Here is a 230,686-nt window from a genome sequence, read left to right on the forward strand (position 1 = left end):
GTCAATTTGTGTGCTGGGTAGTTCAACTGGTGTTTTCATTAAACAATATTTTTTGACCTTACTCTATCTTCTGTTTGTCGTGTTACTCTGGCGAAGTAAGTTTACCCGAATCTTTTCTATTCTTCTTTTAGTGTTATGGGTACTTAATATCAGTGCTTCCGTCATTATGTGGTACTTGTTTGGCAGCACGATCAATGTTCCTCTGGCGATGACAACGTTATCAACTAACGTTAATGAAGGGTTTGATTTTGTTGCTGGTTATTGGCAAGTTGCACTTATTGGCGTGTTATTCTTTATTTTTATGTTGTGGTTAATAGCAAATTTAGCGCGTAGCTTATCACCTAAAATATTAAAAATAGCCTCATGCATTTTCATATTAATTGTCGGTTATAAATTTTGTGAATCAGCCTTTAAGGGACGATTAAGCGATCCTTCTTTTTTGATGGTAGAAAAGGTGGCGTCTTATACTTCTCTTAATAATATTGCTCCCTTTAGTCGGGCAAATAATGAACTTGAGCTTTTATCGCAGGTAAATAAGTATCAACCCAATTATCAGTTAACAGTGATAGATAAAGGTATTGATACTTATGTCATTGTTATTGGTGAGTCAGCTAGACGTAATAATATGAGCTTGTATGGTTATGCCCGACCGACAACACCTAATCTGGAAGCAGAAAAAGATAATCTTTATATTTTTGAAAATGCAGTAGCAGCAGCCCCCATTACAACCATGTCTGTGGCTAAAACACTGACCGCTCAGGCAGCGGAGAGTAAAGAGTTGGCTGTTATTAATGATAATATTATCAATTTAGCTAATCAGGCGGGTTTTACGACTTATTGGTTTAGTAAACAAGGTTCAATTGGTCGCTTTGAAACGATAGTGACTTCTATCGCGCAAAATGCACAACATAAACAGTGGACTTCTCAAGGCTATGATGGTGTGCTGTTAGATTATCTTGATGGAGCATTAGCAGATGCTGACAGAAAGAAATTAATTGTACTTCATACCAATGGCAGTCATCTTTCAGCTTGTAACCAATATCCAGAGAGTGATAGTTACTTTCAAACGGGTGGAGAAGAGAGTTATGAGGACTGTTATGATAATTCCATCCATTATACTGATCAGTTATTAGAAGATATCTTTTCCAGATTAAAGGATCAGAATGCAGCAGTCCTTTATTTTTCTGATCACGGGCAGCATCGTCGGGTGAAAGGAAGTGGTGAGGTGGACTATATTCATGGTGCTATTAATCCTTATAAAGAAGCGGTAGATGTTCCTCAAATTATTTGGTTTAGCCCGAATTTAGCCCCTCAATATCGAGTGACTGGTTCATTACTATCACTTTATTCACTTTCAGATAATTATGAACTCATTCAGGATTGGCTTGGCATTGAGCAGGCTAATTCACCAAATATTCATTCACCATTTAATTCTGATTATCAGCCGAGACGGGATGTATTGATTATGGATACCCATGAGAAGGTATATTCTTATAATCAGTTAAAATCTGAGTCCGAATAAGAGAATCCTGTGTTGTTATTAGCAGGTGTTTTGCGGGGAGCACGTCCCGCTAGCGTGTTCTTTTGTTCGGAGTCTGTGATTAGCTTTGGATTTTGGGGTGGCGCTGCTCGCTCCAAACCTATAACTACAATTAGATAAATAAGTCTGTTTGAAGCTGAGTTGATAGTTATTTTGCTACCCAGCTATGCTATATTAGTCAGAATCAGTTATAGAAATTAAAACTTATAGATGGATTTAGGAGTTGTTATGCCAAGTATTATCACCGGTCAGTTTCCTGAACGTCGTTTACGTCGTTTACGTGCACATGATTTTAGTCGTCGTCTGGTGGCGGAAAATCAATTAACCGTTAATGATCTAATTTACCCGGTGTTTGTTACCGAAGGGAAGAACGTCACACAAGCTGTTGCTTCTATGCCGCATGTTAATCGAATGAGTATTGATGTACTGTTAAAAGAAGCGGAATATGTGGCAAAACTTGGCGTTCCTGTTTTGTCTTTATTTCCGGTTATTGAGAGTGATAAAAAGACATTGCTTGCTGAAGAGGCTTACCACGAGGATGGTCTGGTTCAGCGTGCTATTAGGGCCATTAAAAAAGAGATTCCTGAACTGGGTATTTTGAGTGATGTTGCCTTAGATCCTTACACCAGCCACGGGCAAGATGGTGTCATTGATGCAACTGGTTACGTACAAAATGATATTACGGTTGAAATCCTGATTAAACAGGCTTTATCCCACGCAGAGGCTGGTGCCGATATTATTGCGCCAAGTGATATGATGGATGGCCGTATCGGTGCTATTCGTGATCAACTGGAAGAAAGTGGTTTTGTGAATAAGCAAATTATGGCTTATTCAGCTAAATATGCCTCTTGTTATTATGGACCTTTCCGTGATGCAGTCGGTTCTGCAACTAATTTAAAAGGCGGTAATAAAAAGAATTACCAGATGGATCCTGCTAATAGCGACGAAGCATTACAAGAGATCTATCAGGATCTACAAGAAGGCGCAGATATGGTAATGGTTAAGCCGGGTATGCCTTATCTGGATATTATTCGTCGTGTGAAGGATACTTTTGCCGTTCCTACTTTTGCTTATCAGGTTTCCGGTGAATATGCGATGCATATGGCCGCCATTCAAAATGGCTGGTTACAAGAACGCCCGGCAATTATGGAATCGCTACTTTGTTTTAAACGTGCTGGTGCAGATGGTATTTTAACGTATTTTGCGAAGCAGGTTGCAGAATGGTTGAATGAGAAGTAATGACTGCTTTGTGTAGTTATTAGCATTGTGTCTGGCGGGGAGCACGCCCCGCTGGCGTGGTGTTTTAGTTGGTGTTGTTAATCAGAACGATGAGCTTGACGGCCTACCATACCGCAGAGGCACCCGCTCGTCAGGCTCGCTAAGACCTCTACGATATGCTCTCCGCCAATTAACACATCGCGCACGTTCAGAAAAGAGTTCCTTTCTTAATATTAAGAAACAATCATTTTAGAAAATACCTAAATACCTAAATACCTAAATACCTAAATACCTAAATACCTAAATACCTAAATACCTAAATACCTAAATACCTAAATACCTAAATACCTAACTATATAAAAGTATTTATATATTCTATTCTGATATTACTATTCTAGATGTGAAATGAATGAGATTTTACTTGTTAAATCTCAGATGCAGTGATTGATGGAGAGCGTACCTCATAGGTCTTAGCGAGTCCCCGAGCGGGTGCCTATGGGGTGCGGTAGGCCATCAAGTCCCACGGAACCAGCAACATCATCAAAAAGGTACACGCTAGCGGGGCGTGCTCCCCGCCAGACACAATCCTAATCACGGGCACTAACCCGAAAAGTATTGTGCGCGGGCGGCGTAGTTCTCCCTTAACCCAATACTAACGGCAGATTCAGAACAAAAAACACGAAAGCGGGGTGTGTTCCCCGCTAAATAACTGTGCTAATTACAGACCATATTAAAAATGACTTATGCAACTTCCGCCGTGCGACGTAAATGATCTTTTAAATCACTATAGAGCTGTTCGATACGCTGTTCCGCCCATGCCTGATCTTCAATCGAGTACACTTTTACAGCTGAATGTTTATATTCTGGCGTTCTGGAAATAGGATCAAGGTGATCAAGTGTTAACTCATTACAAGCACCAATCCACCACTGATAAGTCATGTAGACCGCACCTTTATTAGCACGTGGTGTGACATTTGCACGAGTAATGACTTTACCACGACGTGATTCAACCCAGACCAGTGCCTGATCTTTAATGCCTAAGCGTTCTGCATCAAATGGATTAATTTGTACATAGCCAGGCTCATCAGCCAGAGTTTGTAGCGGACGGCAGTTCCCCGTCATGGAACGACAAGAATAGTGCCCGACTTCACGCACGGTACAAAGTACCATCGGATATTCTTCATTGATCTGCTCTTTTGGTGGAATCCAGTCAGCACTAGCAAGTAAACCTTTACCATTTGGTCGGTCAAATTTATTACCTTTATACAGGTAAGGCGTGCCTGGGTGGTCTTCTGTCGGGCAAGGCCACTGTACATAACCAAGTCCGGCCATTTTTTCATACGTTGCACCAGCATAAAGATCGCAAAGTACACGCATTTCATCCCAAATCTCTTTGGTATTTTTATATTTCATTGGATAGCCAAGCGCAGTTGACATCAGACTGATAATCTCCCAGTCAACTTTAACGTCACCGGTGGGTTCAATGGCTTTTTCAAAATGCTGGAAGCCACGGTCAGCACTGGAGTAAATTCCTTCATGCTCACCCCATGATGTTGCAGGTAGAATAACATCGGCAACCGAAGCCGTTTTCGTCATGAAGATATCCTGAACAACTAATAGATCTAATTTAGACAGAGCTTCTCGCATCAGTGATAAATCTGGATCGGTTTGCAGTGGATCTTCACCCATCACATAATAAGCTTTAATTTTGCCTTCTAAAATACGGTGCGGAACCTCGGTAATTGTTGCTCCCGGATTGTCAGGTAAGCTTGTAACTCCCCAGGCTTTAGCAAATTTTTCACGTACTTTAGGATCGGCCACTTTTTGGTAGCCAGGATAATCTTTTGGTGTTGCGCCCATGTCACACGCGCCTTGCACGTTATTTTGACCACGAACCGGGCCAACCCCCACACCTGGACGACCAAGATTACCAGTGACCAGAGCCATGCTTGACAGGCCTTTAATCACATCAACACTTTGACCCCACTGCGTTACACCCATGCCCCACAAAATAGTGGCAGAAGGTGCTGAAGCGTACATCTGCATTGCATCACGAATATCTTTGGCTTTTAGTCCGGTAATCTCTTCAACATATTCAGGCGTATATTTATCAATGACTGCTTTCATGTCATCAAAGCCTTCGGTATAACGTTCAACATACTCTTTGTTATACAGATCTTCATTGATTAAGACATTTAAGAAAGCATTAGCTAGAGCCATGTTACTACCGTTTTTCAGTGGTAACCATAAATCGGCGATACGGGCTGTTTCAATATAGCGTGGGTCACAAACAATGATTTTTGCACCGTTTTCTTTTGCTTTTAAGATGCGACGAGCAACGATAGGATGAGAATCTGCAGCATTGTAACCAAAGACTAAAATACATTTAGTATTTTCGATATCATTAATTGAGTTACTCATAGCACCATTACCCAGTGTCATCTGGAGAGAGGCTACTGAAGGGCCATGACAAACACGTGCACAGCAGTCGATATTATTAGTACCCACTACGCCACGAGCAAATTTTTGCATCACGTAGTTAGTTTCATTACCCGGACCGCGTGAAGAGCCGGTTAACATAATCGCGTCAGGACCTTCTTCCGCTTTAATTTTAGCTAAGCGAGAGCTCACATATTCAATCGCTTCATCCCAGGTAGCTGCTTCAAACTCTCCACCCTTTTGGCGACGAATAAGTGGCTGAGTTAAGCGTGGTGTCAGGATTTTAGTATCATTTAAAAAATCCCAGCCATAATAACCTTTTAAGCAAAGTTCACCTTGATTAGTGACGCCATTGGCACCTTCAGCACGGATAATTTTATTGTTCTCAACCACTAAGTTGAGCTTACAACCTGATGCACAATAAGGACAAACTGTTAATACTTTTTTCATGTTCGATACTCCGAATTTGCCAAAGAGTATTATTTATAACTCTCTGACGATAAATAAACTTTAAATCGTATAAGCACTGATTTCTTCAAGTGCGGTACGTTTTTGTTTATCCTTAATTAACTTTTCAATAGACTTTGGCTCTACCAGTCTCAGAGCATGGGTTGGACAAACTGATACACATGCAGGACCGGTCGGATTATCCGGGCAAAGGTCACACTTAATTGCCTGACTTTGGTATTGAGTAGTACCTGCTATTTCTAATTCTTGTGTTACAACAGTCATTGCACCAAACGGACAAGCGATAACACAAGTTTTACAGCCAATACAACGTTCCTGAATAACCTGAATACTGCCATTTTTACGTACAATAGCATTAGTCGGGCAACCATTGGCACATGGTGCATTTTCACATTGTTTGCACATGACAGGGACAGTAACTGTCATCCCTTTGATCACTTGTAAACGAGGCTGAAAGTACTCAGGTGACATATTGATGTCATTAGTATGTGACATCACGCACGCGATCTCACAAGTACGACAACCTATACATTTGTTTGCATCAGCGGCAATAAAGCGATTTGTCATGATGCTTTCTCCATTTCTTTTTGTTGCGATACATCTAAATATTCGATAATACTTCTTGCAGCCATTCGACCATCAGCAATCGCGGTGACAACAAGGTCAGCACCACGGACAATATCTCCACCAGCAAAGACTTTTGGATTGCTGGTCTGGCAAGCTAGTTTAGTATGATTAACCGGTGGTGCAACGATGGTGCCCCAACGATTTAAATCAACACCTTCTGCCTGCAGCCATGAGATATCATGTGGATTAAATCCAAAAGCGATAATAACGGCATCAGCCGGCAGAACAAATTCAGAACCTTCAATTGGTTTAGGACGACGACGCCCATCCGCATCAGGTTCACCAAGTTCAGTTTTTAGCATACGAATACCAGTTACTGAACCTTGTTCATCAACTTCGATTTTCACTGGTTGCATCATGAACATAAACTCGACGCCTTCTTCACGGGCATTTTTTACTTCTTTCTTAGAACCTGGCATATTGGCTTCATCACGACGATAAGCACAGGTCACTTCAATCGCACCCTGACGGATAGAAGTACGCAGACAGTCCATCGCAGTATCACCACCACCAAGAACAACCACACGTTTGCCTTTCATGCTGACGAAAGGTTCATAAGACAATTCAGGCAGCCCCATCACATTTTTTGTGTTTGCTGTCAAGAACGGCAGGGCTTCATAAACACCGTTTGCATCTTCATTTTCTAATTTAGCTTTCATGGAGTCATAAGTACCGACTCCAACAAACACGGCATCATAATCATTCAGTAGATTTTTAACCGGAACATCTTTGCCAATTTCAGTATTTAAATGGAACTCAATCCCCATCTCAGTGAAGATTTCACGGCGGCGAATCATCACGTCTTTATCTAATTTAAATGACGGAATACCAAAGGTTAACATCCCACCAATTTCCGGGTGACGGTCAAAGACCACTGGTTGAATACCGTTTCTGATTAAGATATCGGCACAAGCCAGGCCGGCAGGACCGGCACCAATGACAGCGACTTTTTTACCGGTTGGTTTAACATGGGATAAATCAGGACGCCAGCCCATAGAAAGTGCAGTTTCTGTGATATAGCGTTCAATATTACCGATGGTCACTGCATCAGTTTCATTTTTAAGTGTACATGAGCCTTCACACAAGCGATCCTGCGGGCAAACACGTCCGGTAATTTCAGGCAGACTGTTGGTGCTATGGGATAATTCCACAGCTTCCAGAATTTTTCCTTCTTTAGCCAGTTTAATCCAGTGTGGAATGCGGTTATGCAGCGGGCAGCGCCACTCACATACAGAGTTAGGACCACAACTCAGACAGCGGGCACCCTGAATTTTGGTTTGCTCTTCACTAAAACCATTATAGATTTCAACATAGGTGGTTTTACGTACTTCAATATCTTTTTTACTGGCATCCTGACGTGGCATCTGTTGTAAACGCACAAATGGTGAAACAACAGGTGGTTTTGCTGTCAGGGCAACAAGTGCTTTATCACGAGTGAGTCCAAAAGCTGTTTGTAACTGTTTTTGCTGTTTCTGTTGTTGGAGTGCCTGAGTGTTAACCAGTGACATAGAACCGGTTGGGCAAGCTGCAACACAAGCCGGGCTTTCACGACGGCCTTCACACAAATCACATTTATGTGCAGTCGTTTGGTTTAAAATGGTTTCAAACGAGGCATCATAAATGACACTTTCCACAGACTCGTCAACCATCTCAATGGCACCAAAAGGACAAGCCAGCACACAGTCTTTACAACCGATACAAAGTGATTTGTCTAAATGAACTTTATCTTCTTTTTGGATTAAGGCATTTGTTGGACAAACTTTAACGCACGGGGCATTCTCACATTGGCGACAAGCCGTTGCAGTATAGGTCTTGTTAACTTTATGAACTTTAATCCGCGGTAAAAAATGTTCACGAAGTTCAGGATGGCGACCTTGATTATAGGTGATCACACAGGCTATTTCGCAGGCGTGGCAACCAATACAGGTTTTGGGATTGGCCATTACAAACTGAGTCATAGTTTCTCCAGATGCATATTGAGCTAAAACTCAGGGATAAAGAAAGCTGACAATGCTTATTACAATAAATATCGTTTTTCTAAGTGAATCAATCAATAACAGACAAATTTACTTTAGTCACTCTTTGTATCCACTGATGATAATAATTCTTATTTTTATTAAATTAAATTAAATATATAGTTAGGGTCACATTATATTGTTTTTTGCACAATATGGAAGTTAAGGCGCAATCTTAATAAGGATTATAAGTATAATTGTGATCTGAGCCCTTGTTATTGGGCATTCTTATAGTTTATAACCCGGTTTATTGTGGAAAAGTTGTATATTTTTTGAATTAATAGTGGTTGGGGCGGCGCAGTTCGCCCTAAACCCAATACTAATGACAGACCCAAAACAAAGACTCACGCCAGCGGGGTGTGCTACCCGCTCAAACACCTTGCTGATATCTCCACAAATCTACACAAATAAAAAAAAGCGCGTAATTACGCGCTTTTTTAAACATTGTAATTTATAAAATAAACTTACTTAAATCTTCATCAGCAACAAGCTTATCTAAATGATCACTCACATATTGAGCATCAATCATAATTGTCTTGCCATTTAAATCACTCGCTTCAAAAGAGATATCTTCCATCAGGCGTTCCAGCACAGTATGTAAACGACGTGCACCGATGTTTTCATTTTGCTCATTAACCTGCCAGGCTGATTCAGCAATTTTACGAATACCATCCTGAGTGAACTCGATGTTTACACCTTCTGTCGCCATCAGTGCTTTATATTGTACCGTTAATGATGCATTTGGTTCCGTTAAAATACGTTCAAAATCAGCACTGGTTAACGCCTGAAGCTCAACACGAATTGGCAGACGGCCTTGCAGTTCAGGGATAAGATCTGACGGGCTGGCTGTCTGGAAAGCACCAGATGCGATAAATAAAATGTGATCTGTTTTAACTGCACCATGTTTAGTTGAAACAGTACAACCTTCAACCAGTGGCAGCAGGTCACGTTGTACACCTTCACGGGAAACATCAGGGCCCGATGTCTGGCCACGTTTACACACTTTATCGATCTCATCAATAAAGACGATACCATTTTGTTCAACTGCTTCAATCGCCTGATGTTTTAGCTCTTCCGGATTAACCAGTTTAGCAGCTTCTTCATCAATCAATTGCTTGAAAGCATCTTTGATCTTCATCTTACGAGGCTTAGCTTTTTGGCCGCCTAAGTTCTGGAACATGGATTGCAGCTGATTAGTCATCTCTTCCATTCCCGGAGGAGCCATAATTTCAACACCAATATTTACGCCAGCAACTTCAATTTCGATCTCTTTATCATCCATTGAACCTTCGCGTAATTTTTTACGGAAAGCCTGACGAGCAGTGGATTCTGAGTGATCTATTTGTCCCCAGCCATCTTTTGATGGAGGCACTAAAACATCTAAGATACGCTCTTCAGCCAGTTCTTCTGCACGGTAGCGATTTTTTTCAATTGCTTCCTGACGAATCATTTTGACCGCAGAGTCGGTTAAATCACGAATAATTGAATCAACTTCTTTACCGACATAACCGACTTCAGTAAATTTGGTTGCTTCAACTTTAATAAATGGTGCGTGAGCCAGTTTTGCTAAACGACGGGCAATCTCTGTTTTACCCACACCAGTTGGACCAATCATCAAAATATTTTTCGGGGTAACTTCATGACGCAGCGCTTCATCAAGCTGCATTCTGCGCCAGCGATTACGTAAAGCGATAGCAACTGAACGCTTCGCTTTGTCCTGCCCAATAATATGTTGATTTAGTTCGCTTACAATTTCACGGGGTGTCATTTCGGACATAATTACCACTCTTAATAAGTTAATTCGTCAATGGTTTGATTACCATTAGTAAACACACAGATGTCGCCGGCAATAGAAAGAGATTTTTGGACAATATCTCTGGCTGACATATCGGTATTTTCAAGTAAAGCACGTGCTGCTGCCTGAGCATAAGGACCACCAGAACCAATCGCAATTAAGTCATCTTCTGGTTGAATTACGTCACCATTACCTGTAATGATAAGGGATGCTGTCTCGTCAGCAACAGCAAGCAAAGCCTCTAAACGGCGCAACATTCTATCTGTACGCCAGTCTTTTGCCAGCTCAACGGCCGCTTTAGTTAAGTGTCCCTGATGCATTTCAAGTTTACGTTCAAATAATTCAAATAATGTGAAGGCATCAGCTGTACCACCAGCAAATCCCGCCAAAACTTTTCCGTTATGTAAACGACGTACTTTTTTGGCGTTACTTTTCATAATAACTCTTTCGCCCAAAGTGACCTGACCGTCACCTCCGATAACCACATGGCCATTTCGGCGCACACTGACAATTGTTGTCACAGGAAATACCTCATTTATGATTAAAAACTGATAGAAGTTATATATGGGTGAGGAAAAATAATTTCAATGTTTTTACATGGATTAAATTTCCTTAATAAAATCAACAAGATATTTAATTTATAACTATTTGATTTTATTGAAGAAATAATTTTATAAGCATGTTTTAAGAGTATCTGAAAGATATATTGCTTCATGTGTGAAATTGTTGTCTGGTCTGCATTTTCCAAGTAGAATCATGTCTTTGACAAAATCAACAGCAAAGGGTTTGGAATGCAAATACTGAATACGGATATTGCTATTGTTGGCGGTGGTGGTGCCGGACTACGTGCAGCCATTGCAGCAGCAGAAGCTGATCCTACCCTAAGCGTCACGCTGTTATCTAAAGTGTATCCGATGCGTAGTCATACCGTCGCTGCCGAAGGCGGTGCTGCTGGTGTTATCCTTGACGAAGACAGCACCGATTTTCATTTTTATGACACCGTATCTGGTGGTGACTGGCTGTGCGATCAAGACGTGGTGGATTATTTTGTTAAACACGCACCTTTAGAACTTGCACAAATGGAACGCTGGGGATGCCCATGGGCCAGAAAGCCAGACGGTTTTGTTAATGTTCGCCGTTTTGGTGGCATGAAGATTCAAAGAACCTGGTTTGCGGCTGATAAAACCGGTTTCCATATGCTGCATACCTTATTTCAGACTTCCATGAAATACAATAATATCAACCGATTAGATGAGTATTTTGTCCTTGATCTATTAGTTAAAGATCAGCAAGTTATAGGACTTATTGCGATAGATATGTTGGAAGGTAAACTAGTACATATTCAGGCTAAGTCTGTGATTTTAGCGACAGGTGGGGCCGGGCGCGTTTATCAGTACAATACTAACGGCACTATTGTAACCGGTGATGGGATGGCGATGGCCTATAAACATGGTGTACCGCTGCGGGATATGGAGTTTGTGCAGTTTCATCCAACCGGTTTGCCCGGGTCTGGAATTCTAATGACTGAAGGTTGCCGGGGTGAGGGTGGTATTCTGATAAATAAAGACGGTTATCGCTACCTGCAGGATTATGATTTAGGACCAGAAACCCCGCTGGGTGAGCCAAAGAATCGTTATATGGAACTGGGACCAAGGGATAAACTTTCACAGGCTTTTTGGCATGAAAGTCAAAAAGGGCGCACAGCCCAGACCTCAAAAGGTGATGTGGTTTATCTGGATTTGCGCCATTTAGGTGAAGAAAAAATTAAACAGCGTTTGCCATTTATTCGTGAACTGGCAAAAGCGTATGTTGGTGTTGATCCGGTGTATGAACCGGTGCCTGTCAGGCCGACGGCTCATTATACGATGGGTGGTATTGCGACCAATCTTAAAGGAGAAACTAACTTAAAAGGTTTATTTGCTGTTGGTGAGTGCTCGTCAGTAGGCTTGCATGGTGCTAATCGTTTAGGTTCTAACTCTTTATCTGAGCTACTGGTTTTTGGTCGAATAGTAGGGGATGCCGCCGCCGGTTATGCTAAATGCTGTGAACTGGTTGATAGTAAACAAGAAGCAAACAAAGTTGAAAATCATTTAGCTGAACTAATGAATCGCCCACAAAGTTCAGAAAGCTGGGTGAAAATTCGTGAAGAGATGGGAATAACGATGGACAGGGATTGCGGTGTTTATCGTAATCAGGTTGCGATGCAAAATGCTTTGAATAAATTAAGTGAGCTAAAACAGCGTTTGCAACGTGTCTCATTAAGTGATAAATCCCATGTCTACAATACTGAACTTTTTGCAGTTTTAGAGTTAGAACAAAGTCTGCTGGTTGCTGAGGCGATGGTTGCTGCGGCCATTTTACGTATAGAGTCCAGAGGTGCACACCAGCGTCAGGACGAAGACTGTCAGGCCAGAGATGATCAAAACTATCTTAAACACAGTTTAGCGTTTTATCGAGAAAATGCATCGCCACAGATTCAGTATCAGGATGTTGTGATCACTAAGCTCCCACCCGCAACGCGTGCTTATGGTGATAAAGAACAACAGGAGCAGGCATAATGAAAACGATCAAAGTATCGATTCTTCGTTATCATCCTGAATATGATGAGAAGCCGCACTTTCAGTCTTTTGATAATATTGCTTATGATGACACGACTTCGGTACTTGATGTTCTGAATTACATCAAAGAAAATTTATCAATGGATCTGGTTTATCGTAGCTCTTGTCGTATGGCGATTTGTGGTTCCTGCGGGTTGATGGTGAATGGTGTGCCAAAACTGGCTTGTAAGACCTTTATTCGTAACTATCAGGATGAAATTAAGTTTGCACCGTTATCTCATTTTCCTATTGAGCGAGACCTCGTGGTTGATATGGCGCACTTTATGCGAAGCCTTGAAGCGATTAAACCTTATATTATAAACGACGATTCATCAGTCAAAGAGGGAATGAATAATCAAATTCCGGCCTTACTGGTGAAATATCAACAGTTTTCTCAGTGTATTAATTGTGGCTTATGCTATTCAGCCTGTCCGCAATTTGGGCTCAATCCTGAATTTCTTGGCCCGGCAGCGATCGCGCTGGCTATGCGCTATAATTTAGATAGTCGTGATAATGGCAAAGCGCAGCGTATGCCTGAGCTGAATAAAGAAGACGGTGTATGGCGATGTACTTTTGTGGGGTATTGTTCAACAGTGTGTCCAAAACATGTTGATCCCGCGGCAGCTATTCAACTTGGTAAAGTAGAAAGCGCAAAGGATATGCTGATTGCAAAATTTAAAATGAACTCTGAATAGTGAAAGAATATGAATATTGAACCGCAGGATGAAAAGTCTTCCTATCGTAAGCCTTATCAGCCGGAGATGCCGGCAACATGGTGGCAAAAAATGGCTGTTTATCGTAAATATATTTTACGTGAGTCAACTTCTGTTTTGATGATCTGGTTTAGTTTATTAATCCTTTATGGTTTAACCACGATCAATACGGATGAGTTTTATAATTTCATCTTTTTTGTGCGTCATCCGGTGGTGATCGCTATTAATGCTATTACTTTGCTGGCGGCTTTATATCACTCAATTACCTGGTTTAATCTGGCGCCAAAAGCGATGAATGTGGTGGTTAAAGATCGTAAATTACCTGCGCTTATTCCTATCATGGCTTTGTGGATATTGACGATTGTTGCCTCTGTGGTGTTATTTATGATTGTGGTTCGTTAGGAGTGAATATGGAAGAGCAAGCAAAACGTTCAAATGAACCACTATTTTGGGGACTGTTTAGTGCAGGTGGTATGTGGGCAGCTATTTTTGCTCCGGTGATGATTGTGATTGTTGGATTTGTGATCCCATTTGCAGATGCCGGTGTATTGACACATTTACTGCGTTTAGTTCAGTATCCGTTAAGTAAATTATTCTTATTCGCCATGGTTGTATTGCCGATTTGGTGTGCTTTGCATCGAATTTTACATACCTTACATGATATGAAAATTTATCCAAAGCGTGGGAAATTACTGTTTTATGGTCTGGCAGTTGCGTGGACAATACAGGCTGGTTATGTGCTGTTTTTTGCATAACTGTTTAATGAAATTGGAATTGATTAATAATCGGGACGATAAGTTATGAAGAAAATTGTTATTTTAATTGTGAGCCTGTTTTTATTCACGGGCACTGTTATGGCACAAAATCAGCCGGTGGAAGGTGAAGATTATGTTACGCGTATTAGTGCACCTTTAGAAATGGGACAAAAGGTTGAAGTTGTTGAGTTCTTCTCTTATGGTTGTCCATATTGCGCGATGGTTGAGCCGCAGCTGGAAAAATGGTTAGAGCAAAAATCTGACGATGTTATTTTTACACGTATTGCTATACCGCGTCGTGACCGCTGGATTGAGTATGCCCGGACTTTTTATACTTTGTCTTTCTATGATCAGCAAACAGAGCAATATATACTGCCACTATTATATAAAGCGATTCATGAAGAGAAACAAAAACTTGATGATGCAACAGCGATGCTGAACTGGTTAGAAGGCCAGGGGATAGATCGCGCAGAAATTGAAAAAATCTACTTTTCTGATCGCGTAACTCAGGCGATCGAACAAGGATTAAAAACAACCAGCGAATATCAGGTGCAAACTATTCCGGCTATTTATATTAATGGTCAGATGTCAGGCCGTCAGCAAATTCTGCTAAATAGTCAGGACGGTTATAATAAAGTGGCTGATACATTAAAAGCATTAGTGGACAACGCGGTTATTTTAAATCAATCAGCAGGAAGTAAATAAGTAGTTATTGTCTGGTTTATTTGACGAAATAAAACAGAGTGTTTGTCTGAAGAGCAACACTTAAAAGTAACGCATAATTAAAGAAATAAAAAAGACCGCAATAAGCGGTCTTTTTGTTTATTCAGTGCACGTAATAAATTAGTGACAGCCACAACCGCCACGACCACCGCCACCGCAGCAACCGTCATCTTCGTCATGACTATGACCGTGGCCACCACAGCATTCATGCTCGTCATCGTGACCATGTCCACCACAGCATCCTTCATGATCGTGATGATGACCGCCATGTCCATGAATATGGCCATGAGCGATTTCTTCTGCTGTTGCTTCACGAAGTGCGATAACTTCTACGTTGAATTTAAGATCCTGACCTGCCAGCATATGGTTACCATCAACAGTGACCATATCACCATCAATTGCAGTAATTTCAACTGGTACCGGACCCTGGTCGGTATCAGCTAAAAAGCGCATACCTACAGATAATTCATCAACACCAACGAAAACGTTTTTCGGTACGTTTTGTACAAGTGCATCATTGAAATCACCATAAGCTTCAGCAGATGGAATTTCTACATCAAATTTGTCACCAGCAACGTGGCCTTCTAATGCTTTTTCTAAACCAGAGATTAGAGAGTTATGGCCATGTAAATATTCTAGTGGTGCAACCGCTGTTGCTTCGTCAACTAAAACTCCGTCCTTTGTACGAACTTGATAAGCAAGGCTTACCACTGCATCTTTTGCTATTTTCATTGTATCTCCATAGTAACCGAGAAAAGATTGACAGATTCTATCCGAAATTGATCAAGATGTATGCCCTTTTTGAGAATTATTTTCAAGTGCAGCCAAATAGATGTTTGGCAATCCTTGTTTGCTCTTCTATAATCGTGAACTATTGGTTCAATTTTATCTTAATCCAAATGAATAAAACACTTTTTGCTTGTTGTCAGCTAATGCGTCTTGATAAACCTATCGGTGCGTTACTGCTTTTGTGGCCAACACTGTGGGCTCTTTGGTTAGCCGGTACACCATCAGTGCATCTGGTTGTAGTGTTTGTGCTGGGTGTGTTTATTATGCGAGCTGCCGGGTGCGTCGTGAACGACTTTGCTGATCGTGATTTTGACGGTCATGTTGAGCGCACTAAATCTCGTCCTTTACCCAATAAGTTAGTGACGACTAAGCAGTGTAAGTTACTCTTTTTAGGGTTAATTGTACTGGCTTTTTTACTGGTACTCACACTTAATCGTTTTACTATTTTACTTTCCTTATTTGCTGTCGTTGTTGCAGTCGTTTATCCGTTTATGAAGCGTTATACTCATTTACCACAGTTGGTACTTGGTGTTGCGTTCAGCTGGGGAATACCGATGGCATATGCGGCAAGTATTAACTCATTACCATTAACTTGTTGGTTGCTGTTTTTAGCAAATATCAGCTGGACGATCGCTTATGATACGCAATATGCGATGGTTGATCGGGAAGATGACTTGAAAATTGGCGTGAAATCAACGGCAATCTTATTTGGTCAGAACGATAAGTTAATCATAGGGCTATTACAGCTGTTAACATTAGTCTTATTTTGTGTGATTGGCTGGCTGCATCAGTTTGTCTGGTATTACTATCTGGCAGTGCTTATTGCTGGTGGTTTTTTTGTGTATCAACAGAAACTTATTGCCCGGCGCGAACCTAAAGCATGTTTTAAGGCGTTTTTGAATAATAATTATGTTGGTGCTGTGCTCTTTATTGGGATTCTTTTTGTTTCCTGAGTTGGTAGGGTAGTAGTTGGGTTTTGGCGGGGAGCACGCCCCGTTCGCGTGTTTCTTTGTGTCGTTGTCTGTTGTTAGCATTGATTCCAGGGCGGACTGCGCCGCCCGTGCGCAATGTTTTGTCAATGTTGCCTATTCCGTGGGTTTGACGGCCTACCATACCGCAGAGGCACCCGCTCGAGGATTCGCTAAGACCTCTACAATATGGTCTCCGTCAATATCGCCACACTAAAAAACAAAATGCGCGACTCTGTCGCGCAACTTTATCTTTTAATCATTTTTAATTTTGGCAATAGTCTGCATGACATCAGCTGGAATAAGTGGTTTTAAAATATCATACATAGATTGAATTTTCTCGTGAATTCCTTCGTCTTTATCATTCAGGTAACCTTGTTCTCTGAGTGTTGAGACCAGTGTTGCAAATACACCTTTATCAAAGAATTCTGGTGCATTGATACCGTGTAAAAGAGACAGGCGCTCAGCAATCAGGCGACTTTCTTTTTCTAGCTCGACGCGACTAATGGTTGGATCTTTGCGTAGCAATGAAATCGCAATGGTATAACGCTGCAGTGTTTCATTCGCGTTAGAAGAAAGTAACTGCATACTCACCATTTTATTATTCAGAACAGATAATGAACCTTCGGTTTCACTAATCAATGATAACTTAATAAAGGTCTCAATCAGGTTATTGATGTAAATGACTAGTTCTTCGTCATTATGATAAATAAAAAGTTCAGCTTTAATCAGTGGGAATAACTGTTGTACCTGTTCAATAATTTGCGTACGAGTAATCGTTTGATGACTAATGATTAATCGCATAATTAATGACGGGATAATCATTAAATGTTGAATGTTATTGCGATAATAAGTCATCAGAACGGCTTGTTCTGGTGACAGGCTGATAATCTCGCCTGCTTCATCAGTAGTGATAATAAATTTATCCATACCTCTGGCGTGTTCAAACATATATTCAGGGCTACGCTCCGGAATAGTCACCAGATTTGAGTAAGGCACTGAACGGAGAATTTCCAGATAATGACCAAGTTGCTCAATTAGCAAAGGTTTAGTTAATGCTTTATGTTGCGAAGCCAGCAGAATTGATGCACAAAGATTCATGGCATTTACTGCCGCAGAACGGTTAATCTTTTGCATTAGTTCAAGGGCTAACTGATTGGTCGTTGGTGTTAACCAGCTTGGGCGCTGTGGTTCAGTTGGGTCGATTGAATCGCGCCACTCAGGTACATGAGTATTTAAAAACTGATTAATAGGAACAGGCTCACCAAAGTTCACATAACCGTAACCTAATTTTTTAAGCTTAAAGAATGCTTTAATTGTTTGCCATAAGCTCTCTTTTTGTTTAGCCGCACCACGCAGTTCATTGGCATAAGTTGCGACTTCTAAAACGTGTTCGTACCCGATATAAACCGGAACAATAGTAATTGGTCTTGGATCACCACGCAGCATAGTTTGAATCGTCATCATCAGCATACCGGTTTTAGGATCGAGTAAACGACCGGTACGGGAACGACCACCTTCAATAAAATATTCCACTGAGTAACCACGAATAAATAGCTCAGCTAAATATTCTCTGAACACTGCCGTGTAAAGTTTATTACCTCTAAATGAGCGACGAATAAAGAACGCACCTAAACGGCGGAAAATAGGACCTGCTGGCCAGAAGTTTAAATTAATACCAGCTGCAATATGAGGCGGAACTAAACCCTGACGATAAAGGACATAAGAGAGTAATAAGTAGTCCATGTGACTGCGGTGACAAGGTGCATAGACAATTTCATGACCGTTTTGTGCCAGCTCACGTACCGGGTCAGCATTTCGGACTTTTAAGCCCTGATACAGACGGCTCCACGCCCATGTCAGGACGAAGTTAGTCATCCGGAGCGTCATATAAGTAAAGTTTGCTGCAATTTCATTGAGCATCGATAGAGCGCTTTTTTGTGCCTTCTCAACCGAGATATTTTTGCTCTTTGCTTCTTCATTAATAGCTTCGGTCAATGACGCAGAACGAATAAGTTTAGCAAACATCGCCTGACGATTGGGTAGAGTTGGCCCCACTGCTGCGCTGCGCTGTTTAGTAAAATGAATGCGCGCTACCCGAGCCAGTTTATGGGCTAAGGCCTGAATATCTTCTTCTGTATGGGTAATCTTTTGGAAAGAGACGGTTTTAGAAAAACGGGTAAAGCAGTCACGTCCAGACGTAATCATTTTAAAGAATTTACGTGTACCACTTAATACCTGTAAGGTCGGCTTCTTTTTGCCTTCTTTATCCGGCTCGCGTCCAAACATAACTGAAACTGGTAATAATTGGATATTTAAGGATGCATCTGCCTGATGGAGTTTTAAATAGGTTTCAAGTGTTTCAATGGCACGTTGTTTTTGTTTTGGGGAAGCAAAAATTCCGGGTCCTTTGTCGATAAAAATGAATCCAGGTAAACGCTGATCGCCAACCTGAATGCCGGCTAAAGGATCAGGTAAGTCAAATTTTTGACAGAGCGAACGAACAACCATCAAATCAATTTTTGAATTATAGGGTAATACGTACAGGATTGGATTTTCCGGATCGATCTCAAGTTCAGTAACTGGTTCTGTCGGGATCGGTTTACTTCTGACAAACAATTTTACTGGTATATTGATCAAAGAGAAATAGGTCTTTGCCCAGAAAGACATTGCCCATTGTGACATATTCTAAAGCCCCAAAAACAAAATTTATAAGGAAGTATCATATCAAAAGACGAGAAAAAAATCAGCTAAGTGGGTAGATTATCTTTTTGTGTTTTGTGATTTACACCAAATTAATGAGCTTGAGTCTGTTCTTTAAGGGTAAATATTGGTTATAATTTATTCATCTTCTCAAAAAATCCTGATTATGCACTTGAGAATATCACTATAAGGGCGTATACTGCGCTACCTTTATTATTTGGGTGTTAGATGTGAGAAGTAAGTCTGTATGGTCTGTGAAGATCTTCTCATTACGAGCCTGACAGATAAACTTTGTAAGCCTGACGAGGTTATGTTGTAAACACACGTTGCACACCCAGGGCTTAAGCTTATATTTTGGAGAATTATTGACATGTCACGAGTATGCCAGGTTACAGGCAAAGGACCTTTAGTTGGAAACAACCGTTCTCATGCGATGAACGCAACTAAACGTCGTTTCCTACCAAATCTTCAATCTCACCGTTTCTGGGTTGAGAGCGAAAAACGTTTTGTAAAATTACGTGTATCTGCTAAAGGTATGCGCACGATCGATAAAAAGGGTATTGATGCAGTTTTAGCTGAACTTCGTGCCCGTGGCGAAAAATACTAAGGAATTGAATCATGGCTAAAGGTGTACGTGAGAAAATTAAATTAGTTTCTTCTGCTGGTACAGGTCATTTTTATACTACTAGCAAAAACAAAAGAACAATGCCTGAAAAAATGGAAATCAAAAAATACGATCCAGTTGTTCGTCAGCACGTTGTTTATAAAGAAGCTAAAATTAAATAATTGATATTTCAATTGTTAAATTAAAAAAGGCGCCTTTGAGGCGCCTTTTTTTTAATTTCAGTTTTACCATCAAATTTATATTTTCTTTCAGCTTGTAGTTATAGGTTTACAGTCTCTGTTATTAATTATAACTATAAGAAATAAATGAAGATAATAAGTATTTTCACCTTTAATAAATATCATTTCATGATAAAATAACTGATTATTAATAAATAAATAGAATAAAGGTTTTTTAATGAGTTTTCTGCGAGCTGGCAATGTTGTGGTTTTTTTATTGTTTAGCCTCCCTTTTTCATCTTTTGCTGCTATACAAGCTCGCACAGCGATGACTATTCAAGGTCATGCACCAACCTTGCAAGATATTCCAGAGAATAATCTTAGTTTTAGTGTTGATGGCGGCACGACTTTTTATAGTGATGCCCTCAATAATGTGCCGATGGTATTATCAAAAGATTTAAGATTTGATGAGTTTGTGACACAATCATTAAATGATGAAAGTTATTATGATTCCGATGGTGATGTGAAGCTTTCTACGGGATCTGTTGAATCTCTACCTGCTATTCCAACAATAACCTGGATTGATAATGCAGGTCGGACTGTTTCTCCTGCTGATTACAGCAAAGGTATTGGTTGTGCAGGATATGAAGCACCGTTTAAATTGATGATTGTTGCAGATAATGTGACAGTTAAATCAGAATATGGCGATTCGCGTGTTAATAATCTTGGCACATTGTCTAAACAGTACGAAATTAATCCATCAACGGGGATTTGTTCAGTCAAGCCAAATCAATTGATAGTTCAACCAAGTCAGCAATGGATGGGATTTGATGGTAGTGCTTGGGTGTGGAATTCTGGTGTTGCCACTGTAGATGGTGGTGGCTATTCTGCTGATTTTGACCCTGTGGCCGGATTTAAAACAGTGCCAACAGTATCTTCTTCTACGTTCCCAACGACAGGATTTCCTAAAGCACGTTTTCAGTTAGCCATGTCAGGTGGTTCATCTTTTTATACTTTTAGTGTATTAAATGCCTCTCCAGCTGGTTCTGTCACTGTGGATAGTGCAGGCACAGTTGTACTTGAAAGTAAGCCAGCAGGAAATGTGACAATTCGCGCTGTAAGTGGCTCAAATATTCATGATTATACCTTTAAGATTAATCTTTGGGCTGTTCCGACTGGAACGTCTGCAACTTATCCAAATGCAGTGACCTTATGTGGTGCAGAAAGTAATTTATTAACTCGTGCAGAACTGACTAATTCCCCAGCTAAAACAGCACCAATGAATTGGCCATATGCCCCCAATTATATGACACGTAGCATTGGTGAAGGTCTGGCGAGTGAATGGGGATTATTGTCTTCTGTATATTATCCTGGTTCATTATGGGGTGCCCCTACATTGTGGACATCAGATTTACATAAAACAAATTACTGGTTTTTTGTGTTCGTTGCAGACGGAAGGGTCAGTTACGCAACATCCGGATATAATGGTGGGGTAGTTTGCCGTGGATAGTTTCTTTATTCTTTAAAGATAAATATGCTATATTGAGTAGCATACGATGAATTTTTCACCTAAGTAAGGTTTGTGAATGCCCACATTACTCTATTTGCATGGTTTTGATAGTTCTCCCGGTGCTAAGAAAGCGGAATTATTGAAAACATGGATAGCAGAAAATCGTCCTGATATTGAACTTCTGATTCCTCAACTCCCTTTTTATCCTGAACAAGTTGCCCACTTTCTGGAAGAGTTAATGTTTGATCGTATCGGGGAAGAGATAGGTATTATCGGGGCTTCACTGGGTGGTTTCTATGCTACGTGGTTATCACAATGTTTTATGCTACCTGCCGTTGTTATCAATCCTTTAGTTCACCCGGCAGAATACCTGATTGAATATCTGGATAAGCCTTATCAGTCTCGTCAGGGCGAAGTAGTCATACTGACCCATCAGCATCTGGATGATTTTCAGGTATTACAGCTACCACGTATTGAAGCGCCAGATCTCATCTGGCTTTTGGCACAAACGGGTGATGAAGTTTTACCATATCAGCAGGCTGTTGAATACTACGCACTTTGTCGGCAAACGATCGAGTCAGGTGGCAACCATAGCTTTGCCGGATTTGAAAATTATATTCCTGAAGTTATTAACTTCTTAGGTTTATAGTAATCATATTTATTCCCCGAAAAAAGAAAACCCACTAGCAAGCTAATGGGTTTTTTTAGTCATTTTTAACGTTTAAAGCTAAGTTGAGCTCACTTATCATCAATTTTACTACATGGAGACCTTTTAGATAATCACCTACAACCACGTAATTACAATATCCGGTAAGCTTATGACCCTTTAATATGATAAAAAAGAATCCTGCGTGTTGGTATGTGCAAATGCTAAATTAATTATACTTAATCTCTATTTTTATTGTGAAATTGTTACATTTATCGTGATAGTTATCACGAAAAGCTCACTAATAATCAAATAAATCGTTATGGCTAAGGTAAAATAACGATTTGATTTACTCTTATCAAAATGACTATTTATAGTGATTGATCGGAACGTCTATCGTCAAATCATGATTTCCAGTATAATAGCCCCCATTTGATAATTTTAACGTGCACCGATATGGTGTCTGGTTCATTAAAGATAAGCAATTTATGGCACAATCAAGTTATAACGCAACAGATATTGAAGTTCTAAAAGGGCTTGATCCGGTTCGTCACAGACCTGGTATGTATACTGATACTACGCGTCCAAACCATTTAGGGCAGGAAGTCATCGATAACAGCGTTGACGAAGCCTTAGCCGGATATGCTAAACATATTCAGGTTATTTTGCATGCCGATCAGTCGCTGGAAGTCATTGACGATGGTCGTGGTATGCCAGTTGATATTCACCCGGAAGAGGGTGTACCGGCTATCGAACTATTACTGTGCAGATTGCATGCCGGTGGTAAGTTTTCAAATAAAAACTATCAGTTCTCTGGTGGTTTGCACGGTGTTGGTATTTCTGTAGTAAATGCACTGTCAAAGCGTGTTGAAGTCACTGTTAATCGTGATGGTCAGGTGTATGAAATCGCTTTTGAGAAAGGTGAAAAAGTTGAAGACTTACACGTGACAGGTACCTGCGGACGTCGTAATACCGGAACGAAAGTGCATTTCTGGCCGGAAGAAAAATTCTTTGATTCACCAAAATTTTCCAGCACTCGTTTAGCGCATTTATTAAAAGCCAAAGCGGTGTTATGCCCAGGGCTTGAGATCGTCTTTGTTGATAAAGTTAATGATACTAAGCAGAGATGGTGTTATGAAGATGGTTTAACTGATTATTTAATGGAATCAGTCACTGGTTTTACTCTGCTACCAGAAGTACCGTTTGTTGGTAATTACGCTGGTGATGTTGAAGCAGTTGAATGGGCTTTGCTCTGGTTACCGGAAGGTGGTGAATTGTTGACAGAAAGCTATGTCAATCTTATCCCAACTGTTCAGGGCGGTACGCATGTTAATGGTCTGCGCCAGGGACTTTTGGATGCGATGCGTGAATTCTGTGAGTTCCATAACTTATTACCACGAGGCTTAAAACTGACGGCTGATGATATTTGGGAGCGCTGTGCTTACGTGCTTTCTGTTAAAATGCAGGATCCACAGTTTGCAGGTCAGACTAAAGAGCGTTTATCTTCTCGTCAGTCTGCAGCTTTTGTCTCCGCTATCGTTAAAGATGCATTTAGTTTATGGCTTAATCAGAATGTTCAAATTGCTGAACTCTTGGCTGAAATGGCGATTTCCAGCGCGCAAAAACGTCTGCGTGCGTCTAAAAAAGTCATTCGTAAAAAATTAACCAGCGGACCGGCACTGCCGGGTAAACTGGCTGATTGCTCTTCTCAGGATTTACAACGTACTGAACTCTTTTTAGTGGAAGGGGATTCTGCAGGTGGTTCTGCCAAGCAGGCTCGTGATCGTGAGTTTCAGGCGATTATGCCACTTAAAGGTAAAATCTTAAATACGTGGGAAATCTCCTCTGACGAGGTACTGGGTTCACAAGAGATCCATGATATCTCTGTAGCGATTGGTATTGATCCCGATAGTGATGATTTGTCTCAACTACGTTATGGCAAAATCTGTATTTTAGCTGATGCGGACTCCGATGGTTTACATATTGCCACTCTACTGTGCGCGCTGTTTGTGAAACACTTCCGTACGATGGTGGAACAGGGCCACGTTTATGTCGCTATGCCACCACTTTACCGTATTGACCTTGGGAAAGAAGTTTACTATGCGCTTGATGAAGAAGAGAAAGAAGGTGTTCTTGAACAACTAAAACGCAAAAAAGGTAAACCAAATGTGCAGCGCTTTAAAGGTTTGGGTGAGATGAATCCACTGCAACTGCGTGAAACAACCATGGATCCTAATACACGCCGCTTAGTGCAGCTGACTTTGGAAGACACAGAACAGACCATGATTTTGATGGATATGTTGCTGGCGAAGAAGCGTTCTGAAGATCGCCGTGAATGGTTACAGGAAAAAGGCGATTTGGTTGAATTAGAAGTGTGATTTATAACTCCTTGATTTATAAGCAGAAATTTTTAAATAAAATAATATAAATCAAGATGTTAACAAATAAACAGATTAGTATTAAAAAGAATATTCATTGGCCAGTTCCGACTGGTTAAAAATAGAAAATTTTGAGGAAGAAGAATGAGTGAGATAACTCATGATGGTGTAGAACGTTTACCGCTACACACTTTTACCGAAGGGGCATACTTAAACTATTCCATGTACGTGATCATGGACCGTGCTTTACCTTTTTTAGGCGATGGGCTCAAACCGGTACAGCGTCGTATTGTGTATGCGATGTCAGAACTGGGTTTAAATGCGCAGGCCAAATTTAAAAAATCCGCCCGTACCGTGGGGGACGTGCTGGGTAAATATCATCCCCATGGTGATAGTGCTTGTTATGAAGCAATGGTGCTGATGGCACAGCCTTTCTCCTATCGTTATCCACTGGTTGACGGACAAGGTAACTGGGGTGCGCCGGATGATCCTAAATCGTTTGCTGCGATGCGTTATACCGAGTCTCGCCTGTCAAAATATGCTGAATTATTGCTTGGTGAGCTTGGTCAGGGAACAGTAGATTACGTACCAAACTTTGATGGTACTCTGCAAGAACCTAAAATGTTGCCAGCACGCCTGCCAAATATTCTGCTTAATGGTACCACTGGTATTGCGGTTGGTATGGCAACAGATATCCCACCACACAATATTCGTGAAGTAGCACAAGCAGCTATTATGTTACTGGATAATCCCAAAGCGACTCTGCAAGACGTGATGGCTCATGTACAAGGCCCTGATTATCCGACTGCTGCTGAGATTATTACTCCACCAGCTGATATCGCTAAAATTTATGAATCTGGTCGTGGTTCAATCCGTATGCGCGCAGTATGGCGTAAAGAAGAGAGCGATATTGTTATTACCGATTTACCGCACCAAACTTCTGGCGCGAAGGTTCTGGAACAAATCGCTGCACAAATGCGGGCTAAAAAGTTGCCACTGATTGAAGACCTGCGTGATGAGTCTGATCATGAGAATCCAACCCGTTTAGTGCTTGTCCCTCGTTCAAATCGTGTTGATGCAGAGCAAGTGATGAATCATCTGTTTGCTACCACAGATTTAGAGAAAAGCTATCGTGTTAATATGAACATGATCGGTCTGGATAATAAGCCGGCGGTAAAAGGTCTGGTGACTATTTTGACTGAGTGGCTGGAATATCGTCGTTTAACCGTCACTCGCCGTTTGAATTATCGTTTAGATAAGATCTTAAAACGTTTACATATTTTAGATGGTTTACTGGTTGCATTTTTAAACATTGATGAAGTCATTCATATCATTCGTCACGAAGATGAACCAAAAGAAGTGCTAATGGCACGCTTTAACCTGACAGAAATTCAGGCCGAGGCAATTCTTGAATTAAAACTCCGCCATTTAGCTAAACTTGAAGAGATTAAAATTAAAGGTGAGCAGGCTGATTTAGCTAAAGAGCGCGATCAATTGCAAGCTCTGTTAGCCTCACCTAAAAAGCTAAGTACTTTGATTAAGAAAGAGCTGATTGCTGATGCTGATAAATTTGGTGACGAAAGACGTTCACCCATTGTTGAACGCTCAGAAGCTAAAGCGATCAGTGAACAGGATTTAACGCCATCAGAACCGGTGACTATTGTGTTATCGGAAATGGGCTGGGTACGTAGTGCTAAAGGGCATGATATTGATCCAACCTCATTAAGTTATAAATCTGGTGACAGTTTTAAAACTTCTGCTAAAGGTAAGAGTAATCAACCGGTAGTGTTTATTGACTCGACCGGTCGTAGTTACGCTGTTGAGCCAAACTCTTTGCCATCAGCACGTGGTCAGGGCGAGCCGCTGACAGGTAAATTAACTCTGCCACCAGGTGCTGTTGTTGATCACGCGGTGATGTCGGCCAGTGACGATCAAAAACTCTTGATGGCATCGGATGCTGGTTATGGTTTTATTTGCCAGTTTAGTGATTTAGTGGCACGTAACCGTAATGGTAAAGCGATTATTACTTTACCTAAAAACGCCAAAGTATTACCACCGCTGGAAATTCACTCCGATGATAGCTTGTTATTATCAATCACTTCTGCCGGACGAATGCTATTGTTCCCGGTGAAAGATTTACCGGATCTGGCAAAAGGTAAGGGTAATAAGATTATCTCTATACCAAGTGCCCAGGCAGAGAAGCGGGAAGATTATTTATCGCATATTATGTTGATTTCTCCTCAGGCATCCATCACATTACATGTAGGCAAACGTAAATTAACGTTACATGCTATTGATTTACAAAAATTTATGGCAGAACGTGGGCGTCGTGGAACATTGCTTCCACGCGGTTTACAGCGTATTGATCAGATTGAGGTCGAGGGTTAATGAACTTGTTTATTAAGGAAAAAGCATAATGTCAGGATTATGGGGACTGATTACCGGCGCAGTGTTTATGCTGGTGTTCAAAATGGGGTTTTGGGGCTTTTTGCTCGGTTTATTTGTCGGACCGATGCTAGGTCGTTTCTTTTATGGCTTTATGGCTCAAAAGAATGCTAACCCAACGCTATTTTTAAGTGTCACCTTTGAAGTACTCGGCCATTTAAGTAAAGCAAAAGGCGTGGTCACACAAGATGACATCAAAATTGCTAATCAGATGATGGATCAATTGCAGCTACAAGGTGCAGCCAGAAAGCTTGCTCAGGATTCATTTAACCGTGGTAAGGATACCGGCTATCCGCTGCGTGATCGTCTAAAAGAACTTTATGCGGCGTATCGCCATCAAAGCAATGTGCTGCGCGTATTTTGTGAACAGCTGATTCAGGCTGCACTCAATGACGGGAAACTGGATGATCGCGAGAAAGACATCTTATACATTGTTGCAGAAGAGTTCCATATTCCATATGCTCAGATGAGTATGTATATTCAGATGATGATGGGGAGCTATCAGTTCCATCAGCGCGGTGGTTATTCGTATCAACAACAGTATCAGCAGCAATACCAACAAAGCAGTGGTCAAAGACAAAGCTATCAGCAACCGCGTGGACCTTCGCTGGCTGATGCATATCGTGTGCTTGGTATTGATGAATCAGCAGATATTACCACGATTAAACGTGCTTATCGTAAATTGATGAATGAACACCATCCAGATAAATTAGTGTCTAAAGGATTGCCAAAAGAAATGCTGGAAGCGGCGAAGCAACGCGCTCAAGAGATTCAGGCGGCTTACGATTTAATAAAATCCCATAAAGGATTTAAATAATTAACGAGTTGAGTTAAGGCTGATTATGCATGTTCGTTCAATTATCCGTATCGTCGGATTACTGATTACACTGCTCTCATTCTTTATGCTGTTGCCCGGTATTGTCGCGTTAATTTATCGTGATGGTGGCGGTGCGATCTTCATTCAGTCTTTTGTTGCTGCGTTGATTTTGGGCTGTGTACTCTGGATTCCTAATCATAATTATCGCAGTGAGCTTAATACTCGTGAAGGATTTTTGATCGTCGTCCTGTTCTGGGTGGTGCTTGGTACTATTGGTGCCTTTCCGTTCTTGTTTGATAGCCATATTAATTTAGATATCACCAATGCTTTTTTTGAGTCATTTTCTGGTTTAACTACAACCGGTGCTACGACTATCTCCGGGTTAGATAAATTACCTAAAGCCTTGTTATTTTATCGTCAGCTGCTGCAGTGGCTTGGTGGTATGGGTATCATCGTACTTGCGGTTGCAATACTACCATTACTTGGTGTCGGGGGGATGCAGCTATATAGAGCTGAAATTCCGGGCCCGCAAAAAGACAGTAAAATGCGTCCGCGTATTGCCCAGACAGCAAAAACATTGTGGTTTATTTACATGCTAATTACTGTCGTGTGTGCATGTAGTTTGTGGTTTGCCGGGATGGATTGGTTTGATGCGATTTCTCACAGCTTCTCAACTATTGCTATGGGTGGTTTCTCTACGCATGATGCAGGTCTGGCTCATTTTAATAATCCGATTATCAATTACATCATCACTTTCTTTCTGATCTTAGCTGGCTGTAACTTTGGTTTACACTTCGTCGCATTTAAAACGTTTAATCCGGCAACTTACTGGCGAGATCAGGAGTTCCGTACCTTTATTTTTATTCTGCTGGCACTGGTAATTATCAGTACTATTGTTATCTACTGGACCAAAGCCGGGCACGTAGAAATCTCATTTGATCAGTTGGTGTTACAGGTTGTCGCGACAGCAACGACTACCGGCTATTCTGTTGATGATATTAATAAATGGCCTGCGTTTTTACCCATCCTGCTCGTGTGTGCTTCGTTTATCGGAAGTTGCGCCGGTTCAACGGGTGGTGGACTTAAAGTAGTTCGTGTATTATTACTTTATCTGCAAGGTGTCAGAGAGCTGAAACGTTTAGTTCACCCTAATGCGATTTATAGTCTGAAACTTGGCAATAAGGTATTACCTGAGCGTATTATCGAATCTGTCTGGGGATTCTTAGTCGCTTATATGTTTGTCTTTTTAGTTAGCTTTTTTATTATTATCGCCAGTGGTATTGATGCATCAGACGCTTTTTATATCGTCGCTACATCGCTCAATAACTTAGGTCTTGGGCTTGGCAGTATTGGTGATAGTTTTGCAGGTGTGAATGATATCACTAAGTGGGTGATGATCATTGATATGTTATTTGGACGGCTGGAAATTTTCACATTGCTTGTTTTATTTACACCAACATTTTGGCGAAGTTAAAATATTCAATGAAATCAATATGTTATATATTGAGTGAGAGATTATGAAAGTATTACTATTATATACCACACGAGAAGGGCAAACGCGTAAGATTATGCAGCGTATTGCTGAGCAACTGACGACTGATATTGAGTATGATTTAGTACATTTAAAATCTGAGACGATGATCAACTTATCTCATTATCAGGGAGTGCTTGTTGGTAGCTCTATTCGTTATGGCTATTATCCTCAAGCACTAAAGAAGTTTATCACTGAAAATTATTATGAGCTGAACCATATGTTTACTGCCTTTTTTGGTGTCAATATGGTAGCGCGTAAACCCAATAAGAACACACCTGAAACTAATCTCTATACACGTAAGTTTTTAGAGAAATCGCCATGGAAACCGACTATGGCAGCGGTGTTTGCTGGTGCTCTTTATTATCCACGTTATGGTACTTTAGATCGCAATATGATCCGCCTGATTATGTGGATGGGTAAAGGGGAAACTGATGTGAAAAAACCAATTGTTGAATATACTAATTGGGAAAAGGTTACTGAGTTTGCGCAAAATTTTAGCCAGAAACTGGTGCTTGAAATGAATAAAAAAACAGAATCCTGATGGATTCTGTTTTTATTTATTGAGTATGAATTATCAGTTACTTCTCAATAAATGCCACCGCCCGAATCGGTGAGACCGAACCTTGTTTAATCTTGAGTGGAAACGCCAGGAAAATAAAGGGCTGAGTAAGTTGTTTTAGGTTGGTTAAGTTCTCAATAATAGCAATGTTCGCTCCCAGTAACGTGTAATGAGCCGGATGATCACCGTGTTCGGTTGCATCAATAGCAATAGCGTCAGTTCCAACCGCTTTGATATCTTTATCACGTAAATACTCTGCACCGTCTTTACCCAAACATGCCAGTTTTCAATAAACTGTTTATGATTTAGTTTTAATGCCCGGTACTTTTCTTGTCCGGTATAGAAAAAGCTATATCATTTGGTTGAATCGCTGTATTGTTGACTTCCCATTCCTGAATTAATGCTTGTGTTGCCAGACCATTTTCGGGTAAATGGGAAATATCAATAACCAGACCCCTGCCAACAAGTTGACTTAGTGGCATATCTATCATGCTTCCTTTGTGAGCAGATATTAGTCTGGAGATCATAGAAAGAATTAAATAGATAAGTATATTTATATTCAACAGGTAAGAAGAAAGCCGGTAGTGACACCGGCTGATTTAGGAAAGTACTACATTAAACAGTGTGATTATTCTGCGACAGAATTACAGGAATACCAATGTAATTTGCTAAATATCACCTGACAGGTTTCCCCCTCATTTGGCCCAGGGTCACGACGACCTTTTTGTACCCGAATTTCTTGATCACCAAGCATAATATTGTAATCAATGACCTCGCCAAGATAGGAACGACGTTTAACCACGCCCGGGATGCCGCCTTGTGCCACAAAGCGGATTTCAGATGGACGACTGGCAAGAATTGCCCGACCTTCTTGTATCAGCTCTGGTGGTGGTGGTGGTTGAATATCAAACACGTCACTACAACCGGGTAGTATGACTCCCTGTTGAGATAAATTGACCGTAATCTGGTTAGATAACCCGATGAAATTAAATACAAAGCGGTTAGATGGATTGTTATAGATCTCAAGAGGTGTGTCGATCTGCTGAATAACACCTTTCTTCATTACCATGATACGATCAGAGAGCGCCATCGCTTCTGACTGGTCATGAGTAACATAGATGATTGAGAATCCAAACTGGCGCTGTAGTGCTTTGATTTCAAAACGCATTTCTTCACGCAGATGGGGATCGAGACTGGATAGTGGCTCATCTAACAACATAACATCAGGGTTAATAGCCAGAGCACGAGCTAAAGCCACACGCTGCTTACCCCCACCAGACAAATCATCCGGACTTTTTTGTGCCACGCTGAGTAGATTAGTATGCTTTAACGCATCGGTAGTACGTTTTTCAATTTCATGTTTTGGTAGTTTTTTGATCTTAAGTGGAAAAGCGACATTATCATAAACTGTCATATGTGGCCAAACCGCAAAGGCCTGAAACACCATACCAAAATTGCGCTTTTCTGGTGGTAAATAGAAGTTAGTTATTTTGGAGGAAAGCAGGTTTTCACCTACTTTAATTTCTCCACCATCTAAATCTTCAAATCCGGCAATCATTCGTAAGGTTGTGGTTTTACCACAACCTGATGGACCGAGCATAGAAAAGCATTCACCTTTTTCAATAGACAGGCTTAAGTCTTCTATCGCGATAACATCACCGAATTTTTTCATGACATGATTAAGTTGTATGTAACTCATCTTATTCTCCTTACTATTCCTGAATTCGGCGGTTATTTACTTTTTTTAACTCTTTTACCGGCATAGCGTTTAATGACCGTTTGTCCAAAGACAATGATGATTAAAGCGATACCTGCCAGTGCTGCGGAGTAAACCGTTTCACCATCTTCATTTAGTGTATAGATTGCCACACCAATGGTTCTGGTTGACGGACCATATAACATGACTGAAACGGTTAATTCGCGCAGTGCTGGTAAGAAAATTAAGAAGAATGCCGCGACCATACCCGGACGAACGAGTGGAATCACGATATCTTTAAGTGATTGCCACATGGAGGCGCCACTGGCACGAGCTGCTTCAACTAAGGAATCATGTACTTGCTCTAGTGCTGCTGAGTTAGCTTTAAGTGAGAACGCCATATAACGTGCGATATAGGCAACCAGAATAATCCAGACCGTGTTATACAGATTGATACCGAATTTTCCGCTCCACGCTAAAATCACACCCAGTGCAATAACTGAGCCCGGTACAGAGAATGGCAGCATACCTAAAAACTCAAGAATACCTTTACCTCTGACACGCATTTTAACAATGACGTAAGAGATCATTACACCTGCAAACATGGTGATAACGGCAGCAGCAAGGCCAAGTAATACACTGTTTTTAATGGCGTCTTTGGTTAATTGCCAGTCAAACAGAATAAACTTATAGTTTTCCAGTGTCAGGTTTTCCCATGTCATTGGCAGGCCATAAGTTTTCAGTCCACCAACCATAAAGATAGTCACTGTTGGTAGTACGATGGTAAAAGCAATGTAGAGTAAACAGACGATGAGCAGTGGTTTTCTGAGTCCGCGTAGTTTTACTTCTACTGGTCGGAAACTTTTACCCGCAATAATCTGGAAACGGCCTTTGCTAAGCATCTTATTTTGTAGCCAGATAATAAATGCCGCCGTTGCAACCAGAACTGTTGCCAGTACTGTACCGGTACGAATTGCATCAAAGCTACCAGCACTTTGGTGGATTCTTTCATAAATCAAAGTTGGGATATTAAAGATACCATTCTCAACCCCAAGTACCGCAACAGTACCGAAGTGTGCCATTGAGTAAAGCATGATAAGTAATGCACCAGAAACGATACTTGGCATCACCAGTGGAATGGTTATCTTACGAGTAATGGTAAACAGACTGGCGCCAGAAATACGGGCAGATTCTTCCAGTGTAGGGTCCATACGTTCAAGTGCACCACATACCTGAATAAATACAAATGGAAAGAGATACATTGTCTCTACAGCCATAATACCGCCATAGCTATAGATATTGAAAATAGCATCTTCAAAACCAAAGGTATCCATAAAGAAGCGATTAATGTAACCGGCACGAGGAGATAAAAGCATCTTCCAAGCCAGTGCACCGATAAAAGACGGTAGCATAAACGGGACCAGGAACATGATTTTCATTAGCCCTTTATAAGGCAAGTCGGTACGAGTGACCAGCCAGGCAAAGAAGGTGCCTACACAGGTACTCATGATAGTTACACCACCCGCAATAAAGAGTGAATTGAGTAGTGCTTCATAGGTTTCAGGCTGTTGTAAAATTTTAACTACATCGGTAACGTTAAATTGTCCGTCAACCCAGAATGAGTTAATAAAGATTAATAACACAGGAACGGCAACAACGATAACGAGGATACCAATAGAAATTGCTAAGATTAGATTTGCCACATTAAATGGGCTTTTTTTAATGATAGTCGCCATGTTTAGCTCCTTACCGTTTCTGCATTATCAGGGAACCATAGCAGTTCATGGAAATTGACAATACAGGGTTCATCATCTTTAAACATGAGATCGTTTTGTAAGGCTGTATTGGTCGACACTTCAGTACGTAATGTAACGCCATCAACTTCCACCATATAATCCATGACCGCACCAAGAAAGCTTGCCCGAACGACTTTTCCTTGCAGACCCTGACCGGTTTTTGAGAGGATAATATCAGAGGGACGGCAGCCCACTTTTCCTGATTCAGCAGGTAGGTTGTCCCAGATGAGCTGTTGCTGCCCATGCCCGACTAAATGGTGATCTTGTTCATACCTGATCGGGAGAAAGTTAGCCAGTCCCATAAACTTAAAGACCATTTCATTGGCTGATTTTTCGTAAATTTCCCACGGTGTACCTATTTGCCTGATGTTCCCCTCTTTATCCATAATGGCCAGACGATCAGAGATAGCCAGTGCAATTTCCTGATCATGGGTGACATATAAAATAGTGATGCCAAGCTTTTTTTGTAATTCTTTAATTTCAAAGCGCATCTCTTCACGCAGATTAGCATCAAGGTTATTCAGTGGTTCGTCCAGGAGCATTAAAGAGGGCTTAGCAATGAGAGCACGAGCAAGTGCCACGCGCTGTTGTTGCCCACCTGAAAGCTGCGAAGGAAGACGCTGTTCTAAACCTGTGAGGTTAACCAGATCTACGATTTCCATGACTTGTTCGTTCATGGTGTCTTTATCAATTTTTTTGAGTTTGAGTGGGTAGGCGATGTTATCAAACACCGTCATATGTGGCCAAACTGCGTAGTCCTGAAATACAACGCCAAGATCGCGTTGGTCAGGTTGAATATCAATATGTTTATCGGGATCGGTGACCACGTGATCATCGATTAGGATGCGCCCTGAATCAGGTACATCAAAGCCAGCAAGTAAACGCAGTAATACAGTTTTACCACAACCTGAAGGACCAAGCAGGGTGAAGCACTCACCATCCTCTACAACAAGAGAGAGGTTTTTGAGAACTTCATTATTACCAAATTTCTTACTGATATTTTCGAATGTAATTGTTGCCATATCATTCTTCCATTTATCAATGCAAAAAAGCTGCAGAATTTGTGTTCTGCAGCAAGACAATAAAATTAGTTACGACCTTGAATAATTTGTGTGAAACGTTTGATGGTTTCTTCTTTCTCTGCAATTAAGCTTTGATAATCAATTGGAATCGCACGTTCAATCGCTTCTTCTGCAGTTGGCATATTGAATTTAGGATCTAAAGTAATCCCTTTTCTGACCGGTAATGTACCTTCTCCAGCAATGATCTTTTGACCATCCTCTGAAAGTAAGAAGTCGATAAATTTCTGTGCGGCACTTAGGTTATTGGTTCCTTTAATGATGGCTGCAGGGCTTGGAATCACTAGCATTTGTTTAGGGAAGATCAGTTTAAGTGATGCACCTTTATTGATTTTATCGTTAGTGATGTAGTCAACGGCCAGTGAAGCCAATAAATCGCCTGATGCTGTATCGTCAATTACCTGACCAGCACCTTTACCTACTTTAGCCCGGTTAGCTCGTAGTTTTTCAAAAAACTCCCAGCCGAATTCTGATTTTAGTAGAGCAACACTCATATAAGAGGTACCGGATAAGGCCGGATTCGCAATACCAAATGCACCTTTAAATTGTGGCTTTAAAATATCTTCCCACTCTTTAGGTGGATCATTTTTCACGTAACGGGTGTTATAAGCGATACCTAATGTACCAAGACGAATAGCGGTAAAAGAACCATCATAATCCGGAATTGGGTTAACAATATTTTCAACTTCTGGAGAAATATAAGGGTGTAACATGCCATTTTTTTGCATACTAAAGAAGTCAGGGACTTCACTTGTCCAGATTACATCAGCCATGATGTTACCTGATTCTTTTTCTGTAGCTATTTTTGCCATTAATTTTCCGGCGCCGGCTGATTGGTAATCCATATCAACTTCCGGGTATTGTTCCATAAACTTATTTTTTAATGCTCCAATGAGAGATTCTTTCATTGAGGTGTAAACGATTAACTTTTCTTTTGCCAGAACGGTACCTGACAGTGTAAGAGTAAACGTGGCAGCTATCAGTGTTGAACAAATCTTTTTCAGCATAATCAACTCCTAATCGACACAAATGTTTTAAATTTAAAATGAGAAAGCTCTTTTAATTACTTAGAACAGAGAGCAGGTTTTAGAGATAACACAGATGTACTATATAGGTTGGTACGATTAAAAAAAGAACAGAAAATAGCCAAAATTGAGTCATGTTTAACAGATAATTAAAGGAATTAATGAGTCAAAAATGACTCATTAATTTGGATAAAATAGAAACTGTTATTTTGCTCACATAAATACGATGCAAAAATGACTCAAAACCAGTGAGTAGAACGTTTTTAACAAAATTTGATTTCTTTGAAACTCGTCACAAAATCAGCCAGTTTTATTCATTGATATTTAGTTAATATGAATGACATTCGCAGGTTTAGTCATTAAGGATAAGATGGTGAACAGACAGATGTTGATAAGAATAAGATGTTTTAGACTATTTGGTCTGTTTTTATTATTGATGCCATTTACCATTATGTCTAAGGAATTAGTTATTGGCACGACCTTTTCGACTGATGCTACTGTACATTTAATTAAGGTATGGGAACAACAGAGTAACCACTTTCCAATCAGAACACTTAATCGTACCAGCATGTCACTTAACCAGTTGTTATCGACTTCTAAAGCGGGTAATGTTGATTTAATACTCAGTTCTTCACCTATGCTGTTTGATTCATTGCAAAGTAAAGGGGAGTTGGCTGACTTACCCGCAACAATAAAGCAGCATTCGCAATTTGTACCTGAGGTTTTACAAAATACTACGGCGGCTTTCTCTATTTCTGGTTATGGAATTTTGTCTAATTCTGCACAGTTTGAAAGCCTGAATATAAGTATACCCGGAGACTGGTATGATTTGGTTAATCCCGCTTTGCAGGATTTAGTGATTATCAGTAGTCCGTCACGTTCAGAAACGAATCACATTATGCTTGAAGCGCTATTACAACAGCAGGGGTGGGATAAGGGTTGGGAGCTGATTAGCCAAATTTCTGCCAATGTTGGAACGATCTCCTCACGTAGTTTTGGTGTGGCAGATAAGATTCAGGCGAATTTAGGGGCAGCCGGTATTACGATAGATAATTATGCTAATTTGTTAACCCAAAATGAAAGTTTGGGCGGGAATCGACTGGTTTTCCACTATTTTCCAAACTTTCCGGTTTCACCTACCTTCATCTCAGTTACGGCTAAAAGTACGCATAAAGCAGAAGCATTAACATTTATTCAGTTTCTGCTTTCAGAAGAGGGGCAAAGAGCGCTGAGTGATAGTGAAACGGGTAAATATCCAATTCAGCCTTTGAGTACAGATAATCCATTAGCAGAAAAGCAGCAATTTCTCTTTTCTCAACCACAGATTAATTATGACTTGTTATTAAAAAGACAGGAGCTGGTGAAGCTACTTTTTGAACATGCGATTACTTATCGTTTAAATCAGCTAAAAACAAACTGGCGCTTAATTTATGCAAAAGAACAAGCAGTCGGAAGGCAGTTACCTGAAGTCAGAGCGATTATTGCTTCGTTTCCGATAACAGAACAACAATCTGTTGATGATGATTATCTGAATAATTTTAATCTGAGTTCAGAGCTGCTTAAGTGGCAGGAATATTTTAGTCAGCAACAAGCAGAACTTGTAAAAACGCTGGAAGATCTGCAATGAAAAAATGGTTTAAATATCTTGATATCAGTAAAGGTCTGCAAATTTGTTTTCTGGTTAGCGCCCTGTTAAGTGTATTTGTTGGAATTGTTGGTCTTTATACTCTTGGGCAGCAACGTAAAGATATTAATTTTGCTCTGGATGAGGGATTTCCTAAAGTTCAGGCTGCTTTTCAGGCAGAAGAGCAATTAAATTTATTAAATAACGCTTTTTTGAATTTATATAGTATTAAAAGTGTTGATGAACGTGTGGAATGGCGTACGCGTATCGATATCCGTTTAAATGCGTTAAAAGATACTATGCGGGAGTTAGAAGATTCGCTAGATACACGTTATGTTGAGTTTTTTAATCATTTTTCAGAACTACTCGACCAAATAACCAATAATATCAATGATCGCTTAGCAAGTACTGAACAGTTTAATCAGATACATGCCCGCGTTAACTGGTTGCATGAAGATTTCCATAATGAGTTTACTGCACTATTACAAGAAATTAGTTGGCAGCAATCGGCTTTAGTTAGCACATATCAACAGAGTAGTAATGATAAAAGCCATTTTGAGGCATTAAAAAAGTCACAGCAAGAATTACAACTTATTTATGGTTTTATTACTTATGAGGATCAGATTGTTAGTGAATTGAAACAGCAAATTACTGGGGTTAAGGGGAGAACGGATCCATTACAAAAAAACTATTTGATTTATTTAAAGTTATTGGTTGAGAATAAAATCAAACAATTAGAGATCCACTCGTCAACTTATACCATTCAACAGATCATTGATGAGCTGTTTATTATTGGATTAGATGAAAGCCAGTTACCGGCACATATCACCAGACGTCAACATATTGATATGTCACTAAATATGTTAACTGAACAGGCAGAGGATCTGTTAACCGAGCTTCGTTATGAGGTGCGGGACCAGGTTGGCAATAGTCAAAAACAGCTACAAATGTTACAAAATATTGTTGAAAAGAGTTCGCATATCAGTGGACTAGTAATCTTTAGTGCCATGTTAATTGCGTTTTTATTTCTGATTGTGGTGAATTTTTTCTATATTCGTTTTCGGTTATTAAAACGTTTTCAATTACTTAATCATGCCGTTGATCGACTTCATAACGGGGAAAGTAACGTGAAAATACCGATCTATGGCATTGATGAACTTGGTCGAATTGCACGTTTACTGCGTTCATTTCTCTTTGAGATGAATAAGAAAAATGCAGAGCTGGAAAAGCGCAACCAAACACTTATTAGTGAAATTCAGGATCGAATTCAAGTACAAAATGAGTTGGTCACTACTCAAAACGAACTTATCCAGACGGCGAAACTGGCGATTGTTGGCCAAACACTGACTTCTATTAGCCATGAAATTAATCAACCTTTAAATGCATTAAGTGCTTATGTTTTTAGTGCTAAAAAGGCACTGGCAAATCATGATGAAGTAGCCGTAAATCGTTACTTTGATAAAATCAGTCAGGTTATTGACAGAACGGCACTAATTATTAAGCGTCTAAGGCAATTTTCCCGTAAAGGTGTTGGTAAATTACAACCTGTTGACCTGATGGAAAGTATACAAAGTGCCTGGTCTTTACTGGAGTCTAAGCATAAACAGGTTCAGGGGCAGCTCATATTACCTCCAATACTACCTGTTGTTTTTGGTGAAGATGTTTTATTACAACAGGTGTTTGTAAATCTGTTTTTGAATTCGATAGAAGCAACATCAAAATCGCCCACCATTATTACTATTGAGATTATGTATGAGTCAGAAGAGGAGATTGTTTTGGCTATTTCTGATAATGGTAAAGGCTGGCCACTTAATGAACCGTTACTGCAACCATTTTCTACCAGTAAATCGATAAATTTAGGACTCGGTTTATCGATCAGTAACTCAATTATAAAGCAGTGTGATGGTGAGTTTTATATCGCTTCCACTCTGGATAATCATGCGTTAATTATCTTACAACTCAGGAAAGCCAATTATGTTCAGTCATAAGAATCAGATCTTACTTATCGATGATGATATTGATATTTTAGAGGCCTATCAGGATCTGCTTGAGCAAGAGGGGTATCAGGTTATTACCTGTGCTGATCCGGTAAATATTGTTGAACAAATACCGGAAAACTGGAATGGCATTATTTTATGTGATGTTTTGTTACCTAACATCTCGGGACTGGTGTTACTGGAACAGTTTTTAACACAGGATCCACAATTGCCGGTGATTATGATTACCGGACATGGTGATGTACCAATGGCTGTTGATGCCGTTAAAAAAGGAGCAACTGACTTTTTAGAAAAACCTTTAACACCAGAAAAGCTACTGGATAAAGTCAAGGAAGCATTGTTTATTCGTCAAAGAGTGGTTGAAAATCGCCTAAGGCAATTGAAAATATTAAATGAAGAATTTATTGGTCACTCACCCTGGATGAAAAAACTTAAGCAGCAGCTGCAACGACTGGCTGATGTGGATATTCCGGTTTTTCTTTGGGGTGAGATGGGAACTGGTAAGCATTTAGCAGCTAAAAATCTACATCAATTAAACTGCCATCATAGCCATTTATTTTATATTAAAGATTGCCAGTCACCTGACAAAATTGAGGTGATTAAACTGATAGAACAGGAATTTACAGGAACATTAATCCTGAGTCATATTCACTGTCTATCACACAATGAACAAATTCAGTTGGTGAACTCACAGCAAGCAGAGAAACGTTCATTTCGGTTAATTATTCTCAGTGAGAAGCCCTTGTCGGATTTAATTCAGCAGAAACTGATTATACCGGAGCTCTATTATCTTTTTTCACACACACAAATTCATATGTTGGCTTTGAGAGATCATCCGACAGATATTGGTGATATCTTTAAATATTATGTTCAGAAATCTTGTAAGAGATTAAATAAGCCAGAGATGCCAATCAAAAACCAATTTATTAGTAGTCTGATAAAAAGAGAGTGGATTGGTAATATTCGGGAGTTAGCTAGTGCAGCAGAATTGTATGTTATTGGACTCTATTCTACGACTACGTTATTACCAACAAATTCAGTTAATCACAAAAAGGATATTTCTCTTGATGAGCAAGTGTCTTTGTACGAAAAGCAAGTCATTGAAGATGCTTTAAACTATTATCAGGGACGTATTAATGAAGCAGCGCAGTATTTAGGAATTCCTCGGAAGAAATTATATTTACGTATGCGCAAATATGAACTGGATAAGAAAATTTATAAAGAAATAGTATAAATCCTTATTTATCATTGCATTAAGTCTCTTTGTTGGGAGGCTGGTAATTTAACGTTGTTTAAATAAAAACCAAACTATCAATAAATATATAAATTCCTCTTGCTTATGAAAATTAAATTCTTATAATGCCCGTCCACTGTCACCACATAAGGTGAGTGACAAGAAGGTGAAAAAGAAGGTGAAAATCCCCTTGACTAACCCCACAGAGTTGCGTAATATACGCAGCCCTTGGACAGCGAAAGTTGAGAAGACTTTGAATCAGCTGTCAGCTCTTTAAAAACTTGAACAGACAATCTGTGTGGGCACTTACAGGACGAAAAAATATAGTCTACGGACTTAAAAATTAAGTCTTGATGAGTGACACAAAGATTCATTTGAAATGAAATTTATGTCAACATTCATTGAGCATCAAACTTTAAATTGAAGAGTTTGATCATGGCTCAGATTGAACGCTGGCGGCAGGCTTAACACATGCAAGTCGAACGGTAACAGAAGAGCTTGCTCTTGCTGACGAGTGGCGGACGGGTGAGTAATGTATGGGGATCTGCCGGATGGAAGGGGACAACAGTTGGAAACGACTGCTAATACCGTATAATGTCGCAAGACCAAAGCATGGGACCTTCGGGCCATGTGCCATCTGATGAACCCATATGGGATTAGCTAGTAGGTGAGGTAATGGCTCACCTAGGCGACGATCTCTAGCTGGTCTGAGAGGATGACCAGCCACACTGGAACTGAGACACGGTCCAGACTCCTACGGGAGGCAGCAGTGGGGAATATTGCACAATGGGGGAAACCCTGATGCAGCCATGCCGCGTGTATGAAGAAGGCCTTCGGGTTGTAAAGTACTTTCGGTGAGGAGGAAGGGTGTATATCTAATAGGTGTACACATTGACGTTACTCACAGAAGAAGCACCGGCTAACTCCGTGCCAGCAGCCGCGGTAATACGGAGGGTGCGAGCGTTAATCGGAATGACTGGGCGTAAAGGGCATGTAGGTGGGTCATTAAGTTAGGTGTGAAAGCCCCGGGCTCAACCTGGGAATTGCACTTAAAACTGGTGGTCTAGAGTACTGAAGAGGAAGGTAGAATTCCATGTGTAGCGGTGAAATGCGTAGAGATGTGGAGGAATACCGGTGGCGAAGGCGGCCTTCTGGTCAGATACTGACGCTGAGATGCGAAAGCGTGGGGAGCAAACAGGATTAGATACCCTGGTAGTCCACGCTGTAAACGATGTCAATTTGGAGTTTGTTGCCTAGAGTGATGGGCTCCGAAGCTAACGCGATAAATTGACCGCCTGGGGAGTACGGCCGCAAGGTTAAAACTCAAATGAATTGACGGGGGCCCGCACAAGCGGTGGAGCATGTGGTTTAATTCGATGCAACGCGAAGAACCTTACCTGGTCTTGACATCCATAGAACTTAGCAGAGATGCTTTGGTGCCTTCGGGAGCTATGAGACAGGTGCTGCATGGCTGTCGTCAGCTCGTGTTGTGAAATGTTGGGTTAAGTCCCGCAACGAGCGCAACCCCTATCCTTTGTTGCCAGCACGTAATGGTGGGAACTCAAAGGAGACTGCCGTTGATAAAGCGGAGGAAGGTGGGGATGACGTCAAGTCATCATGGCCCTTACGACCAGGGCTACACACGTGCTACAATGGCGCATACAAAGAGAAGCGAACTTGCGAGAGTAAGCGGACCTCATAAAGTGCGTCTAAGTCCGGATTGGAGTCTGCAACTCGACTCCATGAAGTCGGAATCGCTAGTAATCGTAGATCAGAATGCTACGGTGAATACGTTCCCGGGCCTTGTACACACCGCCCGTCACACCATGGGAGTGGGTTGCAAAAGAAGTAGGTAGCTTAACCGCAAGGAGGGCGCTTACCACTTTGTGATTCATGACTGGGGTGAAGTCGTAACAAGGTAACCGTAGGGGAACCTGCGGTTGGATCACCTCCTTACTACGAGATTCTGTAAGTGTTCACACAGATTGTTTGTTTAAAAAATACGTTGTCGAGGTCCCCTTCGTCTAGAGGCCTAGGACATCGCCCTTTCACGGCGGTAACAGGGGTTCGAATCCCCTAGGGGACGCCATTATCTTGTGAATTATCAGAAATGATAAAGATAATGACATTGAGTAGTGATTCTGATGAATTTCAGGTATCTCAATGAGACTGACAACGGAACTTATCTCAAAGCACATTATGCATTACTAAGATGTCTAAGTGTGTTGTGAGATAATTGCTCTTTAACAATATGGAACAAGCTGAAAAAATAACGAGTTCTCGAGCTGGTTGTGCGGTGTGTATTGGTATTTTTATTGATACGTGCGGTATGACAGAGTAAGAGAGAAGACTTATAGCTGTTAGAGACATCTAAGAGTTGTAAGGTTAAGAAATTAAGCGTACACGGTGGATGCCTAGGCAATCAGAGGCGAAGAAGGACGTGTTAATCTGCGAAAAGCGACGGTGAGCCGATAAAAGGCGCTATAGCCGTTGATGTCCGAATGGGGAAACCCAGTGTATTTTATACACTATCCTTAACTGAATACATAGGTTAAGGAGGCAAACCGGGAGAACTGAAACATCTAAGTACCCCGAGGAAAAGAAATCAACCGAGATTCCCCCAGTAGCGGCGAGCGAACGGGGAGGAGCCCAAAGCGGGTAGTATGTTATGTTAGTGGAAGCGTCTGGAAAGTCGCACGACAGAGGGTGATAGTCCCGTACACAAAAATGTAGCATATGGAAGCTTGAAGAGTAGGGCGGGACACGTGATATCCTGTCTGAAGATGGGGGGACCATCCTCCAAGGCTAAATACTCCTGATTGACCGATAGTGAACCAGTACCGTGAGGGAAAGGCGAAAAGAACCCCGGCGAGGGGAGTGAAAGAGAACCTGAAACCGTGTACGTACAAGCAGTGGGAGCTGCTACCGTTGGGTAGTGGTGACTGCGTACCTTTTGTATAATGGGTCAGCGACTTATATTCTGTAGCAAGGTTAACCGAATAGGGGAGCCGAAGGGAAACCGAGTCTTAACTGGGCGTTAAGTTGCAGGGTATAGACCCGAAACCCGGTGATCTAGCCATGGGCAGGTTGAAGGTTGGTTAACACTAACTGGAGGACCGAACCGACTAATGTTGAAAAATTAGCGGATGACTTGTGGCTGGGGGTGAAAGGCCAATCAAACCGGGAGATAGCTGGTTCTCCCCGAAAGCTATTTAGGTAGCGCCTCATGTATAACCATTGGGGGTAGAGCACTGTTTCGACTAGGGGTCCATCCCGGATTACCAACTCGATGCAAACTCCGAATACCGATGAGTTTTAGCATGGGAGACACACGGCGGGTGCTAACGTTCGTCGTGAAGAGGGAAACAACCCAGACCGCCAGCTAAGGTCCCAAAGTCATAGTTAAGTGGGAAACGAAGTGGGAAGGCTTAGACAGCTAGGATGTTGGCTTAGAAGCAGCCATCATTTAAAGAAAGCGTAATAGCTCACTAGTCGAGTCGGCCTGCGCGGAAGATGTAACGGGGCTAAACTATGCACCGAAGCTGCGGCAGTATACGTAAGTATATTGGGTAGGGGAGCGTTCTGTAAGCCTGCGAAGGTGAATCGAGAGGTTTGCTGGAGGTATCAGAAGTGCGAATGCTGACATAAGTAACGATAATGCGGGTGAAAAGCCCGCACGCCGGAAGACCAAGGGTTCCTGTCCAACGTTAATCGGGGCAGGGTGAGTCGACCCCTAAGGCGAGGCCGAAAGGCGTAGTCGATGGGAAACGGGTTAATATTCCCGTACTGGTGTATATTGCGATGGGGGGACGGAGAAGGCTAGGTTTACCAACTATCGGATGTTGGGTTAAGCGTGTAGGTGTGTGGTTAGGCAAATCCGGCCACTGTAACACTGAGGCGTGATGACGAGGCACTACGGTGCTGAAGTAACTGATGCCCTGCTTCCAGGAAAAGCCTCTAAGCTTCAGGTATACACTAATCGTACCCCAAACCGACACAGGTGGTCAGGTAGAGAATACTCAGGCGCTTGAGAGAACTCGGGTGAAGGAACTAGGCAAAATGGTGCCGTAACTTCGGGAGAAGGCACGCTGATGGTAATTGAAGTCCCTTGCGGATGGAGGTGAAGTCAGTCGAAGATACCAGCTGGCTGCAACTGTTTAATAAAAACACAGCACTGTGCAAACACGAAAGTGGACGTATACGGTGTGACGCCTGCCCGGTGCTGGAAGGTTAATTGATGGGGTTAGCGTAAGCGAAGCTCTTGATCGAAGCCCCAGTAAACGGCGGCCGTAACTATAACGGTCCTAAGGTAGCGAAATTCCTTGTCGGGTAAGTTCCGACCTGCACGAATGGCGTAATGATGGCCAGGCTGTCTCCACCCGAGACTCAGTGAAATTGAAATCGCCGTGAAGATGCGGTGTACCCGTGGCAAGACGGAAAGACCCCGTGAACCTTTACTATAGCTTGACAGTGAACATTGAGCCTTAATGTGTAGGATAGGTGGGAGACTTAGAAGTGTGAACGCCAGTTTGCATGGAGTCGACCTTGAAATACCACCCTTTAATGTTTGATGTTCTAACCTAGCATGCTGAATCGCGTGTAGGGACACTGTCTGGTGGGTAGTTTGACTGGGGCGGTCTCCTCCCAAAGAGTAACGGAGGAGCACGAAGGTTAGCTAATCCTGGTCGGACATCAGGAGGTTAGTGCAATGGCATAAGCTAGCTTGACTGCGAGAGCGACGGTTCGAGCAGGTACGAAAGTAGGTCATAGTGATCCGGTGGTTCTGAATGGAAGGGCCATCGCTCAACGGATAAAAGGTACTCCGGGGATAACAGGCTGATACCGCCCAAGAGTTCATATCGACGGCGGTGTTTGGCACCTCGATGTCGGCTCATCACATCCTGGGGCTGAAGTAGGTCCCAAGGGTACGGCTGTTCGCCGTTTAAAGTGGTACGCGAGCTGGGTTTAGAACGTCGTGAGACAGTTCGGTCCCTATCTGCCATGGGCGCAGGAGAATTGAGGGGGTTTGCTTCTAGTACGAGAGGACCGAAGTGAACGCACCACTGGTGTTCGGGTTGTGATGCCAATTGCATTGCCCGGTAGCTACGTGCGGAATAGATAAGCGCTGAAAGCATCTAAGCGCGAAACTAGCCCCGAGATGAGTTCTCCCAGTGGAGACACTGTAAGGTTCGTTCGAGACCAGGACGTAGATAGGTTGGGTGTGTAAGCACAGCGATGTGTTGAGCTAACCAATACTAATGAACCGAGAGTCTTAACCTTACAACTCTGAGGTGTTTTTGACGATAAGTGAAGACGCTGAGGGTTGACTTGTTATGTTGATATGGGGTAGCGCAGGCTATCGAGAGTATCATGACTCAGCTTGTTTTATGTTGAAGAGACAGACGGAATATGTCTGGCTGCGATAACGCAATGGTCCCACCTGATCCCATGCCGAACTCAGAAGTGAAACGTTGTGGTGCCGATGGTAGTGTGGGGAGTCCCCATGTGAGAGTAGGGAACAGCCAGGCTTTTAACTATGAATAGCCCAGTTTAGCGACTGGGCTTTTTTTATGCCTGTGATTTGGGGTGGGATGCAGGTATGATATTGGTTTCATCTGGTGACACTTTACACGGTGGATATATACCACTTCTCCTATCTTATTCTATTTTATCTATTTTCCTTTCTATTAATACAAGCCAATGTGTTTGTTTATCATTTTCTATAAAAATCTTATATAAAACATATATTGAAAATAGTTTTAAACGATCAATAAAATTACCATTAATAGATTTAATCTAATTAATGAGGGGTAATTGATCGGTTATATGAATTTTATTTTATCTCAAAAAGTAGGTATCCTTAGAGCGAATTTTACATAACTATAGACAGTATTTAAGTAAATTCTATAAGAAATAGATTAACTATTTAGCTAGCTGTTTATCTCTAATGAAAATTTATTATCAGTAGATAATAAATCTGAATATGAAATAGATTTAGCTGATGTTTTGAAATTAAAAAATAATAAGAAAGATTGGGGAAGGGATATCAAGTGCATACTATTCACTATTTATATAAAAATATAATTCAGCATTATTTATTGCAAACGTTACTAGTTCTACTAAATGTAGCCATTATTATCAGCCCGGCAAATGCTTTATTATCAGCAGAATCAGCAAAAACAATTCAGGGGCAGTCCCCTCGCTTTAATGCAACTTATGAATCAACTATTCAAAATGGGAAAAATTTTGATCTACTGGGTATCAATTATAGTGGGGTAGATTATTTTAATCAGATTAATTTTACTTCTAAGCTGGCAAGTTCTGGTTTGACGTACATGAATAATAAGCCAAACGATATTACTTTTACGCCAACTCGTAAAGGTGCTACTACCGCACAGGCGACTGATAGTAATGGTGATATTTTTGGGCCTGATTCTGTCGCTGAACGAACAACCGGTTCTATAACTGCTGATTGGTATTATACAACTACTGCAGGCTCTGAAAGCTTATTAAATGCGACACAAAAAGCACAGACTTTTTGTGAATTAGCGATTGCCGGGGTTGTTCCTTATATTAAAGTCGGTGGACCTATAATATTAAAAACGAGTTATGGTGACCCTATTAGCCAAAACTATCCGGACTCTACGATTGCTATTACTAAAAACCCACAGAATAAATTTAATATAGAGTTAAATGATCCTGTTTGCTATGCCTCACCATCTTTAACCTATGCAACAGGTGTATATGATCCTGGTACTCCACTAAAATTTAACCCAGCCGCTGGATTTATTCCACAAGCAACTATTGCTAATAATTTTCCTACTATGGGAGGAGATGGATTATTCTTCAATCTTGTTGTAGCAGGTGTTAATGTACAAGCGCCCGGTATAACCTGGAGTGCAACATCCACACCATCCGCATCTAATGTTACAGCTACTGTGGCAGCCGAAAAATCAATATTGAGTAGTGCAAGTAATCTTAATTATAGAGCAAATACTATGGTAATGGTGACATTAAGAGGCCCTGTCGCAAGTAGCTTTGAGATTGGTGCCACCGCACCAAAATTCACAGGAGCAACGACTATTAAGGTCACCGGTACTGATACTTCGGTAACACCTAATCGCGTGGTTGCTTCTTATCAATTTCAGATAAAGAATTGGTATGTTACGCGCAGTACTGTGAATGGACTACTGACAACACAAACAGCTTGGTGTAGTGGTTTGGGCAGCTATCGTATTCCTACTGCATCTGAACTCACTACAGCCACAGGGCTGGGTTGGACTGGGATAACCACGACGAATAATTATCAGCGCATTGTTGGGGCCAGCTTATTTGGTGAATGGGGACCAGTGTATGCTTATTCCAAAACTTATGGGGGAATAGCTGAGTTTTATGGTACTTCCTATTGGACATCAAGCAAAGTTGGTTCTAGCCTTTTTTATGTTAATAATTTAGGTACTATTAGTGCTGGTAGTACTTCATTCAATGCACCTGTAGCTTGTCGTAGTATTTAGATATCAAAATGATTAAATATAAAAGCGCCAGAACGGCGCTTTTATCTATTTAAAAACCTAATTGACTAAGCTTGTCGCTTAACTGAAATCATCGCTAAAGATTGCAGTGCTGTTTTGTAAACAGAATCAGGCAAAATATCAATAGCTTTGCTGGCTTTTTCTGCCTCTTGTTGGGCTTTCTGATAAGTATATTCCAAAGAACCACACTCTTGCATGATATGTAATACGCGATCCAGCAGATGGCGCCCATTACCATTTTCAATCGCATCTTTGATAAGTTTGGCGTCTTCTGGTGTGGTATTATTCATCGCATGTAATAGTGGAAGTGTCGGTTTACCTTCATTAAGGTCGTCTCCCAGATTCTTACCTAAAGCTGCTGCGTCTTTTGCACTATAATCGAGGAGATCATCAATTAACTGGAAAGCTGTACCAATATAGCGTCCATAATCTTGAAGAGCATTTTGTTGTGTTTGGTTAGCGCCAGCAATAATTGCTGCAGTATGAGAAGAGGCCTCAAATAAACGAGCTGTCTTACTATAAATTACCTGCATATATTGATCTTCGGTAGTATTAGAATCATTACAGTTCATGAGCTGTAGTACTTCGCCTTCAGCAATGACATTGGTCGCACTCGACATTACTTTTAGCACATCTAAAGAACCAATACTTGTCATCATTTGGAATGAGCGAGTATAAATATAATCGCCAACTAATACACTGGCAGCATTGCCAAATAAGACATTAGCAGTTGATTTACCACGGCGCAGTGATGATTCATCAACCACATCATCATGCAGGAGTGTTGCCGTATGAATAAATTCGATAAAGGCAGCGGCAGTAATATGTTTATCTCCCGTGTAGTCAAGTGCTTTAGCACCAAGCAGTGCAATGATAGGGCGAACACGTTTACCACCACCGCTAATAATATAGCTTCCCAGCTGATTGATAAGAACGACATCAGAATTTAATTGTTGCTGAATAACAGCATTTACTTGGGATAAATCGTCAGCGATCAATTCAATAATCTGCTCAAGAGAGAGTTTGCTCATGGAATCTTCCAGTATCATGATATCAGTGTTTATTTCTATTACTTTGTATTATCTTATAAAGCGCTAGTATCAACAAGGAATGCGTGTTAAATTTTATATAATTATAGTTTTAATGAGAGTGATTTTCATTTACAATATGCGATTCCGACAGAGTGCCACCTATTACTATGAAAATAATTGAGAAGAAGACAACACGAAAATTTGGTACGCTCAAAGCCGTTCCTTTTTCTATTTGTGGGCACGCGGCTTTAGCTGCAGCACTGCTATTCTCTTATCTATTTTCTAGTAATGACTCTATTATATCCGGTGAAGACTCGATCAAAGCTATTATCATTGATATATCTCAGATGACAGCAGCGCCTGAACTTTCTCTGGTTGAAGACTCTATGGAAGCACCTGGTGAAGCTATATCTGAGCCAGAAGTGATCGAAATTGTAGAAGAAAAAGTTGAAGAAGTTCCTTCCCTTGAAGAACCAAAAATTATTGAAACACCTAAAGAAGTCGTTGTAGAAACCAAAGCTGAGGTCGTTGTGCCACAGGTTAAACCACCTCAATTGAAACCACCGGTTCAGCGTGCTTCTCAGGCTCAGGTGCGTCAGGAGATTGATGTGCCTAACCGGGCAGAGCAAGCTGTGTCAGCCAGTTCTTCTAACAATACAGTGTACGCTGCAAAACCAATGCCTATTAGTCGCAGGCAGCCAGAATATCCAAGACGTGCTTTAGATCTACGAATAGAAGGGCGTGTGGTGGTTATGTATGATGTAGATGAAAAAGGTAATGTGACCAATATTCGTATCATTGATGCTAAACCCGGCAATATTTTTAATCGTTCTGTTATCCGGGCGATGAACTCATGGCGGTACGAGGCCAAAATAGCGACAGACCTTACTATTACGATTATCTTTAATCAGGATAAATCGATCCGTTTAGATGGCTAGTTTATTGAGATATAAAATAAAGATCATATAAGATGGTCTTTATCAGATTAATGAGCCATTAATTTTTCAATCTCACTTGGATCTTTTGGTACATCTGCAGTAAATATGTCATTACCTGTCTGAGTAATTAAAATATTATCTTCGATACGAATACCAATACCTCTGTATTGCGGTGGCACATCAGCATCTTTATTGATATATAGTCCCGGTTCCACAGTCAGTACCATACCCGGTTCCAGCATTCTGTCTCTGGTTGCTGTTTTGTAATCACCTACATCGTGCACATCAAGGCCAAGCCAGTGTCCAAGACCGTGCATATAAAAAGGCAGATAAGCCTTTTCTGCCACTAAAGTATCAAGATTACCTGTGACAATTCCAAGTTTTGTTAAGCCTTCTAACATAATGCGGATAACCTGATCATTCACTTGTTTAATTGATGTGCCGGCTTTAAGGTTATCCAGAGCATAATAGAGAGATTTTAAAACAATATCATAGATCTGGCGTTGCGCTGGGGTAAACTTACCATTAACCGGAAAAGTACGTGTGATATCACCCGCATAATGCTGGTATTCACACCCCGCATCGATCAGAACCAGCTCATTATTTTTTAGCTGTTCACTATTATTTTCATAATGCAAAATACAGCCGTTATTACCGCCGCCAACAATCGTATTGTAAGACGGGAAGCGTGCACCATGTTTAGCAAACTCGTGCAGTATTTCTGCTTCCAGATGATATTCAAACTGTCCGACCCGACAACTTTTCATCGCTCGGATATGCCCCTGAGCACTGATTTTTCCGGCTTCCCGCATAATCTCGATCTCTTTAGGACTTTTAAATAAGCGCATTTCATGTAATGTTGGGCGCCAGTCAATAATGGTTGTTGGTGCAACATAACCCTGACGTAACCCTTTACGTAGAATTTCAAGAACACAGTCAAGAATCTGATCAGCGAAATCAAATTGCTGATCTGCATGATAAATAGCATCAAGATGATTTAAATGTTGAGGCAAAACAGTAGTGATTTGATCAAAAGGATAAGCCTGATCGACACAAAGAGTATCAACTGCTGCTTGTTGTCCTAAGCGATAACCAGTCCATGTTTCAGCCAAAGGATCTTTAACCCGATTAAATAAGATAGACTTTACACCTGATTCTGATTTGATTAACAGTAATGCTGCTTCCGGCTCGTTAAATCCGGTTAAATACCAGAAGTCACTGTTTTGTCGATAAGGATAACACGTGTCATTACTACGTGTTTGCTCCGGTGCAGCAAAAAAAATAGCAGCACTATTTAGCTGCATCTTATTAATAAATTGTTGACGGCGGGCTAAAATCTCTTTTTGCATAATTTATAACCTATTGATTTATATACAAAAATTAATGGACGGTATTTGAACTATGTTCATCAGTAAATTCATCGTGACATAACATAACCGCGACACGAACATATTCAGATACTTCTTCAAATGCGTAAGCAAGGTCTTCCGGATCATCTTCTTCTGCGTCATAGCCAAGAGCAGTGATTTGTCTGAGATCGTTGATCGCTTCTTTAACATCACCTTTTACTTTAGTTAGCTGTGGTTGTACTAAACCAAGACCTAATAAATAGTGATTAACCCAGCCCACTAAATCATCAATTTGCGTGAACAGATCACGTTCAGATAATAATATTTGAAAATCAAACTCTGAACCTTCCAGATGTTCTTTGGTTGATTCATAACATTTTTGTGTGAGCTCTGCGAGTCTGCCAACCAAAGGTTGCCCATCATTAACCATGTCATTAAGCAAAGTCTTCCAGCTATCATCTTTATTGCCTCCGGCCAGCATACCGGTGATAAAACCGTGTAGCTCAGAAGCATTCATGCCAATGCCATAAGATTTTAATTGCTCATTAAGTTGTTCGTAATCTGTATTTTCGGACATAATTTCACTTTCTATTAAGAGTATTGAGTAGGCTTAATGCTCATAGTATATACGAATTCATAAAAAAATGTATTGAGTGAACTTACAGACAGATGTTTGTAGTAACGATTATACAAATAGCTTGTAGAGTGAACTGGAGAATAACTGTTGAGGGGTCAGAAATATCACGTAATGCAAAAAGATACTTACATTACGTGATAAATAAGTGTTATTTGTAGCTGGTAATTAAGAAACTGGTACCAAAAAGATTACTGACCTGAGTAGTAAAATCATTGGCCTTATTGTTTTCTTCTGTACTTTGCTTTGCATGTAAATACATAGTGTCAGTCACATATTGTGACATCATTTTATGATATTGTTCCTGCAGAGCTTTTTGCTGCTCCGGATCAATTGTCTGCATATATTCTGTATACAGAGCTCTTAGTGGCAACGTAGCTTCCTGAAATTCTGCGCTTAAAAAATCAGGTAAGGTAGTTGGTTGATTAAACGCTAAAATTTGTGCCCGAGTCATGACTACTGCTTTCTGTCCGCGAGCATTATCTGGTTTACCATAGTAGTTGAGATAGTAAAGTACAAAATCTTCTAAAGAGAAAATTTTGCTCTTAATCGTACCTGATTTATTGTTGTAAACAGTGACTTCATCAGGTAGCTCTTCATCCAGATCGTAGCTCCATTGTTCAGGAATAAATAAACCATCAAGACGCTTAAAATTAGCGGTATACGATTTGCCGTTGACGATAATGGTATCTGATGATGGGCGATAACTCTCACGACTTGCTGTATCAACGGTGTAGACTTCATTTAATAAAATATAAGTGGTTAGTGTGGGATTGATGATTCCACCATTACGATCCGGGTAAACGGTAAAATTGACCGTTCCTGCTGATTTAGATATGAGTTGGTGGGCTCCAGGAGCGAGTTTTATTGTCACTCTGCTGTATTCATCAAGTTCATATTTCTTATCATCAATCTGGACAGTGATGGCATCTTCTGTTGGATTATCAAGTGTATAAGACGTATCATCTGAACAACTGGTGAAAAAGAGGGTTGTGATGGTTAAAAAGATTGGTAGTAGATACTTTTTCATATTGTTTTATTTCTTTTATTATTAAATAAGTTATTATTATTTTTAATCTAAATCAGCCAGAATACTTAAGGCTTCAGAAAGTTTTTTGACACCAAAAACTTGCATATTAGGCAGTACTTTTTTAGGCATATTGGCATACGGAACGATGGCGCGTTTAAAGCCATGTTTTGCTGCTTCTGATATTCTTTCCTGACCACTTGGGACCGGACGAATCTCACCACCTAAACCAATCTCACCAAACATAACAAGGTCCTGAGGAATTGGTCGGTTTCTAAAACTAGAAACCAGAGACAGTACCAGTGCTAAGTCAACACTGGTTTCGGTGACTTTAATACCACCTACGACATTTACAAACACGTCCTGATCCGCCATTTGCAGACCGCCATGACGATGTAAAACTGCCAGCAGTAAGGCTAAGCGATTTTGCTCAAGTCCGACAGCGACACGACGTGGGTTACCTAACAGTGAGTGATCAACTAAAGCCTGAATTTCTACCAGCAGCGGTCTGGTTCCTTCCCAAAGAACCATCACCGAACTACCCGGAGTCAGCTCATCACCACGGCTTAAGAAAATAGCCGATGGATTGCTAACTTCTTTCAGTCCTTGCTCAGTCATAGCAAAAACACCAAGCTCATTGACTGCACCAAAGCGGTTTTTATGACTACGTAGTGTTCTGAACCGGGAATCGGCATCACCATCAAGTAGTACCGAGCAGTCAATACAGTGTTCCAGGACTTTTGGTCCAGCTAGGGTGCCGTCTTTAGTCACATGGCCAACCATAATAATGGCAATCCCTTTAGTTTTGGCAAAACGCGTCAGGTAAGCTGCAGTTTCTCTGACTTGTGCTACGCTTCCGGGTGAGGACTGAATATCAGCCATATGCATCACCTGAATGGAGTCGATCACCATCAGTTTTGGGAGCTCTTGTTCAGCGATATGACAGATCTGCTCAATACTGGTTTCTGACAGCATGTTTAAATTATCTGCCGGTAGTCCTAAACGGTGAGCACGCATTGCCACTTGTTGTAAGGACTCTTCACCAGTGACATACAACGTTTTCATTTGAGAAGAGATTTTACTCAGCACCTGAAGTAGCAGAGTACTCTTACCTGCGCCGGGATTACCACCGATTAAGATTGCGCTACCTGGTACAACGCCACCACCCAGTACCCGATCAAATTCAGAAAATCCGGTCGAGAAACGTGGCAGGGCTTCTAAACTAATTTCTGATAACTTTTGAACTTTTGCCTGTCCGGTACTACTTCCTGAATAGCCTGAGAACCTGTCATTACGGTTACTCGAAGCTGCAGCGAGGCGAATTTCTGTTATAGTATTCCACGCGTGACATTCACTACATTGTCCTTGCCAGCGCGGGTAGTCTGCACCACATTCATTACAGACAAATGCTGTTTTTGGAGCTTTAGCCAAGTTGTACCTCTTATCCTTCACTATCCAGACTGGCTGATAAAATACAATACAGACCAGTAAGGTCAGCAAACTTGATGGCTATTTTTGCTTTATCTACCACTTTTGGTTTGGCGTGATAAGCAACACCAAGTCCGGCTGCTTTAATCATTTTTAAATCATTGGCACCGTCACCAATAGCAACGGTTTGAGAAATAGGTATTTCCAGTTCGCTAGCCACTTTTTGTAACGTTTTAGCTTTGAATTTAGCATCTACAATTTGACCTTTGACTCGACCGGTTAATTTATTGTTGAGAATACCTAATTGATTGGCATAAACGGCGGTGAGTTTTAATTTTTCCTTTAAATGGTCAGCAAAATAGGTAAAACCGCCAGAGATTAATACCACATGCCAGCCTCTTTTTTGTAGTTCCTGCACTAAAAAAGTCAGTCCCGGCGTTAACGGTAAACGGCTTTTTACTTGTTCTAAGATTTCAGCCTCTGCACCTTTAAGGGTAGCAACACGTTTACGTAAACTGGTGACGAAATCGAGTTCACCACGCATTGCTTGTTCGGTAATTTGAATCACTTGTTCACCGGTTCCGGCTAGTTTAGCCAGTTCATCGATACACTCAATCGTTATTGCCGTTGAATCCATATCCATTACCAGCAAACCCGGTGAACGTAAAGACGGAGAGTGAGAAATTGGAGCAATATCCAGATCCAGTTTATCAGCAATGTCTTTCGCTTTTTTAGGCATAGAGCCAGCAATACGCACAACTTGTAATGTTTTTACTTTCCACGATGACACTACTACTATTGGCATAGCGAGTAGATTTTGGAATTTGGATAACAGACTTTTATTTAACTTTTTACCATATAAAATCCAACCTGTTTTACCTGCATGATAGTCGAGCGGCATTACTTCACATCCCATTAAGGATAGTGGTAAGCCTTGCCATTCTTGAATGTTATCAGGTAAGTCATTGTAGGTCAGAGTATAAGCCATATATTATCCAGCAATAATTCAACTTAAAGATGAGTGATTTTAGCATATATTTTCAGAGACAACTTCTCTTATCTCATGGTTTTAATTTTGCGACAGGCTGGAATGATTTGTTGAAGAGATGAAAACATGAAGCGCACAATGCTATGCGCTTCATAAGATAGTTAATTAGTTATTTTTACAGCGGAAGAAATAACCGATAGTCAGAATAACAAACCAGATTGGTGTGGCAATCAGTGCCTGACGGGTATCCGCTTCAAAGGTTAAAAGCACGATCATGAAAGCAAAGAAGGCAAGACACGCAATACACATGAATTGACCGCCAGGCATTTTGAAGGCTGATTTAGCGTGTAGTTCAGCTTTTTTCTTACGATAAGCCAAATAAGAGATCAAAATCATAGACCAGACAAACATGAATAAAATGGCTGAGATAGTTGTTACAATGGTAAAGGCAGTAATAATATCAGGAATACAATAAATCAGAACCACACCACCAAGTAGACAGATACAAGAGAATAATAAGCCGTTTGCCGGCACCGAGCGACGTGATAATTTACCAAATGGTTCAGGTGCATCGCTCTCTTTTGCCAGACCAAATAACATACGGCTGGTTGAGTAAATTCCACTATTAGCAGAAGAGGCCGCTGAGGTCAGCACTACAAAGTTGATGATGCTGGCAGCAGCAGGCAGACCCGCTAAAGTAAATAGCTCTACAAATGGACTTTTACTTGGAATAATATAAGTCCACGGTGTGACGCTCATGATCGTAATTAGTGCAAACACGTAGAAGAAAATAATACGTATTGGAATTGAGTTGATTGCTCTTGGCAGATTCACTTCCGGGTTTTTGGTTTCAGCTGCTGTAGTACCAACCAGCTCAATACCGACAAAAGCAAAGATAGCAATCTGGAAACCGGCAAAGAAGCCCATCAATCCTTTAGGAAACATTCCACCATATTCCCAAAGATTAGTGAGTGATGCGGTAGTACCTGTTTCAGGTGAAGTAAAGGCAATCGCCACCATAACGATACCAGTTATGATCAGAGCCACGATCGCAATGATTTTGATCATGGAGAACCAGAATTCAGTCTCACCAAACATACGTACAGTCAGTAAATTAAGAAGTAGTAAAACTAAAATACAAATTAGCATTGGAATCCATGCTGCCAGTGTCGGGAGCCAGTATTGTGTATAACCTGCAATAGCAACTACATCGGCAATACCGGTGATCACCCAGCAAAACCAGTATGTCCAGCCGGTAAAAAAGCCAGCCCATGGACCAAGTAAATCTGCAGCAAAATCACTAAACGATTTGTAATTTAAGTTAGACAGAAGTAGTTCACCCATCGCTCGCATAACAAAAAACAACACAAAACCGATGATCATATACACAAAAATAATGGATGGTCCGGCCAGACTGATGGTTTTACCAGAACCCATGAATAAGCCTGTTCCAATCGCCCCGCTAATGGCAATTAGCTGAATGTGACGACTTGATAATGTACGTTTTAACTTTGTATTATCTGGAACTGAATTACTTATTTGGGAGCTCATTGCCTCATTACCTTGTATTTTTAATAAATTATGACTTTCGGGTGAAAAGCGAACTAAAAACTATAAATACAATATGTGGTGAGCGCAATAACTTTATTGTGTAAATTCATTAATAATTTTTATTCTATTTAATTCATTTCATAACACAGCTTATATTGGGCTTACTTAAGGACTAATAAATTGTTATGATGAGGCGTCGTAATTTATCAGGAATCTCTTTGTTACAAATGAACATTCAATCACAGCTTAAGAGGAAGCGCAATATCGCTTATTGTGGGATTTTGTCTCTGTTACTCATTTTGGTAGGATGCGAAAGCAGACCAGTAAAACAAGGGCAGCAATATATTAACGGTGAGTTTTCTGAGTCGGTTAATCTCACTCAGATTACGTTATCTGAGCCAGTTAATATTCCTGATTATGAAAAACAAGTTCAGCTTATTGAAAGTGTTTCTCCTTCTTTATATGGTCGTTATAAATCAACTTATGAAGCGTTAAATGAATGGATTGCAGCAGGCGCTCAGACACAATATTTAAATCGTTTTGGCTTGAGTAGTTATCAACTAGCCGGTACCGATAATTATGGCAATGTGCATTTAACCGGTTATTACACTCCGGTGCTTAAAGCGCGTCATAAGCCTGATTCTCATTTCCAGTTCCCGTTGTATGGTATGCCACAAAAGTGGTCGGGGACACTTCCTTCTCGTGCTGCTATTTATGAGGGAGCATTAGATGGTCATAATCTTGAACTTGCCTACACAGATTCTTTAATCGATAACTTTATTATGGAAGTGCAGGGGAGCGGTTATATTGATTTTGAAAATGGTGAGCCATTAACCTTCTTTAGTTATAAAGGGAAAAACGGTCACTCTTATCAAAGTATCGGGCGTCTTTTAATTGAGCAAGGTGAAATTGAAAGAGATAAAATCTCTATGCAGGCGATTAAAGCTTGGGCAGATCAGCAGGAAGATACTAAAGTCCGTGAGCTGTTAGTTCAAAATGCCTCAGTCGTCTTTTTCCATCCACAATTGGCAGCACCGGTTGTTGGTTCTACAGGGATCCCGCTTGTGGCTAAAGCTTCAGTTGCATCTGATCGATCACTAATCCCATCTGGTTCTGTGCTTCTGGTTGAAGTGCCACAGTTAGATGAAAACGGACAATTTAATGGTGAACGCCAATTGCGCTTAATGGTAGCTTTAGATATCGGCAGTGCGATTAAAGGCCAACATTTAGATATTTATCAAGGCATTGGTGAAGAAGCAGGGGAGCTGGCTGGTTTTTATAACCACTACGGGCGGGTGTGGGTAATCAAACCGGCAGAAGGTAGTCATCTGAGTCCGGCTGTTCCAATGAGTCGATAGAGGAGTTAACGTGACAAGTTTTTCAGAAGCCTATTATCGACGTTTTAGTGGTATTGCTCGTCTTTATGGTGAACAAGCCTTAGCTAATTTTCAAAAAGCACATATTTGCGTAATTGGAATTGGTGGTGTGGGTTCATGGGCTGTTGAGTCCTTAGCCCGTAGCGGGATTGGGATGATTACTTTAATCGATATGGATGATATCTGTCTGACTAATACTAATCGGCAAATCCATGCGCTACAAAAACATGTGGGTGATTTAAAGACGGAGATCATGGCGCAGCGAGTACTTCAGATTAATCCTGAATGTCAGGTTGATTGCATTGATGATTTTATTAATCCGGAAAACGTTACAGATTTGCTCGGCAATAAAGAACATAAGAAGTTTGATTATGTGATTGATGCCATTGATAGTGTGAGAGATAAGGCAGCAGTTCTGGCACATTGTCGTCGTCATAAAATCAAAGTGATTACAATTGGTGGGGCTGGCGGTAAAAAAGATCCAACCCAGATTAAAATTACCGATTTAGGTAAAACAATTCAGGATCCACTGGCTGCCAAACTACGCGAACAGTTAAAAACAAAATTTGGTGTAAAACGAGACAGCAAAGGAAAGTTTGGTATTGAGTGTGTCTATTCAACAGAACAGTTAACTTATCCGGCACAAGATGGCGGTGTCTGTTTTAGCAAGAGTGAAGCCGACGGCGCGAAGAAGATGGACTGCGAATCGGGCTTTGGTTCGATCACCAATGTGACTGCTACATTTGGTTTTGTTGCGGTTGCGCGTATTCTGGAAAAGTTAGCAAAAGCAGTTTAAGAAGAAAAGTGTAACTAATTGATTTAATTACACTTTTTATTTCTATGGGTTATTTCGCAGTACTACGATGTAAAATATTCAGAATCTGACGAAGTTCTTTCACATCTAACTGACCTGGAGCTGACGCATTTTTAGCCGCACCAAAAGTCATTGATGATCCAAATAATTCACCTGAGACTCGACTGATTGCACCTTTACCAGCCATTGACATGGTGATAAGTGGACGGTCAGCATATTTTTCAGCCATTTCTGATGTGGCAGTTAATAGTGTTAACACATCAGCGGTTGATTTTGGCATCACGGCAATTTTTGGAATATCTGCGCCAAGTTCCTGCATTTTACGCAGACGGCCAACGATATCATCTTTCTCTGGGGTTTTATCAAAATCATGATTTGATGCCACAACCAGTACTTTGTGAGCGTGTGCTGTAGTAATCACATCTTTCACATAAACATCACCAGTAAATGCTTCTACGTCAATCATATCAACTAAACCAGTGGCTGCCAGACTCTTGTTGAGTTCAACATAGTATTCAGTTGAAACTGCTTTCACTCCACCTTCTTTAGCTGTACGGAAAGTAAAAAGAATAGGTGTTGTTGGAAGTGTATCACGCAGCTTTTTAGCCATTACTTTTACTTTATCGATATTTTCAACATCAACAAAGTGATCGACACGCCACTCTAAAACGTCAAAATCGATAGTTTTTAAAAAGACAGCTTCTTCAAGTAAATCAGTTTCTGTTTTACCGACAATTGGTACGATGATTTTTGGTGCACCAGAACCAATAGTGACATTTTTGATAGTAATTGTTTTCATTCAGTCTGTATCCTTGAAAATTAATTAGTTAAAACCCATTTTTTCTTTCACGTATTCAATTGGTGTGTCCTGGCCTGTCCAGATTTTGATCTGTGCAGCACCCTGCCAAATCATCATACCAATACCGTTTAAAGTACGGCAACCTTGCGCTTCTGCCAGCTCAAGTAATTTGGTTTTACGTGGAGAGTAGATACAATCAGTGACGATAAGGTCTTTACGTAGCATTGAAACATCAGTAATTACACTTTGACCTTCCAGTGGTTTCATACCAACGCCAGTAGCATTGTTAAGTAATGTACTTTCCGCAATTTCTTTGCGTAATCTTTCAGTATCAGCTAGATCAAATACATTCACTTTACACTTAGTTTGTTCATTTAATTTTTTAGCAATTGTTTCTGCTTTTGGAAAAAATGAGTCTTTTGGATTAAAAATAGAAATCTCTTTTACTCCATCTAGTGCAGCCTGTACCGCTATAGCTGTAGCGGCACCGCCAGCACCAAGTAAAGTCATTTTTTTACCAATAATATCAATACCGGCCTCTTGTAAAGAGCGCATGTAGCCCATACCATCAGTATTGTAGCCAGTGAGTACACCATCATCATTAGAGATAGTATTAACTGCTCCAATTAATTCTGCAGCTGGAGTCACTTTATCTAAATATTGCAGAACAAGTTGTTTATTTGGCATAGAAACTGCTGAACCGCGCATACCAAGTGCACGCATTCCTTTGATAGCATCAGGCAGCTTTTCTGCGGTGACTTCAAAGGCCAAATATACATAAGGCACATTTAGCTTAGAATACACAATATTGTGCATTTTAGGTGATAAACTATGGCGAATAGGGTATGCCATTAAACCGATTAATAATGCGTGACCGTCGATGTTTTCTCTCATTTTTTTAATACCTTATAGGGTTATCAGATGATGGCGACGATCATAATAGATTTGCTATTTAAACGCCAACAGCATTTCACAAATAACTGAGTGAATATCACAGATTTGGCATAATTTTTGGAAAGTGATTGAAACGAGTTGAAAACTCCTTTACGATAACCGCATTCGCTTTCAATAACTCAAAAAATTATAAGAAAACATGTCCAAACATGTCTAAATAGCGATCCTCTTTTAAACTTTAAATTTTTAAAATTCAGGAGAAGTTTGTATGGCAGTAACCAATCTTAATGAGTTAAATGAACTAATGGCCAGAGTGAAGAAAGCTCAGGAAATTTATTCAACGTTCACTCAAGAACAAGTAGATAAAATTTTCTTAGCAGCATCTACTGCGGCCGCAGCAGCACGTATTCCTTTGGCTCAGCAAGCAGTTGCAGAATCAGGTATGGGCGTTGTTGAAGATAAAGTCATTAAAAATCTTTATGCATCAGAATATATTTACAACAAATATAAGCACGAAAAAACATGTGGTGTTTTAGAGGAAGATGAACAATTTGGTACAACTATTGTTGCTGAACCTGTCGGTGTTATTTGTGGTATTGTTCCAACAACAAACCCAACATCAACAGCTATCTTTAAATCATTAATCAGCTTAAAAACACGTAATGCGATCGTATTTTCTCCTCATCCAAGAGCGAAAAAATCAACTAACGCAGCGGCTAAAATTGTTTTAGATGCAGCGATTAAAGCGGGTGCTCCAAAAGATATCATTGGCTGGATTGACGAGCCAAGTCTTGAATTATCTAATGCATTAATGCACCATCCAGATGTAAATATCATTCTTGCAACTGGTGGTCCTGGCATGGTTAAAGCTGCATATAGTTCAGGTAAACCTGCACTAGGTGTTGGTGCTGGTAATACTCCGGTTGTTATCGATGAAACAGCAGATCTTAAACGTGCTGTTGCTTCTGTTCTTATGTCAAAAACATTCGATAACGGTATGATCTGTGCGTCAGAACAAGCGATTGTTGTGGTTGATAAAGTGTATAACGAAGTTCGTGATTTATTAACTAAATACGGCGCGTATATGCTTGATGCGAAAGAAACAAAAGCTGTTCAAGGTATCATTCTAAACGATAAAGGTGCGTTAAACGCAGCTATCGTTGGTCAACCAGCATATAAAATTGCTGAATTAGCAGGCTTCAAAGTTCCGGCAGCAACGAAAGTTCTTGTTGGTGAAGCAGCTAAAGTAGATATTTCTGAGCCATTTGCACATGAGAAACTATCTCCAACTCTAGGTATGTTTAGAGCAAAAGACTTTAAAGATGCAGTAGAGAAAGCAGAGAAATTAGTCGCTATGGGCGGTATCGGTCATACTTCTGTTCTTTATACTGATCAAGACAACAACAAAGATCGTGTTGCTTACTTTGGTAGCAAAATGAAAACTTGTCGTATCTTAATCAATACACCTTCATCACATGGTGGTATCGGTGATCTTTATAACTTTAATTTAGCACCATCTCTAACGCTTGGTTGTGGTTCATGGGGTAATAACTCTGTGTCTGAAAACGTGGGTCCTAAACACCTGCTTAACAAAAAAACAATCGCGAAGAGAGCTGAAAATATGTTATGGCATAAACTACCTAAATCAATCTATTTCCGTCGTGGATCACTACCAATTGCTTTAGCTGAAGTTATTACTGATGGCGCTAAAAAAGCAATGATCGTGACCGATAAATTCTTATTTAGTAATGGTTATACAAAACCAATTATCGAGCAATTAGAAAAAGCGGGTGTGATTTGTCAGGTGTTCTTCGAAGTTGAAGCAGATCCAACATTAAGCATTGTTAATAAAGGCGCAGCGTTAATGGATGAGTTCAAACCTGATACTATTATCGCGCTAGGCGGTGGTTCAGCGATGGACGCAGCTAAATTAATGTGGGTAATGTATGAGCACCCGGAAGTTCAATTTGCTGAATTAGCATTACGCTTTATGGATATTCGTAAACGTGTTTGCGGTTTCCCTAAACTTGGTGTTAAAGCGAAACTTGTTTGTGTAACAACAACATCTGGTACTGGTTCTGAAGTTACACCATTTACTATCGTAACTGATGATAAAACTCATCAAAAATTTGCATTAGCAGATTATGAGTTAACGCCAAATATGGCTGTTGTTGATGCTAACCTTGTTATGAATATGCCTAAATCACTTTGTGCATTTGGTGGTATTGATGCAGTTACGCATGCTACAGAAGCTTATGTTTCAATCATGGCAAACGAATTCTCTGATGGTCAAGCGTTACATGCGTTAAAACTATTACAAGAATTCTTACCAGCAAGTTATAACGAAGGTGCTAAAAACCCTGTAGCACGTGAAAGAGTTCACAATGCAGCAACTGTTGCTGGTGTGGCGTTCTCTCAAGCGTTCTTAGGTATTTGTCACTCATTAGCACATAAACTAGGTGCAGCGTTCCATGTTCCTCATGGCTTAGCTAACGCATTATTATTAACTAACGTTATTCGCTTCAACGCAACTGATAAACCAGTTAAGCAAGCGACATTCAGCCAATACGGTTATCCGCAAGCTGTTCAACGTTACGGTGATATTGCAGACCATCTAAACTTAACAACTAAATCTGATACTCCAGCCCAAAAAGTTGAGAAACTAATTAAGTGGATTGATGAATTGAAAGCTACGCTGAATATTCCGATGTCTATTAAAGAAGCGGGTGTTGATGAGAAAGCATTCTTAGCAGCAGTTGATAATTTAGCGGTAAATGCATTTGATGACCAATGTACTGGTGCAAACCCACGTTACCCATTAATTTCTGAGTTAAAACAAATTTACTTAGATTCTTACTATGGTCGTGCGTACAAAGATCAGGACGATGCTAAGCCAGCTCCGGCAGCAAAAGCAGCAGCTAAACCTGCGGCAAAATCAGCAGCTAAAGCAACGGCTAAGCCTGCAGCAAAACCAGCTGCGAAGAAAGTCGCTAAGAAAAAATAATTCGTTATTTTAAATAATCAAACCCCGTTTATTCGGGGTTTTCTTTTTATATCAAGATGATGAGTCTCTGAGTAATATGATAAAAGATGATTTAGTTTTGGCACAATGGCAAGACAAATCAGTAGCTTCTGAATTTGCTCATGTCTTACCTGATGGATGTCAGGATCTTATTGTGTGTGTTAAACCGGGAGAACGACCAGAATGGTTTATTTCTGACTTATCTGATTCAGCCTATATTGTAAAGTCAGAGAGCGGACAATGGTTTATGGGGGCACGTTTGCATCCTGGGGCGCTGATTAGTTCTGAGGCGTTATTGAAAACAATGGAAAGTAAATCAAGTTTTGATCATCAGGATATGCTTGAAAATATTAGTTATTTTGTTACTTATAATCAGAATGTGACAGAGGCTTTAACTTCTTTATCCCAAAAATCATCGCTTAAACAGATAGTGACACATTTGGGAGTGTCAGAGAGAACGCTACAGCGCTTAATGATGAAATACACTAAACGCTCACCACAATACTGGCAAGCGTTAGCACGTATTCGTCAATCTGCCAGATTAGTCGTTAATAGTGATATGACTCTGATTGATATCGCCAGTGAATCAGGTTTTTCTGATCAGGCACATTTTAACCGAGAGTTTAAACGTTGGTTTAGTACGTCTCCGGGACAATTTCGTCAACATACCATACTAAACCAATTCATTAATGATTCAGGTTATAACTAATTAGCTACTTCTGTACAGATTTCAATAAGAAATCCATTTGGGTCAGAAATATAGGCAACAGTTTGTCCCCATTCCATTTTTTCAGGAGCCTGAATGAGTTCAGCTCCAGCAGTTAAAGCAGCTTGTAATGTTTCTTCAACATTTTCTGTGATAAAAGCAATTTCAAAACAAGGAGAGTCTGGATGCGGCTTACCTGGATTCTTACCTAACTGTTCCATCAGATCGATGGATGAGAAGGAGAGGGTGGTATTACCGGTGTTTAATTCGCCATAATCGCCACTTTCATGTAAAAATTTAATCTCAAAACCAAATACCTTTTGATAAAAATTGAGTGTTTTTAAGACATTATTAACATAAAGTATGGTATATCCTAGTTTCATCTTATTTCTCCTGTGATTTTTTACGGAACATTCTGAAATTATTATAGTTTTAATCTTAATTTTGGTCTTGAATAAATCCGACAATTCGCTGTACAATAGATCCTCTAGCCGTTTTCTGTTTTTTTTTTAAGCAAACAAATAAAAAAGATGTTTTTTTTGTTGCCAAGGGTTATGAATATAGTCTAGAATGCGCAGCACTTAGGCCGGCTTAGCTCAGTAGGTAGAGCAACTGACTTGTAATCAGTAGGTCGCCAGTTCGATTCCGGCAGCCGGCACCACTTAAGTGAAAAACAGAAAATTTGAATTATCGGGGTGGGGTTCCCGAGCGGCCAAAGGGAGCAGACTGTAAATCTGCCGTGTCACACTTCGAAGGTTCGAATCCTTCCCCCACCACCATTAATATAAAATATGTTGTATATTAAATATAGTGGAAAGGATATAAATCAAATTTAGCTCTCCTTACCTCAAATCATATTTTATATAACACCAGTTCAATTAACTGTTATCGGATTATTATAGAAGCATTCAGTAGCCGAGTTTGAACTGCGGGCATCGTATAATGGCTATTACCTCAGCCTTCCAAGCTGATGATGCGGGTTCGATTCCCGCTGCCCGCTCCAATGCTGATATAGCTCAGTTGGTAGAGCGCACCCTTGGTAAGGGTGAGGTCGGCAGTTCGAATCTGCCTATCAGCACCAGTCCTTTTCTTCCTCGTCTCCACTATAATGCTTGTAAAAAACAGCTTTATTCTGATATTATTCAGAGCTGAATTTTTTGAATTAGCATCTATATACATTTAGTTATATAATGCTTGGTTGATGTGGTGCTTTACCACCGATTTGTATTACTTAGAGGGACTATCGATGTCTAAAGAAAAATTTGAACGTAAAAAACCCCACGTTAACGTCGGTACAATCGGCCACGTTGACCATGGTAAAACAACTTTAACAGCAGCAATTACGACAGTACTTGCTAAAAAATACGGCGGTAGCGCACGTGCATTTGACCAAATCGATAATGCACCGGAAGAAAAAGCACGCGGTATTACTATCAATACTTCACACGTAGAATACGATACACCGACTCGCCACTACGCGCACGTAGACTGCCCGGGGCATGCCGACTATGTAAAAAACATGATCACTGGTGCGGCACAAATGGACGGCGCTATCCTGGTTGTTGCAGCGACAGATGGTCCTATGCCACAAACGCGTGAGCACATCCTGTTAGGTCGTCAGGTAGGTGTTCCTTACATCATCGTATTCCTGAACAAATGTGACATGGTAGATGATGAAGAGTTACTAGAATTAGTTGAAATGGAAGTGCGTGAGCTTCTGTCTCAATACGATTTCCCGGGTGATGATACACCGGTGGTACGTGGTTCAGCGCTACAGGCGTTAAACGGCGTGGCAGAGTGGGAAGACAAGATTGTTGAATTAGCAGGCCACTTAGACTCTTATATTCCAGAGCCAGAGCGTGCGATTGATAAACCATTCCTGCTTCCAATTGAAGACGTGTTCTCAATTTCAGGTCGTGGTACAGTGGTAACAGGCCGTGTTGAACGTGGTATCATCAAAGTGGGTGAAGAAGTTGAAATCGTGGGTATCAAACCAACGGTGAAAACAACCTGTACAGGTGTTGAGATGTTCCGTAAACTGCTAGACGAAGGTCGTGCGGGTGAGAACGTGGGTGTGTTACTGCGTGGTACAAAACGTGAAGAAATCGAACGTGGTCAGGTACTGGCTAAACCGGGTTCAATCAAGCCACATACTGATTTTGAATCAGAAGTGTATATCCTGAGCAAAGAAGAAGGTGGTCGTCATACGCCATTCTTTAAAGGTTACCGTCCACAGTTCTACTTCCGTACAACAGACGTAACGGGTACTATCGAATTACCGGAAGGTGTAGAGATGGTAATGCCGGGTGATAACATCAAGATGGTGGTATCACTGATTCACCCAATCGCGATGGACGAAGGTTTACGTTTCGCAATTCGTGAAGGTGGTCGTACAGTAGGTGCGGGCGTTGTTGCGAAGATCATCAAATAATTGATTCGTTAATATTTGAAGTTTAAAAAGGTCACTTTATGTGACCTTTTTTTATTGCTACACGTTTTTTAACTACTTTCTTTATGCATTTGTGACCTGTAGAAAAGCGTGGCTAAAAGAAGAAGGACAATAAAAAAGCGGATAATATTTCTGCTATCCGCTTTAAAAACCTCAATATAATCAAACAGTTAGATTTATTTATAACCTTTTGATTTTATTGGATTTAATCTTCGATTGATAAGGCAATTTCTGACAGAATAATACCGGTATTATCAGCATAAACATAATCATCAGAGAAGAAAGATACGCCGCCAAAATTAACACGCACATCCGCTTCACCAATACCATTGTCATCAGCACCAACAGGAATAGCGGCTAGTGCCTGAATACCAATTTCACTTTCAGCTAAATAGTCAACCTGACGCACAGCACCATAGACGATAATACCTTCCCAGTTGTTTTGCACAGCAATGTCAACCAGCTCTGCATCAAGTAAAGCTCTACGTACAGAGCCACCACCATCAACAACCAGCACGCGACCAGTACCATCTTCTTGCAAAAGAGTATAAAGGAAACCGTTATCCTCAAAACATTTTGCTGTCACTACTCGACCCGAAAAAGAAGTTATTCCACCGAAATTACTAAAGATTGGCTCAACAACATTCACATCTGCCGGATAATAATCACACAGAATCGAAGTATCGTATTCCATTGTTTACTCCTCTAAATAATAAATTGATGTTTCCAGTATAACGCTAACTTACGCTAAATAGCAAAACTAAGCATTGAGATCATTAGGATAATCGTGACCTAGCTCAAAATAATCCCTATGCAGTAGAGCAAATCAGTGAGTAATGCGATTCTTATCATCTGATAAAGCAGTGGCGGAACCTGTTTTGGTGTTTGATAAGTTAGTACCCGATATAAGTGTTGAAGGTATAAAGGAGTGACTAGTAAAAATAACCAGCTCCAGACGGATGCCAGGTAGCACCACGAAAAGTAGCTCAACAAAATCAATGATAAAATCAGCAGTATCACATGATAATGTCGCCCTGCTCGTTCACCAATCATCACAACCAGTGTCCGTTTATGATTCAGGCGATCACTGTCAATATCACGTAAATTATTAATGTTTAATACCGCAACAGAAAGCAGCCCACATCCTATTGCCGGAAAGACCAGAAACAGCTTCAGCGACTCAGTTTGCAGGTAATAACTCCCCATAATACTGACCAGACCAAAAAACACCAGTACAGATAAATCACCCAGCCCCTGATAGCCATAAGGCTTACTGCCAACGGTATAAGTAATAGCAGCAATGATAGCCAACAGTCCGAGTAAAATAAATCCGAAAAAAGACAACCATGAGTGATAAGAGAGCCAGAGCAGTATCAGACCAGAGATAATCACCAGTACTGTATTTATTTTTAAGGCTAGTTTCAGCTGTTGAAGCGTGATTAATCCAAGCTGAATCCCTCGCTCAGGACCAATACGACCATGCTTATCAGCACCACTGAGTGCATCACCATAATCATTAGCTAAATTAGATAAGATCTGTAATAAGGTAGCAGTTAATAATGAGAAAAACATTATTCCAAAATGGAATTGTTGCTGCCAATATGCCAGCGCAGAACCGACTAAAATTGCCGAGATGGCAAGAGGTAAAGTTTTTAAACGAAAGCTTGTCAGCCAGATGGACAGTTGGTCTAATTTTCTCATTTAGTATAAATCTTTAATATCGACCGACCAATAATAACAGCTCAACTGCCATCTCCATAGCAACAAGATATTTTATTTATGACTCTGATACTTCTGTATGAAGTTTTTTAGATTTCAGTTTTTTGAAAATATAAAAATACTGTCTGATTTGACCACTTCTCAGCATTGAAATAAAAATCCCAATCCCGGCATAAACACAACCAAGTACTAGTAACATTACAATATTAATACCAACACTTGAGATACTGAGTCCCATCTGATTCACACCAGCAATCATATTGGTTGCCCAGGTAGACGGTAATAATTTAGATACAAATTGCACCCAACCCGGCATAGCATCAAGTGGCCAGATAGTGCCAGACAAATAAAAGACCGGAGTAGTCAGAAACGATAACGTCAAATAGATCATCTCAACCCGTCGTAAACATTCTGTGAGTAGCTTACTAACACCAATAACGGCAATTAAAAATGGAAAAGTTAATAATAAAATTTCCGGAATCGACGCAACTTGCCGGTAACCAAGTACCCATGGCCACAAAATAAATAACACGATCGATAAAAACAGCCAGATAGGCACTAACGCCGACAGACTGCCTAAATACACGACTTTTGGTGGTTTACCTTGCGGTAAAGTATTTAAAGTAATATTTACCCGTGTTGAAGCCATCAGTAAGGAGTGCTGTAGTAACATCACCAGCAGCCCCGGGAATGTAATAGCTGCAAAACTGGTCCCCGGATTAAATAGTGCTACTGTTTCACTCTTAATCGGAGAGAGAATCACATCAATTTGTGAAGCTGCAAAGCCATTGGCTCTTAGTGTCTGATGATTATACTCAGTCAGCATTTCCCGATAGGCCAGCATAATATCCTGCTGAATCTGACCATTAGCTAATCTGTTTGACGCATCACCATAAGCAGGAATGGTGACTGTTTCACTATGTAGCAGACGTTTTTCAAAGTCTCTTGGAATCATGATAACAGCAAACAATTTACGTCCATTAATATCATCCATCGCTTCAGGGATACTGTCATAAATAATAGTTTCAATTTTTGAACTGGTATTAAGTTGACGAATCAACTGACGACTGGAACTGGAATGGTCCTGATCCACAACACCAACCGGTAGATCAGTAATCGTTGAATTAAGATAAACCAGACTCATCAAACATAACGAAACAACCAGCAATAGCCAGAGCGGCCGGTTTAACAAACGAAACAGCAGGGTTCTGAAGGACTTCCAATAAATTGCCATCATTGGTTCACTTCCTCTTGCTGTAAACGTTTAACTAAGCGACGGCGTACAATTAAGGTGATAAAAATCGGATAGCAGGTCAGAATTAAACAGGTTTTTATCACAGTTAATACATTTACGTGTCTTAAGAAGATATCAAATAAGGTGTTAAGTGCATAAGTTAGCGGCTCAATCCCTGCAATAACTCGGGCTATCCAGGGCATGGACATTTCTGGTACAGCTACCCCGGAATACGTTAAGGCAAGGCCAACTAAAATACCAATCAGGCTATAGGCTGTTAATGTCGACTGAGTATAGGTAAATAACAAGATACCGATACTTTGAGCAGCCATCACATAGAAGAACGTCACAGGTAACATATAAACAGGAAAACTACTCACTCTTGCACCAGAAATTAATACCAGTAAAGCGATCTCAAATAATAACAGCGCACAATACCAAAATGTATAAGGAGCAAGCTTACCTAAAATAAATGGATAAGAAGGTCTTGTCCGGCGTGGTAATTTACCTAAAATGTGAATGGTCATTGTCACAACAAAGAGCTGTAACAAATGCACCACAGCAGAAAATTGCTGAAAATATATTGAATTACCACTAGCATTAAATAATCCGTCATAAATGAAGTTCACTTTAGCTAAAGGTGGTACAGCTAAACCAATTTTAGTGGCAAGAATAGTCCGATATTGAGTATTTAACTCAGTAATCAATCCGGAATAATCCATAATAGAATACAGACCTGCACCATAATACAGGGCATTATAATACAACACAGGTGAAGGTTGTTTACCACCTAAGACGTCAGCTTCAAAGCCAGCAGGAATATACAAAATCGCGTAAATCTCAGCCTTCTCTAAACTTTCAGTCGCTTTGTTTAACTGGTTCTCATAATTAATCAGTTTTGCATGTGCTCCAGCATTAAGTTCTCTAATCACTTGTTGAGATAAATGACTACGATCCTGATCAACATAACCAACAGGCAGATCAAACATCACACCGGTTGAAAAAATACTACCAATTAAGGTAAAAATAATTAATGGCAATATCCACAGCAACCAGTGATGTGTAAAACGTCTAAAAATAAACTTTAGTTCATCTGAGAACGCTGCAACAAAACGTGCAGTAAAGTCTTTTACTGTTCCCACTTCCATAACACACTCATACCAGCACGAAGGCCATCAACAGGCTCTACAGGATAGAGTCTTACTTCAAAAGTTTTTAAATCAAAATCCCCGGTCGCACGCGTAGCCCGACGAGTCGCAAAGTCACCCATAGCAGAAATAAACCTGACTTCAGCTTCAATCTCTTTATTACCCAGTGCAGGAACAGTTAGAGTGATATGATCCCCTTTACGAATATTAGCTAGAATATCTTCCCGTAGATTAAAGACAAAATAAGACTGAGATAAGCGAATCACTGTCAGTAATGGACTAGTTGCATTAAACAGTTCACCCACCTCTGCCGGGATAGAACCCACTTCACCATCAACAGGAGCTTTGACTAACAAATCATCTTGCTGAATTGTTAACTGACGTAGTTGTTCTTCTGATTGTTGTAACTTAGCTTCATAAATTTGACGTTGCTCGATACGATCACCATGCAATGCTTCATCCAGATTTGCTTGTGCCAGCAAAACCTGTTGCTGTGCAGAATCTCTGACTTTCACCAGGTTATCTAAAATCGATTGAGAGATATAGCCCTTATCAGAGATAGCTTTATTACGCTCATACTCTTTTTGAGCATTGTCATAGCTCACTTTTGCCTGAGCAAGTAGCGCTTCATAATAGCGAATACTCTCTTCGCGCGTACCGTGCTGTGATAATTCAAGTTGTGCTTTAGCCTGATTGCGTGCTGCCTCTGCCGCTTTTACCTCGGCAATAAGTTCAGGACTATCAAGCGTAATCAATACATCACCTTGTTGAACATCATCACCACGATTGACATGAATGATCTGCACACGCCCTTTGGCTTTAGAGGAAATACTCACAGCAGGAGCATCAACCTCTCCTTGTAAGATAATATAACTATTGTGAGAGCGAATAAGGATAGTTAACGCAACAGTGATAATTATCAACAAGATAATAAAAAATAACTTTTTATTCATAATAAAATTACTAAAGAATTGAATGATGAGAAATCGGTTTTGATCAACCAGACGAAAGAATTTATCTTCAGTCATATAGCATATATAAATTACACCAAGAATACTAGATCTCTTGTGATATAAAGTGCTCTAAGGATTAATTGATTTCATTCATAGATAGAAACAATGAAATAGATTAGATAAAGTCCTACTAATTTAGTATGATATATCTAATTTGAAATACATGAGATATTTAACTATGAAAAAAATCGTGATCGTTGGCGGCGGAGCCGGTGGCTTGGAACTTGCCACACAATTAGGCAATAAATTAGGTAAAAAAAATCGAGCAGAAGTGATTCTTGTTGATAAAAATCCATCTCATTTATGGAAACCTTTATTACATGAAATCGCAACAGGCGTACTTGATGATCAAATGGATGAGGTCAATTACCTTGCGCATGGTAAACGTAATCATTTCAAATTCAAGCAAGGTGCACTACTGGATATTGATCGTGAAAACAAAAAGATCAAAGTTGCTGGCGTAAAAAACCCTGCCGGTGAAGAGATCTTTCCTGCTACAGAATTAAGCTATGATGTACTTGTAATGGCAATCGGTAGTACATCAAATGACTTCGGGACACCTGGTGTTAAAGATCACTGTATTTTACTTGATGATCAGGTACAAGCGAAACGCTTACGCCAAATTATGCTTGATACTTTCTTTAAGTTTTCAGCGAGTCCGGAAACAACTAAGAGCGATAAGATCAATATCGCTATCGTTGGCGGTGGTGCAACGGGTATCGAACTTACTTCAGAACTATTCACAATGGCTGAAAAATTAAAATCTTATGGTTTTGACAAAATCAGTCCTAAAACACTTAATGTGACATTGATTGAAGCTGCGGATCGTATTATTCCGGTACTTTCTGAAAAACTCTCTCAAAGCATTAAAGAGCAACTTGAAGAGTTCGGCGCTAAAGTCTTAACCAAGACAATGATTACTAAAGCTGACCATGATGGTTTCTATCCAAAAGAAGGCGATGTAATCAAAGCTGATATCATGATTTGGGCTGCGGGTGTTAAAGCGCCTGACTTCTTAAAAGATATTGCCGGTCTTGAAACCAGTCGTTCTAATCAATTAGTTGTTAAATCAACACTACAAACAACGCGTGATGACGATATTTTTGTTATTGGTGACTGTGCATCAAGTCCTAAACCTGCTGGTGGTTTTACTCCTCCTACTGCTCAGGCTGCACACCAAATGGCAAGTATCTGTGCAAAAAATGTGATGGCACATTTAAATGAATTACCATTATCTAATTTTAAATATAAAGATAAAGGTACAATCATCTCGTTAGCTCATACAGCACAAGGTAGCGTGACAACTGTTGGTTCATCTTCAATGATTGTACGTGGTACTCCGGCACATATGATCTATCGTATGCTATATCGTATGCATCAGGCAGCCCTGTACGGTAATATTAAAACGGGTCGTTTAATGATGGCTGGTCGAGTATATCGTTCAGTTCGTCCAACACTTAGATTAAACTAAGTATAATCCGGACATAAAAAAACCGAGCCAGAAGCTCGGTTTTTTATTATTTAAATTCTTACTGAAATTAACTCTTTTCAACCTGGCTAAAATCAAGTTCAACAGGTGTAGAGCGACCAAAGATTGAAACAGACACTTTTAAGCGGCTTTTCTCATAGTCAACTTCTTCAACTACACCGTTAAAGTCTGCAAATGGACCTTCAGTAACACGAACCATTTCGCCCGGCTCAAATAGTGTTTTAGGACGCGGCTTATCACCAACTTGTTGCAGACGATTCATAATCGCATCAACTTCACGTTGACTGATTGGTGCAGGACGATCGGATGTACCACCAATGAAGCCCATTGTTCTTGGTACACTTTTCACCAGATGCCAAGTCGCATCATTCATTTCCATCTCTACCAGCACATAGCCAGGGAAGAATTTTCTTTCACTTTTACGACGCTGGCCACCTTTCATCTCAACGACTTCTTCAGTAGGTACTAAAACGTCACCAAAAGCATCTTCCATATTATGAAGTTTAATATATTCACGTAGAGATTGTGCTACACGTGCTTCATAACCTGAATACGCCTGAATCACATACCAACGTTTTTTTTGTGTTTCACTCATATTAGTGCCCTAGCATTGTTACAAAAGAGATTAAACGAATAATTAAACTGTCTAATCCCCATAAGAATAGTGATGCAATAACAGTGATAACTGCAATCAGTAGCGTTGTTTGCATGGCTTCTTTACGAGTTGGCCATACAACCTTACGTAACTCAGTGCGAGATTCTCTGGCGAACGATAACGTCGCTTTTCCTCTGGCAGTTGTCAGTACCAAGACTAAAGCCAATATTGCAATAACAATCATCGCAATGATTCTGACAAGCGGACTTGCTAAATAAATTGGATTTGGCTCAGAGAAGTAAAAATTACCCCAAATCATCCCAACTAATAAAACAAGGGCAACGACCCATTTCAGCTTATCAAGTACTGGACTCGCTTCTTGATTTTCACTATTTACGCGCATAAAAAACCTATATTAGTATTCAATCGGATAAAACCTATTCTACAAAATGCGTCTATTCTACCTGATATTCAGGGCAAACAAAACAATAAAGGTACTTTGTACAATAAACTTCACTAACTGAGATAAGAAAGGGCATCTTTTGATACCCTTCCCTTATATATCAACTATAAATCAATCAATTATTTGATGATCTTAGCAACAACGCCCGCACCTACTGTACGACCACCTTCACGAATTGCGAAACGTAAACCTTCGTCCATCGCGATTGGGTGAATCAGTGATACTACCATCTTGATGTTATCACCCGGCATTACCATCTCTACACCTTCCGGTAATTCGATAGTACCTGTTACGTCTGTTGTACGGAAGTAGAACTGTGGACGGTAACCTTTAAAGAATGGCGTATGACGACCACCTTCTTCTTTGCTCAGGATATACACTTCTGATTCAAAATCAGTATGTGGCTTGATTGAACCCGGTTTAGCCAGTACCTGACCACGTTCGATTTCTTCACGTTTTGTACCACGCAGTAACACACCCACGTTCTCACCCGCACGACCTTCGTCAAGCAGTTTACGGAACATCTCAACACCTGTACAGGTTGTTTTCACCGTTGGTTTGATACCCACGATTTCAACTTCTTCACCCACTTTGATGATACCACGTTCAACACGGCCTGTTACCACTGTACCACGACCTGAAATTGAGAACACGTCTTCAATTGGAAGCAGGAATGGTTTATCAATCGCACGCTCTGGCTCTGGAATATAAGAGTCTAAGTGGCCTGCTAATTCAACAATCTTGTCTTCCCACTCTGCCACGCCGTTTAACGCCTGTAGCGCTGAACCACGTACCACCGGTGTATCATCACCCGGGAAATCGTATTGAGACAGAAGCTCACGCACTTCCATTTCAACTAATTCCAGTAACTCTTCATCATCTACCATGTCACATTTGTTCAGGAATACGATGATGTAAGGAACACCCACCTGACGACCTAACAGGATGTGCTCACGCGTTTGTGGCATAGGACCATCTGTCGCTGCTACTACAAGAATCGCGCCGTCCATTTGTGCCGCACCAGTGATCATGTTTTTAACATAGTCAGCATGCCCCGGGCAGTCTACGTGTGCGTAGTGGCGAGTTGGTGTATCGTATTCTACGTGTGAAGTATTGATGGTAATACCACGTGCTTTTTCTTCCGGTGCATTATCGATTTGGTCAAATGCACGTGCGCTACCGCCGTATTTTTTAGCAAGTACTGTCGTAATTGCTGCTGTTAAAGTTGTTTTACCATGGTCAACGTGGCCGATTGTACCGACGTTAACGTGGGGTTTTTTACGTTCAAATTTTTCTTTAGACATTTTCTAATGTTCCTTGATTAAATTTCTCTTCTCCGCATCGGAGAAGAGATTAAATTAAATTATTTCGCTTTACGCGCTTCAATAATTGCAGTTGCAACGTTGCTTGGTGCTTCGTTATATTTCAAGAATTCCATTGAATATGAAGCACGTCCTTGCGTTTGTGAACGTAAGTCAGTTGCATAACCAAACATTTCAGATAATGGAACTTGAGCACGCACAGTTTTACCTGTTGATGTGTCTTCCATACCTTCGATCATTCCGCGACGACGGTTTAAGTCACCAATTACGTCACCCATGTAGTCTTCAGGCGTTTCAACTTCAACTTTCATGATTGGTTCAAGTAAAACAGGTTTTGCTTTCATGAAGCCTTCTTTAAACGCCATAGAACCGGCAATTTTAAACGCCATTTCTGAGGAGTCGACATCATGGTAAGAACCATCATAAAGCGCAACGCGTACGTCAACAACAGGGTAGCCTGCAAGAACACCGTTTTTAAGTTGTTCCTGAACACCTTTATCAACTGCTGGGATGAATTCTTTAGGAACCACACCACCAACGATTTCGTTAAGGAATTCGTAACCTTTACCACCAGCTTCAAGCGGCTCAATACGTAACCATACATGACCAAATTGACCACGACCACCAGACTGACGAACAAATTTACCTTCTTGCTCAACTTTGTTTCTGATAGTTTCACGGTAAGCAACTTGTGGTTTACCGATGTTCGCTTCAACTTTGAACTCACGACGCATACGGTCAACAAGTACGTCTAAGTGTAACTCACCCATACCTGCGATGATCGTTTGACCTGACTCTTCGTCTGTAGATACACGGAACGATGGATCTTCTTGTGCTAAACGACCTAAAGCAATACCCATTTTTTCCTGGTCAGCTTTAGTTTTAGGTTCTACAGCAACAGAGATAACCGGCTCAGGGAATTCCATTCTTTCAAGAATGATTGGTGCATTTTCAGCACACAGTGTATCACCTGTAGTTACATCTTTAAGACCGATCGCAGCAGCGATATCGCCAGCACGAACTTCTTTAATTTCTTCACGTTTATTAGCATGCATCTGTACGATACGGCCTAAACGCTCTCTCTTCTCTTTTACTGAGTTGAAAACGCTGTCACCAGAGTTAACAAAACCAGAGTAAACACGGAAGAATGTTAAGTTACCAACAAACGGGTCAGTTGCAATTTTAAATGCTAACGCTGAGAACGGCTCATCGTCGCTTGCATGACGCTCTGCTGGTTCACCATTTGGTAATTCACCGTTAATGGCAGGAATATCCGTTGGCGCTGGTAAATATTCAATTACTGCATCAAGCATGAATTGAACACCTTTATTTTTAAAGGCACTACCACAAGTTACCAGAATGATTTCATTATTTAGTACACGTTTACGTAATGCTAACGTTACTTCATCTTCTGTTAACTCTTCACCATTTAGGTATTTTTCCATTAACTCTTCAGACGCTTCAGCAGCAGCTTCAAATGCATATTGTTGCCATTCTTTAGCTTGCTCAAGCATATCTGCAGGAACATCTTCATAAGTAAATGTTGTACCCTGATCTTCTTCATTCCAGTTGATGGCTTTCATTTTTAATAAGTCAACAACACCGGTGAATTTCTCTTCAGCACCGATTGGAAGAACTAATGGAACAGGAGTAGCAGCTAAACGAGTTTTGATTTGATCAACAACACGTAAGAAGTTTGCACCCATACGGTCCATTTTGTTAATGAACGCAATACGAGGAACTTTATATTTGTTAGCCTGACGCCATACTGTTTCTGATTGTGGTTGAACACCACCAACCGCACAGTAAACCATTACCGCACCGTCAAGAACACGCATAGAACGTTCTACTTCGATTGTGAAGTCAACGTGTCCCGGGGTATCGATAACATTAATACGATGTGGTTCAAATTGTTTACCCATACCAGACCAGAATGCAGTCGTTGCAGCAGAGGTAATTGTGATACCACGTTCTTGTTCTTGTTCCATCCAGTCCATTGTTGCAGCACCGTCATGGACTTCACCAATTTTGTGACTTACGCCGGTATAAAACAGAATACGTTCTGTTGTTGTTGTTTTACCTGCGTCGATGTGAGCACTGATACCGATATTACGGTAACGCTCAATGGGGGTTGTACGAGCCATTTTAATCCTCTAAGTACTAGGTCGTTTAATCTCAAATATATCTTATCGTTTACTAATATATGGGCTATGCGTTGTAACACAACCCATAACCCATTGGTAAAATTACCAACGATAATGAGCGAACGCCCTATTAGCTTCGGCCATACGATGAACATCTTCACGTTTTTTCACTGCTGAACCTTTGTTTTCAGCTGCATCTGAAAGTTCATTTGCAAGGCGTAATGCCATTGATTTATCGCCGCGTTTACGAGCAGCATCAACAATCCAACGCATGCCAAGAGCATTACGACGAACTGGACGTACTTCTACTGGAACTTGGTATGTAGAACCACCAACACGACGAGACTTAACTTCTACAGTAGGTCTTACGTTATCTAAAGCAATTTCAAAAGCTTCTAAGTGACTTTTGCCTGAACGCTCTGCAAGCGTATCAAGTGCTGAGTAGACGATAGATTCCGCAACAGATTTCTTACCATCTACCATTAAAATATTTACAAATTTAGCCAGTAACTCTGATCCGAACTTAGGATCTGGAAGAATTTTTCTTTGACCGGCGACATGACGACGTGGCATGTAATACTCCGTTTAATTTTATATTTTCAGGTTACCCAAAACTCAATGAGTTGTTTGGAATAAAAAAAGTTTGGCCTTACTTAACGGAGAACCATTAAGATTTAGGTCTCTTCACACCGTATTTAGAACGAGCTTGTTTACGGTCTTTTACACCCGCACAGTCAAGCGCGCCACGAACAGTATGGTAACGAACACCTGGTAAGTCTTTAACACGACCACCACGAATAAGAATAACTGAGTGCTCCTGAAGGTTGTGGCCTTCACCACCAATGTATGAAGATACTTCAAAACCATTAGTTAAACGCACACGGCATACTTTACGTAATGCTGAGTTTGGTTTTTTAGGTGTAGTCGTGTAAACACGAGTACATACACCTCGTTTTTGCGGGCAAGCTTCTAGAGCTGGAACGTTGCTTTTTGCAGGTTTCATAGCTCGAGGTTTGCGTACCAGCTGATTAATTGTTGCCATTAATAAGCTCCTGATTTAATTGCAAAAATTTTCATTTTTGCTGCTTTTAGATACGTAATAGACCCCACCAAAACCACGTAGATATAGTTTTGGGGTCGCAAGATTCTAGTTCCGAAGGGGGGATTTGTCAAGTGTTGAAGGTGATTTTCATGCGTTAATAATTGCAAAAAAATAATAAAAACAGTAAATCAATTAGCCTTTGTAAAGAATTGTGCTGAATCTGACTTTAGACTGTTGCATGCTAAATTATAAACGATAGAATGGACAAAAGTGTAGTTATTTAAGTTACACAGTGTTTAAATCATAATTAAATTGCAAGGTGATATCATGGATATTCTTTTTCACCACCCATTCTTTAATCCGGATGACTGGCTCATTCCTTTAAAACAACAACTCCCTGAAGCAACATTTCATGTCTATCAAAAAGGAGAAAATCCACCAGCTGATTATGCTTTTGTCTGGAAACCAACCTATGAAATGCTGGCATCTCGTAAAGACTTAAAAGCCGTGTTTGCACTTGGAGCAGGGGTTGATGCCATCTTAGATCAGCTCAGAGAGACGCCAGATTTAATTCCGAACGAAGTGCCTTTGTATCGTTTACAAGATGCCGGAATGATAGAGCAGATGGAAGAGTATAGCATTGCAGCGGTTATGCGTTATTTCCGTCGTCTGGATGAATATCAACAACTTCAGCAACAAGGACGTTGGCAATATTTAGAACCTTATACTTATCAGGAGTTTGTGATCGGGGTGATGGGGCTAGGTGTATTGGGTTCTAAAGTAGCAGAAAGATTAGCGTCTTTAGGGTTTACAGTAAAAGGCTGGAGCCGTTCTCCAAAAAATATTGCGAATGTAAAGTGCTATAGTGAATCACAATTATCTGATTTCTTGAAAGGAACGAAGTTAATTATTAATTTGTTACCAAGTACACCACAAACTCAGGGAGTTTTAAACAAAACTCTTTTTTCTCAATTAGCGCAGGGAGCTTACCTGATTAATATTGCCCGTGGCAAACATTTAATTGATGACGATTTAATTTCAGCGCTCAATAGTAAGCAGGTAAAAGCAGCAACACTGGATGTCTTTGTTAAGGAACCTTTACCGGAGGAACACCCTTTCTGGCAGCACCCGACAGTAACAATAACACCACATATTTCAGCGATCACCAGACCAGCAGAAGCAATACCACAACTGGTTCAGCGCCTCAGACGTTTAGAAAGAGGGGAACAAGTTTATGAAGGTTTAGTTGATTTAGGTAAAGGGTATTAATGTGGTACTGTGTTGATCTTTATATTTATGTTTGTTTTACTGTTAATGAGTAGATTTAATTAATATAACTAGGAAAGGTTACTAATGGATTATAATGACAATATTATTGCTATGTTATGCCGTCGCATTAAATATGCTCGTATCGCTAAAAACCTGTCTCAATTTGATTTGGCTGAACGAGCAAGAGTTGGTATTGCGACAATTAAACGCATTGAGTTAGGTGAGTCGATTACTTTAACAACACTTATTTCAGTGCTTAAAGGGCTGGATGAACTGGATCAACTAAATCATATTCTGGCACATAGTGAGCCGACTCTGAATAAAAACACTCAACAGGCAGCTCGCAGACGTGTACGTAGTGTTGAATCGACCGCAAAAGAGGATGTGTTATTATTAAATCATTATGATGCAGCAGCAGCTGCACCACACGTGATGCGTTGGAAGTAGTAAGTAATTAGCCAGTAATTATATGTAGCTAATTACTTACCAGAATTACTATTTATATCAAGTTACTATTCACACGGGATAACGCGAATCGCAAGTCCGCCTTGCGATGTTTCACGATACTTGGCGTTCATATCTTTACCTGTTTCATACATTGTTGCAATCACATCATCAAGAGAGACACGTGCAGCTGTAGTTCGTCGTAATGCTATTCTGGCTGAGTTTATTGCTTTAACAGCTGCGATAGCATTACGTTCAATACAAGGTACTTGTACTTGTCCACCGACCGGGTCACATGTTAAGCCCAGATTGTGTTCCATGCCAACTTCAGCTGCCATACATACTTGTTCCGGATTACCCCCAAGTAATTCGGCCAGACCCGCAGCAGCCATTGAGCAAGCAACACCAACTTCACCCTGACAGCCGACTTCTGCACCAGAAATTGATGCATTCATTTGATACAATAAGCCGACTGCACCAGATGTTAAGAAAAAGCGTGTATAAACATCTGGTGTTAAAGGTTTAACAAAATGATCGTAGTAAGCAAGGACGGCAGGAATCACACCACATGCGCCATTGGTCGGAGCTGTCACGACACGACCGCCAGCTGCGTTTTCTTCACTGACCGCCATTGCAAACATATTTACCCAATCCAGACTAATCATCGGGTCGTTAGAGATTTTATCGCGCGAGACCAGTTGACGATTAATCGAAGAAGCACGTCTTGGTACTTTAAGTAAACCTGGTAGTAAACCTTCAGTACTGATACCGCGTAGAATTCCCTCCTGCATGACTTCACCAACACGAGTAAAATAAGCCACAATCTCATCATAAGAGTGTGTCGCCAGCTCATTTTTCATCATAATGCTGGAAATGGACAGGGAGTGCTGATGACAATGTTCAAGCAATTTTTTTGCTGATGCAAAAGGAAAGGGCACGCTGACATTGCTGCTTTCTTTTTTGCCAAAATCTTTGTCTTCAACTATTTTGCCACCACCCACAGAATAGTAAGTTTTTTGGGAAACTAAATGATCACCACTATAAGCTGAAAGGGTCATACCATTTTCATGCTTTGGTAAAAATTTAGAATGAAATCTCATACTATCCGCTAAAGGAAAGTCGACGATATAACGATCGTTATAAATAGATAACTTACCCTGCGTAGCAACATCTAGCATAAAGCCTGGGATTATATCGATATCAATGGTATCGGGCTGGTTACCCGCCAGCCCCATAATAATTGCGATATCTGTCTGATGTCCTTTACCAGTTAATGATAAGGAACCATAAACATCTGCGGTTAAACGAGTCACAATATCAATCTGCTCAGATGCAATAACTTCATCAATAAATTGTTTTGCCGCTTTCATTGGTCCAACAGTATGTGAACTGGATGGACCAATGCCAATTTTAAATATGTTAAATACCGAGTCCATTTTTTATCACCTCTAGAAATGGTTTTATTATTTAGTTAATGGTTGTCTAAAATTTAGCTAACTAAATTATAAATAACGGCAGAGATTGCAATTAACCCCATGATAACTACAAAAATATTACTGATTTTTCCTCGATATTGCTTAAGGGCAGGTACTTTGTGAATAGCGTACATCGGCATGATGAAAAGTATCATTGCAATAACAGGACCACCCAAAGCTTCAATCATGCCAAGAATACTTGGATTTAATGTGGCAATAATCCAGGCAGTAATAAACATGAATGCCATGGTAATACGATCAAGTTTTTTACTATCAATATGTTTATTGCGTTTTGTATATGCTTCGGCAACTAAGCTATTAAAACCTTCTTTTGCACCTAAATAGTGGCCTAAGAATGATTTTGAAATAGCAACAAAAGCAATAAATGGTGCTAGATAAGCAATAACTGGTGAATTTAACGCATTAGCCAGATAAGAAAGAATAGAAATATTTTGTGCTTTTGCTTCAGCAAGCTGAGCTGGTGAAAGAGTTAATGCACAACTAAATACGAAGAACATTACGGTAATTACCATCATGATATTACTGGCGGCAATAATCTGTGAACATTTCTTATCTACCAGTTTATCTCCGTACTCTTTACGTTTTGCTACAGCAAGCGATGAGATAATTGGTGAATGGTTAAATGAGAAAACCATGACTGGAATTGCCAGCCATAAAGTGTGCCATAAACTAAAATCAGATACAGAGAAAGAGATATTCTCAAATAAAGCACCGTTCCATTGTGGGATTAAATATAACGCTAATAACATGAGTACACCGACAAATGGAAAAACTAGTACTGACATGACTCTCACAATCAATCCTTCACCAAAATGAACAATGGTCATGAGCAGAGCAATTAGAATAAATGATAAGAACATTCTTGGTGGTGCTGTCATCCCCATCTGGTGGACAATAAAGCTTTCAACTGTATTGGTAATACCTACGCTATATACCAGTAATATCGGGTAAATAGCAAAGAAGTATAATAAAGTAATTAAGCGGCCAATGCTGATACCAAAAAATTCAGTAGCAACAACGGTTATATCACCATTAGGATCTTTGCCTGCCAGAACAAAGCGGGCTAATGCACGGTGCGCATAAAACGTCATTGGAAAGGCTAAAATCGCCATAACAATGAGAGGGATTAAACCACCAGCACCGGCGTTAATAGGTAAAAATAGTACGCCAGCACCAATTGCAGTACCATATAAACTTAACATCCAAAGCGTATCAGAATAACACCATTTTTTTAAATCTGTCGTCGATGTATCATTTTTGAGAGCTGTTTTTATACTAGTTGTTGTATTCATGCTCACAATCTCCTTTTTAAATTTGAACCATTGGTTAATATAATTAGTCAATCAATATAAGCGCTGATAATAGGAAAAATTTATCAGTTATAAGATTTGCGCCATGATACCTCAACCAATATCATTTAGCGGTGATCATAATCACAACAAGATGAATAAAATTTATATTATTCAATGTGTTGTGGAATCATTTTTGATACTTAAAGCGGGAAAGTTGTCTAATGTATCAAAATTGATTCTTATGTTATTTGGGGATGTAAACAGAAGGTGTTATCAGATTTGTAGAAGTACGATACTTTTATAAAAATCGTAGTTGAACTCTTTTTTGTGGCTGTTACACTAATGAGTACAAAATTATCAGTCAATTTAATGATTTACTGATGCTTAAATAAGATAAAAATAACACCCGATGTGTTTATAAAGAGTCAGATCAGAGATCTTCTATTTGATAAGTATCACTGTAGTGACAATAAATTCACATATTTCAGTAAGTTCTAAACTGGTAAAACAATTCTGTAATTATTCATGCCTAAAATAACTTAAGCAGGTTTAATGGATAAACGGAGTGTCAGCTGATTTAGATAGAGGATAATAAATGCAATATTTTGTCGATCTCCATATGCATACCATTGCCAGTACTCATGCGTATAGTACGATTCAGGAATATGTTCAGGTAGCTAAAAATAAAGGTTTAAAACTGATCGCTATTACTGACCACGGAACTGCGCTTGGTGATAGTCCCCATCGTTGGCATTTTATCAACCTTAGAATTATTCCCAGAATTATTGACGGTGTTGCCGTTTTAAGAGGGATCGAATCTAATATTTTGAGTCTGAATGGTGAGATTGACTGCGATGATAATATGTATGACGGACTTGATATTGTTATTGCCGGCTTCCATGAGCCTGCTTTAGCGCCAATGGATATTGATAAAAATACTGAGGCGATGATTGCAACTATTAAAAATCCTAAAGTAAATATTATCAGCCACCCGGGTAATCCTAAATATCCTATTCATATTATGGAAGTGGCGCGCGCAGCTAAAGAGCATAATGTGGCGCTGGAGATCAATAATTCATCTTTTATCTCTCGTAAAGGGAGTGATGATAATTGCCGTCAGGTTGCTCAGGCAGTTAAGGATTGTGGTGGAGTGATTGCACTGGGCTCTGATTCTCACGTGGCTTATACTGTTGGGAATTTTGATCATGCACTTGAGCTTATTAAAACAGTAGATTTCCCAACCGATCGAGTCATTAATCGCAGCCCTAAAGCTACACTAGAATTTTTAGCGATAAAAACAGGTAAAATGATTCCGGAGCTGGAAAATATATAATTATCAGCTGTTATTATTTATCTGATTAAGAGCAAATAAGGTTAGCGTTTATAAAAGTATCAAGTTTAGATAATAAAAAAGCGGTTAATTGTATTAACCGCTTTTTTGTACTTTTAAAGTGAATTGAACTAAATTAGTGGCCTAAAATGATAAATTTCAGAATAAATAGCGTTGCTACACCAACTACACATAAGTTCACTTCTTTGAAACGACCGGTACAGATTTTAAGTACTGCGTAAGAGATAAAACCAAGTGCTACACCTTCAGTAATAGCAAAACCAAATGGCATCATCAAAGCGGTAATAAATGCAGGAGTTGCTTCAGTTAAGTCATTCCACTTAATTTTGGTCAGGCTTGATACCATCAGGATACCAACATAAATCAGGGCTCCGGAAGTTGCGTAATGTGGCACAACCTGAGCAATTGGAGACAGGAAGATAACTACTAAGAAAAGTAAACCAACCACAATTGCGGTTAAACCTGTACGGCCACCCACGGAAACACCAGCAGAGCTCTCAATATAAGCAAGCACTGACGATGTGCCAAATAAGCCACCGAGTGTTGAGCTAAAACTATCAACTAATAATGCCTGACGCATTTTAGGGAAACGCCCCTGACTATCAGCTAAACCTGCTTTATCCGTCACGGCTAAAATCGTTCCTGATGAGTCAAACAGACTTACGATCATAAATGAGAAGATAATTCCGGCTAGTCCAATATTCAGTGAGCCGGCTAAATCAACTTTACCGACAACCGATGAAATATCTGGCGGTGTTGAAATTAAACCTGTATAAACCACATTTGGGTCAAAAATAAGCGCTAAAATAGTCACGACTAAGATAGCTACCAAAACAGCTGCATGGAAATTACGTGATGCTAAAATCACAATAATAAAGAAACCAAGAGCGCCTAATACTACATTAATCGACAGTAGATTTCCCATAGTTAGCATAGTGGCCGGTGAACTGACAACAAGCCCCATATTTTGGAAACCCATAAAGGCAATAAATAACCCGATACCACTACTAATACCAGCACGTAAACATTGTGGAATATTTGCAATTAACCAGTGGCGTACTTTAAATAGTGCCAGGATAAAGAAGCCAAGTGAACTGAACCCCAGAAAATAGCCCCCATACCGACTTCCCATGAGTAACCCATAGAGATAACAACACCATAAGCAAAGAAGGCATTGAGTCCCATAGCAGGAGCAAGGGCGATAGGAAGATTAGCAGCAAGACCCATTAAGATACAGGCGAAAGCTGAAACCAGACAGGTCATCACAAACACCGCCTGCGGATCCATACCAGCAGCAGATAAGATACTTGGGTTAACGAAGATAATGTAAACCATGGTTAAAAAGGTAGTACAACCAGCAATAACTTCGGTACCTACTGATGAACCTTTTTCTTTTACTTTAAACAGTTTTTCAAATAACGACGATTTTTGTGCGTTCATAAAGACAGCCTGAATGGATTAACAAGTTAAGGAATAAATTCAAGACTGACTAATATAACGAAAGATGAGCTAAATTTAAATGTTTACTGGGGATATATTTTCGTTAGTGCGGACTAATTCAAAGAAAGATTGATTGGAAACCAAGGGAATTCAGTTGCTGATTCTATATTGTTAATAAAAAGGCGTATTTAAAATACGCCTTACTAACATACTTTTTGCCTTTCTTTAGCAAAGCTTCTCTAAACCACGGAAGTAAAGTTCTGTGGCAATCGACTGATGTAAACGCCAGTGAACAATATCCAAAGAAGGATTTATTTTCTGAAACTCTTCAAACGTCATGAAGTATTTAATCGTACTGTTACCAATACGGTCATTAATATCTTCAATAATACGGGCAACTTTTTCTTTACGCTCTTTGCGTAGATTCTGCATTTTAAGAATAACTTCTGCCGGAATAGTTGAAGTACCTTTCTCCCACTCATGCCACTGTTCTGTGGAAGTATCACCAATATAACGAGCAGCTTCTGCTACTTTTAACATAAAGAGACGACGTAATGCTTGTAATTCAATGTTAGTCATATTAACTCCTTTATGAGCTAAATTTATTAAGTTGATCTGTTTGTTATTATTTACAGTTATTATTTTAGGTCAAGTACTTCTTAAATCGGACTACCATTTCCTTCTGGTAAGTTAGATTCCTCTGGTATATCAATCACTTCTTTTTCTGGCTTGACCGGTACAATGACTGGTTCAGCAGGATCTAAATGAAGTAGTCTTAAAATATGGGCAGAGATCTCTTTCTCACCGGTAATGACCTGTGTTGCTCCACGTTCAGAGATATACTCAATCTCATCGTCATAGAATGCACGAACATAGATTTCCAGATCCGGACGAGCTTCTCTGGCCAAGAAGCAGATCTCACCGGCTTCATAACCATTTGGTGTAGAAATAATTAACCAACGAGCCCGATCTAAATGAGCCAGTTCAAGAGTTTCCAGCTTACCTGCATTACCAAAGACAGCAATCATATCTTCATTACGTAGTTTTTCAACTAAGGCTAATGAAGTATCAACTACCACAAATGGAATATTGCGTTCTTGTAACTGCATTGCAATCGTACTACCTAAACGACCATGACCAACAATAATCGCGTGGTCAGTGAGCTCTTCCGGAACCTGCTGATTCACAATAGCCACCGGGTCGATGATTTTATCAACGATATTTTCAGTTTTGTTCAGGTAGCGTTCGACTAAGTTGAAAATAAATGGATTAAGCACGATTGAGATAATCGAACCTGCCAGAATTAAACTGTGAGCTTCTGACGGGAAGACATTTAAAGCGATACCCAATGCAGCCAGAATGTAGGCAAACTCACCAATTTGAGCAAGGCTGGCTGAAATAGTAAAAGCGGTACGTTTAGAGTGCCCAAACAGACGAACTAAAACATAGGCTGCAATAGATTTACCAAATATGATAATAATGACAGTAACGACTGTTGCAATTGGATTAGAAATTAGAATTTCTGGATCAAATAACATACCTACAGATACGAAGAACAGAACCGCAAACGCATCTTTTAATGGCAAAATATTATTAGCTGCACGCTGGCTCAGCTCTGATTCTGTTAATGCCATTCCTGCGAAGAATGCACCGAGAGCAAAAGAGGCACCAAATAATTGTACTGCAGCTAAAGCAATACCAAGAGCAATGCCCAAAACAGTAAGTGTGAATAGCTCGTCTGAACCGGTACTGGCACTTTTCGCCAAAACCCATGGAATGACGCGACGTCCGACGATAATCATGAAAATGATGAATAAGATAACTAAACCAACTGTTTTAGAGACTTCAATCAGAATATCTACGACGTTGGCATTATCGCTATTCATGGTTGTTACAACAGCAGGTAGAAGGACTAACGTAAGAACCATCGCCAGATCTTCAACAATTAACCAACCTATTGCAATTCTACCACGGGTACTTTCAATTAAATCTCTCTCTTCAAGGGCTCGAAGTAGCACAACAGTACTTGCAGTTGACAGACTTAAACCAAATACGAGTCCGGTGACCATTGACCAACCCAGTGCAGCAGCAAGTCCCATACCCATTAATGTTGCGACGGTGATCTGAGCGACAGCACCGGGGATGGCGATATTTTTTACCGAGAGAAGATCTTTCAGTGAGAAGTGCAGACCAACGGCAAACATTAGTAAGATAACACCGATTTCAGCTAACTGACTAATAACCGCTGAGTCAGCAACATAACCAGGTGTAGCTGGACCACAAATAATCCCTGCAATCAAATAACCCACTAACGGTGAGATCTTCAAGCGATTAGCCAATAAACCGAGTAACGCGGCTAATACAATACCACCGATGATTGCGGAAATTAGAGGACCAGTATCATGCATAATAGAATGTCTTCCTGATTAGATAATTAAATTGGAATTAGCAGTTTAGCCTATTTTATGTCATCTTGCTTGCGCAATTTTAATTTTCTTAATTAATTTTTAGGCTAATTCAGGGCATTAAATTGCAGATGTAATTTTCACTTTTACAATTCGATGGCTATCAATCTCCATGATCTCAAATATATAGGGTGAAATCTTAATTTCTTCACCAACCGTTGGAATACTTTGAGTTTTTTCCATCAAAAGTCCTGCCAGAGTGTGATATTCACGTTTATCATCAAGCGGAATATTGATATAACGAACTAATTCTTCCAGTGGTATATATCCGTTAGCCAGCCAGCTATTATCCCCCTGATATTGAATATCATGACGGGCATCGACTTCTTCATCTTCAGTCGGAAGTTCGCCGGCGATAGTTTCCATAACATCTGTAACGGAAACAATACCTTGTGTTGAGCCAAATTCATCCACCACAAAAGCAAAGTGAGTTTTTGCACTACGAAATTGTTCCAAAGCAACCAGTAATGAAACCGTCTCAGGGAAGATTAACGGCTGCTTTATTAGTGATCGAATATTATGGACTTCTTTATCTAATAACAACTGTTTTAGCAAATCATTGACATAGATGATACCAATAGGTTCATCACCGGCACTATTATCTGTTATGATCAGACGGGTGTGCTGGTTGTCATTCAGTGCTTGTAAAATATCTTCCCGGCTATCATCAAGGTTGATTTGATCGATATCGTGACGAGACGTCATAATACTACTGACTGAACGCTGAGCGAGTCCAAGTACACGTTCAATCATGCTTAATTCTTGTTGGTTGAAAACAGCATCTTTTTTACCGGAGTCAGCGATCATATCTGCTGTTTTACTGTCGAGCTCTTCGTCTTCAACATCACCTCTTAGCATATGTAAAATAGCATCAGCAGTACGCTGGCGCAGAGGTTTACTTGATGTTAAGAATCGACGACGATTAAAACTGGCAACCTGATTAAACATCTCAATTAAAATTGAGAAACCAATAGCAGCATATAAATACCCTTTTGGAATATAGAAATTAAAGCCTTCTGCAACAAGACTAAAACCGATCATTAATAAAAAGCTTAAACATAAAATAACAATCGTTGGATGTTCATTCACGAACTGAGTTAATGGCTTGCTGGCCAAAATCATTAGTGTCATGGCAATACACACAGCAGCGATCATCACCGGAATATGTTCAACCATGCCGACTGCTGTAATTACCGCATCAAGTGAAAATACCGCATCAAGGACTACGATTTGGGCAACAACTGTCCAGAAATGAGCTGTTTTCTTTTGCTTATTGTTATCATGGGATTTACCCTCTAAGCGCTCATTCAATTCCATTGTGGCTTTAAATAACAAGAACAGACCACCTGCAAGCATGATTAATTGTCGTCCACTGAAGGACATATCAAACACAGAAAATAGCGGTGTTTTTAGCGTGACCAGCCATCCGGTGACAAGCAGCAATAAGATACGCATGATAAGAGCAAGACTCAGCCCCACGACGCGCGCTTTATCACTTTTTTCTTTAGGGAGTTTTTCCGCCAGAATGGCTATAAAGACAAGATTATCAATCCCGAGTACGATCTCTAGTACAACAAGTGTTGCTAAGCCCGCCCAGATTGTTGGATCCATGATCCATTCCATAAGTCAGGTGGTTACCTTTATTTAGATAGCACATGCTACAAGGATCAATTTTCTACATAATTAATCTAATGATCAATGAGAAATTTTAATTTTGTTTAAAAAACAGACGAAAAATTTTGATTTAAGTCACTTTCACTAAAAAGTGACCTTATTTAATTATTACTCACTGAGATAATTGAAAAAGATCAATTAATCAAGATCCAGTTCACTCATAGCAGCAATATTAAAGCCACCATCAACATGTACAATTTCACCTGTTATACCGGCCGCCAGATTTGATGTTAAAAAGGCAGCAACATTACCAACATCTTCAATAGTGACTGTACGACGAATTGGTGTTACTGCTTCACAGTGAGCTAACATCTTTTTAAAGTCTTTAATGCCTGAAGCGGCAAGGGTACGAATTGGACCAGCAGAAACAGCATTCACCCGGATGCCCTGTGGGCCCAGTGCATTTGCCATATACCGAACATTAGCTTCTAAAGAGGCTTTTGCCAGTCCCATCACATTATAATTGGGAATCGCTCGCTCTGCGCCTAAATAGGTGAGGGTAATCAGACCGGCTCCCGGATTTAACATTGAGCGACACGCCTTTGCCAGTGCGACAAAACTATATGCACTAATATCATGAGCGATAGCAAAACCTTCACGGGTTACCGCATCCACATAGTCACCATCTAGCTGATCTGCTGGTGCATAGGCTATCGCATGAATAAAACCATCGAACTTATCCCACTTTTTAGCCAATGCATTGAAAAGATTAGTAATGCTCTCATCTTTGGCAACATCACAAGGAAAGGTTAATTCTGAATTGAATTCAGCAGCAAACTCTTCAACCCGGGACTTTAATTTATCATTTTGGTAAGTAAACGCTAACTCAGCACCTTCTCTGTGCATCGCCTGAGCGATACCATAAGCAATGGAACGATTGCTTGCAACACCAGTAATTAAGATGCGTTTACCTGTTAAAAAACCCATAAATGATTTCTCCTGACTAAGATTTGGCAAAGAAGTAATAGTGGCTGAAAATGACAGAAAAAGTATAACATGAAATAAATTGTGAAAATGCAACAATTTTACAGTAAAACTGTTGAATTATATAGGAATTGTGATCGCGTTATCACATCAAATTAAAATGCGCGGGTATCTTTACGCCACGTGTCGGCTGTTAAAGCTTCACCAAAATAACTTTGGACTAATTTTTTAGTGACATCACTGAGTGGTGAGGCGAGTACTTCAGCGGTATTGCCATTTTCAACCACTTCACCATCCTGCATAACCAGAATTTGATCACTGATATGCTTCATCATGCCGATGTCTTGTGTGACATATACGTAAGAGATATTTTGTTCTTCCTGTAAAGAGAGCATCAGATTAATAATTTGTGAACGCATAGAAATATCCAGTGCCGCTAAGGCTTCATCAGCAATAATCACCTTAGGTTTTAAAATCAATGCTCTTGCCAGTGCCACGCGTTGCTTTTGACCGGCGGCCATCACAGATGGATAGTATTGTGCATGATCAGGCAATAATCCTACCTGCTTTAATACTTCATAAATCAGTTTCTCACGTTCATTGGCATCTAAGTCAGTATTTTGCTTTAACGGCATTTCCAGCAATTGTCCAATACGTAACCGCGGATCAAATGAGCTATCTGGATTCTGGAAAATCATTCGCACTAGCTGACAACGAGTCTGATAATCACCATATTCCAGTTTATTATCCTCTACCCAAATTTCACCAGACGTTGGCTCAATCATACCTACCAGCATTTTAGCCAGCGTTGACTTGCCTGAACCATTTTGCCCGATGATTGCCAGTGTTTTTCCTTCATTGAGAGAAAAAGACACCGGTTTTACCGCCTGAATTTCGGTATGTCTAAACATACTTCTGGAGAGCGAAAATGTTTTTGAGAGATTACGGACTTTTAGTACTGGGCTCATCGTTAATCCTCAATATTTAATGGATAATGGCAGGCAACACTACGGTCTTTGATGTCAGTCATCATCGGTGTTTCGATACATTTACGTTGTGCATAAGGGCAACGGGGCCCTAAACGACAACCAATTGGCAAGCTTTCCAGTGAAGGAATTACTCCCTGTAAAGTATTCAGAGGGCTTTTATGTGGAATGGCTTTACCAAAATCAGGGATTGCATGAATAAGAGCCTGAGTATATGGGTGGTAAGGTGCTTCAACCAACTTTTCACTACCAGCAATCTCTACCATTTGCCCACAATAGAGCACATTAATTCGGTCAGTCCAACGTGTTACCATCTGTAAATCATGGCTGATAAGTAAAATTGTGGTACCACTGTTTTGGTTCATACTTGCCAGTAGACGGAAGATCTGTGCCTCGGTGGTGGCTTCCATAGCATTAGTCGGTTCATCGGCAATCAAAAGTTTTGGCTGATTGGCGAGCGCGATGGCAATCATCACTTTCTGACATTCGCCTTCGGTCAACTCATAAGGGTAACAACGCATAATTTCAGTATGTTCTTTGATTCCCACTCGATGTAGTAACTCTATGGCGCGATCTTTTTTCCAGAACAGACGCTGCCACCAGCGACCTTTAAAGGTTTTTCTTGGGATTGCCTGAATTAGCTGTTCACCAATAGTCATGGACGGATCTAAACAGGACTGTGGCTCCTGAAAGATCATAGCAATGTTTTGGCTGATAATTTTACGGCGTTGTTTCAGGGATAATTTTAACAGATCAACGTTGTCAAATTTAAAGCGGTCTGCTGTAATTTTCCAGTTACTATTGGTGATGCCTAAAATGGCTTTAGCAATCAGACTTTTACCAGATCCTGATTCACCAACCAGACTACAAATTTCACCTTCGGAGAGTTTTATATTGACGCGATCAACCGCACGCAATAAGCCTGTTGGTGTAATAAACTCGATGGTTAAATTGCGAATATCTAATAAAGCCATAACTACTCTCTACGGGAAAGCGATAAATTTAAGCCATAATCGAGAAAGTTCACCAAAACAATCACGATAAGAATAGCCAGACCCGGTGCAATAAATGCCCAAGGGTTAATATCAATAATACTGACCATCTCTTTCATCATACTACCCAGCTCATTATAGCGAGAAGTTGTACCAAATTGTAAATATGAAAGTGTGGTAATACCAAGTAATGTATTAGAGAATAAGACAGTAATTTCAGATAGATAAGCTGCTCTGATATTAGGTAACACTGAATGATTTAAGATAACCCAGGGTGATAAACCATCCAGTTTAGCGACAGTTATATAGGTTTTATTCATCTCGTTAGACACCATCTGAGTCACGTTATAAATAAAACGTGGTAAACAGGTTAAGCCGATAACGATCATTAGGTTAAACAATGAATTACCCCAAAACAGTGCGATAACAATAGCGATCAGTAGCGGCGGAATAGATGAAATTATACGTAATACGGTTTTTATTAAAGTACGTAGTGATTTAAAAGAGAGTAACAGGTAACTGAATAGTCCACCTAAAATCGTCACGACTAAGGTAACTTGTAGTGCTACTGACAGTGTGGTACGCATCGCCAGCAAGAGCTGAATAAAGATATCATATCCACCTTTATCTGTTCCTAAAATGTATTTTACATCACCGGCCTCATTCCAGGCAGGTAACATCAGACGGAATTTTTCACCCAGCGGACCGATTTCATGGACAAAGCGTAATGATAACAGGCAGAGGAAACCAACGCTCACCAGTCCATAAAATCCGATAATCAAAAACAGATTATTATGAATATGTCTCTTAAAGCCGGAATAAGACCGGTAAATAGCTGCTAAAAATTTATTTATCATACAACTCCTTATGTCTGAGAGGATGTATGACCAGTATAAATATCTCACTTAATAAATTAAACGCACCAATGAGTAAACCACAGACTAAAATAGCAACAGCAATAATTACGCCATTTTTAGTTTCAAACCCATGCATTACCCATTTACCTAAACCATAACGGTCAAAGACGATCTCAACTACCATGGTTGAAAACAGCAAAATCGTAAAGCCATGAGTTAATTGTGGAATAACCGGCGGTAAAGCATTAGGTAACAAATGGCGCCATAAAATTTTAAGCTGTGATTGCTCACGGATAATCGCCGTCTTGATATAGTTTTGTTTAGCGATCTTTTCAATATTTTGACTGAGCAGCTGAATAGCCAAAATACATGGCTGGATAGAAAGTATCACAACAGGTAGTACCAGATAAGTAAACTCTTTCCAGAGCTCCTGAGCTGTATCGATCCCCGGTGTTAATAAAATATCAATTAACGGAAATCCGGTAATTGGGTTGGTTTGTTCAATAAACGAACCCTCATTAGGCAGATGCGGGAAGAAAATAAACAGACTTAAAACTGCAATCCAGACCAAAGGACTTGCACCAATAATTAAACAGAACGACTGTAATGCTTTATTCTGCCATTTATTGGTATTGAGTCCACCGATAATCCCCAGCGGTACTCCAATGATTAATGAGAATAAAATGGTAAAAATACATAATTCAATGGTGATTGGCAGAATCTGTTTCAAAGTCTGAAGCAGAGATAAGCTGCTATGTGGCGACAAACGAATCGTGCCAGATAATAGTTCATTGAAAAATGTGAAATAAGCGTGGAAAAAGGTTAAATTATAAAAGGCAGTACCTGGCAGACAATAAACAATGGCAAAACTGATTTGAGCAAGGATCAGTAATATCAACAAGAATGTACATATTTTCCGTAAGATATAAACAATCATTCTTATTCTCTGCCATTAATTATCAAAAAGTTCGGCCATCCAATTGCACTGATGGCATTATAACCCCAATTGGGAATTATAATGCCATTTTTTATGATCTATTAATTACTCTGTTACTTGTGTTGGTTTGGTTGCTTGTGCAGAAGCCTGATTGTTCGCACTATTACCACCCGCATGACCTTTACCGTTAAAACGGTAATGTTCATCATGGAACACAGCATAAGTGATAGAGAAGTCCGATGGAGCATAAGCCGGAGCTGGTGCTTTGGTCATACCTGATGATGAATGTTTAGTACGACTTTGGTAAGAAACATCTGTAGGTGCTAAAGCTTTTGTTGTCACTTTATCCCCAGTACACACTTGAGTTTCTTTAAGGACAGCCACAACGGTGTTAGTTGCTGGTGCCGTTGACGCAGGCGCTTCATTAACAGGTTGATTAGCAACAGACGGCTCCGTGGTAGTAACCGAAGTTGAAACGACTGGCTCAACAAATGGTAAATCTATTGTTTCAGTCATTGTTTTTTCAACAGTAACTACTGGTTCATGAGTAACAGGCGCTACAACTACAGGAGTATTAGCGACTGACGCACTGTCAGAGGTATCATTATTATTTTCAGCATCATCTGACTTGTTGACTACTGGCGTAAGTAGTGAATAATCAATGCAGACTTTACCTGAAGCAAACTCAGGTGATACCACTGCCATACTTAGTGGCATTGGTGATTCTGATGGATAATTCTCTTTCTGACGTTTACGACGCTGGCCATTCATTCTTAAATGACGTGGTGTACGTCTGACCCGACGAGAAGAATCCTCGTTTGAGTTAATATTTTCTGAACTTTCACTTGTACTTTCCAGTGGTAATGCATCTTCTTCTGCTACAGGCTTTGGAATCACAACCGGTAGTGGGGCAACGTTAACTGGTTTTGTATCTGCTTTATTCTCACCATCAGTAACACGAACACTCTTAGTCAGATTACGCTGTGCTCTGCGTGGTTTTGGCTCACGTTTTTCTGGTGCAGCTGATTTGGTTTCTTCAACAACTGCTGCCAGAGCTTCATTTTTTACCGTTTCAACATTGGCTGCGTTGTTGTTTGCATTACCTTTGTTGTTATTACGTGAACGACGATTGTTTTTCGGCTCTTTAGTTTCAGGAGAGCTATTTTCAGTCTCTGTCTTATTGCTATTACGAGGCTTTCTATTTTGTTGTGGACGAGGTCTCTTCTCGTGACGAACGTGTTCAGTTTTCTTGGTTTCTTTTTTATCAGTACCAGGAACTTCTGAAGGTTTAAACAAGTTGCGTAGGCCTGAGAATAGTGAAGCGATAATACCTTTGTTTTCTTCAGGTTTTTTACTCTTTGGTTGTGCTTTGGGCTTACTAGCTGCTGAATTTGCCACAGCCGCTGCTGCCGCTGCCTGAATATCAACAGTTACACCAGAAAGTACGGCTTCTTCTTCAACCACTTCCGGTGTTGTGTCTTCTTCTTCCTCTTCGAGTTCACGAATGAGTTTTGGCAGAGCGTAACTTAGTACGTCCATTTCTTCGCCACGACGCTTACGGATCACACGATATTGTGGTGTTTCCATCTCTTCATCAGCAGCAATAACAATTTTAATTTCCGGATGTTCTGCTTCAATTTTACTAATCGCGCGGCGTTTCTCATTCAATAAATAACTGGCGATTGGTACTGGAACGATAACATCAATTTGTGAAGTGTTGTCTTTTAACGCTTCTTCATTGATTAAGCGCAGGATAGACAGGGACAAGGAATTATTATCACGTACTGTACCTGTACCACTACAGCGTGGACAAATATGGTGTGTTGCTTCACGTAGTGACGGGCTTAAACGCTGACGAGACATCTCAAGTAAGCCAAAACGAGAAATACGTGTCGTTTGAATACGTGCACGATCGTTTTTCATTGCTTCTTTTAGGCAGTTTTCAACTTCACGCTGGTTACGAATCGGGGTCATATCGATAAAGTCGATAACAATCAAACCCCCAAGGTCACGCAGACGTAACTGACGTGCGATCTCTTCTGCTGCTTCAAGGTTGGTTGTGAAGGCTGTTTCTTCGATATCACTACCACGGATTGATTTAGCAGAGTTAATATCGATAGCAGTTAGTGCTTCTGTGGTATCGATAACAATAGAACCACCTGATGGCAGGCGAACTTCACGCTGGAAAGCTGACTCAATTTGTGACTCGATTTGGTAATGGCTAAATAACGGTACATCATTGGTGTACAGTTTAATACGGTTAAGATATTCAGTACGACCAAGGCCTGCTAAGCGTTTCTTAGCAACTTCTAGCACCTGAACATTATCAACCAGAATTTCACCGACATCTGCACGCAGGTAATCTCGAAATGCTCTGGTAATAATATCACTTTCTTTGTGGATCAGACTTGGCGCAGGATGGTTTTTCGCTTCAGTTTGAATGGCTTCCCAATACACCATTAGTGCATTTAAGTCTTGTTGCAACTCTTCCTGACTTTTGCCAACACCTGCAGTACGAGCGATAACACCCATACCTTTTGGTTTTTCCAGTGAGTCAATAATGCGTTTTAGGTCAGCTCTGTCTTCACCTTCAATACGGCGTGACACACCACCAGCACGTGGGTCATTTGGCATAAGTACTAAATAACTACCGGCTAAGCTGATATAAGTTGTTAACGCAGCACCTTTTTTACCACGGATCTCTTTCTCAATCTGGACTAAAACTTCCTGACCTTCCTGAAGATGTTTAATACTTTTACGTCCGGAGATATTAGAAGGGAAGTAGTTATCAGCGATCTCTTTGAGGGAGAGGAATCCGTCTCGTTCACCGCCATAGGAAACAAATGCGGCTTCTAAACTTGGATTGATTTTGGTGATGGTGCCTTTGTAAATATTCGCTTTTTTCTGTTCATGACCAGGGCTCTCGATATCTAAATCATAAAGCTTCTGACCGTCAACGAGTGCAACGCGCAGCTCTTCTTGCTGGGTCGCATTAATTAACATTCTTTTCATTGATTTTCACTCATTTTCTTTAATTTTGAAAAGTAAGTAATATCAACATAATTGGGTAGAACTATAGCCTATTTTAATAATGATTAAATTAATAGACGTTAATAAAAGTCTGTTTTAACATCACATACTCATTATTTAGTTAGTCTTTTATTATAATTGTATTATGTGAGTATGCTAATTTTATAGAGACTGACAAATTGTCAATCTACTTCATATTTTGTATTTAATATTTCAACAAATTAAATACGACTAAATTAAATATTGTACAATTTATTGATACTAAAATAAGTTATTCATGCCAATTAAGTTATTTTACTTACTGCTATATTCTTGTTTTTACAATGTCTGATGCCATTGCTGCACCGTAAAAACAAATAAATTTAGGGCTTATTTTCTGTGTATTTGCATAAAACAGTTTAATAAATAAATTTTATGCAAATGCACTTGCCTATTATTCACTTTTCGGCTCCATATATCAAGAGCCATAACCTGATATTTAAAAACTTTTATTAACAATCTTTTATATATGATAGAATGATTCTGTGAAATAAAACTCTGAAGCCTTTAAACCTAAGTAAACGGTTGTTTAAACAATCACTTTATATGGATTAATGGCCGTGACATTAACAGGTGCCACCGGGTGTAACGCAGAAATGCTTATGCCTCCCGACTGGAAAGGTGTTTTTACTGACATGCAACTCATTGATAATTATCAACGAAGATTTCGTTATCTTCGCCTATCTGTAACTGAACGCTGTAATTTTCAGTGTCAGTATTGCTTGCCTGATGGCTATCAGGCCGGTAATCAATCGTTTCTCTCTTTTAATGAACTGGAAAATGTGGTTAAAGGTTTTGTCGGACTGGGGATCAATAAACTTCGTTTAACAGGTGGTGAACCAACGTTACGCCGTGATTTTACTGATTTGGTTGCAATGGTAAGTGAACACTCACAAATTAAAACAGTGGCTGTCACAACTAATGGCTATCGGGTACTTTCTGATGTACATCACTGGCAAGCTGCAGGACTTAATGCGATTAATATTAGTGTGGATAGTTTATCAGCTAATAGCTTTGCATTAATCACCGGGCAGGATAAATTAAAAGAAACCTTAGCTGGGGTAGAAAGGGCGCTTGAAGTCGGGATTCCTTCCGTTAAAATTAATACGGTTTTGTTAAAAGGTTTAAGTGACAAATTAAGCGATTACCTGAACTGGATTAAAGATCGTAAAGTTTCACTCAGATTTATTGAATTGATGGAAACCGGTGAAAGTGCTACGTTCTTTCAGCGCTATCACACCTCTGGTGCCGTTATTGAAAAACAACTTATCGAACAGGGTTGGCTACTGGAGTTGAAAGGTGAACTGGATGGGCCAGCTAAAGTCTATTCACATCCTGATTATCAGGGGAAAATCGGTCTGATTATGCCGTATTCAAAGAACTTTTGTCAGAGCTGTAATCGCCTGCGGGTTTCTTCATCCGGTAAGTTTCATTTTTGTCTATTTGGTAATGAGGGAATTGATATTCGTGATTTACTACAAAATAGTAGTCAAAGCGATGATCTTAAAAATAGAATCTTACATGCGCTGGAGCGTAAACCAGAAAGCCATTTCTTGCAACAACACCAAACCGGGGTATTAAAAAACCTGTCACAAATTGGTGGTTAGATATTGATCCTGTTTTGGTACACGAGTCAGATCCCAGTGCTTTATTGCCCAGTCAAGCAATTGTTCTTTTGTTCCGTCCTGCCAGTTTTCTGGTAGAGACTGGTTGAGAAATTCTAATACTCTACCCAGAGTTTGTACTACCGGTTGACCAGAGACCGGCAACGCGTGATTTTGTTTAGAGAGCTTACTACCATCACTGTTTAATGCTAAGGGTAGATGAATAAAGTCTGGGACTTTCCACTGAAAATGCCGGAAAAAAGCAATTTGTCTGACGGTAGGTTCAAGTAAGTCTGCCCCGCGCACAATTTCAGTCACTCCCTGATAATGATCATCCAGAACTACCGCTAAATTATAGGCAAACAGGCCATCGCGGCGTAAAATCACAAAATCTTCTTCTGCTAATTTTTTATTAACTTGTTGCAGACCTCTTAATTTATCACTGAATTGATAAACTGGATTATTTTGCAAGTAACGTATGGCTAACGGTTGGGAGCTGGTATCTGGTGTTAAATGCAGGTTACGACAATGTTGATCGTAGAATCCGCCTAAAGACTGAATACGTTGTCGGGTACAATCACAATAGTAGGCATGGTGGCTAGTTAGTAATTGATGGATGATTTCACGATAACGTTCATGGCAATCAGATTGGTATAAAACCTGATCGTCCCAGTACAAACCAAAACTTTCTAAAACAGAGAGAATACGCTTACTTGCGCCAGCAATTTCACGCGGGGGATCGATATCTTCGATTCGAACCAGCCATGTGCCATGTTGAGATTTAGCCTGAAGGTAACTGCCGATTGCGGTAACCAGTGACCCGAAATGCAGGTCACCAGAAGGAGATGGTGCAAAACGTCCAATGTAATGCATCGTTAAGACTTACTGACTGTATTAGTACCCCATTTGTTTTTCACGGAGTTCAGCTACAGTTTTACAATCAATACAAAGATCGGCTGTTGGTCTGGCTTCTAAACGGCGAATACCAATCTCAACACCACAAGAATCACAGAATCCAAAATCGTTGTCTTCAATTTTCTTTAATGTTTTTTCAATTTTTTTAATTAGTTTACGTTCACGGTCGCGAGTACGTAGCTCTAAGCTAAATTCTTCTTCTTGTGTAGCGCGATCAGCGGGATCTGGGAAGTTGGCGGCTTCATCTTGCATATGTGTTACCGTCTTATCCATTTCACCACGTAACTGCTCTAACCAGGCTTCCAGAATTAGTTTAAAATGCTGAAGCTGCTTAGGATTCATGTACTCTTCACCTTTCTTTTCTTGGTATGGCGCAAGTCCGGCCATCGCTAAAATACTTAAAGATGATGAGGCTGCTTTTTGTTCCTTCTTCACTGCAATCTCCTATATACAATTAATTTCAGTGTCTATTTTCTGAAAAATCAGGTCACCTAATAATCAGAAACGCTAAACTATAGCAATTATTTTTCAGTTCACAAGTTGTTTTTTTCGATTATTTGAAATGGCTTTGTTTATATTCAGTTTTTTATCAAAAAATACTGATTATTTAAACAGCGTATTGTTTACCATTTAGTCATTCCGTTCATCGAAATGCGCTTCAATAACGATTGTAATATGACACCGTCAGGCAGAATAAGTTCTGGTGCTAAATCAAATAATGGATAGAGCATAAACTCTCTGTTTTGCATATCGTAGTGAGGAATAGTCAGACGAGGGGTTTGAATAGTTTGATTACCATAAAGGAGAATATCTAAGTCCAGAGTGCGCGGTCCCCAGCGGTGGGCTTTTCGCTCTCGACCTTGTTGTTGTTCAATCTTTTGTGTCTCGTCAAGGAGCTGTTCTGGCGACAACTCCGTTTGTATTTGCACAACAGCATTCAGATAGTCAGGCTGATCTTGCGGGCCAAGGGGCTTACTGCGATAAAAAGGAGAAACTGCGATAAAGGCCGTCTTAGGAATAAGGGATATTGCCTTAAGCGCATTATTAACTTGTTCTAGTGGATTTGCCAGATTACTGCCAAGTGCAATATAGACGGTGACCACAATTGTTCTCCTAATAAAACAGGCAAATAACCCTTAACAAACAAAATAACAGCCCATATACTAACATAGTTAGTTATCTATTGAGTACTACTTGGGAGAATAACATGAGTGTGGTATTAGTTACCGGTGCCTCTGCTGGTTTTGGTAAAGCGATCTGTCAAAAACTTATCGCTGATGGATTTTCTGTTATTGGCACAGCAAGACGACTTGATAAGTTACAAGAACTGCAAAAAGAGTTGGGGGATAAGTTCCTGCCCCTGCAATTAGACGTTACCGATTTGACCGCCATTGAGGCTTTACCTGGTAAAATCCCTCCGTCATTCCAACCGATTGATATTTTGATCAATAATGCCGGACTTGCACTTGGCCTCGAACCTGCTAATGAGGTGCCTTTTCAGTATTGGGATACGATGGTACACACTAATATTTTAGGACTGATTAAATTAACCCATACTCTGTTACCTGAGATGGTTAAACGTAATCATGGCTATATTATTAATCTGGGTTCAATCGCTGGTACTTATCCATATAAAGGTGGCAATGTGTATGGGGCAACCAAAGCCTTTGTACGTCAGTTCAGCTTAAATTTACGTACTGATTTACTGGGTAAAAAGATTCGTGTGACAAATATTGAGCCCGGTCTGTGTGGCGGAACAGAGTTTTCTAATGTACGTTTTGGTGATGATAAAAAAGCAGCAGAAGTCTATACTGGCGTTGATTTTGTCACTGCGGGTGATATTGCTAATACTATTTCCTGGTTAATCAGTATGCCTGAACATTTTAATGTTAATAGTATTGAGATTATGCCAACAGCACAGGCTCCAGCGGGAATGAGTGTTGCTAAAAATATGTAGTTTTCATTGAGAATATGCAAATAAATCAATAATTTAAATATTTTCAACCCCTTGATTTATTTGCATTTTTTTTAATGCTTATATCTTACTTTGTTGTAGCAAATTACTCATTTTCCTAAAATTACACTTGCACTTATTTTTTAGCGTTGCTATTCTTTTCCACTCTATTTTTTATTGAGGTTATAACAGATGACATTTACGCAAGCAGTGACCAATTTTGCTAAAAGCTTGCCGGGTACAGATTCTTATGTAAACCTGCGTAACGCCATGCAAACCCTTATTAAGGATGATTCAGCTAATGCGGCTGTTTATTTTCTTATCTTTGGTTTTGCCCGTACTTACGTCATGTTATATGAAGATCAGGAAGTGTCGCCTCAATTTGCTGAAGATAACCAAAAGCTCATGCTCAGTTATCTGAATACTTTAAATGCTGCGTTGCAAAAGAGTAATGCAGCCGAACTTTATCAGGCGATGAATGATGTCGTCGTGAAGTACGAAGAAAGCAAAAAAGTATTTTAATATTTTATCAGCCCGGCTTATGTCGGGCTGATTTGTTTTTAGGTTCCATTATTTTTTAAGCTGTAAATAAAACCGTACGATGTAAATAATTTAAGATATTTTATTGACAAGCGGATTGTTTTACTTTAAAACCTTACAGAATGTAGTTATATAGAATTAACGAAGAAGCTAAATTAATGATACTAAATATTGTTCTTGGCACCATTATTATTACCACCTCTGGGACCACCGGTAGCAGAGCGGGTTGATATTGCTGTTAAAAGATCAATATAAAACCCGCTAAAATTGGCGGGTTTTTTTATGTCTGAAGATTATTTATTTACTGTGACCATCAACAAACAAGAGAAAGGGTGCAATATGAGAGTCTTAAAATTTGGAGGTACATCCGTTGCTAATGCCGAACGTTTTCTTCGGGTAGCAGATATTATCGAAAACAAATTAAAACAAGAACAGATTGCTACCGTACTCTCTGCACCGGCAAAAATTACTAATCATCTGGTCGCGATGGTTGAAAAAACGGTCGCAGGGCAAGACATCCAAAGTAATATGTATGATGCAGAAAAAATCTTTGCTGACATATTAGAAGGCCTGAACAAGCAATTGCCGGGTTTTGCTTATGCAGAAATGAAAGAGTTTGTTGATAAAGAGATTGCTAACTTAAAACAGCTATTACATGGTGTGGCTCTGCTTGGACAATGTCCAGATAGTGTTAATGCGATGATTATCTGCCGTGGTGAAAAGCTCTCTATCGCCATTATGTCGGCAGTACTCAAAGCGCGCGGACATAAAGTGGCTGTTATCAATCCGGTGTCAATGCTTCTTGCCCATGGTGGTTATTTAGAATCAACTGTTGATATTAATGAATCAACTCGTCGTATTGCTCAGCTAAATATCGCTGATGATGAAGTGATTTTAATGGCGGGTTTCACTGCTGGTAATGATAAAGGTGAATTGGTTGTTTTAGGTCGTAATGGTTCTGATTATTCTGCAGCGGTATTGGCTGCCTGTCTGCGTGCCAGCTACTGTGAAATCTGGACTGACGTTGATGGTGCTTATACTTGTGACCCGCGTATTGTGGCTGATGCCAAGCTGCTTAAATCAATGTCATATCAGGAGGCGATGGAGCTTTCTTACTTCGGTGCTAAAGTGTTACACCCGCGTACTATCTCTCCTATCGCTCAGTTCCAGATTCCTTGCTTAATTAAAAATACCAATAATCCTGATGCTCCGGGTACGATTATCGGGGTTGAAGATTTAGATATTAATTATCCGGTGAAAGGTATCACTAATTTAAACAACATGGCGATGATTAACGTATCTGGCCCGGGTTTAAAAGGTATGGTTGGTATGTCGGCACGTGTTTTCTCTGCCATGTCTTATGCTGGCATTTCGGTGGTATTAATCACTCAGTCTTCATCAGAATATAGTATCAGTTTCTGTGTGCCACAATCTGAGCTTTATCAGGCAGAAGAAGCATTGCATGAAGAGTTCTATTTAGAACTCAAAGATGGATTACTTGAACCTCTTGAAATCATTGAACGTTTAGCGATTATCTCAGTAGTAGGTGACGGAATGCGTACAATGAAAGGTCTGTCAGCAAGATTTTTTACCGCACTGGCACAGGCTAGTATTAATATTGTAGCTATTGCTCAGGGTTCATCAGAACGTTCGATCTCTGTTGTGGTCGATAATGATATCGCTGTTATGGGTGTCAAAGTAGCACACCAAATGCTATTTGGCACTGACCAGATCTTAGACGTGTTTGTGGTTGGTGTTGGTGGCGTTGGTGGTGCGCTGATTGATCAAATTGAGCGTCAACAAGAGTGGCTGAAGAATAAACAGATTGATTTACGTGTCTGCGGTCTGGCTAACTCACGCCATGTGCTCTTAGATACCAATGGGATTAACTTAACTAACTGGCGTGAGAAAGTGAAGCAGAGCGAAACCGCTTTTGAACTCGAGCATCTGATTGCGTTTGCTAAAAATAATCGCCTGCTTAATCCGATTTTAGTCGATTGTACTTCAAGTAGTGCAGTGGCTGATAAATATGCTGAGTTTTTAGAAAATGGTTTCCATGTAGTGACACCAAATAAGAAAGCTAACACCAGCTCTATGAGTTATTATCAGCGCCTGCGTCAGGCGGCGGCAAAAAGTAAACGTAAGTTCCAGTATGATACTAACGTGGGTGCCGGTTTACCGGTGATTGAAAACCTACAAAACCTATTAAATGCCGGTGATGAGCTGATTCGTTTCTCTGGTATCCTTTCTGGTTCTCTGTCCTTTATTTTCGGTAAGTTAGATGAAGGAATGTCGTTATCAGAAGCGACTTTACAAGCTAAAGAAAAGGGTTTCACTGAACCAGATCCGCGCGATGATTTATCTGGTATGGATATCGCCCGTAAATTACTGATTTTAGCCCGTGAATCAGGTCTACAATTGGAACTGGAGCAAATCAATGTCGAATCTGTACTTCCTGCTTCTTATTCAGAAGGTGATGTACATACATTCTTAAAACGTCTGCCTGATTTAGATGCTGAGTTTAAAGACAGGGTAGAGAAAGCTGCTAAGGAAGGTAAAGTATTACGTTATGTCGGTAGTATTGATCACGGTCAGTGCTCAGTTAAAATTGAAGCTGTGGACAGCGATGATCCACTGTTTAAGATTAAAAATGGTGAAAATGCGCTGGCATTTTATACCCGTTACTATCAACCTATACCTTTAGTACTAAGAGGTTATGGTGCAGGTAATGATGTAACAGCTGCCGGTGTCTTTGCCGATATACTCCGTACGACATCAGCAAAATTAGGTGGATAAATGACAACTAAACAAATAACTGTGTATGCGCCGGCTTCAATGGCTAATGTCAGTGTTGGTTTTGATATTTTAGGTGCAGCGGTCAGTCCAATCGACGGTCAGCATTTAGGAGATTGTATTACGGTTAAAGCCGCAGATACTTTCTCTTTAAAAAGTGAAGGACATTTTGTCAAAAAGCTACCAAGAAACCCTAAATACAATATTGTGTACCAATGTTGGGAACGCTTTTGTCAGGCGATGGGTAAAAAATTACCCGTTGAAATGACGCTGGCAAAAAATATGCCAATTGGTTCTGGTCTGGGCTCCAGTGCCTGTTCTGTAGTCGGTGCTTTTGTCGCATTAAATGAGTTTTTTGATCGCCCATTTGATGAAATTCAAATGTTAACCATGATGGGTGAGCTGGAAGGCAGAATCTCCGGCAGTGTACATTATGATAATGTGGCGCCGTGTTATTTAGGTGGTATGCAACTTATCCTTAATGCAGGCGGCGTGATCAGCCAGTCATTACCGGTTTTTGATGACTGGTACTGGGTGATGGCTTATCCGGGTATCAAAGTCTCAACGGCTGAAGCGCGGGCAATTTTACCTGCACAATATAAGAAGCAGGATTGCGTTGATCATGGCCGTCATGCTGGTGGTTTTGTGCATGCTTGCTATACTAATCAGCCAAAACTTGCAGCGGCTTTAATGCAGGATGTCATTGCCGAGCCTTACCGTAAAGATTTATTACCTAACTTCGATAATGTCAGAGCTGGTGTAGCTGAGCTTGGCGCTCTGGCAAGTGGTATTTCTGGTTCCGGCCCGACAATGTTTGTGGTAGCAGAAAATAAACAGCAGGCAGAAGCCATATCACAGTGGTTACAGGTTCACTATTTACAAAACAGTGACGGATTTATTCATATCTGTAAGATTGATAAACAAGGCGCAAGAGTGATTCACCGCCAGTAGCAGAATAACGGAAAAAGACTATGAAACTATATAATTTAAAAGATCATTCAGAACAAGTAAGTTTTGCTCAGGCAGTGCGTCAGGGGCTTGGACGTGGACAGGGTTTATTCTTCCCGCAGGATTTACCTAAGTTTTCAGCGACTGAAATTGAACAGTTATTACAACTGAATTTTGTCGATCGTAGCGCTAAGATTTTATCAGCATTTATTGGTGATGAAATTTCTGCAGAAGATGTTAAACGCTGTGTTGGTAACGCATTCCAGTTTCCGGCTCCGGTTAAATCAGTGGAAAGTGATATCGGCACATTAGAGCTTTTCCATGGCCCAACACTGGCCTTTAAAGATTTTGGTGGCCGTTTTATGGCACAAGCTTTAGTACAGGTGGCTAAAGACAATAAAATTACAATTTTAACGGCAACATCAGGTGATACTGGTGCGGCGGTGGCGCACGCCTTCTATCATCTGCCTAATATCCGTGTAGTTATCCTGTATCCAAATGGTAAAATTAGCCCTCTGCAGGAAAAACTGTTCTGCACACTGGGTGATAATATTCATACGATCGCTATCGATGGTGACTTTGATGCCTGTCAGGCACTGGTTAAAAATGCCTTTGACGATCAGGAGCTAAAATCTGCGATTGGTTTAAACTCTGCCAACTCAATTAATATCAGCCGTTTAATGGCGCAGATTTGTTATTATTTTGAAGCTTATGCTCAGTTAAATGCACAGCAACGCAAAAACCTAGTCATTTCTGTTCCAAGTGGTAATTTTGGTGATTTAACCGCGGGTTTACTGGCTAAAACGATGGGGCTGCCAATTAAACGCTTTATCGCAGCCACTAATGCCAATGATACGGTACCTCGATATTTAGAAACAGGTGTGTGGGAACCTCATGCAACGGTAGCAACGCTTTCTAATGCGATGGATGTCAGTCAGCCAAATAATTGGCCACGTATTGAAGAGATCTTTAAGCGCGAAAACTGGGCACTGAAGTCGCTCTCTCATGGTGCCGTAAATGATGAAGTTACCAAAGAGACCATGCGTGAGCTTGATAGTAAAGGCTATCTATCTGAACCACATGGTGCCATTGCTTACCGGGTACTACGTGATCAGCTGCAAGCTGGTGAATATGGCCTGTTCCTTGGTACTGCTCACCCGGCTAAGTTCCGTGAAGTGGTTGAAGAGACCTTAAAACATAAAATCGATTTACCAAAAGAGCTGGCGCAGCGTGCTGACTTACCGCTGTTATCACATTTTATGTCGGCAGATTTTGCGAAATTACGCCAGTTTTTAATGGCACTGGATTGGTAATTTTTTGATTTTATTTGAAATTTATAGCTATAAAAAGTCTGTTAGGCAATAGAGTAGAATTTGTGTATTATAAACTTGGTTGATTTTGCGTGGTGAAATCAGCCTCTGGATGTAAACAGAATTCTACTATTAAACAAAAATAAGCAAGAGAAAATTATGTCACTATATATTGTTATTGGTGTTTTGGTGCTGCTGGCACTGGTTACTGTATTTAAAGCAATTGCAATTGTACCGCAAGGTTTCCAATACACGATTGAGCGTTTTGGTAAATATACCCATACACTTGAGCCGGGTTTAAATATTATTATCCCATACATGGATGGTATTGGTCGTAAAATTAATATGATGGAACAAGTTCTTGATATTCCGTCACAAGAAGTTATTTCTAAAGATAATGCGAACGTATCAATTGATGCAATTTGCTTTATTCAGGTGCAAGACGCGGCTAAAGCAGCATATCAGGTTAACAATCTTGAGCGTTCAGTAATTAATTTAACCATGACCAACTTCCGTACTGTTCTTGGTTCTATGGAGCTGGATGAAATGTTATCTCAACGTGACCATATCAACTCTCGTTTACTTGGTATTGTAGATGAAGCGACCAGCCCTTGGGGTGTAAAAATCACTCGTATCGAGATTCGTGACGTTCGTCCACCAACAGAACTTGTGGCAGCGATGAATGCGCAGATGAAAGCTGAGCGTAACAAACGTGCTGATGTTCTTGAAGCAGAAGGTGTTCGTCAGGCGGCAATTTTACGTGCTGAAGGTCAAAAACAATCTGAAATCTTAAAAGCAGAAGGTGATCGCCAGGCAGCGTTCTTACAAGCAGAAGCGCGTGAACGTGCGGCAGAAGCGGAAGCAAAAGCAACACAAATGGTTTCTGACGCAATTGCCAGCGGTAATATCAATGCGATTAACTACTTCGTGGCACAAAAATATACTGATGCATTACAACAAATTGGTTCAGCATCAAATAGTAAAGTTATTATGATGCCTCTTGATGCTTCAAGCCTGATGGGCAGTATCGGTGGTATTACTGAATTAATCGGTGAAATTAAGAAAGGTTAATATATTCGATGACTGATATATTCTCATCACTTTTAGCTGCACCACATTGGGTATTTATCTCCCTTGGTGGTGTGCTACTTATCGTTGAATTACTGGGTACTGGCGGGTATTCCCTCTGGAGCGGTATTTCTGCGGTTCTGGTTGGTGTAATTGCCTGGCTATTTCCTGCGTTTTCGTGGATCGTTTTATGGATTCTGTTTGCTGTTTTCACGTTAATCACTGCGTATGTCTGGTGGTTATGGATGAAGAAGCACGGCGATAAATCAGTTAAAAGCCAGTTAAACCAACCAAGAAATGAACTGATTGGCGTTAAAACAGTGGTTGTCAGCGCTATTATCAACGGTTCTGGTCGGGTTAAAATTAAAGATGGCAGCTGGTCTGCAACCAGTTCACACGATCTGTCTCTGGGTACTAAGGTTATCGTTACAGACGTTGATGGATTGATACTGACTGTTGAGAAAATCGAGCAGTAGTAAAAAAAGGGCTGAATAAGCCCTTTTGTATTTAAGTTGGTCTATTTTTTGCATATTTTTGTTGTTTCATGTGAGTATACGTTTAGTCGTATTACTTAGTTTAGTTGTCTTGGGTGGTACATAAAAGTTGTTCCCATTACTTAACTCACTTATAAATGGAGTCGAAAAGTTATGAATAGTCTGAAAAAGTACAAGCGCAAGATAATGCTTGGTGCAGGGTTACTGGGATTAGTTGCAACGACAAGCGTGTCAGCAAATACGCTTGTTTATTGTGCGGAGGCATCACCAGAAAATTTTAACCCGCAGGTTGTAACCAGCGGTATCTCAATGGATGCAGGTGCTGTACCGGTTTATAACCGTTTAGTTGAATTTAAATTAGGTACCACTGAAATTGAGCCGGGTCTGGCACAATCCTGGGAAATCAGCGAAGATGGTAAACACTATACTTTCCATCTGCGTGATGGGGTAAAATGGCATACCTCGCGTGATTTTAAACCAACACGTGACATGAATGCTGATGACGTGATTTTCTCGTTCATGCGTCAAAAAGATGAAAATCATCCTTACAATAAAGTCTCTGGTGGTAACTACGCTTACTTCACCAGTATGGGGATGGATAAGTTAATTGAGAGCATCGAAAAGATCGATGATAAAACCGTAAGATTTAACTTAATCCAGCCAGAAGCACCATTCCTTGCGAATATGGCGATGGCCTTTGCTTCAATCTTCTCCGCTGAATATGCTGATCAAATGTTAAAAGCAGGAACACCAGAGAAATTTGACCTGCAACCTATTGGTACTGGTCCGTTCCAGTTTATGCAATATCAAAAAGATTCCCGTATTTTATATCGTGCATTTACTGATTACTGGGGACCTAAAGCACAAATTGAGCGTTTAGTCTTCACTATCACACCTGACCCGGCAGTACGTTTTGCTAAGCTGCAAAAAGGTGAATGTCAGGCGATGCCTTATCCAAATCTTGCTGATGTACAACGCATGAAAGCGGATAACAATATCGATGTTCATGAAATGTCTGGTTTAAACATCGGTTACTTATCATTTAATATCGAAAAACCACCTTTAGATAATTTAAAAGTGCGTGAAGCATTATCTGTCGCTGTGAATAAAGCTGCGATCATCGATGCAGTATTCCAGGGTGCAGCACAACCAGCAACTAACTTTATTCCTCCATCAATGTGGGGCTATAACAACGATATCGTTGACCGTCCTTATGATGTAGAAAAAGCTAAGGAGCTATTAAAAGAAGCGGGCTTTGAAAAAGGCTTTACTATCGATTTATGGGCAATGCCAGTTCAACGTCCTTACAACCCAAATGCGCGTCGTATGGCTGAGATGATTCAGGCTGACTGGGCAAAAATTGGTGTAACAGCTAAGATCGTCAGCTATGAGTGGGGTGAGTATTTATCCCGTATCCGTCGTGGTGAGCACCAAACCGTGCTTATGGGCTGGTCAGGGGATAATGGTGACCCGGATAACTTCTACAGTATTTTAATGAGCTGCGATGCGATTACGGCAGGAACTAACTACTCTCGTTGGTGCTATGAGCCGTTTGATAAACTACTACAACAAGCACGTGTCGAGTCAAATCATGATCGTCGTGTAGAGCTTTATAAACAAGCTCAGGTTGAGATGTTTAATCAGGCACCTGCGCTGATGATTGCTCACTCAATGGTGTATATGCCAGTACGTAAAGATGTTCAGGGCTATATCATGGACCCATTAGCGTTACATAATTTCAATCGCGTTACGATGAAATAACTGTGAATTAATCACTGACATGGAAAGTTCTAAGCTAATCACTTAGAACTTTCCTGTATTTTACCAATTGTTGTTATTAAAAATTATAAAAAATCTCTAACCTGTTTTAAATAAATCGGTTAGCAATGATGAGATAAACGAGCATGTTTCAATTTATTCTCAAACGGTTTGGTCTGATTATTCCTACGTTTATTGGAATTACTTTACTGACCTTTGCTTTTATACATCTGATTCCTGGTGATCCAATTTTGGTTCTCGTTGGCGAACGAGGAGTATCTCCAGAGCGTCATGCAATGCTTATGACGCAGCTTGGTTTAGATAAACCACTTTACGTACAATATTTTGACTATCTCTATAACGTACTACATGGCGATTTAGGGAAGTCTTTCAAAAGCCAGATCCCAGTGTGGGAAGAGTTTGTTCCACGTTTTAAAGCAACACTTGAACTGGGTGTTAGTGCAATGATCTTTGCTCTTTCGATCGGGATTCCAGTTGGCGTGCTGGCGGCAGTAAAACGTGGCTCTATTTTTGATCATACCGCAATTGGTATTTCACTGACTGGTTACTCCATGCCGATCTTCTGGTGGGGGATGATGCTGATTACTTTAGTTTCCGTTCATCTTAATTTAACGCCAGTTTCAGGTCGTATCAGTGATACCGTATTTTTGGATGACATGATGCCACTCACTGGTTTTATGTTGATTGATACTTTTATCTGGGGTGAGCCGGGCGACTTTACCGATGCGGTGCAACACCTTATTTTGCCAGCCATTGTCCTTGGGACTATTCCGCTGGCGGTTATTGTGCGTATGACACGCTCCTCAATGCTTGAAGTGTTAAGTGAAGATTATATTCGTACCGCTCGTGCCAAAGGTTTAAGTCGTATTCGTATTATTGTGGTGCATGCGCTGCGTAATGCCATGATTCCTGTTGTGACAGTGATTGGTTTACAGGTCGGTTCACTGCTTGCTGGGGCGATTTTAACTGAGACGATTTTCTCATGGCCTGGCGTTGGTCGCTGGATGATTGAAGCACTACAAAGACGTGACTATCCGGTTGTACAGGGTGGTGTGCTCTTGATTGCTTCGTTGATTATTTTGGTCAACTTAATCGTTGATTTACTGTATGGCGTGATTAATCCGCGTATTAGACATAAGAAATAAGAGAAATTTATCATGTCTGAAGAAATAACTTTAGCTGCGCCAAAGCCACTGACACCACTGCAAGAGTTCTGGTTCTATTTTAAACAGAATAAAGGTGCAGTCGTTGGTTTGGTGTATATAATTTTTGTGTTACTGATGGCACTGGGCGCTGATTTTGTAGCACCTCATTTACCATCAGAACAATTCCGTGATTCACTCCTTGCTCCACCGGTTTGGATGGACGGTGGTAGCTGGCAATTCATTTTAGGTACTGATGACGTTGGTCGCGATATTCTTTCCCGTTTAATTTACGGTGCTCGTTTATCGCTGCTGGTAGGTTGCTTAGTCGTTATTATTTCACTCATTCTTGGTATTACACTAGGTTTGATTGCCGGTTATGTTGGTGGGGCTTTAGATGCACTCATTATGCGTCTGGTCGATATTATGCTGGCATTACCAAGTTTGTTATTGGCGCTTGTTCTGGTCGCTATTTTTGGTCCGTCGATTGTCAATGCCTCTATGGCCTTGGCTTTTGTTGCATTACCTCACTATATTCGTTTAACGCGTGCAGCGACATTATCCGAAGTCGGTCGTGATTATGTTGTTGCCTCCCGTGTTGCCGGGGCTGGCAAGTTCCGCCAAATGTTTATCAATATCTTACCTAACTGTTTAGCGCCGTTGATTGTTCAGGCGTCCTTAGGTTTTTCTAATGCGATTCTTGATATGGCAGCACTTGGCTTCTTAGGTATGGGGGCTCAGCCGCCAACACCTGAGTGGGGTACTATGCTGGCTGATGTGCTGCAATATGCGCAATCTGCCTGGTGGGTAGTTGCATTCCCGGGTATTGCCATTCTTCTGACGGTACTGGCATTTAACTTAATGGGTGATGGTTTGCGTGATGCGCTTGATCCTAAACTAAAACAATAATGGGGGGAGAGCATAATGGCATTATTAAATGTGAATGAACTCTCTGTTCATTTTGGTTCCGGAGCACATCCGTTCCGTGCGGTTGATCGGATTAGTTATCAGGTTAATCAGGGTGAAGTGGTTGGTATTGTTGGTGAATCAGGTTCTGGTAAATCAGTCAGTTCACTGGCGATTATGGGACTTATCGATTATCCGGGTAAAGTGATGGCGCAAGGTCTCTATTTTAATGATAAAGATCTACAGAAGATTTCTGAAAAAGAACGTCGTCGCTTAGTGGGGTCAGAAGTGGCGATGATCTTTCAGGATCCAATGACCAGCTTAAATCCTTGTTACACCGTTGAATTCCAGATTATGGAAGCGTTAAAAGTGCACCAGGGGGGCAGTAAAAAAGCCTTACGTGCACGCACTATTGAGCTACTTGAGCAGGTTGGTATTCCTGACCCAGAATCTCGTTTAAAAGTTTATCCGCACCAGTTATCTGGTGGTATGAGTCAACGCGTAATGATTGCAATGGCGATTGCCTGTAAGCCAAAACTGCTGATTGCTGATGAACCAACGACAGCGCTGGATGTAACCATTCAGGGACAAATTATCGAACTACTTCTGGCACTACAAAAACAAGAGAATATGGGGTTAATTCTGATTACCCATGATCTGGCTCTTGTTGCTGAAGCGGCCCAAAAAATTATCGTGATGTATGCAGGACAAGTGGTTGAGACGGGTGATGCGTCAGAAATTTTTAAATTCCCTCGTCATCCTTATACTCAGGCACTGCTGCGTTCTCTGCCTGAATTCACTCAGGATAAAGAGCGTTTAGCGTCACTGCCGGGTGTGGTGCCAGGTAAATATGACCGTCCACAAGGTTGTTTGCTCAATCCTCGTTGTCCGTATGCGACAGAACATTGTCGCAAGGAAGAGCCACCACTCAAAGGTGAAATTGGACGTCAGGTAAAATGTCATACACCATTAGATGATGAAGGGAGACCAGTGCATGAGTAACAAGCAAACCTCAGATATCTTGCTTGATGCACGAGATCTGAAAAAATATTATCAGGCGAAGTCCGGACTATTTGCTCCCAAGAAATTTGTTAAAGCGGTGGATGGCGTTTCGTTTACCTTAGAAAAGGGTAAAACGCTGGCGATTGTGGGTGAATCAGGTTGTGGTAAATCGACTCTTGGTCGTTTGCTGACCATGATTGAAACACCGACCGAAGGACAAATTTACTACAAAGGCGAGGACTTACTCACCCATACGGCAGAGCAGCAAAAGCTACGTCGCCAAAAGATTCAGATTGTATTTCAAAATCCATATTCTTCGCTTAATCCAAGAAAGAAAGTCGGTACGATTTTAGAAGAGCCACTGCTCATCAATACTGATTTAACCAAAGATGAACGTAAAGCCAAAGTGTTGTCGATGATGGCGAAAGTAGGCCTGAAAGAGGAATTCTACAGCCGCTATCCCCATATGTTCTCTGGTGGTCAGCGTCAGCGTATTGCGATTGCACGTGGACTAATGCTTGATCCTGATATTGTGGTGGCCGATGAACCGGTTTCTGCACTGGATGTTTCTGTGCGTGCTCAGGTGCTAAACCTGATGATGGATCTGCAGGAAGAGATGGGACTGTCTTATGTCTTCATCTCTCATGATTTATCAGTCGTTGAACATTTAGCTGATGATGTGATGGTGATGTATTTAGGCCGCTGCGTTGAATACGGTACAAAAGAAATGATCTTTAATAATCCACTGCATCCGTATACTCAGGCACTCTTGTCAGCAACACCAAGGCTAACGCCAGAGCTGCGCCGTGAACGCATTAAGCTGGAAGGAGAACTACCAAGCCCGCTGAATCCTCCTGTTGGTTGTGCGTTTAATGCGCGTTGTCGTTTTGCTTTTGATCGCTGCTGTAAAGAGCAACCACATCTTATCAATTATGATAAACATGATGTAGCGTGTTTTTATGTGGATGAGAAAAAAGGTTAATAGGCTATAAAATACAAAGCCCTGATTATTAAACATAATCAGGGCTTTTTGTTATTAATTAACTTTGTAAATTAATCGCGGAAGTTATTAAACTGGAAAGGCTGACCAAGTTCACCGTTTTTGACGAGCGCCATCACCGCCTGTAAATCATCTCTGGATTTACCCGTTACGCGCACTTGTTCGCCCTGAATTTGAGCCTGAACTTTAAGTTTGCTGTCTTTGATCAGTTTAACGATTTTCTTTGATAACTCTTTATCAATTCCTTGTTTTAGTTTGACCACAACACTATAAGTTTTACCACTATGCTCAAAGTTTTCTGGAATTTCTAGTGCTCCGCCATCAATCCCACGTTTAGCCAGTTTTTCTCTTAGCATATCCAGTAATTGGTTGAGCTGAAAGTCAGAAATTGTGGTCGCTTTAATCGTTTCTTCTTTTTCGTTAAGTTCAAAGCTGGCTTCAATGTTACGAAAGTCAAAACGTGTTGAAAGTTCACGTGTCGCGTTTTCAACGCCATTACGTACTTCCGGCATATTAATTTCAGAGACAATATCAAAAGATGGCATGGTATTCCCCTTATTTACAGATAAAAACAAACTTCATCAAACAGTGTCTGATGAAGTCTTTAACAGATAATTGCGATAATTATTGAATATGATAGTCGATTTTACTCGTCAATGGTACGTAATAATTCATTGATGCCTACTTTTCCGCGTGTTTTAGCATCTACTTTTTTCACGATTACTGCGCAATATAAGCTGTATGAACCATCTTTGGACGGAAGATTACCAGAAACGACCACCGATCCGGCTGGTACGCGTCCGTAATGAATTTCACCAGTTGTACGATCATAAATACGAGTACTTTGACCAATAAAGACACCCATGGAAATCACTGAGCCTTCTTCCACAATCACACCTTCAACCACTTCTGAACGTGCGCCGATGAAGCAGTTATCTTCAATAATGGTTGGATTGGCTTGTAATGGTTCAAGTACGCCACCGATACCAACGCCACCTGATAAGTGCACGTTTTTACCAATTTGAGCACAAGAACCAACAGTCACCCAGGTATCAACCATTGTGCCTTCATCAACGTAAGCGCCAATATTGACATAAGAGGGCATCAGTACGGTATTGCGGGCAACATAGGCACCCTGACGGGCGATGGCTGATGGAACTACGCGGAAGCCTTCACGCTGAAAACGTGCTTCATCATAGTCAGCAAATTTTAATGGTACTTTATCGTAGTAATTAGTTTCACAACCGTCGATCAGTTTGTTCTCATTAATTCTAAAAGAGAGTAACACAGCCTTTTTAAGCCATTGATGGGTGATCCATTCTCCATTAATTTTTTCTGCAACCCGTTTCTTACCACTGTCCAGTAACATAACAGCTTGTTGTACAGCGTCGCGAGTAGCTGCATCAACATTGTTTGGGGTAATTTCGGCACGGCGTTCAAATGCCGCTTCAATGATTGCTTGTAAGTGTTGCATGATATGGCCTTATAACTATTAACTAGGGTTTATCAGTATAGTCTAAAGTTTTTTGGTTTTTAAGGATTTATTCCGGTTCTGTCATTGTTTTCTCTAATCAATGCCCCTAGAATATAAAATTATTTTATTATTAATCTACTCATATATTGGCTGAGGTTTTTGTGGATAAATCGTCGATTTCACAAATTGTGACTGAATTGAGAACGATTCAGGATTTTGTTCGTTGGACTGTTTCTGAATTTAATCAATCAGATATTTATTATGGACATGGCACAGATAACGCGTGGGATGAAGCGGTTCAGTTGGTACTTCCAACCATCTATTTACCCATTGAAGTGCCTCAGGAAATCTATGGAGCAGCACTCACTACACCTGAAAAACATCTGATTATTAAACGTGTTATCGCACGTATTGAACATCACACGCCAACACCATATTTAACCAATAAAGCATGGTTTTGTGGCCATGAGTTTTATGTTGATGAACGAGTTCTGATTCCTCGTTCACCAATTGGTGAACTGATTAATCAGCATTTTGAAGGTCTGATTGACGCTGAACCAAAGCATATTTTAGATCTCTGTACCGGTAGCGGTTGTATCGGTATTGCCTGTGCGCATGAGTTCCCGATGGCTGAAGTTGATGTGGTTGATATCTCTGAAGAAGCACTTGAAGTGGCAGAAATTAATATCAATGCTCATCAATTGCAACACCGCGTGATCCCAATTCGTTCCGATCTGTTTAATGATATGCCGGCAGTGAAATATGATGTTATCGTATGTAATCCGCCTTATGTCGATCAGGAAGATATGAGCGATCTGCCAGCAGAATTTGCATCAGAACCAAAACTGGCGCTGGAAGCAGGGATCGATGGTCTGGATTTAGTACGCCGTATTTTAGCCCATGCTGCTGATTATCTGTCAGACGAAGGTATTTTAATTTGTGAAGTGGGTAATAGCGCTATTGCACTTGAACACGAATATCCAAATATTCCGTTCCTGTGGATCGAGTTTGAGAACGGTGGTGATGGCGTATTTGTATTGACAAAACAACAACTTAGCGAATATTGTTAAATTTATAACTAATTGATTTATTTGAAGAAATTTTATAGGTGGAGACATGGCAGGAAATAGCATCGGCAAACTTTTCAAAGTCACAACATTTGGTGAATCTCATGGTGTGGCGCTTGGTTGCATTGTAGATGGTGTTCCGCCGGGACTCACTCTGTCAGAACAAGATTTACAACATGATCTTGATCGCCGTCGTCCGGGTTCTTCCCGTTATACAACGCAGCGCCGTGAACCTGATGAAGTGAAGATTTTATCAGGCGTATTTGAAGGTAAAACGACCGGAACAAGTATTGGTTTGTTGATTGAAAACACTGATCAGCGTTCTCAGGATTATAGCCACGTTAAGGATCTGTTTCGTCCAAGTCATGCCGATTATACCTATCAGCAAAAATACGGTATTCGGGATTATCGTGGTGGTGGTCGCTCTTCCGCTCGTGAAACAGCGATGCGTGTTGCCGCAGGTGCGATTGCTAAAGCCTATTTACGTGAGCATTCAGGTATTACGGTACGTGCTTATCTGGCGCAAATGGGGTCGATCGTTTGTGAACTCAAAGACTGGCAGCAAGTAGAGCAAAATCCGTTCTTCTGCCCGGATGAAAGTAAGCTGGAAGCCTTAGATGCTTTAATCCGAGATCTGAAAAAAGCCGGCGATTCGGTCGGTGCTAAAATTGTGGTGGTAGCAGAAAACGTTCCGGTTGGTCTTGGTGAGCCGGTGTTTGATCGCTTAGATGCTGATTTAGCTCATGCACTGATGAGTATTAATGCAGTAAAAGGCGTAGAAATTGGTGATGGTTTTGCTGTCGTGAGTAAACGCGGTAGTGAAAATCGTGACGAGATGACATCGCAAGGTTTTAAATCTAATCATGCCGGCGGGATTTTAGGTGGTATTAGTTCCGGGCAAACGATTATTGCCAGCATCGCCTTGAAGCCAACGCCAAGTATTGCCACAGCTGGTCAGACAATTAATACTGCTGGTGAAACGATCGAAGTTGAAACTCACGGTCGTCACGATCCTTGTGTTGGACTACGTGCTGTTCCTATTGCCGAAGCGATGACTGCGATTGTGCTTATGGATCATCTGCTGCGTCAACGCGCGCAGTGTGGTGAACAACAGCCTCATGCCTACTTTAAGTAACGATGATGAACGCAGCGAGATATGACGGTTTATTTGTTGCGATATTTCTTATCGTACTAATCTATGTGATGGTGATCGTCGATAGAAAATATCTGAATCGCAGCATTAGCCGTTTGTTTGGTAATCAGAAGTTTAGGATTATACTGGCTGCTATTATTCTGATTTGTATGTTCTTTTTTGCTAAAGGGCGCTATTCAGGCGTATTCTTTCTCATTTAGGCGTGTTTTTAAAATCGTTAATTCTAAAATTATTGAGTTCAATAAGCAGGTAGTCCATGGATATGGCCATTGGTTATGAATTAGTTGCGATCCTCTTTTGTGTGGCTATTTTAGCCGGTTTTATCGATGCTATCGCGGGCGGCGGCGGACTGTTAACTCTACCAGTGCTGCTGGCTGTTGGACTTCCTCCTGCACAGGCACTGGCGACGAATAAATTACAAAGTTGTGGTGGTTCATTTTCTGCCAGTCTGTACTTTGTACAAAAACGTGCGGTAAGCCTTAAAGAACAACGACTCTCTATTTTATTAACCTTTCTTGGTGCTAGTGCCGGTACGCTGTTAATTCTTTTCCTGCAGGCTGATTTTCTGCGCTTGCTATTACCTGTGTTAACCATTTGTGTTGGTCTCTATTTTTTATTAACCCCAACTTTGGGTGAGAAAGATAAACATCGTCGTTTGTCAGAAACGCATTTTGCGATTTTCTGCGCCATGCTGATTGGTTTTTATGATGGCTTTTTTGGCCCCGGTGCAGGCTCTTTCTATGCACTGGCTTATGTAACTATTGCCGGGTTTAACCTGGCTAAAGCAACTGCTCACGCTAAAGTACTTAACTTTACGTCCAATCTGGCAGCGCTGCTGTTTTTTATCGTTGGTGGTAAAGTGCTTTGGACGGTTGGTCTGGTTATGCTGACCGGGCAGTTTATCGGTGCCAGACTAGGGGCTAAAATGGTCTTGTCAAAAGGTAAAAAACTGATTCGCCCGATGCTGATTATTGTATCTACTATTATGAGTATTAAGCTCATTTATGAGAACTACTTCTGACAGTTCTCATCGTTTACTCAATATCTTATTATTGCTAGTTAGTATTAATATTGCTTATTTTCTGAAAATATTAATAGATATCTTTATCTATATTAAATTGAATATTATGTATAAAGTAATGAATTATAGGCTGTTATTATTTTAGATTAAATATTATATAGATATCGCTTGAAATAACTGACTAATTTAGTAGGATATAAAGCGGTTAAATTCGATAATAATGTGTGTGCATGAGGAGCAAAAATGTTTAAAAAAGATATGAGTATTGCCGATTATGATGTTGATTTATGGAATGCAATTGAAGGTGAAGCAAAGCGTCAGGAAGAACATATTGAATTGATTGCTTCAGAAAACTATACCAGCCCTCGCGTTATGCAAGCACAAGGTTCCCAACTTACCAATAAATATGCAGAAGGTTATCCGGGTAAACGTTACTACGGCGGTTGTGAATACGTTGATATCGTAGAACAACTGGCGATTGACCGCGCTAAAGAATTATTCGGTGCAGATTATGCTAACGTGCAACCGCACTCAGGTTCTCAGGCAAACTTCGCTGTTTACACTGCATTATTACAACCAGGTGATACCGTTCTTGGCATGAATCTGGCACAAGGTGGACACTTAACTCATGGCTCTCCGGTTAACTTTTCGGGTAAACTTTATAATATCGTTCCTTATGGTTTAGATGATCGTGGTCATATTGACTATAACGATATTGCGCAGCAAGCTAAAAAACATCAACCAAAAATGATTATCGGTGGTTTCTCCGCTTATTCTGGTGTAGTTGACTGGGCGAAGATGCGTGAAATTGCTGACAGCATTGGTGCTTATCTATTTGTGGATATGGCGCACGTGGCTGGTCTTGTCGCTGCTGGTGTGTATCCAAACCCGGTTCCTCATGCGCATGTTGTAACAACGACGACACATAAAACTTTAGGTGGTCCACGTGGTGGTATCATCCTCGCTAAAGGCGGCAGTGAAGAGTTATATAAGAAGTTTAACTCAGCAGTCTTCCCGGGTGCACAAGGTGGACCATTAATGCACGTTATTGCGGGTAAAGCTGTCGCACTAAAAGAAGCGATGGAACCCGCTTATAAAACTTACCAACAACAAGTGGTTAAAAACGCTAAAGCGATGGTAGAAGTGCTTATTCAGCGCGGTTATAAAATTGTGTCTGGTGGTACAGATAACCATTTATTTTTAGTGAATTTAGTTGATAAAGGGATTACCGGTAAAGAAGCTGATGCAGCACTTGGTCGTGCTAATATCACCGTCAACAAAAATAGCGTACCAAATGATCCACAAAGTCCGTTCATTACCTCTGGTGTGCGTATTGGTTCACCGGCTATCACTCGTCGTGGCTTTAAAGAAGCTGAAGCGAAAGAATTGGCAGGCTGGATTTGTGACGTGCTTGACCATATCAAAGATGAATCAGTGATTGATGCAACTAAGAAAAAGGTGCTGGATATCTGTCGTCGTTTCCCGGTTTATGGTTAATAGCATTTAAATTGATAAGATGGCGGTTAATCCGCCATTTTTTATGTCTGAAATATACCTCCACCTGATATTTTCTGATCTTGAGACAGGTGATTTGTAACGATGACTAGCACTTTTATGATGTGCTATAGTATGTGTAATTAACCTTATTACGAGACAGAACATGTCGGTTGAAATCGAACTCAAATTTAGTGTTACTGATGCCGTTATTCACAAGTTACCTGCTTTTTTTGCTCAGTATCCGGTCAAACAAGAACAATCCCTCTATCTGCTAAATACCTATTATGAGACGAAAGATCTCTATTTACGCTCTCACGGTTGTGGTTTACGTTTAAGAGGATTCGGTGAAAGTACGAACAAGCTCAGCTATGAAATCACTATGAAGCGGGAAGGGCAGTCTATTGGTGGTTTGCATCAACGGCAAGAATTTAATGCAGTTTCAACCAGTGAGTTAGATATTTCCCGTTTGCCTATGGCGGCCTTTCCTGATGGTACTGATTTAGTAAAATTACAGCAGGCTCTGACTGCGTTATTTACCACACATTTTCAGCGTCATATCTGGCTGGTGCAGTTTAATGATAGTGAAATAGAAGTGGCACTGGATAGAGGGGAGGTGGCAACAGCTCATAACGCGATGCCAATCAAAGAACTTGAGCTGGAACTTAAATATGGCAATGAACAGGATCTGTTTGAGTTCGCAATTCAGCTTTGTCCACTGGGTGTTCGCCTTGCTGCACAAAGTAAAGCTGCCAGAGGTTATCGTTTAGTCGCCAATAAAGTGTTAACTATGCAGGTACTGCCTCAGCTACCATCGTTTATCCCGACTAGCCAACAATGGCTCAGTCATCTGCAAACTATTGTGGCTGTCTGGCAAAATAATGAAGAGTTTGCTCTGGAAAATAATCAACTTTCATTATTGTCACAAACCTTGCTAGAACTGGTTGCTCAATTACAAACAATAGTTCCTCAGCTTAGTCATTTGAATCCAGCAGTACAGTGTGTGCCGCTAATCTCTGCAATTGACTGGATTGAGCAAGCTGAGAGTGTGGAGCAACTGGCTTATTCACCAAACAGTTCTGCGCTTAAACTTTATCTGACTAAATCAGTGTTTGATTTATCAAAAGCGTCATAGCTGGTCAGTCATCCCTTTGTTATAATCGCCAGAATTTGCCAGATATTTTGTTGTAATATTTTATTAAAAGAGGTTTTTATGTCTTTGATAGATAATAAGAAAGAACTTATTCTTAATCAATTTCAACCATTAGGTATTAGGCCTGACAACACCTCTTTAACGATTCTGGCACAAAGTGATTTTATTACTGACTCGATAAAGTTGTTCCCTGGCTGGCTGAATGAGTTGCAAAGCTCAGGTGTTGAACCTGATGAGTGGCAACATTATTCACTCTGGCTGACAGAAATAATGTCAGATATTTTTGATGAACAGAAACTTATGCAGGTGCTGCGTCAGTTTCGTCGTAAAATACTGGTACGTATTGGCTGGTCACAGATTACTAATACAAGTTCGGCAGAACAAACACTGAAGCAACTAAGTGTGCTGGCAGAAGTGTTAATTATTGCCGCCAGAAACTGGCTATATGATCAATGTTGCCGCGATTTTGGTACGCCTTATGACAGTAAAGGCCAAAAGCAGCCTTTGCTTATCCTAGGTATGGGGAAACTGGGGGGTGGTGAGCTGAATTTCTCCTCTGATATCGATCTGATTTTTACCTTTCCTGAACATGGCTCAACCCTAGGTGGGCGCAGAGAGCTGGATAATGCTATGTTCTTTACAAGGCTTGGACAGCGTTTGATTAAAGCCTTAGATCAAATTACCGTAGATGGTTTTGTCTATCGGGTGGACATGCGACTGCGTCCTTTAGGTGATGGTGGTCCTTTAGTACTGAGCTTTTCGGCGATAGAAGATTATTATCAGGAACAGGGTCGTGACTGGGAACGTTACGCGATGGTTAAAGCCAGAGTGCTAGGTGATGATAAAAGTGCTTATGCTCAGGCGTTGTATAAGATGCTGCGTCCATTTGTGTTCCGTCGTTATATAGATTTTAGTGTGTTGCAGTCACTTCGTAATATGAAAGGCATGATCGAGCGGGAAGTACGTCGCCGGGGTTTAAAAAATAATATTAAGCTTGGTGCCGGTGGTATTCGTGAAATTGAGTTTATTGTACAAGTCTTTCAGCTTATCCGCGGTGGGAGGGAAAAAGCTTTACAAACCCGTTCTCTGTTAACTGCTCTGGCAGTTATTCGTGATTTAGAGCTGCTATCAGCAGAAGATGTAAAAACTCTGCAGGATAACTATCTGTTCCTGCGTCGTCTGGAAAATCTATTGCAAGCTATTAACGATGAGCAAACTCAGACTCTGCCAGAAGATCCTTTGAATCAGGAGCGTTTGGCACTTGGTATGGGATTTACTGACTGGACAGCGCTATTTGCCGAGCTGCAACAAAAAATGCAGGATAATCGTGTTATCTTTAATGAACTGATTGGTGAAAATGACGCTACCGATGAGCAGCAGGAAGCCTGTAAAAAATTTGATGACCTGTGGGTTGATCATATTACTGTGGCAGATGTACAAAGTATATTGCCTGATATGCCAGAAGAAGTAGCAGATAAACTTTGTCAGCTACTCATGCAATTTAGATCTGATATTGGTAAACGAACAATCGGTGTGAGAGGGCGGGATGTTCTTGATCAGTTAATGCCATATCTATTGGCTAATGTTTGCCAGCATTATGATGTGGCTGTGGTCTTACCGCGATTGATTTCATTACTGCTGCGCATTGTCAGCCGTACTACTTATTTAGAGCTGTTGGTGGAATATCCGGTAGCATTAAAACAGCTGGTCAGGTTATGTGCTGCGTCACCGATGATCAGTGAACAAATTGCCCGCCATCCTTTACTGCTTGATGAATTAATCGATATTAATGGTAATTATAATATCGGTACGTTGGACAGTTATAAAAGCGAGCTATACCAATATTTGCTGAGAATCCAGACTGATGATGAAGAACAGCAGCTGGAAGCACTGCGCCAGTTTAAACAGATGAAGTTGCTGCATATTTCTGCTGCCGATATTGCCGGTGTTCTGCCGATTATGAAAGTGAGTGATCAGCTCACTTATCTTGGGGAGGCCATGATCGATTCTGTGGTACAACTGGCGTGGAATCAAATGTTACAACGCTATGGTCGTCCTGATTATTTACCCGATGATGAGAGTAAAGGTTTTGTGGTGATTGGCTATGGTAAGCTCGGTGGCTGGGAGCTGGGTTATAGTTCTGATTTAGATTTAGTCTTTTTACATAATTGCCCGGCTAATAGTGTTACCAAAGGCGAACGATCAATTGACAGCCGGCAGTTTTATCAACGTTTAGTGCAGCGGATTATTCACTTGTTTAGCTTAAATACCAATTCAGGTGTGCTATATGAAGTTGATGTACGCTTACGTCCTCAGGGCGATTCCGGTTTGCTGGCCTGTTCGCTGGAAGCATTTGCCGATTACCAGCGCAGTGAAGCATGGACATGGGAACATCAGGCCCTTGTTCGGGCCAGAGCAGTTTATGGCGAACCCGTTCTTAAACAGCAATTTGAGCAGGTTCGTCATGAAGTGTTATGCCAGCAAAGGGATGAGTCAGCTTTAAAAACAGAAGTAAAAAATATGCGTGAGAAGATGCGCTCTCATTTAGGCAGTAAAACAGAACAGCAGTTTGATATTAAAGTGGATTCTGGTGGTATTGGTGATATTGAGTTTATCTCTCAGTATCTGGTACTTAATTATGCTCATCAGCAACCAAAACTTACTTTCTGGTCGGATAATGTGCGTATTTTAGAACTGATGGCCAAATATCGGATTATGTCAGAGCAGGAAGCTCAAGAACTCACAAGTGCCTATATTGAAATGCGGGATGAGATTCACCGTCAATCGTTGCAACTCCATTCAAGTGTCGTTTCAGAGCAGTTATTTGCTAATCAGCGACAGATCGTACAAAACAGCTGGCAAAAATGGTTGTCTTAACAGACACCATTTTTCTCGTTCATCACTATTTTCAAGGTATATACCAATTAAAGTAGTGCTATTAATATCTAATAATTATTAATCCCTATTATTTTTAGGTTTATTGTGTATATCGCTTCACTTTTATTTGCCGTTACCATAGAATTGATAACTATTATCATTACTATTCTTACTCCGCTAGCCTGAGGTATATCAATTATGTCTGCGTTAACTCTGGACAAGCTACCATTTGGACAGGAAGCTGTTATTACTAAGCTAATGCCTGAATCACGTCCTTTTCGTCGTAAATTATTAGCGATGGGTATTACTCCCGGTTGTAAAGTTTCGGTTATTCGTGTCGCGCCACTTGGTGATCCGCTGGAGATCAAAACTCGTGGCTTTAATTTATGCTTACGTCGTAATGAAGCTGCAGCGATTGGGGTGATGGAGGTGAAAGAATGAATATTTCACTCATTGGTAACCCAAATAGTGGTAAAACTACATTATTTAATGCCTTAACGGGTTCGCACCAGCGTGTGGGTAACTGGCCAGGTGTGACAGTTGAGAAGAAGACCGGGATATTAGTTCACAATGGCCGTGAGTACGATATTGTTGATTTACCTGGTACTTATGCGATTGAAAGTCTGGATACCAATGTCTCTCAGGACGAAATGATTGCCAGAGAGTTTGCTGTCAGTGATGAGAATCATATTATTGTTAATATTTTGGATGCAACTAACCTGCAACGCAGTTTATATCTGACTTTCCAGTTACTTGATTTGAATCGCCCGATGATCGTAGTCTTAAACATGATCGATGCTGTACAGGATATGGGGGAAACGATCAATATTGATGCCTTATCTGAACAGTTAGGTTGTCCGGTAGTCAGTATTTCTGCCGTTAAAAAAGTAGGTTTAAACGAGCTTTATCAGGCAATTGAAGAGATGGCCGCAAATCCGGTTACTCCTCAGCCAAAAATATCAACTCTTGGTGAACAACAAGAAGTGACTTTACAAAATATGTTGAGTCAGGCTGCAACAGATAGTTTGCTGCATAAGCTTAGCCGTTGGGAGTTAATTGAAGCTTTACTGGATGATTCAGGTTTATCCCTGACTGTTGAAGATGTGAAAATTTTGACGAGGTGTCGGGCAGAGCTTGCTGGCTGGTGCGATAATGAGATGGACGTGGCTATTGCCAGTGCTCGTTATGATGCAATAGATCAGGTGACTAAACTGGTTATTGAAAAGCCAAGAGAAGCAAGTGCCTCTTTATCTGACAAGTTAGATAAACTGGCTCTTGGTCGTATTACCGGAATCCCGTTCTTCTTGTTTGTAATGTACCTGATGTTTATTGTAGCAGTAAACTTTGGTTCAGTATTTATTGATTTCTTTGATGTCTTGTTTGCCACTATCTTTGTTGATGGTGTAGCTCATGTGCTTGAAAACGTAGGTGCACCGGACTGGTTAATTGTTATTTTAGCTGACGGTATTGGTTCGGGTATTCAAACTGTTGCAACCTTTATTCCGGTTATTGCTGCAATGTTCTTTTGTCTGTCATTCCTTGAGGACTCTGGTTACCTTGCTCGTGCGGCGATGGTGGTTGACCGTGCCATGAGAACAATTGGTCTGCCGGGCAAAGCATTTGTACCGATGTTGGTTGGTTTTGGTTGCGGTGTACCGGCTATTATGGGAACCCGTACGCTTGATACGGCACGTGATCGATTAATGTCGATCTGTATGATTCCGTTTATGTCATGTGGTGCACGTTTACCGGTTTATGCTTTATTTGCAGTGATTTTCTTCTCTGATAATCCGTCTTCTGTGGTGTTTATTCTGTATTTACTTGGTATTGCAGCAGCAATTTTAACCGGTTTAGTCCTGAAGTTTACTCTACTTCCGGGTAAAGCAACGCCATTTATTATGGAGATGCCGTCTTATCGTATTCCAACGATTCGTAGTATGTTGCATTTAACCTGGTCACGTTTAAAAAGCTTTATTTTCAGAGCAGGTAAAGCGATCGTTATCATGGTAACCGTTTTAAGTGTACTTAATTCATTGGGTACTGATGGTTCATTTGGTAATAGTGATTCCGAAGGCTCTGTACTTTCTGTTGCCAGCCAAAAAATTACTCCGGTATTTGAACCGATGGGTGTGACTGAAAACAACTGGCCGGCAACTGTTGGTATCTTCACTGGTATCTTTGCTAAAGAAGCGGTTATTGCAACGCTTAACTCTTTATATTCAATGGAAGAAGAGGGAGCTGAAGTCGATGAAAATGGTAATGTTATTGAAGCAGAATTTGACTTCTGGGCGGGTGTGACTGAAGCATTTGAGACTATTCCGGAAAATCTTTTAGGTTTAACAGAAGCCTTTGGTGACCCGCTTGGACTTGGTGCAGTTGATGAAGATATTGATACGCTAACTGAAGACTTAGAAGTGAGCTCAAGTGCTGTAACAAAAATTGAAGAATCATTTGGGACTTCAACTGCTGCGATGGCCTACTTAATCTTTATTTTACTCTATACTCCATGTGCAGCTGCACTTGGTTCAGTATACCGTGAAGCAGGATTAAAATGGACTGTCTTTGTGGCGCTTTGGACGTTTGCTTTAGGCTGGTTATTTGCCACCGCTTATTATCAGTATACGCTCCTTGGTACTTCAAGTGCAGCGACTAGTTGGTTAATTATTGTAGCGGTTATTTCAGTGGTGATATTTGCGGTATTAAAAGTGATGGGGCGCTCATCATCATTTAATATTCAAATGAAGAAACCTGCTGATTGTGGTAAAGATTGTTGCAGTTAACGATTTGATTTATAATTAGAACATCTGATATTAAAGGTTCACTATTGATGTCTAAATAGTGAACCTTATTACCTCGCAGGAGGTGGTAATATGTTAATGACCGATGTACGTGATTACGTACAACTTGTTGGACGAGCAACACTACAGGATCTCTCTCGTCATTTCAAAATACAAGAAAGTGCTATGCAGCATATGATGGAGTTTTGGGTGAAAAAGGGACGTGTCTCTTTAGTTGTTCTGGATCAAACGTCTTGCAGTACTGGTAAATGTAGTGATTGTTTTGAATGTGATGACAGTACAAAACAGCTCTATATCTGGCAATCTTAATTTTTATCAGCAAAACAAATTTTCTGCAATAAGCAACATCTTCTTTTCTTCTCTGAAATATCCCGTTAAACTGGTCTTTTGCTGGGTTAAGCAGCTAAAATCAGAATTTTCACGTTATGGAGATATTATGCACTGTCCATTTTGCCATGCTGATGATACCAAGGTGATCGATTCCCGTTTAGTCGGTGATGGATTACAAGTGCGTCGTCGTCGTCAATGTACTGAGTGTAACGAACGATTCACGACATTTGAAGTTGCAGAACTTATTATGCCTGGCGTGATCAAAAGCAGTAATATCCGGGAGCCTTTTAATGAAGAGAAGCTCCGCCATGGGATGCAAAAAGCACTGGAAAAACGTCCGGTGAGTACAGATGATATTGAAGCATCTATCAGTTATATCAAATCTAAGATTCGTGCTACTGGCGAGCGTGAGATTCCTGCCAAACAAATTGGTAATTTTGTGATGGAAGAGCTGAAACGTTTAGATAAAATTGCCTATATTCGTTTTGCTTCTGTCTACTTCAGTTTTGATGATATCGAACAATTTAGTAAGGAAATTGCTAAATTACAGGATTAATTTCTGTAGAGTGATGAGTTTAAGGTGAACAGATTGGATCAACACGCTCTTGATCTGGCATTTATGCGCAGAGCCATCGAAGTTGCAAAACAAGGTAGTTTTACGACCACGCCTAACCCGAACGTCGGCTGCGTGATTGTAAATAAAAACAATCAAATTATTGGTGAAGGCTTTCATCACCAGGCAGGTAGCCCGCACGCAGAAGTCCATGCTCTTAAAATGGTGGGTAAAGCAGCCAGAGGAACTACTGTTTATGTGACGCTTGAGCCTTGCAGCCACTTTGGACGTACGCCTCCTTGTGCCAATGCTCTGGTAGAGGCTAACGTAAAACGTGTTGTGATTGCGATGCAAGATCCCAATCCTCAGGTTGCCGGTAAAGGTATCGCCATTTTACAAGCTGCAGGTATTGAGGTGGTATGTGGGGTGCTTGAGAATGAAGCAGAAAAAATTAATACCGGTTTTTTAAAGCGTATGCGCACCGGATTACCTTATGTACAGCTAAAAATGGCTGCTTCACTGGATGGTAAAACGGCTATGGCTTCAGGTGAAAGTAAGTGGATTACTTCTGCCGTTGCCAGACAAGATGTACAGGTGCTGCGTGCCCAAAGCTCAGTTATTTTAAGTACCAGTGCAACAGTACTTGCTGATGATCCCAGTCTGACTGTCCGTCTTGATGATTTCCCGCAGATGTTAAAAGCGACTTATCCGCTGGGCGAAGTTCGTCAGCCAGTACGTGTAATTCTTGATAGTCAAAATCGTTTAACGCTGAATGAGAAAGTCTTTAAACAAGACGGCGAGACCTGGCTGGTGCGCAAATCTGCTGCTAATTTAACACTTCCGGATAATGTAAAGCTGATTGTAGAAGATTCCCCTGATACACAAATTAATCTATCTCACTTAATGCAGATACTAGCTGAAAAGCAGATTAACACAGTATTTGTAGAGGCGGGTGCCAGTTTAGCCGGTGCTTTGGTTGAACAGAATCTTGTTGATGAACTGATTGTGTATCTGGCACCAAAGCTACTTGGTCATAATGCCCGGGATCTCTGTTTATTACCTCATCTCACACAGCTTAGTCAGGCGCCACAGTTCTCTTTTACTGACTTAAAACAGATTGGAGACGATGTTCGCCTGACATTAACACGAAAGGGATAACAGGTTTATTTACTCATAAAAATTTTAAATAAATCAATGGGTTATATTTTTTTGTGGTTATAGGGCTAACTCATTGATTTTATAAGAAATTATCTTTTTTTTGTCATTCAAATCGAGATAACCTATTTTTATCGGTAAAACCTATTCTTTTTTATCTTTCTAATACTCTGTTGCAATTAATTTTGTGATCCAGTTCGCAATTTCTGTCTGTTATTTTTTTCGTTAAAAATACTTTTTCATTTATTTTGTTTTTAATAATCAAAAAGTTAATCTTAATATTTATTTTTTCCACTTTCATCTGGAAAAAGTCCGACTACACATAGTCAGTCAAATATTTTAGGGTTACGCTATCGGAAGAGTAATTCTAATTATGGAGTTTAAAATTCAATCATGAGTCAGGCCAAATTCAAAATGATTGCTGATGATTTAAATCCGGAAGTTGTGACTGATCAGACGATCGAGATCATTAACGAATGGTTTAAAGAAGCCGGCGTTACCCAAAACGAAGTACAAAAAGCAATGTTACTTTCTCACGTTAAAGCTATGGTTAGTCGTGCTAAGACACTTGAGAAATTACCAGAAGTAGATCCAGAGATGTTTGATGAATTATCGGAAGAGTCAATGGCACTTGCTCGTAAAACAGTTGAGTTATTTGATACCTTACCGGTAGAAGAAGCATATTTACTTGCCGTGCATTATGAAGTCGCGCGCGCAAATGAAGAATAATTTGTTGTTTGATTTAGAGGGGTCAAAATTATGAAAGAAATCGTTATTGTTATTGGTGACCGTATGGGTAAAGGCCAAAAAGTAGCTGCAGGTATTGAGTCTGTTGCTGGCTGTAAGGCTGTTGTTGTTCCGGGTATGGCTGCTGATATGAAACTTGGCGATGTAATGCAAAAAGAAAACGCTGATTTAGGTATTTCTTTCTGTGGTAGTGGCGGTGCGGGTGCATTAACTGCAAAAAACAAATATGGTTATGAAGTCCGTTACGGTATGCGTTCTGTTGAAGAAGGCGAAACTGCGATCGCTGAAGGCTGTAAAGTTCTTGGCTTTGGTTTTATGGATACTGAAGAACTGGGTCGTCGTATTGCAACAGCTTACGTTAAAAAATACGGTAATCAATAATGAAAGAAAATCAACAGCTAACAGTAAGAGTACAAGGTACGGGTAATTCACGTGCGCGTGCTTTTGCCGCTGCACTTAGTTCAATTCAAAGAGAAATATTGAAAAGTAATAGCAATATGATTTTGCGTCTTGAACCACTTAATGTGGAAGTAGTTTCTGCGACAGAAAAGATCACCACAGAGAAGTTTCTTTTCTTCTTTTTACCAAGAGAAAAAGCACTGTGCACGGTTATCTTAGATGTCACTGTTGATGTGTGTTTTGTTGATATGGGCAAAGTTAGTTTTACATCTATTAAGTAAGGATAACACATGGAAATATTAATTATCGCATTTAAGTCTATCATTATTGGTGGGCTATGTGGATTTGGTGTAGGGGCAGGCGCAGCGCGTATGTTCCACGCACCAACTTATCAAGGTATGGGTGCGTTTCGTACTCTGGGCGAGTTAAACTCTTGTGAAGGTGACCCTGCGGCTCACTTCTCTTTAGGTTTAGGCTTCTTCTTCAATGCGTGGGCATCATCTGTTGCTGCGGGTTCTTTCACCCAGGACGTTGACCACCGTATCATCCCTAACTGGGGTGCAGCGTTACTACTAGTAAAAAATAAAAACGTCGCTGAAACATTACATGATCCACGTAAAATGGCTATTGCCAGTACTATCGTGGGTATCTTAGTTGTTTTATTCTTAAATACGACAACTTCTGCAATTCCTGACACGTTAAAAGTGACAGCAACAAATGTACTTGTTCCTGCTGCTAACCTACTTGTAGCGACAGTGATGCCAGTAATCTTCTGGTTAGCTGCTATCGATGCTGGTCGTCGTTCAGGCTTCTGGGGAACATTATTTGGTGGTCTTGCTCAATTAATCATGGGTAATGCTGTTCCGGGACTTGTTCTTGGTATCTTAATCGGTAAAGGCGTGGATGATAGTGGCTGGAACCGAGTAATGAAAATGATGTTAGCTGCGGTAATTATTTTGTTTGTTCTGAGTGGGTACTTCCGTGGATTTGATGCGAAATTAATCAAATCGTTCCAGGATAGCCTTTCATACTGGTTTACTGCCAGAGCGTAATTTAGGCATAACAAACATTATTATTTAGGAAGGTTATTATGACAGAAGTAAGAAACAATAGTTTTTGGTATGCTGACTGGGCATTCCCAATTCTTTGCGGTATTTTATCTGCAGGTATTTTTGCCGGTACTCATACATTTTATGTATATGGTATTGGTGCATTCAATGAAATCGCATTCGTTGCGATGTTAAAATCTGGTATGACAACAGGTGATTACGGTGCAGTTGCTGCATTTGGTGCGAGCTTCTTATTTGCTCGTGTTATCGAGGGTTCTTTAGTTGGTATTCTTGATATCGGTGGCTCACTACAAACAGGTATCGGCCTTGGTGTTCCTGCTTTACTATTAAGTGCTGGTATTGTTCTGCCAATTGAGAACTTTGCTGTATCTTTAGTAACAGGTGGTGGACTGGGTGTTGCTGTTGGTTTGGTTATCATCTTAATCCGTAAAGTAACGATTAATCAGGAAGGTGGTTCTACCTTTGGTGCTGACGTAATGATGGGTGCAGGTAACGCATCTGGTCGTTTCTTAGGCCCTATGATCATTTTATCAGCGATGGTAGCGTCTATTCCAATTGGTTTAGGTTCACTACTTGGCGCATTACTATTCTACGTGTGGAAAAAACCAATTACTGGTGGTGCTATTTTAGGTGCGATGGTATTTGGTGGTATCTTCCCAATGATGTAACAAAAAAGAAGTCCTGCTCAGGCAGGGCTTCTTGACCTTTTCAATATAATTGAATCTTTTATATAAGTACTTTTATATAAATAACAAAGCGAGCGTAACTATGTATGATTTAATTCTAAAACAGGCAAAGCTTATTGATGGTAAAGTCGTTGATATTGCGGTTGCAAACGGCAAGATTGCAGAAATTGGATCAGTTAGTTTACCGGCGAAAAAGAGTATAGATTTAGCTGGCAAACATTTTGTGAGTGCTGGTTGGATTGATGCTCATGCTCACGTATTTGAACTATCACCAATCTATCATGATGAACCTGATTTAGCGGGTGTTGCTGCAGGGGTTACTACTGTGATCGACGCAGGTAGTGTTGGTGCTGATGAGATTGATCGTTTCTATCAAATTACCCGTAATGTAAAGACTAACGTTTATGCATTCTTAAATATCTCCAGAATCGGTGTGATTCGTCAAAATGAACTGGCAGATATGGCTGATATCGATCAGAAATTATTTGATGAAGCGATGGCTAAACATCCTGACTTTATTGTCGGACTTAAGGCCAGAATGAGTAAAAGCGTCGTTGGTGAGAATGGAATAACACCACTTGTTCGCGCTAAAGAGATGCAGAAGAAAACCGGATTACCACTGATGATTCATATTGGTAACAATCCGCCGGATTTAGATGATATTGCCGATTTATTAACAAAAGGCGATATTATCACTCATTGCTTTAATGGTAAGCCAAACCGTATTTTAAATCAGGAAAATACCATTCGTGATTCAATCATGAAAGCACTGTCACGTGGAGTGGTGCTTGATGTTGGACATGGTGGCGAGAGCTTTAGCTTTAAAGTCGCAGAGCGTGCTAAAGAACTGGGTATTTACCCGATGACAATCAGTTCTGATATTTACTCTAAGAATCGTCTAAATGGCCCGGTTTATAGCCTAGCTAATGTTATGACGAAGTTCTTATGTATTGACTATACTAAACAGCAAATTTTAGATTGCGTAACTTCTCATGCAGCAGAAATGCTACATCTGAAAAATAAAGGGCAAATCAAAGTTGGATTTGATGCGGACTTTACGATTTTTGATATTCTACCTGAAACTATCACACTATCGGACTCCGAAGGGACGAAACGAGAAAGCAAAGAAAAATTTGTGCCACTAGCAGCAATTGTTGCTGGTGAAACTATTGTAACTAAAGAAGGTGAAGAAAATGGCCTCAGTTTATGAAAAATACGGTTTAAAGAAAGTTATTAACGCCTCTGGTCGTATGACTATTCTTGGTGTATCAACACCTCGTCCGGAAGTGGTTGATACAGTTGCTCATGGCTTAAATGAGTATTTTGAAATGAAGGATCTGGTTGATAAAACCGGTGAATATATTGCTAAGCTATTAAAAGTTGAGAATGCAGTGGTTGTGTCATGTGCATCTGCGGGTATTGCTCAATCTGTTGCTGCATTTATCGTTAAAGATGATATGGAGTTACTTTATAATCTACATTCATCTGAAAAATATGTGCCAAGAGAGATCATTGTTCCTAAAGGACATAACGTAAACTTTGGTGCTCCAGTGAGTACAATGGTTGAGCTTGGTGGTGGTATCGTGGTTGAAGCGGGTTATGCTAACGAGTGTAAACCTGAGCATATCGAAGCATTAATTAATCCAGATACAGCAGCGATTTTATATATTAAATCTCACCACAGTGTACAAAAAAGTATGTTATCTGTAGCAGAAGCTGCAGCGATTGCTAAAAAACATGGTATTCCTTTTATTGTTGACGCAGCGGCAGAAGAAGATCTGAATGCTTACTACAATACTGGTGCTGACCTTGTGATTTACAGCGGTGCTAAAGCGATTGAAGGCCCTACTAGTGGCTTAGTGATTGGCCGTAAGCAAGCAGTTGAATGGGTTAAAATGCAATCCAATGGTATTGGCCGTCCTATGAAAGTAGGTAAAGAAGGTATTCTTGGTTTTACCAAAGCTATTGAGCTTTATGTTCTTGATCCGAAAAAAGAAAGTGGTAAAGAAATGGTTGAGAAAATGACACCATTTATGGACAAGCTAAATAAACTGAATGGTATTTCAGCTAAAGCGGTATGGGACGGTGCTGGTCGTGATATCGCACGTACTGAAATCTCTTTTGATGAGAAAGTCATTGGTAAAACAGCCATTGAGATGGTTAAGTTGATGAAGCAGGGTGATACCGCTGTTTATTTCCGTGAATATAAAGCGAACGACGGTAAAGTCGATGCTGACGTAAGAAGCGTTTCTGCGGAACAACTTGATGTCATTTACAACAAAATTAAAAGTATTATTGAAGGAGCTTAAAAATAATGCAACTTAGTCCAAAATATTATAAAGACAGAGTCTGTCTAAACGTACTAGCAAATTCAGTTGAAAATGCAAAAGAAATTTATGATGCTGCAGAAGGTTATGTGGTGGTTGGCGTGTTATCTAAAAATTACCCAGATAATGCTTCAGCGATTGAAGATATGAAGAAATATGCTGCTGCAATCAACAATGCTATTTCTGTTGGTCTTGGTGCTGGTGATCCAAATCAGTCTAAAATGGTATCTGAAATTTCTGCTAAGTTACAACCACAGCATATCAATCAGGTCTTTACCGGAGTGGCAACAAGCCGTGCGCTAGTGGGTCAAAATGAAACTGTTATCAACGGCTTAATTTCTCCAACGGGTAAAGTGGGTTTAGTTAAAGTATCAACGGGTCCACTGAGTTCAAAACGTCCGGATGGTGTGGTACCGACTGAAACTGCCATTGCGATGCTAAAAGATATGGGCTGTAGCTCAGCTAAATTCTTCTCTATGGACGGTCTAAAATATCAGGCTGAATATGAGCATTTAGCAAAAGCATGTTTTGAACAAGACTTCTATCTTGAACCAACGGGTGGTATTGATTTGAATAACTATGAGACTATTTTAAAAATTGGTCTTGATGCTGGTGTTAAGAAAATCATTCCTCATATTTATAGTTCAATTATCGATAAAGCAACAGGTAAAACACGTCCGGAAGATGTACGTAAATTACTTGAAATCACTAAGAAATTAGTCGGTTAATCGATAAAATAGGCGATATTGGGTATATATCGCCTATTTTTTGTGTTTTAATGGTTCTGTCTGTCATTTAGCCAAGAGGTAACTAATGGTTCTGTTTCCTTATCAGCGATTAGCTTACTTATTTGATACGATTCGGGCTGAAGTTCTTCCGCAGGAGGAGTTGGCTAAGCGGTTTTCTGTGTCCACCCGTACGATTCGTACCGATATTTTAGCGCTAAGTGAGATCCTACAACGCTATGGTGCTCAGATTCAGTATGAGCGCGGTGTTGGTTATCAGTTAATCATTTCTGATGAAGCCTTATTTAAAACACTACCGCATCAACAAGAACAATTAAAAGTTATCCCAAGAACGAGTAAAGAGCGAGTGCTTGCTTTACTGGTTCACTTCTTAACTCACCCTCAGTCGATTAAATTAGATGATATTGCCGATGAATGGTTTATCAGCCGCAGTACATTACAAGCGGATATGGCTGAGGTCAGAGAGTATTTAGAAAAATATCATCTCTCTTTTGATAAGCGTCCTCATTATGGGATGAAACTACTTGGTGCTGAAACATCAATTCGTGCCTGTTTAACCGATATTTTCTGGCAGATGTACTCAGCCGAAGATGAACGAGCGATCAGCCAGTTACAACAAGATGTGTTAAACGATATTGATTTAACTTTCCTTGAAAAAATTCTACAAAATCGTTTTGAACGATTTGATATTAAAATCACACCGGAAGGCCAGCGTTATTTGCTTTATAGTTGTGCTATTTCAATTGTTCGTATTACTACCGGACAAGAGCTACTTGAATTTGAAGCTAACGATGTTGATGAGGTGGTAAAGAAGGCTGCGATTGAAATTGCTGAAGGATTTACTTATTTCCTTGGTACAGAAGTTTCGCAAGCAGAGAGTAATTATTTAAGCGTGCAAATTGCGGCGCGCTGTATTACTGATCACTCTAATGTTATGAGTGGTATGCAGCAAAATAGCGATGTGCTTGTCAGCCATCTGCTGGATTATATTAACAGTACCTACAACTATGATTTACGCCGTGATGAAAAACTCAAAAGTGATCTCTCTATTCATTTAGCTTCTATGCTGGCGAGAATTAAGTATCAGATTCGCTCATCTAATCCACTGCTTGATGAAATTAAGCAGTACTATCCATTTGCCTATGATATTACGCTCTCAGCCATTACAAATACTGATTTGTATATCGACCACAAATTGAGTGAAGATGAGATTGGCTATTTAACAGTACATATCGGTGTGGCACTGGAACGTAATTATAATGTGGGTTATGAACGTCATCCGCATGCACTATTGGTGAGCGATTCGGGTAATGCTACTTTACGTATGATAGAAGCCAAAATTAAACGTGATTTCCCGCAGATTCAAATTGTGAATACACTATCACTGCGTGAATATGAGTTGTTGTCAACAATTGAAGAAGATTTTGTTATTACTACGGTAAGATTATCAGAAAAAAATAAACCGATTGTAAAAATTGCACCATTCCCGACACCTTATCAGTTAGAGCAATTAGGGCGTCTGGCGATGATCGATCGTACGCGTCCTTATATTTTAGAGAAATTCTTTAGTGAAAAATTCTTTATGGTATTAAAAGAAGAGACGACACAAGAAGAATTATTTAAAATGGTCAGTCAAAAACTGGCTGATGAAGAATATATTGATGAAGAGTTTTATCCGTCTCTGGTAGAGCGGGAATCAATCGTTCCAACAATGCTTGGTGAAGGCATTGCTATTCCACACACTGTTGGCTTATTAGCCAAAAAAACAACCGTTGTCACAATACTTGCTCCTAAAGGTATTGCCTGGGGACATGATAAAAATGAGATGGCTTATGTCATTTTCTTACTTGCGATCTGCAAAGAGGAATATGAAGAAGCAATGGCAATTTATAGTCTGTTTGTTAACTTTGTAAAAGAGAAAGCGACCAAACGATTATTAAATAGCCAGTCATTTAATGATTTTCAGGCCATTGCGAAAGATAGTTTAGGGCGAATTGCTTAATTTACTATACGAGTAGAGTGAAAATATGAAAAAAAGAATACTATATTTAGCTGCCGTTATTTTTATTGCTATCGGCGTGATGTTTGCTCTGTTATCAGAGAAAGTTCAGTATGAGCCAGTAGGGCAACCAAATGCTCCAGTTATTGAGTCCGGTTCCACCCAACCAACGATTGATTCTGATGTTATTCCATCGCGATCGACTGGTACTTCTTCTCAGAGAAGTTCATCTCAGGTTTTGGTTCCTGGTGGGGGTTTATTGGTACATGAGCAAGCGGGTGGGCACCTGATTGAGCGCCATGTTGGTAGAACAGAGCAGGAGCTCAAAGAGCGTGTCAATTCTGATGGTGTGAGAACGGCCTCCAGTTTTTATGATTTAGTGACTGCAGAACAAGCGGTTAGCCAGGCGATTACTTATAATAAAGCCAGAATTGATAACTACCTGAAAAATAAACAAAGAGAATATTTAGCGATCAATTATCGTTCGCCAACAGCGGTAGGTTATAGTTATTCCCGTGGTTGGCCATCCATCAAAGAAGTCTATGGTGTTAAAGTGATTATTGGGCAAGATAACAGAATGCCTATTGGTTATAAAATTATTACCGGATATCCAGAGCAATGAGAAAACAATTCCCAGCACTAGCCTATTTTACTGAATGTTATCTGCATCAGGATTTTGATTTACTCTTTGGTGGCTTTCCTGGTGTATTAGCGGCTTATCTTGACCAAGAGACATCAGAAGAACAGAAACAATTGATTCAGGATATTGAAGATATACTGACAAGTGATATGTCAGAAGTGGAACTGGAACATCTGTTTTTTGAAAAGTTTGATTGTAATTATGACTACCTACAACATTTTACAGATAGTCGGGCATGGCTAAGTTCCATTTTAGAGCAAATAAAGCCATAGCATTTATGTGGCGAATTAGTCAGCGAATTGATCGCTAAAGCGTGATTTCCTAATTGACTAAATAGGTATTTAAGGGTAATATGCGCGCCTTATGCAAAATAGATTACCCTTAACAATTGACCCGGTCAAAACAGCGCAAAAACGGTTGGATTATGTAGGTATATATCCAAGAAATGTAGCTGTGCGCCTTATTGAGTCAGTTGCGAGTGTGGATAGTGATATCAAGGCAGAGATTTCATTTGCGATTGATTCACAAAAGTTATGTGGCATTCATATTAAAGCTGATGCAGAAGTGAGTCTGACGTGTCAGCGTTGTGGTAAGCCATTTAAACATACTATCCACATAAAGAATGATTTCAGTCCTGTGAAAACTGATGTACAGGCGGAAGCATTACCAGAGCGCTACGAGCCCGCTGAACTTAATGAGTTTGGTGAGATTGATTTAGTGGCAATGATTGAAGACGAAATGATTCTGTCATTACCAATAGCGCCGGTTCATGATATAAAACACTGTGAAGTGTCAGAAGCGGACATGGTGTTTGGTGAAATTCCTGAAGAGGAAGCAAAACCAAATCCCTTTGCCGTATTAGCAAGTTTAAAGAACAAGTAAAGAGTGAGGAGTAAAACCCATGGCTGTTCAACAGAATCGTAAAACTCGTGCAAAACGTGGTATGCGTCGTTCACATGATGCACTAACTGTAGCAAATATTTCAGTAGATGAGTCAGGTAAAACTCATTTACGTCACCATGTGACCGCTGATGGTTACTATCGTGGCCGTAAGGTTATTGCTAAATAATTAGGTGATCGTTTGGACAATCTAACGGTTGCGTTAGATGCTATGAGCGGGGATTTTGGTCCTCGCGTAGCCGTTCCTGCTGCTCTACAAGCACTGACCCAACATCCTAATCTGCATATTCTTCTCGTTGGTAATCCAACCGAGATAGAATCTCTTTTATCTCAAAAAGAGAACTCAAAGTCATCTGATATCTTATCCCGCTTAACCATTATTGAATCCACTTCTGTTATTACTCATGATGCGAAACTTTCTGTTGCTATTCGGCATAGTCAGGGGAGCTCAATGCGAATTGCTCTGGAACTGGTTAAAAGTAAGAAAGCTCAAGCTTGTGTGAGTGCCGGTAATACTGGTGCTTTAATGGGACTAGCGAAATTATTAATCAAACCTTTACCTGATATTGATCGTCCTGCACTTATGGCGGTATTGCCTGCTCTCAATCAAGGGAAAACAGTGATCCTTGATTTAGGTGCTAATGCTGAGTGTGATAGCAATATGCTGGTGCAATTTGCCGTCATGGGATCAATTATGGCGGAAAATATTTTAGGTATTGAAAGCCCACGCGTTGCACTGCTTAATATTGGTGAAGAGGAAGTCAAAGGATTAGACAGTATCAGAGCTGCAGCTGCAACTCTCAGAGCTCATCACAAGATTAATTATATTGGTTATCTGGAAGGTAATGAATTACTGACTGGAAAAACTGATGTTTTGGTTTGTGATGGTTTTGTAGGCAATGTGACGCTAAAAACAGTAGAAGGTTTAATTGAGATATTCTTATCGTCACTCAGGTTAACGATTACGCGTAAATCCTGGTGGATGAGAATCCTTGGTATTTGGTTACAACGCCGGGTATCAAAAAACTTTGGTCATTTAGATCCACAGCAGTATAATGGGGCATGTTTGCTCGGGCTTCAGGGTACAGTAATTAAAAGTCATGGCTCAGCAAATCAAAAAGCGTTTGTAGCGGCGATTGAACAGGCGATACAATCGATCGAAAAAAATATTCCTGACAGGATAGCGATGAGTCTCTCATTAGCATTACCAAAGAGTGATAATAGTTAATGTATACAAAAATATTAGGTACAGGAAGTTATCTTCCGGCACAAATTCGTACAAATGCTGATCTTGAAAAAATGGTTGATACCAGCGATGAATGGATCGTTACCCGAACAGGTATTCAGGAAAGACGTATTGCCGCACCAGATGAATGTGTCGTTTCTATGGCTTTTGAAGCCTCTAAACCAGCAATTGAAATGGCTGGAATCGATAGAGATCAAATAGGTTTGATTGTGGTGGGGACTGCATCAACTCAAAATGCTTTTCCTAGTGCTGCGGTTGAATTACAAAATTTACTCGGCATCAAAGACGCCATTGCTTTTGATGTCTCAGCTGCTTGTTCTGGTTATGTTTATGCATTAAGTGTGGCTGATCAGTTTATTAAAAACGGTACAGTAAAATACGCATTAGTTGTTGGTTCTGATGTATTAAGCCGTACACTTGATCCGGAAGATCGTGGAACTATTATCCTGTTTGGTGATGGTGCGGGTGCAACTGTTGTTGGTGCTTCTGAACAGCCGGGAGTGATTTCAACTCATCTACATGCAGATGGTAGCTACAGCGAATTACTTAAACTGCCTTATATTGATCGTCAACATTTAAAAGATCCTAGTTATTTAACGATGCAGGGTAATGATGTGTTTAAAGTGGCTGTCAGAGAACTTGCTCACTTAGTTGATGAAACACTTGAAGCCAACAACTTAGATAAATCTGAACTTGACTGGCTGGTTCCTCATCAGGCTAACTTACGTATTATTTCTGCAACAGCTAAAAAACTGGGTATGGAAATGGATAAAGTCATTGTTACTTTAGATAAGCAGGGTAATACTTCTGCAGCTTCTGTACCATGTGCTTTAGATCAGGGCGTTCGTGATGGACGTATTCAGCGCGGCCAACTGATTCTGCTTGAAGCCTTTGGTGGTGGATTTGTCTGGGGCGCGGCACTGGTTCGTTTCTAAGTAAAATTTTTTGAGGGAGAGTTATCTCCCTTTTTCGTTTAAATTGATCTGTTTTTCTATCGTTTGCTTAAATAAATTCCAATATGAAAAGTGATTTAAACAGACAGTCAGGTTAAGCAGATAACAGTAAATAAACATTAAGGAAAATCACAATGACCAAATTTGCAATGGTGTTTCCTGGACAAGGTTCACAAACTGTTGGGATGCTGGCAACTCTGGCTGAAAAATATTCAATCGTAAAAGAGACTTATGCAGAAGCATCACAGGTTCTTGGTTATGATCTATGGGCACTGGTTCAAAATGGCCCGGCAGAAGAATTAAATAAAACCTGGCAAACTCAACCGGCACTGTTAGCGGCTTCTGTTGCTACATTTCGTGTATGGCAGGCAGAAAACGGAGCTAAGCCGGCGGTTATGGCAGGACATAGTTTAGGGGAATATTCTGCACTGGTTTGTGCTGGAGTGATCAACTTTCAAGATGCGATTAAACTGGTTGAACTACGTGGTAAATTAATGCAACAGGCTGTTCCGGAAGGAACAGGTGCAATGTATGCCATTATCGGTCTGGATAATGAGTCAATAGCTAAGGCTTGTGAACAAGCAGCGCAAGGGCAAGTAGTTTCTCCAGTGAACTTTAACTCACCGGGTCAGGTCGTTATTGCTGGTAATAAAGAAGCGGTAGAAAGAGCAGGTGTTTTATGTAAAGAAGCGGGGGCTAAACGTGCTCTTCCTTTACCTGTAAGTGTTCCTTCTCATTGTGCATTGATGAAACCAGCCGCTGATAAATTAGCTGAAGCATTAAAAAATCTTACTTTTAGTGCTCCACAATATCCAGTGATTAATAACGTTGATGTTAAAGTTGAAACATCAGCAGATGCGATTAAATCTGCACTTGTGCAACAACTTTACAGCCCGGTACGCTGGACTGAATCTGTGGAAGAAATGGCAAAACAAGGTGTTGAATTGTTAGTTGAAGTTGGGCCAGGTAAAGTACTAACCGGGCTAGCAAAACGTATTGTTGACTCATTATCAGCGTGTGCTGTGAATGATCCAGAATCATTAGCCGTTGCACTGGACAATACGAAATAGTTTATTAAAAGGGGAACTTATGAACTTAAGTGGAAAAATTGCACTGGTTACCGGAGCAAGCCGTGGTATTGGTCGTGCGATCGCAGAAAAATTAGTGGCTTGTGGTGCAACAGTTATTGGTACTGCAACGACTGAAAAAGGTGCAGAAGCAATCAGCCAATATCTTGGTGATAAAGGTAAAGGTTTAGCACTAAACGTTACTGATTCAGCCTCTATTGAAGCTGTACTTGACACGATTAAAGCTCAATATGGTGATGTTGATATTCTGGTGAATAATGCAGGTATCACGCGCGATAATCTTTTAATGCGTATGAAAGATGATGAGTGGCAGGATATTATTGATACTAACTTAACTTCTGTATTCCGTCTGTCTAAAGCTCTGATGCGTACTATGATGAAGAAACGTTATGGACGTATTGTGACCATCGGTTCTGTCGTTGGTACTATGGGTAATGCAGGTCAGGCGAACTATGCAGCAGCAAAAGCCGGTTTAATTGGTTTCAGTAAGTCTTTAGCACGTGAAGTGGCTTCTCGTGGGATTACTGTGAACGTTGTTGCTCCGGGTTTCATTGAAACAGATATGACTAAAGCACTGTCTGATGATCAACGTACAGCAATTTTATCGCAGGTTCCGGCAAATCGTCTTGGCGATGCTAAAGAGATTGCGAACGCTGTTGCTTTCTTGGTTTCTGACGATGCAGCATATATCACAGGCGAAACTTTACATGTCAATGGCGGCATGTATATGGTGTAATCTCTCAAAATAGTGTAATATAAGCAAGCATATTGTGAGAGTGACCAAAATATATACAATATGTTGAAAAATATGTTGGCATCTTTTTCAACATTTTATAAACTACATCTACCGTCGCGTAAGCGAGTTTTTATAGGAAAAAAAAGAGTATGAGCACTATTGAAGAGCGCGTTAAGAAAATTATTGTTGAACAATTAGGCGTTAAAGAAGATGAAGTTAAAAACGAATCATCTTTCGTTGAAGATTTAGGCGCCGATTCTCTTGATACAGTTGAATTAGTTATGGCTTTAGAAGAAGAATTCGATACAGAGATTCCTGACGAAGAAGCTGAAAAAATCACTACTGTTCAAGCTGCAATTGATTACGTTACTGCGAATCAATAAGGTTAGCAGAGTTTTTCTCATAGGCGATCACTCGATCGCCTAGTTTATTTATACATATTATGTTCAATCGAATCTTACTCAAAATAAAGAACATAATCATTTCATCCTTTTCAGGAGGGCAACGTGTCTAAACGCAGAGTTGTTGTAACTGGAATGGGTCTACTATCTCCTGTTGGTAATACTGTTGAATCTACTTGGCAAGCACTGTTAGCCGGACAGAGTGGTATTGAACTCATCGAACATTTTGATACGACCCCATTTGCTACAAAATTCGCAGGAATGGTCAAAGACTTTAACTGTGAAGACTACAATATTTCTCGTAAAGATGCTCGCAAAATGGATTATTTTATCCAGTATGGTATTGCAGCAGGCATGCAGGCGATGCAGGATGCGGGAATTGAAGTTACGGAAGAAAATGCAACCCGTATTGGTACAGCAATTGGTTCAGGTATTGGTGGTTTAGGTTTAATCGAAGAAAATCATAGTGCACTTGTACATGGTGGTCCTCGTAAAATCAGTCCGTTCTTTGTACCGTCAACCATTGTGAATATGATTTCTGGTCATCTTTCTATTATTTATGGATTAAGAGGTCCGAGTATTACAATTGCAACAGCTTGTTCATCCGGCGTACATAATATTGGTCATGCTGCGCGTATGATTACTTATGGTGATGCTGATGTGATGCTGGCAGGCGGTGGCGAAAAAGCGAGTACTCCACTTGGTATTGGTGGCTTTGGTGCTGCTCGTGCATTATCAACACGTAATGATGATCCTAAAGGTGCAAGTCGCCCGTGGGATAAAGATCGTGATGGTTTCGTACTTGGTGATGGTGCCGGTATTATGGTACTTGAAGAGTATGAACACGCTAAAAAACGTGGTGCTAAGATCTACGCCGAAGTTGTTGGCTTTGGTATGAGTAGTGATGCATATCATATGACTTCACCTCCGGAAGACGGGGCAGGTGCTGCACTATCAATGGCAAATGCGATTAAAGACGCAGGTATTACACCGGCAGATGTTGGTTATGTGAATGCACATGGTACATCAACACCAGCAGGTGATAAGGCTGAAGCTCAGGCAGTTAAATCGGTATTTAAAGAAGATGCTCATAAAGTCATGGTTAGCTCAACTAAGTCGATGATTGGTCACTTACTTGGTGCGGCAGGTGCTGTAGAGTCAATCTTTACTGTTTTAGCACTACGCGATCAGGTTGTTCCGCCAACGATTAACTTAGATAACCCGGATGAAGGTTGCGATTTGGACTTTGTTCCACACACAGCGCGTCAGGTAAAAAATATGGAATATGCTCTTTGTAACTCATTTGGTTTTGGTGGTACAAACGGTTCTGTATTATTTAAGAAAATCTAAGTAATTTTAGAAATTTGAGAAAAGGATACATAGTGATATGTGTCCTTTTTTGTTTTTAGGGTATTAGCAAGGTTCTGGGCGGGGCTCACGCCCCGCTTGGCATAATTCCTGGTATTGTTGTTTGTTATTAGCATTGGGAGTGGGGCGGACTGCGCCGCCCTGGCGCAATATTATTGGTGATGTTGAATAGTCTGTGGGTTTGATGGCCTAGCGCACACCATAGGCGCCCGCTCGAGGGCTCGCTAAGACCTATGGAATACGCTCTCCATCAAATTCATCGTTCTAAAGAACTGATAGCACGACTACACCGTACAACATACAAAGGCTAATGATTTCACTGCTCTAAGATCTATAAAGCGCGGCTGTGCCGCGCAACTCAATGCTGATGTTTAAAGCAACAAATTATTTATCTTTATTTTGATAAAACACCTGCGTTGGCCTCGTTGTTGGTATCTTTACTTGCCAGTCTTTGTAATTCTCATCAACAGTCTTATCACAAGAAATCTGAATATACCAAAATCGATTTACCGGGTGACCGGCAAGCCTGAACCATTTGGCCTGTAAGGGGACTGTACATTTTGGAACAACGATTTTAGCATTGGGTTCAGAAGTTACCCAGCTAGTGTTATTTTTAAGATTATATTGATCCATAAATTGCACTGCTTTTTCATTAATAAATTTTAAGCCGTGAATTGTTTCATTGCCTTCATCCATTTGCGAATAAGTTGGCTGCGAAGCCGTCAAATACAAGGGGAAAAGCAGTATCACTAAAGGAAAATATTTCATGGGATTCGTCTTATTATTTTATTTTTCTGTATGTATAACCTATTTATCAGGGTAAAACCAGATTAATTTTCTGCTCTTACAATATTCTGTTACTGTCAGGAGAGCTCAACAGCTCTTGATTACTCGTTCTACACACCAGACAAGACTAAACTCAGGTGTGCATTCCTTACTGACCTGTTTTTGGTTATAATCACATCATATTAACCCGGTGCCTTATATGTTTACTATTTACCACTCTAATCAGCTAGAACTCTTAAAATCACTGACAGCGGCGCTGATTGAGCGCGATCCGCTTGAGTCGGTATTTACTAAAGAAGTGGTTCTGGTACAGAGTAAAGGTATGGCGCAATGGTTACAGATACAACTGGCCGAAGAGTTTGGTATTTCTGCTAATATCGATTTTATCTTACCGGCTAATTTCATCTGGCATACCTACACGTGTGTGTTACCTGACATTCCGGAAAATAACCCATTTGATAAAGATGCGATGAGCTGGAAGCTCATGCAGATTCTTCCTGAGTTAATTGAACATGCTGAATTCCGGATTTTAAAAAAATATATCTCTAAGGATAATCGGGAACGTAAGTTCTATCAGCTGGCAACTCGTATTGCCGATTTATTTGACCAGTATTTAGTCTATCGTCCGGAATGGATTGCAACATGGGAAAAGGGAGAACATGTCAGTGGACTCGAGTCTTCTCAGGAATGGCAGGCTCCACTTTGGCAGGCTCTGGTTGAATATAATAAATCTTTAGGGTTACCTCATTCTCATCGGGCTAATATTTATCAACGCTTTATTGAGTCTCTGTCCGCCAGTCATTTAGAGGAGTCAATCAGAGCGAAATTACCTAAGCGAATATTTATCTTTGGTATCGCGTCACTGCCACCTATGTATTTGCGCTCTCTATACGCGCTCAGTCAACATGTTGAAGTCCATCTGATGTTTACTAATCCTTGTCGTTGGTACTGGGGTGATATCCCCGATCAGCGATGGCTGAATAAGTTGCTACAAACCCAGTGGCGTCATTATCAGGATAAAACTGAACGTGGGCTGCTCAAAGGAGATATGCAGCAGTTTGACTTCTTTATGCCGGTCACTCAATCAAATCCACTCTTAGCCTCATGGGGTAAGCTCGGGCGTGATAACCTGTTTTTATTGCAAGAATTTGAAGACAAAAATGATATTGAAGGCTTTGTCGATCCAGGTACGGATACGCTCTTACACGCTTTACAGCAAAATATGTTAGATTTAGATGATAAGAGTGTTGTTGGTCATGATGAAAAGTCTTTTAATCAAAGCCAGAAAAAACAGAAAATCCAGCGTCAGGACTTTTCTGTCTCTTTCCACGCCTGCCACAGTGAGCAGCGTGAGGTGGAAGTTCTGTATGATTATTTATTATCGCTACTTGATTCTCAGCCAGATTTACAACCACGTGAAATTGTTGTGATGGTGGCAGATATTGATCGTTACGCGCCTTACATTCAGGCGGTATTTGGTAATGCACCTAAGTCACGTTATCTACCTTATACCATCTCTGACCAGAAGGTTCGTACTGTTCACCCTATTGTGCAGGCGTTTTTTACCTTACTAAATATTCCACAAAGCCGGTTTACCACCGAAGATCTGTTTGATTTGCTGGAGGTCCCGGCACTAGCTAGCCAATTTGATATTGATGAAACGCAGCTAAAACAACTGCGTTATTGGGTGGTTGAGTCTGGTATTCGCTGGGGTCTGGATGATGAGATGATCGAGTCCTTTAATCTGCCAGCAACAGGACAACACACCTGGCAGTTTGGCTTAACCAGATTACTGCTTGGTTATGTGATGAAAGGGCAAAATGGTAGCTGGCAAAATATATTACCTTATGATGGTGCGACAGGCCTTGCTGCTGAGCTGGTTGGTAAATTAGCTGACTTTTTAATGAGCTTAACCTTGTGGCGCAAACGTCTGTCATCAACGTTAACACTGAGTGAATGGCGACCACTCTGTAATGAACTGCTGGACACCTTTTTTACTCGCGATCAGGAGAGTGAAGTACTACTGATGCTGATAGAACAACAGTGGCAATCTCTGATTGATTTAGGTATTGATTCCGGTTACCAGCAACCAATGACAATCACTATTTTGCATGACGCCTTACAGATGAAGCTGGAAAAAACACAGATAGATCAAAGGTTCCTGGCCGGTAAAATTAGTTTCTGTACCATGATGCCAATGCGTTCAATTCCCTTTAACGTCGTCTGTTTACTCGGGATGAATGATGGCGTGTATCCACGCACTTCGGTTCCTTTAGGTTTTGACTTACTGGCACATCATGCGCAGCGCGGTGATCGTAGTCGTCGTGATGATGATCGTTATCTGTTTTTAGAAGCGATTCTGTCAGCCCAAAGACAGCTTTATATTAGTTATATTGGTCGTTCAATTGAAGATAATAGCGAACGCTATCCTTCGGTCTTAGTTGATGAACTGCGAGAATATCTGACTCAAAGTTATGTGCTAAAAGGGGATGAAAAACTCAATATTGATGAGAGCGCAGCGTCATTACTGAAACATTTAACCACACAACATGCCAGAACACCATTTAGTGAACAAAATTATCTTAGTGATAAGCAGCATTATCATATTCAAAGCTATGCTGATGAATGGCTGGCTGCTGCACAGTCCCAAGGTCAGCTGCAGGAGTTTGCTACAGAGATTACGCCAGTCACCATTGAAACAGTAACCGTTGATGAACTAAAACAGTTTTATCGTCATTCTGTCAGAACACTTCTGCAGCAGCGTTTTAACATCTATTTTGAGCATAGGGAAGAATCTTTGCCGCAAACAGAAGTCTTTGATTTGGATAATCTGGAGCGCTATCAGCTTAATCAGGAACTGCTGAATAGTTTAATCAAAGATAAAGATCTTAATCAAACATTTGAACAGATTAAAATCGAAGGTCTGCTGCCTTATGGTGTATTTGGTGATTTACTGTTAAAACAGCAATATCAGGATATGCAGCAACTTGCTCTGCGCGTGCAGAGTGAAAAGCAGCCGACAGAGACCCAAGAGGTTAATTTAACGATTTATCGTTATCAACTACAAGGCTGGCTGAATGATGTGCAGGTTGATGGACTGTTGCGCTGGCGCCCGGGTAATCTCTCTATTTATGATGGTATGGCGCTTTGGATTGAGCATCTGATTTATTGCTGTCAGAGTAATAATGTACAAGCAAAAAGCAGAATATATGGCAGAAACGATACACAGTGGTGTTTTGAATTTATTGATTCTGTTATGGCTAAAACGTATTTGCAGACCTTAATTGATGGTTATCAACAGGGAATGAATCAACCACTGGTGTTACCATTAAAAAGTGCCTGGTCATGGCTAGAAAGCTGCTTTGATACCAAAAAAGGTGAGGTTGATTTCTCTGAATCAGCTCAGCAAAAAGCACTGGATAAATTTATGCAGAGCTGGCTTGGTCAATATCAGTTTAATGGCGAGTTTGATGATTACTATCGCCGAGTTACACCGGAACTTACACCAGAATTAATAGAACAAATACTCTCGACGGCACAGAGATATCTGTTACCCGTTATGCTGCATCGTCAGGAGGAAGAGTAATGTTTATTGATACACATTGCCATTTTGATTTCCCTCCTTTTGTGGAGCAGGCTGATTTAGCTTTACAGCAAGCAGAACAGGCAGGTTTAAGGGGAATTATTGTACCAACGGTGACAGCTGACCGTTTTGATTTGGTAATGAACCTTTCAAAACAGCATGCTTTACTCTATGCAGCGATAGGGCTTCATCCTATCTATCATCATCAGCAACAAGACCTTGAGTATTTAGCGATTTTATTAAAAGCAAATCGTGAGAATCCTAAACTGGTCGCATTGGGTGAAATCGGTCTGGATAATTATGTTACGCAACCTGAACTAAATGAACAATATGAGTATTTCAGGGCACAATTAACTCTGGCTAAAGAATATGAACTTCCGGCTCTGCTGCATTCCCGCCAGACACATGATTTATTGTATAAAGAGTTAAAGCGGGCGAATTTACCTTGCACTGGTGTAGTACATGGTTTTTCCGGCAGTCTGGAACAGGCGAAGCAATTTATTCGTCTGGGCTACGCTATTGGAGTGGGGGGTGTCATCACTTATGAGCGAGCCAATAAAACACGTTCAGCCATAGCACAGTTGCCTCTAAGTAGCTTGATTTTAGAAACCGATGCACCTGATATGCCGCTATCAGGTTATCAGGGGCAACCAAATAGACCAGAAAGAGTTGCTGAAGTATTTAACGTTCTTTGTGCACTCAGAGCTGAGTCACCGGACGTTATCAAACAAACTATTTTTGAAAATACTTTGCAGCTATTTCCTCGTCTGAAAGAGACTATCTCATATTAAGAGAAAGATTAAATAACCGACGGTTATATTTTTTTCAAGAAAAACAATTTTACTTATAAGGTAAGTGAAATCAGTTAATCAGGCTTTCTAATCAGCTGTTTTTTGTTATCATCTGCTCATGCCTTATCTTGTAACGTCTGATTTTATAGTTATCTCTCATTACAACCTAAGTAATTATTTAAGCAATGATCCAAACAGCGATCCCAAAAATTTAAACAACAATTAAAGTAACATTTAAAAATAGAGAACGATTATGTTAGCTAAAATCACACGATTATTTCCGTTATGGGCAATTTTATTTGCTGCTGTAGCCTATTTTGCACCGGCGACGTTTTCGCCAGTCAGAGCATATACCGCAGAACTCCTGATGTTTGTTATGTTTACTATGGGTGTAACGCTCAGTTTTGGCGATTTTAAACGAGTATTTTTACGCCCTAAAGCCGTTATTTTCTGTACTGTACTGCACTATATTTTAATGCCGGTCATCGCTCTGGTTTTAGCTAAAGTTTTTGCCATGCCAATGGATTTGGTAGTAGGTATGGTACTGGTTGGGAGTGTGGCGAGTGGGACAGCGTCAAACGTGATGATCTATCTGGCTCGTGGTGATGTGGCGTTGTCTGTGACGATGTCAGCTGTATCAACGCTGGTTGGTGTGGTGGCAACACCTTTGTTAACACTGCTTTATGTTGGTACTCAGGTCCATGTTGATGCGATGAGTATGTTTATGTCGATCATCAAAATCGTCTTGATTCCAATTGGTTTAGGTTTAATTATTCACCACTTAGCACAAGCACTGGTGAAAAAGATTGAACGTTACTTCCCACTTATTTCTATGCTGTGTGTATTAATTATTATCGGTATTGTAGTAGCAGGTAGCCGTGATCAGCTGGCTCAGGTTGGCTTTACGGTAATTATTGCTGTAATGTTACACAATATTTTAGGTCTGATTGGTGGTTACTGGGGAGCACGCTTAGTTGGTTTTGATGAATCAACTTGTCGTACCATGTCAATTGAAGTAGGAATGCAAAACTCAGCGTTAGCCGCGACACTAGGTTCAACTTACTTCTCTGCTTTAGCTGCACTACCAGGAGCTATCTTTTCGGTCTGGCACAATATTTCTGGCTCTTTACTGGCAGGTTACTGGCAAGGTAAACCAGTTAAAGATAAAGCCAAATAATCTTATGGATTACAGTAAATAGTGAAAGACCTGTTACGTATTATTCGTAACAGGTCTTTTTATTTAAGTACTGAAAGTGTAAGCATTTAAATTAATATTTATTAACTGTCTATGTACTGAGTAAAGATTGATTTTGCCTGATTCGCTCCTATAATATTTATAACAACTACGCGAATTGAATAATTATGACCAATTCTACCGAAATTACGCCTGTCATGTATCGCATGATGCCATGGATTGCAGCAATGGCGTTTTTTATGCAAACTCTGGACACGTCGATACTTAATACAGCGTTGCCGTCAATGGCTGTCTATCTCAACGAATCGCCACTGAATATGCAATCCGCTGTAATCAGCTATGCCTTAACTTTAGCCTTGTTTATTCCGGTCAGTGGTTTTTTAGCTGATCGCTTTGGTACTCAACGGGTTTTTACCTTCTCAGTATTTTTGTTTACTTTGGGTTCACTATTTTGTGCCTTGTCTAATACTTTATTTATGTTAGATGTCTCAAGGGTTGTACAGGGGGTTGGCGGGGCAATGATGATGCCAGTTTCCCGTTTAACTTTGATTAAGTCGTTTAAGCGGAGTGAGTTCTTAGCAGCTTTAAATGCTTCAACCATGCCTGGATTAATTGGGCCCGTGGTTGGACCGGTACTGGGTGGATATCTGGTGGAGGTTGCGACATGGCACTGGATCTTTTTGATTAATATTCCGATCGGAATCATCGGTATTATCATGGGTATAAAATATATGCCCAATATTAAAGGTAATATCAAACCGTTTGATGGCTTAGGCTTTGGTTTTATTGCATTATGTGTAATTTCACTAACACTGAGTTTAGAGTTTATTAGTGAAGGGTTAGCTGGTCGCTATTCACTGATGTTATTTGCGGCAGGAATGATTTTACTTGGTCTGTATATTTACCGGGCTAAACGAATTGAATATCCTCTTTTTCCTTTAGGATTATTTAGTATCCGTACATTCAGAATTGGGATTATTGGTAATTTAGTCAGCCGACTTGGTATTTCCGCTATTCCGTTATTAATTCCGTTGTTATTACAAGTGGCATTTTCTTATTCTTCAACTTATTCCGGTTTGATTCTGATGCCAATGGCCATTGCCTCATTAACCATGAAAACGCTGGTACAGCCGATTTTACGTCGCTTTGGCTATCGTCGGGTACTTTTGGTTAATACCATGCTGGTTGGTTTAATGATTATGTCTCTGTCACAATTAACTCAGCAGACACCAATTATTGTTATTTGTGGCATATTGTTTTGCGTTGGCTTTGTAAACTCATTACAATTTACCTCTATGAATAGTATTACACTGGCTGATCTGGAAGGTGAGAATACCAGTAGTGGTAACAGCTTAATGGCGGTTAATCAACAACTGGCCATTAGTTTTGGGGTGGCATTTGGGGCTGTTTTAATCACGCTGCTCAGTGAACCATCGACCGTTATTCCACATAATGTGGATAGTGCGTTTGAAATTAGCTTTATTATTCTGGGGCTCGTGACATTTTTTTCCAGTATCATCTTTACACGTTTAACACCAAAAGATGGTCAGAATTTAACTATCAGAAATCGATCATAAGAGGCGATATACATGCAATATCAGATTATTCCGGTCACCCATTTTCAGGAAAACTGTTCTATTATCTGGTGTGATAAAACCAAAGAAGCTGCGTTTGTTGATCCTGGTGGTGAGCCTGAATTACTGCAAAAAGCGGTTGAAAAGCTGGGTGTTAAAATCACTAAAGTATTACTTACTCATGGTCATTTAGATCATATTGGTGCGGCTTTAAAACTGGCAGAACATTATCAGGTTCCTATCATTGGCCCTGAAAAGGAAGACGAGTTCTTATTTGAGGCGTTACCACAACAATGTATTCAGTTTGGCTTCCCTTATACGGCTGCATTTTTGCCGACCCAGTGGTTAAATGAAGGTGATGTTGTCAAAGTAGGGGAAGAGTCATTCTCAGTCTATCACTGCCCGGGACATACACCTGGCCATATCGTCTTTGTCAATTTAGCCGCTAAAATTGCTTTTGTGGGTGACGTATTGTTCAAGAGCAGTATTGGTCGCACTGACTTTCCGCGAGGGAACTATGAACAGCTTATGTCATCAATTAAAAATAAGCTGTTACCTTTAGGTGATGATATCGCTTTTGTCCCGGGGCATGGTCCGATGTCGACCTTTGGCTATGAGAGAAACTATAATCCATTTATCCTGCAAGGCTAACTGGCAAACTGTTTGAGGTTATTGATGAATAAAAAATTAGGCTGGTTCGCTATCGGCTGTATGGTGGCAGGTCTGTTAATGCTAATTGGTGCTGTCATTGCATTTTTAAGTGGTGAAGCATTCAATTCTGTTATGTTACTTGCTGTTATTGGCGCAATGTTTTTCTTAATTGGTTTTGTTCCGGCTGTTTCAAAATATCGGGCTAATAAGAAAAGAGACGAGCTATTACGCAGTGGACGAGCTGTTGAGGCGAAGATTGAAAATGTGAACATGAATATGATGTATAGCTCCAGCGGGCGCAATCCCTATATCATTACATGCCGCTGGTCTGATGCCTTAAATCCTGATGAGGTTTATCAGTTTCGTAGTGAAAATATCTGGTATGACCCAAAAAGTATGTTAACTAAAGATACGATGACGGTTTATCTTGATCAGAAAAACCCAAAACGCTATTACATGGATATTCGGTTTTTACCTGAAACAGTTAATGGTTAGTTTTTATGCACTGAAAACGAATCTGTAACTTTGGTCTTGACAGTAATATCTAAAATCTATAGTATACGCGCTACTTCAATTCCTCCATAGTTCAGTCGGTAGAACGGCGGACTGTTAATCCGTATGTCACAGGTTCAAGTCCTGTTGGGGGAGCCAAATTAAAAACCCTTGATGATTCATCAGGGGTTTTGTCTTTTTAGGATTGTTCAAATCTATCTTTCCCATTTTTAATATTCTCACGTTATCTTACTAGTTAAGAGAGTCATGATTGCTTTACATTGTCAGGTTTTTGCTAACATATATTATTATTTGTAATATTTTTTTAAAAAATTGACAATTGATATCTTTTTTACTTATTAGGATATAAAATCCGCAACCATAATTTTTATATTAATGATTTATAAATCGATAAGGTTCTTTTTCTTAATATACACATTATGTTTTGGTCGCTCAGTTCATAAATAATGAAATGTCTGTAAAAGGTAATTCAATCTATCTCAATCGATACATCACGTTTATGCAGTTAATAATAATATATCTCTAAGTTTCAGGGTTTTTATGCTCTCAAAGAGAAAATTGGAATGGGAATACACACATGTTTAAATTTAATATCATTACAACAGTAATGTTAACCTGCTTTGCTGGGCAAGTTTATGCAGCTTGTCAGCCGTTATCTTCTCCAAATAGTGGTTTTACAGCAGATTCAAGCTCAAATTGTACCGCAGATAGTACAACTTATACTGGCGCAGTTGGCCAGGGTGGTTCTATCTTAACGTCAACAGGCGTTGGAACTATTTTGGATGCAACAAATGTCACTTCAATTACTGATACCGATAGTACAACCACAACCATGGGCGTAAATGCTAAACAAGGTGGTGTGATTAATCTGGGCACTGCAACTATCACAGTTTCTTCAAATACAACATGGTCTTCTGGTTTTGGTGGCGTTGTTGCAAGTGGAGCGGGTTCAAAAATTAATGCCTCAGGTAATTTGACAGTTTCAACTATTGGTGGTGGTGCTTATTCTTATAATGAGGCCCTGCGTGCTGAAGCTGGAGGGAGTATTGTTGTTGATGGTAATACTATTCTTTCTACTAAGGGTGATTCTTCTAGTGGTGTTAAAAGTATTGGAACAGGATCAACTGTTCAGCTGAATAATGTTAAAGCAACCATGAGTGGTGACGGCAGCGGCTCTAGTGGTTTACATGCGGAAAATGGTGGCACAATTACCGCCAAACAGATTGATATTACGCTTGATGGTGCTAAACAATCTTATTCTTACGGATTATTAGCGGACATTTCTGCTCAAGCGAAGATTGTCATTGATGGCGGTAAAATTACTCAGACTGTTGGATCTGGTGGCAATATTTTAAATAATAAAAGTAATTCAGCCGTCAGAGTGTTAGATGGTGCTAATATTACGGTAAATAATACATTAGATATTATTACTAATGGTATGGGAGCCCGTGGAGTATATGTTTCTGAGAATGGAACTGTAGATCTTAATAATACCAATATCCAGACTAAAGGCATGTCTGCGGCAGGTATTCAAATTGGTAAATCGCGGGTGATAGGTACAGGCCCTGGGATTGTCAATTCAACAGGGCATTTAAAGGTTGAAACTACCAATGCTACTTCTGCTGCGATCTATGTTGAAGGCATGGATTCAGCATTAAATGCTGATAGTGCAACCAGCTCAGCTGAAATTAACTCTGCGAGCTATGCAATTATGTATGGTGGTTCTTCAACCACTACTGATCAAGATTCTAAATCGACCATCTCTTTAAATAATGCAACCATTAATACCAGCCATGCCAGCAGAGATTTAATTTTTGTTGGTGGACGCAATATTGGTTCATCGCTTAATTTAACCAATAGTCAGGCAAAGGCTGGAACGGGCGGCTGGCTGATTAATGTGACTGATCTGCAAACGACTGACACAATGGCTCCATCTAGCTCTGTACACGTTACTCCATCAGAATTTACGTTTACAAATAGTAAGACAGTTTTAACGGGTAGTATGACAAAAGATGCCAGTTCTCAGTTAACTGTTAATTTAAATGATAACTCTATTTGGAATGTTGCAGGCAGAAACGGGAACACATCAGAAATTTCCACACTCACTGCACTAAATCTCAATAACTCTACAATCAATGCGTATGCAGGTGGTTTAGCTAATTATACGATTAAGGCTCCAATTACTAACACTAACGGAACGATTAACCTATCTGATGCAGTAGCAGGTGATATCCTAACTATCGATGGTAACTATACTGGTGCTGATGGCTTATTAGTACTGGATACCGCGTTAGATGGCGACAGCTCTGTGACAGACAAATTAGTGATCACCGGGGATACTTCCGGTACAACCAGAGTAAAAGTAGTCAATGCAGGTGGCGATGGTGCTTTAACGACTGATGGTATTGAAATTATCTCTGTTGGAGGTAACTCTGCAGGAACGTTTGTTCAGGATGGGCGCATCGTGGCCGGTGCATTTGACTACTTTTTACGTTCAGGTAATGACCTGACTAACGTGGATCCTAATAACTGGTATCTTATCTCGCAGTATAGTCCAACGACCAACCCTGACCGTGTTTATCGTCCCGAAGCAGGAAGCTACTTAGCTAACCTTGCAGCGGCAAATACTCTCTTTACCACTCAACTGCATGATCGTTTAGGGGAAACACAATATATTGATGTCTTTACGGGAGAGAAGAAACAGACCAGTATGTGGTTGCGTCAAATTGGTGGACATAATAACTTTCAGGATGGTAGTGAGCAGTTAAAAACGATGAGTAACCGTTATGTGGTGCAACTGGGTGGTGATATTGCTCAGTGGAGTAATGACGGTCTTGATCGCTGGCATTTAGGGATGATGTTTGGTTATGCTAATAATCAAAGTAAAACTTACTCGAAAGTCACTAACTTCGCTTCTACCGGCAAAGTCTTTGGTTATAGTGCTGGTCTTTACGGTACATGGTATGCCAATGAGGAAGACAAAACCGGCGCTTACTTTGATAGCTGGATTTTATATAACTGGTTTGATAATCAGGTAAAAGGTGAACGTATTGAAAATGAAAGTTATAAATCAAAAGGTTTTACCGCCAGTCTTGAAGGTGGTTACAGCTTTAAATTAGCCCAGCAGGACGAATTTAGCTACTGGTTACAACCAAAAGCTCAAATCGTCTGGATGGATGTTAATGCAAGTAATCATAATGAGAAAAATGGTACCAGTGTGGAAGATGATACCAGTAATAATATTATGACCAGACTGGGACTTCGAGCTTATATTAGTAAAGATACCAGTATTGAAAATGGTGAACCACGTAATTTCCAGCCATTTATTGAAGCTAGCTGGATATATAACAGCAAAGATTTTGCGGTCAAAATGAATAATGTTGAGAACCGTCAGCGTGGTACCCGAAATATGGCAGAAATTAAGATCGGTATGGAAGGTCAGGTGAACTCTAAATTTAATATCTGGGGGAATGTGACTCAGCAATTTGGTGATAACTCTTATCGTGATACGCAGATTCTTATGGGAGTTAAATATAATTTCTAGTCATTAATTTATTGCAGACCTGATTTGTATTATACAAATCAGGTCTTATTTTTAGTATTAAGCAGACTGGTTTCAGAAATGAGATTATTGTTGTGTACTCTCAGAATCAGATATACGTTTACTGTTTTATATCATTCATCTGAGAGCAAAAGAGAATAACTCATTGTTTTAGCGTAAATTTTTCAATAAAGTCATATTTTTTAACTGATTGATTTTATTGAATTTTTTATTTTAGCTTGCATAAGATGAAGACTGAATAACATGCTCTTCATCTTTACGTAACGAGTCAACTAAAACAGCTACTTGTTCTTCTTCAACGCCAAGTATTTTCAAGGCTTCTGAACCTATGTGTAAGCTACTTTCCAGCGTCTCAATCACAACCCAGTTAGCACCAGCCTGAATGAGTGGACCGGTCATCTCAATATCCAGCACGCGGGACAGAATCTTCAGTTCCGGATAAAATATACGTAGTGTTGAGATTGCCTGAACTGAATCAGTACCATGATTGATTGCCACAATCACCATTTGTGCCTGTTCGACCCCAATCACACTGAGTAATTTACGATCAGTGATATCGCCATAATAAACCGGCATCTCTTCTTTACGGCCTTTTTTCACCACCCATGGATTCTTTTCAATTACGATAAATGGAATATCACTACCTTTCAGCATCTGTGCCAGAACGTAACCAGTATCACCATAACCGGCGATAATCACTTTCTCACTACCCACACCTTCAGTCACTGAGAGTGAAATATCTGGTGATTCTGGTTTTGAGTAACGTTTAGTTAATCTTAATCCCAGTGCATAGAGTCCAGGCGTTAAAGCCATGGTGACCGAAATAACACCGACACCAAATACAAAAATATTCTCGTCTATAACCTGGAAGGTTTTTGCCGCACCAAATAGTACAAAGCCAAATTCACCACCCTGACATAGTAAGAATGCAATTTTTGTCGCCGTCTCTTTGGAGGAACCAAACAGCAGCGGCAGTACAAATAAAAAGGCAATTTTAATTAATAAGATGACGACAACACTAAGCAGGAAAATAAAGGGGGTTTCTGCCAGTACTAAAAAGTTGATCGACATTCCGACAGAGATAAAAAATAGGCTCATTAACAGGCTTTTAATCGATTCAACACTGGCGTGAATCTGGAAACCATATTTAGAACTTGAGAGCGTCATCCCCATAATAAAAGCACCCAGTGCCATGGAAAGACCGATCTTATCCATCATATAGGCAGCAAGGATTACCGCCAGCATCACAAATAGTGAAAAGCTGGTTTTATAGCCTTCTTTGGCAATTAAATTCAAAATATACGGAACAACGTATTTACCAAAAATAATCAGAGCACAAAGGGCACCAAAAGTGGCGAGTGATTGTATCCAGACAGGGGTTTCATCTGGCAGCGTACTGCCTGAAGCGCCTAAGATCGGCACTAAAGCAAGCAGCGGCACGATGGCTAAGTCCTGCATCAGCAGGATAGAAAAGCCGGTTCGGCCATGTTCACTACTAAATTCATTACGTTCTTGTAGGATCTGGATAACAAAAGCAGTAGACGAAAGTGCCAGTGTTAAGCCGACAATGAGCGCCGCATCAAACGTATAGCCCAGCAGATAGAAATATCCGCCAATAGCTGCGCCAGATAGCAGGATTTGGAGCGAGCCTAAACCAAAAACTTCCTTACGCATTGACCACAAGCGTTTAGGATGCATTTCCAGCCCGATGATAAATAACAGCAGAACAATACCAAATTCAGAGATATGCAGAATTTCATCGACATGCTCTGCCCGTATCACTTCTCCTGGTGTATAAGGGCCGATAATAACCCCGGTTAAAAGTAATCCTAAAATAGAACCAAGTCCGGTCTTTTTTGACAAAAACACGGCAATAAAAGCGACAAACAATATGATGCTTAAGAGGCGTAGATATTCACCCATTTACAACTAATCCTTTCTTATTTTTTTATAATATTTTAATGGTATAACTTCGTGATATATTTCTGAGTATTCTTCAAAACAGAAACAAAGTTATGCCTATAAAGTGTACAGGTAAAATGCATAAAATAAAAATTTTATTAACTAAAAAATTAAAGAAATTAATATGGTTAGATAAAATTTTAACAATTGGTTCAATTGGTAAGACTGATATATAAAACAAGGTAATGGATGAGCTGATAATAAATAAGTTCTTACACTCTCTTGATTATACTATTTCTCCCCCTCATATGGTTAATATGCACGTTATTGAATGTGCGGATTTAATTTATGGATAACAAATAAGGTTCATTATGAGTAATATATTAATTGTCAACGCTGCTAAAAGTTTTGCTCACTCAGAAGGTGCGCTAAATAATTTCTTAAGTTCTGTGGCGCAGGAAACATTGAGCGAATTAGGCCATGAAGTGAAAAGAACAGATGTTGATAAAGGCTATGATCTGGAAGAAGAAGTAGGGAAGTTTCTGTGGGCAGATACGATTATTTATCAAATGCCTGCCTGGTGGATGGATATGCCGTGGATTCTAAAAAAATATGTGGATGACGTTTTCACATTTGGTCACGGTCGTATGTATAACAATGATGGACGTACTCGTTCTGATTTAAGCAAAAAATATGGTTCTGGTGGTATGTTACAAGGCAGAACATATATGCTTTCTGTCACCTGGAATGCTCCGCTGGAAGCGTTTGTTGAAGCAAACCAGTTCTTTGAAGGTAAAGGTGTTGATAGTGTTTATTTCCCGTTTCATAAAGCCAATGAGTTTATTGGTTTAAAACGTTTACCTACCTTTATGTGTAATGATGTGATTAAAGAGCCACATGTTGAACAGGATGCTGCTCGTTATAAAGCTCATCTTAAAAGTGTATTTACCACCAAATAATAGAGTGAGTTAGATTTAAAAAAGCGCTGTTAATTCAGCGCCTTTTTTATATTTATAAACTAGTTTATGGTGTGGGTTGGTGAAGAATAGCTTCGTTAACAGGTGAACCTTTTAAAGTCACTGAGTATCTTTGCTTATCTTTTACCAGCGCAAAGCTCTTTTCATCATAACTTAGGATAAATTGAGTATATTCAACAGGCACCAGTTCCTGACCCGTTACAGATAAAATACCAAAGAGAGGATATCCATATTTATTTTGTTGTTCTGCTAAAATGACACCAGTGTGCGACAAATAAGTGAGCTTATGGTACGTTTTGTCTGTCAGCGCTTTACCTTGCAGATCAAAAAGTTGATAGTGTTTATGTTCATCTATCGCAATATAGCCGGTATCTAGCGGAATAATATCTTGATAAATTGCGGGTAAGATATTTTGAATATTCTCATCAATAATACCGTAATATCTATCAAACATATCCTTTATTGTGATTGAGACTTTATACCGAACTGGCTGGGCAGGCTGCTCGATGAGCCTTACTTCACTATAACTGTGAATTAGGTTTAAGATATCTTGTGGATATTGATTAAGATGTATCGGTTTTATCTGACGTAGTGTCTGAATAAATTTTAAATGATTAATCAGATAATCATGTTTGGGATCTGTCACATAACTCAGACGATAGGTGAGTCCGTTATCATACATATAGAAGTAAGTGAGATAGTTGTCCTGAAAGTCGGGCTCAACAAATATCACACTATTTTCATCTTGATAAGCAACATGATACTCATCATTTAGACTGTATTTTAGCGTATCGTCTGCCATCTGTTTTTCCAGAGTGTTGGCAAAAATGTATAGCTCATTTTTATTATAGAAATTGTTATTTAAAGAGATATCCAGATTATTTCTAAAAACACTTCCTCTAAATAAACGCGTTACTTCCAACTCTTTTTGTAAGACACGGTAGAGCTCATTTTCAAACTCTTTAGCGTCATAGAGCGAAGTATACTCATCTTCAAATTCTGTGCGTGATAACCCGGCAGCAGAAGCATCTATTTGTTCACCTAGGTACTTAGGATCAATACTTCTGACCGTCATATAAGCGACAGCAAGATCGCCTGTTAGGGAGTTAGAGGGCAAACTATACGTAACAAAAGTAAACTCCTGCTTTTTTTCATTATATTGATAATAAAACGCTTCAAGACTGCTTACTGTTGTTGAGTGATAGACTGCACCAAACTCAGATTTCAATAATACAGCTTCAGGTAAGCGATTTTGTTGTGCCAGATAGCGTTCGAGATCAAAGCGATTTTTATCAGCCTGAATTTTGGTCACAGTCAGTTTGTAATCCAGAGCTTGATAAAAACGTACTGAGTCTTGTTCTTCAGATGAAAAACGAACTAAAACATCATCAAACCAGCGGTAGTAAACTCCTGTTGTTCTGCGCTCTAGTGGTGAATCGCTACCATACAAAGGAAGTTTTAAAGTAACAGCACCTGAAGTTGAATAAAATCCAACAAAATCAGAAAGATCAGCATTCGCGAGATCTTGTTTTTGTTTTAAATAACGAGCAACAATTTTTTGATGTTGTGCTGTTTGATAGTCCTGTAGTGTTTTTAATTGTGGTGAATCTTCTGCCACATGAATCAGACGAAAGGTAATAGAACATTGCCACCAGAGGCAATCATTACTATTTACTTCTAATGTTTTGTCATCGATCAGGCTTAATTGGTAGTCTTTATCACCAAAATTAATGAGATTGTTATCTTCTCCAAAAATAATTTCATTATCCAGATTATTCTCATAATAAATAAATTGAGTAGAGTCTTTGTTCCAGTGGAAGTAGTGAGTGTCTTTGGTTTGGAGAATAAATTGCTCAATACTTTTTGGGAGATCAGTATCTTCGCCTTTTTTAATATCAACATTTTCAATAATGTAATATCCACTTTGTGCTTGGGTAATAAGATGCTGGCTTTCATTTGCACCGGCGAAAGGAGTGACTAAAAAGAGTAAACTGGTCAGCCAGAATTTGATGAAGTTCATAGATTGTCTCATTATCTTTATATTTTTATTGAGTGCCAGCATTGTAGCAACAAACCAACAGATTTCTTATGAAATTTGTTATTTTTTTACTTAAAAATTCCATATATTCAAAGGGAAATAAAAGTGTTTAGTTCTTATGATTTTTAGCAATAAATTGTGTGAGGTATTAATAACCAGCCAAAGAAATACATTTATTTAAAAATAAATGATTAAAAATCAATAAATTAAACTCTTCGCTAGGTATTTTCAATTAAATTGTTTAGAATAGCAGATGATTTTCAACATAACAGATAACGATACTGAATGATCTAAGCACAAAGTTCGTTATGTTTCGTGTATAACTCAATGAGAACCCTTTATGATAATTAAACCTAAAATTCGCGGTTTTATTTGTACAACTACTCATCCGGTGGGTTGTGAAGCTAATGTTAATCAACAAATCGCTTATGTGAAATCCAAAGGCAAATTAACTAACGGGCCTAAAAAAGTTTTAGTGATTGGTGCGTCAACTGGTTACGGTTTAGCATCTCGTATTAATGCTGCTTTTGGTTCTGATGCTGCAACAATTGGTGTGTTTTTTGAAAAACCAGGCGCAGAAAACAAACCAGGAACAGCAGGTTGGTATAACTCTGCAGCATTTGATAAAGCGGCTAAAGCGGCTGGCTTATATTCAAAGAGCGTCAATGGTGATGCATTCTCTAACGAGTGCCGAAAACTAGTTATCGACTTAATCAAAAAAGATTTAGGTAAGATCGATTTAGTGGTTTATTCACTGGCTTCCCCGGTTAGAAAATTACCGGAGACAGGTGAAGTTGTACGTTCAGTATTAAAACCAATCGGTCAGCCATACAAGTCAGTTGCACTGGATACTAATAAAGATGTGCTGATTGAAGCAACAGTTGAACCAGCAAATGAGCAGGAAATTGCTGATACCATTAAAGTAATGGGTGGTCAGGACTGGGAACTATGGATGAATGCACTACAAGATGCTGGTGTACTTGCAGATAACGCAAAATCTGTAGCTTACTCTTATATTGGTACTGAACTGACATGGCCAATTTACTGGCACGGTACGCTGGGTAAAGCGAAAGAAGATTTAGACCGTGCTGCACATGCCATTGATAAAAAATTATCAGCTAAAGGCGGAGCAGCTTATGTTTCAGTATTAAAATCGGTTGTCACACAAGCTTCTGCAGCAATTCCTGTAATGCCTTTATATATTGCGATGTCTTTCCGTGTGATGAAAGATATGGGGATTCACGAAGGTTGTATCGAACAAATCCAACGTATGTTCTCAACTAAACTGTACTGTGGTAAAACGCCTGATACTGATGAAGAGCATCGTTTAAGACTTGATGACTGGGAACTTCGTCCGGAAGTACAAGATGCTTGTGGTGCAATCTGGGCTAAAGTAAAAGATGATAATATTTATCAACTGACTGACTATCAAGGCTATAAAGATGAGTTCTTACGTCTGTTTGGTTTTGGTTTAGCGGGTGTTGATTATGATGCTGATGTTAATCCGGAAGTCTCATTTGATGTTGTTGAACTGGATGCAACAAAAGCCTAATTAATTTTGTATTTTGAAGTATGCCCTGTACCAGAGCAATCCGGTACAGGGTGTTTCATTTTATGATGGTCAGTAAGTAATACTTAATTATTTACCAAACCATTAAATAATTTGAGTTCAGCACTGTGGTTTGCCACGGTGTTTATTTTTTGGAGAATGTAGTATGTCTGAATTTCCGTCTATCATGGTTTCAGGTTTAGATTACAATCGTTTGATGAATTTAATCGATTCAGTAGCTAATCAAAATCTACCAAGTGTGGAAACACTGGAAATGGAACTTGAACGAGCAGAGGTTATTGATTCTGATAAAATGCCGGCCAATATTATTACCATGAACAGCACTGCTGTTGTGACTGACAGTAAAGGTACTGAACGTCGATTAACTTTGGTATATCCAAGAGATGCCAATTTTGACGAAGGTAAAATCAGTATTTTAGCACCTGTTGGTGTCGCTATTTTAGGCCTGTCTGTTGGTCAAAGTATTAACTGGGCACTACCAAATGGTGAAAGTATTAAACTGAAAATTCAATCTATTGAATTCCAACCAGAAGCAGCAGGTGAGTTCACTTTATAGTTGGTTCTTTAAGGTTAAACTCGTTGAGCGAGTTGACCTTAAAGGAATACTATTTCTGTACTATATAATCTGTCAGATGACTTATTTTTTGTATTTCAGATAAAATAAGAGGATGTGAGGCAGATAATCTAAGTGTGATCTCAAGATCTTGTGGTTTGTGTTGTAAGACTTGTCTTAGAGTGTTCAGTGCAGTGTGACACAGACGTTCAATTTTTTCATCCCACTCATAATCAAGTATATTGAGATGCTCAGCGATCTGAGAAAGCAGGAGTTCCTCTAAATATAACTTTCTACAACCGGCACGATAAAATCCAAGTATCACTTTGATATAAACACTAACGAGTTCATTACAGAACTGATCAAATGAGTGATATATTCCAACATGATTGAAATGGGAAGAGAGGAAAAGTGTTAAACTGGGTAATTTATAACTATTTGATTTTATTGAATATTTATTTTCTGTAAAATAGTCAGTCAGGCAAGGGTGACGACCGTCAAAATCTAGTCTGGCTTGTAGCTGTAAATCTTCATAAGTACTGGCTTGTGTGGTAGTTTGCTCAATACCAATTAAGTGTGTCAAAAAATATTGATGTTCTGTTATCAGGCAACAACTCACCTGAGTTTTTTCAGTTGATCGCGGTTTCTTTTTTAGTATCTGATCGATGATCTTAAAGGTAAATTTTTCCGGTATCATATTAACATGACCAGAGAATTCGTATAAGGCGCGCTGCTCTGCTGAATATGTCATGTTAACCTCTCTTACTTTACTGGATGTTTAGACGTCTAAATGTCTGAACTTCTATTCTCCATAATTTACCGTCGGAGTCAATAGGTAAAGCTGACTTTTAATAAGATGTGTTACTATATCCGCCGGATAACGTGGTTAATGAGTTCTACAATAAAATAAAACCATAAATTAGACTGAACTCATCAGGAAATAGGCATAGTAATTCAGAATAATAATCCGTAGACTATGGCATAACTTAAGAACAGAAATTCTCTCTGATAATCAGATTAGAAGTATATGAATTTATTAAAATCGCTGGCAAAAGTCAGTTCAATGACGATGTTTTCTCGGGTGCTCGGTTTTGTCCGGGACGCTATCATTGCGCGCTTTTTTGGTGCTGGTATGGCGACCGATGCCTTTTTTGTGGCATTTAAACTCCCTAATTTATTGCGTCGAATCTTTGCTGAAGGGGCATTCTCTCAGGCTTTTGTGCCTATTTTGGCAGAGTATAAAACCCAGCAGGGTGATGAGGCGACCAGAACTTTTATCGCTTATGTATCAGGTTTACTGAGCTTGATTTTAGCTCTCGTTACGATCGTTGGTATTGTGGCAGCGCCAATTATTATCTGGATCACTGCTCCCGGATTTACTGAACCGGTAGAGAAATTTGAACTGACGATTACACTACTGAGAATCACCTTTCCTTATATTTTTTTGATCTCACTCACTTCTCTGGTTGGTGCTATTCTCAATACATGGAATCGTTTTTCGGTACCGGCTTTTGCCCCGACGTTACTCAATGTCAGTATGATTGGTTTTGCGCTGTTTGCGACGCCTTACTTTGATCCTCCGGTGTTAGCGTTAGCGGTTGCCGTGGTGGTTGGTGGTGTATTGCAGCTGTGCTATCAGCTACCAGCTTTAAAAAGTATCGGTATGCTGGTTTTGCCAAGAATTAATTTAAAGGATAGTGGCGTCTGGCGCGTATTAAAGCAGATGGGTCCTGCAATTCTTGGAGTTTCAGTCAGTCAGATCTCATTAATTATTAATACCATTTTTGCTTCATTTTTAATTTCCGGCTCTGTGTCATGGATGTATTATGCCGACCGTTTGATGGAATTTCCGGCTGGTGTGCTTGGTGTGGCGCTAGGAACAATTTTATTGCCGTCACTGTCTCGCTGCTTCTCAAAAGGGGATTATCAACAATATTCCCAATTACTGGATTGGGGACTGCGTCTGTGCTTTTTACTGGCTCTGCCAAGTACAGTTGCGCTTGGCGTGATCTCAAGACCGCTTATTGCGACTTTATTTGAATATGGGGAGTTTACTGCACAAGACACCCTGATGACTCAACAGGCACTTATTGCCTATTCTGTGGGCTTGCTGGGATTGATTTTAATTAAGGTGCTGGCACCCGGATTCTATTCCCGTCAGGATATGAAGACTCCAGTTAAAATCGCTATCGTCACATTAATTTTAACTCAACTTATGAATCTGGCGTTTATTGTACCACTGCGCCATGCCGGGCTTTCACTGTCTATTGGTCTGGCGGCTTGTTTTAATGCTGCACTGCTATTTTGGCAACTGCGTAAAAAAGGATTTTATCACCTACAGCCGGGCTGGCGTTCGTTCTTAATTAAAGTGGTGATCGCGGTAATTTTAATGTCTGTAACTTTGTGGTTTGGTATGGATCTGCTACCTGATTGGTCAAGTGGTGGAATGCTTTCCCGTATGGGGCGTTTACTGGTTCTGGTGATGGTCGGAATTATAGTTTATTTCAGTGCGCTGCTTGTGATGGGCTTTAAGATTAAACAATTTATCAAACGAACGGAATAAATAGAATAATTAAGGACTCGTCATGTCTACAGCACGTTCTTTTTTTAAGTTGCCGATATTATTTACACTGATTAATTATGTGTTATTGAGAATAGGGCATCTTGTCATGCTTTGGTTCTCTTCTGGCTTTAGAGCGGAGGATTTCCAGTCAGGCTTTATGGCTCGTTTTATCTTTAATTCAATGGCAAGTACTTTACATGAGTTATTTATCTACTTCGTCATTGTTGCGATTGCCTGCTACTATGCAAAACTGCATGAAGTCACTAAACGCAATATTGTGATTATTTTGATAGGAGCAATCTGCGCCACTATTTTGAATTTACTGTTAACCTTTTTCTGGAAAAGTGCAGGGCTTTTATTGTTCAATACATTGAGTCTGCTATCGCAGAGCTGGATAGTTCTCACTACCGTGATCACATTAACTACATGGTTATTTTATCTGACCAGTCTGATGTTGGTAGCTCTGTTAATTTTCTTTTTGCTCCGGTGGTGTGTTCGCTCAGAACAGCAAACTAGCTCATTGTTTGAGATGAACGCCGCTAATTTGAGCATTATTCATAATATGTTATTTTCAGGAACCATCGTGGCACTCTTTATGTATTTTGTGACTGCGATTCCTAACTATATTTTTCCGACTTATTCTGATGATTTAGTTCACTTTGTACTGGTACTGTTGTGTTTATTGCTCATTTCCGGATTACATCTTTTCTTTATTTACTTTTTTGTTCAGCCTTGTTTCAGTCAAAGTTATAGCACATTACAAATTATCCGGTTGTTAAAAAGTATAGGAATTATTGTCGGGATCTTATGTGTCGCTATGTTTATCACCATTATTGTTATTGAAGTGATATTTTATCTTTATCTGGCTGATCAGGGCTTTGAGATAATGATACCGTTTATGATTGCCAGTTTTACGGCCTTATTAGTTGTATATTATGTGATATTGTTGACTTGTAGTCGGTTTGCGGTGAGACGTTATTTTTCCGTATAAGGTTGTATAGTTGCATGTGTCGTAAGCAGAACATAAGCGACTCAAGACTATTTGAATAAAATTATATCGTAAGGATGCATTGCTATGGGAAATCGTTCCTTTTTTAAATTACCTATCCTGTTTGTGGTGGTTAATTTCTTAGTATTGTTTGGTATCTATTTAGGAATGATTTGGCTTTTTTTCTCTGAGCATGATAATGACTATTATTTAAGTGAATTCACTGCGCAGGTTTTTAGTCTTACTTTTTATAATATGCGTGAATTATTCTTCTATTTTGTGCTTGCTAGTATCGGTTGCTACCGAGCCAGGTTATATGATGTAACAGAGAAAAATATTATGATAGTTGCTGGCATTGCTGTGATTGCAGCTATTTTTAATACGGTTTTTAGTGCGCTTTGGCAAACCGGTTATATGGCTCTGTTAGATTTCTTATTCCAATATTATTATTCCAGTGATTTTTGGATTTCGGCGGGGATGTTTATTCTTAGTCTGATTAATCTGGCTTTAGTCGCAGTTCTTATCTTGTTCTTGTTTTCTCGTTGGGGTAAATCTGAGCATAATACCAGTCTGGTGTTTGAAATAACGGCAGAAAACTCTGGCTGGATTCATAACGTCTTATTTACTGCTTCGGTGATGGTTATTGTGATGTATTTTAGTTCTTATTTTTTGGCTGAACAGATTTTTCCGTCATTTTATTACGACATGGCTGACGCTGTAATTATGTTATTGGTATTAATTGCAGTCGGTGGATTTAATAGTTTGTTTATCTATTTCTCGGCCCGTCGTCGTTTTATTCAGTCTTATAGCACTTTACAAATCTCCAAAGTCTTAAAAAGTGCCGGCATAACGCTTGGCATTGTATTAGGTATTGTTGTTATTTCATTAGTTATTCTGGGATTCTTTTTATTTGAGTATTTTGACCATCAGGGGTTTGATGTACTCTTTATGTATCTCATTTTTAGTTTTGTTGCATTAGTTGTGATCGGTTATGTCACAATGTTTTTGAGTAGTCGCTTTGCAGTAAGAAAATACTTTTCTTAATAAGATCTCTATAATGAGATCTTATTAAGTACCAAATTTATAAAAATAATAAAATTATTCAAACAAATATAATATTAGCATTAGGATGTGGTTTTATGATAAAGCGATCTTTTTTTAAGTTACCAATTATTTTTTCTCTAACTTACTACATATTTTCCGTGCTGGTTTCTATGGGCTGGCTTGTGTCAGCATTGCTGAAAAGAGGCGATGATTATTTTTGGGAAATTTTCCCAATGTATGCTAGCAATATGTTTATTCAACATCTCAAAAGTCTGTTTCTTTATTTTGTGGTGGTGGCTATTTTATGTTATCGCTACAGAATTCATAAAGTGAGTGGCAGAAATATTGGGATGATATTCATTGCTGTACTCCTGGCAATGGTGTGCCAAACTGCTCTTGGTTATCTGTGGAGTATGAGTGCAATGTCCTTATTACAATACTATGCTCTTGATATGAGCTGGATGATTGTTGCTCAAATGATTTTTGGTTTCGTTATCCTGATTGTGATGACTCTTATTGTCATCTTCTTGTTTCGACTGCTTGCACCAATGGCTGAACGGGAAGAACCATTTGAATTTGATGGGAATAACTTTGGTTGGGTTCATGGCGTATTATTTACCGCCTCACTGATGACGGTATTTATCATCTTAGGGCTTTATGCATTATCAAGTTTTATACAATATTCATATTACTACAGTGATGTTTACAATATTGTGTTTTTCTTAGGGATTATATTAGGTTTAATGATTCACATTTTCTTTATTTACTTCTCAGTACGCCGTTGTTTCACTCAGGTTTATGACACGTTGCAAGTCGCCAGAATTTTTAAAAGTGCTGGTATTACCTTGGTGATTTTAATTGGTGTATCTATTGTATTTGGTTTAATTATGAGTGTGTTTGGCATGATGTACCTAAATAGTCGTGACTGGGGGGCATTAATTATATTTGGATTTGTGTGTATATTGCTGGCACTGGTAGTCAATTATGTATCACTATTTCTCAGCAGTCGCTTTGCAGTAAGACAATACTTTTCTTAAGTGAGATAGTCCTGAGTGAGGGGCTATTCAACCAAGAATAAATAGAAAATGTATATGAACTATATTTCTAATAAATATAAGCTTTAAAATCAAAGAGTGGTTTTATGATACAAAAATCTTTTTTTAAGTTATCAGTTATTTTTGCATTGGCTTACTATGTATTGACCATGGTAACTTCTATTGTGGTCGCAGAGGCTGATTATAATTTTAATATGTTGCTTGTGTATGTGGGTAATGGTGCTATTTATAGTATTAGCCAACTGTTCTTTTATTTTTTTGTCGTTACGATTATTTGTTATCGTAATAAGATATATAAAGTAGTTGGTAAAAATGTTGCTATGGTGCTAATCATTGCACTGATGGCTGTTATTCTTCAGACTGTATTAGGTTATGCCTGGTTTACTATAATGGTATCTCTCTATGACTATGACATGTTTGATATTCTCTGGGTATATATTGCCATTCAGATAATCTATGATGTAATGAATATTGCTTTAGTTACCATTTTTATTATCTTTTTGTTTCAGCTATTTAAGCCAATGGCAGAACATGAAGAGCAGTTTGAATTCAATACTACTAATGTTAGCAGGATTTACAGCGTACTATTTACTTCGCTGCTAATAGCCATTTTTACCTTTTTTGCAGTATACGCACTCTCTGACTACATCACCCTCTGGTACTATAATGACGAGGTAACTGTCATCACTGTCATGCTAAGTTTGGTGATAGGTATCTTTATTAATATCTTCTTTATTTATTTCTCCGTACGTCGTTGTTTTACTCAGATTTATGCCACGCTGCAAGTTGCCAAAATCATAAAAAGTGTCGTAATTACTATCCTGATTTTAATCGGAGTCTCTATCTTGTTTGGTGTAGTGATGGGTGCCTTGGGAATGATGCTACTGAGCGACAGTGACTGGGGGGCGTTAATCATCTTTATGCTCGTCACTATGGTTTTGGCGGTAATCGTCAATTATGTTTCGCTATTTCTTAGTAGTCGTTTTGCAGTGCGACGTTATTTTTCATCAAAGATCACTACAAACGAGTGATTAAGTGGTAAAATTTTGATCCACAAAATACGTTATGTGGCACAACGTGTGTCACAGCGTTATTGATAATAGATTTTGGATTATGGCAAAAGAAAAAACAAAATACTCCTCGGATAACTATCGGGACAAGCAAGATAAGCAGGTGCATAACTTAAAAGTACCTCCTCACTCTATTGAGGCTGAACAAGCTGTACTTGGTAGTTTAATGTTGGATAATCAGCGCTGGGATCATGTCTCAGAGCAGATTACTGAACGAGACTTTTATTCCCGCCATCATCAGGTTATTTTTGCTGAAATGCAGGTCCTGATCAGTAAAGGTGTGCCTATTGATCTGATCACGTTATCAGAAAGTCTGGAACGTAAAGATGTATTAAATGATGTTGGCGGCTTTGCCTATTTAGCCGAGTTATCTAAGAATACGCCAAGTACCATTAACGTTGTCGCTTATACCGATATTATTCGTCAGCGCGCAGTGATGCGTGAGCTTATTTCTGCGGCTAATGATATTGCTGATAGCTGCTACTCGCCGGAAGGGCGTGAGAGTGAAGACCTGCTGGATAATGCTGAAACAAAAGTATTCCAGATTGCAGAAAAACGTGCTTCACAAGGTGAAGGCCCGCAAAATATTACCACCGTTCTGGAAAATACCGTTGCCAGAATTGAAGAGTTATTCCAAAAACCACATGATGGCGTGACAGGTGTTTCTACTGGCTTTATCGATCTGGATAAGAAAACTGCTGGTTTGCAGCGCTCAGACTTAATTATTGTTGCCGCTCGTCCATCGATGGGTAAAACCACATTTGCCATGAACTTATGTGAAAATGCTGCAATGATGCAGGACAAGCCAGTACTTATCTTCAGTCTTGAGATGCCAGCCGAACAAATTATGATGCGTATGCTCGCATCCTTGTCCCGTGTTGATCAGACTAAAATCAGAACCGGTCAGCTGGATGATGAAGACTGGGCAAGAATTTCCAGCACCATGGGTATTTTGCTGGAAAAGAAAAATATGTATATCGATGATTCCTCTGGTCTTACTCCAATGGAGCTTCGTTCCCGTGCTCGTCGTATCTACCGAGAACATGGCGGTATTAGTATGATCATGGTCGACTATTTACAACTTATGCGTGTACCAAGTATCAGTGAAAACCGGACATTGGAAATTGCCGAAATCTCCCGTTCCCTAAAAGCATTAGCTAAAGAGTTAGAAGTGCCTGTTGTGGCGCTGTCTCAGTTAAACCGTAGCCTTGAGCAACGTGCGGATAAGCGCCCTGTTAACTCCGACTTACGTGAGTCTGGCTCTATCGAGCAGGATGCTGACGTGATTATGTTTATCTATCGTGATGAAGTGTATAACGAAGCCTCTGAACAAAAAGGGATTGCTGAAATTATTCTGGGTAAACAACGTAATGGTCCAATTGGTAAAGTTCGCTTGAAATTCCAGGGGCAATGGTCGCGGTTTGATAACTATGCCAATTCTGATTATTTTGATGATGAGTAACTAATTTAATCGATTATTTTCGAGGTAAACATGTCTGTAGCAACAGTTGAAGTGAGCTTAAGTGCTTTAACACATAATGTTGAACGCTTTCGTCAAATCGCACCAAAAAGTAAAGTTGCCGCCATTGTTAAAGCCAACGCTTATGGACATGGAATTTTACCTGTTGTTAAACATCTGGCAGATAAAGCCGATTATATCGGTGTAGCTCGTGTTTCTGAAGCGCTTGCTGTAAGAGATAACGGTTATCAGGGGAATTTACTGGTTTTAGGCGGATTCTTCCCGCGTGATGATGTGCAGCTGATCGTCGATTATAATCTGGATATTGTTATTCATACACCAGAGCAAATTGCTCGTCTTTGTTCTTTGCGTTACCAACAACCGGTTCAGGTCTGGTTTAAACTTGATACCGGTATGCACAGATTAGGTTTTAATGTTGAAGAGGCTAAGCATTACTTTATGCAACTGGCGGCTTGTGATAGCGTTAAAAAACCGATCAATGTGATGAGTCATTTTTGCTGTGCAGATAATTTAGAAGCAGATATCACACCTGAGCAGATCCAGCACTTCACCACTTTCCTAAATTCAATTGAAGACAAATCCTTAATTGGTTTGACGTCTCTTGCTGCTTCGGCAGGCACTCTGGCCTGGCCGGAAGCACACTTTGATATGGTGCGAACCGGAGTGGCATTATACGGTGTCTCGCCATTTAGTTTTAAAGATGAGAACAGAAAAACCGGTCAGATGCTTGGTTTAAAACCTGCCATGACCTTCAAATCAGAGCTGATCGCCGTGCGTCAGCATCAAAAAGGTGAATCTGTCGGTTATGGTCATATCTGGCAAAGTCCAGAAGATACCACTCTTGGTGTGGTTGCAATGGGGTATGGTGATGGTTATCCGCGTGGTATCGCAGAAGGTACACCGGTACTTATCAATGGTCAGCGTTACCCGATTGTTGGTCGGGTGGCGATGGATATGATCGTTGTTGATTTGGGGCCTGACTCAACACTACAAAGCGGTAATGAAGTGATCTTCTGGGGTAAAGACTTACCTGTAGAAGAAATCGCTCATCATTCCGGTTTTAGTCCTTATGAGCTGATTACCCGCTTAACTCCACGTGTTAAAACTCGTTACGTTAAGTAATGTTACCTAAAGGTAATGCACTTAAAGGGTAAATTCGGTACAATACGTCTTAATATTTAAGCAGGTTTAGAAGACGTTGGAATGAAGAAAAGTATCATCAGGTGTTTGTTGTGTTTTGGGCTGTTACTGATTGTGGCAGCCGTCGCTGGTTATTTCTATTTACAAAATTATGCCAGTCAAAAAATACAACTACAACAAGATGATCAACTTATCACTATTGAGCGTGGTACTTCGGTACAACGCTTAAGCCAGCAACTAGAAGCCGAACAATTAATCACAAATAGTCAGCTACTTCCTCTCTTATTGCGGTTCGATCCGTCTCTGCGCGCCATTAAAGCCGGTACTTATCGTTTGTCTGCCAATATGACTTTACGTGATCTGTTAGTTCTGCTGTGCAGCGGGAAAGAAGCCCAGTTTACGATTCAGTTTATCGAAGGGACCCGAGCTAAAGATTGGCTACTTACCCTACAAGCGGCACCTTATATTCATCATCAGTTAACGGATCTGTCTTTGGAGCAAGTCGCTGAAAAACTGGGAATTGACGGACATATTGAAGGCTGGTTCTATCCAGATACTTATCACTACACCGCAGGTACCACTGATGTGGCAATTTTAAAACGTGCTTATCAACGAATGGATTCTCATCTGCAAATTGCCTGGAATGGACGTGCCACTGGTTTACCCTATAAGTCTGCGTATGAGATGCTGATTATGGCATCAATTATTGAAAAAGAGACCGGAGTGGATTCTGAGCGGGGTCTGGTATCCTCTGTATTTTATAACCGTTTAGGTATTGGGATGAAATTACAAACCGACCCAACTGTATACTATGGGCGGAGTGAAAGTATTCAGGGACCTCTTACTCGCGATGACTTAAGAGAGAAAACCCCTTACAATACTTATGTGATTTATGGCTTACCACCAACGCCAATTGCGATGCCGGGTGAGGCTTCACTACAGGCAGCCGCTCATCCAACGCCATCAAAGTATCTCTACTTTGTGGCGGATGGTTATGGTGGACATGTATTTACCACCAATTTAGACAGCCATAACCGGGCAGTACAAGAATATTTAAGAGTGATTCGTAATCGTTAATATTTTATTTAAGGAAAAGCCATGACAGCGGGTAAGTTTATTGTGATTGAAGGGTTAGAAGGAGCGGGCAAAACAACAGCTATTAATACTGTCGCTGCTGTCTTAAAACCACATCATGATCTGGTGTTTACCCGTGAGCCGGGTGGAACACCGTTGGCAGAAGCGCTACGAACCTTAATTAAGCAAAGCGTGAACGATGAGCCCTTAACCTATAAGGCAGAACTATTAATGTTTTATGCAGCGCGTATTCAATTAATCGATAACGTGATCAAACCTGCTTTACAAGCGGGTAAGTGGGTTGTGGGTGATCGTCATGACATGTCTACTCAGGCTTATCAGGGCGGAGGGCGTCAGCTTGATGCTAAGTTTATGTCGATGTTAAAACAGATGGTACTGGGTGATTTCAAACCTGATCTGACCATCTACATGGATATTGCGCCAGAGATTGGTCTGATGCGTGCCAGACAGCGTGGTGAACTTGATCGTATTGAAAAAGAGTCATTAGCTTTTTTTGAACGTATACGTGCCCGTTATCTGGAAATTGCGCGAGCTGATCCGTCGGTGATTATCATCGACGCGGCTCAGGATATTGATAAAGTCACTGATGATATAAAAATTAAATTAAATCAATGGCTTAAATTTCACCCGGTAAATTGATATGCTAAATTATCCATGGTTAGTTAAACCTTATCAGCAACTTGTTGAGCCCATTGTACAAAACAGGGCGCACCATGCTCTGTTAATTAACTACGTGCAAGGCTGCGGGGAAGGTGAATTGATTACATTGCTGGCTAATCGCCTGCTTTGTTTAACACCGGATCAAGGTCAGCCATGTGGTCATTGTCACAGCTGTTTACTGTTTAAGGCGGAAACTCATCCGGATTTTTATATCATTACTGTTGAGAAAGATAAAAAGACCATTGGTATCGATCAGATTCGTCAGCTTACCACTAAAGTTTATGAGCACTCGCAACAAGGCGGGGCAAAAGTTATCTGGGTTAAAGAAGCGGGTTTAATGACAGAAGCAGCTGCTAATGCGCTGCTAAAAACGCTGGAAGAGCCACCGGAGCAAACATTTTTTATTCTAAGTGATGCACAGTTGAATAAATTACCGGCCACTATTCGTAGTCGCTGTGGTTATTTCTATTTAGCGGCACCGGAGCTGGATGACTCAGTAAACTGGTTAAAACAGTATTATCAAAATTACAATGATAATCAGCTGGCAACAGCGTTGTTACTTAATCATCAGGCACCACTGGCAGCAAAAGTCTTACTGGAGCCGGAGCACTGGCAAAAACGGGAGCAATTTTGCCAGACATTGACTGAGTTGATTCCGACCAATCAGTTCTGGTTACTGTTACCAGCGTTAAATAATGATGATGTGTTGTTTCGGTTACACGGATTTTGTTCATTACTGGCGGATGCAATGAAAGCTCAGAATAAAGCCGGTAAGTTTATTACTCATCGTGATCAGGTACCGCTGGTGCGTCTGCTGGCCAGAATTGAAACGACTAAATTGCTGGCTTTATATCAGCTTTGGCAACATGCTTTGCAGCAATTAACCAGTATTGCCGGACTTAATCAGGAACTGGTACTGAGTAATCTTTTAGCGCAATCAGAATTAATTAATACCTAGGTAAGTCGGATACAATAAAAATAAAAGGTTTGGAGTGAGTTATTTATCAATTGAGTTCGCTATTTTATTTTTAGTCTTTTTGGGACTGTACTGGTCATTACAGCAAAAAACAAAATGGCAAAACTATTTATTATTACTGGCAAACTATGGTGTGGTGGCATCGTTTGATGTCTGTTTTGCCCTAGTTTTAGCGGGTTATTCAGCTGTTATTTACGGGCTGTCGATAGCTATTGCCCGTAATCCTGAGCAAAATAAATGGTTTGTGATCTCAATTGTTGCTGCAATTGGTAATCTGGCGGTGTTTAAATACTTCGATTTCTTCCGGACTGTATTGCAAGATGTGCTGAATTTGCTGGGGCTGAATGTCTTACTACCAGGCCTTGAAATTATTATGCCAATTGGTATTTCATTCTATACCTTCCACTCTGTCAGCTATCTTTTTTCAGTTAAGAAAGGGGAGCTGGATGTGCCTCACTGGAGTGATTTTGCGCTATTTTTATCGTTCTTCCCAAGTATCGTTGCCGGACCAATTAACCGCGCAAAAGCGTTTTTACCGCAGATACAGACTCAAAGTATACGTGAAGTTTTAGAGCCTCACCGGGCATTTACTCTGATTTTACTGGCGATTATCAAGGTTTATTGGTTAAGTGCGGTACTGGCGCAGCACTGGGTTGATCCGGTATTTGCCAGCCCGATGGAGTATCATACTCTGGACTTGATCTTTGCTTTATATGCTTATGCGATCCAGTTGTATTTAAATTTTTCCGGTTATACCGATTTAGTAACAGCAATAGCTCTGTTGCTTGGGTTCCGCTTACCAATAAACTTTAATACTCCATATCTGGCCATGAATCTACGTGACTTTTGGAATCGCTGGCATATCAGTTTATCCACATGGATTCGGGATTATGTGTATATTCCGCTCGGTGGTAATCGCAAAGGATTTAGCCGTACCCAGATTAATCTGATGCTGGCGATGTTATTGTCTGGTTTGTGGCACGGTGCAGGGCTGAATTTTATTGTCTGGGGGGCGATACACGGACTAGGTATGGTGGTGCTTAATGTCTGTGATCACTACTTTGGACGGGATCGTATTACACATCATTCAACATTGATTGCTAAACTACTGACTTTCCACTATGTCTGTTTTGCCTGGATTTTCTTCCGTAGTACCAGTTTTATGGAAGGGATGGAATACCTGTCAGCGATGGCAGATAATTTCACGGGTGTTGAGCTGCATTTTAACTCTTTAATTTATATTATTTTACTGTTTATTTTTTACTGTTTCTATCCGGTGCTGGTGAATGTTCCGCAACAATTTTGCCGTTTGATTAGCCAGGTTAACTGGATCGCTTTACCGTTTCTGTTTATTGCTATTTTGTGGCTGGTGATTAGTTTTGCTCCGTCCGGAATACCCAATTTTATCTACGCAGGTTTTTAGGTTATGAATCGTTCGGTACTAAAAATAGGCTATGTCATTTTGGTGACACTCATAGGGCTGATGTTTCTTTATCAGCGCTCTGTGGAGCTCTATTGGCAACAAACGTATCATAAATCCTCACCATTTTATGTACTCTGGCAAAATTCGGTATTATCTGTTGGTGAAGATATTACCGATGCGTTGACGCAGGAAGAAGAAAGACAAATCGCTTTAGTGAGTCACTGGCAGGACGAGCTGGTACATATTTTCAATTATGGAGAAACTATTGAAACTACGGAACAGGAAGAGTCTGAACCAGTTCAACAAATTGTGGTACAAACAGATGAGAAGCCAGCTGGACAGGTAAGAACAGTTCATCCGGAAACGACAATTGCAGAACCGAAACCGGCAGTGAATATTACACAGACTCATTCTGAGGCGGTTAGCGCAAAACCAATAACAAAGCCGGAGATAAAGCCGGTTACAGAAACTGAACATCAGAGTGCAACCAGTGCTGCTACTGCAAAATCTGAACTCAAACCGGATGAGCAACCACCAGCTAAAATTGTTGAAGCTGTGCCACAAGTGATTAAACAACCGGTAGCCATAACCCGATTAGATATTAAGCCTTTAGTGGAGTCAGACACTAAAACTGAACCTGTGGTTAAGCCAACGACCAAACCGGAAGTTAAACCACAAGCTAAGCCTCAGGTAACGACAGAAATAAAACCTGAAGTGCAAACTGAAATCAGTACTGAAGTGAAACCTGAGCCAGAACCTAAGCCAAAACCGGCACCAAGGCCCAATGAGACGGTGCAACATAAACCTCCCGCTAATTTAATTACGCATAATGCTGAGATACAGCCGGCAGAGCCAATTATTATCACTTCAAAAGATAAGATCTTTTTTGCAGGGGACTCTTTAATGCAGGGTGTAGCACCACGTGTAAAGAGATCGCTTTATCAACAGTATAAAATCGAGAGTCTGGATTTAAGCAAGCAGAGTACTGGCCTCTCTTACCCACGTAGTTTTAACTGGCCGAAAGTGATTGAAGAGACACTGGATAGTGATGAGACTATCAAAGTTCTCGTCATGTTTTTAGGCCCTAATGACCCGTGGAATTTCCCGGTCAGTGGTCGTTCAGATTATCTGGTGTTTAAATCAGAACAGTGGGAAGCGACCTATCGTTATCGTATCGATCGTATTCTTGAAGCAGCACAAAGCCATAACGTACAGGTTATCTGGCTTGGTGTGCCTTGTATGAGAAAACCAAAACTACATAATGATATGTTATATCTGAATAGTTTATATCGTGCAGAAGTTGAGAAGTTTAATCAGCATTATATTCCAACCAGCGAACTGCTGGGTTGTAGTGATGAAGGCTATGCAAATTTTGTTACCAGAGATAAAGACAGTATCAAAGTTCGTATTGATGACGGTATTCATTTTACTGTACCGGGTCAGCGAATTTTGGTGGAAAAAGTATTAGAACAGTTAACTGTAAACACAGTTTCTGAGGAAGTGGTCAATGTGCAGTAGCCAATTATTGAAATTTTTGATGGTTAATCTTAGTTTATGCATGGGGTTAATGATGACAAATAGCAACGCTTTTAGTATGCAGAGCCCGGTTCCTGATACCCACTCATTTCGTGGGATTATCGATTTTGGTGATACGAATAGTCAGCGTTTTAAAGGTCAGTTAAATAATCTGGCGCAAGATAATTCGACTCATGTGGTATCGATTACTCAGTTTGGTGATTCTCACTCTGCGGCAGATTTTTTTACCGGTGAACTACGTGTTCTGCTGCAAGCTAAATATGGTGATGCCGGGATCGGCTGGGTAACACCGATGTCAGTACAAGGTCAGTATCATACGGCTGTTTCGTGGAAGAGTAAGAACTGGCAATTGTTTACCAGTCGTAACGTGAATAATCGTGATTTCCCGATGGGGGGGTATATCGCTGAACCGACTAAAAATGGTGGCTATATTCAGGTTATTCCTAACTCACTGCCAGGTGTCTGGAAGACGGTTCTAACCTATAAGCCGCTACGCAGGACGACTGACTTCTATCTGATGGATGCCAATAACAGGCGTAGCACGGTTAATACCACGAATAATAAACTCAACCATTGGCAGACGACTTCTGCTACTGTTTCAGCCCCTTTTTCTGTGATGGCAGATAAAGGTGGGGTGGAACTGGGTAGCATCTGGTTACAAAAAAATAACCAGTCAGGCGTGATTGTGTCATCAATTGCGACCAATGGCGCCAGGCAGTCAATCTGGCAGAAATGGTCAGCAAACTGGTATACGGAGCTGACTGCTTCAAAAAGCGATTTAGTGATTTTAGCTTATGGCACTAATGAATCGTTTGATGCTCAGCTTAAACTGGATGAGTATAAACAGAATCTGATCGATAATATTAAGCATGTCAGACAGGCACTACCTCATGCTGCACTGTTAATTATGAGTTCGCCAGATACGATGCTGGCGGGCGTGAAAGGTAATACCTGTTTTGAGCGTCAGCCACCAAATTACCATCAAATCCGAAATATTCAGCAGGATATCGCCAGAGAGTATCAGACTCTTTATTGGGACTGGCAGACCGCGATGGGGGGTGATTGTATTATTGAAAAATGGATGCTGATGGATTTGGCTAAACCTGATTTAGTTCACCTGACTAAAGCCGGATATATGGAAAGTGCTAAATTCTTTTATAATGATTTAACTGAATATTTAGCTCGTCAGTAGCCTCTTAAAATGCTAATGAGTTATCATTTTATGCATAAATTTTGGACAAAAGCCAAGAGCCCTCTGTATTATTGAGTAACAATTTGCTATTGTTCGCATATTACAAGATTATCTATTTAAACAGGAAATATTATGTCATCTCCAATTATTGTTGCTGTTGACTTTGCTGATATCAAATCAGCATGGAATTTTATTGATAGAGTAGATCCGGCTGATTGCCGTTTAAAAATTGGTAAAGAGTTATTTACCCATGCCGGACCTGATTTTATTAAACAGATTCATCAGAAAGGCTTTGACGTTTTCTTAGATTTAAAATTTCACGATATTCCAAATACAGTCGCCAATGCAGTAACTGCAGCAGCTGATCTTGGTGTCTGGATGACTAACGTCCATGCCAGCGGTGGTTCACGCATGATGCAGGCAGCTAAAGATGCGCTATATTCATATGGTAAAGATGCACCATTACTTATTGCTGTAACTGTACTTACCAGTATGGAAAGTTCAGATTTACAGGAAATCGGTATTAACGCTTCACCACTAGAACAAGCAACTCGTCTTGCTATGCTGGCTAAAAACTGTGGTTTAGATGGTGTGGTGTGTTCAGCCAAAGAAGTACAGAGCTTTAGAACGCGTTTAGGCAGCGATTTTAAATTAGTCACTCCGGGAATTCGTCCGGTCGGAACTAACCCAGATGATCAGCGTCGTATCATGACGCCGCAACGCGCACTTGCTGCCGGTTCTGATTACTTAGTTATCGGTCGTCCAATTACTCAGGCGGCGGATCCGATGAAAACTTTAAAAGAAATTTTAGAAACATTGGATTAATGGTAAACAGATGACTCATTCTGATAACCCGTTAGTGTATTCAACCGATACCGGACGCATTAAATCTGAGGCCGTACCAAATGAACGGCCTAAAGGTGATGGTATTGTACGTATTCAGCGTCAGGTTGCTGGTCGTAAGGGGAAAGGAGTTTGTGTGATTACCGGTTTGGATCTGAATGATACTGACTTAAATAAACTGGCAGCAGAACTGAAAAAACGCTGTGGTTGTGGTGGTTCTGTGAAAGACGGTGTGATCGAAATTCAGGGTGATAAACGAGATCTGTTAAAAGAACTGCTTGAAGCTAAAGGCTTTAAAGTTAAGCTGGCAGGTGGTTAATCTTATTTCTATCAATAAGAATATGTAAACATCATCACTTAGTTGATAAAATCCCGGTTATTGCCGGGATTTTTATTTTCAAACTCTCGTTATCCTATTTAGAATTTAAATTTTTGCTTATTTTGGTAAAAATATAAAAGTGATTTTCTCTTTCTTCATAGCTCTGGATTCTCTTTATCTAAAGCGTGTTTAATGCTTGTTGAATCAGCAAACCATGCCATAAAACTTTTGACTCCTGTCACATTAATGATTTTTAATCAGAAGATTGTCTGATGATACATTGATTAATCATTTTGGCGTTTTTATACTGAAATACACATCCATATACTGGTGTTTTGAGTGATTGATTTTATAAAGGGTATAGAGAAGTATTTGATTACAGAAGTATCCTGAAGTTTTATTTCATCATAATTGGGAGAGAACGATGCCTCATACTGATGTTTATAAAAGAGATATCTATAAAAACTCTTGCTTAGCATTTAAAACCGTTACTGATGATTTTCGGTCAACGTGGCATGCTCATCCTGAATTTGAGATTGTTTATATTGAGTCCGGTTTTGGTTGTTTACATTATGGCAAGCAACAGCATATATACCAAAAGGGCGATATTTTTGTCTTAGGTCCCTGGGTTCCTCATGAGTTTTTAGAAAAAAGTAAAAATCACCACTCTATTTCCTTGTTGTTCAATAATGATTTTATTATTCCGGGTTTTTTAGACTGCGAGTTAGCTCAGGAGATTAAAGCGTTTTTAAATAAAGCACGAATGGGGCTAGTTTTTAATGCCAAAATGGAGCAGTCAGAAACGGATATTATCAAACTGGTCTTATCTCAATCAGGATTAGATAGGGCGATTCATTTACTGTTTTTGTTGAGAAAATTTTCTGAACAGCCAGTCTCACAAGTATTAAGTAATACACCGGAAGAGCAATGTTGTAGTAAAACATTCGCTAAGTTACAGGATATTTTAGCATTCATTCACAAAAATGCTTATCGTAAGTTACTGCTAGATGAGGTAGCAACTCAGTTTTATATGTCGCGTAATCACTTGTCCCGCTTTTTTACCGAAAACACTGGTTTTAGCTTTTCACAATATCTTTTGAAGCTACGTATCGAACGTGCCAGTGAACTTTTACTCAAAAGTACGAAGCCGATCACACATGTTAGCGAAGAATCAGGTTTCGATTCAATATCTTCATTTAATAGAAGTTTTTTACGAGAAAAAGGTCTGTCTCCAAGAGAATTTCGTAAACAACTCAAAAATACTTGAGAACTATTCCTATTTAAAACAAATTGCATAATTTTCTGTGCAATTTGCATATTTCTTTTTTTACTTCTTCATTATTGTACAAACTAACAATTATTTGTCATTAACAGTTGTTAAGTTTGAGGTGTGATTAATGAAGAAAATTCTGAAAATTCATCCTGCTGATAATGCCATTGTGGCACTAAAAGATCTGCAACAAGGCGAGATCGTGAACTGGCACAATGATTCTTATCAGCTGGTAAGCCACGTTTCCGCAAAACATAAATTTGCTACCAAGCCATTTAATATTGATGACATTATTGTGATGTATGGTTCACCTGTTGGTAAAGCAACTCAGTCTATTGCTAAAGGTGAAGTGATTACAGTGAATAATATTCGTCACTACGCGGCAGAAATTAATCTGACTGACGGGCAGGATTATCACTGGCAAAAACCAGATGTAACGAAATGGCAAAATCGGACTTTTAATGGTTTTGTTCGTGATGATGGTCGGGTTGGTACGGCGAATTATTGGTTAATTATTCCACTGGTTTTCTGCCAAAATAAAAATGCTCAGAAGCTGCAACAAACGTTATCTAAACAGCTAGGTTATGCAGCTGATGATTATGGTGATGTAGTGTTATCACTCTTAGGAGAGGAAAGCACCAATCCCCATTTGCAACCGCAAAACCGACCATTTAAAAATATTGATGGGATCAGAGTTCTTAACGTTAATAGTGGTTGTGGTGGCACTGCTTTTGATTCTGAGTCATTATGTAAAATATTGGCTGCTTATGCTGATCACCCAAATGTCGCCGGGATTACCGTTTTTGGCTTAGGTTGTGAAAAGGCACAAGTTTCTTTATTTGATAAGGTCTTAAAACAGCGCAATCCTCACTTTAATAAACCGTACTTATTCTTTTTGCAGCAAGATTCACACAGTGAAGAAGAGATGATGAAAGAGGCCATTCGTCAAACCTTTACTCAGTTGCAAAAAGTGAATCAAATTACCAGACAGCCAGTCCCTCTTTCAAAACTTAAAATTGGTGTGAAATGCGGTGGCTCCGATGGTTTCTCTGGTATTTCTGCGAATCCAGCAATGGGTGTTGTGTCTGATATTGTGGTTGCACTTGGTGGGGCTTCAATACTGGCAGAATTTCCGGAACTGTGTGGTGCCGAAGGGGATATTGTCTCTCGTTGTGTTCACTTTGAAGATAAGCAACACTTCATCTCTTTGATGAAAAGTTATGAATATCAGGCTAGTCAGGATAATGCTTCTATTTCAGATAATCCAAGTCCGGGCAATATTAAAGATGGTTTAATCACTGATGCGATTAAATCACTGGGAGCCTCGAAAAAAGGTGGGCATGCGCCAGTTAGTGCCGTTGTTGATTATGGTGAACCTGCGCCTGACTCCGGGCTATCACTTGCCTGTACCCCCGGAAATGATTTAGAAGCCGTAACCGGACAAGTTGCGTCTGGCGCTAATCTGGTGATTTTTTCAACGGGACTAGGTACGCCAACCGGTAATGCTATTGCGCCAGTACTTAAAATTGCCACCAACACGGCAGTAGCTAAAAAGCTCGATTACATGATTGATTTTGATTGTGGTCCTGTTATTGAAGGTGTTTCTTTGCAAGAGGTAGGAGAACAACTTCTTGAACGTGTCATCGAGGCAGCGAGCCGAGATTATATCGTCAAAGCAGATCGACTGGAACAATATGATTTTCTATTTTGGAAACGTCAGGTTTCATTATAAGTGTTTGTCATTTAACACCAATGATAACAATAAGTTATTTGAATTTAAGCATAGGTATGAGGTAGAGAATGGAAAAAAGTATAGAGGTTAAAACGAAAAGAAAAGGCTTACCAAAGGCCCATCCAATTTCCTGGTGGATGCTGGTTGTAACAACGATGGCTATTTTAATGAATTCAATTGACCGTTTGATTTTACCTACTTTGATGCCAGCCATCATGGAAGAGTTTAATTTAACGACAATTGAGGCAGGCTTTTTAAATTCACTGAGTTTTATCGGAACATTTTTAGGCGCATTAATTCTTGGATTCTTTTCTGATTATATTGGTTCTGGCTATAAGCGCTGTTATAGCTGGGTGATAGCGGTTGCCATTGAAATTGGAGCGGGTGTTGCCACGGCATTTTGTAAAACCTTAGGTGCATTTCAGGCTTTACGTATTGTCATGGGATTTGGTAGTGGGGGTTCAGAGCCGATCAACGTGGCACTAATTGGCGAATGGTGGCAAAAAGAAAACCGTGGCTTTGCCATTGGTTTACATCATACCGGATTTCCACTTGGTCAGTTCGTAGGCCCAGTACTAATTGGTGGTGTTATTGCATTAACTGCATCATGGCGCGATGTGTTTTTGTTTATTCCACTACTGGGGGTGCCAATTATCATTATTCAATTAATTATTGCCACGCCTAAAAAACAAAAGAAAGTCTACGACTGGATTAAAGACAATGGTATGACAGTGCCAATTGATGAAACACCAGTAGCAAAACCAACATTTAAAGAAACATTATTTTCTGGTCTTAACTGTTTAAAAAACCGTAACTGTTTACTGGCCATTATTTTATTCTTTGGCTTTATTTGGGCTGAAATGGGGATTGCGACGTTTTTAACAGTGCATTTAACGCAAGAAGTAGGTTTAGATCTTGCTACCGCAGCGGTAATTTCCGGAGCATCTGGCTTAACTGGCTGGATAGGACAAATTTTCTGGGGACATTATTCAGATATGAAAGGTCGTAAAATTTGTCTGGGTGTCATTATTGTTGGTTGGATTGCTGCAGCAATCGCCTGTAACTTCATTGTGTCTGTGGCCACAGGCTGGATTATTTTAGTTGGCTGGGGACTATTTCGTAACTCTCCATTCCCGGTGATTTATGCTTTCTTAATTGATTCGGCACCAAAAGCGGCTGCATCAGGTATGGGACTCATGATTGGTATTGCACTGGGTAGTGCCGGGTTCTTAGTAGCACCAATCGCCGGTTGGATAATTGCTGACTTTGGTTTTACCACTCACTATATGGTGATTACAGCAGCACTACTTTTATCATGTATTCCGCTCTTTTTAATGAAAGAAACAGTGAAACAAGTGGCATAAATGTGAGGCGGTTTACATTTTTAAGATAACAAGAATCAGGTAGTCTGAAAGCGTGATATCCTTGTCTGGTAACGTTTACTGGCAATCCCTTTAAGACTACTTGAAAGCAGAGAAGAAAATATGAGGTTATTATGATTGAGAATCTATTAACAATATTAAATAACGCTAAAGTGATCGATTTGAGTCAGACTTTTGAAGAAGGTATGCCAGTAGCACCAAGTCATCCAAAGTTTTATCAAAATGAAGTGGACTCAATTAAAAAAGGGGATGTCTCTTATCTTAACGTTCTGACCATCGGTGAGCACTGTGGTACACATGTGGATGCACAAAATCATTTTGTTGATGATGGCGAGCCCATTGATAAGATGCCCTTACAGCAGTTAGTTGGTCGTGGTGTGGTGATTGATATTGCAGCACTGCCAGACAATGGTGTTGCTACTCTTGAAATGATTATGGACTGGGAAAAGACGAACGGTAAAATTCGTCAGAATGATATCGTTCTATTTTATACAGGGCATGAAAAATATTGGGCGTTGAAACCAGATTATGCACCGTTTATGTCAAACTGGCGGGGGCTGTCCAGAGAAGGGGCAGAATACTTGCGTGATATTGGGGTGAAAGCAGTAGGAACAGATTCAATGGCGCTGGATGCATTTAAACCAGAATGTGGTGGATACCCGGCGCATGACGCGTTACTTGGGGCGAATATCCCTATTCTGGAAAATATTGCCAATCTGAAGTTACTCACCAAACCGTTTGTGTTTATGGCGTTTCCACTAAAGATTAAACACGGTTCGGCTTCACCACTGCGCGCTGTGGCATATATGGAGAGTTAACTGAATATTTAAATGATCACAGTGGCTTTAACAGAAAATCGTGAATATCATCAGAAATAAACTGGTCAACAAAATTGACCAGTTTTGTTTTATATTAAGCACTAAATCATTATTAATATTTTAATAACCTATTGATTTTATTAAAGAAATTTAATTTCAGGTTTATGATGTAACAGATTGATTTCAATGAATATTTTCTATTTACATCTATCCCCAAATTCTTGTCAGATTAAGTTTATCCATTCAAATTTTATAGTAATACTCAGTATTTAAAGACTAGCCCACCATATTTAAACAGCTTCTCTGACGCTTCTATAAATTTACTTCCGTTTGCTTCCGTTTCGTGCAATAAGTTATGATTACAATCACTCTTTTCATTGATCATTCTATTTATACTTAGCTTAACTTTTTAGTGAGGTTTCTATGTTTACAGAAGAAAGGCATAAAATCATTCTTTCCTATTTAGATAAACATGAAAAAGCAACGGTACAGTATTTTTCAGATTATTTTAATGTATCCAAAGAAACCATTCGGAAAGATTTAGGCATACTCGCCGGGCAGCGTCTGGTTATTCGTTGTCACGGTGGAGCGATGGTACTCAGGCATAAGTTTGTCAGTGATATTACCTCAACAGAGAGTATTGCGTCTTTGTTAACCAAATATCAAAAGAACAAACATAAACATCGGGGCGAAAAAATGAATGGTCAGGTTTGTATTTTAGGTTCATTCAATGTGGATATTGTGGCTCAGGTCGCTCGGTTCCCAAAAGGTGGTGAATCGATTATGGCTAAAAAAAGCATGATTGGACCGGGCGGTAAAGGGGCTAATCAGGCTATGGCGGCCAGCTATGCAGAAGCTAAAGTTCACTTTGTAGCAAAAGTTGGCAAAGATCAGTTTAGCCAGTTTGCTTATGATCATCTTTCCTCATCTAAAATCGATTCTTTCACGCTTTATCAGTCTGATAAAGAACCTACCGGCAACGCAGTGATTTACGTCTCTGAAGAAGATGGTGAGAATATGATTGCTATCTATTCCGGCGCTAATCTGACCTTAACGGATGAAGAAATTATTGCGCTGGAAGCGAACTTAAAAAATGCCGATATTTTACTGGTGCAGCTGGAAAATAATTTTGATGCCATGTGTAACGCTATGAAGTTAGCTAAAGCACTGGGTGTGCAGGTGATACTCAACCCAGCCCCTTATTCTGCAGAGGTGATGAAGGCGCTGGAATATATTGATATTATTACACCGAATGAGACCGAAGCCAGTTTTATGTCGGGGATTGAAATCACGGATTTGGATAGTGCAAAACAGGCAGCGGAGAAAATTTATTCACTCGGCGTACAAACCGTCATTATCACGCTGGGCAGTAAAGGTTCTCTGATTTTTGATGGGAAACAGCATCAACATATTAAACCTTTCCCGGCGGTACCTGTGGACACCACCGGGGCAGGAGACGCTTTTAACGGTGCATTTTGTGCATCACTTGCTAAAGGACAATCAACTTATCAGGCAGCAACTTACGCTTCAGCATTTGCTTCTTTAGCTGTTGAACGGGAAGGGGCGTCGAACATGCCTTCTCATCAGCAAGTTTTACAACGAATGAACAATAAATAGTTCATGATATAAGAGGATACAAATAATGACTAACGAACCGAAGAAGATTATTCTTGATTGCGATCCGGGCCATGATGATGCTATTGCTCTGTTGCTTGCCCATGGCAATCCAAATATTGAATTATTAGCTGTTACAACAGTTGTTGGTAATCAGACACTTGAAAAGGTAACGCGTAATGCTTTGGCTGTTGCGCGTATTGCTAATATCACTAATGTGCCGTTTGCTGCCGGGTCTTCAAGACCACTGGTCAGAACGATTGAAGTGGCACCAGATATTCACGGGGAGTCAGGTCTGGATGGTCCGGTACTGCCTGAACCAGTGATTAGTCTGGATTCACGTCATGCAATTGATTTAATCATCGATACCATTATGTCTCATCCACCAAAAACGATCACACTGGTACCAACCGGAGGTTTAACCAATATCGCTCTTGCTGTCAGAAAAGAACCAAGAATTGCTGAACGCGTGAAAGAAGTGGTGCTGATGGGGGGCGGTTACCATGTGGGTAACTGGAGTGCGGTGGCGGAGTTTAATATTAAAATTGACCCGGAAGCTGCACATATTGTGTTTAATGAAAAGTGGCCACTGACCATGGTTGGTTTAGACTTAACTCATCAGGCACTGGCAACACCAGAAGTGATTGAAAAAATTGCAGCGGTAAATACTCAGCCTGCTCAGTTTGTGCTTGAGCTACTTGAGTTCTTTGGCAAGATGTATAAAAAAGCGCAAGGATTTACTTATCCGCCAGTGCACGATCCTTGTGCGGTGGCTTATGTGATTAACTCAGCGTTAATTGAGACTAAACGTGTGCCAGTCAATATCGAATTAACCGGTACTTTAACGCTTGGTATGACAGTGGCTGATTTCCGCTTCCCGGCTGATGAGAACTGTCATACTCAGGTTGCAACAAAACTGGATCATACCGGTTTTTGGGATCTGATTGTGGATGCGTTAAAACGTATTGGTGAGGTTAAAATATGACAGAAAATACCTCTACGGATAAACAAAGTGTCGTGACACTGATGGTGGCGCTACTCGCCGCCTGTGTGGCTTTCCAGCTTAATGCCAGTATGTTAAGCCCGGTTTTAGTCACTATCGCTAATGAACTACATACTAATGACGCCGCAGTTGGGTTATCCCAAACTGCTTTCTTCACTGCTGCAGCGTTATTTTCACTGTTCCTGCCAAGACTAAGTGATATTCAGGGACGTAAGAAAGTCTTAACCGGTATGCTGTTTATCATGATGCTGGGTACGTTACTGGCTGCTCTGGCTCCAAATATTACCGTACTGTATATTGCCAGAATTATTCAGGGGGTGTCGGGACCAGTGGTTCCACTATGTCTACTAATGCTTAGCCATGAAGTTAAAGACGCTAAAAAATATGGCATGTTGATGGGAGTGGTGACTGCTGTTAACGGTGGTATTGCAGGGATTGACGCGATCGCTGGTGGGCTTCTGGCTGCTAACTTTGGTTTCCGCTCAGTGTTTTGGGTAATCACTGTGGTTGCTGCCATTTCAACTTATTTAGTACATCGTTTTGCTCGCGAGTCAAAACCTTCAGCTGGTACTAAGATGGACTGGGTGGGTGTATTACTCCTTGTTCTGACTATTGCAGGTTTACTGCTTGCACTTAATGAGGCAGGAAAACTGGCAGGGGCCAACTGGCTGATGGTGATTGGTCTGGTTATTTTCTCTGCTGTCTGTTTTGGACTTTTCTGGAAAGCAGAAAAAACCAATAAACAACCTTTGGTGACTACAGAGCATTTAAAACTGAGAAGTACCTGGGCGCTGCTTTTGACCACCACATTAACCATGACAGGTATTTTTGCGGTCGTGAATGGTCTGGTGATGTCCATCGCTCAAAACCGCCAGGTAGGTTTTGGGCTTGATGCTGACTGGGCTTCTTTAATATTTTTAACACCTTATGCGTTAATCGGCTGGCTGGTCGGGCCTTTCTCTGGTCGCTTAGCACCAACATTTGGCTATACACGCGTATTAAAACTGGGTCTGGTTGGTTGTATTGTTGGTATTTTACTGACGATGTTCCTTGGTCTGCATTCACTGCCGATCCTGACCATTGGTGTTATTATTCTGGGTATTTTCTATGCGGGGATGGCTAACATCATTCTTAACGGTCTTGGCGTGGTGTTATCTCCGTCAGATAATCCGGGATTTTTACCGGGTATGAATGCCGGTGCATTTAACTTAGGTGCAGGGCTTAGTTTTGCTTTATTACCAGCGATGCAGGTAATGACAGACAGCTCTGGTGGTAGCTCAATTGATGGTTATTTTAACGGTATGATGCTGGGACTGGTCATTACTGTGCTGGCTTTACTTTGTTCATTCCTGATCCCAAGACCGGTGAATGCGGAAGTATAGGTAGTCTTAATACTTGATGTTAAAAGGTGTTATTAGCGGTATATGCAGATATATTGTTGATAGCACTTTTTTATGCCTGCGATTTTACAGACAGAATGAAAAAGGGGGGTTAGATATGTGGGATGAAAATAAAATCTGGCAGAAATAAGAGTGACTCACTTCTGCCAGATTAAGATAGTTAGATAATAAGATCTTATTATGCTAAATGACCGCTTGCAGTACGCATTTTCTTGCTGATATCACGACGTTCTTTAGAAATTTCAGCATTTTTGATGATGAAGTCATCAACACGATCATCGTAGTCACTTTTCATATTCGCGATAATCGCCTGAATTTCTTCATAGCTCATACCCGGCTTGATATAGTCGCTTAAGTTTTCAAGTAATAACACACGTTTTTGGTTATCGCGGATTTTCTTCTCGTTATCAGCGATTTCGCGTTTTAATTTATTTAAACGACGAGATAAACGAACATACTCCAGTACATCTTGAAACGATGGTTTAGTTGCTTTTTCCATTTATAAACCTCTTTGATTCTGATTAATATAGCACTTTCGTCAGTATATAACGTTCTACGATAAATGTTGAGCGTTAAGTTCGAGTAGTGAGTTTAATTTAATATCCGCTAAACACCAACGCGGATTTTCACGGTTTTCTGCTGGTGGTACTACAATCGAGCGCATACGTGCTGCTTTTGTTGAAACCATACCAGCAACTGAATCTTCAATAGTAATACAGTTAAGTGGGCTAACACCGAGTTGTTCTGCTGCTGTTAAATAGACTTGTGGGTGCGGCTTGCCATATGGCATATATTCAGCAGAGATACGCACCTGAAAGTAATTCTCAATATTGAGTAACTGAGTCACCGCCGTAATGACGCGCATAGCAGAAGATGATGCTAAACCAATTTTTAAACCAAGAGACTGACACAGTTGTAGTGATTCAACCACGCCTGGCAGAACCGGCTTGGTTTCAATGATACGGCGAATAGCTTCCTGAATAATACGATTGGCCATCTCTTCCGGATCGATCATCTTTTCTGGTGCGGTGTGGCAGAACATTTCAACCACTTCATTGATACGTAGTCCGGTAGTCACAATACCTAATTTGGCTAAGGTTTTATCACGATCTAAACCATATTGAGGAAGAACAAAACGTTCAGCTTCATCCCAAAGAGGCTCGGAATCAACTAAGATTCCATCCATATCATAGATCACAGCTTGTGGTTTAAAAATATGACTCATGATTTTAACCTTAAAAGTTTGTTAATTGATAGACAGATCATTATCTGATGATTTTGTGCTATATCTTAACATGGTTAGTTAATGATTTGTATGTGGGAAGTTAAAAGGCGGCAGATTATTTGATGCTCAAGTAAATGAGCAGAGCGTTGGGGATAAAGCTAATATTTGATTCTCAACGTATTTTTCAAACGGATAAGTATTGTATTGGCCTGATAAAACATATTCTATCAGGCAATATGAATCAAAAGCTGAATTAAATAGTACGAGTTCTTCAATAATCATTAAGTCACTGGTAAATGAGCCATCTTCCTGTAATTCAAAATAGCGGTTTACTTCCTGGCTTGATGACTGTTGATAAGCTCTGACAGCCTTAACAAAATGTTCAGGTGTGCGCATACGGGTAATCCATGTAGCAAAATTGAGCGGTAAGCGTTCACGTTGTACACGGTCAATGATAAAACCGGATTCGGTAAAAAAAGTCATCCATTCACCGGGTGTATAGTCACGTACATGAGAGGTATCTCTCAGTGCTTCAACTGTTTGTAGCCAGATGTCAAAGACCGGATGGCCGGGTGATACTACATCGATAATAATAATTTTTCCGCCCGGTTTTAGTACACGATAGGCTTCACGCATCCCTTTACCAACGTCCTGCCAGTGATGAGCAGAGTAGCGGCTTAACACAATATCAAAACTTTGATCAGGGAAGGGTAGTTTCTCAGCGATGCCTTGAGTCACGGATAAGTTATGATATTGACGTTCTTTAGCCATTGCAGCGACCACATTTAACATATCAGTTGATAAGTCGTAAGCAACCACTTCTTTAGTCGTCTGGGCTGCAATAAAACTGACATGGCCGGCTCCACATCCCATATCTAGTACACGGGCGTCAGGATAGGATTTAAGCGTTGCAGTCAGATAGTCTAAATCATTTCCCTTGGCGTGAACCTGACTGGTCAGATAAGCCTGTGCCTGTTCGCCAAACTGACGGTCAACTTTATCGTGATGGTTACTTGATGACATAGTATTCCTTATTGAGAGGATAATACGATGAATAAAATCAATAACTTAATTTTATAATTTATTGATTTTATTGCATTTTTATTTTAAACGAATATTAAGCCAGAAACTTAGGAATATTCTTTTCATAAGCACTAATCGCATCTTCGTGTTGTAGCGTTAGTCCGATATTGTCTAAGCCATTTAGCAGGCAGTGGCGTTTAAAGGCATCGATCTTAAATGGATAACGTTTTTCTCCGGCGATAACAACTTCGTTTTCCAGATCAACGGTAAACTTCATACCTTCGTTCGCTTCAACCAGCTTAAATAACTCATCAACTTCTGCTTCTGACAGAGTCACCAGTAATAATTGGTTGTTAAATGAGTTGTTATAGAAGATATCGGCAAAGCTGGAACCAATAATCGTTTTAAAACCATAATCGGCCAGTGCCCATGGAGCATGTTCGCGCGATGAACCACAACCAAAGTTTTCACGGGCTAGTAAAATGCTCGCGCCAGCGTAACGTGGTTTGTTTAACGTGAAGTCAGGGTTAGGTTGTTTACCTGCGTCATCTAAAAATCGCCATTCATGAAAAGCATGAATACCAAAGCCAGTACGCGTGACTTTTTGTAGAAACTGCTTTGGAATGATTGCATCGGTATCGACGTTTGCTGCATCTAAAGGCACCACTAAGCCGGTATGTCTGATAAATTTAGCCATGATGTTGCTCCTTAAAATGCGTGACGAATGTCAGTGAAATGACCAGTAATAGCTGCAGCAGCTGCCATTGCCGGACTAACTAAATGAGTACGAGCATCGCGCCCCTGACGACCTTCAAAGTTACGGTTACTGGTTGATGCACAGCGATCACCCGGTTGTAATTTGTCATCATTCATCGCTAAACACATAGAACAACCCGGTAAGCGCCATTCAAATCCGGCTTCAATAAAGATTTTATCTAAACCTTCAGCTTCTGCCTGTGCTTTAACCGGACCAGAACCCGGTACAACTAAGGCCTGTACACCATCAGCCACTTTACGGCCTTTAGCAATAGCAGCAGCAGCACGTAGATCTTCAATACGAGAGTTAGTACAAGAACCGATAAAGACTTTATTGATCTGAATATCAGTCATTTTAGTGCCGGCTTTTAAGCCCATATAATTTAAAGCGCGTTGTGCGGATTGTTGCTCGATAATATCGGTAAATGAATCCGGATTTGGTACCACTTGATCAATGGCTGTTACCTGACCCGGGTTTGTTCCCCAGGTTAACTGTGGAGCAATATCTTTGGCTTCAAGTGTAACGACTTTATCAAATACTGCACCTTCATCTGTTTTTAAGGTTTTCCAGTAAGCGACAGCTTTATCAAAATCGCTATTTTTTGGTGAGAACTGACGGCCTTTAACATAAGCAAATGTTGTGTCATCTGGTGCAACGATCCCCGCTTTAGCACCCATTTCAATGGCCATATTACATAATGTCATACGACCTTCCATGGATAAGTCTCTGATTGCTTCACCACAGAACTCAACCACATGACCTGTACCACCAGCACTGGTTGTTTTACCAATGATAGCCAAAATAATATCTTTAGCGGTAATGCCTGGCGCTACGTGACCTTTAACTTCAATTTTCATGGTTTTGGCACGCGCTTGTTTTAAGGTTTGTGTGGCAAGTACGTGTTCAACTTCGGACGTACCAATACCAAACGCTAAAGCACCAAAGGCACCGTGTGTTGCTGTATGTGAGTCACCACAAACAATAGTCATACCCGGTAAAGTCATCCCTTGTTCTGGACCAATAACATGGACAATACCACGTAGTGGGCTGCCAATATCATAAAGTGAAATACCAAATTCTTTAGCATTTTTGGACAGTTCAGTTAACTGAATACGCGCCATCTCACTACAGGCACTTAGTTCATTACTTTTGGTTGAAGTATTATGGTCCATCGTGGCAAAGGTTTTATGTGGCTGGCGCACTTTACGGTGCATCGCACGTAGCCCATCAAAAGCCTGCGGTGATGTTACTTCATGCACTAAATGGCGGTCGATATATAAGATTGGTGTTTCGTTTGGTGCTTCATAAACCACATGTGCATCATACAATTTTTGATACAATGTTTTTGGTGTATTGGTTTTAGACATTGTTCGATTACCCCGTTAATTTTTATTCTTTAAAATCGTGATTTTTTAGTTCACGACTTTTATCATTCATTATTCTAAACAACTTATATTAAGCAGCTAAGATGATTTGGCTAATCACATCACCCATTTCATCAGTTGAAACAGATTTACCGCCTTTTGCTAAATCAATTGTACGATGGCCTTGTTCAAGCGCCTGATTAACTGCTTTTTCAATCGCAGTGGCAATATCATCACGCTTAAAGCTATAGCGAATCAGTAATGCTAATGACAAAATTTGTGCTGCTGGATTAGCGATATTTTTACCCGCGATATCTGGTGCTGAACCGCCTGCTGGCTCGTATAAACCAAAGCCTTGCTCATTTAAACTGGCTGATGGTAACATCCCCATTGAACCAGTAATCATCGCGCACTCATCAGAGATGATATCACCAAACAGATTAGAACAAAGTAAGACATCAAACTGTGATGGATCTTTGATTAATTGCATTGTCGCATTATCAATATACATATGTTCAAGTTGGACATCCGGGTAATCTTTAGCGATGCCATTAACTACCTCACGCCATAAAATAGAGGTTTGTAATACGTTAGCTTTATCAATCGAGGTAACTTTCTTGTTACGTAACCGTGCTGCTTCAAAACCCATTTTAGCGATACGCTCAATTTCGTAGCGGTAGTAAACTTCGGTATCAAACGCTCTTTCCTGAATACCTGTTCCTTCACGACCTTTTGGTAAACCAAAATAGATCCCACCGGTTAATTCGCGCATACATAAAATATCAAAACCTTTTTGAGCTATATCTTCACGCAATGGACATAATTCTTCTAAACCTTTGTATAAACGAGCAGGGCGCATATTAGCAAACAGTTTAAAGTGTTTACGTAGTGGTAATAAGGCACCACGTTCAGGTTGCTCGTCTGGTGGTAAATTTTGCCATTTAGGGCCACCAACAGAACCAAATAAGATTGCATCGGCTTTTTCACAGCCTTCTAACGTTTCTTTTGGTAGTGGGGTACCGTGTACATCAATCGCTGCGCCACCAACGTCATATTCACTGGTGGTGATCGATAAGTTGTATTTTTGACGAATACTATTTAGTACTTTATAGGCTTGTCTCATGACTTCTGGGCCGATGCCGTCACCGGGTAGTACTGCGATATGGTAGTTCTGTGACATTCTTAAGTCCTCAATATTTTAAATTTAATTCGTTGTTATTCTGTCTATTTCACTGTTATTAAGCATGTAAGCGCTGTTTTTCTTCTGCTACTTGTGATGCACGGTAAACGTTATTTAATACGTTGATCAATGCTTTAGCTGAAGACTCAACAATATCGGTTGCAAGGCCTACACCATGGAAACGACGACCTTTATATTCCGCCACGATATCCACCTGACCCAAGGCGTTTTCACCTTGTCCTTTACTGGCTAATTTATAAGAAACAATAGAGACCGGGATATCCGTAATACGGTTAATCGCCTGATAAACAGCATCAACCGGACCATTACCTGTTGCAGCATCAGATTTTTTCTCACCATTGATGACTAAGCTCACAGATGCTGTAGAGACAACCGTTGAACCTGATTGCACATTAAAATAATCTAACGTGAAATGATCCTGATCATCTTTCAATTTATCCATGAAGATTAATGCTTCTAAGTCATAATCAAAGACCTGCCCCTTCTTATCTGCTAACTTTAAGAATGCATCATAAACCGCATCTAAACTGTAGTCATTTTCACGGTATCCTAACTCATCTAAACGATGTCTTACAGCCGCACGACCAGAACGAGAGGTTAAGTTCAACTGAATTTGGTTTAAACCGATAGATTCAGGTGTCATAATTTCATAAGTTTCACGATTTTTTAAGACGCCATCCTGATGGATACCTGATGAGTGAGCAAATGCATTGCTACCAATAACTGCTTTGTTAGCCGGGATTGGCGTATTGGCTAACTGGCTGACGATTTGACTGGTACGGTAGATTTCCTGATGGTTAATATTGGTGTGAACATTTAATAAGTTTTGGCGGACTTTGATTGCCATAATGACTTCTTCTAATGCACAGTTACCTGCACGCTCACCTAAACCATTCATCGCACCTTCAATTTGGCGGGCACCGGCTTGTACAGCAGTAATTGAGTTGGCAACCGACATACCTAAGTCATCATGGCAGTGAACGGAGATCACGGCTTTATCAATATTAGGCACACGATTAAATAAGGTAGTGATAATTTCACCAAATTGATAAGGTACAGTATAACCAACGGTATCGGGGATATTGACTGTGGTTGCACCGGCAGCGATTGCAGCTTCAACAATACGGCATAAGTTATCAATCGGTGTACGCCCAGCATCTTCACATGAAAATTCAACGTCATCAGTGTAGTTACGTGCACGTTTAACGCTGTGAATTGCGCGCTCAACGACATCATCAAATGACATACGTAACTTATCGGCTACGTGTAAAGTTGAAGTAGCCATAAAGGTATGGATTCGGAAAGCTTCAGCAACTTTCAACGCTTCTGCTGCTACGTCAATATCTTTATCCACGCAACGTGCTAATGCACAGACGCGACTATTTTTAATCGTTCTGGCAATGGTTTGTACTGATTCAAAGTCACCCGGAGAAGAGACAGGAAACCCGACTTCCATTACATCAACGCGCATACGTTCAAGTGCTAAGGCGATTTGTAGTTTCTCTTTTACGCTTAAACTCGCTTGTAAGGCCTGTTCACCATCACGCAATGTCGTATCGAAAATAATAACCTGGTCGCTCATTTTTAGTTTCCTTTTCTGTTTGTTTGCGCTACGAGGTGATTGTCTTGAATCCGGGCATAAAAAAACCCGCTCGTAGCGCGGGTTTTCTTGAATTTAAGTAGAGTATCTAAACTATATTTACTCCACACACAAGCTATCCGCGCAAGACGATGCGAGGAGGAGGCTGAGGTTTAAAGTAGTTATAGTTGATTTCAACATTCTTTACTCTAAAATGGTTAATTAAATATAAAATAATTGACGTTATTTCTATCAAATTGTAGATTTACTGTCAAGCAACATTTTCATCTTTATCATAAAAGGCCTGATCAATTATGTCATCATATCGTCTGGATAAGCAGTTAGCACAACAGATCGTCGACCGAACTATGAATATTATTAACTGTAATATTAATGTGATGAATGCCAAAGGACGTATCATTGGTTCTGGTGATCATGAACGGATCGGTGAACTGCATGAAGGTGCATTACTGGCGCTATCCCAAAAACGGGTGGTGATGATTGATGATGCGATGGCAAAGAGTTTGTATGGTGTAAAACCGGGTGTAAATTTGCCTTTGCAGCAAGATGGTGAAATTGTTGGTGTAATTGGTTTAACCGGTGATCCTTCAGGCCTTAAGCAAGTGGGTGAACTTGTGTGTATGTCCGCAGAGATGATGATGGAACAAGCCCGTCTCCTGAACGAAGTGGCACAAGATAGTCGTCTGCGTGAAGAGCTAGTGCTGAGTATGATTAAAACCGAAGAGCTGTCTGCCAATCTGATTGAGTGGGCACAGCGTTTAGGGATTGATTTATCTCTTCCACGCGTTGCAGTTGTGGTTGATGTTGATAGTGGTCAGCTGGGTGTTGAAACCGCAATGAAAGAGCTGCATCAGCTGCAAAACTTTTTAGCCATGCCTGATCGCTCTAATCTGGTAGCGATTCAGTCACTGACTAGTCTTGTCGTTATTATTCCGGCACTCAATAACTTTGGGCGCTGGGAGCTGGAAGAACATAAAAGTCGCTTAAATAAATTGGTGGCACAGGCGCAAGAGTTTAGTAGTTTAAAAATTCGTACCGCACTTGGCAATTACTTTCCAGGTGAGAGTGATAATATTGTGAAGTCTTATCAAACTGCACTTGCGACGATGGTAGTTGGTAAGCAAAGGATGCCGGAAAGTCGTAACTACTATTATCAGGACTTGGTTCTGCCGGTTCTTCTGGATAGTTTAAGTTCTGGCTGGCAGGCCTCCGAACTGCTTAATCCATTGAAAAAATTAAAATTAATGGATACTCATGATGTATTAATTAAAACCTTGCGTGTCTGGTTTAAATATAATGTACATATGAATGAAACCTCTAAAGCGTTATATATTCACCGTAATACGCTTGAGTATCGTCTTAATAAAATTTCAACGCTGACGGGGTTGAACTTGGAGCTATTTGACGATCGTTTAAGACTTTATATTGCCCTGCAACTCGATGCCAGCTGATTTATAATTTATCCATTGCTAACAATCAGCTGCTAACGCATCAATAGTGCATCACTCCAGTTAGTGGATTTTTTCTTTTTCACCGGCTTTTCAGCAGAACTAGCCTGACTTTCAACGTCAGTTTTTGGCGTTGGTGTGCGTTTAAGCGGTTTATCCATAAATGAAATTAACGTTTTAGTATATTCAGTCTCCGGCTGATTAAAGATCTGATCCCGGCTGCCAGCTTCAACAATCTTGCCATCTTTCATGACAATCACCTGATGGCACATGGAATGAATGACCGCTAAGTCATGACTGATAAACAGATAAGTTAATTTATGTCTGGCTTGTAGTTCTTTTAACAGGTTAAGGACATACACCTGCACAGTGCGATCCAGTGATGAAGTTGGTTCATCTAAAATCAGCACTTGTGGTTTTAAAATCAAAGCTCTGGCAATGGCAATACGCTGACGCTGCCCACCAGAAAACTCGTTAGGATAACGATGACGGGTATCAGGATCGAGCCCCACTTCACGCATCATTTCAATGACTGCCTGAGTTCTCTCATCTTTGGATAATTTAGTGTGAGTTTGCAGCCCTTCGCTAATAATTTGTTCCACTGTAAAGCGTGGATTGAGAGAAGAGAAAGGATCCTGAAAAATAATCTGAATTTGGCTGCGATATGGCAGTAACTTTTTATGACTCAGAGTATGCAGCGGCTGCGCATCAAAGGTAATTTCACCGGTCGATTTTATCAGACGCATAATGGCCAGCGCGGTAGTACTTTTACCCGAACCGGATTCTCCGACAATGCCGACTGTTTCGCCCTGATGAAGAGTGATACTCGCATGATCAACAATACGTTTTTTTTCGGTTGAGAATAGTTTCTTTTTAGCAACAACATCAACACATAAATCATGAATATTCATTAGTACCGCTGAATTTTCAGGCAGTGGTACCGGATCTCCGGTTGGCTCAGAGGCTAACAGTACCTTAGTATAATAATTTTCAGGACGTAAAAATAAACGGTGACGATTGTTTTGCTCAACAATCTGACCTTTATGCATCACTGCAATATTATCCGCTAGTTTTTTTACCAGCCCTAAATTATGGGTGATAAAGAGCAGACTCATATCCAGCTCATTACGCAATTCTTTAAGGAGCTGAACGATTTGAGCTTGTACAGAAACATCGAGTGCTGTGGTTGGCTCATCAGCAATTAATAGTTTTGGATGGGTTAAAATAGCCATCGCGATCATAACTCGCTGGCGCTCACCACCAGATAGCTCATGAGGATAAGCAGAAAGGCGATTTTTAGCGTTTTTAATCCCGACACGCTCTAAGTATGTGATGATTTCACTGCGGGCTGTATTGGCACGCATACCGCGATGCAGCGATAGTACTTCATAAAGCTGCTTTTCAATTGTGTGCAGTGGATTTAGAGACACCATCGGTTCCTGAAAAATCATGCTGATTTTATTACCACGCACCTGACGAAGTGTTTTTTCTGGTGCGTGGAGCAGAGATTGTCCTTCAAATACAATATCACCTGATGGGTAACTAACCTGCTGAGGAGAGAGCAATTTAAGGATTGAGAGGGCAGTAATACTTTTACCAGAACCTGACTCACCCACTAGGGCCAGCGTCTCTTTTTCAAAAATAGAGAAAGAGATGTTATTCACCACCGGTCTGGTTGCTTTACCTTGATTAAAGGCAATACTTAAGTCATTGACTGAGAGTAATGGCGACACGATATTGTCTGTCATGCATAGACTCCTTTGTTGGGATCAAAGGCATCTCTGACCGCTTCACCGATAAAAATGAGCAAGGAAAGTAACGTTGCCACAATTAAGAAAGCACTGATCCCAAGCCATGGAGCTTGTAGATTATTTTTACCTTGTAACAGTAAACGTCCAAGTGATGGTGCATCAAGCGGTAGTCCAAAACCTAAAAAGTCCAGTGTCGTTAGCGTGGTAATTGAGCCACATAAAATAAATGGTAAGAAAGTTAGTGTTGCGACCATAGCATTAGGCATAATATGTTTGAACATGATTTTAATATCATTAATTCCCAGTGCTTTAGCTGCGCGGATATAGTCCAGATTACGTGTTCTTAAAAACTCAGCCCTGACCACTCCAACCAGTGCCATCCAGCCAAACAAAATAGTAATTGCCAGCAGCCACCAGAAATTAGGCTGGATGACGCTGGAGAGGAGAATAATTAAAAACAGTTGTGGCATACCTGCCCAGATCTCAATAAAGCGCTGGCCTAACAGGTCAATCTTGCCACCGTTATAGCCCTGTATAGCGCCTAAGAAAATACCAATCACAGAAGTAAACAGGGTTAACAGGATGGCAAAGAACATGGATATCCTAAATCCATATAAGATATTAGCAAATACGTCAAAACCGCTGTCTGTCGTGCCTAACCAGTGACTGCCTGACGGTGAAGTCGGGAAGGTTGACTGAGTATCATATACTAGAGAGTTGTACGTAGTACGTACTGGTGGCCAGATCATCCAGCCCTGTTGTTCAATATTGTTTTGGACATATGGATCGAGATAATTGGTATTTGTTTCAAATTGCCCACCAAAGGTCGTTTCCGGATAATTATTAAAAACAGGTGAATAGTAGTTATCCTGATATTTAATCAAAATAGGTTTATCGTTAGCGATAAATTCAGAGAATAGGCTGATGATAAACAGGATGGCGAAGATCCAGAGCGACCAGTATCCACGACGATGATGTTTAAAGCGTTGCCAGCGCAGTTGATTAATTGAGAAGTGTTTTTCTTGCATATTAACGCGCCTCAAAATTAATACGTGGATCGATAAACATATAGGCTAAATCACTTAAAATACTAGTAATCAGGCCAATTAAGGTGAAGATATATAAAGTGCCAAACATCACTGGATAATCCCGCTGAATCACCGCTTCATAACCCAGTAATCCAAGCCCGTTGAGCGAGAAGATAATCTCTACCAGTAAAGATCCGGTAAAAAACATTCCGATAAATACTACCGGGAAGTTAGAGACAATAATTAGCGTAGCATTGCGGAAAACGTGTTTATACAACACTTGGCGTTCACTGAGTCCTTTAGCTCTGGCGGTAACTACATATTGCTTTCTGATCTCATCTAAAAACGAGTTTTTAGTCAGCATAGTGAGTGAAGCAAAGCCACCAATAACCATTGCAACTGTTGGCAGACAAATATGCCAGAAGTAATCTTTAATTTTACCCAGTGTATCAAGCTGGTCAAAGTTAGCAGATATTAACCCTTTGAGTGGGAAGATATCCCAATAACTACCGCCGGCAAACAGAATAATTAATAAAATGGCCAGCAGAAAAGAGGGGATAGCATAACCGATGATGATCAGCACACTGCTCCATAAATCAAATTTAGAACCATCGCGTACTGCTTTACGAATGCCTAGGGGAATTGAGATCATATAAATGATTAACGTACTCCAAAGCCCCAGCGATAAAGAAACAGGCAGACTTTGCCAGAGAAGTCCGATTACAGAATTATTCTTAAAGAAGCTATTACCAAAATCAAACATTAAGAAGTTTTTGACCGTTTCAAGATAGCGTTCCCAAATCGGTTTATCAAAGCCATATTGTTGTTTTATTTGTTCAATGACCTGCGGATCTAAGCCTCTGGAACCCCGGTACTGGCTTTCATTGTCACTTAGTGAATTAGGCTGGATCGCTTCACTACCCGGAAGTGTGGTCATACCAGCCTGAGGCCCCATCTCAATCATGGCTATGGCTTGATCAACAGGTCCACCGGGAGCAACCTGTACCACAAAAAAGTTGATGGTCAAAATCGCAAACAGCGTTGGAATAATGAGTAATAATCGGCGTATAAAGTAATTTAACATAGTATTATCCTGTTATTGCCGATTAGTCGGGAGTATTTGCACTTTGTCTTTATCATACCACCAGGTATCAAGCCCCATTGCATATTTAGGTTTGATCTCTGGTAAGGAGAATTTATTCCAGTACGCATAGAATGTATAACGAGGATACCACATCGGGATCATGGCATATTCATGTGTTAAAACCCGATCGAGTGCTCGTCCTAAACTGAGCAAATTATCAGCATTATCCTGATTATTCTCGATCGATTGTAGTAATGAGTCAATGGCTTCATTGTGTAAACCTGATGAGTTCCAGCTCGAATTTAAATAATCAGAGCCCCACATGATTTTCAGTGATGATGCGGGATAGGTATAGGCGTAATAGACTGACGGCAGCATATCATAGTCAAGTACACGCATACGGCTGTTAATCTGCGCGTAGTCCACCATACTGATTTTCATGTTAATGCCAAGACGCTGTAAATTCTTTTGAAATGGTTGGACGTATTGTAAGTTGGAACCCATATAGAGCAGGAGTTCAAATTCAAATGGCTCTTTAGTTATGGCGTTTACTCGTTGCTGATTTTCAATAATCCAGCCTGCTTCTTTTAACAGCTGATCAGCTTTAAGCAGGTTGTCCCGATTAAATCCGGAACCATCACTTGGTGGTAACTGAAAAGCCTCGCCAAAGGCGGCCGGAGGAATAACCTCTTTAAATGGCGTTAACCATTGCAGTTCTTCCTCTGTTGGTAAACCACTGGCAGCATACTCGGTATTTTCAAAATAACTTTGTGGTTGCTTGTAAGTATCATAATAGAATGCACGATTGAGCCAGTTGAAATCAAAAGCCAGGGTGAGTGCCTCCCGCACTTTTCTATCAGAAAAGATCGGACGATTGATATTAAAGGCTAACCAGCGGGCATTTGGTGCCTCAGTAACGTCCAGCTCAGTTTTGATAATATAGCCCTGATCGAAGTTATCACCCGTATATTGCGTATTCCAGTTTTTTGGCTGGCCTTCGAGTCGAAAATCATAAGCACCTGCTTTAAATGCTTCCAGCGCTACGCTGTCATCCAGATAATAATCATAACGAATCTGGTCAAAGTTATAACGACCGACATTGACCGGTAAATCTTTACCCCAGTAATTAGGATCACGCTGGTAGACTGCATATTGGCCTAATTTATAGTCACTAATATAGTAAGGACCGCTACCAAAAGGGGGAGTCGAAAGGGGCTCATCTAAACGGTGATCCTGCCAGAAATGTTTAGGTAGTATTCGCAGGCTGCTAAGAAAACCAATCAGGCGTTCTCTATTGGGTTCTGGTAGTGTTATTTTAACGGTTAATGGTGCAATAGTTTCTACCGTAACACCTTGCTGATAAGAGCGATATTGTGGGACACCCTCAGTCATAAATTTATCAAAAGAAAATTCAACATCTTCTGCGGTGACCGGACTATTATCATGAAAACGTGCTGCTGGATTGATACTAACTTCTGCCCATGAATAATCAGCAGAATATGTTACAGATTCAGCAAGCAAAGGGTAATAGCTACCTTTTTCATCTTCTGACATAGTAAACAGTGTTTCAAACAGTTCACCAGAGCGACCTTCCGGTGCTCCTCTGCGTGAGAAACGATTGAAGTTATCATAGTTACCAAGTGCAGCAAATTTAATCGTACCACCTTTAGGTGCTTGCGGATTAACATAATCAAAATGGGTAAAATCATCGCTATATTTTGGCTGACCAAGGATAGCAAAATGACGGCCAGTCAGAGGTTGGCCTGGATCGGGTTCTGATAACTCAGTCATATCCTCTTTGTTATGTGCTGAGGCAAGGTTGTCTAATTCTTCCTGTAGCAATTGGTTATAACATAAAGGAGCATCTACTGTTTGTTGACTACCAGTATTGGTCTCTGTGGTAGTTACTGTATTTAAGTCATTGTTATCTTCAGACGTTATTACGTTTTCAGTCTGTTGTTCTTTAGTGTCGTTTTCTGTGAAAAGCTCTTCATAGTGTTCATTTTCTGGCAGAGATAATTCTGTAACAGCAGAGTCGATGATGACATTTTCTTCGGTGTTGATAATATCAACAGGCGGATCGATAGTCTCTGCAAAAACAGAAGAAATGGGTAGTATTAAAATACAGCCGAGACACAGATAATGTTTAATCTGTTTTATCGCGGTGGTCAGGTTATATGTTTGTTTTATCATGAATATCAAGCTGCCTGCTATCCCAGCAATTTAGTTTTAAAGGTTGTTGCTGTAGTTGTTGTAGATATTTTAAATACTGATCGCGGGAAATTTCAATAGCTCCCATAGACTTAGTATGATCATTTAATACCTGACAATCAATGAGTCTGCCACCTCGTGTGGCAAAATATTGGCAAAATGTGATAAGGGCTAATTTAGAAGCGTTGGTTTCACTACTAAACATCGATTCACCACAAAAAACCTGACCTTGTTCGACACCATATAAGCCACCGATTAAGCATTCATTGTGCCAAACTTCGACTGAATGCGCAAAACCTAATTGATGAAGTTTAATATAGGCATCCTGAATGTCCTGAGTGATCCATGTTTCATCCTGACGTTGTTGCGCACATGCCTGAATCACACCGGCAAAATTTTTATTTAAAGTGACAATATAATCCGTTTTGCGGATAAATTTCTTCATGGATTTACTGATATTTACCTGATCTATCCATAAAATCGCACGGGGATTTGGGCTCCACCATAGAATAGGCTCATTTTCTGAATACCAGGGAAAAATACCATATTTATAAGCGAGCAAGAGTCGTTCAGGTCTGAGATCACCACCTACCGCAAGTAAACCTTCCGGATCCTGCAGGGCATTTTTCGGATGAGGGAAAATAAGTTGTTCGGTATCCAGTAGGGCTAACTGTACTTTATTCATTCCGTGATACATACCTTTTACATATTTATCTGTATAAAAATTGCTCATAGCCAGTTCTATAAGCTAAAACATGATAATAATGATTATGATATTAGCATAACGTTAAATATGAGATAAGCAAATATGCTTTTTGACAATGGCTACTAGTATTGCAGTGATAGCTGGCCATTTTCCAGTAAATAGACTTTATCAAACATCTCATGCTGTACTAAGCGGTGAGTAATCATCAAAATGGTTTTATGTTGGTAAACCTCTTTGATCAAAGCAATAATTTGCTGCTCGGTTTGCATATCAAGGCTTTCTGTTGGCTCATCCATCAGAATCAGCGGTGCTTTATGTAAGATTGCACGAGCGATACCAAGCCGACGACGTTCACCACCAGAAAGCGGACGACCACCTTCGCCAAGCCACAGATTTAGTTTATCCTCAGTTTCCAGCAGTTTTTCCAGCCCAACTTGTTGCAGAACAGTAACCAGTTCTTCATCAGTGGCTGAGAAATCACCTATTTGCAGATTCTCTTTTAAGGAGGCACTGAGAATATCAATTTTTTGTGGGACAACAGCCATCATCTGGCGCAGCTGTGGTTCTGTCATATCCTGAATGTTAACACTATTGATAGTGATTTCACCCAGTTTAGGATCCCAGGCACGAGTTAATAACTTAAGCAACGTTGATTTACCACAACCTGTTTTACCAACAAGTGCAACATGCTGACCTGCCGGAATAGTGAGAGAAATATCACTTAAAACTTGTTGTGTATGAGAAGGATAATTAAATGATACACCAGTGATAGCCAGCTCTGCTTGTTCTTGTGAGCAAGATTTACCGGTTTCAGGAAATAATACATCAGGTTTTTGCTCAAACAGATGAGTAATACGTTTAGCTGAAGCGATGACTTGTCCCAGATAAATAAAGGCATTAGGAATAGGAGCTAGAAGCTCAGCACAAGACAGACTGACAAAAATAAACAGAGCAATAAATGGTGGTGTGTGGCCTGGAATACCGTCAGCTGCCAGCCAAATCACCAGTAAAGTTAATAACCCAACAATCAGTAGGATCAGTGCCTGAGCAAAACTGGCTAATGTTGCCTGCTGTTTTTGATGAGCAATCCATTGTTGTTCTGTCTGTTCCAGTTGTGTTCGGAATTTGTTTTGTGCACCAAAGATGGCCAGCTCAGCCTGACCTTGCAGATAATTAACTGTCTGTTCCCGATATTGACTCTTTTGTGTCGTGAGCCTCTCACCCTGAGTTTTACCAGCCTGAAAGAACAGCAACGGAGCACTGAAAATAGTCAACAGTAAAACGATCGTAATAACTGTGGCCAGCGTGAGATTAAATGGACTTAACCCGAAAAATATGACCAAGATAGAGAATAAAGAGATAATAAATGGTGATAATAGTTTTAAGTAAAAGTGATCTAAATTATCAATATCTGCAATAAAACGATTAAGCAGATCTGCTTTTTGGTAATTTTGTAATTTACCCGGCGTGAGAGGAAGAATCTTCTCAAATGCCATAGTCCTCAGGAACGAGAGGATTAAAAAGGTAGTATTATGACTGACCAGTCTCTCTGCATAACGGGCGGCTGTTCTTAAAATTGCTGCTCCACGCACTCCGGCAGCAGGTAACATATAATTAAAAGTATATAGCCCGGCAAAACCAACAAAAGCGGTAGCTGCTAAAAACCAGCCGGATAGAGCGAGCAGGAAAATGCTGGCCAGTAACGTCAGAAGCGCCAGTATCATGCCAAGCAGCATTTGCCAGAAATAGCGTTTATATAATTTTAGGAAAGGTAATAAAGCTCTCATTACACTTCTCCTTTGAGGACTATCAGCTGGTTATTTTGAATTTGCCAGATATGGCTAAACTCATCTAACTTATCTGTCTGATGGGTGATCATTAAGACTGTACGGCTTTTTCCCGCTTGTTGCAGTGAATGTTTAACTTTCTCTGCACTTAATTTATCCAGACTGGCGGTAGGCTCATCAAGTAAAAGCAACGAAGCCGGTTTAAGTAGTGCCCTTGCAACAGCAATACGCTGTGCCTGACCGATTGAGAGTCTGGTAGCATCATCACCAATAACTGTGTCTAAGCCGTCTGGTAGGTCACGGGTAAATTCGTCTACATAGGCTTGTTGTAAGATTTCAGACAAGTGTTGTTCGCTGGTATCTGGCGCTGCCAGTAAAATATTATCCCGAATAGTTTTAGCGGGTAAATTAGGGTTCTGGCCCACCCAGCTTAATTGTTGTCGCCAGTTTTTTTTATCTATTTGATTTAATTCAATATTACTTATCTTCAACGAACCCTGATAAGGTAAGAACCCCAGAAGTACATTAATTAATGAGGTTTTTCCTTCACCACTTTTACCGATAATGGCAACCTGTTGACCCTGTTGTAAAGTAAATGAGAATGGTCCGGCAATGGGCTGATTTGTGTGAGATAAAATAACTAAATCTTTAGCTACAATTTGACTAAATGGTTCAGATAGTGTCTCTAATGATTGCAGTTCTGCTGGCGCAGATGATTCAGATAAAAAGTCATAAATTGAATCAGCAGCTGCCACAGCCTGAGCTTTGGCATGATAATAAGTGCCTAAATCACGCAATGGCTGGAAGAATTCAGGAGCCAGAATAAGTGCAAAGAAGCCAGCAAACAGTGTGACACCCAGTCCATAAGAACCAAAATTCAGTTCGCCCAAATAAGAAAAACCAAAATACACTGCCACGACAGCAATCGAAACTGAAGCAAAAAATTCCAGTACACCGGAAGATAAAAAGGCCATTTTCAGCACTTCCATGGTGCGAGTTCTGAAATTTTCTGAAGCTTCCGTAATTTCTTCTGTCTGCTTTTTGCCCTGATTAAACAGACGAATAGTTTCGATACTGCGTAATCGATCTAAGAAGTGCCCACTTAAACGATTTAAAGCTAGAAAATTACGCTTATTAACGTCAGCTGCGCCCATGCCAACCAAGGCCATAAACAGAGGAATGAGTGGGGCAGTGATAAAGAGAATAACTGCGGCTGCCCAGTTGACTGGTAAAATAGCAACTAAGATAAATAGCGGAATCATTGCCGCCAGACGCATTTGTGGCAGGTAGCGACTATAAAAATCTTGTAGATCTTCTATTTGCTCAATGAGTAAGGTACTCCAGCTGCCGGTTGTTTTTTGGTTAATATAGGCCGGGCCTTGTTGTTCCAGAGTGTTTAGCACCTGTTCACGAATACTACGGCGAATTTTAGCACCAATAAAGAAGTTAATTTGTTCCCGAAGGTAGACAAAAATAACGCGTAGTAGCAGGGTAATTAAAAATCCAAAGAAATAAGGGAGAATATCTGCTCTGCCCGCACCATCCATAATCAGACGTTGCAAGATAGTCGCAAGCAACCAGGCTTGTACAATAATAAGTAAACCGCTGATGACACCTGTTAACACAGAAAGGCGCAAGCTGGTTTTATAAAATCCAGCTTGCTGTTTAAGCCATTTAAAGAGTAATTTCTGCTTAACTTTATCGAGCGACATTACTTAACTTTTAATCCATCCAGATAGAGATCTGCATCAAGTGCAGCCATACAACCAGTTGCAGCAGAAGTGATCGCCTGACGGTAGATATGATCGCTCACATCACCAGCAGCAAATACACCCGGAACACTTGTCGCTGTTGCAAGACCTTGCGTACCTGATTTGACTTTAATATAGCCATTTTGCAGCTCAAGTTGACCTGCAAATAGATCAGTATTTGGTTTATGACCGATAGCGATAAATGCACCCAGTACGTTGATTTCTTCCGTTTGAGTATTGTCTATCGTACTGCGGACACGAACCGCATTAACACCCATCTCATCACCAAGAACTTCGTCTAGCACACGGTTAACGTGCAGAATAATTTTACCTTCCTGAACTTTTTCCATCAGCCGATCAATTAGAATCTTCTCAGCGCGGAACGCATCACGGCGGTGAATAAGGTGTACTTCACTGGCAATATTGGATAGATAAAGCGCTTCTTCAACGGCGGTATTACCACCACCAACGACTGCAACTTTTTGATTGCGATAGAAGAAACCATCACAAGTTGCACAAGCTGAAACGCCGCGCCCTTTAAACGCATCTTCTGATGGTAGTCCTAAATACTGAGCAGAAGCACCCGTAGCGATAATTAAGGCGTCACAGGTATACTCACGACTACCTGATAATTTAAATGGACGACTTGATAGATCAACACTTTCAATATGGTCGATAATGATTTCAGTTTCAAAACGTTCTGCGTGCGCTTTCATCTGTAGCATTAGCTCAGGACCGGTAAGTTCCGGTGAGGCTGCAGGCCAGTTTTCAATTTCTGTGGTGGTGGTTAACTGACCACCTTCCTGAGTACCAGTCACAAGTACCGGATTTAAATTTGCGCGGGCAGCGTAGATTGCTGCGGTATAACCAGCAGGGCCAGAACCCAAAATAAGTAAACGTGCATGTTTAACGGACATATCCATCTCCAATAAAACGAGTTAAATATAATGGGGCTTAGTCTAGCATTATCAGGGATAACAGGATATGTTTTATCAGGCTTTTTTAACGTAATTTTATTAATCATTCCAATAGGCAGATTTATGCACTAAGTCCGATTGGCTTAGTTTACTGTTTGCTGGGGAATTAATTAACTTTACTGACAACACTAATAATTTTAGCAATTGCAGTGAACATCTCCTGACTTTCATGTTGTGTTAAAAAATAACTACGATAAACAGGATTATCGCTACTAATATGATAACCATTTTTGATGGGATCGTACTGTAAACGCTTTACCATGATAGTGTTGTTTAGTTTTATGATAAAAACACCTTGCAAAGCTCCAGTCCATCCTTGCTTGCGGATATTAATCAGTGTGGTTTCACCGTGTTGAAGAGTGGGTGACATATTTTCACCACGGATATAAAAAAGCGCAGGTGTTTCTATATCAAAACTTTGGCTATTTAACTAGGCGGGTGTCAGACTGACATTACCTAAACTGACAGAGGCCTCCAGTGTATAGTCATTATTATCTGAATTGACGACTAATTCTGGTAAGACGATCAAACCATTTTGTGGGTCATATTTTAAATGAAAATCATTGCCAGGATCTGAGTGAGAATTTTTTTCTGTATGAGAGCCTGTAGCAAGCCATGTAACAGAAACATTACCGACACTAGCGATCGACAGTAAATTTTGTAACGTTGGTTCTGAGCCACCGGTTAAATACCTTCTTACTGCACTCTCTGAGAGGTTGCACTTGCGTGCAAAAGAGTTTGTCGAATTATTTCCAATTACCCATTTCAATCGATTAGCAAAGCTTGTCATTTTTATGCTCTTATCATTATTGTATTATTTCTCTACATAAGAATTGCACCACGTACAATTACTTATACAAAGCGTAAACTCATAATTGTAATGGAATATATTATTTTAATTTGTATAAATAATCAATTTACAATTTTATCTTATTAATATTTATTTATATTTACAATAGTAATGGATTTTTAATATTAATTTATCCGATAATACACAAATTTGTAATCGGTTTTTTGTATAAAAAGAATCTTTTTGTGTGGAAGTAATTTAATTTATTTATTCTTATTCGAATAAGGTTATTTTTTTAGCAAGTATAAGTGATTTATTAATAGAAATATTTTTATTGTAAAAGAAATGTGAAAAGAAAAGTACAGTATGGATATTAAATTTTGCGAAAAATACGCTGATTAGTTGCAAAAGAGAGTAAAAGGAAGACATAATTTTATTGAGTTTGAATAAGATTATGTCTGGTCAGAGAGGGTATGTAATTAGATATAAGTGATGATGTCTGATGGAGCAAAACGGTACTTTTTAGGTTGTTGGTTCGCCCGGTAACCAAAAGTTAAACCAAGAGCTATGCCAAATTCGCGAGGATTAAACATCGTAACATGCTCTGTCAGAACTTGTTCTAAAGACTGATATTCAAAGCCACCAATGGCACAGGAATCAATCCCTATATAAGCAGCAGCTGTCATCATATTAGCAGCAGCAATATAACACTGCATCTCTGCCCAGTTTTCTACATTATTATTGTTCGAAAGAGCCTGAGTATAGTAATCAATGAAATACTGGCAGGACTTATCCAATAAGGTATCACTGTTGGCTGGCAGACGACGAGCAAAGGCACTTCTCAAAAAATGGCTATCTAACTGAAACTGACTTGCTTTACGGAAGAGAATAATCATTGCATGTGAACAGGAGGTTAATTGTATCTGATTTCCACAGGCTTTGCGTATTGCGGCTTTTACTTCTTTGTTGGTGACAACTAAAAAGTGCCATGGTTCAAGTCCAAATGACGAGGGAGACAGACGGCCTGCTTCTAAAACTTCCTGAAAGTCCTGAGCGGGAATAGTTCGTTTATCATCAAATAATTTGCAAGCGTGACGGAAATTAAGTGCTTCTGTAAATTTATTCATAGATGTTTCTCCTGCAAAATAATGCGAAGTTTATTTGGATAGTTTATTGTTCCATGGCGCAACTTTAGGTAATAACATCATTCCTGGCAGAGCTAAAATGACACAAAGCCAGAAGAAGTGTGTCCAGCCCAGATGCTCGACCATGACTCCTGTCGTAGAGTTAATGATGGTTCTTGGAATCGAAGCAAAACTGGTAAATAGCGCAAACTGTGTTGCGGTGTAAAGTGGATTAGTCGTTTTAGCAATAAAAGCGACAAAGGCTGCAGTGCCAAGACCAACGCCTAAGGCTTCAAAACTGATGACAACTGCCAGCATAACCTTTTCTTTACTCCCAATCCAAAGGAAAGGCCCTTCCATAGAGAGCCAGACAAAGCCCAAAATGGAGACAACCTGCACGATACCAAATAACCATAATGCGCGGTTAATTCCCAGCTTTATCATAAAGATACCACCCAGCAGCGCACCAATAACACTTGGCCAGAGCGAGGCATTCTTTGCAATCAATCCAATCTCTATTTTGCTAAACCCCATCTGAAGATAAAAAGGTGTAGCAAGGGACGTTGCCATACTATCGCCCAGCTTGTATAAGAAGATAAATGACAGAATCAGTAGGGCTGTTTTCCAGCCATTACGTTGCATAAAATCTGCCAAAGGTTTAATAAAGATATCTTCAATACTACGTGGTCGAGGTTGCTGATTCTGCGGCTCTTTGACCAGTAATGTCATCACGATAGCGGGTGCCATAAACAAGGCTGTAATAATAAAGACAGAGTGCCAGGAGAAGTAATGAGATAAGATCAAAGATAAAGAACCCGGCACTAAACCAGCAATCCGGTAAGCATTAATATGGATACTGTTACCCAGCCCCAGTTCCTGATCGGTTAATAGCTCCCGTCGGAAAGCATCCAGCGCGACGTCCTGCGTGGCAGAAAAAAGGGCGATAGCAAAACAAAGACCAGAGATAAGCCAGATATTTAAATTGGGTGAGAAAAAGCCTAAAGAAGCAATCAAAAAGAATAAACCAACCTGAGTAAGTAGCATCCAGCCCCGGCGGCGGCCAAGACCGAATGGGGAGATATTATCCATCAGTGGTGCCCAGCAGAACTTCCAGACATAGGGAACCTGAGTTAAGGTAAAGGCACCAATGGTTTTAATATTCACACCTTCACTTTCCAGCCACGCAGGTAATAGCTGCAATAGCAAGTAAAGAGGTAAACCAGAAGCAAAGCCAGTAAAAATACAGATCAACATTTTGGTATTTAAGACTGTATTTAATATGCTCTTTGATGTTTGTGGATCCTGCTCCGGATTGTCTTTATGGTCAGTTAGCGGTTTATTCATTGAGTTCTATTGTTTCTTCTATTTTAGCTATCGTTTAACAGTACTTGTTTTATGTCATAATTGTCGCTATAACATACATATCATATATTAAAAAACCATCTGTTGGATAACTTTAAATTACAGCACGAGTAGGGATTGTAAAGATCGTGCAATAGTTGCGCAAGAGCAGGAGAGTGACTATGTAATAATAGTTGAGTTTTTTAGTAGGATTTTATATCTTAACTGTATTGTCTTACCATTTAAAAGGATGTGAATATGAAAATCGCCATGTACAGTAGTAAACACTATGATCGTGAGCAGTTTGAGTGCGCCAATAAAGCGTTTAATTATGAGTTTGAGTTCTTCGACTTTAAGCTCAATAAGACGACGGCAAAAGCAGCAGAGGGAGCAGACGCAGTTTGTATTTTTGTTAATGATGAAGCAGATGCTAAGGTTTTAGCTGAACTGGAAAAAGTAGGGGTAAAAATCTTAGCGTTACGTAACGCCGGTTTTGATAATGTCGATCTGCAAGCGGCTAAAAAACACGGTATTACTGTTGTGCGTGTTCCGGCTTATTCGCCAGAAGCAGTGGCGGAGCACGCGGTTGCTCTGATGATGACACTAAATCGCCATATTCATAAAGCTTATCAACGTACGCGTGATGCGAACTTTTCTTTAGAAGGGTTAACTGGTTTCAATATGCATAATCGTACTGCCGGTATTATTGGTACTGGTAAGATTGGCTTAGCACTCGTGCGTATTTTAAAAGGTTTTGGCATGAAAATCTTAGCCCATGACCCTTATCCAAGTCAGGCAGCTCTTGACCTTGGTGTTGAGTATGTTGATTTAGATACACTTTATGCTAAATCTGATGTGATCTCTTTGCATAGTCCGTTAACTAAAGAAAATTACCATATGTTAAATAAAGAAGCATTTAGCAAAATGAAAGATGGTGTGATGATTATTAACACCAGTCGTGGTGGTTTGCTTGATTCCAGCGCAGCGATTGATGCACTGAAAAAACGTAAAATCGGCGCTTTAGGTATGGACGTGTATGAAAAAGAACGTGATCTATTCTTTGAAGATAACTCAAATGAAGTGATTGAAGATGATATCTTCCGTCGTTTATCAGCATGCCATAACGTTATTTTTACCGGGCATCAGGCTTTTTTAACAGAAGAAGCACTATTAAATATTTCAGAAACCACACTGAATAATATTAAGTTGATTGCTGAAGGCAAACCTTGTCCAAATATTGTTGAAGCTTAATTTATTATTTCTGCCTATAAAAACGCCTGCTTAGTCAGGCGTTTTTTTATGTCAACTCCCTTGTTTTTATAAGGATATCTCATTAATTTTAATCAATTTTACGATCTTAATCATATTTTCTATGGAAATATAAAAATTTTTCAATTTTGTTATTGATAATCATTCTCATTATTAATATCATTAGCAACTCAATTTTACCCTTGCTTAAAATATTTAATATCACTAAGACGTGATTTATATCGATGATAGGAAAAAGATATGATGAGAAGTACTTCTCCTAAGTTAGTCAAATTGCTATTACTACTACCTGTATTATCGCTAAGCCTGCCGGCAATGGCTGATGAAAGCGAGCAAGCCTACACTAAAGGTGATGTGATGGTTGTCACGGCTTCTGCTATTGAGCAGAGTCTTAAAACAGCACCAGCCAGTATCTCGGTTATTACTCGTGAAGATTTAGATAATGATATCGGTAAATCGGCAACCGATTTAGTGGATGTGCTGGAGCGTGTAACAGGTATTTCTAAAGCAATTGGTACCGACGTGAGTTCAGGGGTACAAATTCGTGGTATGCCTGCTGCTTATACCTTAATTCTGGTTAATGGTCGTCGTATGGGATCAAGTAATGGTACCAAAACGACACAACAAAACTATTTTGATGATATTAACTGGATTCCGGTTGATTCTATTGAACGTATCGAAGTTGTGCGTGGTCCGATGTCATCGCTTTATGGTTCTGATGCGATGGGTGGTGTTATCAATATCATCACTAAAAAAGAAACTGATGAATGGCGTGGATCATTTACAGCGGGTGTTCGCGTACCGGAAGAAGATAACCGTGGTAAAACTCAAACCTATACCGGTTCAATTGCAGGGCCTTTGGGTAATGGATTCCATGTGCGTTTAGGAGGTTCATGGAATGAGCGTAAACCAGATACTTCTGAAACCAGTGCACTACGCTGGGGGAGTGGTACTGAAGGTAAGAGACGTTATAACTATGAAGCTGAACTTGGCTGGGATATTAATGATAATCATCAGGTAAGTATCGGAACTACTCAGGGGCAAGAAAAAGGTTTGGAAGGTGAAACTGAAAGTGGTACAGAAATTAATCTTCGTGGTGCGACTTTGGTTAAACGTGAAAGCTACTTTGTAAACTACCAAGGTCTGTTTGACTTTGGTAATGTAAAACTTACAGCATATCAAAATAAATATCGTAATCAGGCCAGTAATATTCCTGAGATTATTGGTGGTGCGTTGACAGGTAATACCTATGAATCCGATCTTTGGAGTAAAGATCAGATTATTGAAGGAAGTATTAGTATTCCATTTGAACTGTTGGTTGAACATGATCTTACCGTTGGTGCCCAGTGGATGAAAGAAGAGCTATATAATCCTCGTTCAATTGGTACGACAGCAAGTTCAGATACTTTTGGTCAACACACTAATGATGCGATAAGTAAATCAATATTTTTTGAAGATCAAATGTATTTACGAGACGATTTAACATTAACTCTTGGTCTGCGTTTTGATGACACTAAATATGGTAATGAAACAACACCAAGAGCGTATTTGGTCTATAACCCAACAGATGAATGGACATTTAAAGGCGGTTATTCAGAAGGTTTTAAAGCGCCAAGCTTACGTCAGTCAAGCCCTGGCTTTATTGAAACCTCAAAGGGGGCTGGCTGTAATGGCTATGCTGACTATACCGGAGGCGGTTGCTATACTGTGAGTAACGCAAATTTAAAAGCTGAACGGTCAGAAAACTGGGAACTTGGTGCAAGTTATGATCACCAAGGTTGGCATGTCGAAGTGACGTTCTTTGACAGTCGCTTTAAAGATAAAATTGCAACCTCACCTGTTGGTTATATTCCAGGAGACCCGACTGGGCGTTACTGGTTAGAGCGTATCAACTTAGATAGTGCAAGAACACAAGGTATTGAAGCACGGCTTGATATTCCATTAATTAGTCAGCCAGTTGGACCAATTCTAAAAAGCCTGACTTTACGTAACAACTTTACTCGTATGATTAAAGCTGAAGATGATCGGGGGGTAATGCTGGTAACAACACCTAAATTTACCTCTTACTCAACACTTGACTGGCAATTAAATGATGCTTTTGGTATGTCATTATCAGCCAAGTATTATAGTAAAATGTTAGGTCTAAATAGTGATGCAGATCAGGCTTCACGTGGTAATACGGCAACGGCACGTATCCGCTCTGGTTACTTTGTTTATGATCTGGCTGCAAATTATAAAGTGACAGAGAATTTAAGATTTAATATCGGTGTAGATAACTTATTTGATAAAGATCCGGTGACAGATACTCCATCAGGTTCTGCAACGACAGGTAATAACTACTATATTCCGGGACGTACATTCTATGCGTCACTGACAGCTTCTTTCTAGCGTTTCATCAATCTTCCTCGCTATTTTGCCGAATCTCTGATGACAGGGATTCGGTTTTTTTGTCATAGATGTATTTTAAATGTTAACTTTAAATTTAAAATTTAGTTTACATTTAAAGTTGTTGTTTCTATAATTCCTGCAAAATATCGACCGTGAAATTGTGTTTATAACAATCGTATTTATAAGAACTAAGAAGAGAAAAATGTCAAAAATAGCTGCTTGCTTTATTTGTGGTACGGATACTGATGTAGGTAAAACGATTGTCTGTTCCGGATTATTAAAAAATCTGCCTGATGCACAAGTGCTTAAGGTAATACAAACAGGTAGGAGGTAGAAAACATGACATCAAATTCAAGACATATCTGGACATATGACGAAGTAGCGCACATTTTTACCCAACCGTTTAATGATTTGTTATTTCAGGCACATACTGTTCACCGGCAATACTTTCAGCCTAATCAGGTGCAAGTGTCGACACTGTTATCAATTAAAACCGGCGCCTGTCCTGAAGACTGTAAATATTGCCCACAATCAGCACATCATAAAACCGGTTTAAAATCAGAAAAAATTCTGGAAGTACATAGGGTGTTAGAAGCAGCTAAGAATGCAGCTAAAGCAGGTTCCACAAGATTTTGTATGGGTGCAGCCTGGAAACACCCCTCTAAAAAAGATATGCCATACATTATTGAGATGATTAAAGGTGTTAAAAGTCTGGGACTGGAAACCTGTATGACGCTGGGGCAATTGGATTTAGAACAAAGTCGGCAACTGGCTGAAGCGGGGCTGGATTATTACAATCATAATCTGGATACATCTGCAGAATTTTATGGGCAAATTATCACCACACGGACTTATGCAGATCGTCTGAATACGATTTCTCACGTCCGGCAGGCAGGAATTAAGGTGTGTTGTGGTGGTATTTTAGGGATGGGAGAGAGCCATCAGGATCGTTTAAAACTTTTAATGCAACTGGCAAATTTACCACAGCATCCGGAAAGTGTGCCTATAAATATGCTGGTTAAAGTGAAAGGCACCCCTTTAGCTGAGACTGAATCAATTGATGATTTTGAGTTTATTCGGGCGATTGCAGTTGCGCGTATCCTGATGCCAAAATCGTATGTACGACTATCAGCCGGACGGGAAAATATGAACGAACAGATGCAGGCACTGGCTTTTTTTGCCGGTGCTAATTCGATTTTCTATGGCGAGAAGCTATTAACGACAACTAACCCTCAAATTGAAAAAGATCAGAATTTACTGAAGAAACTGGGTATCGAGTTTGAAAGAAGAGAAGACTATACCGATGAAGCACATCAAACAGTGATTGCAGAAAGTATTATTCTTAGTGAAAAGAAGAATCCTTGTACGCATTTTTGATTTTTTAACTATTTGATTTTATTGAAGAATAATGGTGGATCGTGAAGGATATCATTCGTATCATCCTGATACTCACCCTTCGGGCGTTGCTTCGCAACATGCAAAATTGTTCCTACAATTTTGTCGAACGAAAGGTTCGAATCTTATTGATTGGTTTTTTAAGTATAGTGTAAATTATTGATTTTATTGAATATAATGGTGGGTCGTGAAGGATTCGAACCTTCGACCAACGGATTAAAAGTCCGCTGCTCTACCGACTGAGCTAACGACCCAAGATATGGTGGGTGATACCGGGATCGAACCAGTGACCCCCTCCTTGTAAGGGAGGTGCTCTCCCAACTGAGCTAATCACCCCAAAATCTTTGGTTACTACATTACACGGTAAGGTTGGTGGGTGATACCGGGATCGAACCAGTGACCCCCTCCTTGTAAGGGAGGTGCTCTCCCAACTGAGCTAATCACCCGTACCGTGTGGATGTGCATTATAGAGTACTCAGCTCCTCAGTCAACTTTTTTTTATGTTTTTACTGAAATTATTAGGCTTTCGTTCTAAATTTAATCAATTACTTTTCGAGCCATTTCACATTATTTTGTTTTTAGGACGGTTTAAGTTCTTTATCTGTACTACTTTTATCACCGGATAAATTTTAATTTTCATCAGGATAAAAGAATGGTGCAATTTTGGCCTAAAGGCAGAATAAAATATCAAATAGGAATTGAAGTGCAGGCTCAGCAGATCACCTTTGCGGTCGCTTCTTACCAGTCTCAGCAACTTATCAAAGTAGAACAACATCATCTTTATACAGATAAAACTTTGATTCAATACGGTGCGATTGACAGTAATGAATCATTAATCCATTTGCTTGCCCAAATTAAGCGGCAAGTTCCGAACCTTGCCTGTTGTTATATTGCGTTACCTGAAGAGCAATTTTTACAGCAGTCATTTAAATTACCGCAGGTCAAACTTTCTGAATATGATACCGAGCGTTTTATTCAGGCTGCATTACCACAGTTATTCCTGATGCCAGCAGAAGAGTTGGCTATTGATTACCCTGTAAATCAGACTGAATTTACTATTACTGCTGCTAAAAAAGAGCAGATTGAACAGTGGCAAACCGTTTTTAAGCGAGCAGGGCTGGCTTTATCTGGCATTGATATTGTTATACCAGAAACAAGTTATGAACAGGCCTATTTACTGGCGACTAGTGTACCCAAAGTGAATTTATTGCCGTGGCGGGAGCAATGCCGGAAACGTAAAGTCAGACAGCTATATATCAGTATCACTTGTTGTGCTTTATTGTGTATTTTGGGTTTGTTATTTACGTATCAGTACTACTCAGGAATAAGGCAAATACTAACTGAGCAGGTAAGGCTGCAAATAGCTGAAAATGATAATTCACAGCAGTTTTTGGTTGCTTTAAAGCAGCTTAATCAAAAAGTCACAGCACAATATCAGCTGCGAGTTAAAAATCAGCAAGGGATGATGATTATTGATTCATTATCAAAATACCTTGATTTAATTCAAATGGTTATTCCGAATGAGATCTGGCTGGATGAACTCATATTTGATACTAAAAATCTGGAACTTTTTGGACAAAGTTTTACTTATCCGGCTATTGTTGAATTTATTCAGAAGTTAGACGAATCCAGTTACGTCAGGCAGGCAATGCTACAGCGTATTCATTATCAGCAGGCATTCTGGCGTTTTCAGACAGAGTTAACCCTTACAGAGTACCTGACGCATGAATAACTTCTCTTTTGAGTTGGAATCTTTATTGAGCAGGCCCGTCTGGCTACAGCAATTATTTATTTTTGGCATCGGCTGTGTGATGAGCCTACTGCTGGGATACTGGGTGATTAATCCCGTTACTACAGAGATTGAAACTGCATCTCAGCAACTTATCAATGAAACCGAAAAAAGCCAGCAATATGCCCGGCTGATTGAACAATATCCACCAATGGCTTTGCTGAACGAACAATGGCAACAGTTACAGGAGCAACAGCTAATCTGGTTAACGGCGAAACAGATAGAAGTCATTTTAACCAGACACATTGAGCATTCATCTTTGACATTACTCTCTTTTCAGCAATATTTTGAACCGGAGCGAACCCACTGGCAGATTAGTTTACAGGGGCGTTATTCAGATTGGTTGGGTTTTCTGGAAGCTGCAATGAATCAAAATACGCCATGGGTTATTGAAACACTAACCATACAAAAATCCGGTGAACAATTGCAATTTTTATTGCGGGTTTATTACGATAAAACAGGCGGTGTAGCAACATGATAAAACCACTTATTTTGATGATGGTCATCATTAGTATTACTGCGCGAGCAACGCTGCGTCTGGATCCTTTTAACCCACCTTATACCATGACTTGCCAGAGTATTACTGAGCAGCTACAACAACAAATGGCTTTGTGGCAATTTTATGGTGTTTTTGGGCCATATAATGAGAACTCGATAGCAGATAATCAGCAAATTTGGTTAAAACATCAGGACGGTCGCTGGCAGTCCTTATCTGCGGAAACCGAGAGTAATCTATTTCTACCATGGCGACTACAGACTTTTACTGACCATCAATTAATCTGGCAAGCCGAATTACCTAAATATTGTTTGGATATACCTACTTTTTTAATGCCGCTGGAAGGGAAATAAATGAAAAAGAAGTTAACCCGTTTATTGCTACTGGGATTATTGAATTTGTGTTTACTGTTTCCTAAATCAGGTTATGCTCAGGACGATTTAGTTTCGTTAAATTTTTATCAAACGGATACTCATATTATTCTGCAGGCACTGGCAGATTTTAAACAACTGAATCTGGTCATTGTTGATCCTGTTCAAAATGTACAAACCATTAATTTAAAAAAGATTCCGTGGTCAACAGCGCTGGATATCGTCCTGAAATTAGCCCGGTTGGAGGCAGAAATAAGAAATAATGTTTTATATATTCAGGCTGAACCTGACAAGCAAACATTACAACAACAGGAAGATAAGCTAAAGCTGGAGTGGCTTTATCAGCAGCCTTTACTATTTTTACCTATTGCACTCAATCACAGTGATCCTCAGCAAATGATGACGATGATTCAACAACAAGGTCTATTGTCTGAACGAGGGAAAGTTTTTATTGATAGTCGTAGTGGCATGTTGATGGTACAGGATATCAAGGAACAATTTGCGACCATTGAATCGTTAATTGAAACATTTGATCAGCCTGCTTCACAAATTCATATTGCTGCACATATTGTCACCATGAGTAGTGAAAGTCTGACTCAGCTTGGGGTGAGGTGGGGATATACTGGTCATTCTTCTCAGCTGGTTAATCAGGCAACTATCGGTATGCCGGTGACAAATCCAACGACATCGGTCGGTTTTACTCTGGCGAAACTAACCGGGGGGCTGCTTAATCTTGAATTATCAGCTCTCGAAGCTGAAAATCAGGTACAAATTGTTGCCAGCCCGAATTTACTCACATCAAACCAACATCCGGCTTCAATTAAGCAAGGCACAGAAATCCCTTATGAAGTTTCTAGTGGTAACAACAGTAATACGACAATTGAATTTAAACAAGCAGTACTGGGTTTAGAAGTCACACCAAGAGTTTTGAGTAATGGCAGATTAGAGCTTAATCTGCAGATTAGCCAAAATACCGTCGGGCAATCGATCAAGCGGAGTGATGGCGGAGAAGCACTGGCAATTGATACTCAGGAAATTAAAACTCAAGTGATTGTAAGTCATGGTGAAACACTGGTTCTGGGAGGTATTTTTCAGCAACTGAACAAACTGGATAATAGTCAGGTGCCAGGACTCAGTCAGGTACCTCTCATTGGAAATTTGTTTAAATATCAGGGTAAACAGCAACAACGGCGGGAGCTGGTAATATTTATCACACCACAAATTATCCAATCGCTCAAATAGCTGATAACGCAGGTGGAATATTTGAGTGTTTTAGTCAGGTAGTGTAGAATGAACAGGTTATTTCCTCGCCACTTTAAGAATAAAGAGAGTTGTTATGTATCAAGTCGTTGCTTCTGATTTAGACGGCACATTGTTAAACAGTGATCACCGCTTATCTGCGTATACAAAAAAAGTTTTACAGGCTCTTACCAGACAAAATATCCACTTCATTTTTGCGACCGGCCGTCACCATATTGACGTGGCGCAAATGCGTGAAAATATGGAAATCGATGCTTACATGATCACCTCAAACGGTGCGCGTGTACATAATAGTCATGGTGATCTGATTATGAGTCGCAACGTGTCTGAAAATGTAGCGGCAGAAGTAGCTAAAATGGCGATGGATGATAAATTAATTTACACTCATATCTACCGTGGTGATGACTGGTTAATTAATAAAGAAGATGCTTATTCGATGACCTTTTTCGAAGAATCTGATTTTAAATATGAACTGTTTGATCCAAAAGGTTTTCCAACTGATAACATCGCTAAAGTTTATTTCACTACAACGGCTGATGTTGAGCATGAACATTTGGTTGAGCTAAAAAATAATATTGAAGCTCAATATGGTGATCATCTAAATGTCGCGTTCTCAACACTAAACTGTCTGGAAGTGATGGGTAAAGGTGTATCAAAAGGCAGTGCTTTACAATATGTCACCGAAAAACTCGGGTATACGCTAAAAGACAGTATCGCTTTTGGTGATGGTATGAATGATTATGAGATGCTGTCTATGGCGGGTAAGGGCTGTATTATGCGTAATGCTCCAATGATGCTGAAGTCTCGTCTACCGAATCTGGAAGTGATTGGTTCTAACGCGGATGATGCAGTGCCTCATTATTTAAATCGTTTATTCATTGAAAAAGCTTAAGTAATTACGATAAAGTTATGACTACTCTTGCTGACAAAGAATTAGATACATTGGGGCTACGTTGTCCGGAGCCGATTATGCTAATTCGTAAAACCATGCGAGAACTCAATATTGGCGATATTCTCTATGTTATCGCCGATGATCCTGCCACAGTTCGTGATATTCCCGGTTTTTGTTTACATATGGAACATGAGTTAGTTGATTCTCAAATCAACAATAAGCCATATCATTACTGGATTCGTAAAAAACATTAAAATCTTCAAATAAATCAATAGGTTAAAATCAGCATTTATCTTTTAATTATTTGATTTATAAGCGTTTTTATATTGATATTGATGCTGGTTTTATAGTAAATCGATTAGAGCCAGAAATCCCTATTTCAATTTTACTTTCCAAACTCAGATGCTTTTTATCAGATTGCGCGACAGAGTCTCGCTCTTTAGGTTATTCATAATATTTACCTTAGTGAGAAGAAAGCAGAGTCCAAAATATCTGTTTTGATTTTCAGTGCACAAATGTTGAATTTGATGGAGAGCATACCATGAAGGTCTGAGTACGGGTGCCTTCGTGGTGTGCTAGGCCATCAAACCCACTGGTGTTTGTTCATTCTCTTAAAAACGACGAGGTCAGTTAAATCCAACGCTCTGTCAACAGCTCCAATCAGAATAAACACGCAGAGCGGGGCGTGCTCCCCGCCAAAAACCCTGCTAATACATCACCAAACCCTTAAAACAAAAAAACGCCCAATCACAGGCGCTTTTAAGAAAACAACATAATACTTATGCGGTCCAGAAAATCGTCACCGGGACTTTGTCCTGTTGCAGAATACTTCTTACCGGCATTTCTACCACATCTTTGCCTTGTTGTGCTTTAGTCAGAACCTCTTTCTTACTTGCGCCAACTAAATGCAGATAAATATTATTACTACTTAAAATCGCCGGCAGTGTTAACGTAATACGTTCCAGCGGAGCAGTTAATGGCATCATCCCGACAAGTAGCTTACCTGATGTCATATTCAGACCATTTTTAAGGTTCTCAGCATGAGGGAATAGTGATGCTGTATGGCCATCTTCACCCATACCTAAAATCAGCACATCAAAAGGTAACGGAATCTTATCGCGAAGATTTTTTTCTGCCTGAGCAGCACCATCAAATGGATTGCTGGTAGAGTTTTTTAAACCGACAAAATGAGCTGACTTAGCTTTGTTTTGTAGTAAATAAGTATTCACCAGCTTCTCATTACTGGCATCATCATGAGAATCCACCCAGCGATCATCAACTAAAGTGATATAAACTTTATCCCACTCCAGTGATTGCTGACTGAGTAACTGAAATAAACCAATTGGCGTTTTACCGCCAGAAACAGCCAGCGTGCCATGACCTTTGCGAGCAATTGCCAGTTTCAGTTGTGCCACAATATTAGTGGCCAGATCCTGATTAAGTTTTTCGGGTGAAGCATATTCGTTAAGTTTATACATCGTTATCACCTAATAAGTTATCACCAGTTAATTATTCAAATTCATTCCATGAACGGCCATCTTTAGTAATCAGAGCAACTGATGCAACAGGGCCCCAAGTACCAGCCTGATAAGGTTTTGGTGCTTCATGTTCAGACGCCCATGCATTGATAATTGAATCTACCCATTTCCATGCTGCTTCTATTTCGTCACGATGGACAAAGAGTACTTGATTACCACGCATAACTTCCAGTAATAAACGTTCATAAGCATCGGCGATATGTTGACGGAATGCTTCGTTAAAACTTAAATCCAGTTTAGTGGTTTGTAACTTATGGTTATTTTCCAGACCTGGGACTTTATTCAGAATTTCAATATCTACACCTTCGTCTGGTTGCAGACGAATAGTCAGTTTATTTTGTGGCAGTTCAGTATAAGAACTCTCAAATAAATTCAGAGCCGGGCGTTTAAAGTACACCACAACTTCTGATGTTTTTGCCGGTAAACGTTTACCTGTTCTTAAATAGAATGGAACACCTGCCCAGCGCCAGTTATCAATATCAACACGTATAGCAACGAAGGTCTCAGTGTTACTTTCTTTATTTGCGCCTTCTTCTTGTAGATAGCCCGGTACTTTATTACCTTTGATAAAGCCTGCGCTGTATTGACCACGTACTGCTTTTTCACGGATATTACTTTTATCAATTGGGCGCAGTGCTTTTAATACTTTAATTTTTTCGCTACGAATGCTCTCATCTTTAAGATTAGCCGGAGGAGACATCGCAATCATAGTCAGAATCTGTAATAAGTGGTTTTGTAGCATATCGCGCATTTGCCCAGCCTGATCAAAGTAACCCCATCGGCCTTCAATACCAACATCTTCAGCGATAGTGATTTGGACGTGATCAATAGAGGTACGATCCCAGCGTGAAGCAAAGAATGAGTTAGCAAAACGTAACGCTAGTAAGTTTAATACAGTTTCTTTACCTAAATAGTGGTCGATACGGTAAACCTGAGATTCATCAAAATACTCAGCAACAGCATTGTTGATCTCCTGAGAAGAAAGCAGGTCAGTACCCAGTGGTTTTTCCATTACAATGCGGTTTTTAGCTACGTTCATACCTGACGCTGCTAAGCCATGACAGATAGTACCGAATGTACCCGGGTGCATTGCAAAATAGAAGATAGTTGGGCGGGTCTCGTCGATCTCTTTTTTCAGCTCATTGAATGCTGGTGTGTCGTTTACGTCCAGTTTATGGAAATCCAGACGGGCGCTAAATTTTTTCCAGATAGCTTCATCAATAGGATCTTTCATAAAAGTAGTCAGCGCTTCTCTGGCTATCTCTTCATAGGCAGCTTTATCCCAGTCAGCACGACCCACACCTAAAATTTTAGTTTCAGGAGGCAGGTAACCATATTTTTCTAACTGATACAATGAAGGAAGAAGCTTACGACGGGTTAAATCGCCTTTAGCACCAAATATTACTAAATCACAAGAAGGGGCAAGCGCATTCTCTTCAAACATGAAATATCTCCTAAATACTATTCATTATTTAATATCGAATAATTATCGTTTATTAGCAAAAAATATCCAGTGGTTTATGATTAATTAATCTAATAGGTGAGAGTAAGTATTAAGTGAAGCTAATAAAATAGAAAGCGGAGTAAGTACATAAGAGTAAATAAAAAAGGCCACCCGTGGTGACCTTTTGCTATCAATACAACCAGACTCAATTATACGCGAACGAAGTCCATGTGAGCTAATTTTGGTTTGTACGGATGGCGTTGAATAGCCTGAACTTTAACTTTAGTTGGTTTACCATCAACAACAATAGTTAGCACTTCTGAATAGAATTCTGCTTTTTCTTGCATGTTGAATAGTTCGTTGTGATCAAGTTCAATCACTAGTGGAGCTTCGCTTCCACCATAAACGATTGCTGGGAATTTACCAGCGTGACGCAGGCGGCGGCTCGCACTCTTGCCTTGCTCTTTTCTTGTTACAGCATTAATAGTAAACATAATCTTTCTCTTTTAGGTTTATTTTCTTCTCAACAGTAAGAAGAAACATCAATTACAGGCGACCCAGCAATTGATTTGAAATAAGTTGCTTAAAAAAGCCGGACAATTATATAGAGTTATCGTGGGTGAGGCAAGTGATTTTCAGCCTTTCAGGTTTAGCAATCAGTGATAATTTCTGACAATGGAATATCCCAGGGCTGAGGGATAATCTCTTCTACCTGCTGACAGGTATGAGCAATGCCAATAGTTGTTATCTGTGGATTTAAACTTAACATCCGATCATAGTAGCCACCGCCCATACCAATTCGATAGCCTTTATGATCAAAAGCCACTAGTGGGGTAATAACGATATCCAGCTGATTAAAAGGAATGACCTGACGGACATCGATTTTTGGCTCTTCAATACCAAAGGTGTTACGGATCATTGAGGTATCCGGATTGTAATGTAAAAACAGCAGATAACCTTTACTAAAAGGGTGAATGACCGGTAAGTAAACCGATTTTTGCTGCTGCCATAGTGCCTCAATAATTGGTCTGGTATTGAGCTCTGCATCAAAAGACTGGAAAATGGCAATATGTTGAGCTTTTTGAATAGCCGGATGAGCCAGAATCTTATGAGTCACTTTTTGGGCAGCAAGAGTTTGTTGCTCTGGCGTTAACATTTTACGCTTAGCACGAATTTGACTGCGGATTAATTTCTGCTGCTGGTTAATATGATGAGTTACTACAGGTAGTGATGTTTCTTCTGTCATGAATATTATTGAGATTTAAATTATGAAGAAGGTAGCAGTAAGGTAGAGCTCCAAGATGCCGTTTCAGGTTGTAACCCTTGAACCCTAGGTTCAAGGTGAACGATACGCTTTAACTTTTAGGTTTCCCAGTACAAGCTGGGCTTACACACCGGTTAACAATCGTAACATTCTAAGTTTTGGAATATCGGCTCAGGGGACTGACCGTTCGCGCACACCTCAGAGTTACTACCATAATACAAAATTCTGAGAATGATACAACCGGAATTTAATCTTTTTTCGAGTCAGATCCCAAATTTACACTATTTAGCGTATTTTCGAGCATTAACTGTAGGTTTTGTAGGCGGTTAGCATAATCATGACTAAGCTGATTATTGAGTTGGTTGGCTTTGGTCAGTTCATAAGAGATATTTAAGGCAGCAGTGATAATAAGCTGATCACTATTCATGATTTGAGTCTTACGACGCAGTTCCTGTAAACGATTTTCTAAATCTTCAGCCGCTTTTTTGAGCGAGGGAATCTCTTCAACCGGACAATTGAGTTTTAGGCTGCGTCCCAAAATATTTAAATCAACAACTTGTGATGTCATCTCTTATACCTTGTCCCTGTTATTGCGAGTTTGAATTTGTTGTAAAATACCCGTCTCATTAAGTCCAAAATCACTACGAATTTCGTTTTGTTCACCCTGTGGAATGAATTGATCCGGTAAACCGATGTTTAACATATCACATTTTAAGTTATGTGAAAGGATAAATTCATTAACTGCACTACCGGCACCACCCTGGATGACGTTTTCTTCAATCGTAACCAGTAAGTCATGAGACTCTGCTATTTGAGTTAACATCTCATTGTCGAGCGGTTTCACAAAACGCATATCAACCACTGTGGCATCAATCTGTGCAGCCACTTTTAGAGTTTCAGTC

General features: G+C 40.2%; 194 protein-coding genes, 9 tRNA genes, 3 rRNA genes, 1 other RNA gene, 4 pseudogenes and 1 riboswitch (2 of these 212 running past the window's edge). Of the genes and pseudogenes, 127 read left to right on the forward strand and 84 right to left on the reverse strand.

The features are described 5' to 3' along the window. Window positions 1–1,522: the 3' portion of a phosphoethanolamine transferase gene (locus IPMB12_RS03180; RefSeq protein ID WP_166914886.1), read on the forward strand. 50 nt of this gene lie to the left of the window's left edge; the window shows 1,522 of its 1,572 coding nt (coding positions 51–1,572); its start codon lies beyond the left edge, outside the window; its stop codon occupies window positions 1,520–1,522. Between the two features lie 246 nt (window positions 1,523–1,768). Continuing rightward, on the forward strand, window positions 1,769–2,779 hold the full coding sequence (hemB, locus tag IPMB12_RS03185) for a porphobilinogen synthase (protein WP_166914888.1): 1,011 nt from the start codon (window positions 1,769–1,771) through the stop codon (window positions 2,777–2,779). Between the two features lie 720 nt (window positions 2,780–3,499). Here hemB and fdhF read toward each other — a convergent pair. The 5 genes from fdhF to hslV form a co-directional block, all read right to left on the reverse strand. Beyond that, window positions 3,500–5,647 (reverse strand): formate dehydrogenase subunit alpha, encoded by a 2,148-nt coding sequence (gene fdhF, locus IPMB12_RS03190; RefSeq protein WP_166914890.1) that lies wholly within the window; start codon window positions 5,645–5,647, stop codon window positions 3,500–3,502. Window positions 5,648–5,707: 60 nt separating this feature from the next. Beyond that, on the reverse strand, window positions 5,708–6,232 hold the full coding sequence (locus IPMB12_RS03195; protein WP_166914892.1) for a 4Fe-4S dicluster domain-containing protein: 525 nt from the start codon (window positions 6,230–6,232) through the stop codon (window positions 5,708–5,710). Continuing rightward, window positions 6,229–8,250, reverse strand: coding sequence for a formate-dependent uric acid utilization protein AegA (gene aegA / locus IPMB12_RS03200; RefSeq protein WP_166914894.1), 2,022 nt, complete (start codon window positions 8,248–8,250; stop codon window positions 6,229–6,231). Before aegA ends, IPMB12_RS03195 begins: the two co-directional genes overlap by 4 nt. A gap of 508 nt (window positions 8,251–8,758) precedes the next feature. Further along, window positions 8,759–10,084: an HslU--HslV peptidase ATPase subunit gene (hslU, locus tag IPMB12_RS03205; RefSeq protein ID WP_166914896.1), complete on the reverse strand. Its 1,326-nt coding sequence runs from the start codon at window positions 10,082–10,084 to the stop codon at window positions 8,759–8,761. An 11-nt stretch (window positions 10,085–10,095) separates the two neighbouring features. After that, window positions 10,096–10,623: an ATP-dependent protease subunit HslV gene (hslV, locus tag IPMB12_RS03210; protein WP_166914898.1), complete on the reverse strand. Its 528-nt coding sequence runs from the start codon at window positions 10,621–10,623 to the stop codon at window positions 10,096–10,098. Window positions 10,624–10,893: 270 nt separating this feature from the next. Here hslV and frdA point away from each other — a divergent pair, with 270 nt between their 5' ends. Genes frdA through IPMB12_RS03235 form a run of 5 tightly spaced genes read left to right on the forward strand, consistent with a single transcriptional unit; the run spans window position 10,894 to window position 14,872 of the window. Next, on the forward strand, window positions 10,894–12,660 hold the full coding sequence (gene frdA, locus IPMB12_RS03215; RefSeq protein ID WP_166914900.1) for a fumarate reductase (quinol) flavoprotein subunit: 1,767 nt from the start codon (window positions 10,894–10,896) through the stop codon (window positions 12,658–12,660). Then, on the forward strand, window positions 12,660–13,394 hold the full coding sequence (locus IPMB12_RS03220) for a succinate dehydrogenase/fumarate reductase iron-sulfur subunit (RefSeq protein ID WP_166914902.1): 735 nt from the start codon (window positions 12,660–12,662) through the stop codon (window positions 13,392–13,394). Before frdA ends, IPMB12_RS03220 begins: the two co-directional genes overlap by 1 nt. A gap of 9 nt (window positions 13,395–13,403) precedes the next feature. Next, complete coding sequence (locus IPMB12_RS03225; RefSeq protein WP_166914904.1) at window positions 13,404–13,814, forward strand: fumarate reductase subunit C; 411 nt, start codon at window positions 13,404–13,406, stop codon at window positions 13,812–13,814. 8 nt (window positions 13,815–13,822) lie between these two features. Continuing rightward, window positions 13,823–14,167, forward strand: a complete 345-nt coding sequence (frdD, locus tag IPMB12_RS03230; RefSeq protein ID WP_166914906.1) for a fumarate reductase subunit FrdD — start codon at window positions 13,823–13,825, stop codon at window positions 14,165–14,167. A 45-nt stretch (window positions 14,168–14,212) separates the two neighbouring features. After that, the gene (locus tag IPMB12_RS03235; protein WP_166914908.1) at window positions 14,213–14,872 is read left to right on the forward strand and encodes a thiol:disulfide interchange protein DsbA/DsbL; all 660 of its coding nucleotides are present in this window, start codon (window positions 14,213–14,215) and stop codon (window positions 14,870–14,872) included. 138 nt (window positions 14,873–15,010) lie between these two features. Here IPMB12_RS03235 and slyD read toward each other — a convergent pair whose 3' ends face one another. Further along, window positions 15,011–15,622, reverse strand: a complete 612-nt coding sequence (gene slyD / locus IPMB12_RS03240) for a peptidylprolyl isomerase (RefSeq protein WP_166914910.1) — start codon at window positions 15,620–15,622, stop codon at window positions 15,011–15,013. Between the two features lie 167 nt (window positions 15,623–15,789). Between slyD and ubiA the strand changes: the two genes are divergently transcribed. Beyond that, window positions 15,790–16,632: a 4-hydroxybenzoate octaprenyltransferase gene (ubiA, locus tag IPMB12_RS03245; RefSeq protein ID WP_166914912.1), complete on the forward strand. Its 843-nt coding sequence runs from the start codon at window positions 15,790–15,792 to the stop codon at window positions 16,630–16,632. 270 nt (window positions 16,633–16,902) lie between these two features. On the opposite strand, the gene plsB is transcribed toward ubiA, so the two are convergent. Continuing rightward, window positions 16,903–19,332: a glycerol-3-phosphate 1-O-acyltransferase PlsB gene (gene plsB / locus IPMB12_RS03250; protein WP_166914914.1), complete on the reverse strand. Its 2,430-nt coding sequence runs from the start codon at window positions 19,330–19,332 to the stop codon at window positions 16,903–16,905. 388 nt (window positions 19,333–19,720) lie between these two features. On the opposite strand from plsB, the gene rpmB reads away from it, so the two are divergent. The 9 genes from rpmB to hemG all read left to right on the forward strand — a co-directional run bounded on the left by rpmB (window position 19,721) and on the right by hemG (window position 30,004). Then, on the forward strand, window positions 19,721–19,957 hold the full coding sequence (rpmB, locus tag IPMB12_RS03255; protein ID WP_166914917.1) for a 50S ribosomal protein L28: 237 nt from the start codon (window positions 19,721–19,723) through the stop codon (window positions 19,955–19,957). An 11-nt stretch (window positions 19,958–19,968) separates the two neighbouring features. After that, window positions 19,969–20,136 (forward strand): 50S ribosomal protein L33, encoded by a 168-nt coding sequence (rpmG, locus tag IPMB12_RS03260; protein WP_121145092.1) that lies wholly within the window; start codon window positions 19,969–19,971, stop codon window positions 20,134–20,136. Window positions 20,137–20,371: 235 nt separating this feature from the next. Beyond that, window positions 20,372–21,643: a hypothetical protein gene (locus IPMB12_RS03265; RefSeq protein ID WP_166914919.1), complete on the forward strand. Its 1,272-nt coding sequence runs from the start codon at window positions 20,372–20,374 to the stop codon at window positions 21,641–21,643. 76 nt (window positions 21,644–21,719) lie between these two features. Further along, window positions 21,720–22,292 carry an esterase YqiA gene (gene yqiA, locus IPMB12_RS03270; protein ID WP_166914921.1) on the forward strand — a complete coding sequence of 191 codons (573 nt, stop codon included), beginning with the start codon at window positions 21,720–21,722 and terminating at the stop codon, window positions 22,290–22,292. A gap of 485 nt (window positions 22,293–22,777) precedes the next feature. Next, on the forward strand, window positions 22,778–24,667 hold the full coding sequence (gene parE / locus IPMB12_RS03275) for a DNA topoisomerase IV subunit B (protein WP_166914923.1): 1,890 nt from the start codon (window positions 22,778–22,780) through the stop codon (window positions 24,665–24,667). Between the two features lie 144 nt (window positions 24,668–24,811). Next, entirely contained in the window at window positions 24,812–27,055 is a 2,244-nt protein-coding gene (parC, locus tag IPMB12_RS03280) for a DNA topoisomerase IV subunit A (protein ID WP_166914926.1), read from the forward strand. A gap of 28 nt (window positions 27,056–27,083) precedes the next feature. Beyond that, window positions 27,084–27,929, forward strand: a complete 846-nt coding sequence (gene djlA / locus IPMB12_RS03285) for a co-chaperone DjlA (protein WP_166914928.1) — start codon at window positions 27,084–27,086, stop codon at window positions 27,927–27,929. Between the two features lie 25 nt (window positions 27,930–27,954). Beyond that, complete coding sequence (locus tag IPMB12_RS03290) at window positions 27,955–29,403, forward strand: TrkH family potassium uptake protein (RefSeq protein ID WP_166914930.1); 1,449 nt, start codon at window positions 27,955–27,957, stop codon at window positions 29,401–29,403. A 43-nt stretch (window positions 29,404–29,446) separates the two neighbouring features. Next, window positions 29,447–30,004, forward strand: a complete 558-nt coding sequence (gene hemG, locus IPMB12_RS03295; RefSeq protein ID WP_166914932.1) for a menaquinone-dependent protoporphyrinogen IX dehydrogenase — start codon at window positions 29,447–29,449, stop codon at window positions 30,002–30,004. Window positions 30,005–30,041: 37 nt separating this feature from the next. On the opposite strand, the gene IPMB12_RS03300 is transcribed toward hemG, so the two are convergent. The 6 genes from IPMB12_RS03300 to IPMB12_RS03325 form a co-directional block, all read right to left on the reverse strand. After that, window positions 30,042–30,296 (reverse strand): cyclase family protein, encoded by a 255-nt coding sequence (locus tag IPMB12_RS03300; RefSeq protein ID WP_166914934.1) that lies wholly within the window; start codon window positions 30,294–30,296, stop codon window positions 30,042–30,044. A 37-nt stretch (window positions 30,297–30,333) separates the two neighbouring features. Then, window positions 30,334–30,504: a cyclase family protein gene (locus IPMB12_RS03305; RefSeq protein ID WP_166914936.1), complete on the reverse strand. Its 171-nt coding sequence runs from the start codon at window positions 30,502–30,504 to the stop codon at window positions 30,334–30,336. Between the two features lie 146 nt (window positions 30,505–30,650). Then, window positions 30,651–31,721, reverse strand: a complete 1,071-nt coding sequence (locus IPMB12_RS03310) for an ABC transporter ATP-binding protein (RefSeq protein WP_166914938.1) — start codon at window positions 31,719–31,721, stop codon at window positions 30,651–30,653. Between the two features lie 32 nt (window positions 31,722–31,753). After that, entirely contained in the window at window positions 31,754–33,454 is a 1,701-nt protein-coding gene (locus IPMB12_RS03315; protein WP_166914941.1) for an ABC transporter permease, read from the reverse strand. Window positions 33,455–33,456: 2 nt separating this feature from the next. Beyond that, a complete protein-coding gene (locus tag IPMB12_RS03320) occupies window positions 33,457–34,536 on the reverse strand; it encodes an ABC transporter ATP-binding protein (RefSeq protein WP_166914943.1) in 1,080 nt (359 codons plus the stop codon). 65 nt (window positions 34,537–34,601) lie between these two features. Beyond that, complete coding sequence (locus tag IPMB12_RS03325) at window positions 34,602–35,600, reverse strand: ABC transporter substrate-binding protein (RefSeq protein WP_166914945.1); 999 nt, start codon at window positions 35,598–35,600, stop codon at window positions 34,602–34,604. Window positions 35,601–36,069: 469 nt separating this feature from the next. Here IPMB12_RS03325 and IPMB12_RS03330 point away from each other — a divergent pair, with 469 nt between their 5' ends. The 8 genes from IPMB12_RS03330 (at window position 36,070) to IPMB12_RS03365 (ending at window position 47,987) form a co-directional block, all read left to right on the forward strand. Further along, complete coding sequence (locus tag IPMB12_RS03330; RefSeq protein ID WP_208293536.1) at window positions 36,070–37,245, forward strand: ABC transporter substrate-binding protein; 1,176 nt, start codon at window positions 36,070–36,072, stop codon at window positions 37,243–37,245. Then, on the forward strand, window positions 37,242–39,230 hold the full coding sequence (locus IPMB12_RS03335) for an ATP-binding protein (RefSeq protein ID WP_166914947.1): 1,989 nt from the start codon (window positions 37,242–37,244) through the stop codon (window positions 39,228–39,230). The genes IPMB12_RS03330 and IPMB12_RS03335 overlap by 4 nt, the downstream gene beginning before the upstream one ends. Beyond that, entirely contained in the window at window positions 39,217–40,473 is a 1,257-nt protein-coding gene (locus IPMB12_RS03340; protein ID WP_166914949.1) for a sigma-54-dependent transcriptional regulator, read from the forward strand. Before IPMB12_RS03335 ends, IPMB12_RS03340 begins: the two co-directional genes overlap by 14 nt. 417 nt (window positions 40,474–40,890) lie before the next feature. Beyond that, window positions 40,891–42,429, forward strand: a 16S ribosomal RNA gene (locus IPMB12_RS03345). A gap of 57 nt (window positions 42,430–42,486) precedes the next feature. Further along, window positions 42,487–42,562 (forward strand) — tRNA-Glu (locus tag IPMB12_RS03350). A 294-nt stretch (window positions 42,563–42,856) separates the two neighbouring features. Further along, window positions 42,857–45,753: ribosomal RNA gene (locus tag IPMB12_RS03355) — 23S ribosomal RNA — on the forward strand. A 132-nt stretch (window positions 45,754–45,885) separates the two neighbouring features. Then, window positions 45,886–46,001 (forward strand): 5S ribosomal RNA (gene rrf / locus IPMB12_RS03360). The 16S, 23S and 5S rRNA genes sit together here with 1 tRNA gene alongside, the layout of an rRNA operon. Before the next feature lie 570 nt (window positions 46,002–46,571). Further along, entirely contained in the window at window positions 46,572–47,987 is a 1,416-nt protein-coding gene (locus tag IPMB12_RS03365) for a hypothetical protein (protein ID WP_166914951.1), read from the forward strand. 65 nt (window positions 47,988–48,052) lie between these two features. On the opposite strand, the gene ispB is transcribed toward IPMB12_RS03365, so the two are convergent. After that, a complete protein-coding gene (ispB, locus tag IPMB12_RS03370; protein ID WP_166914953.1) occupies window positions 48,053–49,036 on the reverse strand; it encodes an octaprenyl diphosphate synthase in 984 nt (327 codons plus the stop codon). Between the two features lie 167 nt (window positions 49,037–49,203). Here ispB and IPMB12_RS03375 point away from each other — a divergent pair, with 167 nt between their 5' ends. Further along, entirely contained in the window at window positions 49,204–49,974 is a 771-nt protein-coding gene (locus IPMB12_RS03375; protein WP_166914955.1) for a TonB family protein, read from the forward strand. A 47-nt stretch (window positions 49,975–50,021) separates the two neighbouring features. On the opposite strand, the gene pepP is transcribed toward IPMB12_RS03375, so the two are convergent. The 6 genes from pepP to cycA all read right to left on the reverse strand — a co-directional run bounded on the left by pepP (window position 50,022) and on the right by cycA (window position 56,951). After that, window positions 50,022–51,326 (reverse strand): Xaa-Pro aminopeptidase, encoded by a 1,305-nt coding sequence (pepP, locus tag IPMB12_RS03380; RefSeq protein WP_166917676.1) that lies wholly within the window; start codon window positions 51,324–51,326, stop codon window positions 50,022–50,024. A gap of 28 nt (window positions 51,327–51,354) precedes the next feature. Next, the gene (locus IPMB12_RS03385) at window positions 51,355–51,900 is read right to left on the reverse strand and encodes a YecA/YgfB family protein (protein ID WP_208293538.1); all 546 of its coding nucleotides are present in this window, start codon (window positions 51,898–51,900) and stop codon (window positions 51,355–51,357) included. 208 nt (window positions 51,901–52,108) lie between these two features. Further along, window positions 52,109–52,987 carry a hypothetical protein gene (locus tag IPMB12_RS03390; protein WP_166914957.1) on the reverse strand — a complete coding sequence of 293 codons (879 nt, stop codon included), beginning with the start codon at window positions 52,985–52,987 and terminating at the stop codon, window positions 52,109–52,111. A gap of 42 nt (window positions 52,988–53,029) precedes the next feature. Beyond that, window positions 53,030–54,415 (reverse strand): DNA repair protein RadA, encoded by a 1,386-nt coding sequence (gene radA / locus IPMB12_RS03395; protein WP_166914959.1) that lies wholly within the window; start codon window positions 54,413–54,415, stop codon window positions 53,030–53,032. Between the two features lie 10 nt (window positions 54,416–54,425). Then, window positions 54,426–55,400 carry a phosphoserine phosphatase gene (gene serB / locus IPMB12_RS03400; protein ID WP_166914961.1) on the reverse strand — a complete coding sequence of 325 codons (975 nt, stop codon included), beginning with the start codon at window positions 55,398–55,400 and terminating at the stop codon, window positions 54,426–54,428. A 165-nt stretch (window positions 55,401–55,565) separates the two neighbouring features. After that, window positions 55,566–56,951, reverse strand: a complete 1,386-nt coding sequence (gene cycA, locus IPMB12_RS03405; RefSeq protein WP_166914964.1) for a D-serine/D-alanine/glycine transporter — start codon at window positions 56,949–56,951, stop codon at window positions 55,566–55,568. Window positions 56,952–57,178: 227 nt separating this feature from the next. Between cycA and mltA the strand changes: the two genes are divergently transcribed. Together mltA and tcdA are read left to right on the forward strand one after the other, a co-directional pair. Next, the gene (gene mltA, locus IPMB12_RS03410; protein WP_166914966.1) at window positions 57,179–58,309 is read left to right on the forward strand and encodes a murein transglycosylase A; all 1,131 of its coding nucleotides are present in this window, start codon (window positions 57,179–57,181) and stop codon (window positions 58,307–58,309) included. Between the two features lie 10 nt (window positions 58,310–58,319). After that, window positions 58,320–59,123 (forward strand): tRNA cyclic N6-threonylcarbamoyladenosine(37) synthase TcdA, encoded by an 804-nt coding sequence (gene tcdA / locus IPMB12_RS03415; protein ID WP_166914968.1) that lies wholly within the window; start codon window positions 58,320–58,322, stop codon window positions 59,121–59,123. Between the two features lie 49 nt (window positions 59,124–59,172). Here the strand turns inward: tcdA and aroD are convergent, their stop codons facing one another. Further along, complete coding sequence (aroD, locus tag IPMB12_RS03420; protein ID WP_166914970.1) at window positions 59,173–59,940, reverse strand: type I 3-dehydroquinate dehydratase; 768 nt, start codon at window positions 59,938–59,940, stop codon at window positions 59,173–59,175. 24 nt (window positions 59,941–59,964) lie between these two features. Continuing rightward, a complete protein-coding gene (locus IPMB12_RS03425) occupies window positions 59,965–60,834 on the reverse strand; it encodes a shikimate dehydrogenase (RefSeq protein ID WP_166914972.1) in 870 nt (289 codons plus the stop codon). Window positions 60,835–61,102: 268 nt separating this feature from the next. Between IPMB12_RS03425 and adhE the strand changes: the two genes are divergently transcribed. Both adhE and IPMB12_RS03435 read left to right on the forward strand, forming a co-directional pair. Next, window positions 61,103–63,838, forward strand: coding sequence for a bifunctional acetaldehyde-CoA/alcohol dehydrogenase (gene adhE, locus IPMB12_RS03430; protein WP_166914974.1), 2,736 nt, complete (start codon window positions 61,103–61,105; stop codon window positions 63,836–63,838). 97 nt (window positions 63,839–63,935) lie between these two features. After that, window positions 63,936–64,565, forward strand: coding sequence for a helix-turn-helix transcriptional regulator (locus IPMB12_RS03435; RefSeq protein WP_166914976.1), 630 nt, complete (start codon window positions 63,936–63,938; stop codon window positions 64,563–64,565). On the opposite strand, the gene IPMB12_RS03440 is transcribed toward IPMB12_RS03435, so the two are convergent. Further along, complete coding sequence (locus tag IPMB12_RS03440; RefSeq protein WP_166914978.1) at window positions 64,562–64,945, reverse strand: VOC family protein; 384 nt, start codon at window positions 64,943–64,945, stop codon at window positions 64,562–64,564. The two genes, IPMB12_RS03435 and IPMB12_RS03440, sit on opposite strands and share 4 nt — an antisense overlap. A gap of 202 nt (window positions 64,946–65,147) precedes the next feature. Here IPMB12_RS03440 and IPMB12_RS03445 point away from each other — a divergent pair. The 5 genes from IPMB12_RS03445 to tuf (IPMB12_RS03465) all read left to right on the forward strand — a co-directional run bounded on the left by IPMB12_RS03445 (window position 65,148) and on the right by tuf (IPMB12_RS03465) (window position 66,993). Then, window positions 65,148–65,223, forward strand: a tRNA-Thr gene (locus tag IPMB12_RS03445). Between the two features lie 33 nt (window positions 65,224–65,256). Beyond that, window positions 65,257–65,341: transfer RNA gene (locus IPMB12_RS03450), tRNA-Tyr, on the forward strand. A gap of 149 nt (window positions 65,342–65,490) precedes the next feature. Continuing rightward, window positions 65,491–65,565: transfer RNA gene (locus IPMB12_RS03455), tRNA-Gly, on the forward strand. 2 nt (window positions 65,566–65,567) lie between these two features. After that, a tRNA-Thr gene (locus IPMB12_RS03460) sits at window positions 65,568–65,643 on the forward strand. A gap of 165 nt (window positions 65,644–65,808) precedes the next feature. Then, a complete protein-coding gene (gene tuf, locus IPMB12_RS03465; RefSeq protein WP_166914980.1) occupies window positions 65,809–66,993 on the forward strand; it encodes an elongation factor Tu in 1,185 nt (394 codons plus the stop codon). Window positions 66,994–67,216: 223 nt separating this feature from the next. Here tuf (IPMB12_RS03465) and rraA read toward each other — a convergent pair whose 3' ends face one another. From rraA to IPMB12_RS03490, 5 genes are all read right to left on the reverse strand, one after another. After that, on the reverse strand, window positions 67,217–67,705 hold the full coding sequence (gene rraA / locus IPMB12_RS03470) for a ribonuclease E activity regulator RraA (RefSeq protein ID WP_166914983.1): 489 nt from the start codon (window positions 67,703–67,705) through the stop codon (window positions 67,217–67,219). Between the two features lie 98 nt (window positions 67,706–67,803). Beyond that, on the reverse strand, window positions 67,804–68,712 hold the full coding sequence (locus IPMB12_RS03475; RefSeq protein ID WP_166914985.1) for a 1,4-dihydroxy-2-naphthoate polyprenyltransferase: 909 nt from the start codon (window positions 68,710–68,712) through the stop codon (window positions 67,804–67,806). 76 nt (window positions 68,713–68,788) lie between these two features. Beyond that, window positions 68,789–69,964: an ABC transporter permease gene (locus tag IPMB12_RS03480; protein WP_166917678.1), complete on the reverse strand. Its 1,176-nt coding sequence runs from the start codon at window positions 69,962–69,964 to the stop codon at window positions 68,789–68,791. Then, the gene (locus tag IPMB12_RS03485) at window positions 69,964–71,112 is read right to left on the reverse strand and encodes an ABC transporter permease (protein WP_166914987.1); all 1,149 of its coding nucleotides are present in this window, start codon (window positions 71,110–71,112) and stop codon (window positions 69,964–69,966) included. The genes IPMB12_RS03480 and IPMB12_RS03485 overlap by 1 nt, the downstream gene beginning before the upstream one ends. Then, complete coding sequence (locus IPMB12_RS03490) at window positions 71,094–72,065, reverse strand: HlyD family secretion protein (protein WP_166914989.1); 972 nt, start codon at window positions 72,063–72,065, stop codon at window positions 71,094–71,096. The genes IPMB12_RS03485 and IPMB12_RS03490 overlap by 19 nt, the downstream gene beginning before the upstream one ends. Before the next feature lie 223 nt (window positions 72,066–72,288). Here IPMB12_RS03490 and IPMB12_RS03495 point away from each other — a divergent pair, with 223 nt between their 5' ends. Further along, window positions 72,289–73,596, forward strand: a complete 1,308-nt coding sequence (locus IPMB12_RS03495; protein ID WP_166914991.1) for an NAD(P)/FAD-dependent oxidoreductase — start codon at window positions 72,289–72,291, stop codon at window positions 73,594–73,596. Between the two features lie 67 nt (window positions 73,597–73,663). Here IPMB12_RS03495 and nusG read toward each other — a convergent pair whose 3' ends face one another. The 6 genes from nusG to rpsL all read right to left on the reverse strand — a co-directional run bounded on the left by nusG (window position 73,664) and on the right by rpsL (window position 79,180). Continuing rightward, window positions 73,664–74,209, reverse strand: coding sequence for a transcription termination/antitermination protein NusG (gene nusG / locus IPMB12_RS03500; RefSeq protein WP_166914993.1), 546 nt, complete (start codon window positions 74,207–74,209; stop codon window positions 73,664–73,666). Window position 74,210: 1 nt separating this feature from the next. After that, window positions 74,211–74,612 (reverse strand): preprotein translocase subunit SecE, encoded by a 402-nt coding sequence (secE, locus tag IPMB12_RS03505; RefSeq protein WP_166914995.1) that lies wholly within the window; start codon window positions 74,610–74,612, stop codon window positions 74,211–74,213. A 179-nt stretch (window positions 74,613–74,791) separates the two neighbouring features. Beyond that, the gene (gene tuf, locus IPMB12_RS03510; protein ID WP_166914980.1) at window positions 74,792–75,976 is read right to left on the reverse strand and encodes an elongation factor Tu; all 1,185 of its coding nucleotides are present in this window, start codon (window positions 75,974–75,976) and stop codon (window positions 74,792–74,794) included. Window positions 75,977–76,035: 59 nt separating this feature from the next. Further along, complete coding sequence (gene fusA / locus IPMB12_RS03515; protein WP_166914997.1) at window positions 76,036–78,138, reverse strand: elongation factor G; 2,103 nt, start codon at window positions 78,136–78,138, stop codon at window positions 76,036–76,038. A gap of 102 nt (window positions 78,139–78,240) precedes the next feature. Beyond that, window positions 78,241–78,711, reverse strand: coding sequence for a 30S ribosomal protein S7 (gene rpsG, locus IPMB12_RS03520; RefSeq protein ID WP_166914999.1), 471 nt, complete (start codon window positions 78,709–78,711; stop codon window positions 78,241–78,243). Window positions 78,712–78,805: 94 nt separating this feature from the next. Beyond that, window positions 78,806–79,180 carry a 30S ribosomal protein S12 gene (rpsL, locus tag IPMB12_RS03525; RefSeq protein WP_166915001.1) on the reverse strand — a complete coding sequence of 125 codons (375 nt, stop codon included), beginning with the start codon at window positions 79,178–79,180 and terminating at the stop codon, window positions 78,806–78,808. 327 nt (window positions 79,181–79,507) lie between these two features. On the opposite strand from rpsL, the gene IPMB12_RS03530 reads away from it, so the two are divergent. Continuing rightward, window positions 79,508–80,449 carry a 2-hydroxyacid dehydrogenase gene (locus IPMB12_RS03530; RefSeq protein ID WP_166915003.1) on the forward strand — a complete coding sequence of 314 codons (942 nt, stop codon included), beginning with the start codon at window positions 79,508–79,510 and terminating at the stop codon, window positions 80,447–80,449. Window positions 80,450–80,533: 84 nt separating this feature from the next. Next, window positions 80,534–80,896 (forward strand): helix-turn-helix domain-containing protein, encoded by a 363-nt coding sequence (locus IPMB12_RS03535; protein WP_166915005.1) that lies wholly within the window; start codon window positions 80,534–80,536, stop codon window positions 80,894–80,896. Between the two features lie 65 nt (window positions 80,897–80,961). On the opposite strand, the gene IPMB12_RS03540 is transcribed toward IPMB12_RS03535, so the two are convergent. After that, entirely contained in the window at window positions 80,962–82,329 is a 1,368-nt protein-coding gene (locus tag IPMB12_RS03540) for an L-serine ammonia-lyase (protein ID WP_166915007.1), read from the reverse strand. Between the two features lie 53 nt (window positions 82,330–82,382). Beyond that, window positions 82,383–83,681 carry a serine/threonine transporter gene (locus IPMB12_RS03545; protein WP_166915009.1) on the reverse strand — a complete coding sequence of 433 codons (1,299 nt, stop codon included), beginning with the start codon at window positions 83,679–83,681 and terminating at the stop codon, window positions 82,383–82,385. 595 nt (window positions 83,682–84,276) lie between these two features. Here IPMB12_RS03545 and IPMB12_RS03550 point away from each other — a divergent pair. Continuing rightward, window positions 84,277–85,014 carry a phosphatase gene (locus IPMB12_RS03550; protein WP_166915011.1) on the forward strand — a complete coding sequence of 246 codons (738 nt, stop codon included), beginning with the start codon at window positions 84,277–84,279 and terminating at the stop codon, window positions 85,012–85,014. Between the two features lie 133 nt (window positions 85,015–85,147). Here IPMB12_RS03550 and IPMB12_RS03555 read toward each other — a convergent pair. The 10 genes and pseudogenes from IPMB12_RS03555 to rne form a co-directional block, all read right to left on the reverse strand. Continuing rightward, a pseudogene (locus tag IPMB12_RS03555) lies at window positions 85,148–86,472 on the reverse strand (NCS2 family permease). Window positions 86,473–86,697: 225 nt separating this feature from the next. Further along, complete coding sequence (locus tag IPMB12_RS03560) at window positions 86,698–87,051, reverse strand: Aca2/YdiL-like domain-containing protein (RefSeq protein ID WP_166915013.1); 354 nt, start codon at window positions 87,049–87,051, stop codon at window positions 86,698–86,700. Window positions 87,052–87,212: 161 nt separating this feature from the next. After that, a pseudogene (ybaL, locus tag IPMB12_RS03565) lies at window positions 87,213–88,880 on the reverse strand (YbaL family putative K(+) efflux transporter); the annotation flags it as partial. A gap of 117 nt (window positions 88,881–88,997) precedes the next feature. Then, window positions 88,998–90,560 (reverse strand): TerC family protein, encoded by a 1,563-nt coding sequence (locus IPMB12_RS03570; protein WP_166915017.1) that lies wholly within the window; start codon window positions 90,558–90,560, stop codon window positions 88,998–89,000. A 189-nt stretch (window positions 90,561–90,749) separates the two neighbouring features. After that, window positions 90,750–91,538 (reverse strand): enoyl-ACP reductase FabI, encoded by a 789-nt coding sequence (fabI, locus tag IPMB12_RS03575; RefSeq protein WP_166915019.1) that lies wholly within the window; start codon window positions 91,536–91,538, stop codon window positions 90,750–90,752. Between the two features lie 152 nt (window positions 91,539–91,690). Beyond that, a complete protein-coding gene (locus IPMB12_RS03580; RefSeq protein ID WP_166915022.1) occupies window positions 91,691–92,503 on the reverse strand; it encodes a peptide ABC transporter ATP-binding protein in 813 nt (270 codons plus the stop codon). A 2-nt stretch (window positions 92,504–92,505) separates the two neighbouring features. Further along, window positions 92,506–93,495, reverse strand: coding sequence for a peptide ABC transporter ATP-binding protein (locus IPMB12_RS03585; RefSeq protein ID WP_166915024.1), 990 nt, complete (start codon window positions 93,493–93,495; stop codon window positions 92,506–92,508). A gap of 2 nt (window positions 93,496–93,497) precedes the next feature. Continuing rightward, a complete protein-coding gene (locus IPMB12_RS03590; protein WP_166915026.1) occupies window positions 93,498–94,370 on the reverse strand; it encodes an ABC transporter permease subunit in 873 nt (290 codons plus the stop codon). Continuing rightward, window positions 94,360–95,307, reverse strand: coding sequence for an ABC transporter permease subunit (locus IPMB12_RS03595; RefSeq protein WP_166915028.1), 948 nt, complete (start codon window positions 95,305–95,307; stop codon window positions 94,360–94,362). The genes IPMB12_RS03590 and IPMB12_RS03595 overlap by 11 nt, the downstream gene beginning before the upstream one ends. A 105-nt stretch (window positions 95,308–95,412) precedes the next feature. Beyond that, entirely contained in the window at window positions 95,413–98,319 is a 2,907-nt protein-coding gene (gene rne, locus IPMB12_RS03600) for a ribonuclease E (protein ID WP_166915030.1), read from the reverse strand. Window positions 98,320–98,860: 541 nt separating this feature from the next. After that, window positions 98,861–99,016: riboswitch (molybdenum cofactor riboswitch) on the forward strand. On the opposite strand from rne, the gene moaA reads away from it, so the two are divergent. Then, complete coding sequence (moaA, locus tag IPMB12_RS03605) at window positions 98,979–99,983, forward strand: GTP 3',8-cyclase MoaA (RefSeq protein WP_407704068.1); 1,005 nt, start codon at window positions 98,979–98,981, stop codon at window positions 99,981–99,983. It overlaps the preceding riboswitch by 38 nt. On the opposite strand, the gene gluQRS is transcribed toward moaA, so the two are convergent. The 3 genes from gluQRS to folK form a co-directional block, all read right to left on the reverse strand. Further along, window positions 99,966–100,853: a tRNA glutamyl-Q(34) synthetase GluQRS gene (gluQRS, locus tag IPMB12_RS03610; RefSeq protein ID WP_166915032.1), complete on the reverse strand. Its 888-nt coding sequence runs from the start codon at window positions 100,851–100,853 to the stop codon at window positions 99,966–99,968. The genes moaA and gluQRS overlap by 18 nt on opposite strands. 21 nt (window positions 100,854–100,874) lie before the next feature. Then, window positions 100,875–101,282: an RNA polymerase-binding protein DksA gene (dksA, locus tag IPMB12_RS03615; RefSeq protein WP_407704069.1), complete on the reverse strand. Its 408-nt coding sequence runs from the start codon at window positions 101,280–101,282 to the stop codon at window positions 100,875–100,877. 236 nt (window positions 101,283–101,518) lie between these two features. Further along, the gene (folK, locus tag IPMB12_RS03620) at window positions 101,519–101,998 is read right to left on the reverse strand and encodes a 2-amino-4-hydroxy-6-hydroxymethyldihydropteridine diphosphokinase (RefSeq protein WP_166915036.1); all 480 of its coding nucleotides are present in this window, start codon (window positions 101,996–101,998) and stop codon (window positions 101,519–101,521) included. Between the two features lie 104 nt (window positions 101,999–102,102). On the opposite strand from folK, the gene IPMB12_RS03625 reads away from it, so the two are divergent. From IPMB12_RS03625 to IPMB12_RS03680, 12 genes are all read left to right on the forward strand, one after another. Continuing rightward, window positions 102,103–102,852 (forward strand): SDR family NAD(P)-dependent oxidoreductase, encoded by a 750-nt coding sequence (locus IPMB12_RS03625; RefSeq protein ID WP_166915038.1) that lies wholly within the window; start codon window positions 102,103–102,105, stop codon window positions 102,850–102,852. A gap of 189 nt (window positions 102,853–103,041) precedes the next feature. After that, the gene (locus IPMB12_RS03630) at window positions 103,042–103,371 is read left to right on the forward strand and encodes a hypothetical protein (RefSeq protein WP_166915040.1); all 330 of its coding nucleotides are present in this window, start codon (window positions 103,042–103,044) and stop codon (window positions 103,369–103,371) included. A gap of 357 nt (window positions 103,372–103,728) precedes the next feature. Then, a complete protein-coding gene (gene thrA, locus IPMB12_RS03635) occupies window positions 103,729–106,185 on the forward strand; it encodes a bifunctional aspartate kinase/homoserine dehydrogenase I (protein ID WP_208293541.1) in 2,457 nt (818 codons plus the stop codon). After that, on the forward strand, window positions 106,186–107,133 hold the full coding sequence (gene thrB / locus IPMB12_RS03640; RefSeq protein WP_166915044.1) for a homoserine kinase: 948 nt from the start codon (window positions 106,186–106,188) through the stop codon (window positions 107,131–107,133). It begins immediately after the preceding gene. A 20-nt stretch (window positions 107,134–107,153) separates the two neighbouring features. Further along, window positions 107,154–108,443 (forward strand): threonine synthase, encoded by a 1,290-nt coding sequence (thrC, locus tag IPMB12_RS03645; RefSeq protein WP_166915046.1) that lies wholly within the window; start codon window positions 107,154–107,156, stop codon window positions 108,441–108,443. Between the two features lie 156 nt (window positions 108,444–108,599). After that, window positions 108,600–109,511, forward strand: a complete 912-nt coding sequence (locus IPMB12_RS03650; protein ID WP_166915048.1) for an SPFH domain-containing protein — start codon at window positions 108,600–108,602, stop codon at window positions 109,509–109,511. Window positions 109,512–109,519: 8 nt separating this feature from the next. Next, window positions 109,520–109,984 (forward strand): NfeD family protein, encoded by a 465-nt coding sequence (locus IPMB12_RS03655; protein WP_166915051.1) that lies wholly within the window; start codon window positions 109,520–109,522, stop codon window positions 109,982–109,984. Window positions 109,985–110,155: 171 nt separating this feature from the next. Further along, complete coding sequence (locus tag IPMB12_RS03660; RefSeq protein WP_166915053.1) at window positions 110,156–111,763, forward strand: ABC transporter substrate-binding protein; 1,608 nt, start codon at window positions 110,156–110,158, stop codon at window positions 111,761–111,763. 143 nt (window positions 111,764–111,906) lie between these two features. Further along, window positions 111,907–112,926, forward strand: a complete 1,020-nt coding sequence (dppB, locus tag IPMB12_RS03665) for a dipeptide ABC transporter permease DppB (RefSeq protein ID WP_166915055.1) — start codon at window positions 111,907–111,909, stop codon at window positions 112,924–112,926. Between the two features lie 12 nt (window positions 112,927–112,938). Next, a complete protein-coding gene (dppC, locus tag IPMB12_RS03670; protein ID WP_166915057.1) occupies window positions 112,939–113,832 on the forward strand; it encodes a dipeptide ABC transporter permease DppC in 894 nt (297 codons plus the stop codon). 15 nt (window positions 113,833–113,847) lie between these two features. After that, entirely contained in the window at window positions 113,848–114,831 is a 984-nt protein-coding gene (gene dppD, locus IPMB12_RS03675) for a dipeptide ABC transporter ATP-binding protein (RefSeq protein ID WP_166915059.1), read from the forward strand. After that, window positions 114,824–115,813 carry a peptide ABC transporter ATP-binding protein gene (locus tag IPMB12_RS03680; RefSeq protein ID WP_166915061.1) on the forward strand — a complete coding sequence of 330 codons (990 nt, stop codon included), beginning with the start codon at window positions 114,824–114,826 and terminating at the stop codon, window positions 115,811–115,813. Before dppD ends, IPMB12_RS03680 begins: the two co-directional genes overlap by 8 nt. A 71-nt stretch (window positions 115,814–115,884) precedes the next feature. Here IPMB12_RS03680 and IPMB12_RS03685 read toward each other — a convergent pair whose 3' ends face one another. Both IPMB12_RS03685 and dapD read right to left on the reverse strand, forming a co-directional pair. Beyond that, entirely contained in the window at window positions 115,885–116,376 is a 492-nt protein-coding gene (locus IPMB12_RS03685; RefSeq protein ID WP_166915063.1) for a YajQ family cyclic di-GMP-binding protein, read from the reverse strand. A 101-nt stretch (window positions 116,377–116,477) separates the two neighbouring features. Further along, the gene (dapD, locus tag IPMB12_RS03690) at window positions 116,478–117,305 is read right to left on the reverse strand and encodes a 2,3,4,5-tetrahydropyridine-2,6-dicarboxylate N-succinyltransferase (protein ID WP_166915065.1); all 828 of its coding nucleotides are present in this window, start codon (window positions 117,303–117,305) and stop codon (window positions 116,478–116,480) included. 161 nt (window positions 117,306–117,466) lie between these two features. Here dapD and prmB point away from each other — a divergent pair, with 161 nt between their 5' ends. The 31 genes and pseudogenes from prmB to fabF all read left to right on the forward strand — a co-directional run bounded on the left by prmB (window position 117,467) and on the right by fabF (window position 146,194). Next, complete coding sequence (gene prmB, locus IPMB12_RS03695) at window positions 117,467–118,375, forward strand: 50S ribosomal protein L3 N(5)-glutamine methyltransferase (protein WP_166915067.1); 909 nt, start codon at window positions 117,467–117,469, stop codon at window positions 118,373–118,375. Between the two features lie 46 nt (window positions 118,376–118,421). Continuing rightward, window positions 118,422–119,507: a chorismate synthase gene (gene aroC, locus IPMB12_RS03700; protein ID WP_166915069.1), complete on the forward strand. Its 1,086-nt coding sequence runs from the start codon at window positions 118,422–118,424 to the stop codon at window positions 119,505–119,507. Window positions 119,508–119,509: 2 nt separating this feature from the next. Next, a complete protein-coding gene (locus IPMB12_RS03705) occupies window positions 119,510–119,725 on the forward strand; it encodes a hypothetical protein (RefSeq protein ID WP_166915071.1) in 216 nt (71 codons plus the stop codon). Window positions 119,726–119,781: 56 nt separating this feature from the next. Further along, complete coding sequence (locus tag IPMB12_RS03710) at window positions 119,782–120,546, forward strand: TSUP family transporter (RefSeq protein WP_166915073.1); 765 nt, start codon at window positions 119,782–119,784, stop codon at window positions 120,544–120,546. A 243-nt stretch (window positions 120,547–120,789) separates the two neighbouring features. Further along, window positions 120,790–122,043: a serine hydroxymethyltransferase gene (glyA, locus tag IPMB12_RS03715; protein WP_166915076.1), complete on the forward strand. Its 1,254-nt coding sequence runs from the start codon at window positions 120,790–120,792 to the stop codon at window positions 122,041–122,043. A 163-nt stretch (window positions 122,044–122,206) separates the two neighbouring features. Continuing rightward, window positions 122,207–123,175, forward strand: a complete 969-nt coding sequence (locus IPMB12_RS03720; protein WP_166915078.1) for a CYTH domain-containing protein — start codon at window positions 122,207–122,209, stop codon at window positions 123,173–123,175. A gap of 159 nt (window positions 123,176–123,334) precedes the next feature. After that, window positions 123,335–126,070 (forward strand): annotated as a pseudogene (gene glnE / locus IPMB12_RS03725) (bifunctional [glutamate--ammonia ligase]-adenylyl-L-tyrosine phosphorylase/[glutamate--ammonia-ligase] adenylyltransferase); the annotation flags it as partial. 198 nt (window positions 126,071–126,268) lie between these two features. Next, entirely contained in the window at window positions 126,269–126,511 is a 243-nt protein-coding gene (locus IPMB12_RS03730) for a FeoA family protein (RefSeq protein ID WP_166915082.1), read from the forward strand. Next, complete coding sequence (gene feoB, locus IPMB12_RS03735) at window positions 126,508–128,850, forward strand: Fe(2+) transporter permease subunit FeoB (RefSeq protein ID WP_166915084.1); 2,343 nt, start codon at window positions 126,508–126,510, stop codon at window positions 128,848–128,850. The genes IPMB12_RS03730 and feoB overlap by 4 nt, the downstream gene beginning before the upstream one ends. A gap of 90 nt (window positions 128,851–128,940) precedes the next feature. Then, entirely contained in the window at window positions 128,941–129,177 is a 237-nt protein-coding gene (locus IPMB12_RS03740) for a FeoC-like transcriptional regulator (protein WP_166915086.1), read from the forward strand. Between the two features lie 127 nt (window positions 129,178–129,304). Next, the gene (gene nrdR, locus IPMB12_RS03745) at window positions 129,305–129,754 is read left to right on the forward strand and encodes a transcriptional regulator NrdR (protein ID WP_166915089.1); all 450 of its coding nucleotides are present in this window, start codon (window positions 129,305–129,307) and stop codon (window positions 129,752–129,754) included. 63 nt (window positions 129,755–129,817) lie between these two features. After that, the gene (gene ribD, locus IPMB12_RS03750) at window positions 129,818–130,909 is read left to right on the forward strand and encodes a bifunctional diaminohydroxyphosphoribosylaminopyrimidine deaminase/5-amino-6-(5-phosphoribosylamino)uracil reductase RibD (protein ID WP_166917680.1); all 1,092 of its coding nucleotides are present in this window, start codon (window positions 129,818–129,820) and stop codon (window positions 130,907–130,909) included. A 390-nt stretch (window positions 130,910–131,299) separates the two neighbouring features. Beyond that, a complete protein-coding gene (locus IPMB12_RS03755; protein WP_166915091.1) occupies window positions 131,300–131,635 on the forward strand; it encodes a transcriptional antiterminator in 336 nt (111 codons plus the stop codon). A gap of 30 nt (window positions 131,636–131,665) precedes the next feature. Continuing rightward, window positions 131,666–132,034 (forward strand): SFCGS family glycine-rich protein, encoded by a 369-nt coding sequence (locus IPMB12_RS03760; protein WP_166915093.1) that lies wholly within the window; start codon window positions 131,666–131,668, stop codon window positions 132,032–132,034. After that, a complete protein-coding gene (locus IPMB12_RS03765) occupies window positions 132,034–132,333 on the forward strand; it encodes a DUF4312 family protein (protein WP_166915095.1) in 300 nt (99 codons plus the stop codon). The genes IPMB12_RS03760 and IPMB12_RS03765 overlap by 1 nt, the downstream gene beginning before the upstream one ends. A 9-nt stretch (window positions 132,334–132,342) precedes the next feature. Next, on the forward strand, window positions 132,343–133,104 hold the full coding sequence (locus IPMB12_RS03770; RefSeq protein WP_166915098.1) for a DUF4311 domain-containing protein: 762 nt from the start codon (window positions 132,343–132,345) through the stop codon (window positions 133,102–133,104). A 38-nt stretch (window positions 133,105–133,142) separates the two neighbouring features. Beyond that, complete coding sequence (locus tag IPMB12_RS03775) at window positions 133,143–133,790, forward strand: DUF4310 family protein (RefSeq protein WP_166915100.1); 648 nt, start codon at window positions 133,143–133,145, stop codon at window positions 133,788–133,790. A gap of 100 nt (window positions 133,791–133,890) precedes the next feature. After that, window positions 133,891–135,018: an amidohydrolase/deacetylase family metallohydrolase gene (locus tag IPMB12_RS03780; RefSeq protein WP_166915102.1), complete on the forward strand. Its 1,128-nt coding sequence runs from the start codon at window positions 133,891–133,893 to the stop codon at window positions 135,016–135,018. Beyond that, window positions 135,002–136,117, forward strand: a complete 1,116-nt coding sequence (locus IPMB12_RS03785; RefSeq protein ID WP_166915104.1) for a DgaE family pyridoxal phosphate-dependent ammonia lyase — start codon at window positions 135,002–135,004, stop codon at window positions 136,115–136,117. Before IPMB12_RS03780 ends, IPMB12_RS03785 begins: the two co-directional genes overlap by 17 nt. A gap of 5 nt (window positions 136,118–136,122) precedes the next feature. Continuing rightward, window positions 136,123–136,863: a 2-dehydro-3-deoxy-phosphogluconate aldolase gene (dagF, locus tag IPMB12_RS03790; protein ID WP_166915106.1), complete on the forward strand. Its 741-nt coding sequence runs from the start codon at window positions 136,123–136,125 to the stop codon at window positions 136,861–136,863. Between the two features lie 85 nt (window positions 136,864–136,948). After that, window positions 136,949–138,883 (forward strand): BglG family transcription antiterminator, encoded by a 1,935-nt coding sequence (locus IPMB12_RS03795; RefSeq protein ID WP_166915108.1) that lies wholly within the window; start codon window positions 136,949–136,951, stop codon window positions 138,881–138,883. A gap of 25 nt (window positions 138,884–138,908) precedes the next feature. Then, a complete protein-coding gene (locus IPMB12_RS03800; RefSeq protein ID WP_166915110.1) occupies window positions 138,909–139,502 on the forward strand; it encodes an RNase A-like domain-containing protein in 594 nt (197 codons plus the stop codon). Next, window positions 139,499–139,792, forward strand: a complete 294-nt coding sequence (locus IPMB12_RS03805) for a contact-dependent growth inhibition system immunity protein (protein ID WP_166915111.1) — start codon at window positions 139,499–139,501, stop codon at window positions 139,790–139,792. Before IPMB12_RS03800 ends, IPMB12_RS03805 begins: the two co-directional genes overlap by 4 nt. A 91-nt stretch (window positions 139,793–139,883) precedes the next feature. Further along, entirely contained in the window at window positions 139,884–140,402 is a 519-nt protein-coding gene (gene yceD / locus IPMB12_RS03810) for a 23S rRNA accumulation protein YceD (protein WP_166915112.1), read from the forward strand. A gap of 19 nt (window positions 140,403–140,421) precedes the next feature. Continuing rightward, complete coding sequence (gene rpmF, locus IPMB12_RS03815) at window positions 140,422–140,589, forward strand: 50S ribosomal protein L32 (protein ID WP_166915113.1); 168 nt, start codon at window positions 140,422–140,424, stop codon at window positions 140,587–140,589. Window positions 140,590–140,601: 12 nt separating this feature from the next. Beyond that, entirely contained in the window at window positions 140,602–141,648 is a 1,047-nt protein-coding gene (plsX, locus tag IPMB12_RS03820; protein WP_166915114.1) for a phosphate acyltransferase PlsX, read from the forward strand. Then, entirely contained in the window at window positions 141,648–142,601 is a 954-nt protein-coding gene (locus tag IPMB12_RS03825) for a beta-ketoacyl-ACP synthase III (protein WP_166915115.1), read from the forward strand. Before plsX ends, IPMB12_RS03825 begins: the two co-directional genes overlap by 1 nt. Before the next feature lie 152 nt (window positions 142,602–142,753). Beyond that, window positions 142,754–143,689 carry an ACP S-malonyltransferase gene (gene fabD / locus IPMB12_RS03830; RefSeq protein ID WP_166915116.1) on the forward strand — a complete coding sequence of 312 codons (936 nt, stop codon included), beginning with the start codon at window positions 142,754–142,756 and terminating at the stop codon, window positions 143,687–143,689. A 19-nt stretch (window positions 143,690–143,708) separates the two neighbouring features. Continuing rightward, window positions 143,709–144,443 carry a 3-oxoacyl-ACP reductase FabG gene (gene fabG, locus IPMB12_RS03835; protein WP_166915117.1) on the forward strand — a complete coding sequence of 245 codons (735 nt, stop codon included), beginning with the start codon at window positions 143,709–143,711 and terminating at the stop codon, window positions 144,441–144,443. A gap of 149 nt (window positions 144,444–144,592) precedes the next feature. After that, the gene (gene acpP / locus IPMB12_RS03840; protein WP_166915119.1) at window positions 144,593–144,826 is read left to right on the forward strand and encodes an acyl carrier protein; all 234 of its coding nucleotides are present in this window, start codon (window positions 144,593–144,595) and stop codon (window positions 144,824–144,826) included. A gap of 123 nt (window positions 144,827–144,949) precedes the next feature. Next, on the forward strand, window positions 144,950–146,194 hold the full coding sequence (gene fabF, locus IPMB12_RS03845) for a beta-ketoacyl-ACP synthase II (protein ID WP_166915122.1): 1,245 nt from the start codon (window positions 144,950–144,952) through the stop codon (window positions 146,192–146,194). Window positions 146,195–146,596: 402 nt separating this feature from the next. On the opposite strand, the gene IPMB12_RS03850 is transcribed toward fabF, so the two are convergent. Beyond that, window positions 146,597–146,980, reverse strand: a complete 384-nt coding sequence (locus IPMB12_RS03850; RefSeq protein WP_166915124.1) for a hypothetical protein — start codon at window positions 146,978–146,980, stop codon at window positions 146,597–146,599. A 217-nt stretch (window positions 146,981–147,197) separates the two neighbouring features. On the opposite strand from IPMB12_RS03850, the gene recC reads away from it, so the two are divergent. The 8 genes from recC (at window position 147,198) to IPMB12_RS03890 (ending at window position 158,849) form a co-directional block, all read left to right on the forward strand. Beyond that, window positions 147,198–150,584, forward strand: coding sequence for an exodeoxyribonuclease V subunit gamma (gene recC, locus IPMB12_RS03855; protein WP_166915126.1), 3,387 nt, complete (start codon window positions 147,198–147,200; stop codon window positions 150,582–150,584). Continuing rightward, window positions 150,584–151,372: a TatD family hydrolase gene (locus tag IPMB12_RS03860; protein WP_166915128.1), complete on the forward strand. Its 789-nt coding sequence runs from the start codon at window positions 150,584–150,586 to the stop codon at window positions 151,370–151,372. Before recC ends, IPMB12_RS03860 begins: the two co-directional genes overlap by 1 nt. A 253-nt stretch (window positions 151,373–151,625) precedes the next feature. Beyond that, a complete protein-coding gene (gene panS / locus IPMB12_RS03865) occupies window positions 151,626–152,549 on the forward strand; it encodes a ketopantoate/pantoate/pantothenate transporter PanS (protein ID WP_166915130.1) in 924 nt (307 codons plus the stop codon). A 185-nt stretch (window positions 152,550–152,734) separates the two neighbouring features. Further along, the gene (locus IPMB12_RS03870) at window positions 152,735–154,144 is read left to right on the forward strand and encodes a DHA2 family efflux MFS transporter permease subunit (RefSeq protein WP_166915132.1); all 1,410 of its coding nucleotides are present in this window, start codon (window positions 152,735–152,737) and stop codon (window positions 154,142–154,144) included. Between the two features lie 12 nt (window positions 154,145–154,156). Continuing rightward, a complete protein-coding gene (locus IPMB12_RS03875) occupies window positions 154,157–154,792 on the forward strand; it encodes an MBL fold metallo-hydrolase (protein ID WP_166915134.1) in 636 nt (211 codons plus the stop codon). Window positions 154,793–154,816: 24 nt separating this feature from the next. After that, window positions 154,817–155,287, forward strand: coding sequence for a hypothetical protein (locus tag IPMB12_RS03880; protein WP_166915136.1), 471 nt, complete (start codon window positions 154,817–154,819; stop codon window positions 155,285–155,287). Between the two features lie 80 nt (window positions 155,288–155,367). Then, window positions 155,368–155,443, forward strand: a tRNA-Asn gene (locus IPMB12_RS03885). Between the two features lie 439 nt (window positions 155,444–155,882). Further along, window positions 155,883–158,849 (forward strand): autotransporter outer membrane beta-barrel domain-containing protein, encoded by a 2,967-nt coding sequence (locus tag IPMB12_RS03890; RefSeq protein WP_166915138.1) that lies wholly within the window; start codon window positions 155,883–155,885, stop codon window positions 158,847–158,849. Between the two features lie 231 nt (window positions 158,850–159,080). Here IPMB12_RS03890 and IPMB12_RS03895 read toward each other — a convergent pair whose 3' ends face one another. Beyond that, window positions 159,081–160,790: a cation:proton antiporter domain-containing protein gene (locus IPMB12_RS03895; RefSeq protein ID WP_166915140.1), complete on the reverse strand. Its 1,710-nt coding sequence runs from the start codon at window positions 160,788–160,790 to the stop codon at window positions 159,081–159,083. Between the two features lie 350 nt (window positions 160,791–161,140). Between IPMB12_RS03895 and IPMB12_RS03900 the strand changes: the two genes are divergently transcribed. Further along, window positions 161,141–161,728, forward strand: coding sequence for an NAD(P)H-dependent oxidoreductase (locus IPMB12_RS03900; protein WP_166915142.1), 588 nt, complete (start codon window positions 161,141–161,143; stop codon window positions 161,726–161,728). A gap of 64 nt (window positions 161,729–161,792) precedes the next feature. On the opposite strand, the gene IPMB12_RS03905 is transcribed toward IPMB12_RS03900, so the two are convergent. Beyond that, complete coding sequence (locus tag IPMB12_RS03905) at window positions 161,793–163,766, reverse strand: hypothetical protein (RefSeq protein ID WP_166915144.1); 1,974 nt, start codon at window positions 163,764–163,766, stop codon at window positions 161,793–161,795. 358 nt (window positions 163,767–164,124) lie between these two features. On the opposite strand from IPMB12_RS03905, the gene fabV reads away from it, so the two are divergent. Beyond that, entirely contained in the window at window positions 164,125–165,336 is a 1,212-nt protein-coding gene (fabV, locus tag IPMB12_RS03910) for an enoyl-ACP reductase FabV (RefSeq protein ID WP_166915146.1), read from the forward strand. A gap of 163 nt (window positions 165,337–165,499) precedes the next feature. Further along, window positions 165,500–165,910: a nucleoside diphosphate kinase regulator gene (rnk, locus tag IPMB12_RS03915; protein WP_166915148.1), complete on the forward strand. Its 411-nt coding sequence runs from the start codon at window positions 165,500–165,502 to the stop codon at window positions 165,908–165,910. A 49-nt stretch (window positions 165,911–165,959) separates the two neighbouring features. Here rnk and IPMB12_RS03920 read toward each other — a convergent pair whose 3' ends face one another. Then, window positions 165,960–166,658, reverse strand: coding sequence for a uroporphyrinogen decarboxylase/cobalamine-independent methonine synthase family protein (locus tag IPMB12_RS03920; protein ID WP_166915150.1), 699 nt, complete (start codon window positions 166,656–166,658; stop codon window positions 165,960–165,962). Between the two features lie 276 nt (window positions 166,659–166,934). Between IPMB12_RS03920 and murJ the strand changes: the two genes are divergently transcribed. The 22 genes from murJ to uriT all read left to right on the forward strand — a co-directional run bounded on the left by murJ (window position 166,935) and on the right by uriT (window position 192,492). After that, window positions 166,935–168,470 carry a murein biosynthesis integral membrane protein MurJ gene (murJ, locus tag IPMB12_RS03925; protein ID WP_166915152.1) on the forward strand — a complete coding sequence of 512 codons (1,536 nt, stop codon included), beginning with the start codon at window positions 166,935–166,937 and terminating at the stop codon, window positions 168,468–168,470. Between the two features lie 22 nt (window positions 168,471–168,492). Then, window positions 168,493–169,461 (forward strand): hypothetical protein, encoded by a 969-nt coding sequence (locus tag IPMB12_RS03930; RefSeq protein ID WP_166915154.1) that lies wholly within the window; start codon window positions 168,493–168,495, stop codon window positions 169,459–169,461. Between the two features lie 84 nt (window positions 169,462–169,545). After that, window positions 169,546–170,502, forward strand: a complete 957-nt coding sequence (locus IPMB12_RS03935) for a hypothetical protein (RefSeq protein WP_166915156.1) — start codon at window positions 169,546–169,548, stop codon at window positions 170,500–170,502. Between the two features lie 95 nt (window positions 170,503–170,597). Continuing rightward, entirely contained in the window at window positions 170,598–171,539 is a 942-nt protein-coding gene (locus IPMB12_RS03940; protein ID WP_166915158.1) for an LTA synthase family protein, read from the forward strand. A 104-nt stretch (window positions 171,540–171,643) separates the two neighbouring features. After that, on the forward strand, window positions 171,644–172,588 hold the full coding sequence (locus IPMB12_RS03945; RefSeq protein WP_166915160.1) for a hypothetical protein: 945 nt from the start codon (window positions 171,644–171,646) through the stop codon (window positions 172,586–172,588). Window positions 172,589–172,670: 82 nt separating this feature from the next. Next, entirely contained in the window at window positions 172,671–174,089 is a 1,419-nt protein-coding gene (locus tag IPMB12_RS03950) for a replicative DNA helicase (RefSeq protein ID WP_166915162.1), read from the forward strand. Window positions 174,090–174,119: 30 nt separating this feature from the next. Further along, window positions 174,120–175,229: an alanine racemase gene (gene alr / locus IPMB12_RS03955; protein ID WP_166915164.1), complete on the forward strand. Its 1,110-nt coding sequence runs from the start codon at window positions 174,120–174,122 to the stop codon at window positions 175,227–175,229. Between the two features lie 81 nt (window positions 175,230–175,310). Further along, on the forward strand, window positions 175,311–176,324 hold the full coding sequence (gene mltG, locus IPMB12_RS03960; RefSeq protein WP_166915166.1) for an endolytic transglycosylase MltG: 1,014 nt from the start codon (window positions 175,311–175,313) through the stop codon (window positions 176,322–176,324). Between the two features lie 21 nt (window positions 176,325–176,345). After that, complete coding sequence (gene tmk / locus IPMB12_RS03965) at window positions 176,346–176,981, forward strand: dTMP kinase (protein WP_166915168.1); 636 nt, start codon at window positions 176,346–176,348, stop codon at window positions 176,979–176,981. A 1-nt stretch (window position 176,982) separates the two neighbouring features. Continuing rightward, a complete protein-coding gene (holB, locus tag IPMB12_RS03970; protein ID WP_166915170.1) occupies window positions 176,983–177,960 on the forward strand; it encodes a DNA polymerase III subunit delta' in 978 nt (325 codons plus the stop codon). A gap of 34 nt (window positions 177,961–177,994) precedes the next feature. Further along, window positions 177,995–179,401, forward strand: a complete 1,407-nt coding sequence (locus IPMB12_RS03975; protein ID WP_166915173.1) for an MBOAT family O-acyltransferase — start codon at window positions 177,995–177,997, stop codon at window positions 179,399–179,401. A 3-nt stretch (window positions 179,402–179,404) separates the two neighbouring features. Beyond that, on the forward strand, window positions 179,405–180,919 hold the full coding sequence (locus IPMB12_RS03980) for a DUF459 domain-containing protein (RefSeq protein WP_166915175.1): 1,515 nt from the start codon (window positions 179,405–179,407) through the stop codon (window positions 180,917–180,919). Window positions 180,920–180,971: 52 nt separating this feature from the next. Beyond that, window positions 180,972–182,129, forward strand: coding sequence for a GDSL-type esterase/lipase family protein (locus IPMB12_RS03985; RefSeq protein WP_166915177.1), 1,158 nt, complete (start codon window positions 180,972–180,974; stop codon window positions 182,127–182,129). 132 nt (window positions 182,130–182,261) lie between these two features. After that, complete coding sequence (gene pyrF / locus IPMB12_RS03990) at window positions 182,262–182,954, forward strand: orotidine-5'-phosphate decarboxylase (protein WP_166915178.1); 693 nt, start codon at window positions 182,262–182,264, stop codon at window positions 182,952–182,954. A gap of 10 nt (window positions 182,955–182,964) precedes the next feature. Then, on the forward strand, window positions 182,965–183,291 hold the full coding sequence (gene yciH, locus IPMB12_RS03995; protein ID WP_166915180.1) for a stress response translation initiation inhibitor YciH: 327 nt from the start codon (window positions 182,965–182,967) through the stop codon (window positions 183,289–183,291). A 424-nt stretch (window positions 183,292–183,715) separates the two neighbouring features. Further along, window positions 183,716–184,558, forward strand: a complete 843-nt coding sequence (locus IPMB12_RS04000) for an AraC family transcriptional regulator (RefSeq protein ID WP_166915182.1) — start codon at window positions 183,716–183,718, stop codon at window positions 184,556–184,558. 130 nt (window positions 184,559–184,688) lie between these two features. Further along, window positions 184,689–186,293 (forward strand): UxaA family hydrolase, encoded by a 1,605-nt coding sequence (locus tag IPMB12_RS04005; protein ID WP_166915184.1) that lies wholly within the window; start codon window positions 184,689–184,691, stop codon window positions 186,291–186,293. A 68-nt stretch (window positions 186,294–186,361) separates the two neighbouring features. Continuing rightward, window positions 186,362–187,657, forward strand: a complete 1,296-nt coding sequence (locus IPMB12_RS04010; RefSeq protein ID WP_208293543.1) for an MFS transporter — start codon at window positions 186,362–186,364, stop codon at window positions 187,655–187,657. Window positions 187,658–187,788: 131 nt separating this feature from the next. Continuing rightward, entirely contained in the window at window positions 187,789–188,493 is a 705-nt protein-coding gene (locus tag IPMB12_RS04015) for a cyclase family protein (RefSeq protein WP_166915186.1), read from the forward strand. 423 nt (window positions 188,494–188,916) lie between these two features. Continuing rightward, entirely contained in the window at window positions 188,917–190,110 is a 1,194-nt protein-coding gene (rbsK, locus tag IPMB12_RS04020; RefSeq protein WP_166915188.1) for a ribokinase, read from the forward strand. A gap of 25 nt (window positions 190,111–190,135) precedes the next feature. Next, window positions 190,136–191,092, forward strand: a complete 957-nt coding sequence (uriH, locus tag IPMB12_RS04025) for a uridine-preferring nucleoside hydrolase UriH (protein ID WP_166915191.1) — start codon at window positions 190,136–190,138, stop codon at window positions 191,090–191,092. Continuing rightward, complete coding sequence (gene uriT, locus IPMB12_RS04030; protein WP_166915193.1) at window positions 191,089–192,492, forward strand: uridine transporter UriT; 1,404 nt, start codon at window positions 191,089–191,091, stop codon at window positions 192,490–192,492. Before uriH ends, uriT begins: the two co-directional genes overlap by 4 nt. A gap of 196 nt (window positions 192,493–192,688) precedes the next feature. Here the strand turns inward: uriT and tmaR are convergent, their stop codons facing one another. The 7 genes and pseudogenes from tmaR to leuA form a co-directional block, all read right to left on the reverse strand. Further along, the gene (gene tmaR, locus IPMB12_RS04035; RefSeq protein ID WP_166915195.1) at window positions 192,689–193,009 is read right to left on the reverse strand and encodes a PTS system regulator TmaR; all 321 of its coding nucleotides are present in this window, start codon (window positions 193,007–193,009) and stop codon (window positions 192,689–192,691) included. Window positions 193,010–193,063: 54 nt separating this feature from the next. Then, entirely contained in the window at window positions 193,064–193,735 is a 672-nt protein-coding gene (hxpB, locus tag IPMB12_RS04040; RefSeq protein ID WP_166915197.1) for a hexitol phosphatase HxpB, read from the reverse strand. A 270-nt stretch (window positions 193,736–194,005) separates the two neighbouring features. Then, window positions 194,006–194,758: pseudogene (locus IPMB12_RS04045) on the reverse strand (class I SAM-dependent methyltransferase); the annotation flags it as partial. Between the two features lie 94 nt (window positions 194,759–194,852). Next, a complete protein-coding gene (leuD, locus tag IPMB12_RS04050; RefSeq protein ID WP_228720398.1) occupies window positions 194,853–195,455 on the reverse strand; it encodes a 3-isopropylmalate dehydratase small subunit in 603 nt (200 codons plus the stop codon). An 11-nt stretch (window positions 195,456–195,466) separates the two neighbouring features. After that, window positions 195,467–196,882 (reverse strand): 3-isopropylmalate dehydratase large subunit, encoded by a 1,416-nt coding sequence (gene leuC, locus IPMB12_RS04055; RefSeq protein WP_166915201.1) that lies wholly within the window; start codon window positions 196,880–196,882, stop codon window positions 195,467–195,469. An 88-nt stretch (window positions 196,883–196,970) separates the two neighbouring features. After that, window positions 196,971–198,059, reverse strand: coding sequence for a 3-isopropylmalate dehydrogenase (leuB, locus tag IPMB12_RS04060; protein WP_166915203.1), 1,089 nt, complete (start codon window positions 198,057–198,059; stop codon window positions 196,971–196,973). Window positions 198,060–198,117: 58 nt separating this feature from the next. Beyond that, entirely contained in the window at window positions 198,118–199,662 is a 1,545-nt protein-coding gene (gene leuA / locus IPMB12_RS04065; RefSeq protein WP_166915205.1) for a 2-isopropylmalate synthase, read from the reverse strand. A 311-nt stretch (window positions 199,663–199,973) separates the two neighbouring features. Here leuA and IPMB12_RS04070 point away from each other — a divergent pair, with 311 nt between their 5' ends. Beyond that, a complete protein-coding gene (locus IPMB12_RS04070; protein WP_166915207.1) occupies window positions 199,974–201,131 on the forward strand; it encodes a CdaR family transcriptional regulator in 1,158 nt (385 codons plus the stop codon). A 32-nt stretch (window positions 201,132–201,163) separates the two neighbouring features. Here the strand turns inward: IPMB12_RS04070 and yejF are convergent, their stop codons facing one another. From yejF to IPMB12_RS04130, 12 genes are all read right to left on the reverse strand, one after another. Continuing rightward, window positions 201,164–202,876 carry a microcin C ABC transporter ATP-binding protein YejF gene (gene yejF, locus IPMB12_RS04075; protein WP_166915209.1) on the reverse strand — a complete coding sequence of 571 codons (1,713 nt, stop codon included), beginning with the start codon at window positions 202,874–202,876 and terminating at the stop codon, window positions 201,164–201,166. Beyond that, window positions 202,873–203,907 carry an ABC transporter permease gene (locus tag IPMB12_RS04080; protein WP_166915211.1) on the reverse strand — a complete coding sequence of 345 codons (1,035 nt, stop codon included), beginning with the start codon at window positions 203,905–203,907 and terminating at the stop codon, window positions 202,873–202,875. Before IPMB12_RS04080 ends, yejF begins: the two co-directional genes overlap by 4 nt. A gap of 1 nt (window position 203,908) precedes the next feature. After that, window positions 203,909–204,991, reverse strand: a complete 1,083-nt coding sequence (locus IPMB12_RS04085) for a microcin C ABC transporter permease YejB (RefSeq protein WP_166915213.1) — start codon at window positions 204,989–204,991, stop codon at window positions 203,909–203,911. Between the two features lie 12 nt (window positions 204,992–205,003). Further along, a complete protein-coding gene (locus tag IPMB12_RS04090) occupies window positions 205,004–207,184 on the reverse strand; it encodes an extracellular solute-binding protein (protein ID WP_208293544.1) in 2,181 nt (726 codons plus the stop codon). Next, a complete protein-coding gene (gene aat / locus IPMB12_RS04095; protein WP_208293545.1) occupies window positions 207,165–207,935 on the reverse strand; it encodes a leucyl/phenylalanyl-tRNA--protein transferase in 771 nt (256 codons plus the stop codon). The genes IPMB12_RS04090 and aat overlap by 20 nt, the downstream gene beginning before the upstream one ends. 95 nt (window positions 207,936–208,030) lie before the next feature. Continuing rightward, window positions 208,031–209,695 (reverse strand): heme ABC transporter ATP-binding protein/permease CydC, encoded by a 1,665-nt coding sequence (gene cydC, locus IPMB12_RS04100; RefSeq protein ID WP_166915215.1) that lies wholly within the window; start codon window positions 209,693–209,695, stop codon window positions 208,031–208,033. Then, entirely contained in the window at window positions 209,695–211,407 is a 1,713-nt protein-coding gene (cydD, locus tag IPMB12_RS04105; RefSeq protein WP_166915217.1) for a heme ABC transporter permease/ATP-binding protein CydD, read from the reverse strand. The genes cydC and cydD overlap by 1 nt, the downstream gene beginning before the upstream one ends. Next, window positions 211,407–212,363, reverse strand: coding sequence for a thioredoxin-disulfide reductase (gene trxB / locus IPMB12_RS04110; protein ID WP_166915219.1), 957 nt, complete (start codon window positions 212,361–212,363; stop codon window positions 211,407–211,409). The genes cydD and trxB overlap by 1 nt, the downstream gene beginning before the upstream one ends. A gap of 166 nt (window positions 212,364–212,529) precedes the next feature. Continuing rightward, a complete protein-coding gene (locus IPMB12_RS04115) occupies window positions 212,530–212,793 on the reverse strand; it encodes a S24 family peptidase (protein WP_166915221.1) in 264 nt (87 codons plus the stop codon). Between the two features lie 60 nt (window positions 212,794–212,853). Further along, entirely contained in the window at window positions 212,854–213,213 is a 360-nt protein-coding gene (locus IPMB12_RS04120; RefSeq protein ID WP_166915223.1) for a helix-turn-helix domain-containing protein, read from the reverse strand. A gap of 479 nt (window positions 213,214–213,692) precedes the next feature. Further along, window positions 213,693–214,340: an NAD(P)H-dependent oxidoreductase gene (locus IPMB12_RS04125; protein WP_166915225.1), complete on the reverse strand. Its 648-nt coding sequence runs from the start codon at window positions 214,338–214,340 to the stop codon at window positions 213,693–213,695. A 30-nt stretch (window positions 214,341–214,370) separates the two neighbouring features. After that, window positions 214,371–215,591, reverse strand: a complete 1,221-nt coding sequence (locus tag IPMB12_RS04130; RefSeq protein ID WP_407704070.1) for an AmpG family muropeptide MFS transporter — start codon at window positions 215,589–215,591, stop codon at window positions 214,371–214,373. Between the two features lie 345 nt (window positions 215,592–215,936). On the opposite strand from IPMB12_RS04130, the gene IPMB12_RS04135 reads away from it, so the two are divergent. From IPMB12_RS04135 to bioB, 4 genes are all read left to right on the forward strand, one after another. Further along, window positions 215,937–216,929, forward strand: a complete 993-nt coding sequence (locus tag IPMB12_RS04135; protein ID WP_166915229.1) for a 2-hydroxyacid dehydrogenase — start codon at window positions 215,937–215,939, stop codon at window positions 216,927–216,929. A 258-nt stretch (window positions 216,930–217,187) separates the two neighbouring features. After that, window positions 217,188–219,335, forward strand: coding sequence for a TonB-dependent receptor domain-containing protein (locus tag IPMB12_RS04140; protein WP_166915231.1), 2,148 nt, complete (start codon window positions 217,188–217,190; stop codon window positions 219,333–219,335). Window positions 219,336–219,537: 202 nt separating this feature from the next. Next, window positions 219,538–219,669 (forward strand): AAA family ATPase, encoded by a 132-nt coding sequence (locus IPMB12_RS04145; protein ID WP_166915233.1) that lies wholly within the window; start codon window positions 219,538–219,540, stop codon window positions 219,667–219,669. Between the two features lie 5 nt (window positions 219,670–219,674). Then, on the forward strand, window positions 219,675–220,712 hold the full coding sequence (gene bioB / locus IPMB12_RS04150) for a biotin synthase BioB (protein ID WP_166915235.1): 1,038 nt from the start codon (window positions 219,675–219,677) through the stop codon (window positions 220,710–220,712). Window positions 220,713–220,908: 196 nt separating this feature from the next. Here bioB and IPMB12_RS04155 read toward each other — a convergent pair. The 3 genes from IPMB12_RS04155 to IPMB12_RS04165 form a co-directional block, all read right to left on the reverse strand. Continuing rightward, window positions 220,909–220,984: transfer RNA gene (locus IPMB12_RS04155), tRNA-Lys, on the reverse strand. A gap of 6 nt (window positions 220,985–220,990) precedes the next feature. Further along, a tRNA-Val gene (locus IPMB12_RS04160) sits at window positions 220,991–221,066 on the reverse strand. A gap of 34 nt (window positions 221,067–221,100) precedes the next feature. After that, window positions 221,101–221,176: transfer RNA gene (locus IPMB12_RS04165), tRNA-Val, on the reverse strand. Window positions 221,177–221,382: 206 nt separating this feature from the next. Here IPMB12_RS04165 and IPMB12_RS04170 point away from each other — a divergent pair. From IPMB12_RS04170 to tusA, 6 genes are all read left to right on the forward strand, one after another. After that, entirely contained in the window at window positions 221,383–222,462 is a 1,080-nt protein-coding gene (locus IPMB12_RS04170; protein ID WP_166915237.1) for a PilN domain-containing protein, read from the forward strand. Further along, complete coding sequence (locus IPMB12_RS04175) at window positions 222,455–222,997, forward strand: hypothetical protein (protein WP_166915239.1); 543 nt, start codon at window positions 222,455–222,457, stop codon at window positions 222,995–222,997. Before IPMB12_RS04170 ends, IPMB12_RS04175 begins: the two co-directional genes overlap by 8 nt. Continuing rightward, window positions 222,994–223,368: a hypothetical protein gene (locus IPMB12_RS04180; protein WP_166915241.1), complete on the forward strand. Its 375-nt coding sequence runs from the start codon at window positions 222,994–222,996 to the stop codon at window positions 223,366–223,368. The genes IPMB12_RS04175 and IPMB12_RS04180 overlap by 4 nt, the downstream gene beginning before the upstream one ends. Then, complete coding sequence (locus IPMB12_RS04185; protein ID WP_166915243.1) at window positions 223,369–224,628, forward strand: secretin N-terminal domain-containing protein; 1,260 nt, start codon at window positions 223,369–223,371, stop codon at window positions 224,626–224,628. Window positions 224,629–224,722: 94 nt separating this feature from the next. Continuing rightward, window positions 224,723–225,538: a sugar/pyridoxal phosphate phosphatase YigL gene (gene yigL / locus IPMB12_RS04190; RefSeq protein WP_166915245.1), complete on the forward strand. Its 816-nt coding sequence runs from the start codon at window positions 224,723–224,725 to the stop codon at window positions 225,536–225,538. 17 nt (window positions 225,539–225,555) lie between these two features. After that, the gene (gene tusA / locus IPMB12_RS04195; RefSeq protein WP_166915247.1) at window positions 225,556–225,792 is read left to right on the forward strand and encodes a sulfurtransferase TusA; all 237 of its coding nucleotides are present in this window, start codon (window positions 225,556–225,558) and stop codon (window positions 225,790–225,792) included. Window positions 225,793–226,317: 525 nt separating this feature from the next. On the opposite strand, the gene pgl is transcribed toward tusA, so the two are convergent. The 7 genes from pgl to dxs form a co-directional block, all read right to left on the reverse strand. After that, entirely contained in the window at window positions 226,318–227,016 is a 699-nt protein-coding gene (pgl, locus tag IPMB12_RS04200; protein WP_166915249.1) for a 6-phosphogluconolactonase, read from the reverse strand. Between the two features lie 31 nt (window positions 227,017–227,047). Then, on the reverse strand, window positions 227,048–228,520 hold the full coding sequence (zwf, locus tag IPMB12_RS04205) for a glucose-6-phosphate dehydrogenase (protein WP_166915251.1): 1,473 nt from the start codon (window positions 228,518–228,520) through the stop codon (window positions 227,048–227,050). Between the two features lie 209 nt (window positions 228,521–228,729). After that, window positions 228,730–229,014 (reverse strand): 50S ribosomal protein L25, encoded by a 285-nt coding sequence (gene rplY, locus IPMB12_RS04210; RefSeq protein WP_166915253.1) that lies wholly within the window; start codon window positions 229,012–229,014, stop codon window positions 228,730–228,732. Window positions 229,015–229,169: 155 nt separating this feature from the next. Continuing rightward, the gene (locus tag IPMB12_RS04215; protein ID WP_166915255.1) at window positions 229,170–229,766 is read right to left on the reverse strand and encodes a 5-formyltetrahydrofolate cyclo-ligase; all 597 of its coding nucleotides are present in this window, start codon (window positions 229,764–229,766) and stop codon (window positions 229,170–229,172) included. Window positions 229,767–229,809: 43 nt separating this feature from the next. Then, window positions 229,810–229,992, reverse strand: a non-coding RNA gene (ssrS, locus tag IPMB12_RS04220) — 6S RNA. Window positions 229,993–230,031: 39 nt separating this feature from the next. After that, the gene (gene zapA, locus IPMB12_RS04225) at window positions 230,032–230,352 is read right to left on the reverse strand and encodes a cell division protein ZapA (protein WP_166915257.1); all 321 of its coding nucleotides are present in this window, start codon (window positions 230,350–230,352) and stop codon (window positions 230,032–230,034) included. A 3-nt stretch (window positions 230,353–230,355) separates the two neighbouring features. Continuing rightward, window positions 230,356–230,686, reverse strand: partial view of a 1-deoxy-D-xylulose-5-phosphate synthase gene (dxs, locus tag IPMB12_RS04230; protein WP_166917685.1) — the 3' end only. 1,508 nt of this gene lie beyond the right edge of the window; 331 of the gene's 1,839 nt are visible here — the last part of the coding sequence; the start codon falls outside the window, past its right edge — the gene reads right to left on this strand; it ends in the stop codon at window positions 230,356–230,358.

Source organism: Zophobihabitans entericus (assembly GCF_011745665.1).
GTDB lineage: Bacteria > Pseudomonadota > Gammaproteobacteria > Enterobacterales > Orbaceae > Zophobihabitans > Zophobihabitans entericus.

Bases quoted from the DNA above. Each gene is read 5' to 3' on its own strand.
- IPMB12_RS04015 (WP_166915186.1), top strand. From the start codon at position 187,789: ATGATTGAGAATCTATTAACAATATTAAATAACGCTAAAGTGATCGAT.
- IPMB12_RS03530 (WP_166915003.1), top strand. From the start codon at position 79,508: ATGGATATTCTTTTTCACCACCCATTCTTTAATCCGGATGACTGGCTC.
- frdD (WP_166914906.1), top strand. From the start codon at position 13,823: ATGGAAGAGCAAGCAAAACGTTCAAATGAACCACTATTTTGGGGACTG.
- IPMB12_RS03220 (WP_166914902.1), top strand. From the start codon at position 12,660: ATGAAAACGATCAAAGTATCGATTCTTCGTTATCATCCTGAATATGAT.
- trxB (WP_166915219.1), bottom strand. From the start codon at position 212,363: ATGTCCGTTAAACATGCACGTTTACTTATTTTGGGTTCTGGCCCTGCT.
- IPMB12_RS03920 (WP_166915150.1), bottom strand. From the start codon at position 166,658: ATGACATATTCAGCAGAGCAGCGCGCCTTATACGAATTCTCTGGTCAT.
- fabI (WP_166915019.1), bottom strand. From the start codon at position 91,538: ATGGGTTTTTTAACAGGTAAACGCATCTTAATTACTGGTGTTGCAAGC.
- IPMB12_RS03475 (WP_166914985.1), bottom strand. From the start codon at position 68,712: ATGAGAAAATTAGACCAACTGTCCATCTGGCTGACAAGCTTTCGTTTA.
- IPMB12_RS03305 (WP_166914936.1), bottom strand. From the start codon at position 30,504: ATGCCACTAAGTCAACTTGTTGGCAGGGGTCTGGTTATTGATATTTCC.
- IPMB12_RS04115 (WP_166915221.1), bottom strand. From the start codon at position 212,793: ATGTCACCCACTCTTCAACACGGTGAAACCACACTGATTAATATCCGC.
- IPMB12_RS03590 (WP_166915026.1), bottom strand. From the start codon at position 94,370: ATGATAAATAAATTTTTAGCAGCTATTTACCGGTCTTATTCCGGCTTT.
- IPMB12_RS03730 (WP_166915082.1), top strand. From the start codon at position 126,269: ATGTCTGCGTTAACTCTGGACAAGCTACCATTTGGACAGGAAGCTGTT.
- IPMB12_RS03655 (WP_166915051.1), top strand. From the start codon at position 109,520: ATGACTGATATATTCTCATCACTTTTAGCTGCACCACATTGGGTATTT.
- IPMB12_RS03535 (WP_166915005.1), top strand. From the start codon at position 80,534: ATGGATTATAATGACAATATTATTGCTATGTTATGCCGTCGCATTAAA.
- IPMB12_RS03680 (WP_166915061.1), top strand. From the start codon at position 114,824: ATGAGTAACAAGCAAACCTCAGATATCTTGCTTGATGCACGAGATCTG.
- IPMB12_RS03760 (WP_166915093.1), top strand. From the start codon at position 131,666: ATGAAAGAAATCGTTATTGTTATTGGTGACCGTATGGGTAAAGGCCAA.
- IPMB12_RS04175 (WP_166915239.1), top strand. From the start codon at position 222,455: ATGAATAACTTCTCTTTTGAGTTGGAATCTTTATTGAGCAGGCCCGTC.
- fabD (WP_166915116.1), top strand. From the start codon at position 142,754: ATGACCAAATTTGCAATGGTGTTTCCTGGACAAGGTTCACAAACTGTT.
- IPMB12_RS03650 (WP_166915048.1), top strand. From the start codon at position 108,600: ATGTCACTATATATTGTTATTGGTGTTTTGGTGCTGCTGGCACTGGTT.
- nrdR (WP_166915089.1), top strand. From the start codon at position 129,305: ATGCACTGTCCATTTTGCCATGCTGATGATACCAAGGTGATCGATTCC.
- hemG (WP_166914932.1), top strand. From the start codon at position 29,447: ATGAAAGTATTACTATTATATACCACACGAGAAGGGCAAACGCGTAAG.
- IPMB12_RS04140 (WP_166915231.1), top strand. From the start codon at position 217,188: ATGATGAGAAGTACTTCTCCTAAGTTAGTCAAATTGCTATTACTACTA.
- IPMB12_RS03485 (WP_166914987.1), bottom strand. From the start codon at position 71,112: ATGGAAGTGGGAACAGTAAAAGACTTTACTGCACGTTTTGTTGCAGCG.
- pgl (WP_166915249.1), bottom strand. From the start codon at position 227,016: ATGTATAAACTTAACGAATATGCTTCACCCGAAAAACTTAATCAGGAT.
- IPMB12_RS03425 (WP_166914972.1), bottom strand. From the start codon at position 60,834: ATGAGAGAAAACATCGACGGTCACGCATTATTAATCGGTTTAATGGCA.
- IPMB12_RS03390 (WP_166914957.1), bottom strand. From the start codon at position 52,987: ATGAAAAAGTATCTACTACCAATCTTTTTAACCATCACAACCCTCTTT.
- serB (WP_166914961.1), bottom strand. From the start codon at position 55,400: ATGGCTTATACTCTGACCTACAATGACTTACCTGATAACATTCAAGAA.
- IPMB12_RS03585 (WP_166915024.1), bottom strand. From the start codon at position 93,495: ATGGCTTTATTAGATATTCGCAATTTAACCATCGAGTTTATTACACCA.
- slyD (WP_166914910.1), bottom strand. From the start codon at position 15,622: ATGAAAATAGCAAAAGATGCAGTGGTAAGCCTTGCTTATCAAGTTCGT.
- IPMB12_RS03720 (WP_166915078.1), top strand. From the start codon at position 122,207: ATGTCGGTTGAAATCGAACTCAAATTTAGTGTTACTGATGCCGTTATT.
- thrC (WP_166915046.1), top strand. From the start codon at position 107,154: ATGAAACTATATAATTTAAAAGATCATTCAGAACAAGTAAGTTTTGCT.
- rnk (WP_166915148.1), top strand. From the start codon at position 165,500: ATGTCTGAATTTCCGTCTATCATGGTTTCAGGTTTAGATTACAATCGT.
- IPMB12_RS03985 (WP_166915177.1), top strand. From the start codon at position 180,972: ATGACAAATAGCAACGCTTTTAGTATGCAGAGCCCGGTTCCTGATACC.
- yigL (WP_166915245.1), top strand. From the start codon at position 224,723: ATGTATCAAGTCGTTGCTTCTGATTTAGACGGCACATTGTTAAACAGT.
- IPMB12_RS04180 (WP_166915241.1), top strand. From the start codon at position 222,994: ATGATAAAACCACTTATTTTGATGATGGTCATCATTAGTATTACTGCG.
- ubiA (WP_166914912.1), top strand. From the start codon at position 15,790: ATGAATAAAACACTTTTTGCTTGTTGTCAGCTAATGCGTCTTGATAAA.
- IPMB12_RS03335 (WP_166914947.1), top strand. From the start codon at position 37,242: ATGAAAAAATGGTTTAAATATCTTGATATCAGTAAAGGTCTGCAAATT.
- IPMB12_RS03385 (WP_208293538.1), bottom strand. From the start codon at position 51,900: ATGTCCGAAAATACAGATTACGAACAACTTAATGAGCAATTAAAATCT.
- IPMB12_RS03950 (WP_166915162.1), top strand. From the start codon at position 172,671: ATGGCAAAAGAAAAAACAAAATACTCCTCGGATAACTATCGGGACAAG.
- IPMB12_RS03930 (WP_166915154.1), top strand. From the start codon at position 168,493: ATGTCTACAGCACGTTCTTTTTTTAAGTTGCCGATATTATTTACACTG.
- IPMB12_RS04090 (WP_208293544.1), bottom strand. From the start codon at position 207,184: ATGATAAAACAAACATATAACCTGACCACCGCGATAAAACAGATTAAA.
- IPMB12_RS03800 (WP_166915110.1), top strand. From the start codon at position 138,909: ATGAAAAAAAGAATACTATATTTAGCTGCCGTTATTTTTATTGCTATC.
- IPMB12_RS04000 (WP_166915182.1), top strand. From the start codon at position 183,716: ATGCCTCATACTGATGTTTATAAAAGAGATATCTATAAAAACTCTTGC.
- feoB (WP_166915084.1), top strand. From the start codon at position 126,508: ATGAATATTTCACTCATTGGTAACCCAAATAGTGGTAAAACTACATTA.
- IPMB12_RS04085 (WP_166915213.1), bottom strand. From the start codon at position 204,991: ATGTTAAATTACTTTATACGCCGATTATTACTCATTATTCCAACGCTG.
- parC (WP_166914926.1), top strand. From the start codon at position 24,812: ATGAGTGAGATAACTCATGATGGTGTAGAACGTTTACCGCTACACACT.
- tmaR (WP_166915195.1), bottom strand. From the start codon at position 193,009: ATGGAAAAAGCAACTAAACCATCGTTTCAAGATGTACTGGAGTATGTT.
- fusA (WP_166914997.1), bottom strand. From the start codon at position 78,138: ATGGCTCGTACAACCCCCATTGAGCGTTACCGTAATATCGGTATCAGT.
- leuD (WP_228720398.1), bottom strand. From the start codon at position 195,455: ATGGCTAAATTTATCAGACATACCGGCTTAGTGGTGCCTTTAGATGCA.
- IPMB12_RS03765 (WP_166915095.1), top strand. From the start codon at position 132,034: ATGAAAGAAAATCAACAGCTAACAGTAAGAGTACAAGGTACGGGTAAT.
- fabG (WP_166915117.1), top strand. From the start codon at position 143,709: ATGAACTTAAGTGGAAAAATTGCACTGGTTACCGGAGCAAGCCGTGGT.
- IPMB12_RS03980 (WP_166915175.1), top strand. From the start codon at position 179,405: ATGAATCGTTCGGTACTAAAAATAGGCTATGTCATTTTGGTGACACTC.
- thrA (WP_208293541.1), top strand. From the start codon at position 103,729: ATGAGAGTCTTAAAATTTGGAGGTACATCCGTTGCTAATGCCGAACGT.
- holB (WP_166915170.1), top strand. From the start codon at position 176,983: ATGCTAAATTATCCATGGTTAGTTAAACCTTATCAGCAACTTGTTGAG.
- IPMB12_RS03440 (WP_166914978.1), bottom strand. From the start codon at position 64,945: ATGAAACTAGGATATACCATACTTTATGTTAATAATGTCTTAAAAACA.
- rpsG (WP_166914999.1), bottom strand. From the start codon at position 78,711: ATGCCACGTCGTCATGTCGCCGGTCAAAGAAAAATTCTTCCAGATCCT.
- IPMB12_RS03490 (WP_166914989.1), bottom strand. From the start codon at position 72,065: ATGAATAAAAAGTTATTTTTTATTATCTTGTTGATAATTATCACTGTT.
- IPMB12_RS04135 (WP_166915229.1), top strand. From the start codon at position 215,937: ATGAAAATCGCCATGTACAGTAGTAAACACTATGATCGTGAGCAGTTT.
- rpmB (WP_166914917.1), top strand. From the start codon at position 19,721: ATGTCACGAGTATGCCAGGTTACAGGCAAAGGACCTTTAGTTGGAAAC.
- bioB (WP_166915235.1), top strand. From the start codon at position 219,675: ATGACATCAAATTCAAGACATATCTGGACATATGACGAAGTAGCGCAC.
- plsB (WP_166914914.1), bottom strand. From the start codon at position 19,332: ATGTCACAATGGGCAATGTCTTTCTGGGCAAAGACCTATTTCTCTTTG.
- dapD (WP_166915065.1), bottom strand. From the start codon at position 117,305: ATGCAACACTTACAAGCAATCATTGAAGCGGCATTTGAACGCCGTGCC.
- djlA (WP_166914928.1), top strand. From the start codon at position 27,084: ATGTCAGGATTATGGGGACTGATTACCGGCGCAGTGTTTATGCTGGTG.
- IPMB12_RS03320 (WP_166914943.1), bottom strand. From the start codon at position 34,536: ATGGCAACAATTACATTCGAAAATATCAGTAAGAAATTTGGTAATAAT.
- IPMB12_RS03540 (WP_166915007.1), bottom strand. From the start codon at position 82,329: ATGGACTCGGTATTTAACATATTTAAAATTGGCATTGGTCCATCCAGT.
- IPMB12_RS04120 (WP_166915223.1), bottom strand. From the start codon at position 213,213: ATGACAAGCTTTGCTAATCGATTGAAATGGGTAATTGGAAATAATTCG.
- IPMB12_RS03895 (WP_166915140.1), bottom strand. From the start codon at position 160,790: ATGGGTGAATATCTACGCCTCTTAAGCATCATATTGTTTGTCGCTTTT.
- IPMB12_RS03740 (WP_166915086.1), top strand. From the start codon at position 128,941: ATGTTAATGACCGATGTACGTGATTACGTACAACTTGTTGGACGAGCA.
- secE (WP_166914995.1), bottom strand. From the start codon at position 74,612: ATGCGCGTAAATAGTGAAAATCAAGAAGCGAGTCCAGTACTTGATAAG.
- IPMB12_RS03580 (WP_166915022.1), bottom strand. From the start codon at position 92,503: ATGAGCCCAGTACTAAAAGTCCGTAATCTCTCAAAAACATTTTCGCTC.
- IPMB12_RS03770 (WP_166915098.1), top strand. From the start codon at position 132,343: ATGGAAATATTAATTATCGCATTTAAGTCTATCATTATTGGTGGGCTA.
- IPMB12_RS03660 (WP_166915053.1), top strand. From the start codon at position 110,156: ATGAATAGTCTGAAAAAGTACAAGCGCAAGATAATGCTTGGTGCAGGG.
- IPMB12_RS03860 (WP_166915128.1), top strand. From the start codon at position 150,584: ATGTTTATTGATACACATTGCCATTTTGATTTCCCTCCTTTTGTGGAG.
- leuC (WP_166915201.1), bottom strand. From the start codon at position 196,882: ATGTCTAAAACCAATACACCAAAAACATTGTATCAAAAATTGTATGAT.
- IPMB12_RS03710 (WP_166915073.1), top strand. From the start codon at position 119,782: ATGGATATGGCCATTGGTTATGAATTAGTTGCGATCCTCTTTTGTGTG.
- IPMB12_RS03890 (WP_166915138.1), top strand. From the start codon at position 155,883: ATGTTTAAATTTAATATCATTACAACAGTAATGTTAACCTGCTTTGCT.
- IPMB12_RS03570 (WP_166915017.1), bottom strand. From the start codon at position 90,560: ATGGAATGGATCATGGATCCAACAATCTGGGCGGGCTTAGCAACACTT.
- IPMB12_RS03235 (WP_166914908.1), top strand. From the start codon at position 14,213: ATGAAGAAAATTGTTATTTTAATTGTGAGCCTGTTTTTATTCACGGGC.
- IPMB12_RS03775 (WP_166915100.1), top strand. From the start codon at position 133,143: ATGACAGAAGTAAGAAACAATAGTTTTTGGTATGCTGACTGGGCATTC.
- IPMB12_RS03850 (WP_166915124.1), bottom strand. From the start codon at position 146,980: ATGAAATATTTTCCTTTAGTGATACTGCTTTTCCCCTTGTATTTGACG.
- IPMB12_RS04170 (WP_166915237.1), top strand. From the start codon at position 221,383: ATGGTGCAATTTTGGCCTAAAGGCAGAATAAAATATCAAATAGGAATT.
- IPMB12_RS03625 (WP_166915038.1), top strand. From the start codon at position 102,103: ATGAGTGTGGTATTAGTTACCGGTGCCTCTGCTGGTTTTGGTAAAGCG.
- mltA (WP_166914966.1), top strand. From the start codon at position 57,179: ATGAACATTCAATCACAGCTTAAGAGGAAGCGCAATATCGCTTATTGT.
- cydC (WP_166915215.1), bottom strand. From the start codon at position 209,695: ATGAGAGCTTTATTACCTTTCCTAAAATTATATAAACGCTATTTCTGG.
- dppC (WP_166915057.1), top strand. From the start codon at position 112,939: ATGTCTGAAGAAATAACTTTAGCTGCGCCAAAGCCACTGACACCACTG.
- aroD (WP_166914970.1), bottom strand. From the start codon at position 59,940: ATGAAAACAATTACTATCAAAAATGTCACTATTGGTTCTGGTGCACCA.
- IPMB12_RS03330 (WP_208293536.1), top strand. From the start codon at position 36,070: ATGTCTAAGGAATTAGTTATTGGCACGACCTTTTCGACTGATGCTACT.
- murJ (WP_166915152.1), top strand. From the start codon at position 166,935: ATGAATTTATTAAAATCGCTGGCAAAAGTCAGTTCAATGACGATGTTT.
- IPMB12_RS03290 (WP_166914930.1), top strand. From the start codon at position 27,955: ATGCATGTTCGTTCAATTATCCGTATCGTCGGATTACTGATTACACTG.
- moaA (WP_407704068.1), top strand. From the start codon at position 98,979: ATGCCTCCCGACTGGAAAGGTGTTTTTACTGACATGCAACTCATTGAT.
- yciH (WP_166915180.1), top strand. From the start codon at position 182,965: ATGACTCATTCTGATAACCCGTTAGTGTATTCAACCGATACCGGACGC.
- rpmG (WP_121145092.1), top strand. From the start codon at position 19,969: ATGGCTAAAGGTGTACGTGAGAAAATTAAATTAGTTTCTTCTGCTGGT.
- IPMB12_RS03545 (WP_166915009.1), bottom strand. From the start codon at position 83,681: ATGAATACAACAACTAGTATAAAAACAGCTCTCAAAAATGATACATCG.
- IPMB12_RS03935 (WP_166915156.1), top strand. From the start codon at position 169,546: ATGGGAAATCGTTCCTTTTTTAAATTACCTATCCTGTTTGTGGTGGTT.
- hslU (WP_166914896.1), bottom strand. From the start codon at position 10,084: ATGTCCGAAATGACACCCCGTGAAATTGTAAGCGAACTAAATCAACAT.
- IPMB12_RS03825 (WP_166915115.1), top strand. From the start codon at position 141,648: ATGTATACAAAAATATTAGGTACAGGAAGTTATCTTCCGGCACAAATT.
- IPMB12_RS03630 (WP_166915040.1), top strand. From the start codon at position 103,042: ATGACATTTACGCAAGCAGTGACCAATTTTGCTAAAAGCTTGCCGGGT.
- IPMB12_RS03480 (WP_166917678.1), bottom strand. From the start codon at position 69,964: ATGGCAATTTATTGGAAGTCCTTCAGAACCCTGCTGTTTCGTTTGTTA.
- IPMB12_RS03785 (WP_166915104.1), top strand. From the start codon at position 135,002: ATGGCCTCAGTTTATGAAAAATACGGTTTAAAGAAAGTTATTAACGCC.
- recC (WP_166915126.1), top strand. From the start codon at position 147,198: ATGTTTACTATTTACCACTCTAATCAGCTAGAACTCTTAAAATCACTG.
- zapA (WP_166915257.1), bottom strand. From the start codon at position 230,352: ATGACATCACAAGTTGTTGATTTAAATATTTTGGGACGCAGCCTAAAA.
- IPMB12_RS03225 (WP_166914904.1), top strand. From the start codon at position 13,404: ATGAATATTGAACCGCAGGATGAAAAGTCTTCCTATCGTAAGCCTTAT.
- dagF (WP_166915106.1), top strand. From the start codon at position 136,123: ATGCAACTTAGTCCAAAATATTATAAAGACAGAGTCTGTCTAAACGTA.
- zwf (WP_166915251.1), bottom strand. From the start codon at position 228,520: ATGTTTGAAGAGAATGCGCTTGCCCCTTCTTGTGATTTAGTAATATTT.
- alr (WP_166915164.1), top strand. From the start codon at position 174,120: ATGTCTGTAGCAACAGTTGAAGTGAGCTTAAGTGCTTTAACACATAAT.
- rpsL (WP_166915001.1), bottom strand. From the start codon at position 79,180: ATGGCAACAATTAATCAGCTGGTACGCAAACCTCGAGCTATGAAACCT.
- IPMB12_RS03340 (WP_166914949.1), top strand. From the start codon at position 39,217: ATGTTCAGTCATAAGAATCAGATCTTACTTATCGATGATGATATTGAT.
- leuB (WP_166915203.1), bottom strand. From the start codon at position 198,059: ATGTCACAGAACTACCATATCGCAGTACTACCCGGTGACGGCATCGGC.
- cydD (WP_166915217.1), bottom strand. From the start codon at position 211,407: ATGTCGCTCGATAAAGTTAAGCAGAAATTACTCTTTAAATGGCTTAAA.
- uriH (WP_166915191.1), top strand. From the start codon at position 190,136: ATGACTAACGAACCGAAGAAGATTATTCTTGATTGCGATCCGGGCCAT.
- dksA (WP_407704069.1), bottom strand. From the start codon at position 101,282: ATGGCCGGACTTGCGCCATACCAAGAAAAGAAAGGTGAAGAGTACATG.
- aegA (WP_166914894.1), bottom strand. From the start codon at position 8,250: ATGACTCAGTTTGTAATGGCCAATCCCAAAACCTGTATTGGTTGCCAC.
- IPMB12_RS04215 (WP_166915255.1), bottom strand. From the start codon at position 229,766: ATGACAGAAGAAACATCACTACCTGTAGTAACTCATCATATTAACCAG.
- glyA (WP_166915076.1), top strand. From the start codon at position 120,790: ATGTTTAAAAAAGATATGAGTATTGCCGATTATGATGTTGATTTATGG.
- IPMB12_RS04070 (WP_166915207.1), top strand. From the start codon at position 199,974: ATGTCATCATATCGTCTGGATAAGCAGTTAGCACAACAGATCGTCGAC.
- IPMB12_RS04080 (WP_166915211.1), bottom strand. From the start codon at position 203,907: ATGCAAGAAAAACACTTCTCAATTAATCAACTGCGCTGGCAACGCTTT.
- rpmF (WP_166915113.1), top strand. From the start codon at position 140,422: ATGGCTGTTCAACAGAATCGTAAAACTCGTGCAAAACGTGGTATGCGT.
- aat (WP_208293545.1), bottom strand. From the start codon at position 207,935: ATGAGCAATTTTTATACAGATAAATATGTAAAAGGTATGTATCACGGA.
- IPMB12_RS03755 (WP_166915091.1), top strand. From the start codon at position 131,300: ATGAGTCAGGCCAAATTCAAAATGATTGCTGATGATTTAAATCCGGAA.
- IPMB12_RS03795 (WP_166915108.1), top strand. From the start codon at position 136,949: ATGGTTCTGTTTCCTTATCAGCGATTAGCTTACTTATTTGATACGATT.
- IPMB12_RS03315 (WP_166914941.1), bottom strand. From the start codon at position 33,454: ATGGCGACTATCATTAAAAAAAGCCCATTTAATGTGGCAAATCTAATC.
- ispB (WP_166914953.1), bottom strand. From the start codon at position 49,036: ATGAGCAAACTCTCTCTTGAGCAGATTATTGAATTGATCGCTGACGAT.
- tuf (WP_166914980.1), bottom strand. From the start codon at position 75,976: ATGTCTAAAGAAAAATTTGAACGTAAAAAACCCCACGTTAACGTCGGT.
- hemB (WP_166914888.1), top strand. From the start codon at position 1,769: ATGCCAAGTATTATCACCGGTCAGTTTCCTGAACGTCGTTTACGTCGT.
- IPMB12_RS04145 (WP_166915233.1), top strand. From the start codon at position 219,538: ATGTCAAAAATAGCTGCTTGCTTTATTTGTGGTACGGATACTGATGTA.
- IPMB12_RS03560 (WP_166915013.1), bottom strand. From the start codon at position 87,051: ATGACTAACATTGAATTACAAGCATTACGTCGTCTCTTTATGTTAAAA.
- mltG (WP_166915166.1), top strand. From the start codon at position 175,311: ATGAAGAAAAGTATCATCAGGTGTTTGTTGTGTTTTGGGCTGTTACTG.
- IPMB12_RS04005 (WP_166915184.1), top strand. From the start codon at position 184,689: ATGAAGAAAATTCTGAAAATTCATCCTGCTGATAATGCCATTGTGGCA.
- rraA (WP_166914983.1), bottom strand. From the start codon at position 67,705: ATGGAATACGATACTTCGATTCTGTGTGATTATTATCCGGCAGATGTG.
- uriT (WP_166915193.1), top strand. From the start codon at position 191,089: ATGACAGAAAATACCTCTACGGATAAACAAAGTGTCGTGACACTGATG.
- fabV (WP_166915146.1), top strand. From the start codon at position 164,125: ATGATAATTAAACCTAAAATTCGCGGTTTTATTTGTACAACTACTCAT.
- IPMB12_RS03805 (WP_166915111.1), top strand. From the start codon at position 139,499: ATGAGAAAACAATTCCCAGCACTAGCCTATTTTACTGAATGTTATCTG.
- tmk (WP_166915168.1), top strand. From the start codon at position 176,346: ATGACAGCGGGTAAGTTTATTGTGATTGAAGGGTTAGAAGGAGCGGGC.
- fdhF (WP_166914890.1), bottom strand. From the start codon at position 5,647: ATGAAAAAAGTATTAACAGTTTGTCCTTATTGTGCATCAGGTTGTAAG.
- IPMB12_RS03880 (WP_166915136.1), top strand. From the start codon at position 154,817: ATGAATAAAAAATTAGGCTGGTTCGCTATCGGCTGTATGGTGGCAGGT.
- cycA (WP_166914964.1), bottom strand. From the start codon at position 56,951: ATGAGCTCCCAAATAAGTAATTCAGTTCCAGATAATACAAAGTTAAAA.
- IPMB12_RS03705 (WP_166915071.1), top strand. From the start codon at position 119,510: ATGATGAACGCAGCGAGATATGACGGTTTATTTGTTGCGATATTTCTT.
- IPMB12_RS03945 (WP_166915160.1), top strand. From the start codon at position 171,644: ATGATACAAAAATCTTTTTTTAAGTTATCAGTTATTTTTGCATTGGCT.
- IPMB12_RS04010 (WP_208293543.1), top strand. From the start codon at position 186,362: ATGGAAAAAAGTATAGAGGTTAAAACGAAAAGAAAAGGCTTACCAAAG.
- IPMB12_RS03495 (WP_166914991.1), top strand. From the start codon at position 72,289: ATGAGATATTTAACTATGAAAAAAATCGTGATCGTTGGCGGCGGAGCC.
- IPMB12_RS03780 (WP_166915102.1), top strand. From the start codon at position 133,891: ATGTATGATTTAATTCTAAAACAGGCAAAGCTTATTGATGGTAAAGTC.
- IPMB12_RS03195 (WP_166914892.1), bottom strand. From the start codon at position 6,232: ATGACAAATCGCTTTATTGCCGCTGATGCAAACAAATGTATAGGTTGT.
- nusG (WP_166914993.1), bottom strand. From the start codon at position 74,209: ATGAGTGAAACACAAAAAAAACGTTGGTATGTGATTCAGGCGTATTCA.
- tuf (WP_166914980.1), top strand. From the start codon at position 65,809: ATGTCTAAAGAAAAATTTGAACGTAAAAAACCCCACGTTAACGTCGGT.
- adhE (WP_166914974.1), top strand. From the start codon at position 61,103: ATGGCAGTAACCAATCTTAATGAGTTAAATGAACTAATGGCCAGAGTG.
- thrB (WP_166915044.1), top strand. From the start codon at position 106,186: ATGACAACTAAACAAATAACTGTGTATGCGCCGGCTTCAATGGCTAAT.
- rplY (WP_166915253.1), bottom strand. From the start codon at position 229,014: ATGTTTACTATTAATGCTGTAACAAGAAAAGAGCAAGGCAAGAGTGCG.
- IPMB12_RS04125 (WP_166915225.1), bottom strand. From the start codon at position 214,340: ATGAATAAATTTACAGAAGCACTTAATTTCCGTCACGCTTGCAAATTA.
- IPMB12_RS03940 (WP_166915158.1), top strand. From the start codon at position 170,598: ATGATAAAGCGATCTTTTTTTAAGTTACCAATTATTTTTTCTCTAACT.
- IPMB12_RS03310 (WP_166914938.1), bottom strand. From the start codon at position 31,721: ATGAGTTACATACAACTTAATCATGTCATGAAAAAATTCGGTGATGTT.
- frdA (WP_166914900.1), top strand. From the start codon at position 10,894: ATGCAAATACTGAATACGGATATTGCTATTGTTGGCGGTGGTGGTGCC.
- IPMB12_RS03870 (WP_166915132.1), top strand. From the start codon at position 152,735: ATGACCAATTCTACCGAAATTACGCCTGTCATGTATCGCATGATGCCA.
- IPMB12_RS03375 (WP_166914955.1), top strand. From the start codon at position 49,204: ATGAAAATAATTGAGAAGAAGACAACACGAAAATTTGGTACGCTCAAA.
- acpP (WP_166915119.1), top strand. From the start codon at position 144,593: ATGAGCACTATTGAAGAGCGCGTTAAGAAAATTATTGTTGAACAATTA.
- ribD (WP_166917680.1), top strand. From the start codon at position 129,818: ATGCGCAGAGCCATCGAAGTTGCAAAACAAGGTAGTTTTACGACCACG.
- yqiA (WP_166914921.1), top strand. From the start codon at position 21,720: ATGCCCACATTACTCTATTTGCATGGTTTTGATAGTTCTCCCGGTGCT.
- yejF (WP_166915209.1), bottom strand. From the start codon at position 202,876: ATGACAGACAATATCGTGTCGCCATTACTCTCAGTCAATGACTTAAGT.
- panS (WP_166915130.1), top strand. From the start codon at position 151,626: ATGTTAGCTAAAATCACACGATTATTTCCGTTATGGGCAATTTTATTT.
- IPMB12_RS04185 (WP_166915243.1), top strand. From the start codon at position 223,369: ATGAAAAAGAAGTTAACCCGTTTATTGCTACTGGGATTATTGAATTTG.
- dppB (WP_166915055.1), top strand. From the start codon at position 111,907: ATGTTTCAATTTATTCTCAAACGGTTTGGTCTGATTATTCCTACGTTT.
- IPMB12_RS03325 (WP_166914945.1), bottom strand. From the start codon at position 35,600: ATGCTGAAAAAGATTTGTTCAACACTGATAGCTGCCACGTTTACTCTT.
- pyrF (WP_166915178.1), top strand. From the start codon at position 182,262: ATGTCATCTCCAATTATTGTTGCTGTTGACTTTGCTGATATCAAATCA.
- IPMB12_RS03875 (WP_166915134.1), top strand. From the start codon at position 154,157: ATGCAATATCAGATTATTCCGGTCACCCATTTTCAGGAAAACTGTTCT.
- IPMB12_RS03900 (WP_166915142.1), top strand. From the start codon at position 161,141: ATGAGTAATATATTAATTGTCAACGCTGCTAAAAGTTTTGCTCACTCA.
- IPMB12_RS04130 (WP_407704070.1), bottom strand. From the start codon at position 215,591: ATGTTGATCTGTATTTTTACTGGCTTTGCTTCTGGTTTACCTCTTTAC.
- IPMB12_RS03685 (WP_166915063.1), bottom strand. From the start codon at position 116,376: ATGCCATCTTTTGATATTGTCTCTGAAATTAATATGCCGGAAGTACGT.
- dppD (WP_166915059.1), top strand. From the start codon at position 113,848: ATGGCATTATTAAATGTGAATGAACTCTCTGTTCATTTTGGTTCCGGA.
- IPMB12_RS03905 (WP_166915144.1), bottom strand. From the start codon at position 163,766: ATGAACTTCATCAAATTCTGGCTGACCAGTTTACTCTTTTTAGTCACT.
- hxpB (WP_166915197.1), bottom strand. From the start codon at position 193,735: ATGAGTCATATTTTTAAACCACAAGCTGTGATCTATGATATGGATGGA.
- IPMB12_RS03595 (WP_166915028.1), bottom strand. From the start codon at position 95,307: ATGATTGTTTATATCTTACGGAAAATATGTACATTCTTGTTGATATTA.
- IPMB12_RS03265 (WP_166914919.1), top strand. From the start codon at position 20,372: ATGAGTTTTCTGCGAGCTGGCAATGTTGTGGTTTTTTTATTGTTTAGC.
- leuA (WP_166915205.1), bottom strand. From the start codon at position 199,662: ATGAGCGACCAGGTTATTATTTTCGATACGACATTGCGTGATGGTGAA.
- parE (WP_166914923.1), top strand. From the start codon at position 22,778: ATGGCACAATCAAGTTATAACGCAACAGATATTGAAGTTCTAAAAGGG.
- rne (WP_166915030.1), bottom strand. From the start codon at position 98,319: ATGAAAAGAATGTTAATTAATGCGACCCAGCAAGAAGAGCTGCGCGTT.
- gluQRS (WP_166915032.1), bottom strand. From the start codon at position 100,853: ATGCATTACATTGGACGTTTTGCACCATCTCCTTCTGGTGACCTGCAT.
- yceD (WP_166915112.1), top strand. From the start codon at position 139,884: ATGCAAAATAGATTACCCTTAACAATTGACCCGGTCAAAACAGCGCAA.
- tusA (WP_166915247.1), top strand. From the start codon at position 225,556: ATGACTACTCTTGCTGACAAAGAATTAGATACATTGGGGCTACGTTGT.
- aroC (WP_166915069.1), top strand. From the start codon at position 118,422: ATGGCAGGAAATAGCATCGGCAAACTTTTCAAAGTCACAACATTTGGT.
- rbsK (WP_166915188.1), top strand. From the start codon at position 188,917: ATGTTTACAGAAGAAAGGCATAAAATCATTCTTTCCTATTTAGATAAA.
- IPMB12_RS03550 (WP_166915011.1), top strand. From the start codon at position 84,277: ATGCAATATTTTGTCGATCTCCATATGCATACCATTGCCAGTACTCAT.